General features: G+C 40.4%; 178 protein-coding genes and 2 tRNA genes (2 of these 180 cut by a window edge). 117 read left to right on the plus strand and 63 right to left on the minus strand.

Translation table 11 applies throughout. The features are described 5' to 3' along the window. From ABDW32_RS12465 to ABDW32_RS12480, 4 genes are all read right to left on the minus strand, one after another. Positions 1-262, minus strand: partial view of a pseudouridine synthase gene (locus tag ABDW32_RS12465; RefSeq protein ID WP_343562839.1) — the 5' portion only. 431 nt of this gene lie to the left of the window's left edge; 262 of the gene's 693 nt are visible here — the first part of the coding sequence; its start codon is at positions 260-262; its stop codon lies beyond the left edge, outside the window. 2 nt (positions 263-264) lie between these two features. Next, complete coding sequence (locus ABDW32_RS12470) at positions 265-633, minus strand: hypothetical protein (protein ID WP_343562841.1); 369 nt, start codon at positions 631-633, stop codon at positions 265-267. A 142-nt stretch (positions 634-775) separates the two neighbouring features. Next, positions 776-1,273, minus strand: coding sequence for a DUF4112 domain-containing protein (locus tag ABDW32_RS12475; RefSeq protein ID WP_343562843.1), 498 nt, complete (start codon positions 1,271-1,273; stop codon positions 776-778). 2 nt (positions 1,274-1,275) lie between these two features. Further along, positions 1,276-1,992, minus strand: coding sequence for an SIMPL domain-containing protein (locus ABDW32_RS12480; protein WP_343562845.1), 717 nt, complete (start codon positions 1,990-1,992; stop codon positions 1,276-1,278). Positions 1,993-2,154: 162 nt separating this feature from the next. Here ABDW32_RS12480 and ABDW32_RS12485 point away from each other — a divergent pair, with 162 nt between their 5' ends. Beyond that, positions 2,155-2,346, plus strand: coding sequence for a cold-shock protein (locus tag ABDW32_RS12485; RefSeq protein ID WP_046672593.1), 192 nt, complete (start codon positions 2,155-2,157; stop codon positions 2,344-2,346). Between the two features lie 114 nt (positions 2,347-2,460). Next, positions 2,461-2,670 (plus strand): quinol oxidase subunit 4, encoded by a 210-nt coding sequence (locus ABDW32_RS12490; RefSeq protein ID WP_343562847.1) that lies wholly within the window; start codon positions 2,461-2,463, stop codon positions 2,668-2,670. A gap of 107 nt (positions 2,671-2,777) precedes the next feature. Here ABDW32_RS12490 and ABDW32_RS12495 read toward each other — a convergent pair whose 3' ends face one another. The 3 genes from ABDW32_RS12495 to ABDW32_RS12505 form a co-directional block, all read right to left on the minus strand. Beyond that, positions 2,778-3,266, minus strand: a complete 489-nt coding sequence (locus ABDW32_RS12495; protein WP_343562849.1) for a DUF805 domain-containing protein — start codon at positions 3,264-3,266, stop codon at positions 2,778-2,780. Positions 3,267-3,521: 255 nt separating this feature from the next. Beyond that, positions 3,522-4,244: a DNA repair protein RecO gene (recO, locus tag ABDW32_RS12500; protein WP_343562851.1), complete on the minus strand. Its 723-nt coding sequence runs from the start codon at positions 4,242-4,244 to the stop codon at positions 3,522-3,524. Beyond that, on the minus strand, positions 4,228-4,494 hold the full coding sequence (locus tag ABDW32_RS12505; protein ID WP_343562853.1) for a signal peptidase: 267 nt from the start codon (positions 4,492-4,494) through the stop codon (positions 4,228-4,230). Before ABDW32_RS12505 ends, recO begins: the two co-directional genes overlap by 17 nt. A gap of 218 nt (positions 4,495-4,712) precedes the next feature. Between ABDW32_RS12505 and rpmB the strand changes: the two genes are divergently transcribed. The 7 genes from rpmB to ABDW32_RS12540 all read left to right on the plus strand — a co-directional run bounded on the left by rpmB (position 4,713) and on the right by ABDW32_RS12540 (position 13,403). Then, the gene (gene rpmB, locus ABDW32_RS12510; protein WP_046672597.1) at positions 4,713-4,946 is read left to right on the plus strand and encodes a 50S ribosomal protein L28; all 234 of its coding nucleotides are present in this window, start codon (positions 4,713-4,715) and stop codon (positions 4,944-4,946) included. A 78-nt stretch (positions 4,947-5,024) separates the two neighbouring features. Then, entirely contained in the window at positions 5,025-5,207 is a 183-nt protein-coding gene (rpmG, locus tag ABDW32_RS12515) for a 50S ribosomal protein L33 (RefSeq protein WP_002998409.1), read from the plus strand. Between the two features lie 54 nt (positions 5,208-5,261). Beyond that, positions 5,262-5,429, plus strand: a complete 168-nt coding sequence (locus ABDW32_RS12520) for a DUF4295 domain-containing protein (protein ID WP_077436837.1) — start codon at positions 5,262-5,264, stop codon at positions 5,427-5,429. A 134-nt stretch (positions 5,430-5,563) separates the two neighbouring features. Then, positions 5,564-6,526 (plus strand): signal recognition particle-docking protein FtsY, encoded by a 963-nt coding sequence (gene ftsY / locus ABDW32_RS12525; RefSeq protein ID WP_077436836.1) that lies wholly within the window; start codon positions 5,564-5,566, stop codon positions 6,524-6,526. Positions 6,527-6,671: 145 nt separating this feature from the next. After that, positions 6,672-8,009 (plus strand): 30S ribosomal protein S12 methylthiotransferase RimO, encoded by a 1,338-nt coding sequence (rimO, locus tag ABDW32_RS12530; protein ID WP_343562855.1) that lies wholly within the window; start codon positions 6,672-6,674, stop codon positions 8,007-8,009. 399 nt (positions 8,010-8,408) lie between these two features. Further along, entirely contained in the window at positions 8,409-9,998 is a 1,590-nt protein-coding gene (gene bshC, locus ABDW32_RS12535) for a bacillithiol biosynthesis cysteine-adding enzyme BshC (RefSeq protein WP_343562857.1), read from the plus strand. Positions 9,999-10,223: 225 nt separating this feature from the next. Then, positions 10,224-13,403, plus strand: a complete 3,180-nt coding sequence (locus tag ABDW32_RS12540) for a carboxypeptidase regulatory-like domain-containing protein (protein ID WP_343562859.1) — start codon at positions 10,224-10,226, stop codon at positions 13,401-13,403. Between the two features lie 83 nt (positions 13,404-13,486). On the opposite strand, the gene ABDW32_RS12545 is transcribed toward ABDW32_RS12540, so the two are convergent. Continuing rightward, entirely contained in the window at positions 13,487-14,440 is a 954-nt protein-coding gene (locus tag ABDW32_RS12545) for an arginine deiminase-related protein (protein WP_343562861.1), read from the minus strand. Between the two features lie 555 nt (positions 14,441-14,995). Here ABDW32_RS12545 and gcvP point away from each other — a divergent pair. From gcvP to ABDW32_RS12560, 3 genes are all read left to right on the plus strand, one after another. Further along, complete coding sequence (gene gcvP, locus ABDW32_RS12550; protein ID WP_343562864.1) at positions 14,996-17,869, plus strand: aminomethyl-transferring glycine dehydrogenase; 2,874 nt, start codon at positions 14,996-14,998, stop codon at positions 17,867-17,869. Between the two features lie 254 nt (positions 17,870-18,123). Further along, positions 18,124-18,783 (plus strand): hypothetical protein, encoded by a 660-nt coding sequence (locus tag ABDW32_RS12555; protein WP_343562866.1) that lies wholly within the window; start codon positions 18,124-18,126, stop codon positions 18,781-18,783. 206 nt (positions 18,784-18,989) lie between these two features. Next, on the plus strand, positions 18,990-19,814 hold the full coding sequence (locus tag ABDW32_RS12560; RefSeq protein ID WP_343562868.1) for an N-acetylmuramoyl-L-alanine amidase: 825 nt from the start codon (positions 18,990-18,992) through the stop codon (positions 19,812-19,814). A 175-nt stretch (positions 19,815-19,989) separates the two neighbouring features. On the opposite strand, the gene idi is transcribed toward ABDW32_RS12560, so the two are convergent. From idi to ABDW32_RS12595, 7 genes are all read right to left on the minus strand, one after another. Then, positions 19,990-20,523: an isopentenyl-diphosphate Delta-isomerase gene (gene idi, locus ABDW32_RS12565; protein ID WP_343562870.1), complete on the minus strand. Its 534-nt coding sequence runs from the start codon at positions 20,521-20,523 to the stop codon at positions 19,990-19,992. Positions 20,524-20,594: 71 nt separating this feature from the next. After that, positions 20,595-21,908: a nicotinamide mononucleotide adenylyltransferase gene (locus tag ABDW32_RS12570; protein WP_343562872.1), complete on the minus strand. Its 1,314-nt coding sequence runs from the start codon at positions 21,906-21,908 to the stop codon at positions 20,595-20,597. 78 nt (positions 21,909-21,986) lie between these two features. Further along, positions 21,987-22,529 (minus strand): NUDIX hydrolase, encoded by a 543-nt coding sequence (locus ABDW32_RS12575; RefSeq protein ID WP_343562874.1) that lies wholly within the window; start codon positions 22,527-22,529, stop codon positions 21,987-21,989. Between the two features lies 1 nt (position 22,530). Next, positions 22,531-24,267: a phospho-sugar mutase gene (locus ABDW32_RS12580; RefSeq protein ID WP_343562875.1), complete on the minus strand. Its 1,737-nt coding sequence runs from the start codon at positions 24,265-24,267 to the stop codon at positions 22,531-22,533. A 33-nt stretch (positions 24,268-24,300) separates the two neighbouring features. Next, positions 24,301-24,984, minus strand: a complete 684-nt coding sequence (locus ABDW32_RS12585; protein WP_343562877.1) for a hypothetical protein — start codon at positions 24,982-24,984, stop codon at positions 24,301-24,303. A gap of 21 nt (positions 24,985-25,005) precedes the next feature. Beyond that, positions 25,006-25,770, minus strand: coding sequence for an enoyl-CoA hydratase/isomerase family protein (locus tag ABDW32_RS12590; RefSeq protein ID WP_343562879.1), 765 nt, complete (start codon positions 25,768-25,770; stop codon positions 25,006-25,008). A 39-nt stretch (positions 25,771-25,809) separates the two neighbouring features. Beyond that, positions 25,810-28,494, minus strand: a complete 2,685-nt coding sequence (locus tag ABDW32_RS12595; RefSeq protein ID WP_343562881.1) for a TonB-dependent receptor plug domain-containing protein — start codon at positions 28,492-28,494, stop codon at positions 25,810-25,812. Positions 28,495-28,688: 194 nt separating this feature from the next. On the opposite strand from ABDW32_RS12595, the gene purD reads away from it, so the two are divergent. The 8 genes from purD to ABDW32_RS12635 all read left to right on the plus strand — a co-directional run bounded on the left by purD (position 28,689) and on the right by ABDW32_RS12635 (position 40,777). Then, entirely contained in the window at positions 28,689-29,963 is a 1,275-nt protein-coding gene (gene purD / locus ABDW32_RS12600; RefSeq protein WP_343562883.1) for a phosphoribosylamine--glycine ligase, read from the plus strand. Positions 29,964-30,055: 92 nt separating this feature from the next. After that, positions 30,056-30,127: transfer RNA gene (locus ABDW32_RS12605), tRNA-Glu, on the plus strand. A gap of 1,330 nt (positions 30,128-31,457) precedes the next feature. Next, the gene (locus ABDW32_RS12610; protein ID WP_343562885.1) at positions 31,458-32,915 is read left to right on the plus strand and encodes an IPT/TIG domain-containing protein; all 1,458 of its coding nucleotides are present in this window, start codon (positions 31,458-31,460) and stop codon (positions 32,913-32,915) included. An 11-nt stretch (positions 32,916-32,926) separates the two neighbouring features. Then, on the plus strand, positions 32,927-36,088 hold the full coding sequence (locus ABDW32_RS12615; RefSeq protein ID WP_343562887.1) for a TonB-dependent receptor: 3,162 nt from the start codon (positions 32,927-32,929) through the stop codon (positions 36,086-36,088). A gap of 12 nt (positions 36,089-36,100) precedes the next feature. Further along, entirely contained in the window at positions 36,101-38,158 is a 2,058-nt protein-coding gene (locus ABDW32_RS12620; protein ID WP_343562889.1) for a RagB/SusD family nutrient uptake outer membrane protein, read from the plus strand. A gap of 15 nt (positions 38,159-38,173) precedes the next feature. Beyond that, positions 38,174-39,157 carry a DUF4973 domain-containing protein gene (locus ABDW32_RS12625; protein WP_343562891.1) on the plus strand — a complete coding sequence of 328 codons (984 nt, stop codon included), beginning with the start codon at positions 38,174-38,176 and terminating at the stop codon, positions 39,155-39,157. Between the two features lie 58 nt (positions 39,158-39,215). Continuing rightward, entirely contained in the window at positions 39,216-39,962 is a 747-nt protein-coding gene (locus tag ABDW32_RS12630) for an amino acid racemase (protein WP_343562892.1), read from the plus strand. A gap of 101 nt (positions 39,963-40,063) precedes the next feature. Next, the gene (locus ABDW32_RS12635; protein ID WP_343562894.1) at positions 40,064-40,777 is read left to right on the plus strand and encodes a pirin family protein; all 714 of its coding nucleotides are present in this window, start codon (positions 40,064-40,066) and stop codon (positions 40,775-40,777) included. A gap of 128 nt (positions 40,778-40,905) precedes the next feature. On the opposite strand, the gene xseB is transcribed toward ABDW32_RS12635, so the two are convergent. After that, positions 40,906-41,124 (minus strand): exodeoxyribonuclease VII small subunit, encoded by a 219-nt coding sequence (gene xseB, locus ABDW32_RS12640; protein WP_343562896.1) that lies wholly within the window; start codon positions 41,122-41,124, stop codon positions 40,906-40,908. Positions 41,125-41,169: 45 nt separating this feature from the next. After that, positions 41,170-42,453 carry an exodeoxyribonuclease VII large subunit gene (gene xseA / locus ABDW32_RS12645; protein WP_343562898.1) on the minus strand — a complete coding sequence of 428 codons (1,284 nt, stop codon included), beginning with the start codon at positions 42,451-42,453 and terminating at the stop codon, positions 41,170-41,172. A 171-nt stretch (positions 42,454-42,624) separates the two neighbouring features. Between xseA and ABDW32_RS12650 the strand changes: the two genes are divergently transcribed. From ABDW32_RS12650 to radA, 3 genes are read left to right on the plus strand one after another with little or no spacing between them, the layout of a single operon-like run. Beyond that, positions 42,625-44,349 (plus strand): serine hydrolase domain-containing protein, encoded by a 1,725-nt coding sequence (locus ABDW32_RS12650; RefSeq protein ID WP_343562900.1) that lies wholly within the window; start codon positions 42,625-42,627, stop codon positions 44,347-44,349. Then, a complete protein-coding gene (locus tag ABDW32_RS12655) occupies positions 44,346-45,506 on the plus strand; it encodes a dipeptidase (RefSeq protein WP_343562901.1) in 1,161 nt (386 codons plus the stop codon). The genes ABDW32_RS12650 and ABDW32_RS12655 overlap by 4 nt, the downstream gene beginning before the upstream one ends. Before the next feature lie 31 nt (positions 45,507-45,537). After that, the gene (gene radA / locus ABDW32_RS12660; RefSeq protein ID WP_343562903.1) at positions 45,538-46,923 is read left to right on the plus strand and encodes a DNA repair protein RadA; all 1,386 of its coding nucleotides are present in this window, start codon (positions 45,538-45,540) and stop codon (positions 46,921-46,923) included. A 190-nt stretch (positions 46,924-47,113) separates the two neighbouring features. Here the strand turns inward: radA and ABDW32_RS12665 are convergent, their stop codons facing one another. Further along, the gene (locus ABDW32_RS12665) at positions 47,114-47,794 is read right to left on the minus strand and encodes a TlpA disulfide reductase family protein (RefSeq protein WP_343562905.1); all 681 of its coding nucleotides are present in this window, start codon (positions 47,792-47,794) and stop codon (positions 47,114-47,116) included. 72 nt (positions 47,795-47,866) lie between these two features. Between ABDW32_RS12665 and ABDW32_RS12670 the strand changes: the two genes are divergently transcribed. The 3 genes from ABDW32_RS12670 to ABDW32_RS12680 all read left to right on the plus strand — a co-directional run bounded on the left by ABDW32_RS12670 (position 47,867) and on the right by ABDW32_RS12680 (position 53,723). After that, complete coding sequence (locus tag ABDW32_RS12670; protein WP_343562907.1) at positions 47,867-49,015, plus strand: methionine aminotransferase; 1,149 nt, start codon at positions 47,867-47,869, stop codon at positions 49,013-49,015. A gap of 114 nt (positions 49,016-49,129) precedes the next feature. Next, a complete protein-coding gene (nagB, locus tag ABDW32_RS12675) occupies positions 49,130-51,085 on the plus strand; it encodes a glucosamine-6-phosphate deaminase (RefSeq protein ID WP_343563204.1) in 1,956 nt (651 codons plus the stop codon). Between the two features lie 142 nt (positions 51,086-51,227). Then, positions 51,228-53,723 (plus strand): TonB-dependent receptor, encoded by a 2,496-nt coding sequence (locus tag ABDW32_RS12680; protein ID WP_343562909.1) that lies wholly within the window; start codon positions 51,228-51,230, stop codon positions 53,721-53,723. A 160-nt stretch (positions 53,724-53,883) separates the two neighbouring features. On the opposite strand, the gene ABDW32_RS12685 is transcribed toward ABDW32_RS12680, so the two are convergent. Next, complete coding sequence (locus ABDW32_RS12685) at positions 53,884-56,400, minus strand: family 20 glycosylhydrolase (protein ID WP_343562911.1); 2,517 nt, start codon at positions 56,398-56,400, stop codon at positions 53,884-53,886. Between the two features lie 140 nt (positions 56,401-56,540). On the opposite strand from ABDW32_RS12685, the gene ABDW32_RS12690 reads away from it, so the two are divergent. From ABDW32_RS12690 to ABDW32_RS12700, 3 genes are all read left to right on the plus strand, one after another. Then, a tRNA-Glu gene (locus ABDW32_RS12690) sits at positions 56,541-56,612 on the plus strand. Positions 56,613-57,034: 422 nt separating this feature from the next. Then, positions 57,035-58,051, plus strand: a complete 1,017-nt coding sequence (locus ABDW32_RS12695; protein WP_343562912.1) for a zinc-binding alcohol dehydrogenase family protein — start codon at positions 57,035-57,037, stop codon at positions 58,049-58,051. Between the two features lie 271 nt (positions 58,052-58,322). After that, complete coding sequence (locus tag ABDW32_RS12700; protein WP_343562914.1) at positions 58,323-59,765, plus strand: tagaturonate reductase; 1,443 nt, start codon at positions 58,323-58,325, stop codon at positions 59,763-59,765. A gap of 155 nt (positions 59,766-59,920) precedes the next feature. Here the strand turns inward: ABDW32_RS12700 and ABDW32_RS12705 are convergent, their stop codons facing one another. The 8 genes from ABDW32_RS12705 to prfB form a co-directional block, all read right to left on the minus strand. After that, entirely contained in the window at positions 59,921-62,299 is a 2,379-nt protein-coding gene (locus ABDW32_RS12705) for a PQQ-binding-like beta-propeller repeat protein (RefSeq protein ID WP_343562916.1), read from the minus strand. 118 nt (positions 62,300-62,417) lie between these two features. Continuing rightward, positions 62,418-64,217, minus strand: coding sequence for a RagB/SusD family nutrient uptake outer membrane protein (locus ABDW32_RS12710; RefSeq protein WP_343562918.1), 1,800 nt, complete (start codon positions 64,215-64,217; stop codon positions 62,418-62,420). A 17-nt stretch (positions 64,218-64,234) separates the two neighbouring features. Continuing rightward, positions 64,235-67,648, minus strand: coding sequence for a TonB-dependent receptor (locus ABDW32_RS12715; protein ID WP_343562920.1), 3,414 nt, complete (start codon positions 67,646-67,648; stop codon positions 64,235-64,237). 238 nt (positions 67,649-67,886) lie between these two features. Then, the gene (locus ABDW32_RS12720) at positions 67,887-69,002 is read right to left on the minus strand and encodes a FecR domain-containing protein (RefSeq protein ID WP_343562922.1); all 1,116 of its coding nucleotides are present in this window, start codon (positions 69,000-69,002) and stop codon (positions 67,887-67,889) included. A 97-nt stretch (positions 69,003-69,099) separates the two neighbouring features. Then, complete coding sequence (locus ABDW32_RS12725) at positions 69,100-69,642, minus strand: sigma-70 family RNA polymerase sigma factor (protein ID WP_343562924.1); 543 nt, start codon at positions 69,640-69,642, stop codon at positions 69,100-69,102. 211 nt (positions 69,643-69,853) lie between these two features. Beyond that, complete coding sequence (locus ABDW32_RS12730) at positions 69,854-70,213, minus strand: UDP binding domain-containing protein (RefSeq protein WP_343562926.1); 360 nt, start codon at positions 70,211-70,213, stop codon at positions 69,854-69,856. A gap of 27 nt (positions 70,214-70,240) precedes the next feature. Then, positions 70,241-71,686, minus strand: a complete 1,446-nt coding sequence (locus ABDW32_RS12735; protein WP_343562928.1) for a glycosyltransferase — start codon at positions 71,684-71,686, stop codon at positions 70,241-70,243. Positions 71,687-72,094: 408 nt separating this feature from the next. Beyond that, positions 72,095-73,178 (minus strand): peptide chain release factor 2 gene (gene prfB, locus ABDW32_RS12740; protein WP_343562930.1). Its coding sequence is split into 2 segments (ribosomal slippage): positions 72,095-73,117 and positions 73,119-73,178, totalling 1,083 coding nucleotides; the frame shifts between segments, so codons are not numbered across the junction. Between the two features lie 401 nt (positions 73,179-73,579). Between prfB and pgi the strand changes: the two genes are divergently transcribed. Next, positions 73,580-75,229 (plus strand): glucose-6-phosphate isomerase, encoded by a 1,650-nt coding sequence (gene pgi, locus ABDW32_RS12745; RefSeq protein ID WP_343562932.1) that lies wholly within the window; start codon positions 73,580-73,582, stop codon positions 75,227-75,229. Between the two features lie 116 nt (positions 75,230-75,345). On the opposite strand, the gene ABDW32_RS12750 is transcribed toward pgi, so the two are convergent. Together ABDW32_RS12750 and ABDW32_RS12755 are read right to left on the minus strand one after the other, a co-directional pair. Beyond that, a complete protein-coding gene (locus tag ABDW32_RS12750) occupies positions 75,346-77,241 on the minus strand; it encodes a heavy metal translocating P-type ATPase (RefSeq protein ID WP_343562934.1) in 1,896 nt (631 codons plus the stop codon). Positions 77,242-77,437: 196 nt separating this feature from the next. Continuing rightward, positions 77,438-77,779 (minus strand): phage holin family protein, encoded by a 342-nt coding sequence (locus ABDW32_RS12755; RefSeq protein ID WP_343562936.1) that lies wholly within the window; start codon positions 77,777-77,779, stop codon positions 77,438-77,440. A 455-nt stretch (positions 77,780-78,234) separates the two neighbouring features. On the opposite strand from ABDW32_RS12755, the gene ABDW32_RS12760 reads away from it, so the two are divergent. The 4 genes from ABDW32_RS12760 to typA all read left to right on the plus strand — a co-directional run bounded on the left by ABDW32_RS12760 (position 78,235) and on the right by typA (position 83,732). After that, entirely contained in the window at positions 78,235-78,660 is a 426-nt protein-coding gene (locus ABDW32_RS12760; protein WP_343562938.1) for a DUF2147 domain-containing protein, read from the plus strand. A gap of 173 nt (positions 78,661-78,833) precedes the next feature. Further along, positions 78,834-80,081, plus strand: coding sequence for an ABC transporter permease (locus ABDW32_RS12765; RefSeq protein ID WP_343562940.1), 1,248 nt, complete (start codon positions 78,834-78,836; stop codon positions 80,079-80,081). A gap of 576 nt (positions 80,082-80,657) precedes the next feature. Further along, complete coding sequence (gene kbl / locus ABDW32_RS12770; RefSeq protein ID WP_077436756.1) at positions 80,658-81,848, plus strand: glycine C-acetyltransferase; 1,191 nt, start codon at positions 80,658-80,660, stop codon at positions 81,846-81,848. A 78-nt stretch (positions 81,849-81,926) separates the two neighbouring features. After that, on the plus strand, positions 81,927-83,732 hold the full coding sequence (gene typA, locus ABDW32_RS12775) for a translational GTPase TypA (RefSeq protein WP_077436755.1): 1,806 nt from the start codon (positions 81,927-81,929) through the stop codon (positions 83,730-83,732). 210 nt (positions 83,733-83,942) lie between these two features. On the opposite strand, the gene ABDW32_RS12780 is transcribed toward typA, so the two are convergent. The 3 genes from ABDW32_RS12780 to ABDW32_RS12790 all read right to left on the minus strand — a co-directional run bounded on the left by ABDW32_RS12780 (position 83,943) and on the right by ABDW32_RS12790 (position 89,432). Continuing rightward, a complete protein-coding gene (locus ABDW32_RS12780) occupies positions 83,943-85,355 on the minus strand; it encodes a SusD/RagB family nutrient-binding outer membrane lipoprotein (protein WP_343562945.1) in 1,413 nt (470 codons plus the stop codon). Between the two features lie 105 nt (positions 85,356-85,460). Next, complete coding sequence (locus ABDW32_RS12785; protein WP_343562947.1) at positions 85,461-88,628, minus strand: SusC/RagA family TonB-linked outer membrane protein; 3,168 nt, start codon at positions 88,626-88,628, stop codon at positions 85,461-85,463. Between the two features lie 294 nt (positions 88,629-88,922). Continuing rightward, positions 88,923-89,432, minus strand: a complete 510-nt coding sequence (locus ABDW32_RS12790) for an ecotin family protein (RefSeq protein WP_343562949.1) — start codon at positions 89,430-89,432, stop codon at positions 88,923-88,925. A gap of 300 nt (positions 89,433-89,732) precedes the next feature. Between ABDW32_RS12790 and ABDW32_RS12795 the strand changes: the two genes are divergently transcribed. The 6 genes from ABDW32_RS12795 to ABDW32_RS12820 all read left to right on the plus strand — a co-directional run bounded on the left by ABDW32_RS12795 (position 89,733) and on the right by ABDW32_RS12820 (position 100,662). Continuing rightward, positions 89,733-91,424: a GMC family oxidoreductase gene (locus ABDW32_RS12795; protein ID WP_343562951.1), complete on the plus strand. Its 1,692-nt coding sequence runs from the start codon at positions 89,733-89,735 to the stop codon at positions 91,422-91,424. A 110-nt stretch (positions 91,425-91,534) separates the two neighbouring features. Beyond that, a complete protein-coding gene (gene uvrA, locus ABDW32_RS12800) occupies positions 91,535-94,336 on the plus strand; it encodes an excinuclease ABC subunit UvrA (RefSeq protein WP_343562953.1) in 2,802 nt (933 codons plus the stop codon). Positions 94,337-94,434: 98 nt separating this feature from the next. Further along, positions 94,435-96,078, plus strand: a complete 1,644-nt coding sequence (gene pafA, locus ABDW32_RS12805; protein WP_343562955.1) for an alkaline phosphatase PafA — start codon at positions 94,435-94,437, stop codon at positions 96,076-96,078. Between the two features lie 151 nt (positions 96,079-96,229). Next, positions 96,230-96,679 (plus strand): Rrf2 family transcriptional regulator, encoded by a 450-nt coding sequence (locus ABDW32_RS12810; RefSeq protein WP_077436750.1) that lies wholly within the window; start codon positions 96,230-96,232, stop codon positions 96,677-96,679. Between the two features lie 399 nt (positions 96,680-97,078). Then, the gene (locus tag ABDW32_RS12815) at positions 97,079-99,871 is read left to right on the plus strand and encodes an outer membrane beta-barrel protein (RefSeq protein ID WP_343562959.1); all 2,793 of its coding nucleotides are present in this window, start codon (positions 97,079-97,081) and stop codon (positions 99,869-99,871) included. 20 nt (positions 99,872-99,891) lie between these two features. Then, positions 99,892-100,662 carry a GLPGLI family protein gene (locus ABDW32_RS12820; RefSeq protein WP_343562961.1) on the plus strand — a complete coding sequence of 257 codons (771 nt, stop codon included), beginning with the start codon at positions 99,892-99,894 and terminating at the stop codon, positions 100,660-100,662. A gap of 122 nt (positions 100,663-100,784) precedes the next feature. Here ABDW32_RS12820 and metG read toward each other — a convergent pair whose 3' ends face one another. Further along, positions 100,785-102,854: a methionine--tRNA ligase gene (metG, locus tag ABDW32_RS12825; protein ID WP_343562963.1), complete on the minus strand. Its 2,070-nt coding sequence runs from the start codon at positions 102,852-102,854 to the stop codon at positions 100,785-100,787. 222 nt (positions 102,855-103,076) lie between these two features. On the opposite strand from metG, the gene ABDW32_RS12830 reads away from it, so the two are divergent. Next, positions 103,077-103,979: an LD-carboxypeptidase gene (locus tag ABDW32_RS12830; protein WP_343562964.1), complete on the plus strand. Its 903-nt coding sequence runs from the start codon at positions 103,077-103,079 to the stop codon at positions 103,977-103,979. A 61-nt stretch (positions 103,980-104,040) separates the two neighbouring features. Here ABDW32_RS12830 and ABDW32_RS12835 read toward each other — a convergent pair whose 3' ends face one another. After that, the gene (locus ABDW32_RS12835) at positions 104,041-104,871 is read right to left on the minus strand and encodes a universal stress protein (RefSeq protein WP_343562966.1); all 831 of its coding nucleotides are present in this window, start codon (positions 104,869-104,871) and stop codon (positions 104,041-104,043) included. Between the two features lie 252 nt (positions 104,872-105,123). Here ABDW32_RS12835 and ABDW32_RS12840 point away from each other — a divergent pair, with 252 nt between their 5' ends. Further along, entirely contained in the window at positions 105,124-105,531 is a 408-nt protein-coding gene (locus tag ABDW32_RS12840) for a DoxX family protein (protein WP_343562968.1), read from the plus strand. 74 nt (positions 105,532-105,605) lie between these two features. Here ABDW32_RS12840 and ABDW32_RS12845 read toward each other — a convergent pair whose 3' ends face one another. The 3 genes from ABDW32_RS12845 to ABDW32_RS12855 form a co-directional block, all read right to left on the minus strand. Beyond that, the gene (locus tag ABDW32_RS12845) at positions 105,606-106,436 is read right to left on the minus strand and encodes a universal stress protein (RefSeq protein WP_343562970.1); all 831 of its coding nucleotides are present in this window, start codon (positions 106,434-106,436) and stop codon (positions 105,606-105,608) included. 238 nt (positions 106,437-106,674) lie between these two features. After that, on the minus strand, positions 106,675-108,795 hold the full coding sequence (locus ABDW32_RS12850) for a carboxy terminal-processing peptidase (protein WP_343562972.1): 2,121 nt from the start codon (positions 108,793-108,795) through the stop codon (positions 106,675-106,677). A 304-nt stretch (positions 108,796-109,099) separates the two neighbouring features. Continuing rightward, the gene (locus tag ABDW32_RS12855) at positions 109,100-110,203 is read right to left on the minus strand and encodes a tetratricopeptide repeat protein (protein WP_343562974.1); all 1,104 of its coding nucleotides are present in this window, start codon (positions 110,201-110,203) and stop codon (positions 109,100-109,102) included. A gap of 337 nt (positions 110,204-110,540) precedes the next feature. Here ABDW32_RS12855 and ABDW32_RS12860 point away from each other — a divergent pair, with 337 nt between their 5' ends. Both ABDW32_RS12860 and ABDW32_RS12865 read left to right on the plus strand, forming a co-directional pair. After that, positions 110,541-111,821: a replication-associated recombination protein A gene (locus ABDW32_RS12860; RefSeq protein WP_343562976.1), complete on the plus strand. Its 1,281-nt coding sequence runs from the start codon at positions 110,541-110,543 to the stop codon at positions 111,819-111,821. A gap of 111 nt (positions 111,822-111,932) precedes the next feature. Then, on the plus strand, positions 111,933-113,507 hold the full coding sequence (locus ABDW32_RS12865; protein WP_343562978.1) for a S41 family peptidase: 1,575 nt from the start codon (positions 111,933-111,935) through the stop codon (positions 113,505-113,507). 191 nt (positions 113,508-113,698) lie between these two features. On the opposite strand, the gene ABDW32_RS12870 is transcribed toward ABDW32_RS12865, so the two are convergent. The 5 genes from ABDW32_RS12870 to ABDW32_RS12890 form a co-directional block, all read right to left on the minus strand. Continuing rightward, complete coding sequence (locus tag ABDW32_RS12870) at positions 113,699-114,616, minus strand: hypothetical protein (protein ID WP_343562980.1); 918 nt, start codon at positions 114,614-114,616, stop codon at positions 113,699-113,701. A gap of 124 nt (positions 114,617-114,740) precedes the next feature. Beyond that, positions 114,741-116,369, minus strand: coding sequence for an ABC transporter ATP-binding protein (locus ABDW32_RS12875; protein WP_343562982.1), 1,629 nt, complete (start codon positions 116,367-116,369; stop codon positions 114,741-114,743). A 20-nt stretch (positions 116,370-116,389) separates the two neighbouring features. Next, the gene (locus ABDW32_RS12880; protein WP_343562984.1) at positions 116,390-116,659 is read right to left on the minus strand and encodes a PqqD family protein; all 270 of its coding nucleotides are present in this window, start codon (positions 116,657-116,659) and stop codon (positions 116,390-116,392) included. Positions 116,660-116,917: 258 nt separating this feature from the next. Continuing rightward, a complete protein-coding gene (locus tag ABDW32_RS12885; protein WP_343562986.1) occupies positions 116,918-117,388 on the minus strand; it encodes a S24/S26 family peptidase in 471 nt (156 codons plus the stop codon). Positions 117,389-117,394: 6 nt separating this feature from the next. Beyond that, on the minus strand, positions 117,395-118,306 hold the full coding sequence (locus ABDW32_RS12890; RefSeq protein ID WP_343562988.1) for a DUF5106 domain-containing protein: 912 nt from the start codon (positions 118,304-118,306) through the stop codon (positions 117,395-117,397). Between the two features lie 299 nt (positions 118,307-118,605). Between ABDW32_RS12890 and ABDW32_RS12895 the strand changes: the two genes are divergently transcribed. The 38 genes from ABDW32_RS12895 to ABDW32_RS13080 all read left to right on the plus strand — a co-directional run bounded on the left by ABDW32_RS12895 (position 118,606) and on the right by ABDW32_RS13080 (position 157,916). Next, positions 118,606-121,140 carry an SLBB domain-containing protein gene (locus ABDW32_RS12895; RefSeq protein WP_343562990.1) on the plus strand — a complete coding sequence of 845 codons (2,535 nt, stop codon included), beginning with the start codon at positions 118,606-118,608 and terminating at the stop codon, positions 121,138-121,140. 10 nt (positions 121,141-121,150) lie between these two features. After that, positions 121,151-122,230: a lipopolysaccharide biosynthesis protein gene (locus tag ABDW32_RS12900; RefSeq protein ID WP_343562991.1), complete on the plus strand. Its 1,080-nt coding sequence runs from the start codon at positions 121,151-121,153 to the stop codon at positions 122,228-122,230. Between the two features lie 8 nt (positions 122,231-122,238). After that, the gene (locus ABDW32_RS12905) at positions 122,239-123,426 is read left to right on the plus strand and encodes a UDP-N-acetylglucosamine 4,6-dehydratase (protein WP_343562993.1); all 1,188 of its coding nucleotides are present in this window, start codon (positions 122,239-122,241) and stop codon (positions 123,424-123,426) included. A 2-nt stretch (positions 123,427-123,428) separates the two neighbouring features. Then, a complete protein-coding gene (locus ABDW32_RS12910; protein ID WP_343562995.1) occupies positions 123,429-124,571 on the plus strand; it encodes a LegC family aminotransferase in 1,143 nt (380 codons plus the stop codon). Continuing rightward, positions 124,561-125,187 carry an acetyltransferase gene (locus tag ABDW32_RS12915; protein ID WP_343562997.1) on the plus strand — a complete coding sequence of 209 codons (627 nt, stop codon included), beginning with the start codon at positions 124,561-124,563 and terminating at the stop codon, positions 125,185-125,187. The genes ABDW32_RS12910 and ABDW32_RS12915 overlap by 11 nt, the downstream gene beginning before the upstream one ends. Then, complete coding sequence (neuB, locus tag ABDW32_RS12920) at positions 125,187-126,191, plus strand: N-acetylneuraminate synthase (RefSeq protein WP_343562999.1); 1,005 nt, start codon at positions 125,187-125,189, stop codon at positions 126,189-126,191. The genes ABDW32_RS12915 and neuB overlap by 1 nt, the downstream gene beginning before the upstream one ends. Then, positions 126,192-127,346, plus strand: a complete 1,155-nt coding sequence (gene neuC, locus ABDW32_RS12925; RefSeq protein WP_343563001.1) for a UDP-N-acetylglucosamine 2-epimerase — start codon at positions 126,192-126,194, stop codon at positions 127,344-127,346. Further along, entirely contained in the window at positions 127,343-128,392 is a 1,050-nt protein-coding gene (locus ABDW32_RS12930; protein WP_343563003.1) for a nucleotidyltransferase family protein, read from the plus strand. Before neuC ends, ABDW32_RS12930 begins: the two co-directional genes overlap by 4 nt. A 2-nt stretch (positions 128,393-128,394) precedes the next feature. Next, positions 128,395-129,408 (plus strand): Gfo/Idh/MocA family oxidoreductase, encoded by a 1,014-nt coding sequence (locus ABDW32_RS12935; RefSeq protein WP_343563005.1) that lies wholly within the window; start codon positions 128,395-128,397, stop codon positions 129,406-129,408. Position 129,409: 1 nt separating this feature from the next. Next, complete coding sequence (locus ABDW32_RS12940; RefSeq protein WP_343563007.1) at positions 129,410-130,162, plus strand: hypothetical protein; 753 nt, start codon at positions 129,410-129,412, stop codon at positions 130,160-130,162. Positions 130,163-130,176: 14 nt separating this feature from the next. Continuing rightward, complete coding sequence (locus ABDW32_RS12945) at positions 130,177-131,469, plus strand: glutamate-1-semialdehyde 2,1-aminomutase (RefSeq protein WP_343563009.1); 1,293 nt, start codon at positions 130,177-130,179, stop codon at positions 131,467-131,469. Between the two features lie 46 nt (positions 131,470-131,515). Continuing rightward, on the plus strand, positions 131,516-132,268 hold the full coding sequence (locus tag ABDW32_RS12950) for an SDR family oxidoreductase (protein ID WP_343563011.1): 753 nt from the start codon (positions 131,516-131,518) through the stop codon (positions 132,266-132,268). 44 nt (positions 132,269-132,312) lie between these two features. Further along, positions 132,313-133,485 carry a hypothetical protein gene (locus ABDW32_RS12955; RefSeq protein ID WP_343563012.1) on the plus strand — a complete coding sequence of 391 codons (1,173 nt, stop codon included), beginning with the start codon at positions 132,313-132,315 and terminating at the stop codon, positions 133,483-133,485. Positions 133,486-133,501: 16 nt separating this feature from the next. After that, positions 133,502-135,010, plus strand: coding sequence for an oligosaccharide flippase family protein (locus ABDW32_RS12960; protein ID WP_343563014.1), 1,509 nt, complete (start codon positions 133,502-133,504; stop codon positions 135,008-135,010). A gap of 12 nt (positions 135,011-135,022) precedes the next feature. Further along, positions 135,023-135,985 (plus strand): hypothetical protein, encoded by a 963-nt coding sequence (locus ABDW32_RS12965; protein WP_343563016.1) that lies wholly within the window; start codon positions 135,023-135,025, stop codon positions 135,983-135,985. A gap of 9 nt (positions 135,986-135,994) precedes the next feature. Further along, positions 135,995-137,182 carry a hypothetical protein gene (locus tag ABDW32_RS12970; protein WP_343563018.1) on the plus strand — a complete coding sequence of 396 codons (1,188 nt, stop codon included), beginning with the start codon at positions 135,995-135,997 and terminating at the stop codon, positions 137,180-137,182. Continuing rightward, complete coding sequence (locus tag ABDW32_RS12975; RefSeq protein WP_343563019.1) at positions 137,166-138,005, plus strand: glycosyltransferase family 2 protein; 840 nt, start codon at positions 137,166-137,168, stop codon at positions 138,003-138,005. Before ABDW32_RS12970 ends, ABDW32_RS12975 begins: the two co-directional genes overlap by 17 nt. Positions 138,006-138,178: 173 nt before the next feature. After that, on the plus strand, positions 138,179-139,300 hold the full coding sequence (locus tag ABDW32_RS12980) for a UDP-GlcNAc--UDP-phosphate GlcNAc-1-phosphate transferase (protein WP_343563021.1): 1,122 nt from the start codon (positions 138,179-138,181) through the stop codon (positions 139,298-139,300). A gap of 71 nt (positions 139,301-139,371) precedes the next feature. Then, the gene (locus ABDW32_RS12985) at positions 139,372-139,893 is read left to right on the plus strand and encodes a 3'-5' exonuclease (RefSeq protein WP_343563023.1); all 522 of its coding nucleotides are present in this window, start codon (positions 139,372-139,374) and stop codon (positions 139,891-139,893) included. Positions 139,894-140,009: 116 nt separating this feature from the next. Continuing rightward, on the plus strand, positions 140,010-140,474 hold the full coding sequence (locus tag ABDW32_RS12990; protein ID WP_343563025.1) for an adenylyltransferase/cytidyltransferase family protein: 465 nt from the start codon (positions 140,010-140,012) through the stop codon (positions 140,472-140,474). Between the two features lie 52 nt (positions 140,475-140,526). Beyond that, positions 140,527-140,949: an adenylyltransferase/cytidyltransferase family protein gene (locus tag ABDW32_RS12995; protein ID WP_343563027.1), complete on the plus strand. Its 423-nt coding sequence runs from the start codon at positions 140,527-140,529 to the stop codon at positions 140,947-140,949. Positions 140,950-140,955: 6 nt separating this feature from the next. Beyond that, a complete protein-coding gene (locus ABDW32_RS13000; protein ID WP_343563028.1) occupies positions 140,956-141,954 on the plus strand; it encodes a sugar phosphate nucleotidyltransferase in 999 nt (332 codons plus the stop codon). Positions 141,955-142,223: 269 nt separating this feature from the next. Next, positions 142,224-142,697 carry a hypothetical protein gene (locus ABDW32_RS13005; protein ID WP_343563030.1) on the plus strand — a complete coding sequence of 158 codons (474 nt, stop codon included), beginning with the start codon at positions 142,224-142,226 and terminating at the stop codon, positions 142,695-142,697. A gap of 223 nt (positions 142,698-142,920) precedes the next feature. Next, a complete protein-coding gene (locus ABDW32_RS13010) occupies positions 142,921-143,439 on the plus strand; it encodes an ArsR family transcriptional regulator (protein WP_343563032.1) in 519 nt (172 codons plus the stop codon). A 12-nt stretch (positions 143,440-143,451) separates the two neighbouring features. After that, positions 143,452-144,420 carry an SDR family oxidoreductase gene (locus ABDW32_RS13015; protein WP_343563034.1) on the plus strand — a complete coding sequence of 323 codons (969 nt, stop codon included), beginning with the start codon at positions 143,452-143,454 and terminating at the stop codon, positions 144,418-144,420. A 27-nt stretch (positions 144,421-144,447) separates the two neighbouring features. Next, positions 144,448-145,734, plus strand: a complete 1,287-nt coding sequence (locus tag ABDW32_RS13020; RefSeq protein WP_343563036.1) for a nucleotide sugar dehydrogenase — start codon at positions 144,448-144,450, stop codon at positions 145,732-145,734. Positions 145,735-145,775: 41 nt separating this feature from the next. After that, the gene (locus ABDW32_RS13025; RefSeq protein ID WP_343563038.1) at positions 145,776-147,209 is read left to right on the plus strand and encodes a polysaccharide biosynthesis C-terminal domain-containing protein; all 1,434 of its coding nucleotides are present in this window, start codon (positions 145,776-145,778) and stop codon (positions 147,207-147,209) included. 5 nt (positions 147,210-147,214) lie between these two features. Then, a complete protein-coding gene (locus ABDW32_RS13030; protein WP_343563040.1) occupies positions 147,215-148,213 on the plus strand; it encodes a polysaccharide pyruvyl transferase family protein in 999 nt (332 codons plus the stop codon). A gap of 2 nt (positions 148,214-148,215) precedes the next feature. After that, on the plus strand, positions 148,216-149,307 hold the full coding sequence (locus tag ABDW32_RS13035; RefSeq protein WP_343563042.1) for a glycosyltransferase family 4 protein: 1,092 nt from the start codon (positions 148,216-148,218) through the stop codon (positions 149,305-149,307). Between the two features lie 26 nt (positions 149,308-149,333). Next, positions 149,334-150,338 (plus strand): EpsG family protein, encoded by a 1,005-nt coding sequence (locus ABDW32_RS13040; RefSeq protein ID WP_343563044.1) that lies wholly within the window; start codon positions 149,334-149,336, stop codon positions 150,336-150,338. A gap of 37 nt (positions 150,339-150,375) precedes the next feature. After that, positions 150,376-151,419: a right-handed parallel beta-helix repeat-containing protein gene (locus ABDW32_RS13045; RefSeq protein WP_343563046.1), complete on the plus strand. Its 1,044-nt coding sequence runs from the start codon at positions 150,376-150,378 to the stop codon at positions 151,417-151,419. Between the two features lie 162 nt (positions 151,420-151,581). Beyond that, positions 151,582-152,097 carry an acyltransferase gene (locus ABDW32_RS13050; protein ID WP_343563048.1) on the plus strand — a complete coding sequence of 172 codons (516 nt, stop codon included), beginning with the start codon at positions 151,582-151,584 and terminating at the stop codon, positions 152,095-152,097. After that, a complete protein-coding gene (locus ABDW32_RS13055; protein ID WP_343563050.1) occupies positions 152,072-153,157 on the plus strand; it encodes a glycosyltransferase in 1,086 nt (361 codons plus the stop codon). Before ABDW32_RS13050 ends, ABDW32_RS13055 begins: the two co-directional genes overlap by 26 nt. Beyond that, positions 153,154-154,248: a glycosyltransferase gene (locus ABDW32_RS13060; RefSeq protein WP_343563052.1), complete on the plus strand. Its 1,095-nt coding sequence runs from the start codon at positions 153,154-153,156 to the stop codon at positions 154,246-154,248. The genes ABDW32_RS13055 and ABDW32_RS13060 overlap by 4 nt, the downstream gene beginning before the upstream one ends. Before the next feature lie 109 nt (positions 154,249-154,357). Continuing rightward, positions 154,358-155,566: a glycosyltransferase family 4 protein gene (locus tag ABDW32_RS13065; RefSeq protein ID WP_343563054.1), complete on the plus strand. Its 1,209-nt coding sequence runs from the start codon at positions 154,358-154,360 to the stop codon at positions 155,564-155,566. Then, on the plus strand, positions 155,559-156,164 hold the full coding sequence (locus ABDW32_RS13070) for a sugar transferase (protein ID WP_343563056.1): 606 nt from the start codon (positions 155,559-155,561) through the stop codon (positions 156,162-156,164). The genes ABDW32_RS13065 and ABDW32_RS13070 overlap by 8 nt, the downstream gene beginning before the upstream one ends. 10 nt (positions 156,165-156,174) lie before the next feature. Further along, positions 156,175-156,762: an acetyltransferase gene (locus tag ABDW32_RS13075; RefSeq protein WP_343563058.1), complete on the plus strand. Its 588-nt coding sequence runs from the start codon at positions 156,175-156,177 to the stop codon at positions 156,760-156,762. A 17-nt stretch (positions 156,763-156,779) separates the two neighbouring features. Next, positions 156,780-157,916 (plus strand): DegT/DnrJ/EryC1/StrS family aminotransferase, encoded by a 1,137-nt coding sequence (locus ABDW32_RS13080; protein WP_343563060.1) that lies wholly within the window; start codon positions 156,780-156,782, stop codon positions 157,914-157,916. 38 nt (positions 157,917-157,954) lie between these two features. Here ABDW32_RS13080 and ABDW32_RS13085 read toward each other — a convergent pair whose 3' ends face one another. Then, positions 157,955-159,058, minus strand: coding sequence for a nucleotidyltransferase family protein (locus ABDW32_RS13085; protein WP_343563062.1), 1,104 nt, complete (start codon positions 159,056-159,058; stop codon positions 157,955-157,957). 224 nt (positions 159,059-159,282) lie between these two features. Here ABDW32_RS13085 and ABDW32_RS13090 point away from each other — a divergent pair, with 224 nt between their 5' ends. The 8 genes from ABDW32_RS13090 to ABDW32_RS13125 all read left to right on the plus strand — a co-directional run bounded on the left by ABDW32_RS13090 (position 159,283) and on the right by ABDW32_RS13125 (position 169,736). Beyond that, positions 159,283-160,065: a polysaccharide biosynthesis/export family protein gene (locus ABDW32_RS13090; RefSeq protein WP_343563064.1), complete on the plus strand. Its 783-nt coding sequence runs from the start codon at positions 159,283-159,285 to the stop codon at positions 160,063-160,065. A gap of 8 nt (positions 160,066-160,073) precedes the next feature. After that, entirely contained in the window at positions 160,074-162,476 is a 2,403-nt protein-coding gene (locus ABDW32_RS13095) for a polysaccharide biosynthesis tyrosine autokinase (RefSeq protein ID WP_343563066.1), read from the plus strand. A 122-nt stretch (positions 162,477-162,598) separates the two neighbouring features. Then, on the plus strand, positions 162,599-163,291 hold the full coding sequence (locus ABDW32_RS13100) for an outer membrane beta-barrel protein (protein WP_343563068.1): 693 nt from the start codon (positions 162,599-162,601) through the stop codon (positions 163,289-163,291). A 30-nt stretch (positions 163,292-163,321) separates the two neighbouring features. Beyond that, complete coding sequence (locus ABDW32_RS13105) at positions 163,322-164,620, plus strand: SUMF1/EgtB/PvdO family nonheme iron enzyme (RefSeq protein ID WP_343563070.1); 1,299 nt, start codon at positions 163,322-163,324, stop codon at positions 164,618-164,620. Between the two features lie 27 nt (positions 164,621-164,647). Continuing rightward, positions 164,648-165,709, plus strand: a complete 1,062-nt coding sequence (gene gldN, locus ABDW32_RS13110; RefSeq protein ID WP_343563072.1) for a gliding motility protein GldN — start codon at positions 164,648-164,650, stop codon at positions 165,707-165,709. A gap of 135 nt (positions 165,710-165,844) precedes the next feature. Continuing rightward, the gene (locus tag ABDW32_RS13115) at positions 165,845-166,144 is read left to right on the plus strand and encodes a hypothetical protein (protein WP_343563074.1); all 300 of its coding nucleotides are present in this window, start codon (positions 165,845-165,847) and stop codon (positions 166,142-166,144) included. Positions 166,145-166,460: 316 nt separating this feature from the next. Then, entirely contained in the window at positions 166,461-167,396 is a 936-nt protein-coding gene (locus ABDW32_RS13120) for a hypothetical protein (protein WP_343563076.1), read from the plus strand. Positions 167,397-167,828: 432 nt separating this feature from the next. After that, positions 167,829-169,736: a nucleoside-diphosphate sugar epimerase/dehydratase gene (locus ABDW32_RS13125; protein WP_343563078.1), complete on the plus strand. Its 1,908-nt coding sequence runs from the start codon at positions 167,829-167,831 to the stop codon at positions 169,734-169,736. A 150-nt stretch (positions 169,737-169,886) separates the two neighbouring features. On the opposite strand, the gene ABDW32_RS13130 is transcribed toward ABDW32_RS13125, so the two are convergent. Next, on the minus strand, positions 169,887-171,617 hold the full coding sequence (locus ABDW32_RS13130) for a glycosyl hydrolase family 28-related protein (protein WP_343563080.1): 1,731 nt from the start codon (positions 171,615-171,617) through the stop codon (positions 169,887-169,889). A 165-nt stretch (positions 171,618-171,782) separates the two neighbouring features. Between ABDW32_RS13130 and ABDW32_RS13135 the strand changes: the two genes are divergently transcribed. Then, entirely contained in the window at positions 171,783-172,397 is a 615-nt protein-coding gene (locus ABDW32_RS13135; RefSeq protein ID WP_343563082.1) for a hypothetical protein, read from the plus strand. Between the two features lie 183 nt (positions 172,398-172,580). After that, positions 172,581-173,894 (plus strand): aminotransferase class I/II-fold pyridoxal phosphate-dependent enzyme, encoded by a 1,314-nt coding sequence (locus tag ABDW32_RS13140; protein WP_343563085.1) that lies wholly within the window; start codon positions 172,581-172,583, stop codon positions 173,892-173,894. A 90-nt stretch (positions 173,895-173,984) separates the two neighbouring features. Here ABDW32_RS13140 and ABDW32_RS13145 read toward each other — a convergent pair whose 3' ends face one another. Further along, positions 173,985-174,650 carry a TetR/AcrR family transcriptional regulator gene (locus ABDW32_RS13145; RefSeq protein ID WP_343563087.1) on the minus strand — a complete coding sequence of 222 codons (666 nt, stop codon included), beginning with the start codon at positions 174,648-174,650 and terminating at the stop codon, positions 173,985-173,987. Between the two features lie 493 nt (positions 174,651-175,143). Between ABDW32_RS13145 and ABDW32_RS13150 the strand changes: the two genes are divergently transcribed. Together ABDW32_RS13150 and ABDW32_RS13155 are read left to right on the plus strand one after the other, a co-directional pair. Next, positions 175,144-175,710 (plus strand): hypothetical protein, encoded by a 567-nt coding sequence (locus tag ABDW32_RS13150; protein WP_343563089.1) that lies wholly within the window; start codon positions 175,144-175,146, stop codon positions 175,708-175,710. A 451-nt stretch (positions 175,711-176,161) separates the two neighbouring features. Next, positions 176,162-176,557, plus strand: a complete 396-nt coding sequence (locus tag ABDW32_RS13155; RefSeq protein WP_343563091.1) for a hypothetical protein — start codon at positions 176,162-176,164, stop codon at positions 176,555-176,557. A 240-nt stretch (positions 176,558-176,797) separates the two neighbouring features. Here the strand turns inward: ABDW32_RS13155 and gldM are convergent, their stop codons facing one another. Together gldM and gldL are read right to left on the minus strand one after the other, a co-directional pair. Then, a complete protein-coding gene (gldM, locus tag ABDW32_RS13160; protein WP_343563093.1) occupies positions 176,798-178,333 on the minus strand; it encodes a gliding motility protein GldM in 1,536 nt (511 codons plus the stop codon). Between the two features lie 30 nt (positions 178,334-178,363). Beyond that, positions 178,364-179,176, minus strand: coding sequence for a gliding motility protein GldL (gene gldL / locus ABDW32_RS13165; RefSeq protein WP_343563095.1), 813 nt, complete (start codon positions 179,174-179,176; stop codon positions 178,364-178,366). A gap of 310 nt (positions 179,177-179,486) precedes the next feature. On the opposite strand from gldL, the gene ABDW32_RS13170 reads away from it, so the two are divergent. Then, positions 179,487-180,590 carry an endonuclease/exonuclease/phosphatase family protein gene (locus tag ABDW32_RS13170; RefSeq protein ID WP_343563097.1) on the plus strand — a complete coding sequence of 368 codons (1,104 nt, stop codon included), beginning with the start codon at positions 179,487-179,489 and terminating at the stop codon, positions 180,588-180,590. A gap of 3 nt (positions 180,591-180,593) precedes the next feature. Here ABDW32_RS13170 and ABDW32_RS13175 read toward each other — a convergent pair whose 3' ends face one another. After that, positions 180,594-181,373 (minus strand): DUF4249 domain-containing protein, encoded by a 780-nt coding sequence (locus ABDW32_RS13175; RefSeq protein ID WP_343563099.1) that lies wholly within the window; start codon positions 181,371-181,373, stop codon positions 180,594-180,596. A gap of 5 nt (positions 181,374-181,378) precedes the next feature. Next, positions 181,379-183,700 carry a TonB-dependent receptor gene (locus ABDW32_RS13180; protein WP_343563101.1) on the minus strand — a complete coding sequence of 774 codons (2,322 nt, stop codon included), beginning with the start codon at positions 183,698-183,700 and terminating at the stop codon, positions 181,379-181,381. 301 nt (positions 183,701-184,001) lie between these two features. Between ABDW32_RS13180 and ABDW32_RS13185 the strand changes: the two genes are divergently transcribed. From ABDW32_RS13185 to ABDW32_RS13195, 3 genes are read left to right on the plus strand one after another with little or no spacing between them, the layout of a single operon-like run. Beyond that, the gene (locus ABDW32_RS13185) at positions 184,002-185,129 is read left to right on the plus strand and encodes an acyltransferase (RefSeq protein WP_343563103.1); all 1,128 of its coding nucleotides are present in this window, start codon (positions 184,002-184,004) and stop codon (positions 185,127-185,129) included. Positions 185,130-185,138: 9 nt separating this feature from the next. Then, positions 185,139-186,329, plus strand: a complete 1,191-nt coding sequence (locus ABDW32_RS13190) for a C1 family peptidase (RefSeq protein WP_343563104.1) — start codon at positions 185,139-185,141, stop codon at positions 186,327-186,329. A gap of 39 nt (positions 186,330-186,368) precedes the next feature. Beyond that, entirely contained in the window at positions 186,369-187,157 is a 789-nt protein-coding gene (locus ABDW32_RS13195) for an HAEPLYID family protein (protein ID WP_343563106.1), read from the plus strand. Between the two features lie 476 nt (positions 187,158-187,633). Here the strand turns inward: ABDW32_RS13195 and ABDW32_RS13200 are convergent, their stop codons facing one another. Beyond that, entirely contained in the window at positions 187,634-189,454 is a 1,821-nt protein-coding gene (locus ABDW32_RS13200; protein ID WP_343563108.1) for a hypothetical protein, read from the minus strand. A 36-nt stretch (positions 189,455-189,490) separates the two neighbouring features. Further along, positions 189,491-189,664 carry a hypothetical protein gene (locus tag ABDW32_RS13205; RefSeq protein WP_343563110.1) on the minus strand — a complete coding sequence of 58 codons (174 nt, stop codon included), beginning with the start codon at positions 189,662-189,664 and terminating at the stop codon, positions 189,491-189,493. Positions 189,665-190,939: 1,275 nt separating this feature from the next. Between ABDW32_RS13205 and ABDW32_RS13210 the strand changes: the two genes are divergently transcribed. Then, positions 190,940-191,125: a hypothetical protein gene (locus tag ABDW32_RS13210; RefSeq protein WP_343563112.1), complete on the plus strand. Its 186-nt coding sequence runs from the start codon at positions 190,940-190,942 to the stop codon at positions 191,123-191,125. A gap of 46 nt (positions 191,126-191,171) precedes the next feature. Next, positions 191,172-192,767 carry a hypothetical protein gene (locus ABDW32_RS13215; protein ID WP_343563114.1) on the plus strand — a complete coding sequence of 532 codons (1,596 nt, stop codon included), beginning with the start codon at positions 191,172-191,174 and terminating at the stop codon, positions 192,765-192,767. A 150-nt stretch (positions 192,768-192,917) separates the two neighbouring features. Here the strand turns inward: ABDW32_RS13215 and ABDW32_RS13220 are convergent, their stop codons facing one another. Next, positions 192,918-193,715 carry a CpsB/CapC family capsule biosynthesis tyrosine phosphatase gene (locus ABDW32_RS13220; protein ID WP_343563116.1) on the minus strand — a complete coding sequence of 266 codons (798 nt, stop codon included), beginning with the start codon at positions 193,713-193,715 and terminating at the stop codon, positions 192,918-192,920. A gap of 331 nt (positions 193,716-194,046) precedes the next feature. Between ABDW32_RS13220 and ABDW32_RS13225 the strand changes: the two genes are divergently transcribed. The 8 genes from ABDW32_RS13225 to ABDW32_RS13260 all read left to right on the plus strand — a co-directional run bounded on the left by ABDW32_RS13225 (position 194,047) and on the right by ABDW32_RS13260 (position 204,684). Continuing rightward, on the plus strand, positions 194,047-196,083 hold the full coding sequence (locus ABDW32_RS13225; RefSeq protein WP_343563118.1) for a nucleoside-diphosphate sugar epimerase/dehydratase: 2,037 nt from the start codon (positions 194,047-194,049) through the stop codon (positions 196,081-196,083). A gap of 222 nt (positions 196,084-196,305) precedes the next feature. Beyond that, the gene (gene rfbB, locus ABDW32_RS13230) at positions 196,306-197,361 is read left to right on the plus strand and encodes a dTDP-glucose 4,6-dehydratase (RefSeq protein WP_343563120.1); all 1,056 of its coding nucleotides are present in this window, start codon (positions 196,306-196,308) and stop codon (positions 197,359-197,361) included. A 2-nt stretch (positions 197,362-197,363) separates the two neighbouring features. Further along, positions 197,364-197,921: a dTDP-4-dehydrorhamnose 3,5-epimerase gene (gene rfbC, locus ABDW32_RS13235; protein ID WP_343563122.1), complete on the plus strand. Its 558-nt coding sequence runs from the start codon at positions 197,364-197,366 to the stop codon at positions 197,919-197,921. Between the two features lie 84 nt (positions 197,922-198,005). After that, positions 198,006-198,863: a dTDP-4-dehydrorhamnose reductase gene (rfbD, locus tag ABDW32_RS13240; protein ID WP_343563123.1), complete on the plus strand. Its 858-nt coding sequence runs from the start codon at positions 198,006-198,008 to the stop codon at positions 198,861-198,863. 27 nt (positions 198,864-198,890) lie between these two features. Further along, positions 198,891-199,751, plus strand: a complete 861-nt coding sequence (rfbA, locus tag ABDW32_RS13245) for a glucose-1-phosphate thymidylyltransferase RfbA (protein ID WP_343563125.1) — start codon at positions 198,891-198,893, stop codon at positions 199,749-199,751. Positions 199,752-199,914: 163 nt separating this feature from the next. After that, the gene (locus ABDW32_RS13250; protein WP_343563127.1) at positions 199,915-200,727 is read left to right on the plus strand and encodes a glycosyltransferase; all 813 of its coding nucleotides are present in this window, start codon (positions 199,915-199,917) and stop codon (positions 200,725-200,727) included. A 431-nt stretch (positions 200,728-201,158) separates the two neighbouring features. Beyond that, positions 201,159-201,767: a response regulator transcription factor gene (locus tag ABDW32_RS13255; protein ID WP_343563129.1), complete on the plus strand. Its 609-nt coding sequence runs from the start codon at positions 201,159-201,161 to the stop codon at positions 201,765-201,767. 85 nt (positions 201,768-201,852) lie between these two features. Continuing rightward, on the plus strand, positions 201,853-204,684 hold the full coding sequence (locus ABDW32_RS13260; protein ID WP_343563131.1) for a hypothetical protein: 2,832 nt from the start codon (positions 201,853-201,855) through the stop codon (positions 204,682-204,684). On the opposite strand, the gene ABDW32_RS13265 is transcribed toward ABDW32_RS13260, so the two are convergent. Genes ABDW32_RS13265 through ABDW32_RS13275 form a run of 3 tightly spaced genes read right to left on the minus strand, consistent with a single transcriptional unit; the run spans position 204,681 to position 207,419 of the window. Next, a complete protein-coding gene (locus tag ABDW32_RS13265) occupies positions 204,681-206,063 on the minus strand; it encodes a hypothetical protein (protein WP_343563133.1) in 1,383 nt (460 codons plus the stop codon). The genes ABDW32_RS13260 and ABDW32_RS13265 overlap by 4 nt on opposite strands. 10 nt (positions 206,064-206,073) lie before the next feature. Continuing rightward, positions 206,074-206,877 carry a hypothetical protein gene (locus tag ABDW32_RS13270; RefSeq protein WP_343563135.1) on the minus strand — a complete coding sequence of 268 codons (804 nt, stop codon included), beginning with the start codon at positions 206,875-206,877 and terminating at the stop codon, positions 206,074-206,076. Positions 206,878-206,900: 23 nt separating this feature from the next. After that, entirely contained in the window at positions 206,901-207,419 is a 519-nt protein-coding gene (locus ABDW32_RS13275; protein WP_343563136.1) for a hypothetical protein, read from the minus strand. A gap of 211 nt (positions 207,420-207,630) precedes the next feature. Here ABDW32_RS13275 and ABDW32_RS13280 point away from each other — a divergent pair, with 211 nt between their 5' ends. Continuing rightward, positions 207,631-208,668: an acyltransferase gene (locus ABDW32_RS13280; RefSeq protein ID WP_343563138.1), complete on the plus strand. Its 1,038-nt coding sequence runs from the start codon at positions 207,631-207,633 to the stop codon at positions 208,666-208,668. A 174-nt stretch (positions 208,669-208,842) separates the two neighbouring features. On the opposite strand, the gene ABDW32_RS13285 is transcribed toward ABDW32_RS13280, so the two are convergent. The 3 genes from ABDW32_RS13285 to ABDW32_RS13295 all read right to left on the minus strand — a co-directional run bounded on the left by ABDW32_RS13285 (position 208,843) and on the right by ABDW32_RS13295 (position 212,543). Next, positions 208,843-210,084, minus strand: a complete 1,242-nt coding sequence (locus ABDW32_RS13285) for an amidohydrolase (RefSeq protein WP_343563140.1) — start codon at positions 210,082-210,084, stop codon at positions 208,843-208,845. Between the two features lie 125 nt (positions 210,085-210,209). Next, complete coding sequence (locus ABDW32_RS13290; protein ID WP_343563142.1) at positions 210,210-211,550, minus strand: amidohydrolase; 1,341 nt, start codon at positions 211,548-211,550, stop codon at positions 210,210-210,212. 132 nt (positions 211,551-211,682) lie between these two features. Next, positions 211,683-212,543: a helix-turn-helix domain-containing protein gene (locus tag ABDW32_RS13295; RefSeq protein ID WP_343563144.1), complete on the minus strand. Its 861-nt coding sequence runs from the start codon at positions 212,541-212,543 to the stop codon at positions 211,683-211,685. Between the two features lie 211 nt (positions 212,544-212,754). On the opposite strand from ABDW32_RS13295, the gene ABDW32_RS13300 reads away from it, so the two are divergent. The 3 genes from ABDW32_RS13300 (at position 212,755) to ABDW32_RS13310 (ending at position 215,230) form a co-directional block, all read left to right on the plus strand. After that, positions 212,755-213,432 (plus strand): response regulator transcription factor, encoded by a 678-nt coding sequence (locus tag ABDW32_RS13300; protein WP_343563146.1) that lies wholly within the window; start codon positions 212,755-212,757, stop codon positions 213,430-213,432. Continuing rightward, on the plus strand, positions 213,429-214,715 hold the full coding sequence (locus ABDW32_RS13305; protein ID WP_343563148.1) for a HAMP domain-containing sensor histidine kinase: 1,287 nt from the start codon (positions 213,429-213,431) through the stop codon (positions 214,713-214,715). The genes ABDW32_RS13300 and ABDW32_RS13305 overlap by 4 nt, the downstream gene beginning before the upstream one ends. A 65-nt stretch (positions 214,716-214,780) precedes the next feature. Beyond that, positions 214,781-215,230 (plus strand): PepSY-like domain-containing protein, encoded by a 450-nt coding sequence (locus ABDW32_RS13310; protein ID WP_343563150.1) that lies wholly within the window; start codon positions 214,781-214,783, stop codon positions 215,228-215,230. 81 nt (positions 215,231-215,311) lie between these two features. Here ABDW32_RS13310 and ABDW32_RS13315 read toward each other — a convergent pair whose 3' ends face one another. The 3 genes from ABDW32_RS13315 to ABDW32_RS13325 all read right to left on the minus strand — a co-directional run bounded on the left by ABDW32_RS13315 (position 215,312) and on the right by ABDW32_RS13325 (position 219,099). Continuing rightward, positions 215,312-216,328: a DUF4625 domain-containing protein gene (locus tag ABDW32_RS13315; RefSeq protein ID WP_343563152.1), complete on the minus strand. Its 1,017-nt coding sequence runs from the start codon at positions 216,326-216,328 to the stop codon at positions 215,312-215,314. Positions 216,329-216,388: 60 nt separating this feature from the next. Further along, a complete protein-coding gene (locus tag ABDW32_RS13320; protein WP_343563154.1) occupies positions 216,389-216,865 on the minus strand; it encodes a DUF4625 domain-containing protein in 477 nt (158 codons plus the stop codon). Between the two features lie 68 nt (positions 216,866-216,933). Beyond that, entirely contained in the window at positions 216,934-219,099 is a 2,166-nt protein-coding gene (locus ABDW32_RS13325) for a TonB-dependent receptor (RefSeq protein ID WP_343563156.1), read from the minus strand. 271 nt (positions 219,100-219,370) lie between these two features. On the opposite strand from ABDW32_RS13325, the gene ABDW32_RS13330 reads away from it, so the two are divergent. Further along, entirely contained in the window at positions 219,371-219,844 is a 474-nt protein-coding gene (locus tag ABDW32_RS13330; RefSeq protein ID WP_343563158.1) for a hypothetical protein, read from the plus strand. A gap of 217 nt (positions 219,845-220,061) precedes the next feature. Here the strand turns inward: ABDW32_RS13330 and ABDW32_RS13335 are convergent, their stop codons facing one another. Further along, a complete protein-coding gene (locus ABDW32_RS13335) occupies positions 220,062-222,488 on the minus strand; it encodes a TonB-dependent receptor (protein ID WP_343563160.1) in 2,427 nt (808 codons plus the stop codon). A 361-nt stretch (positions 222,489-222,849) separates the two neighbouring features. Between ABDW32_RS13335 and ABDW32_RS13340 the strand changes: the two genes are divergently transcribed. Both ABDW32_RS13340 and lepB read left to right on the plus strand, forming a co-directional pair. Then, positions 222,850-223,584, plus strand: a complete 735-nt coding sequence (locus tag ABDW32_RS13340; protein ID WP_343563162.1) for a hypothetical protein — start codon at positions 222,850-222,852, stop codon at positions 223,582-223,584. Positions 223,585-223,618: 34 nt separating this feature from the next. Beyond that, complete coding sequence (lepB, locus tag ABDW32_RS13345; protein ID WP_343563163.1) at positions 223,619-225,196, plus strand: signal peptidase I; 1,578 nt, start codon at positions 223,619-223,621, stop codon at positions 225,194-225,196. Between the two features lie 150 nt (positions 225,197-225,346). Here the strand turns inward: lepB and ABDW32_RS13350 are convergent, their stop codons facing one another. After that, complete coding sequence (locus ABDW32_RS13350) at positions 225,347-225,898, minus strand: hypothetical protein (RefSeq protein WP_343563165.1); 552 nt, start codon at positions 225,896-225,898, stop codon at positions 225,347-225,349. Positions 225,899-226,608: 710 nt separating this feature from the next. Here ABDW32_RS13350 and ABDW32_RS13355 point away from each other — a divergent pair. Continuing rightward, positions 226,609-229,761 (plus strand): SusC/RagA family TonB-linked outer membrane protein, encoded by a 3,153-nt coding sequence (locus tag ABDW32_RS13355; protein WP_343563167.1) that lies wholly within the window; start codon positions 226,609-226,611, stop codon positions 229,759-229,761. A gap of 11 nt (positions 229,762-229,772) precedes the next feature. Beyond that, a protein-coding gene (locus tag ABDW32_RS13360) for a RagB/SusD family nutrient uptake outer membrane protein (protein ID WP_343563169.1) crosses the window boundary here: on the plus strand, positions 229,773-230,686 show its 5' portion. It continues 541 nt past the right edge of the window; 914 of the gene's 1,455 nt are visible here — the first part of the coding sequence; it begins with the start codon at positions 229,773-229,775; its stop codon lies off the right edge, out of view.

The raw sequence follows: 230,686 nt of genomic DNA on the forward strand, positions 1-230,686 counted from the left end.
TATATTTTTTATCTATTTGATGTTCCTGAAAACTTTTTTGGAGGTATTGGTCCGTTTCTTTGTTCAGTGAGAACAAAAGCACCCCGCCAGTTTTTCGGTCTAAGCGATGAGCAGGATATACCGTTTTCCCGAGCTGATCACGTAGTATTTGAAGGGCAAATTCCGAGGTGTCGCGCGCAATCGAAGAACGATGTACCAAAAGCCCATGCGGTTTATTGATGGCTACGATGGATTCGTCTTCATAAAGAATTTCTAAGGACATAATTAGATTTTTTTCAATGCAGCAATGATTTCATCCGCTTTTTCATCAATTTTGGGACTCAACCAAACCTGTTTAAACGCGCCACCACCGATAATCTGTTCCGTGCCTTGCCATTTTATCTTGGTGAGCGAAAAGAGGTAATAATTGTCTACAACGATCGAATTCTGGACAAAATTGTCCACTAAATTATTTCCGAAAAGTTGCATCCCCAAGCCGAAAAAGGCTTGATCTTTTGCGTGAAGCTGATTTTTTAACAATTGTTCAGCTTTTGCACGGACAATTTTTTCGTGTTCCTCCTTGCTCGGGTTTGTTAGAATGGCTGCAAGCATGATGATAACCAAAAGCAGGGCAAATATTCTTTTCTTGCTCATTTTTTAATGTTAAAATTAGTGTTGGAGATCGCCTTACTGCGAATCTACTGCTATCAAAATTATTAAATAGATATTAGATATGCACAATTGTTTTTATATCCAGGTTGTGCTACAAAGGGAGGCGGTGTAAAAAGAGGGAATATTAGAAAGAAATCCCATTTAATAGCGAAAATGCCCAGGAAAAGAAAATCCAGATCAGGTAACAAGTAACAGCTATCAAGATAAATAGGATCAATACGATCGTTAAGATAATACCGATACCCGAACCTTTGTGTCGACCCTCATAATAATGTTCACGTAAAAGTCTGATATTTTTCTCATTGGCCTTGCTGTAAAAATCGAAAATATTACCCAAGAAAGGAATACTTCCTAAGATAGCGTCGAGGCTGATATTGAGCAGCATACGGATGACTAATTTTGGACTAGCTCCATTTCGCCACATGGCGATGACAAGGACTAATGATGTGCCAAATCCTGCAATAGCACCCCCTAAGGGAATCAGATTCAAGATTGGATCCAATCCGAACCGGAATTTGCCAATCTTGAACTGATTATCCATTAACCAGGATATTCGGTTGATCCAACCGAAGTCATGCTCTAATCGTTTCTTTTTATCTTCTGGAGATAATTCCCTATGCATGATTATAATAGTTCGAAAGAAGCGCTGATTTCGCTGGTCACTTTCATTGGCCTGATATTTAAGTCAAGGCCATTTTCACCAGAAGCATCTGCAGCTTCAGCCATGGCGCCTTTATACATTGCATTACGCATCGTTGGTTGAACGCCAAAGATAATCTGTTGCGGTGTTTCCGAAAGCACGATCGCTTTGCCGATTTTCTGCCCTGCTGCTTCTGCAAGAATCTGCGCATTTGCTTTCGCATCCAACACAGCTTTCGTTTTTAAGGTTTTTTCAAGTTCTTTTTTCTTCGAATAATCGTATTCACTGATGTAAGTGCTTTGAATTCCGGCTTTATCAACTCCATCCAATAACTGATCCAATTTGTTTAAGTTCGTTACTTTAATTCGGTATTGTCTCGAAAGCAGAATGTCCGTGTCCTTTTTCTTTTTTTCAGGGGTATTATAGCTCCAGATATTCTGGATCGTAAAATCTTCTTTTTTAACACCGGCTTTTGTTGCGGAGTCAAAAAGATCTTTTTCCAACTTGTCTATAGCAACCTTTTTCTTGGCGTTCCCATTATCGTAAAACTCTTTTAGTGTAACATCTATATAGATGATGTCCGGAGTCACTTCTTCTTCTGCGCGACCCACTGTAGAAACAAATTCTTTATTTACCATTTGTTGAGCGTTTAGTTTTGTTATCAAACCTAAAAAAGCCAGTCCTAATAATATTTTTTTCATGTTTTACTATCTTAAAGTTTTATAATAATACGATTGCTATTATCGCAGTGCTACAAGATTGGAGCCAAACTTGACAAAAAAGTTTAACGGATAAAAAAAATAAAAACGTTAAGATTTTTGATTTTATTTCTATACCTTTAGGGAAATTAATAAAATAGTGCCATGCAAGAAGGTAAAGTAAAATTCTTTAATGAGACCAAAGGTTTCGGTTTCATCATCCCTAATTCAGGCGAGAGCGAAATTTTTGTTCACGTTTCAGGATTAGTTGACAAAGTTCGTGAGAATGACAATGTTTCTTACGAAGTTGAACAAGGCCGTAAAGGTCTTAATGCGGTAAATGTAAGAGTTATCTAATTAGATTCAAGATATATTTATTGTGAAAAAGCCTATGCAATCCGCATGGGCTTTTTTATTGGATAATAATTTGGACTGATAATTGTATGGACCTATTTATAAATAGATTTTAACATGAAACGTACGTTATTATTGATTTTTGCTGCTGTCATGACTATTTCGATGTCGGCGTGTTATTCCACACATCATGGACATGCGCATGGACATAGGCACAAGCATAAATCAAAAGGCATGCCTCCCGGTCAGGCAAAAAAATATTATGGAGAACAATCGGCAAGAGATTTTGCGCCTGGTCAACAAAAAAAGAAAAAACATAGACATTGATCGAGATTTTTCGTTGTTGTGGAAAGCGCTGCAATTGTCGAAAAAGAATACATAAAAAGAGCGTCCATTTATCAAAATGGACGCTCTTTTTATGTATTCAGCCTGTTTTATGCGAATGGATCCCTATCCGCGGGCGGAGTTGAAGGTGAATCAGGTGCTTGTGAGCTACCAAACGGATCTCTTGGCTGTGAAGAACCAAATGGATCCTGTGCTTGATTGAACGGATGATTTGCCCCATTTTCCTCTGCCTTAGGATCGGGGCCATATTGATTTGGCCCTTTATCGCCCTCTATGAGTAATAGATAAATCAGGTAAAGGTTGACAAATGGTATAAAAATCAATAATAAAAACCATCCTGATTTATTTGTATCATGCAGCCTCCGTACTGCAACAGCAATACTTGGAATAAGTAATGCTAAACTTATTAAGCCGGAAATATAAGTGAATAAACTTGTAACCCGGCCGAGGATTCCGAAGACCAGTCCAATGAGAACGTTTGCTAAAAAAAACATCCAATATTCTTTACGGCGCGCTCTTCCCTCAAAATTAGCATAGTTGTCACGAACAACTTTTAAAAACCAATCTTTAATTTCCATATAATTTTAAGATTTTTTAGGTGAAAAATATGTGTTAGTAAATCAATGTTATTACAATTCTGTTACAATAAATGTACCAAGAATTTATCTCGTTAAACAATTATATTAGGTGCCGCAAGGAGGGGTAATTTAATGTAATTTATAACAGGTTCTTCTGTTGTATGTTCACTGATAGGTGGTTGCATGTGTATGTTTAATACTCAAAAGTATCTGTTCATCATGAGGATATCTATTTAAAATAGTTATTGCTGCCTATTATCGGAAGATTTCTTCAAGGATATACAATGATTTTACTTCCTTGAAGTTTGTGCGGTGAATCCTATAAAAATCCAACAACTTTTCTAAGAGAAATTGCCGATCTGAGCTAGACATTTTGATATGATCGCTGGTTGAGTATTCGGATTCGATTAGGCTGCGAAAAATGGAAGTGTGTGGCTCCTGGAGTACAAGTGGATGCTCTGGGAGACTATTTGAAAATGTAGCTTCGTGTAAATTGAAATAAGGGAGAGCCTGTTTTGATGCCGTTGGGTAGAAACCTAGAAAACGCGTCAGTTTGATTAAAAAGACCAAATGGAAATTGGCCAGATTTAAATGGGTTTCATCCAGCCAACGGATAGACTGATGGATAAATTCAAATAAGTAAGGGTCACTCTCCTGTTCTTTTAATACTTTATACAAGATTTCATTTAAGAAGAGCGCCAGTGAGCTTTTTATAATATCGTAGGGTATTTCTTGCAATACAGGGGTTTGCCGAGCTTCCGAAATACGTTGTAGCGAACCATTATCCTTATGTGTTGCGATGATTTCAAGCAGATGTAAAGGCTGTAAGATGTTGGCTTTGATTTTTGCCTTGGGCTTACGTGCGCCAGCAATGAGGTAAGATTGCATGCCAAATGATTCGGTGTATATTTGTGCGACAAGGCTACTTTCCGAATAATTGGTTGTTTTTAAGACGATACCTCTAGTTTTGTTCAGCATCTTCTTCTTTATCTTTTTTATGCCCCCCCTCTTTATTAGCCTCTTCACGCATCTCAATAATTGCATTGCGGTCTACTTTTCGAATCATTCTATAGATTAATGTCAGAAAGCCGATACTGAAGGTAATCACTCCGATGAGCATAGCTAGTTTATACCAATTGGACCGTTGTTCCATCAGGTAGTAACCAAGGATAACCAATAATACACCAATGATTATTTCTCTTAAGCCCTTGCGAAGATATTTGTTCATAAATGTGAATTGTTGAAAACTATTTTTCTTTACAGAGCAAATATAATACAATAAAATGCTTTATTTTTGCCCATACCATTCCTGTGTAGAACTATTTTTAAAAATAATTCCCATAATGTTGTTGCTTATCTAAAAAAAAATATAGATATTTGCAAACTCTTTGCAGAGAGTGCAAAGGATTAATATATTGTAATAAAGACAACAAAAAAGATAATATCATGTCAAGAATTTGTGATTTAACAGGCAAAGCAGCGTTAACAGGAAATAACGTTTCTCACTCAAACGTTAAAACTAAACGTAAATTCTATCCAAATTTACAAACTAAACGTTTTTACATTCCAGAAGAAGATCGTTGGATTACGTTGAAAGTATCTACTTCTGCTATCAAAACTATCAACAAGAACGGTATTACAGCTGCGATCAATAAATTTATCGTTAAAGGATCAATTTAATATTGATTTATCGCCTGTTACATTAAGATTATTCATGAATTTCAATCCTAGCATTAGGATTCAAAATAAAGTAAAACAATGGCTAAAAAAGGAAATAGAGTACAAGTTATCTTAGAATGTACTGAACACAAAGAAAGTGGTCTTCCGGGAATGTCTCGTTACATCACTACTAAAAACAAAAAGAACACAACTGAGCGTTTAGAGTTGAAAAAATTCAACCCAGTTTTGAGAAAAGTTACTGTTCATAAAGAAATTAAGTAATTCACCCATCTTAGCACTTGCAATAGAGGGCTGAGTAAAAATATTTAAAATACCATGGCAAAGAAAGCAGTTGCATCGTTACAAAAAGGTGGCGGTAAAGAATTTACAAAGGTTATTGTTACTACTAAATCTGCAAAAACTGGCGCGTATACTTTCAAAGAAGGTATGGTTCACAACGATAAAGTGAAAGACGTCGTTGCAGAAGCTCAAAAAAATAACTAGTAGCATTTTCCTTTTTTAAAGTTTTTCTTTAAAAAGAATTCGATAAAAATAGCCGTTTTGGTATCCTACCGAAAGGGCTTTTTTTGTTGAGGACATTTGTTTATATTTGGACATCAATTTTCACTAAACACTCCATGGGATTATTTGATTTTTTTAAGAAAAAGCCACAAACACAAGAAGAAGAACAGGCCTTAGACAAAGGCTTGGAAAAAACCAAAGAAGGATTTCTTTCCAAGATAACGAAAGCGGTAGTTGGTAAATCTACCGTGGATGATGATGTGCTTGATAATCTGGAAGAGGTTTTGGTTACTTCTGATGTCGGAGTTACAACGACTTTAAAAATCATCGACCGTATCCAGGCGCGTGTTGCTAGAGATAAATACGTCTCCACTTCAGAATTGAACAATTTATTGAAAGAGGAGATTCAGACCTTACTCGCTGAAAATAATAGCTCAGATTTTGAAAACTTTAATTATGGGGATCACAAGCCTTATGTAATTATGGTCGTCGGCGTCAATGGCGTGGGGAAGACAACCACAATTGGTAAGCTTGCTCATCAGCTTAAACAGGCAGGAAGTAAGGTGGTTTTAGGAGCTGCAGATACCTTTAGGGCTGCTGCAGTTGATCAGCTTAAACTGTGGGGAGAGCGTGTTGGTGTACGAGTTGTGGCACAGGCAATGGGTTCTGATCCCGCTTCGGTAGCTTATGATACCGTTAAATCTGCTGTAGCGAATGGAGAAGATGTTTGTATTATTGATACCGCTGGCCGCCTACACAATAAGGTTGGCTTAATGAATGAATTGACCAAAATTAAAAATGTCATGCAAAAAGTCGTTCCCGGTGCTCCGCATGAAATTTTATTGGTGTTAGATGCCTCTACAGGTCAGAATGCCATAGAGCAATGTACCCAATTTACACAGGCTACGGATGTAAATGCGCTGGCACTGACGAAATTGGACGGAACCGCAAAAGGAGGTGTTGTCATTGGGATATCCGATCAGTTCAAAATCCCAGTGAAATACATCGGCGTCGGAGAAAAAATAGGTGATCTCCAATTATTTAATAAAAAAGAATTTGTAGACTCCCTTTTCAAATAGAATACTAACAATTGTCATAAATAAGGCTTTCATTCTTTTTTTGGAATGATTAATAAATGAAATTAAGGATCTAGGTGAACATGTTTAAGCCCTTGTTTTCTTAGTCAAGAGTTCCCTTTGTTTCTTGACAAACCCTTCTAATCATATGAAGACAAAATATACGAAACCTGCCCCATCGATCAATAAACCCCGTGTCAACGTGGTTACTTTGGGCTGTTCGAAAAATATTCACGATAGTGAAGTGCTGATGGGCCAGTTGAAAGGTAATCAGATGGAGGTGGTCCATGAAGCATCAAATATACAGGAGAATGATATTGTTGTCATCAATACTTGCGGTTTCATTGACAATGCCAAACAAGAATCTATTGATGCAATTTTGCAATATTCCGAATTAAAGGACCAGGGTAAGATTAACAAAGTGATTGTCACCGGATGTCTTTCCGAACGTTATAAACCCGAATTGCAAGCTGAAATACCAAGTGTGGACGCTTATTTTGGGACAAATGATCTGCCTGATTTGCTTTCTTCTATCGGAGCAGACTATCGCCATGAATTACTGGGCGAACGCTTATTGACCACTCCTTCCCACTTTTCTTATTTTAAGATCGCAGAAGGTTGTAACCGCCCATGTTCATTCTGTGCAATACCCTTGATGCGTGGCAAGCACGTTTCCAAATCAATTGACGATCTAGTTAAAGAAGCTAAATTCTTAGCCTCAAACGGAACGAAGGAATTAATTTTAATTGCACAGGATTTAACTTATTATGGATTGGATATCTATGGTAAACGCAATCTTTCTGACTTGATGCGTCATTTATCTGATGTAGATGGTATTGAATGGATCCGTTTACAGTATGCTTATCCTTCCGGGTTTCCTATGGATATTTTGGATGCAATGAATGAACGGTCTAATATCTGTAATTACCTGGATATGCCATTGCAGCATATCTCAGACCCCATGTTGAAATCCATGCGCAGAGGAACTACTAAACAAAAGCAGATTGATCTGGTTAATGCTATTCGCGATAAAGTACCCGATATTGCATTGCGTACGACATTGATCTGTGGATACCCGGACGAGACTGAAAAGGACTTTCAGGAAATGTTAGAATGGGTAGAGGAAACCCGTTTTGATCGTTTGGGCTGTTTTACCTATTCTCATGAAGAGAAGACGCATGCGCATACCCTGGAAGATAATGTCCCCCAAGAGGTAAAAGAAGAACGTGTTGAGGCTATTATGGAAGTTCAACAAGGTATTTCTTATGAGATTAATCAATCTAAAGTAGGTAATACCTATAAAGTGCTGGTAGATCGTGTCGACGGAGATTATTTTATCGGACGTACAGAATATGATTCGCCAGAAGTGGATAATGAGGTATTGATTTCAGCAGCTGATTCCTATGCGCGTATTGGTGATTTTGTGCAGGTAAAAATCGACCGTGCGGAGGATTTCGATCTCTATGGTGAAATCGTCAAAAGATAATACCGGATTGATCGATACAGATCATGAATAAAATATATAGAAGGAGCTGCCCAAAAAACGGGTAGCTCCTTCTGTTTTTTCATTTATGTACCACACCGCGATTCGAAAATATCCAATTCAGACAACTGATCTACGTTTTTAAACGGTTATTTTTAGAAAGTGTCTGCTGTGATTGAGGCGTTTTTCTATTAAGGCATTAACAAAATTGCTACCCCGGTTTATTGGGGGAGAGAATCTTCGGTCGATGTTCATGATTGTTTGTCTTCGTGTAAGCATGAGGGGGATTTGGACATTTGTCAATAGAATGATATAATTTAAAAGTGCAACTGGCTTTTTATTAAAAATCAGTATTTTGTCTGCTCAAACTAAATACATTTGTATATCGTACAATAAGCATATATGAAAGCAACTTATATCGAATACAGTGAGACAAACAGTTTCTCCAAAACATTGTTGGCCTATTTGGCTCATGATGAGGCGCTGAAACCATTTGTTGGGCACTGGCCTACATTTGACGGATTTGAGAAACAGGTGCAAGAAAAGAAACCATTTGCTCACCGTACTATTCTCGTAGAACGCCTAAAAGAGCAATATGCGACCTTATTGCAAGATTCTCCTATTGTGGCCCAAAATATAGATTTGTTGTTGCTGGATAACACCTACACCATTACTACTGGCCATCAGTTGAATATCTTTACGGGGCCATTATACTTTATATTTAAGATCATGACAGCGATACGTCTGTCAGAAGACCTGCGAAGTAAACATCCGGACAAAAACTTTATACCCGTTTATTGGATGGCAACTGAGGATCACGATTTTGAAGAAATTAATCATACCAAGGTTTACGGAAAAAGAATTGTTTGGGACACACCCGCTGTATCGGCTACGGGACGTATGGATACCGCCTCGATTGTTGACGCGGTCAAGCAATACACTAACATCCTTGGTCTTTCAGACAATTCAGCCAAGCTTACACGAATTGTAGAGCAAGCCTATCTAAAACATCAGCGATTAGCTGATGCCACCCGATATATGGTGAATGAGCTCTTTAAATCCTATGGTCTTTTAATTATTGATGCGGATGATCGAGAACTGAAGGAATTATTTAAACCGATTATCAAAACGGATATTTTATCCGAAAAAAGTTTTAAGGCCATTACAGAGCGATCGAAAGAACTAGAATCAAAAGGCTTTTCGACACAGGTGCATGCCCGTGAGATCAATTTCTTCTACCTTACAGATGAATTTCGGGAACGTTTGGTACTGAATGCTGATGGCCGATATGAAGTTTTGCATCAAAATATCTATTTTACCAAGGAAGAATTGGAACGCGAAATTGATGCTCATCCTGAACGTTTTAGCCCAAATGTGGTGATGCGTCCAATGTATCAGGAAATTATTCTTCCCAATTTAGCTTATATTGGTGGCGGGGCAGAAATGGTCTATTGGATGCAATTGAAATCTAATTTTGATCAATATCAAGTTGATTTCCCCATCTTAATTCCGCGAAATTCCGCAATGATTACTGAGGATAACATTGCAGCAAAGCTCTTCCGTGTGGATTTAACTTTTAAAAGCATCTTCCGTCCGGCTGAGGTTCTGAAGAAAGAATATGTACGTCGTCATACAAAAGAACGATTGAATCTTAACGATGAATGGATGGAATTGAATGCGATATTTGGAAAGATAAAACTGCGTACACACAAAATTGATCCTAGTTTAGGGCCAAGTACAGAAGCTATAAAAGCGCGACTGAAAAAGGCAATGAATAATCTGGAAAGAAAGCTGATGAAAGCCGAAAAACGAAACCATCAGCATGCATTATCGGATATCGACAACGTCAAGGAAAAGCTTTTCCCGGGCGGAGGCTTACAGGAGAGATCTGAAAACTTTGCGCTATTATATGTAAAATACGGAGATAACCTCTTTCGAGATCTTTATAAATACTTTAATCCCCTGGATTTTAAATTTACGATCTTATATTAAAAGTCAGTGTTTTACTGACTTTTTTTTATCAAGTATCGATGGGCTGTCAGTTTCTTTTTATTGTAGCATATAATTGCTGTTAGTGGCTAACTGTTCTCAAATGCTTTTGCATAGCTATCTTTTATAATCTTTTATGATGCTTTGTTTATAATTTCATAATATTTCGTTTAGCTTCTGTTAATACTATGAAAGTAGTTTTGTTGCCGTATTACAACCAACAACTAAATGAAAGAAATATTACTTACGACTTGTGCCATTGCAATAGGAACAGGTTTGTATGCGCAAACAACCCAAGCAGGATTTTCGGGAAAGATTACCGACGAGAATAACAAAGGAGTTCATGGAGCTTCGGTGGAGGTCCGTAATGAATCGACAGGTTTTACTACAAAAACATCGACCAACGCTAATGGCGATTTCAATTTCAAGGAACTTCCATTAGGTGGTCCGTACATCATTAAAGTTACCTATATCGGCTATGGAGAGCAGATTCGTTCGGGCTTCACACTAAACCAGGGCGATATGATCCGGTTAACAATTCCAATTCAGAGTGCTTCAAATATACTGGAAACGGTCGAACTAACTGGAGTAAGCACCCTGAAGAATAAAATAGAGAATTTAGGTGCGGCAACCGCGGTAACAGCCAGGGATATTGCGAAACTACCCGTAAATGGTCGTAATTTTACTTCTTTAATGGATCTGTCTCCATTGAGCAAAGGTGATAATATCGGTGGTCAACTTGGGTCTTCTACTAATTTTACCATTGATGGTATGAACGCTAAAAATCCAACTTCTGCGGGTTCGACAACAAGTCGGAGTGGCGCTCCTTTCTCGATCTCTATTGAAGCGGTACGGGAGTTTAAAGTCGTGACTAACCAATATGATGTCACCTACGGAAGAGCTGGGGGTGGAACAGTCAGTGCGGTGACTAAACAGGGTACAAATAAAACTCAAGGTAGTGCCTGGTTATATTCCCGAGCAGATTGGTTGTCCAGCCCATACGATATTCGAGGAAACAAGCGGAGTAACGATTTCTCCACTTATCAATATGGTTTTACTTTGGGTGGTCCCATTATAAAAGACAAACTTCATTACTTTGTTGCATGGGATCATCAGCAAGACTCCCGCCCTTTGATTATTGCTGATATCAACTCCGAAGCCGACGAAAAAAGATTTAATGTTACAAATGCGACATTGGATGAATTTGTCAATATCGGGCGGAAAAAATACGGATTGGGGAACGAACGCCAATATGGTGCTTTTGATAAAAAAAGAGGCTCTGACGCGATTTTTGGACGTATTGACTGGCAGATTAATGAAAAAAACTTATTGACAGTCCGTAACAACTTTACAAGTGATAACAATAAGCTGGGGCTGCAAGACAACAAGCCAATTACTTTATATGAATCTTACGGGAATGATAAAAATATTGACAATAGCCTATTGGCTACTTTGCGTACCACCGTTTCCCCTAGGGTAACCAATGAGCTAAAAGTACAACATCTCTATACCTATCAGAAAAGTAGTCCGGGAGACCTTTTGCCTGGTCAGAATATTCCACGTGCCATTGTTGAAGATGCGGTCTCCAAAATTGCTGGGGAAGATAAAAAGACCACATTACAATTGGGAGGGCATCGTTTTGCACAGGAATCTTTTAAAAATAACGTATTTCAGCTTGTTGATAATATCTATTACAGCACTGATAATATCAATTACACCTTTGGTGTGGACCTGATGTATACCCATGCAAATTCCATTTACGGAAGTGAGGTCAATGGTCGCTTCCACTTTCGACCAAGCGACGGAAAGACGGCTATGCAGAACTTTGACGATATGAAACCCTACGCTTACTATCGTGAAGTTCCTTTGATGAGTGATCCTGCAGTGGTCGGTAAGATATTCAATGCCGGTGTTTATGGACAATTGCAAACCAAGCTCGCGCAGGGATTGGACTTGGTCGCCGGCTTACGATTGGATTACGGGCATTATCCTACCTCTCCTCTGAATGAGGAATTGTTGAGAGAAGTTGGCGTCCGTACAGATCATAAACTCAAGTCTTTTGTCGTGCAACCACGTTTCCAAATGACCTGGGATGTAAACGAAGAAAGAAAGGATTTCTTTCGAGTGGGTGGAGGGATATTTGCATCGGATATCAATAATTATATGACGATCAATAACCTTACTTTTGATGGGAAGCATTTTGCTACTGTTGATGTTCGCGGTGCGGATGTGCCAACGCCAAATTTTGTAGACTACAGAAAGGACCCATCATCCACACCTACTTTGGCTCAGTTTCAGGTACCCACCATCAATACTTATGGTCCCGATGCTAAAATCCCGGTTGTGTATAAGGCTAATTTATCTTACACGCACTTTTTCACAGAAAAGTTGAAGGCAAGCCTTTCCGGATATATGAATTTGGGACGCAATAACTATATGTATGTAGATCGTAATATGGTGAAAGACCCTTTCTTTAGACTTGCAAATGAAGATAATAGAGGGGTATTCGTTCCTGCAGCATCCATCGTCGATGGAGCTCCGGACTGGAAAAAAGGACGGATTTCAGATAAGTTCGGCCGAGTTTTGGAATTGAATTCTGAGGGTAAAGTCAACCAATTTGCTGTCGTATTTGATGCAAGTTATCAGTATTACAAGGATGGAACGATCTCGGTTAGTTATACTTGGAATGATGCGAAAGACAATACTTCATTCAATGGGAATGTGGCCAATACGGCGACCTTATCCTTAGCGGTAAAAGATGATCCTCGCGATTTGAGCAAGATGAGCTATTCGAACAATCAATTCCGTAATAAAGTAGTTATTTACGGAACTCTGCCAACATTTTATGGTGTCAGTGTCGGCGTTCGCTACTCAGGTATCGGAGGTACACGGTATAGTTTGCTCGCCGGCGGAAATATCAATGGAGACTTTGTCGCCGGAGACAATGATCTGGCCTATATTTTTGATCCGAATAATTCCAATACTTCAAAACAGTTGGTCACCGGGTTGAATAATCTGTTGAATAATCCAGATGCGAGTCAGAGTCTTAAAGATTATATCAAGAAATATCAGGGTAAAATAGCAGAACGTAATGGTGGGGTGAATGGTTTTTATGGTGTGATTGACCTACGAATTGCTAAAAAATTCAATTTATATAAGAACCATGCGCTGGAAATATCAGGGGATCTTTTCAACGTTGCCAACTTGTTCAAGAAAACTTGGGGCATAAATGAATCTCTAGGCAATCAAAATCTATATGCTTTAGGTGGGAAAAATGCTGCGGGGGAAAAGCTGATCCCTTTTGATCCTGCAAAGCAGCAGTTTAATTACAATGTAAACAATTCAGGTATCGTTACCCCTTCTGGTAACCCATACCAATTCCAACTGGGACTACGTTATTCTTTTTAAGCACTTTATAAAAGCAGGAGCCGGCGATCTGACCAGATCGCCGGCTCCTGCTTTTGAAATTGAATTAAAAAATGGTGAATGCCTTAGGCATTCACCATTTTTTCTTTTGGAAGGAATACTTCTGCCATCATATGGCGGACACTACCACCACCGCAGGTTTCAATAACGTGTAAGTCTTGATGGATGATTTTACCATGTTTTTCCAATTGCGCTGTTTGGTACAGTGTTAATGAAGACAACGCTTTATCACTTAGGACAATAAAACGGTTCCCATATTTATTTCTCACCTGGAGACAATTTGCTGCAAAATTTTCCAATTGGTTTTCGTTGATCTCGATGATTTCTTTTCCGGTCTCTTTTAGCTTTTTTATCAATGTATCGCGCTCGGATTGATGATCAATTGCGGTAGGGCATAAGATGGCAAAATCTTCTCCGACAGCTAATACTACATTGGTATGATAAATGGGCCGGCGTTCGCCATTGACTGTCTGAAATGCGTGAAAGACTACAGGCGTATAGTTTTCCGTTCTACAATATTCGTCTAACATCGCCCGGTCCGCCCGTTCAGATAGTGCACAATAGGCAATTCGATGTGTACGATCGAGTACAAGAGCCCCTGTTCCTTCTAAATATTGTCTGTTATTTTCAGCCTCGCTGAGGTCTTTGATTAGTTTTACATAGTAACCATTTTGCTTCAATGGCCCCTCAAAGTCCAATAAATGTTCTTTTCTGCGGTTGGGCGCAAACATCGGATAAAAGATAATTTTTCCGTCCTGATGGAAAGAGACAATATTGTTCGGAAATATACTGTCTGGGCTTTCGGATTTTTCATCATCCTGGATGACCGTTACTAGGATACCGTGTGATTTTAATTCATTGACAAGGGCGTCAAATTCCCCCTGTGCTTCTCTATTTACTTCTTCGCCGCTTAGATTTTCAATGTCCTTTTGGAAAAAATTATTGACTGCGGTCTGTTCATTTTTGCGGAAGACAGATGGTCTTACGAGGAGTACACTGTCTGTTACCTGTTTTCTCATGATTTATAATCGTTACTTCGCTGGTTTATATTTGTTAAAAAAGAAATGCTATTCTTACTTATAAGACCTATTGTATACGAGAAATAATATCTGGTTCAGATTTTTTTGAATGAATCAGCATCTTCCAGATTATGCCTGACATTGCTTTGAATAATAGTCGAACTGTCAGCGATCACTTTACAATTGGTATTTATACTAATGTATTGAAAAATCGGCTCCATTGCAAAAAGAAAATCTTCAAAAAGAAAAAATGCTGCTTGAAAATTAATAGCATAGTCTTTTGTTTTTTGTCATGTTTTCAAACTATTTTGAATTTGGTTGGTATATTTTTAATACAAATTAGTATTGATTGTTTTTATTTGAAATTTAATGTTTAGAGGACAATCGATTGCATATTTGCTTGTATTTAAAACTGACTTTTTATCCACTTTTTTGCTTCGTTTTCAGTCATTTATTTTGCTATCTTTGCTCATCCAAAAAACGACTGTTTATAAGAGAGTTAATTACCTAATTATTATGTCGCTAACTGTCTATAAGCGTTAACTTTTTGCACACATGAGCAATATACACTTCCAAGAAAAATTCGAAAGTCGCCACAATGGCCCAAGTCCAGTTGAAGCGAATGAAATGTTGGCCAAATTGGGCGTAACGTCAATTGACCAGCTAATCGACCAAACGGTCCCTTCTCAAATCCGTGCTCCAAAACCTTTAAATCTTCCGAAAGCATTGTCTGAGGTTGCTTATTTAAAGCGAATAGCAGAAATCGCAGAGAAAAATAAAGTTTTTAAATCTTTTATTGGTCAAGGATATTATGACGTGATCCTTCCAGGTGTTATTCAACGTAATGTGTTTGAAAATCCGGGATGGTATACGCAATATACGCCTTACCAAGCAGAAATTGCACAAGGCCGTTTACAGGCACTTTTAAACTTCCAGACTGTTATTTCTGATTTTACCGGATTGGAAATTGCAAACGCTTCATTATTAGATGAAGCTACAGCCGCTGCTGAAGCGATGTTTATGCTTTACTCAGCACGTAAAAACAAAGATGCGAATGTATTTTTGGTTTCAGAAAATGCTTATCCACAGACGATTGATGTATTAAAGACGCGTGCGCTTTCTTTCGGTATCGAACTGAAAATCACAGCTATTCAAGAGTCCGAATTGACAGATGATGTTTTTGCTGCATTTGTACAATACCCGGCAGCAGACGGATCAATCGTTGACTACAAATCATTTGCTGAAGCTGCTCACAATAAAAATATTACAGTATGTGCTGCTGCGGATCTGATGAGTTTAGCTTTGTTGACTCCTCCGGGAGAATGGGGTGCAGATGTTGTTGTCGGCAACTCCCAACGTTTTGGTGTACCAATGGGATTCGGAGGTCCTCATGCCGCATTCTTCGCGACGCGTGATAGCTTCAAACGTAATATTCCCGGACGTATCATTGGTGTAACTTCTGATTCCAACGGGAAGTACGCGCTACGTATGGCTTTACAAACACGTGAGCAACATATTCGCCGTGATAAAGCATCCTCTAATATCTGTACAGCACAGGCTTTATTGGCTATTATGGCTTCTTTCTATGCTGTTTACCATGGCCCAGAGGGAATTAAAAATATAGCATCCCGTATCAATGCATTAGCCAATTTATTGGATCAGGCTTTACAATCATTAGGTTATTCCCAATTGAATACCGCTTACTTTGATACCCTACGTGTAGATTTAGGTGCGCATGCCGGGGCGTTAAAATCTGAAGCGTTGAATAATGAATTGAACTTCTATTACAAAGGTTCACAGGTTTCTATCGCTATCGATGAAACAACAACATACGAGGATATCAAAACAATCGTAAAAGTGTTTGCAAAAATTCAGGGCAAAACATTGAACGATGTAGATTTCGATACATTAGAAGAAAATGTTGGTTCCTCAATTCCAGCTGAACTGGTCCGTACCTCAGCTTACTTAACGCATCCAAACTTTAATAGCTACCACTCTGAACATGAGATGTTACGCTATATTAAATCGTTGGAAGCTAAAGATTTATCTTTATGTCATTCGATGATCCCCTTGGGTTCATGTACAATGAAATTGAATGCGACAGCTGAAATGACCCCGGTTACCTGGGCGAGATTTGGTGGATTACATCCATTTGCACCAGCTGACCAAACTTCCGGTTATATGCAGATGATCGGTGAATTGAATGATTGGTTATCAGAGATCACAGGTTTTGCTAAAATGAGCTTCCAGCCTAATTCAGGAGCGCAAGGTGAATATGCAGGTCTAATGGTTATCCGTGCTTATCATGAGAGCCGTGGTGATCATGGTCGTAACATCTGTTTGATCCCAGCTTCTGCACATGGTACAAACCCTGCATCGGCTTCAATGGCTGGTCTGAAAGTGGTGGTCGTGAAATGTGATGAACTTGGAAACATTGATATCCCAGATTTGAGAGCTAAAGCGGAAGAGCATGCTGCTCATCTGAACTCATTAATGGTGACTTATCCATCTACACATGGTGTGTTTGAAGAATCTATCATTGAAGTGTGTGAAATCATTCACGCCAATGGTGGTCAGGTATATATGGATGGTGCTAACATGAATGCTCAGGTAGGCTTGACTAGCCCAGGTCATATCGGTGCTGACGTTTGTCACTTAAACTTGCACAAAACGTTCTGTATTCCACATGGTGGTGGTGGTCCAGGTATGGGACCGATCGGTGTGGCTAAACACTTAGTTCCGTTCTTGCCAAACCATCAGGTTGTTTCTACTTCAGGTGAAGAAGGCATTACAGCTGTTTCTGCGGCGCCATTTGGCTCAGCATCAATCTTGCTTATTTCTCACGCTTATATTTCGATGATGGGCGGTGAAGGCTTGACTAATGCTACACGGACTGCAATATTGAATGCAAACTATATTAAAGCACGTTTGGAAAATGCTTACCCAGTACTTTATTCTGGTAGCAACGGACGTTGTGCGCATGAGATGATCTTAGATTGCCGCGGTTTCAAAAATGTAGGTATCGAAGTTGCTGATATCGCAAAACGTTTGATGGACTACGGTTTCCATGCACCAACAGTTTCTTTCCCTGTGGCTGGTACATTGATGGTTGAACCAACAGAGTCTGAATCGAAAGCTGAATTGGATCGTTTCTGTGATGCATTAGTTGCAATTCGTCAGGAAATTGCTGCGGTTGAATCGGGCGAAGCAGAACAAGCAAATAACGTATTGAAGCATGCTCCACACACAGCAGCAGTGGTTACTGCAGATGATTGGGATAGACCTTACAGTCGTCAGACTGCGGCTTATCCATTGGAGTACGTAAGAGAGCGTAAGTTCTGGCCTTCTGTAGGACGTGTAAACGACTCACAGGGAGACCGTACATTGATCTGCTCATGTCCTTCGATCGAAGAATATGCTGAGGCGTAACAACCTTGGAAAATAATATTACAATAGAGCCTCCGTATTACGGGGGCTTTTATTTTTACTGGGAATTTGGAAAAGGTAAACGAAAAGAATAGATGCGAAAAAGGACGTAAACATGATGGCCTCATAGCTTATTAGATCGGTTTTGATAGGTTCGGGAAAACAGGTGGGACTATTTTACTGCTATATTTTAAATAGTTGCGCCTGTAAAATCATTTTTTTATCTTTTTGACGTTTTATCTTAAAAACTGATAATCATGAAAAGACAATTGAGCGTAATGTCCCTCTTATTGAGCGCGGCTATTTTGATCGCAGGTTGCGGTAACCGTAACGAATCCCAGGATGGTGCGGCGGATGATAATGAAACGAGTGCAGGGATCTCCGATGTGGTTAAAGGGGTATCTAATCTAGATAACCTGACTGATGGAGCCAAGAAAATGGAAGAGCTCCAGACTAAACTAAAAGCTGAAAAACCATTGAGTTCAGAGGAATTAAAAGCATTTCTTCCAGAAAGTTTAGACGGTTTGAAAAGAACATCTTATTCTGCGGGCTCTATGTACGGTGTCAGTGTCATTTCTGGCGAGGCAACGTATACCGTGGATGATCAAAAGGACATTAAAATAAACATTATTGACGGTGCAGGTGAGACCGCTTCGGCTATTGTAAGTCTCGCTCAGATGGGATTTATGGTTGACTCCGAGAATATTACGGATGCAGAAGTAGAGAAAACAGGTGAATTTGAAGGTAAGCGGGCAAAAACTACTGATAATAAAGGTGTGGAAGGTTCAACACCCAAGAGCTCTGAAATCAGCTATCTTGAAAAAGATCGTTATTTGATCACATTAAGAGGTAATGGCTATAGTTTGGATGAGCTCAAAACATTCATGGGTAAACTGAATGTAAGCGCTTTAAAATAAAATATTGATACTCACATCGATCATCAAGGGTCCAGACAGAATAGCTGGACTTTTTGATGATCAGCTATACATGTGGGATAAATTATTCAGGAACAATGGGCCATATTATTGAATCAGCCTCTAAAAAGAAGATTATTGTATCATTTTAGGATACAATCACACCGATATCCTATTTTGGAAGTATATTTGTGCTGAAACATTTCGATATGAGGATAACATCACGATTCAATCTTTTTATTATTGCAGCATTGATTACATCTTGCGCAGGCAATAAATATGCTAAGACCGAGAAAGTATATAAGAAACAAGCAAAAGAATTCTCTAATTTGTATCGGCAGTCTCCTGTATCTGGGCAGTTGGAAAAAGTAAATGTCAAAGATCAGCAATGGATTGCCTCGATCAATTTCGGTATCCGAAAACCTAATTTTGTCGTCATTCATCATACAGCTCAAGATTCTTTAGGACAGACAATCCGTACATTTCACTCTGCGAAAGCCGGTGTAAGTTCACATTATGTCGTGGGGCGGGATGGTAAGGTGGTACAGATGGTAAATGATCTGTACCGTGCCCATCATGCCGGTTTGGGGAAATGGGGAAATGATACTGATCTGAACTCGGCATCGATAGGTATCGAACTGGATAATAATGGAACAACAGACCCCTGGACGGATGCACAGGTAAATGCCTTGATTCAGCTGCTGAGTTATTTGAAAAATACCTATAAGATTCCACAGGCAAATTTCATCGGGCATATGGACCTTGCCCCAACACGTAAAAATGATCCCTCACGATTCCCTTGGAAAAAATTGGCCGATCAGGGATTTGGCTATTGGTATGAAGAGTTTTTGGAAACACCACCTGTTGACTTTAACCCCAAAATGGCGTTACGTATTATTGGTTATGATGTCAGTAATCTGGATGCGGCAATAAAGGCTTTTAAAATTCATTATATTCAACAGGATGTGAATACCGCATTTTTGAATGAGAACGATCTAAAGATTTTGTATTCCATCTATAAAAAATATCTATAGTCGGCTCTACTCGACAGTATAAAAATGAAAGGAGCAATTTGTGATAGAATTGCTCCTTTTTATTTGCAGGATTGCAGTCCCCAGAACTTCTGTTATAGTCCCAATGATGGAGTTTGGGCCATTATAAAGGGGGACGCCGCTGTGCATTTATCGTTACATGGCCTTTGAGATGAACTTACTTCTTGTATTTGTCCAAATAGGTCTCAAATACACGTTGATAGATCAATTTGAACCAAGGGGTAAATTTCTCTGGAAAGTGCGCGATCTCATCTTCGATCTGCTGTTGATCCATATATTGTACGGCTGCTACTTCTGTAACATTAAAATCAGATTCACCGTTGAATTTGCCAATAAGTACATGATCAAACTCATGCTCTGTAAGGCCATTGTCAAAGTCGGCTTTGTATACAAATGGAAATGAATCATATAGGTCTGATGCTTCAATGCGGAGCTCTTCCATCAGACGTCGTGTGGCAGCTTCCAAGTTACTTTCGTTAAGCCGTTGATGGGAACAACAGCTGTTGGTCCATAATCCGCCACAGTGATATTTGTCCAGCGCCCTCTGCTGTAGGAGGAGCTGATCCCTGTCATTGAATAAAAAGACACTGAAAGCCCGATGTAGCAAACCCTTCCTGTGGGCTTCGTACTTTTCCATAGTCCCAATGATGACGTCATTGGAGTCGACCAGTATTACTTGTTCTTGATTCATAAGGCTCAGATAAAAATATAGTCCAATTTAATCAAATTGGACTATATAATAAATTATAACAAAGATTTTCGCTATACGGTTTTTACAAATTTCTCGTCGTAATTTTCAATATCAATAATATATCCGTTTTTAATTAGGAACTCAAATAAAGGTTTGGCTTCTTCCGAAACAGGCATATTCTGTGTTGTGATAATTTTATTTTCTTTTTTCAATAAATATGGATACGCATAAAGCTTTACATTTTTATTGAACATGCCGGATATGTAGGATAATAACTCGTTGGTATATAGTTCTTTATTATAGTTGTCTGAATTGAAGATGTTTTTTAAGTTATAAACGTTTGTTGCAATTCCGATATTTTTGGGCTTAAAGTTACTAATAAACTCAGCGAGATGGTTATTTCTACGGAAGTTGCTGACGATAATATTATTGCCGGTTGCACATAATTCATCCGCTCTCAATGCAAATTCCTGTAGATCTTCATCCGTGATTTCATGGGTATCTTCCAATACATTACCCATTAACACCTCAATCAAAACAATGGTATCGCTGTCCGTTGCACCCGTATTTTTCTTGAACTGCTCGACGGCAAGATTAAATAAGTCAAAGTTAGGAAGTGATTTCTGGCGGTATTTTGTACGTAGCAAGATGATATTCTTTTTGTACAAATAATCCTTGATCTGAACCGCTTTTCCGTCTGGTTGGAAAATAGCGGCTTTCGCAAAACCTTTGGCAATTAGGTATAAGTTGATCAGCCGTTGATTGACATTTTCAAACAAAGGACCATTTAACTTAACAAGATCAATTTCGACTGATCCGACAGATAGATTGTCAACCAGGGATTCAATCATGGTCTGTACGTTGTCCGTATAGTAGTAAGCCGCAAATAACAAGTTTACGCCAATAATACCCAGTACTTTTTGTTGCAGCTGATTGTCGCTGTCCAAAAGCCTGACATGGACGATGATATCATTGGTGGGGCCACCGACTTCGTGCTGAAAACGGAGACCAATCCAGCCATGAGGCTCATTGGTTTTGGTGAAGTTAAGCGTAGTAACAGTATCTGCAAAGGCAAAGAACTTTTTGTTGCAATACTTATCCCCATGTAATCGTTGCGTCAGCAAATCAAATTCATGAGAAAGCATTTTTTGTAAGCGGGTTCTGCTGACATATCTGCCATCCTCTTCCTCGCCGTAAATCGCATCACTGAATGCCATGTCATACGCTGACATTGTTTTTGCAATTGTGCCGGAAGCAGCTCCTGCATTGAAAAAATTACGTGCGACTTCCTGTCCAGCACCGATCTCAGCGAAGGTTCCGTAAATCTCAGGATTTAGATTTATTTTCAGGGCCTTTCGCTTGGTTTCAAAAATTTCTCTTGCCATAGCACAAAGGTACAAAAATCAAAAGTCTAGTGAAAATTAAAGTATGAAAGGAAAAAACAGAATAAAATTAGGCTTGTTTTATAACAAGCCTAATTTATTAAAAGCATAGAATAAAGCGCTACTATGTAGTGCTTGGCTAAATTTATTCTCCAGGAGCATTGTTTTTGCTTCTTCTAATGGGATAAGGAATACTTCGATTTCCTCGTGTTCATCCAGTTCCTGTTCCTGCACTTTACGTCCACCTGTCATCAGATAGGTATATGTAATGTTGCCACTTGTTGCGGGGTTGGCATACAGGCTCGCAATCTCTTCAATGTTATCGAACTGATATCCCGTTTCTTCGAGCATTTCCCGGATTGCGGCATCTTTTGGATTTTCTTCAGGTTCCATTGTTCCGGCTGGAATTTCCAATGAAATGATACCGGCACCGTGACGGTATTGTTGGATCACCAATAGCTCATTTTGCTCGGTAATGCCGACCATATTAACCCAATCCGGATATTCTAGCACATAATAATGGTCATTGATGCGTCCGTCGGGGAGCTCGCAGGTATCTCTGCGTAACGTTGCCCATGGCTCCTTACAGATATATTCAGATGATAATTGTTTCCACTTCTCCATTTTAACCAACGATATCTTTCATCATACGGTCTACCTTTTCTTCCAATATTTTTTGAAGGCTTAGGTAATCACTTTTATCTTGAAGCGTTCCCTTAACGGAACAATAGAATTTGATCTTGGGCTCTGTACCTGAAGGTCTTGCTGAAATCACATCTCCATCTACTGTGATAAACTGTAATACATCCGACTTTGGAAGGGTAATTTCACTTTTATTGCCTGTTTTCATATCAGTCGTTTGGGAAAGCTCATAATCACGAATTTCCTTAACTTCGATTCCACCGAGTTTAGTGGGGAGATTTTGGCGTAGACCGGCCATCATGGCCTGGATTTCTTCGGCCCCTGCTTTTCCTTTTTTTGTTAAGGAGATCAGTTTTTCCTGATAGCAGCCAAATTGCTGGTAGATATCTAATAAAACTTCGTAAACAGTCTTACCTTTTGACTTAAAATATGCAGTCATTTCTGCTAGGAAGGCACAAGCATTCGGGGCGTCTTTATCGCGGACCAAATCACCCACTAAGTAGCCATAACTTTCTTCCCCTCCGGCAAGATATTGAGCTGAATCACCTAATTTTGTCATCAATTCACCGATGTATTTAAACCCGGTCAGTGTTTCATAATGCGCAACTTTGTAATGATCTGCGATATCAGACTGGAGGTTGCTGGTTACAATGGTTTTCACAATATAAGGATTGTTGCCCAATTGTTTTAAATCACTTTTTGCACTTAGTACATAATAGATTAACAAACTGCCGATCTGATTACCATTGAGTAATTGAAATTGGCCCTGGCTGTTTTTAATAGCAATACCTACACGGTCCGCATCAGGGTCGGTGGCCAAAACAAGGTCCGCATCAATCTCTTCGCCTTTTTTCTTTGCTAAGGCCATGGCATCTTCTTCCTCAGGATTGGGGTAAACCACAGTGGGGAAGTTCCCGTCTGGAGTTGCCTGTTCTGTGACAATAGTAACGTTTTCAAAGCCCCAGGAAGCAAGCATTTTGGGAACAATTGTAATTCCGGTGCCATGGATCGGAGAATAAACGATTTTTAGATCCTTCTGCGCATGTACAGCCTCTGGATGTATACGCAATGCTTTATTTGCTTCAATATAAATTGGGTCGATTTCCTCACCAACCGGAATAATATTTTGGGTATTCCCTTCAAATCGGATGTCGTTTACACTGGCAATTGCATTGACTTCATCGATCACATTTTTATCATGGGGAGCCGTCAATTGACACCCATCGTTCCAGTATGCTTTATAACCATTGTATTCTTTGGGATTATGTGAAGCCGTTAACATGACCCCGCTTTTGCAGCCAAAATGACGAATGGCAAAAGAGAGCATTGGTGTAGGACGTAGTTCATTGAAAAGATAAACCTTTATTCCGTTTGCTGCAAATACCTGGGCAACAAGCTGACCAAAGGATCGTGAGTTGTTGCGGCTATCGTAGGAGACAGCTACCTTTATTTCCTCGCTGGGAAACTGTTTTTTTAGATAGTTTGATAATCCCTGGGTCGCTTTCCCAATCGTATACTTATTCATACGGTTGGATCCTACACCCATAATGCCTCTTAAACCCCCGGTTCCAAACTCCAGATTTTTATAGAATGAATCAATAAGTTCTGTTTCTGCCTGATCATCTATTAATTTTTGGACCGAGGTTCTTGTTTCCTCATCATAATTAGAGGTTAACCAATCGTCGATTTTCTTTTGTATGTCTTTATCTAAATTTCCCATGCTCTTAAAAATGGCTAAATGTAAAAAATCTTTTTATGCATCACAACCTGCATACGCGCGGTCTATAACTGTAATATACCATTTTTCTCCTTCTTTTGTTACATGAAAAACAAAAGGCTCTTCGCTTTCGTTGGAGGTCATGATCGCACGATAGCTTCTGGTTTCTATATTTCTCAGTCGCTGTAGTTCAGTCTGATTAATTTTTGCATCTAAAATCTCGTTCATGAATTTAGCTGTTTGTGACAGTTCATTCGGACGGGATTTCTTATCATAAAAAAATCCTAGCTTATCCCATTTCATTGTTCCACAGTCAAAAGCAGGAAGTTTTCCCGCTTTTAATGGGCCTTTATAACTCAGTTTTTCATAGGAATGATATTCTGGTACCGGTTTGGAAAAATTAAAACTATTTTGATGCACATACGAATCCAATGCTCCTGGGCGATAGATGATATAGATCCCTAATTTTGGATGGATATAGTTATTGATTGTTTTACTGTCTTGTTCAGTATATGCTTTGGCAATTTTTTCCAATACCTCTTCCAGTGTTTCTGTATCCTCTTTCTTTATTTCTTTTTCGACTGTGTCCGGTTTACTTATCGTATCCAATGGGATAGAGTCCTGAGCAATTTTGACTGCCTTGTCTTCCTTTTTATTGTTTCTACAGGAGACCGCAGCGATGCAGAGACAGATGAGAACAAAGAAAAAGAGATTTCTCATGTTATTTTCGTTTAATTAATATTATTTTTTTGAAGTCAAGTTTTCGATGATCGACTTTAATATAGACCGTGTTGACGGCAGCCACCATTGTTCGAGAATAGCCTGAATCGTCTCTTCTCTATTTTCACGCAATTTAAGAATTATTTCTTTTCGGAAGTTTAGTTTAGAGGTTTGCCAGGTTTTTTGATTAAACTGTGCGATCTGTTTTATTTTTTTTGATGCGGTATTAAAAAGTATATCCGCTGGTACGACTTCGTCGACTAAGCCTTGTGATTTTGCTTCGAGCGGCGAGAGCAGTTTTCCTTCGAGTAGATTCTGATAAGCATGTCTTTTCCCAATCCAGAATGCATAAAGCTGGAAGATACTTTCGGGAACGATAAGACCCACTGGTATTTCATTAAGCCCTATTACGAAATTCCCCTCAGCCATAATCCTATAATCGCAGCATAGGGCGAAGACACAACCTCCCGCGGGGCTATGGCCAGATATGGCAGCGATTATCGGTTTAGGGAAAGATGCCAGTAGGGAAGTGGCCTCCAAAAAAAGATTCCAGAATTCCCGGATTTGATCCTCATCATACTCAAATAAGGTGATCAGGTCAAGGCCTGCGCTAAAAAAGTTCTCCTTACCGATAAGAATTGCTCCGCGCACAGCGTCGTTACCCTGACTTGATTCCAAAGTCTCTATTAGCTCTTTTAATAACTGTGTATCGATGGCGTTGGACTTCCCCCGATCCAAAAAAATACTTAAAATATGGTCTTCTATTTTGGTTTTGATATGCTGCATAACGAATTTATTTAAATTTATAACGGTTTGTTCGGATTGCTATTGTGATTTTACTTCTATTAAATATTCAAGATGGGCGATTTTGCCTTCCATGTCAACGCCTTCGACGATAATTTTATAGGTTCCGGGTTCATCCGAAGTAAAAAAATCAAATTTGGTTTTCCCATTTTTCTCGGTCACTAGATTAGGTTCCCAGGCGATGGTTGTTCTTAGGTCGCGTTTAAGCTCCTGTTTTTGCGTGGTGTTATATTGTGGCTTGAAAAAGTTGCGGTTTACATGTAGTCCTTTAGGCACAATGGTGACGATCCCTGTAGGTGTATAGGAGGCTGACATTGCATCTCCGGATTTACTTGTAATGACCAATACACCGTTTCCGCCATACATACCATAGATGGCGGTGTTGCCGATGCTCCTCAACACCTCGATACTGGCAATGTCCTGAACATTGATCATGTCGAGCTGATCCGCCTCGATGTACATCCCATCTAAAACAACCTGCATGGGACTACCCCCGTTCATTCCCATCGAGCGGGTACTGTAAGGGACTCCATTTCGAAAAATAACGCCCACCAGTCTTCCTGCTAGACATTGCTCCAGGGTTGTGCAGGTCGATAGATCTTCGGCTGACAAGACCTGATCAGCATGGCCGGGTCCATTGAGATTTCTTGAATTTTTGTCCGCTTTATTGGTCCGCACCCTGTTAACCTGTACTTCCTCCAGTTTAATACTTTTTTGAATAATGCCGGCAGCTTCCAGTTCAGTCAAAAATTGCTGGCTACCTTTGAGCTGATCGATCAGTTTGCTGTTGACATCATTCACGATCAATGGCTGGTCTTTGCTTTCAGTAACAGCAGGAGCTGCGATCTCGTCAATAAGTATGTCAACCCTGTTCTTTTCCTTTTGACCATTCCCGGTTACGATAAATTTGATGCTATCGGCGAATAGTAAGTCATCAAAAATAAATCGACCATCATTATTTGTGGTTGTGTCTATACTCAGCATTATATCGCTGGTTGGTATTAAAGTCACTTTAGCCTTGGGAACAACTGCTTTTCGTCCGGTTTTCTTGACCGTCCCAGAAATTGTGAGACCTTTTTCCGGTCGATACAGATTATTCGTTGTATTGAGATAATTCTTCCAGTCCAGTTTACGCCAGCCTTGGATCAACATGAGGTTGTCAAGCTCATTAAATCGGATATTATCCAAATCGTCAAAATAGTAATTGGGGCGCTCTACAAAGCCACGGAGATCAGATTTTAGGAGAAGCTCAGAGACAATCGATGAATAATATTGATCTGTCGTAGAATCAACTTTACTGCGGTTGACTACAGCGGCGGAGAGCGCCGCTATTTTTGAGGTATCGCTGCTACCGTCTTTAATGGAAAGGTTTGCAATGACCTGCTCTCTTGTAGCAAAAGTGGATTTGTTTAATTGGATGGCTATTGGGAATAGTGTTTTAGGAGCATTGTAATTAAAGACGAGTCTTTCTATGATGGGTATCATCTGCTCATTAAGCACAGACAGTTGGATTACACCTGAAGGAAGATCCCTTTTGGGAATATTGAACAGGAGCTCCTGTTTATTTAACTTTTGCTTTACAGCATGTAGTACGATTCCATTATATTGTGCAATTAGATAAACATCTTTTCCGCTTACCAGATCGTTAGTGGAGGATAATTGAGCAGCAATCTTATCTTTTAAACTGGAGTTGACAGTAAGTACTTGGCCAGATAAGGCGACAGGTGGTAGTGCTGTGCTTACAGAATTCCCATCCGAAAAGACTGCAGTGGCAATATACTTTTTTTCGGAGCTTAGAATAAGTGGAATACTTCCCATGCCCAGCACATTGGTTTCAAATTCGACTATGGGGGCTTGGTTTTCTTCTGCGATTTGGATTTTTGATTTGATGCCCAGTCCCGAAGGGCTCAGTACTTTGACCCCGGTTTTGCTTAGGATATTATTTACTAATTCGCCGCTTTCAGGAAAAATCTGAATACTATTTTGCTGATCCGGGCTTGGGATGGTAAAACTCTTTAACACCCGTCTTTTGTCTGAGGACAGCAATTGCAATGTGAGTAGTCCGCCCTTAAAATCATCTTTGAGTTCAAGCGTTATTGTCCCATTTTCATTGGATTTTAACCGACCTTTCTTTTCCTTTTGACCATTTTGTTGGAGTGTATAGCTTACATTATTGTTGACTAGAGGGGCTCCTTGAATTGTTTTTAGATTGATCTGGAAGAAATTTTCAGCCCCATTTCTTAACAACGAGCTCTGCGTGATGACATTGTCCGCTCTTCCGTTAGTAATTGGAATAATACGCTCATAGAAATTGGATATGGAATCATTTTGCATCCAACGGGTGTAAGCTCTAATCCGGTATGAACCTTCAACGAGTGTGTCAGATAGGTTGAGGTCACCGATGCCGAGGCCTAATGTGAGCGGAATTTTAATGCTTTTAACGACATTATTTGTAGGGGAGATCAATTCGATATTGGCGATTTTGCTGATATTGCTCAGATAATTGAATGGAGCCGTGGTACAATACAGTTTGAACCAGATATTTTCACCGGCCGAATAGTCATTTTTGTCTAGGTGTAGATAAATTTTTTCGGTTACGTGATTTTCATGATAGGACTCCAATTTTCGTAGCGTTTGATCAATTTGAGCAACGGCCAATAATGGAAGTAATAGGCAATTGACTAACAACAATATTCGAGCATACATATGACCAATGTTTCTTGAAAATTAGAAAATATTTTTCCTTTAATCAACTTATAAATCAAAATATTATCGACCTGAGCTTGCTAAACGATCTGTACGGATGCTTTGATCTTCTTTTGTGCTGTAAAATAAATTTAAAATCTGTTTTTGAGCCATGTTATGCCTGAAAATTAGCATAAAAAAAATATCTTTGTGCTATGAATATCCTAATAATCGGTTCGGGAGGTCGGGAATCTGCCTTCGCCTATAAGTTGTCGAAAAGTCCACGTTTAGGTCAATTGTTTATAGCTCCAGGGAACGCTGGTACAGGAGCGTACGGCCAAAATGTCAATATTAAAGTTACTGATTTTGAAGCTATCGCTTCCTTTGTATTGGAAAATGCGGTACAAATGGTTGTCGTAGGGCCCGAAGAGCCTTTGGTAAAAGGTATTCATGATTATTTTTTGAACCGTGCGGATTTAAAAGATATTCCGGTAATCGGTCCACAACAGGAAGGAGCTCAATTGGAAGGCTCAAAAGATTTTTCAAAGCAGTTTATGGATAGACACGGCGTACCTACTGCTGCATCGCGTTCTTTTGATGTGGATTCTTTGGAGGAAGGACTGATCTATCTGGAGAGCCAAAAACTTCCGATCGTGCTTAAAGCTGATGGTCTGGCTGCTGGAAAAGGTGTTTTAATCTGTGAAACGCTTGAAGATGCTAAAGCTGAACTAAAAGCGATGATTGCGGATTCCAAATTTGGTGAGGCAAGTCGCGTGGTTGTCGTTGAGGAATTTTTAAAAGGAATTGAGCTATCTGTATTCGTGTTGACAGATGGGAATTCGTATAAGGTACTGCCTTCTGCGAAGGATTATAAACGCATAGGAGAGGGAGATACAGGGTTAAATACAGGTGGAATGGGATCTATCTCGCCAGTGCCTTTTGCTGATGAGACATTTTTGAATAAGGTAGAAGAGCGTGTCATCAAACCAACTGTTGAGGGATTGAAGAAAGATGGTATTCCATATAAAGGCTTTATTTTTATCGGTTTGATGAATGTTGAGGGTGAGCCATATGTCATTGAATATAATGTTCGTATGGGTGATCCTGAAACAGAATCTGTATTGCCGCGTATTGAGTCTGATCTCTTGGATCTGCTGGAAGGTGTTGCACAGGGAAATTTAGACCAACGTTCTTATACCGTCTCTCCAAAAACAGCAGTTACGGTGATGTTAGTGGCAGGAGGTTACCCTGGTGCCTATGAATCCGGAAAGGAAATTGTGAATATGGAGAATGTCAAGGAATCTATTGTATTCCAGGCAGGCACCAAGGAGTTGGATGGTAAGGTTGTCACCGCTGGTGGTCGCGTGATTGCTGTTACCACGTTACAAGACTCTCTTTTTGAAGCCCTTCAACAGGCAACAGCGGATGCTGGAAGGATCTATTTTGAAGGAAAGTATTTCCGTCGCGATATCGGTTTTGACCTTATCTAAAAAATATTTAAAATTATTTTTGTAAAAATAATTTTAAGATCTATATTTGCAACTCCAAAAAACAAGAAAGCTTTTGGAGTTGCATTAAAAATGGCCCGTTCGTCTAGGGGTTAGGACGCAAGATTTTCATTCTTGAAACAGGGGTTCGATTCCCCTACGGGCTACAGATCAAAAAATCAAAACATACAAAAGTCTGCAAATATTTAATTTGCGGACTTTTTTGTTTTTCGGTATCTACAAAACCAATATTGATCCCATAAAATGGATTAAGCTGAATTCTTGGGGTAATACTGGAAATTTTCTGGTTTAGGCCCTTTAATACAGATAACATCGCAAGAGGCCGAGCGTAAATTACTATCCCTGTTGATGCCCGAAGGGTTTTTAGAGTATTTCCAGATTTAGACGTCGATCAGATTGAGAATCAGCTACACATTTATTTAGATGAGTTTAATTATTGCTCCAGCGTGTTCTATTGAGCAGTTGTCAGGATTGCGCTCCCGTTTTTAGCCTGAGGGAGAGAGTGTACATAATTTCCTGTTTTCGTCAACACAAACACAACGGAAGCTGCTTTCCCAAAAAAGTTCCGTTGACGATATTTTTGATGATTGACATAGCTGTTTGACTAGGAGATAGATAATTGAAATTAAATCGGAAACGTGCTAAACAAGATTATGCCTAATAACAATTTTCAATCAATTTTTAGACAGTGATTAGTCATTGGTTATCCAATCTTCACTGAGCAATCACTGAACAAGCACTGAACAAGCACTGTTGAAAAACCAAATTTGGCCACTATTTGATTTTAATGTGTTGCCCCCAAAATATCGACAAAAAAGACTAACAACCTAAGGAAAAGGATTCAGGATCTCAACCTGGACCAAAATAGAATAAATCTACGTTTCAAGAATTATCTATCAACGCGCTGATGCGTTGTACAGAAAAAATAAATTCTTAAAAAACTAGTTTATAGCTCATTGTGTTGTGAATGGTTTGGTTTGATACAAATACGCAGATTATTGAGATAATTCGATAGTCTCAAAAATTTTACGTTCCCTACTTTTGAGTAATCAATTATAAAGTAGAATATCTTAGAGAAATATCAGAAACCAAAATTTAAGAAATATCTAGCAATTTCAAGCTGTGCCATGTTTGGGATTTGAAAAACGGAATTAGAAAGTATTAGAAAAGTAATTTAAATAAATTAGGAAGACTTTGAAGCTATTGCACTAAAGTCTTTTTTAGCTATCAGAAGCTAATACCATTTAGCTTGTAATTTTTAAATAATCAATTATGTATAAACTTTTAAAAGGAACTCACCCTTCGATCGGGCGGGCATCGATTCGTTCGTCCTGAAATTTCGACGTAAGGAGAACTAGTTAAATCCCTGACACGCTTTCAACGAGATAAACCTAAAAGATAAAAATAAATCGGAAGGCGGTCCTCTGGGATAATAAAAAAAAGTATTTGAAATAAATTCTAACCAATTCATAACTTATGAGAACAAAACAAGTCGCGAGTAGAGCCTTGTGCCGATTTGGTAGACTCTGGGTCTTTATGATGCTCACCTTTGGTCTTTGGGCCTGCAAGAATGATTCAACAGCAATTATTGGGGAAGCAAAGCCATTTGATCCCAATAAACCAGTCATCGTGTCTGATTTCAGTCCAAAATCGGGTGGCATGGGGCAGCGTCTAATTATCTATGGGCAAAATTTCGGAAATGATCCGAAGAATGTTACTGTGCTTATAGGGGGACAACAGGCAGTCGTTATTAATGCTTTGGGTGAGTCATTGTATTGCCTGGTTCCCAAACAGGCGTTCGAGGGCGATATCGAAGTGCGTGTTGGCGGAGTCGAGAAACCTGTCATCGGACGGGCTGAAGCAAAGTTTGACTATAAACGTAAGCTAGTGGTGTCCACACTCGCCGGTTACAGGAATGCCCGCGGAGACGAACCTTGGAAAGACGGTAAGTTTAAAGATGCTGACCAAAATAAAATGGCCAGTGGTTTTTGGCTTTCCTCTTTTATGAAGTTTGATCCCGTAAATCCCAAACATCTGTGGGTGACATTTGATGACAATAATGGCCTTTATCTGATTAATTTTGAGGATAGCACGATTACCAAAAAACGTTCCGATTTTAGCCGTCCTCGTAGCGTAGATTTTTCGATAGATGGGAAATATATGATCGTAGCGCAAGACCGGGGGGGAGAGAATGATGAGTCTACCTTATTGTTTTCCCGGGCAAAGAGCTTTCTCGATAAAGAAGTGCTGACCAAAAGCCGACAATGTAATGGAGCTTCCATTCATCCTGTTAATGGAGAAATGTATTTTAACAGTTATGCAAAAGGAGAGTTCTTTCGTTTTGATCTCAATCAGTATTTCACAGATAAAGCGGTAAAAGCGGAGCAGTTATATGTTATTCAGGATCCGGAATGGGAATATCGGGCCTTGATTCATCCGACTGGAAACTACGCATATATTTTGGTGATTAACCAAGGTTATATCATGCGTGCGGACTACAATTGGGATAAAAAGCGATTTAACCAACCCTATTTAGTTTGCGGTAAAGTCCGTGAATCAGGTTATAAAGATGGGGTGGGATCCTCAGCCCGTGTCAATCAGCCCTATCAAGGGGTATTTGTCAAAAATCAGGCTTATGTGGAAGCCGGTAAACCTGATGTCTACGATTTTTATTTTACAGACCTTATGAACCATGCCATTCGTATGCTTACGCCCGAAGGTGCCGTAACAACTTTTGCCGGCAGAGGGAGTTCGAGCCTGAATACGAATCCTTACGGCTATGTTAATGGAGATCTGAGGGCAGATGCTCGTTTTGATCGGCCATCAGGCATCGCCTATAATGAAAAAGAACAGGCTTTTTATATTGGAGACCGTGAAAATAGACGGATTCGTAAGATCGCACTGGAGGAAATGGATGAAAATGACCAAGATTAACCTGTGATAAGATGATGAATAAAATAGCACTAACATGTATAGCGCTTCTCAGTTTCAGCTGGACTGTGTTTGCACAAGAAACTGTTGAGGTAAGGGGTGTCATTGTCGATACCCAAAGCTCGCCGCTTGTCGGTGTCAGCATCTCGGTGAAAGATGCTCCCGGCTTGGGGACGACCTCAGACAGCAAGGGTAACTATAAGATAAAAGTAGAGCGTTACAAAACACTCGTATTCTCTTCTGTGGGATACCAAAAGAAAGAAGTACTTGTGAAAGATGCACAAATCATTGATGTGAGTTTGAAAGAATCGGAGACCAGCGTACTGGATGAAGTGGTAGTAACAGGTACGGGTACTCAAAAGAAACTGACATTAACTGGGGCCGCAAGTGGAGTGGATGTGGAGACAATGAAAGCTAACCCGACTTCAAGTATAACAAATGCACTTGCCGGAAATGTGCCCGGAGTCATGGCGATGATGCAGTCCGGTCAGCCCGGTAGAAATATCTCCGAGTTTTGGATACGTGGTATTTCTACCTTCGGCGGGGGTAGTGCTGCTTTAGTTTTAGTAGATAATGTCGAGCGCGATATTAATGATATAAATATCGAAGATATTGAAACATTTACTGTGCTTAAAGATGCAGCCTTGACAGCAATTTATGGTTCTAGGGGCGCAAACGGCGTTATCCTGATTACGACAAAACGTGGTAAAGAGGGTAAAATCAATATCAATTTTAAAGACGAGACCATTTATAACACACGTACAATTACACCTGAATTTGAGGATGGTGTAACCTATGCCAACCTACTAAATGAGGCCCGGATCACGCGAAATTTTGAACCGATTTATCGTCCGGAAGAGCTGGAGATCTTGCGTTTGGGGTTGGACCCGGATCTTTATCCCAATGTCAACTGGAAAGATCTATTGCTGAAAGATGGTGCCATGACTTACCGGGCAAACCTCAACATGACCGGAGGTGGGGCTACGGCGCGTTATTTCGTGTCAGGAAGCTATGTCGATGAAGGCGGGATGTATAAAACGGATGAAACACTGCGCAACGATTATAACACAAATGCGAATTATAAACGTTGGAATTATCGTCTGAATGCGGATATCAATGTGACCAAAAGTACGGTATTGAAAGTTGGCGTTGCGGGATCCTTAGATAAAAGAAATAGCCCCGGCTTAGGTGATCAGGATCTCTGGGGTTCTTTTTTTGGTTATTCTCCGATCAGTACGCCTGTACTGTATTCCAATGGCCGTGTACCGACAATAGGAGATGGCAATAAGATCAATCCATGGGTCATGTCAACGCAGTCGGGATTTAATGAAAATTGGAAAAACAAAGTGCAGACCGATGTCACAATCGAACAGAATTTTGATTTTATTACCAAAGGTTTAAGGCTTAGGGGGATTGTCGGTTTTGATACCTATAATAATAACAATATCACCCGGATTAAATTGCCTGAACTATGGCATGCCGAACGCGCACGTGATGAGAATGGAAATCTGATTTTTACCCATAAGGCTAATCCCAGAGAAATGGAACAGGGCGGGTATTCCGAGGGAAATAGACGGGAGTTTTATGATGTCATGTTTAATTATGATCGCAAAATTGGAGACCATAATTTAGGAGCAGTAGCACGTTTTACCCGGGATGCTTTTACCAAAACAGTTGATTTGGGCAATGACATCAAAAATGGGGTATCCCGACGCAACCAAGCATTAGCCGGAAGATTGACCTATAACTGGAAGTCACGTTATGTTGCTGATTTCAATTTTGGATATACGGGGTCGGAAAACTTTGCCATAGGACAACAATATGGCTTTTTCCCGGCCGTTGCAGCAGCATGGAATATCTCTGAGGAACCTTTTGTAAAAAATAATGTTCCTTGGCTGAATTTGCTTAAAGTACGTTACTCCTGGGGTAAAGTGGGAAATGACCAGCTTAAAATAGGTGATAACAACGAACGTTTCCCATACTTATATACGATTGATGAAATCTGGCGTAGAGATGACAGAGGTAACCTTATTCTAGATGGCAATGGTCAGCGGATTCCGGTTGGGGGCTATCAGTGGGCAGATTATGGCCTAGATCGTTATTATGGTGGTATTCGGTATAGCCAGGTGGCTTCGCCCTACGTAACATGGGAAATGGCGACCAAAAATAACTTGGGTTTGGATATCGCTTTATTTCGGGATAAAATTGTCGCCAACTTTGATTTCTTTGATGAGAAACGTACCGGCATTTATATGGAACGAAGATTTTTGCCAAGCATGGTTGGCCTGGAAAGTATTCCAAGAGCGAATGTGGGTGGCGTAAAATCACGTGGTTTTGACGGTCGCCTCGAATATAAACAAAAGATCGGCGAACTAAACCTTACGGCACGTAGCAATATCACTTATAGTAAAAACGAAATTACGGCAATCGATGAGGAAAATAACGTATATGGTTATCAAAATCAAAAAGGTTACCGTGTCGACCAGTCCATAGGATTGATCGCTTTAGGCCTGTTTAAAGATTACGATGATATTCGCAATAGCCCGAAACAACAGTTTGATAACAATCCACCAAATTATCAGCCCGGAGATATAAAATATAAAGATGTCAATGGAGATGGCGTAGTGGATGATGGTGACCGGGTGGCCATAGGCGCAACGCGGCGACCCAATTTGGTTTACGGTATAGGTACTTCGCTGAGCTGGCGGGGATTTGACCTTAGTGTACATTTCCAGGGATCAGGTAAGTCTACTTTTTCGATTTACGGAAAAACGGTGCAAGCTTTTCGTGAGGGCGAATGGGGGCAGGTGATGAAAGGTGTCATGGGCGATAGTCGTTGGATTTCAGCCGAGATTTCGGGCGATCCATCAACCGAAAATCCCAATGCATCTTATCCGCGTTTAAGCTTTGGTGACAATATTAATAATTTCAGAGAATCAACATTTTGGTTGAAAAACGGGCAATATCTTCGTTTGAAAACCTTGGATATTGGTTATACTTTGCCAAAACACCTCACCAATCGGATTAAGGCCAATAGCATTCGCTTCTTCCTCGTTGGCTCAAATTTATTGACCTGGTCAAAATTCAAACTTTGGGATCCGGAGCTGGCCACCCCAAGGGGCGAGGATTATCCCCTGCCCAAGTCATTTACATTTGGCATCAATATTAACCTATAAAATCAGAAAAAGATGCAAAGAAAGACATTATATCTAGCACTTATGCTCGCTTTGGGCACGAATGTGATTTCATCCTGTAAAAAGGATTATTTAAAGTCCGACCAATATTTTAAAGATCGGATCACCTTGGAAAAAACATTTAAAAGCAAGCTGTATTCAGAGAAATGGCTGGCTCATGTATTTGAAGAATTCAAAGGTGAAAATGCCGATGTCGCCAGCAAAGGCCTGACACCACACTGTTTCGCGGATGATATGTATTATGGTGATCGGGACAAGGACTACGATCCATCAAAAAATGAACTGTCCTATAATATGTTTAAAATGGGGTTGTATACCGAAATTGATAAACAGGGTACATGGACTCAATCGTATCGCGGAATTCGGAATGCTTCAACCTTTATCCATAATATCTATATGAATACCGAGATGTCTGAGGCCGAAATCGCAGATTATCGAGGGCAGGCGCGTTTCGCAAGGGCTTACCTCTATTGGTTGTTGCTCCGTAAATATGGACCTATTCCGATTCTGCCCGATGAAGGCCTGGATTATACAGATAGTTATGAAGAACTGGCTATTGCGCGAAATACTTATGATGAGTGTGCAGAATTCATCAGCAACGAACTATTAAAAGCGGCGAAAGAAATGGAAGCACTTGGAATGAGACGTGGACAGGATGGCTCTGCCCGCCCTTCTGCAGGTGCGGCATTGGCAGCGCGGGCAAAAGTGCTTTTGTATGCCGCAAGTCCTTTGGCCAATGGGAATAATTCCACTTATGCTGCGCGTTTGGTCGACAAACAGATGAAACGCCTATTGTCTGCCGATTATAAGGAAGAGAAATGGGCAAAGGCCGCAGCAGCGGCACGCGATGTCATCGAATTGGGGGTATATCGGCTTTATACTGCACCTTTTCAAGAAACGGGTGACGATGCAACAGTCAGACCGCCGCAGGATCCTAATTTCTCGGATAAAAGCTGGCCAGCAGGTTGGGCCGACATTGATCCTGCCAAATCATATGCAGCGGTCTTTAATGGGACATTGACTGCTTCGGGTAATCCGGAGTTAATATTCACCCGGGGAAACAATCAACCGAATGAGGGCATAGACCAAATGGTCATCCACCAACTGCCGCGTTCAGCAACAGGATGGAATACGCATGGGCTGACGCAGAAACTGGTTGATGCTTATTATATGAATGATGGTACGGATGTACCGGGTAAGGATAAAGAAATCGGCCGTGGTAATGGTTCAAATCGTGTCAGCGGATTTGTGACACAGGAGGATTACGACAATAAAAAATACAGACCATTACGTCCCGGTGTGTCCTTGCAATATGCAAACCGTGAACCGAGATTCTACGCTTCGGTGGCTTATAGTGGAAGTTTTTGGACATTGCTTAATGAAACAAAAGAGGAAAACCGCAACAAACAAATCTTCTATTATAGCGCAGACCCGAAAGGAAATGGTTTTAATTCAGCAAATGGGTACTGGTTGCGGACGGGGTTCGGAGTGAAGAAGTTTGTTCATCCCAGTGATACTTACGAAGGCGGAGTTGGCTCACGTATTATTCCCAAGGCTGAGCCCGCCATCCGTTACGCAGATGTATTACTGATGTATGCAGAAGCGCTGAATGAGCTGAGCGGTTCTTATACGATTCCCTCTTGGCGCGGAGCAAGTTATACCATCAGCCGTGACATTGCCGAAATGCAAAAGGGTATTCATCCCGTACGCATCCGCGCGGGTGTGCCTGATTACGCAGCAAGTGTGTATGGAAATAAGAATGAGCTACGGAAAGCATTGAAACGGGAGCGCTTTATTGAGCTTATGGGCGAAGGTCAACGCTATTATGATCTGCGCCGCTGGATGGATGCACCTGTTGAAGAAGCATTGCCTGTCTATGGCTGTAACGTATTGATGAATGAAGCTGAACGGGACCTATTTTACCAGCCCGTTGCGATATGGACCCTGAAGACAACCTTTGCCGACAAGATGTGGTTTTGGCCGATTAGCCATACCGAACTTAAGCGCAATAAGAATCTGACTCAAAATCCCGGATGGACTTACAATGATTAACCAAATATGCATTTTATGAACAAGTCATATATACAGTTGTTGTTCCTCACTTTACTTGCTGTCTGCAGTTCCTGTAATGATGAATGGAAAGAGGAGCAGTTCGAACAATACATTTCTTTTAAGGCTCCCCTGGAAAGTGAGGGGGTGACCAATATCTATGTTCGTTACAAGGATGGACAAAAGACTACCTTTATGCAACCCTTGGAAGTCAGTGGATCGACGACCAACAATAATAATCTTTCGGTCAAGGTTGGAGTGGATGCGGATACATTGGGCGTGCTAAATTACGAGCGATTCCAGACGAGGACGGATTTTTATTACAAACAGCTCCGTACGGACTATTTTTCAATGCCATCAGTGGTGGATATCAAGTCCGGTGAAAATACCGGATTAATGGCGATAGATTTTACACTGAAAGGTATCGATATGACCGAAAAATGGGTCCTTCCCTTGACTATTTTGGATGATCCGGGAGCTAAATATAAGGTCAATCCCCGAAAGCATTATAAAAAAGCGCTATTACGCATCAACCCCTTTAACAATTACTCTGGAATCTATAGTGGGACGGCCCTAAAGGTCGTTATGGAAGGACATGAAAATGAAACCCCGATCGTTAAAAGTCAGATCAAAAGTTATGTTGTCGATGAGAATACGATCTTCTTTTATGCGGGTAATATAGATGAAGAGCGAAAGGACCGGAAGAATTATCAAGTTTTTGCAACATTCAATGATAAGGGTGGTGTAACCTTTCGCGCTGTAAATCCAAACATGAAGTTCGTTGTGAAAAAAGATGCTAGTTATACCGTCTCAGAACAGATGGATGCCGTCCGGCCCTATTTATTGCATCGTTATATCACGATCAATAACGTGGATTACGAATTTACGGATTATACCCTTGTTTCTACCACGGCAATCAAATTCAAGGTCTCGGGTTCATTGATTTTGGAGCGTCAGCTCAATACACAGATTCCAGATGAAGACCAGGCCATTGAATGGTAAACTTTATCAAACCATTCGGCGCGCTATTGGTTATATCATAAGGTATAAAAAATTTGTTATGATTGGTATAGTAGGTGGCCTTGGTCCTTATGCGGGCTTGGATATCGCCAAGAAAATTGTAGATGAGACAGTGGCAGGTTCCGATCAGGAACATTTGCCACTGTTGTTGTTTTCCTGCCCGAACTTGATTCCAGATCGTTCCGCATATTTATTGGATAGATCAAAGGAGAATCCGGGAAAGGCAATCGCATTGATTTTAAAACAATTGGAACAGGCCGGGGCGACTATTGCGGCAATTCCGTCGAATACAGCGCATGCGGAACCGATTTTTTCAGTTATTCAGGATGAGATGGCCCGTTTAGGGAACCAACTGAAGTTGCTTCATATTGTCCATGAGACGGTGCGCTTTGTGCATGAAAATTATCCGGATAGTACAATAGGTGTACTGTCGACGGCGGGAGAACAGGCTTATAGCCAGTATCGGGAAGCTTTTATGAAAAAAGGGTTTCCTATTGTAGAGCCGGAAGGAACTCAGAAAGAAAAGGTAAACAATGCAATTTACGATAAAGATTATGGGATTAAGGCGCAGCCAGCACCCATCGCCAATAAAGCAAGGGAAGATCTTTTATTGGCGATGGATGATTTGAAAAAACAGGGCGCTCAAGCGATTATTTTAGGCTGTGCCGAACTGCCATTGGCTATTCCTGAAAAAGATCACAATGGAATGGCCGTGATTGATCCCAATCGGATTCTTGCAAGGGCGCTTATTCAGGCCGTTGCTCCTGATAAACTCAAAGTGCTCTAGCACCGGTGTTTTTGTCAAATTGGCAGGTTTTTTAATGAAAGGCTTGTTGGTATAAGTTTTGCCATCTGATTATTAGTTATTTATATAACAGGGAGGAACAGATGCAAAAGATCATTCACCGGGAAAACGATCGTGGTCATGTGGACTTTGGTTGGCTGAAAAGTGCCCACTCATTTAGCTTTGGACAGTATTTTGATCCTGAAAAAATAAACTTTGGCGCCCTACGTGTTTTAAACGATGATCAGGTGGCCGGCGGTCAGGGTTTTGGTCGCCATAGTCATGACAATATGGAAATCGTGAGCATACCTTTGGCGGGAGTCCTTTCCCATCAGGATAGTATGGGCAATGTCCGTAATATTGAAACGGGAGAAGTGCAAATAATGTCTGCAGGTAAAGGCGTAAAGCATTCGGAGTTTAACGGAGACCAAAAAGATCCTGTTAAATTCCTGCAAATTTGGGTGTTACCCAATGAACAGAATCTAACACCAGCTTATGATCAAAAGTCTTACCTTCATCTAGACCGTCATAATAAGTTTGTAACCATCGTGTCCCCTGAGGTATCGAATCCGGATGCTGTCCATATCCATCAGGATGCATATTTCAATATTGCCGAACTGGAGGGAGGGAATACGATCTCGTATACTGTCCATTCTGAAAAAAATGGGATGTATCTTTTTGTCCTCGAAGGAAAGGTACTCGTAGCCAACGAAACATTGGAGCGGAGAGATGCCATTGGAATCTGTGATTCGGCCAAAATTGATATCAAGGCGGAGTATAACGCAAAGTTGCTACTGATTGAAGTTCCCATGTTCTGATAGGCTAATATGTTCTTTTCACGATTCAGTATGATAAATCTGTTCCATGCTCTACTTTGTTGCCTATCCATATTAGGCATGCGTACACAAAAGATGTTGTAGGCCCGTCAAGGGGCCTTTTATTTTCCTTATTCATCAGTTGTATCCTGTACTGGAGAGATCTTTTGCAACAATTGGTTGACCTCCTCTTCGGTTGCGGTCAATTTTGCCCGACAAACCTCAATGAGATCAGATGCTCGTTTGATTTTCTCCGCAAGTTCATCAATATTGGTTGTCCCATTTTCAATTTCTTTTACAATCGTTTGTAATTCATTGAAGGCATCGGTATACGTATATTTTTGTTCCATTGTCTTTTTATCACTTTAAATTTTTCAGTTTCAATAATATTACCGTTAGCTGCCTTCTAATCTGTCGCTAAGCGATTTCTTGTCCGTTACCGTACTGGTCATTTCACCGTCTTCCAGCATCGTCTGGATAAAGTCCCCTGGGGATATCTGATCTACAGATTGAAGTAATTTGCCATTGACTTTTGTGATGGAAAATCCTTGTTTGAGCAATCGCCGTGGGTCAGAAAGTTGGATAATCCGCTCGGTATGTGCCAATGCCGTTTTATGTTCATAAAAACGGAGTTTAACCAATGCATTCAGCTCGTGTTGCAGGTGCTGGATATTGGCGTGCGCAGTCTGAAGTTCTCTTTTCCCAACCCATTGGATATGGGTTGCGATTTGGGACAAAGTATTCCTTTCTTCCTTAAAACGAATGGTGATCAGATGTTGGATGCTTTCGGTAGCTTTGTCAATAGGGATCGAAAAATTATGGAATTTTTGAATAAGAAAATCCGCAAGCTCACTTGGTGTGATCGCATTTTTGTAGGCCACCATTTCGCTCACAGTATAGTTGGTTGAATGACCAATTCCGGTCAATACAGGAAGGGGAAATAGCGCTATCGCTTTTGCCAATAAATAGTTGTTATAGCTGGATAGGCCGACTTCACCACCGCCGCCACGAATAATGGCGACCACGTCAAATTCAGCTATTTTATCGGTGATGACCGCGAGTTGATTGATAATTGAGGGGATGGATTTATCTCCCTGTAAAAGGGCTGGAAATAAGGTGCATTCCAACCGATACCCCCAGGGATTTTGATTGATAATCTTGTAGAAATCAGAAAGTCCCTTGCTTGTCTCTACGGAAATAATTGCCAGTCTTTTTGGGAGCACAGGGAAAGGGACCGATTTATTGGCCTCGTAAATGCCTTCTTCCTTGAGCTTTTTAATGCTATCCAGCTTTTCTTTCTCCAGTTCCCCTAGGGTAAAAGTCGGATCAATATCAACAATCCTCAAGCTCAAGCCATACATTGGATCATAGGAAATACTTGCCTGAAATAACATTGTAATGCCTTCTCGTAGCGGTTCCTGTGCAATTTTCAGAAAATTGTTGTTGATCCGGTTGAAGTCTGCCTTCCATAAAGTTGACCTGATCTCAGCAACGATTTTGCCATCCTGTTTTTCAACAAGCTCGGGATAACAATGTCCCGAGTGCGTATAATGGTTGAGTTTATTCATCTCTGCCTTGATCCAATATAAGCTCTTGTAACGCTCAGCAAGCGTTTTTTGGATACTTTTGCTCACCTCCAGGAGGGAAAATATTGTTTTATCTTGTATCAATTCCGGCATTAACCAAACTTACAGAAAAAAAAAGATTTCTGCTCCACCATCCGAAAAATCCCAAGCGAGGAGTTGGAAAATGTAAGCGATCAAAATATTATTTTTTTACCAGAATAGATGCCGCTTGTCTATTTTATTCGTATTTTTATTTGATAGAACCTAAAAAACGACAAAAGCAGAATGAAAAAAGGATTTTTCGGGGTATTATTTGCAGGTTTGTTCTGTATTTCCCCCTTGTTCGCTCAATATAAATCGACCATAAAGAATGAAACCATACTCTATAATAATATCGATCAGCTCCTACCGCTCACCAAGTTGGATCAGCGGCGCATTGGGGTTGTTGTACCACACGCGGACAAATATGCGACGTTTACAAATCAGCTAGCACGGTATGCAAATGTAGCCGTATTGGATTTTAGTAAATTTGATGAAGATATCAAATATTACAATACGATTATTGTCGCCGGCAAGGAAGATGATTTGGATGCGGATTGTTTGGCACAGCTCAAACAGGCGGTACTGAATAATAAAAAAGTTGTGCTCTGCCATTTCTTTGAACATGAACGCAGTAAAAAGGCTGTTTCCGAGCATTCGCAATCAGATTTAATCGAGCTATTGGCCCCTTTTACCGCTGCTGGCCAGCGCAATGCGGCGATGTCTATCTTTGGTGGGGTGGCCATTACCGAAGGAAATGTTAAGACTGCCCAAACGCGTCTGCAATACAGCTCCGGAGAAAATTCAAACCTGAACTTGGGTAAACTGACCAAAAAAATTGATGCCATCGCAGCGGAAGCGATTGAAAAGCAGGCTACTCCCGGCGCGGTGGTGATGATTGTAAAAGATGGGCAGGTGCTATTGGAAAAATCTTATGGTTATCATACCTATACGAAGGCTATCCCAACAAAAGTAAGTGACATTTTTGATCTCGCCTCCGTCAGCAAAATTGCGGGTACTACACCCGTGATTATGCGCCTGACCGAGCGTAATATTATTAATTTGGATAGCACCATGGGGCATTACCTATGGCAGGCAAAGTATACGAATAAAAAAGATATCAAATTGCGTTCTGTGATGCTACATGAAGCGGGGTTTACACCATTTATCCCATTTTATAAATATTTGAAAGCCGGAGATGTTGTTGCCGTACCGGATCAACAACATCAGGTGAAGATGGCCGACAATAGTTATATTCTCAATCATTACTACCGGGATGTGATGTGGCCCGAAATGTTAAAGTCCCCAGTTAAGCAAACAGGAAACTATGTATATAGCGACATAAGCATGTATGTGATGAAGGAAGTTGCGGAACATCAGACTGCAGTGCCCATGCAAGATTATGTTCAGGAAAATTTCTACCGGCCGTTGGGGATGACCCATGCCGGCTATGTTCCAAGGGAACGGTTTGCGAAGGATCAGATTGTGCCTACGGAGCAGGATACTTCGTTCCGTAAAACATTGTTAGAAGGTTATGTGCATGATCAGGGTGCTGCGATGGCTGGAGGTATTGCTGGACATGCAGGTTTATTTGCCACAGCCAATGATCTGGCAATATATGGACAGCTTTTGTTGAACCGTGGTGAATATGGGGGCGAGCGTTATTTTAAGACAGAAACAATAGATCAGTTTACCAGTAAACAGTCTGCAACAAGCCGGAGAGGATTGGGCTTCGACCGCTGGGATCCTAACCCGAAAAACGAATATCCATCTAAATTGGCAAATCCTACTGTATTCGGACATACGGGTTATACCGGTACCTGTATCTGGGTAGACCCACAAAATCAGCTGGTTTATATCTTTCTGTCCAATCGGGTACATCCACAGGTCAGTACCAAATTGTTGGATCTCAATATCCGTAGCCGGATTCAGGATGTCATTTATGAAACAATTAATGAGGCGAAAAAATGATCAAGAATCTATTGTTGACGGGATTGTGCCTTTTAACCTTGAATCGCATGACCTATAGTCAGGAGTATAAGCAAATTCATGCCGATATGATTGTTGTAGATGGGCATAATGATGTGATTTATGAATCAATTTTCGGCGGAAAAGACATTGGTCAGCGACTGAGTACGGGCGCCACGGATATTCCACGGCTAAAAGAAGGCGGAGTGGATGTGCAGGTCTTCGCAGTTTGGTCGGATGATACAAAATGGAAAACTGGAGCCTTTGAGCATGCCAACGCCCAAATCGATGCCCTGGAAAAAATGATTGCTACAAATGCGGAGGCTATTGCCTTGGCAAAATCAACGGCAGATATCGAGGCCATTCTAAAAACAGGTAAAATTGCTGCAATTATTGGCGTGGAGGGTGGTAATATGATCGAGGGAAGCATAGACAACCTTATCACACTTCATAAACGTGGTGCTAAATATTTAACCCTGACCTGGAATTATAATGTACCGTGGGCAAGCTGTGCTGCCATGGAGTCTGGTAAAATGGATTCGAAGGCAAAAGGACTAACTGACCATGGGAAAGCGATCATTCGGAAAATGAATGAGCTTGGCATGCTGGTGGATCTCTCCCACGGGGGGGAGCAGACCTTTTATGATGTCCTTGCAGTTTCCAGTAAGCCAATATTGGTGTCTCATAGCAATGCCTATCGTTTATGCCCGCATTTCCGCAACCTAAAAGATGAACAATTGGAGGCCCTGAAGAAAAACGGTGGTGTGATCGGGGTAAACTTTTACTCTGGCTTTTTGGATCCGGCCTATGAAACGCGGTTAAAGAAGATCTACAAAAAACAGGTTGGAAAGGATGCTGATATGACAAAAAGCACCTGGAGTATGTATGATCAGTTATCCAAGGAGGCGAAATACGAAGTTGATGCACCTTTATCTAAACTATTGGACCATATTGATTATCTCGTCAAGAAAGTGGGAATAGAACATGTTGCCGTTGGATCAGATTTTGATGGCATCGAATCTGCTCCTCAGGACATGGAGGATGTTTCCAAGTTTCCTTTATTGACAAAAGGCCTTTTGGAAAGAGGTTATAAAAAAGCAGATATCGCTAAAATTATGGGACAGAATTTTCTACGGATTTTAAAAGAAAATGAAGGGTAATGTAAAGGATAGAAATTTGTAATTTCGTAGAATGGCAAAAACAAAATCAGCATATTTCTGTCAAAACTGTGGCTATGAATCGCCCAAGTGGATGGGACAGTGTCCTTCGTGCAAACAATGGAATAGTTTCGTCGAGGAGGTGGTTGAAAAAACTAGCTCAAAAGTCCCTGAATGGCGAAGCACAACAACAACAGGCAATGCAAAGCGGGCAAACAAAGCAGCTATTATTCATGAGATTGTATATCAGGACGAATCGCGTATCCTGACTCCAGACCAAGAGTTTAACCGGGTGTTGGGCGGGGGGATTGTGCCAGGCTCTCTGGTGTTGATTGGTGGTGAACCCGGCATTGGAAAGTCTACTTTGATGCTCCAGTTGGCTTTGTCCATTCCACAGGTCAAAACCCTCTATATTTCAGGAGAGGAGAGTGAGCAGCAGATCAAGATGCGCGCTGAGCGCTTATCACAATCGTCGAAAGCGAACTGCTATATTCTGACGGAAACAGCTACACAAAATATTTTCAAACAGATCGAGACCGTACAGCCCAATGTCATTGTCATTGATTCCATCCAAACGCTGCATTCATCACAGATTGAATCCGCGCCCGGTTCTGTTTCCCAGGTAAGGGAATGTACGGCTGAATTACTACGGTTTGCCAAAGAAACCAGTACACCAGTATTTATTGTAGGCCATATTACCAAAGATGGTTCCATCGCTGGACCGAAAGTATTGGAACATATGGTCGATACGGTACTTCAATTTGAGGGTGACCGTCATCATGTCTATCGTATTTTGCGCGCTGTCAAAAATAGGTTTGGCTCTGCTTCGGAATTGGGTATATATGAGATGCAAGGGTCGGGTTTGCGGGAAGTGTCAAATCCTTCCGAAATTATGATTTCACAACGCGATGAACCCGTGAGTGGAGTTTCCATTGCAGCCATGCTCGAGGGCATGCGGCCCATGATGATTGAAGTTCAGGCCTTAGTAAGTAACTCTGCATTCGGTACGGCTCAGCGCTCATCCACAGGTTACGATACAAAACGGTTGAATATGCTGTTGGCAGTCTTGGAGAAGCGATTTGGTTTCCGGTTAAGCGCACAGGATGTATTTTTGAATATTGCCGGAGGATTGCGGGTCGAAGATCCTGCCATTGATCTGGCGGTTATCGTAGCGATTATCTCATCACAGCAGGATATTCCTATCCAGAGCAATCTGACTTTTGCTGGAGAGGTGGGGCTGTCAGGGGAAATCAGAGCGGTAAACCGGATTGAACAACGCATTCAGGAAGCAGAGAAGTTGGGCTTTGACGGAATTTTTATTTCCAAGTTCAATACCAAAGGTTTAGATGCAAAGAAGTATAACATTGCCATTCGGCCTGTCGCGAAGTTGGAAGATATTTTTAGCGCTTTATTTGGCTGATCGATCATAAATTTCGTGTATAAAAAAAAAGGCGCCCGATTTTCGGGCGCCTTTTTTTATACTATTTGTTCCTTTTCCCAGGGGATCGTTATCGATCTTCAATTGAGAGCGGTCGCCTTCGTACTTAGCGGTTATTGCGCCATCAGAAATAAGTTTCTGATGCTGGTTTAGGAATTCACAGTTTTAAATCCTACTTTAATACTTCTCTCAATTTTGCGCGTAAAGCATCCCCATGCAAATTCTTTGCAATGATTTTCCCGTTCGGGTCGATCAGCACATTTTGAGGAATAGATTTCACCGCATATAGCGTACCTACGTCATTCTGCCAGCGTTTTAAGTCAGAGACATGTTTCCAGTGTAGTTTGTCTGCATGGATGGCTTTGATCCAGGAGTTGCGGTCCTTGTCAAAAGATATACCGAGGATTTCAAACTTGTCTCCTTTGAACTGTTCGTAAGTTTTTACAAGATCCGGACTTTCAACGCGGCAATCGGGACACCAGGAAGCCCAGAAATCAAGCAATACATATTTGCCTTTGAAATCCGACAGCTGCACGGGATTGCCTGTTGTATCGTTTTGCGTAAAAGCAGGGGCAACTTTCCCAACCTGAACGGTCTCCAATGCATTTAAATAGTCCTGGAATTCTTTTCCTTCATTGGAATTTTTGACATTGTTGCTCAGTGTATTATAAAGCGCTTGCAGTTCTGTATAGACGGGGTCATAGCCGCCCACACGACGCAAGTCAACTAAAGTTGAGATGGAATCCGGTGCCGCTTTCACGCGGGCGATATATTCCTGTTTGGTCAGTTCTTTCTTCTGTGCTAAGCCGAAAAATGGAAGGACCAAAAAAAGTACTGTGATGTATTTTATCATGTTGCTATTCTTATATATATTTACAAATATAAGAAAATCCACTAATTTAGTAGATTAATAAATTGTCAAAAAATGAACTTGAACCTAATACCTAAACTTCCACATGTGGAAACATCGATCTTTACCAAGATGACCATGCTTGCCAATCAGGAGCAGGCGCTGAACCTGTCCCAGGGTTTTCCGGACTTTGAGACAGATGCCAAGCTTGTCCAATTGGTTTCTGCGGCAATGGAAAGAGGGCATAACCAATATGCGCCGATGATCGGCGTGCAAAGCTTGCGTGAAACCATCGCCGAAAAATACAAGACGGTCTATACTGTGGACATAGATCCATTAGAAGAGCTTACAATAACAGCTGGAGGAACCCAGGCGCTCTTTACTGCGATTGCAACAGTTGTTGGCCAGGGAGATGAAGTCATTATATTCGAACCTGCATACGATAGTTATGCCCCCACGATCGAATTGTTTGGTGGTAAAGTTGTGCCCGTGCGCTTATTGGCGCCCGATTTCCAGATCGACTGGGATTATGTGGCTAAATTGATCAACGAGAAAACACGCTTAGTGATTATCAATAATCCGAACAATCCCACGGGAAAAGTGCTTGAAAAAGAGGAATTGAATAAACTTAGCAAACTTTTGGAAGGGACGAATAGCCTATTGCTCAGTGATGAAGTTTATGAACATCTCGTCTTTGATGGATTGGCTCCACAATCGGTGTTAAGTATACCCGGTCTGCGTGAACGGAGTTTTGTTGTTGCCTCTTTTGGAAAACTGCTGCATACCACCGGGTGGAAGATCGGTTACTGTGTGGCACCAGCCCTGTTAATGCGTGAATTCCGAAAAATCCATCAGTTTAATGTTTTCAGTGTGAATACCCCAATGCAAACAGCAATCGCTGAATATCTGAAAGATACGGCTTATGTGGAGAGCCTGTCCGGTTTTTTTGAGAAAAAGAGAGACTTACTCAAAAACGGATTAACACAATCCCGCTTTAAAATATTGCCTTGTCAAGGGACCTACTTTCTCAATCTTGATTATAGTGCCATTAGTCAGGAGAAAGAATTTGATTTCGCCTGCTATCTGACAAAGCAGCACAAAATAGCGACAATTCCACTGTCTGCATTCTATAAACAAGCTACAGATCAGCAGGTTTTGCGCGTTTGTTTTGCTAAGCAAGATGTCACTTTGCTGAAAGCAGTGGCTATTTTGAATGAAATATAGCCGGATTTCTGTGCTAAAATAAAGGCTAAAAGGATTTATTTAAAATATTGTTAAGAATAAGGCACTTTATTAAAATTTTACTTCAACTTAACTCACTAATTTCATAAATTTGTAATTCACGTTTATCAATATATCCATAAAATGGCTAGATTAAATTTATTGGAAGAAACACGCTTCGAAAAAGTCCCCGTAAGCGTCTATCCAGATCAAAATTCAGCTTCGAAAAACGTTGCAAATCGTATTGCTGAAATTATTCGTGCAAAGCAGGAGAAAGGTGAAAAAGCTGTTCTAGGTCTTGCTACTGGTGCTACGCCAGTGAAAGTTTATCAAGAACTGATTCGCTTGCACAAAGAAGAAGGTTTAAGCTTTAAGAACGTGATTACCTTCAATCTTGACGAATATTACCCTATGCAACCTGATGCCGATCAGAGCTATGTGACCTTTATGAACAAAAATTTGTTTGATCACGTAGATATTGATAAGGCGAATGTAAATATTCCTGATGGTACCCTGGCTCCGGATCAAGTCAATGCTTTTTGCGAAGCATACGAGCAAAAGATCACGGCAGCCGGTGGATTAGATATTCAATTATTAGGTATTGGTCGTACAGGCCATATCGGTTTTAATGAACCGGGTTCTGCGCCAAACTCTGGTACGCGTATTGTAACCCTGGACGACTTGACTCGTCGGGATGCATCACGTGCTTTTGGTGGTAAAGAAAATGTGCCAAGAAAAGCGATTACAATGGGTGTCGGTACAATTTTCAAAGCTCGCGAGATCATCTTGATGGCCTGGACCGAAACCAAAGCGGAGATCATTAAGAAAGCTGTTGAGGGCGAGATCTCGTCAGAGATTCCTGCAACTTATCTTCAGCTATCGGATAATGTCGAATTTATCCTGGATGAAGCAGCGGCATCCCTGTTGACACGCTTTGACCTCCCATGGTTGGCCGAAGATGTGACCTGGACACCAACTTTGATCAAAAAAGCTGTTGTTTGGTTAGCGCTGGAAATCAATAAGCCGATTTTAAAACTTACAGATGAAGATTATAATGCGCATGGTATGGCCAAGCTGGTCACAGAAAATGGCCCTGCTTATAACATTAATATCCGCATCTTTAATGAGCTTCAACATACAATTACTGGATGGCCAGGAGGTAAGCCGAACGTAGATGATTCACAGCGTCCAGAGCGTGCGAACCCGGCGAAGAAAAATGTGATCGTATTTTCACCGCACCCTGATGATGATGTGATCTCCATGGGTGGAACATTTATCCGTTTGGCAGATCAAGGACACAATGTACATGTTGCTTACCAGACGTGTGGTAACACTGCTGTATGGGATGATGATGTAGTCCGTTATTTGGAGTTTGCTGAGGATCTAGCAAATCAAATTGGTGCGAAAACAGAAGCTGCGCAGATCAGTCAGATTTATGATGAGGAAAGAGCAATCTTTGCGACTAAAAAACCAAATCAGATTGATACCGAGCTTGTACGAAAAATAAAGGCATTGATCCGTAAAGGGGAAGCTATTGCCGGTGCACGTTTGGTAGGTTTGCCGGATGAAAATATCCATTTCCAGGATTTACCATTCTACGACAGACAAAAATTTGCGAAGGATGTATCCTTTGAAGACGATATCCAACAAACGATGGAATTGTTGCGTCAGGTAAAACCGCACCAGGTATTTGCTGCAGGAGATTTTGCTGATCCACACGGTACCCATAAAGTATGTTTTGATATTTTGTTTGAAGCACTAAGAAGGTTGAGCAAAACGGATGAGTGGACAAAAGATTGTTGGTTGTGGCTGTACAGAGGTGCTTGGCATGAATACCCGATCCATGAGATCGAAATGGCGGTTCCATTATCTCCACAAGAGGTATATCGCAAACGTTTGGCGATCTTCAAACACCAGTCTCAAAAAGATTTACCGGTATTCCCGGGTGATGATCCACGTGAATTCTGGGTACGTGCAGAAGACCGTACGAGCGATACCGCAGCATTGTACGATAGATTAGGCCTTGCCAACTATGAAGCGATAGAAGCTTTTGTACGCTGGAAGTTTGACTAAAACAGACTGAGTTAATATAGGAAAGCTCTGAATCAGAAGTGGTTCAGAGCTTTTTTGTTTTTAATTGTTCTAACAAAGGAAATTTTTATACCTTTGTCGTGTTATTTAGATTAATTAAAAATAATTACCCAAAATTATTAACATGAATAAACACTTACTTGCACTTGCCTCTACATTTTTAATCGGAAGCGCTGTATATGGCCAAACTTCAGGAATCGTAAAAGGAAAGGTTGTTGATGCAAACAATAACCCATTAAGCTCAGTAACCGTTTCAATCGGTAATAAAACGGTACGTACAGACCATAAAGGTCATTTTAGACTTCAGGGTGTCGATCAGGATGCCGTCATTCGTTTTACTTATTTAGGTTATCAGACGACATCAATTGATTATGTGTTTAGTTCTGCTAGCCCTGAGGTGGTATTAAAACCGGTGGTGCTGGTCGGCAACGAACAGGCTATTGATGAAGTAGAAGTATTTGGCGAGCGCAATAAGAAGCCGAAGGGACTTGAAATGATTACCCGTATGCCGCTAAAACCTTCCGATCAGATCCAGAGTATATCTGTTATATCCAACAAAGTGATCCAAGATCAGGGTATCCTAACGCTGACTGATGCGGTTAGAAATATTCCCGGTGTGACCTTATTCGGCTCTTATGGTGGTGTCAAAGAATCGTTATCTACACGAGGGTTCAGAGGTATACCGGTATTAAAAAATGGCGTACGTATGGATTCCCAGTTCCAGACCGCTTCCGGTGTGGTTGATATGCAAGGGGTAGAGTCTATCCAGATGATCAAAGGATCTGCTGCGGTGACGCAAGGTGTGATTACCGACCTTGGCAATGCCGGTGGGGTAATTAACGTCGTGACGAAAACCCCTAATTTTACCAATTCGGGCGAGGTTGGCGTACGTGTGGGAAGCTGGGGACAGTTTCGGCCTACATTCGATTTCCAAACCGTATTGGATAAAAAGGAGACTGTTGCTTTCCGTATGGACGGAGCTTATGAAAGGAATGATAGTTTCAGAAAAGGACTTTCTGCCAACCGTGTTTATCTAAACCCATCTTTGGCCTGGAAGCCTACAGAGAAGACAACGATCACCTTGGAAGGGGACTATTTCAATGATAACCGCACACCCGTCAATTCGGCTGTTAATCTAAATCCCTCACAGAGTATCAATGCTTTGTATGTGATACCCAACAATAAATTCTTGGGCATGAACTCTGATAATGTCAATACCGAAATGAAGAGTTTTATGGGGCAGATCCACCATGAATTGACCGATCGTTGGAGTATTCGCGCTTCCATAGCGACCTCATCTTATCAGGTCGATAACTTGACAACATCGGCGAGTCTGATAAAGGACAAAGAGGAAAAGTTTAATACATTTTCACGGAAGATGAGCAAAAGTTTGCGTGACGATAAAAACAAGACCTTCCAATTTGATTTGATCGGAAAGGACTTGTATACAGGTAAGGTAAAGCATTTGGTCCAAGCTGGTGTAGATTATCGTATTGCAGATGCGACAACGACTTCGTTTGGTACCAAATTGAGTTTGTTGGACAGTAAAATTCCATTGTCAAACCCTGATAAGGGGGCTTTAGCTGCTGGGGTAATTGATGTGATTGATATTCATGGCGACTGGGCCAATGATTTGGATCAAGTATCTTATGTGGATTCGTTGGGGAATAAACAAATAGGGAAAAAAGTGGCTTTTGAGGCTAAAACGCCGGTGAGAAATTACTATTCTTCAATTGGCTTTATGGCGCAGGATGTGATTGAATTCAATAAATATATTAAAGCTGTTTTGGGACTGCGTTACTCTGAAATCACCACGAAAGACTTTACCTCAAACGGAAATAAACGGGAATCAGCCTGGAATCCGATGGCGGGAGTTATCGTCACACCTTTCGAGAATTTTAATGTCTTCGGATCTTATACGAACTCAACCAGCCTTAGAAGTGCAGCCAATCCAATGGTTGATGGAACCAAGGCCGGCGCCTCGACTACGGAGCAATTCGAAGGGGGAATTAAATCAGATTGGTTGGACAACAGACTACGTTTCAATTTAACATATTTCCATATTTATACATCTGACTTAACGAATGCGGAGTATAATGAGGCAAATCAGCCAACAGGTCTTTATTTTAAAGCAGGTGATTTAGTCCGGGATGGTATCGAAGCAGAATTAAACGGTCGTGTGCTGGAAAATCTAACCGTGATGTTAGGTTATGCATATTTGGATGCCCGATATAAAAATTCTCCTTCTTACATGAATGGCTCTGCGCCAATGAATGCGCCAAAAAATACGGCCAATGCCTGGGTGCAATATGTGTTTAACCAAGGTGCCTTAAGAAATTTGAGTTTGAGTGCCGGAGTTTATTATGTAGGCGATCGTCCAGTAAATGAATATAGCCTAACACCGCAGGGCCATGGTGAATATTATGGGGAAAAACCATTCAATATGCCTGCCTATACAACTTTAAATGCACAGGTGGGCTATAAATGGCGTAAGTTTGATGCCAAAGTCTTTGTGAACAATATTACCAATGAGATTGGCTTGAACTCGTATTTCCGTGGTGGTTTTATCAATCAGATCGACCCGCGAAATGCGGCTGTTTCCTTGAGCTATAAGTTCTAAGCGGCTCGTATTTCATATTAAAGACAAGCAAAAAGGGATGATTTTCGAATAGAAATCATCCCTTTTTCTATTTTAGAACTGCAATCGGCCTATGCTATTTCGCTGGCGACCTTAAGCAGCTTGGATATCATTATTTTATTGTCATAATCCAATTTAGTTTTTAATATGCAATAACCTCTCCGGATCTACCTTTGGCATCAAAGACTTTGAATAGATATTTCTTACCTGCTTGATAAGGAATTGCGCCATTTACTTCTTTTGATTTCAACGTCGGTGTGCTTCCATTGTCCGTATAATATACTTTGAACCCTGGATAATCGGTGTTGATAAGGAGCTGGTTGCCCGCTTGTTTAATTCCAAGCTTCGGAAGGCGATAGGTATAACCACCGTCAATAATATCGAGTTTCTTCAATTCATCTTCGCCTAATTTTTTAATAAAGGCTGTGTACGATTTACGATAGCTTGCTTCATTATACGAGTTCCCCTTTTCCCAGTCTTGTTCTTGCGCCCAGGCACGATCGGCAATGGCGATTAACCGCGGGAATATCATCTCTTCAAGACGTTGATCGGTCGATACTTTTTCCGCCCATAGTGCACCCTTGATGCCGAGTAGGTTTTTCTTTCCTTCAGCAGTGAGCTGCTCTTTGTTGGTATACGCTTCTTTTACGAGATCTTTTCCCGTGTCATCTTTACGAAGGTTGATAAAGAAGTTTTCCGGAGAGAAAGAGTAGGTCCTGTTCAGGTTTACAGTACCGACCCAGCTATGGCCCGGATCTGCAAAGTCGCGGTCCCATGACATATCCAGGTAGTTATTTGCTGCGCTGGTATAGACAACTTTATAGCCTACATTTGCTAAGCGGTAAGCGAGATCTTCCTGTCCCTGTCCAGGAAGGTTATTCCATACATTGAGATGGATGCCAGCTTTGCCCAATTCCGCGTTAACTTCCATTCCTTTCCCTTTATTACGCATGCCCATCTCTTCCCAACCCGACATCGTCAAACCCTTATCCTGAACAAGTTTGTTGATTTTGGCGATATATATCGGCCATACATCAAGTACATTGCTGATATTATTTTCCTTCATGAAAGCAAGGATCTTTGGCGATTTTTCCCAAACACCACTCGGCGTTTCATCACCGCCCAAATCGATAATTTTCAACGGCACTCCAGCTTTATCGTGAATCGCTTTGATTTCATCGACCACCTTGCTCAGAAAATGGTAGGTCGAAGGGAGAGCAGGGTTCATTACATTGTCGTTCCAGTTCTGTGCAGAGTTATAGACCGATTTGTCATCCGCATCATCCAATAGAAATTCCTCCGCTTTTTGTTTATCGCCAGCCTTGGTGAAATGTGCAAATCGTGCACGCATTGCTTTGATCGCAGCACGGGCGTGCCCTGGTGTTTCAACTTCAGGAATTACGTCAATATGTCTTGCTTTAGCATATTGTAGGATTTCGATATAGTCAGCTACGGTGTAGAATTGATTTGCTTTTGCAGTTGCACCAGATCCGTAAGCTGGCTGAATTCCTTTACCGTCTTCAAAACTTGCTGTGCGGTTAGCGCCCACAGCAGTAAGTTCTGGTAAGGATGGAATCTCTAATCGCCAACCTTCATCGTCAATAAAGTGGAAATGGAACTTATTTAATTTGTAGGCAGCCATCAGATCCAAGATCCGTAACACTTCTGCTTTGCTATGGAAATTGCGGGCTGCATCTAACATAAATCCACGGTAGCCATAACGCGGACTATCTGCTATTTTTGCGTAAGGTAAGGCTATTGATTTTGCGGTTTTATTCCATTGTTGATGATTAATCAAGGATTTCAGCGATTGTATGGCATAAAAAGCGCCGGCCTTATCTGCAGCTTCGATCCGGATACCTTTTGCATCGATATTTATTCGATAAGATTCAGGTTTAAGATCATTTACTTTGACAACGGAAACACCACCCTGTTTTTCGGAGCTAGTTGACAGCTTAATCCCGGTGTATTTGTTCAAGAAGTCTGTCAGAAAGCCCCCTTCGGAAGCAAATTCATCAGCGATGTATACTTTTGTGCCTGTTGTTATATTGAATTTTGCAGTATTGTTGATACTGATGCTGCTAGGTAGGGGGATAATGGCCTGAGCGTCTATACCATCGGTAAGTTTATTTTGATCATATTTATAAGACCAAAACTCTGCTTTTTCAGTATCGGATTGAGGAGCTGTTTTTACAGCGGTATAGTTGCGAACATCTGTCGAAACCCCAGTTTTGCTATTTTTTATGTATAAACCGATTGGTCCATCGGTATAGTTGACTAGGCCTGTCGTAATAAAATCAATATGGATTGTATCCTGTGCTTTTAGCAAAAAATTGTTTTTATTAAAGCTCACCTGAAATAGATCGCCATTCCTGTGGTCAATGGCAAATCTTTTATCTACTTTATTGGGATCGATAGACCGGATAAAGTTAAACCATAGACTCCAATCATTAAGCTGTATGGCACTTTTGCCCTTGTTTTTCAGAATAATTGTTGAGATAGGGTTTTTCCGGATGTTCTGACCTTCCTTTACCTGCCAGGTGACTTGCAGCTGATCTGCAATTGAGCTCGATTTTTGAGCGTATGCAGCCTGGCTAAAAAATGCCATGCCAAGGCCGGCATAGAGCAAATGGTTTTTGATTTTTTTAAAATTAGTCATGTTGGTTACTTTTTCAATGAGTCTAAATATAGCTATTTTAGAGGGCTTTGCGACCTGTTTTAAAAAAAATGAATAAAATTTCCATAAAAATTTGGTGAAGTTTAGAAAGCTTTCTATATTTGCACACCGAAACAGAAAACGGCCCGTTCGTCTAGGGGTTAGGACGCAAGATTTTCATTCTTGAAACAGGGGTTCGATTCCCCTACGGGCTACAGGGTAGGCAAATCAAGTTTTTACTTGATTTGCTTTTTTTTGTCCTCTTCCGCTACTTTGTCCGCTTATTCAGATCAAACTCTCCTCTTTTCTTATTCCCCCCATTTTTCAAAAATGAATTAAAATATTGGAAATCGATTTCAAAAAATTACTTTTGTTCTGAATAACTGAATATTAAGGGCAAACGAATCTTACTCCAGCGGCAGTGTGTGCAACATTTGGGATAGCAGCTTCGAGAATAAGAGTATTGCTTTAAGCGCGAGTCCGCTCGAGCATATTGAATAGAATATTGGTTTGACACATACCACATACCTAAAAGTTTTTGGCATCATCTATATCAGGGAAATTTGATTAGCGAGGAAGGTTTAAATAGAACATTTGGCTTTTAGTATATGAATAAGTGTCGCTAAGACAATAAATTATGAAGACTCTAATCTGTACAGGACCACAAAAACTAGAATACAAAGACGGCACCATGCCAAAAGCCAAAGCTGGTTTTGCAATTATAAAAATACATCGCATCGGGGTTTGCGGTACCGATTTACATGCATTTGAAGGAACGCAACCCTTTTTTACTTATCCCCGCATTTTGGGACACGAGATTTCTGGTGAACTGATCGATACTGGTGGTAATCAGGACTTTGAAGTGGGGGAGTCTGTGACATTTATCCCTTACATCAATTGCGAAAATTGCATTGCCTGCTTAAGTAAAAAGCCTAATTGTTGCGTAAATATAAAAGTCTGCGGAGTGCATACAGATGGAGGAATGGCGGAGTTTATACAGATTCCTGCACGTTTGTTGGTAAAGGGATGTGGCTTGAGTTTTGATGAACTGGCTTTGATAGAGCCTTTGGCTATAGGTGCCCATAGCCTGCGTAGAGCCCAGATACAACCCGGTGAGTTCGTCCTTGTGGTCGGAGCGGGTCCAATAGGACTTGGTATTATAGAACTCGCCAGAATTGCTGGCGCTCAAGTAATTGCCTTGGACATCAACAACAACCGTTTAAACTTCTGTAGTGAAAAATTAAATCTAAGACACATCATAAATGCAGGCAATGAAAATGTAGCCGATCGATTAGCTGAAATTACTGCTGGTGATATGCCTACAGTGGTTATAGATGCTACAGGTAACCAAAAAGCAATTAATAATTCTTTTTATTACATGGCACATGGCGGCAGATATGTATTGGTTGGCTTACAAAAAGGTGAATTGATGGTGAGTCATCCGGAATTCCATAAACGCGAAGGTACGCTCATGAGCAGTCGAAATGCAACTATCGAAGATTTTGATCACGTAATAAACTGTATGAAAAAGCGATTGATCAACCCCGAATATTATATTACACACCGGGTATTTTTTGATGAAGTACAAACTGAGTTTAAAAGTTGGCTTGATCCATCATCATCGGTAATAAAAGCGATGATATCCATCCGCTGATATAAGTTAATCACAATTTAGGCCTCATAATATACTTCATAGTATACATTAAAGCTTCTTATCTCAATTAATATGCTATTGAAAACCTCGAGTAGCCGAAAGAGATTATCCGTACGATCAAAGTAAAGAGTTTTGATGAAAACAGCGGGATAACTGTGCGCAATCATGACATTCAAAATAGCGTATACAATTTGGATAATAACCATTTTGGTGAGGGCCAAGTATCAGGTAAAAAGAAAACAAAAGCTTTTGGTATTAAAGAAATAGTACGATGAATTTAGATAAACAACATTTGGCGGGTATTAACAATCAGGAAATTGAAGTTCCCATGGAGGCAATATTTAATATGCCGGAACGGGTCATCCAATTTGGAACAGGAGCACTTTTACGTGGTCTGCCCGATGATTATATCCATCAGGCCAATCAAAAGGGAATATTTAATGGCCGCATAGTTGTTGTCAAATCAACACGCACTGGAAATACAACTGCATTTGACAATCAGAATGGACTCTATACTTTGATTACGAGGGGGATGGAGAGAGGAAAGATTAAAGAGTTGAAATGCATTAATGCTTCCATCTCCAGGGTGTTGTCTGCCCATGATTCGTGGGAAGAAATACTAAAAACAGCGACTTCTCCTTTGATCAGCATTCTGATTTCAAATACAACTGAAGCTGGACTGTTGGAGTTGGGCGGAGCTATTGATGACAGTCCCCCGACAAGCTTTGCGGCAAAGGTAACAGCTTATTTATATCATCGATTTTCCCATTTTAATGGCGATAACGCTAAAGGTCTTGTCATCATTCCTACGGAGTTAGTTTCAGATAATGCGAAGGTACTTAAGCATAACATCGTCTGGATTGCGGAACAGCAAAAATTAAGCAAGGATTTTATTGATTGGATTGACAAGGCCAATTACTTTTGCAACTCACTGGTAGATCGTATTGTTCCCGGTAAGGTATCCGAAGAGGTCCTTTCCTATACAGATCAACTTGCAATTATGGCCGAACCGTATAAGTTATGGGCTATTGAATCAGATAATCAGCATGTTAAGAATATTTTGAGTTTTGCATTGGTTGACAGCACTGTGAAGATAGTTCCCAGCATAGCGCAATATAGCGAATTGAAACTGCGTCTGCTTAATGCTCCGCATATTTTATGTTGTGGTATTGCGCTCTTGTCCAATACAGAATTTGTTAAGGACTTCTTTAATAATGAGATCTTAGACCGTTATATTCAATATTTACTTTTTAAAGAGATAAGTCCAATAGTTGAGCAATCGGGTATCAGTCATGAACTTATTCAACCATTTGGTGAGGCAGTTATTGATCGTTTTAAGAACCCATTTTTATTTCACAAATGGCAGTCCATCGCATTTCAGTATACGGCCAAACTTAACATGCGGGTGTGTCCTTTAATTGAACAATGGTATAGCAAACAATCTGAACCACCGGTTGGTATTGCTATTGGCCTAGCTGCATACATACTTGTCATACGCCATCAAACCACAACAGAACCTTCATTTCAAGATGACGCTACTTTAATAATATCAAGACACCAGGAGTACCCCAATTTAACAACGAGAATATTATCCGATCCTGAGATATGGGATAAACCACTTCATAATTATCCAGGTCTCATTTCTTTAGTTCATACAATAGTTAATCATATAGAGCGGCAAGGTATATTGGCAACCATAAATCATTTTTTATAGACTAATCAACAGTGTTATTTTATTTCAGGATAGGTTACAGATTATTTGATCAATTTTTCATAGATATTGCGGATGGTCGTTTAATTGACAAATAAACAAGACTCCCGAATTTAGGCGTTTCCCCGATTCGAGAGTCTTGCAGACGCTATTGTCTATTATAGTTTAAAGCAGGACACATTTCCTACAAAATCAGCCGTATAAATAAAGTCGCCATCTGCTGTGATTTCCGAAAAAATAGGAGCACCCAGATTAAATTTGGAAAGTAGCTTTCCTTGTTTATTAAGCACATAGATGTAACCGTCCGAAGCACCAAAAAACAGCTTTCCTTTTACTTCAGTTACAGAGGATTCTACGGTTCCGACCGGTTTATGTTGATCGGGGCTGCTGTAAGGGGAGGTATAGACAAGAGCCTCTCCGGTGACAAAATGCCATTTTTCCGTTAAGGTCTGAAGGTCGTATGCCTTGATGCCATTTGTGGATGTTGGCATGACCAACAGGTCCTCGACTATGCCCGGAGAAGCCATGACTTTAAAGTCATCGGTTTTGATGCTCTTTTGTGCGACTTCACCGGTCTTTAAATTTAGCTTAAATAGTCCATTGAGGCCTGTTGTATAGAGGTAGCCGTCTTTTGCCGTGACACCCCCGCTTCGAAAGCGGAGACCATCTTCTTGGCGTTTCCAAAGAAGCTTTCCTGTCCCCGTATCGTATGCACAGAGGGCATTCCAGTTGTAGCCCGCTAATAAGGTTTGATCCACTACTGATAGCTCTGCAGGGGTTGCTTCGCCGCCCGAGGGATCTACGCCTTCCCAAAGTACTTTTCCCGTTTTGATGTCAATCGCTGACATGCGCTTGCCAAGTCCGGAATAATAAACCCCTTGCTCAAGTGCTGGACCTGACACAAATGTAGGGAGGGCTGGGTTGGATGGCTTTTTAGTCCAGCGTATTTTGCCTGTATTCGCATCGATGGCATATACATTGGTTTCGACATCGCTTGCAAGCAATATTCCGTCACTGTAGCGCAGTTTATGTTTGATGGAATTGACTGTAGGCAATGACCATAGCATTTTACCCGTGCGTTTATCCAACGCCGTAATAGCATGGTTAGTTCCGGTACCATCGTCCATAGTCGCAACAAAAAGTTTATCCCCAACGATTAATGGACTGGTTTTCCAGATATTTCCTTTTACAGCAGTAGACCATTGTAATTTCATGTCGTTTTCTGCGCGGTCCACCAAATTAAAAGACTGTCTTTTTAATGCTTGTTCACCATTTTCATACTGGATGGTAATAAGGGCATCGTATTGTCCTTTTTGTTTTCCGAATGGTATGTTTGCTTGCCACAACCAATCGCCGGACGGAGACAGCTGAACACTGCTCAGACGTTTGCCGCTTTCATGGGCATAGATTTCCATGGCCACGCTTTGTATTTTTCGTTCACTGTCGTAAGCACTGACGACGACAGGCAATGCTTCTTTTGAGGTCACTTGTTGATCAGCGGTTGGCTGTACCAGTTGGACGTGATCGCGTAGGTTGGTATAAACGGGCTGAATACCTTTGATCCCTTGTTTGTCGATGTCAACGACGACAAACTGTGCGGCCGAATTGTCAATACCTCCTTTATTTGGCGCGTTTGAACAGACAACATAAACGCCTTTTTGTTTAAAGACAAAATTGTTGTGCCAATGGCCATAAAACCAGGCCTTGAGGTTATATTGCGTTAGGTCGATCTGTTCTTTTTCCCCTTTTAGGATAAAGTCAGGCCCGGCAAAAAAATCGTGATTGATAAAGATCAAAGGTTTTGACTTGTCCATCGCAGCAAGGTCTTTCTTGAGCCAGGAGATGATCTGATCGGCGGTGTAACTAGGTTTGTAGTCTCCATTCGGCATGGGTGTTACGACAAAATGGGCCGGGCCAGCATCAAAAGAGTAATAGGTCGGACCAAAGAGGTCTTCAAATAGTTTCTCCCCATATTCTCCTTTTACAAGATCATGGTTACCCACAGTATAGTATGTAGGCCTGCCCATAAGTTCGGAGTTTACCTGCTTGGCATGAAAAAGCATGCCCGGTTCGTAACAGATATCGCCAGTATGCATAATCAGGCTCGCCTTTTGCTGATGGGCATAATTTCTGACGTTATCTATCCATGGACCATAGAGTGGAGTTTCAGTATCCGTAATTTGGATGAAACGCAAAAAATCAGCTTGCTGTACCGTGTCTTTGGTTAAGGCGAAATCTAAATTTTTAACTTCGCCACGCAGTGGGATATAGTGCGTTTTTGTTGCTTTATATCCGCTCGGAATGGTAACCGACAGAAAGCGGGCCTTTGGATTGTGCGGCAGGGTGTATGTTCCGGTGTTATCTGTTTTTACAACATCATAACCATCGGAGACAACAATGTCAGCAAGTTGTTTTTCGTTCTGTTCGAACTGATTGTTCGCATTTTGATCTTCAAAAACTCGTCCCGTCCGTTGTTGTGCCAATAAGGGCGAGATCGGAAGTAAAAGGCATGTGATTAGTTTCGTTAATTTCATCATAGTTTTATAAAGTAGAGCCAGCTGCTCCCAAGGGAGAGCTGGCTCGTTTGCTGTTTTCACTGCTTATTAAGCATATTCATGACCTGGGTTATTAGCCGACGTGATGAATGTTGCTTTTTTACAGGTCAAATTCTTCCCAACCTTTCGGCTGTTTCAGCTTATTGTTGAGAACAGTTTGCTCAATCGGTATAGGGAAGTAATAATATCTTTGCTCATTAAAACTCCTTGGACGGGTTGTTTTGTCATCGATGAACATTATTCTTCCTGAATTGTCGTTTTCCAGATAAAATATGCCATCATTGACATAGAATTTAGGGATCTTTTTAAGATCGTCTTCAGGAATACCGGCTATCGGACTGTTATCCCCTTTTTTTAGAATGATAATATCCCCAACAGCATCGCCGCTGACATCAATTAGTCCCAGCTTAGGAATATACATGCCGCTTGGAGCCTTGGCGAGTATATTGCCGGCTTTCCAACGGTAAAGATCATCAAAACGGAATCCTTCACAAGCGAGTTCTACACGGCGTTCGCGACGGATTTCGAGCATGACTCCCTTATTGGCCCCTGTTACTAAAGGGTATTGATTTGCAAGATAAGCATCTGGCGTTGCGTTAGCGGCTGCGAGATTTAATGCAGGCATTCCTACACGTGCGCGAATCTTGTTTACAGTAGCATCAATATCAGTTTGCGTCAATTTTCCCAATTCCGCTTTTGCCTCGGCATTGATGAGTAAGACTTCCGCATAACGCATAATAGGTAAATCGGTATAATTCAGTTCCCATCCACCCCGTAGAGCGGGGTCACGCGGATAGAATTTGACCTGAAGCAATCCCCCAAAATCCGGACGTGTTATATACGGCGTCCCAGCGGCATTGTTACTGAATCCCGCAGGCATAATTGTTTCGGCGAGACGGGGATCACGGTCTTTAAATAGATCCACAAAGGCTTTCTTTTTGTAATCCGCTTTGGATGTAAATGTTGTTCCGTCTTTCATCAGGAACTCATCGGCCAATTCGGCACTCAATGCCCATTGCCAATCCAATACCGTGTGCGTATTGTTGGCAACCCCTAAATCGCGGCCGTTTTTCTGTACGAAAATGACCTCTTTGTTACCAGCAAGTGTATTGCTTGAAAACAGTGCACGATAGTCCGCAGCAGAGCTGCCTGATATGGAGAACCCACCGTTATTGATGATTTCCTGCGAGGCAGATGCAGCTCTTTCCAAAAATGTTGCTGCCGTGTTCTGTAGATTTAATTCGGTGTGGTATTTACGGAAGGTACCTTCGTGAAGGGCTACCCGGGACAATAATGTCAAAGCACTCCATTTGGTAAAATAACTATTATCTCCACCCGGGCGGACATTTGCTGCCGCAAATTCGAGATCCTTCATGAGTGAGTCAACAACTGCAGTCCGGGGATCTTTTGCCTTGTAAAGATCTTCGGATGATGTACCCATTACATGGGAGTACCAAGGGACATCACCATATTTCTTCACCATTTTAAAGTAGAAGTTTGCGCGAAGTAAACGGGCAATACCAATATAATGGTTAATAACAGCTTGGTCTCCTGTGACCCTACCCACGTTGTCCAGCATATAATTGACGTCACGTAAGGGAGCCCATGCATCCTTATCCCATCCTTTTACTGTGGAAGGGTTTAGTGTACCAGCCAACAAAGTTCTAACTTCGGCGTTTTGATCGTTGTTGCTTAAAGCAATATTATCCGAATAAAGATCTGTATATTGGGCTCGCATTTGCTTATAAAGGCCATTTGTATAAATTGCCAGATCTTCGGTTGTATTAAAAAAGACCTCTTTGGTTATCGCCGATCCCGAAGTGCGATCCAGAAAATCTTTTTTACAGGATGTCCCCAGTGCGATAAGGGAGGCCAGTGCGATATAATTGAAACGTTTCATTTTTTTTGATTTAGAGATTAAAGATTTACATTCAGACCAAATGTATACGTCCGCTGGAATGGATATGCCGCTTGCGCTCTATTACCTGATCCTATCGATTCCGGATCCAATTTCACCTTGATATGAGAGATCTCAAAAACGTTTTCTGCACTGAAGAAGAAACGTACTTTTCGCAATTTGATACGTTGTAACACAGATTCTGGTAGCGTATAGCCAAGAGTAAGGTTCTTTACGCGCATATAAGCACCATTCTGCATATAACGTTTGTTTGGAATACCAAGCTGTTGATAATTATCTTCAGCAGAGTAAGCACGGACAGCAGGGAAGTAGCCAATTTCGTCTTTAGATTTCCAATGGTCCCCGTTTTGTACCGTTGGATTTGTCCAAGGTTGAGCATAGACACCCCAGAAGTAGATATTGGAAGCTCCGGGATACCAGTCACGCTTACCTATACCCTGTAAGAATACGCGTAAATCAAAGCCTTTCCATCCTGTGGAGAGATCTAAACTATAAGGTAGTCTTGCACTATTATTGCCAACAATATGCATGTCTCCGGCGTCATCCACCGTCTTTTTGCCCATATCCACTTTGCCATCTCCATTTAGGTCAGCAAAGACAGGGTCACCGGCATAGAACTTATAAGATTGATCATCTGTTCCCATTGCAGACTGTTTGGATGCAGCTGCGGCAGCATCATCTTCAAAAAATCCGATGATATCCGCACCCCAGATTTCACCTATTTCCTTTCCTACATAATGCCTGTCCCATTGATCGCCTAAGGATTTTGTCGGATTATCAAAACGCGTGATCCATGAACGGCTATCTGCCAGTGTAAAGGCGACATTATACCAGAATGGTGAGCCGTTTACTTCCTTGCTGTCACGCCAGCTTAAACGCAACTCCCAGCCTTTTGTTTTTAAGTCACCGGCATTTTGTACGGGAATCTTTGTGCCAAAAGGCCCAGGCAATTCTTTGCCCGGTACCAACATATCTTTGGTATAACGGGTATATTTATCGAAGTTAACGCCGAGTTTGTTATTGAAAAAACCCATATCAATACCCCCATTAATCGTTTGGATTGTTTCCCAGGTGAAATTATCGGAAACAGCCCGCGGAGCATAGACAGCTGGTGGTTTACCTGTGCCTAGAATGTAATCAGCCAATTTATTGTCCATAATTGGCATATATGGATAGGCATCATAATAAGGGAAATCAGAATCATATCTGAACAATTGGTTGCCCAGTGATCCATAAGACCCCCTGATTTTTAGGAAATCCATTGCCAGCGCATTTTTCACCGGTTCGAAAAAATTCTCCTTGGAGATTACCCAACCCGCAGAGGCCGAAGGAAAGAAGCCCCATCTGTTATTTTTTGGAAAACGGGACGAACCATCAAAGCGACCATTGAATTCCGCCAGATATTTATCTTTATAACTATAGCTGAGGCGGGCAAATATACCTTGTACTGCCCAGTCTTTAATACGTTCATCTTTTGAGATATTTCCCGTTGCACTTCCGATGGAAGGCACCGTTGTGGAGATGAGATTTAACGCCTGTATGTAATTGTAGTTGTTGTAGTTGTATTCCTGGTTATAACCTGCAAGTGCCTGCAAATAATGGTCTCCAAAATTTTTATGAAAATCAGTGTAGATATTATAAACATTATATCGGGTGAGATCATTCTCATTTCTTGCATAGGTATTCGAAAATGTTGGCGTTAGAATAGCCTCTGGTCCCGTTTTATACTTCGAAGGAACATCATATGATCTTTTTAATCCGGAGCTGCGTCTGAAAGTTGCATCGGCATTTAAGTCCCAGATCCCTTTGATCAACGCGGCCTTTGCGGAGAATGTGGTTACAAATTCGTTGATACGATTATCGTTACGCCCGCCTTCTTGTAATGAACCTAATACCTGTGCACCGGCTCTTGTCCAGCTACCATCTGGATTTCGGGGTACATCGAGCGAGTTGGTTCGGTTTACTCTCCAGAAAAAGCTGTCGCCCGCATCCAAAACTACAGGGGTATCATAGTTCATGCTGGTAAGCAATGTATTATTAGATACCTGTAGCCAGTAGGTAACATCAAAATCTACCTTTCCTCTGACATTGTAACGCTTGTAAACATCATTTCCATATTTTAAAAGCCCATCTTGTCTATAGTAATCACTGGAGAGGTAATAGCCGATTTTATCCGACTTTTTGGCAATACTTAAGTTGGCATTATAGGTTGGAGCAGTTTTATTGTAGGCCTCTTTCAGCCAATCCGTGCTTCCCGTATATACCCAGTCCTGACCATTATCGGATAGTGTTACCGCAGGTAAAGAAGGGTCCAACGAACGTTTTTTTGCATATTCACGAGCAGATTCCGGATACGAGTTGTATAAAGGTTTTCCGGCTTCGTGTTTAATGGCCATTACTTCGTAAGGGTCAGTAATGAATTCAGGGAGCTTGCCTAAAGTTCTATAGCCAACATTGGTGCTGAAATTCACATCAAGCTGACCGCTCTTCGCTTTTTTTGTGGTGATTAATACCACCCCAAAACCACCGCGGGCACCATAAATAGCAGCTGAAGCAGCATCTTTCAATACAGACACGGACTCGACGTCATTTGGGTTGATACGTGCAACTTCATCCGGAGAGTAGGGGATATTGTCGACCAAAATTAACGGTGCTCCACCATTTAGACTGGTAAATCCGCGTACGTTAAATTCAGGATTTGTGGAAGCACGGCCATTGGAAGTGGTGATATTCAAGTTGGGGATCAATCCTTGTAATCCAGCACCGAGATTTGCAATCGGACGGCTTTCCAGTTGTTTTGAAGAGATCATATCCACAGCGCCCGTCAGGTTCACTTTCCGCTGCGTACCGTAGCCGACAACAACAACTTCATCCAACTGTGAGTTGCTCGCCTGGAGGGTCACATTGACTGTACGTTGACTGCCTATCTGCACACGTTCTGTGGTATATCCCATATATTGAAATATCAATACAGCGTTTTCCGGTACACGGAGTTTAAACTGACCATTGGCATCGGTTTTCGTCGAAAGCGTAGTATGTCCCTCAACAGATACGGTAACACCGGCGAGGGCAGATTCTGCACTACGTACAGTCCCTGTTATTTCGATATCTGTGCGTTGTTTTTCTGAAATGACGATCGTATTATTCAGAATCTGATACGTCAGGTTCTGACCTTTAAGAACCTTGGATAGGGCCTGTTGTATAGGGCCGTGATCCATTTGGATACTTACAGGCTGCAAACTGTTCAATAGTTTTTCATCATAGAAAAAGCGGAGGTCGGTTTGTTTTGAAATTTCTTGCAAAACTTTTTCTATCCGTACTTTTTTCAAAGAAAGATTGACAGTCTGTGCTGTTCCCGAAGCATGGGCTCCAAGTGCGAGGGAAAGCAAAGAAAGGGTGCTTAACTTTATCATACATAAAGTTTTAAAGGCTGGAGGGATACGGAATCCCCGATCTTTCTCCTGCCTTTTTAATGGAGAAAAAAAATTCATAAATTAGAATGATTTTTAAGGTTTTAAAATTTCTGTTGGTAATCAGTAAAATAAGCCTTGAATTTAACCGGGGATGCGTCAACATCCCCTTTTTTGTTAACCACAAGGCGCTAAAGTTGATGTCTATACCATAGGCCGTCTAATATTTGGGTAATTAATCTCATTGTATTATAACCTTTCGTCCGATAATGTCAAATTTGCGCCCCGTGGCAAGAGCCAGGATCTGCAATACCTCTGAAAGTCTACTATTTCTGCTGATAGAGCCTTTGTAAGTCGAATTTGTCCCGATTGTTTCCATATTTTCAAATTCAACATTATACCATCGGGCGATCTGAAGAGAAATATCGCTAAAATTGCTGCCATCGAAATAAAATTCATCCCGTTGCCAGGCTGTATTTTTAGCCAGGTCTGTGGTGGTGACTTTGATATCGTTTGTCAGCGATGTGGTTGCCTGTTGACCGGGCTTGATAATAGTTTGCTTACCTCCCTTCAGGACTTTCACGCTACCCTCCACTAATGATGTAGCGACCTCGTCATGATAGGCATTGACATTAAATGTTGTACCAAGGACTTCAATTGTCGTTCCATTGGCATTGATCCGGAACGGTCTGTTTGCATCTTTTGCTACCTCAAAATAAGCTTCTCCCGATAAAGCGACTTGACGTTGATCGGACTCGAAATGTCTGGGATATGATAATTTTGTGGATGCATTCAACCATACTTTTGTGCCATCTTCAAGAATAATCGTGTAGGAGCCGGCTTTAGGAACATCAACAAGAAAATTCTTTCCTTGTTGATCGGATGATTGCTCAAGCCGCTGAACAAATGGATCGGCTAGTGGCTGCTCTTCCCCTTTTGGTGTTATGATTTTGGCATAGTGTCCTCCCGGAAGGATATCGTTGTGAAAGGTCTTGTCATGTGAAGGCACCTCCGCGGCCAGTTCCTGCAGCCTGTGATCCGAGGGGGACAAGCTGTTATACATCCACAGACCAAAGCCTGAAACGGCCACCAGCATTGCTGCGACCATCCATTTGGAACGAAACCAGGTTAGTCGTCTGACTGTAGGAGTGGTTTCATTAAATAGCTGTTCCTCGAGCTTTGTATTGATACGTGATGCTAACCCTGCGCGGTATTCCTTCGTTAACGGATCCCCCTCAGGCTGATCTTGCACATAAAACCAGCGGAGAACCTGTTGTTCTTCCTCTGGCGTACACTGACCTTCCAGGTATTTTTTGAGCAACGCTTTAGCTTGATCTGACGATTCTTGTTCCTTCATACAGACCTATAATCTGTGTAAGGGAATAATAGTACCGAAGAAAATGATAGAAATAACTTAAGTCGCTGTAAATTAGCTGGATATTTTTTTTGATTCGTTATTTGAAACGAAGCCTAAGCCATCCGAGGGCTAACGAAATATTGTTTTTGACGGTTTGCTCGGAGAGGGCTAGTTCCGATGCAATATCTTTGATGGACATCGATTCCTTTCGGCTGAGAGAAAATGCCGATTTCATTGTTGTTGGCATTTTTTCTATTTCTGTATCGATCAATTGAGCTAATTCTTTTGCCAGGAGCTCCTCTTCGGATGTTGGCGATGTCGATTCCTCTTGGAAATTTGCCAATAGTTTTTCGGCATGGACAATTTTCTTCTGTTCATTTATTGTCCAGTCGATAATCTTGTACTTAGCGGTTTGAAATAGGTACGGATATAATGAGTATTCTAAAGTGATATGAAGACGCTGATTCCACAGTGCAACAAATACTTCCTGCAAAATATCTTCACTGTCTTCAATACAGGAAACACGGCGTTGAATAAAACGGAAAAGTATGTCTGAATAGCGATTGACTAATTCAGAAAAAGCATAACGGTCATCCGCTTGAATTCTGATGAATAGCTCGGTGTCGTCTAACTGTTCCATAGGTACCGCAATTTGTGCTAAATATCTCTTAGTTTAATGAGGTCAAATTTATAATTGTGGTGTTAAGTTAATATTAAAAACAAAAGATTTGATGCTATTTTTTAAAACAAACGATTGCATAACCTACATTTATAACAAAAACAGTCCGTTTTCTCTTCACGTGAAAAGAAAACGGACTGTTTAGGAGAATGTTGTCAATAAAAATAGGAGGCTACAAGCGAGCGTCAACCAATTTTCGATCCAGTATTCCTTTGATATCGAATACAACGGATGGATTCTTTTTTAAATTTTCGAGGTCAAGCTGTAAAAATTCCCGATGCCCGACTGCAAGAATAATACTATCATAATTGCCAGACTGCGGTAGTGTTTTTAATAATTCCAGACCAAAATGTTTTTTTAATTCATCGGGATTTACCCAGGGGTCGTAAATATCAACCTCCAAACCAAATTCTTTCAAATCCTGAATCATGTCAACCACCTTACTATTACGGATATCAGGACAGTTTTCCTTAAAGGTTACGCCCAAAACCAAAGCTTTGGCGCCGTCAAATTTGATGTTCTTCTGAATCATCAACTTGACATGGCAGCAATCTGTTTATTAACCCCTCGTTAACCAACCTCTGCGTCCAGCAGTAGCAATTGCATATGGCGTGATCCAAAATAAACTAAATGCGTAGAATATACTGTAGCTATATGCCCAGAATGCCTCTTTTGCGTTAGAGTTTTTAGATGCAAAGAAATAAGCCTGAATACTTGAAAAAATAAGTATACCTACCAAAGTCGAACTTAAGAACATCAATGGATAGTGAAATACCGTCCAGAGCATCAATAACATCATTGGGTACGAGAGGAGTACTTTTTGCCATTGCATGATCAATAAGATACGTGCGCCCCATTTTGGTCCTTGACGGAAATTTTTAAAGGCAAACTGGCTCATCATGATATTTTCACGCACATTGCTTCGTTCCCAACGGATAAACATTTTATATAAGTTTCTATAGCGTACAGGTGTATCAGTGTATACTAACGCGTTAGATTGAAACAATACGTGATATCCCTGTTTCAAAATCATGTTGGTCATGGCACGGTCTTCACCAATATCTGACGGTTGTCCCATAAATGTTTGGTGAACCCAATCTTCAAGACAGTTCAGGACAGCTTCCCGACGATATCCGGATAATGCGCCGGGTGTACACATGACCGTACCCAACATGCTTTGAGCTGAACGTACAAATTCAAAACTGAACACGAAGCTCACATTCAACATACGTGGTATAATAGCTTTTTTATTGTTCAGTACCCGAACGTTACCCGCCACAGCGCCACATTCCTTATTGGTTACAAATGGACTGGCCATGTTGCGAATGGTATCTTTGTTGACCACAGAGTCACTATCTACAGTAATAAATACCTCACCCGTACCTAATTTAAAACCACGGTATAAGGCATGGCGCTTACCCATATTTTTGGGTTGTTGGTAGATCTCTATACGATCACCTAGCTCCATTTTAGCGCGTTGTATCCACGCGAAGGTGTTATCCTTACTTCCGTCATCAATGGCGATAATCTGAAGTTTCTTCTCCGGATAATCACTGCCCGCCAAACTATGCAGGGTATCATAAACCAATTGTCCTTCATTATAAGCCGGTACGATAATCGTACAGGTCGGCAGTTCCTCATCTGAGACCGAGGCAATCGGCTTATATTTGCGATGGAGTACAACTAAAAATAGTAAAAAGCTAATTGCGACAACCGCCAAAAATATACCCAAGCCAATTAAAAATGTTCCCCAAATACTGTCTAAACGTTGAAAACGTAAGGCGTCAAAATCTGGCTGGAGCATATATACACCAAAGACTGATGCAAATAGTGTAAAAAATGTCGCTCCAAAAATCAGGTATTCTTTTGTTCCAAAATTGCTTTCTTCAACTTTATCTACTGCCGTCTCAGATTGCTGCTGTTCTTCATTTACTTCGTACATGGCAGGTTTCCATTGTTTAGTCATCTGCGCCGATACGATTGAGTTTTCTTTCATGTAATTCATAACCGTTCTATTTTTAGATATACATTCTTCTTTATTTTGTTAGTGGACTCGAACGAGGAGTCTTTTGTAATGAAAATATTACGAATCCATAAACGCAAAATACATGCCTTTATTTTATGCCAAAAATTGAGGTTAGCAGCAATTTGTAACGTTCTTGATACAATATATTGCTTTATAATATGTTGACATTCAGTGTATTTATGTTTTGCTGGCGTTCGATTAACCAAAAAATTGTTAGGTCCCGCCGTAGGTAGACTTTTAAGATTTTTTAACGTTTTTAAGGATTTTGTTAAGAAAACTTGACAGTGCAGTGGAGAGACTGTGTCCGAAAAAAGGCAGTGGTTTGCAAAAAAAAAAGGGGATCAGACCTAACTGATGCCCCCTTCAATGCTATGGTTTCGCGATCCGTTAACCGCCAAATTCCATTAAATAGTTTTTTAAGAAATCATTGAGGTCTCCATCCAACACGGCTTGCGTATTCGATGTTTCGTAATTTGTGCGTAAATCCTTGATCAATTTGTAAGGGTGTAGGACATAGTTCCGAATTTGTGATCCCCATTCTATTTTCTTCTTATTTCCTTCAATTGCTGCAGTAGCTTCTTGCCTTTTGCGCATTTCGATCTCGTACAATTGCGATTTCAATAGGCGTAGGGCATTTTCCTTATTTTGCAATTGCGACCTTGTCTCCTGATTTTTTATAATAATACCTGTGGGTTTATGATGCAGTCGGACAGCAGTTTCTACTTTGTTTACATTTTGGCCACCAGCACCGCCCGAACGGAAAGTATCCCATTCAATTTCTGAATCTTTGACGTCTATTTCGATATTGTCATCAATCAGGGGATATACATAGACCGAAGCGAATGAGGTATGTCGTTTAGCATTGGAATCAAAAGGCGAAATGCGAACCAGTCGATGTACGCCGTTTTCACCTTTCAGGTAGCCGTAGGCAAAATCTCCCGAAAGCTGAAGCGTTACACTTTTGATTCCCGCAACGTCTCCTTCCTGAGAATCCTGTTCAGTGACTTTATATCCATTTTTCTCCCCCCACATGATGTACATGCGCATCAGCATGGCCGCCCAGTCACAGCTTTCTGTACCTCCCGCGCCCGCGGTGATCTGTAAGATCGCATCCAGCTGATCTTCCTCTGCACTGAGCATATTTTTGAATTCCAGTTCTTCGACCTGTTCCAATGCAAGTTTATACTGATCGTCCAGTTCCTTTTCACTTGCATCTCCAGACTGAAAAAACTCGTACATCACATAAGTGTCTTCGACCGCAGCGGCTACCTCATCAAAATGATCTGTCCATACTTTCTGGTTTTTGATGGCCTGCAGTATTTTTTCGGCGGCTTTGGAATCATCCCAGAAGCTCGCTTCTAAGGTAAGCGCTTGATCTCTTTCTATTTCTTCTTTGCGGACATCAATGTCAAAGATGCCTCCTCAGGGAAGTAACACGATCCCTCAAGTCTTGAATTTGTTCTTTTGTCATATCTGCTAATGTATAAATTTTTTAGTAATAAATTCGTCGTCCTGGCTAAAATTCGCTGTGGTATTTAATAAGCTTATTGATCGCTGTACGGACACATGCTAAGATAAGAAGGGGAGGAACTAAGATTACGGAATTTTGTAAAGTTCTCAGCGCAATTGGATAGCAATAAAGTTAGATAATCTTGTTGGACAGGTCGAAGGTAGAGCACCACGGGTAAAAGACCGGTGCAAAGCGAGTCTAATACGCAATACTGGCTGACTTATACAAATATTTGACCTTTTTTTTTTAGTTTTGATATCGTCAACTATATAAACCTTCACTGAAGGAGCTGTGCCGGGGGGATGAAAAAATACCGAAGGTTTTTATTGGCGGTTTAAAACAAATATTTCAACAAAAACAGTATGTTTCCAAAAATTAATTTTACGACAACCAGAGCCTACCAATATCTGGTAGATCATTATATTAATATCAATCAGCAGGACCTCCGTGAGCTTTTTGCAGCAGATCCACAGCGATTTGAGAAATTTTCAATTTTTTTTGAGGATATTCTCTTAGACTATTCAAAAAATCGTGTCAACGAAGAGACAATGGCACTGTTGATCCAGTTGGCCAAGGAGTGTCAACTGTCTGAAGCGATAACAGCAATGTTTGCCGGCGAAAGGATCAATGTGACGGAAAACAGACCCGTTCTGCATACAGCATTAAGAAATCAATCCAATCAACCTGTCTTTGTCGACGGGAAAGATGTGATGCCTGCAGTAAGAAAAGTGTTGGCTCAGGTGAAAGCTTTCACAGAAAAGATTCTCTCCGGTGAATGGAAGGGATATACAGGCAAGGAGATCACTGATGTTGTCAATATCGGCATTGGGGGTTCTGATTTGGGACCTGTAATGGTCACCGAAGCTTTAAAAGCTTACAAAACTAGACTGAATGTGCACTTTGTCTCCAATGTGGATGGAACACATATTGCCGAAACCCTAAAAGCAGTCGATCCAGAGACAACCTTGTTTCTGATTGCATCCAAAACATTTACCACCCAAGAGACCATGGCCAATGCACACACAGCCAAGGATTGGTTCCTGGGCAGCGGGGCAGGCCAGGAAGATGTTGCTAAACACTTTGCGGCATTGAGCACCAATACGGAGGCTGTAAAGGCTTTTGGAATAGATCCGCAAAATATGTTCGAATTTTGGGATTGGGTTGGCGGACGTTATTCCCTATGGTCTGCAATTGGACTTTCCATTAGCTTAGCGATCGGCTTTGATAATTTTGAAGAGCTTCTCAAAGGTGCATATGATGCCGATGAGCATTTTAGGACCAGCACCTTCGAGGAAAATATTCCGGTAATATTGGCTTTGCTTGGTGTATGGTATAATAATTTCTTCGAAGCGGAGAGCCATGCAATCCTGCCTTATGATCAGTACTTGCATCGTTTTGCGGCTTATTTCCAACAAGGAGATATGGAAAGCAACGGAAAATATATAGACCGGAATGGAGCGCGTGTAGATTATCAGACCGGACCGATCATTTGGGGTGAGCCAGGAACAAACGGGCAACATGCCTTTTACCAATTGATCCACCAAGGCACAAAATTGATTCCATGCGATTTTATTGCACCAGCGAATAGCCTGAATCCGATCGGTAATCATCATCAGCTTTTATTATCTAATTTCTTTGCACAAACTGAGGCGCTGATGAACGGTAAAACCGAGGCAGAGGTTGTTGCGGAACTGCAAAAAGCAGGAAAGTCGAAGGAAGAGGTGGAAGAATTGAAAGCCTATAAAGTATTTGAAGGTAATCGGCCTACAAATTCTATTTTATTGAAAAAAATGACGCCACGTACATTGGGCCGGCTTATTGCATTGTATGAACACAAAATTTTTGTGCAAGGAGTGATCTGGAATATCTACAGTTTTGACCAATGGGGTGTTGAACTTGGTAAACAGCTTGCCAACAAAATTTTGCCTGAATTAGGTGACAATAATCCCATCAGTAGCCATGATTCTTCTACCAATGGACTGATCAATACCTATAAATCCTGGCGCGATTAGGAGGAACGAGGCGTATCTGACATTTAGCAATAGGGATACCCTTACATAAACAGGCGGCTGACATTGAAAAATTCAGCCGCTTGTTGTTTATCCAATTCTCTTGTAGAGCCGTTTCGTTATACCGTTTTATTTTGGATACGGATTGCATTTAGGATTGCCAGGAGTGCCACCCCAACATCGGCGATAACAGCCTCCCAGAGTGTCGCAACCCCTCCGGCACCCAAGATTAAAACAATTATTTTTATACCCATCGCCAGGATCACGTTTTGCCAGACAATATTGCGGGTAATTTTACCGATTTTGATCGCAGACAAAATTTTATGGGGCTCATCATTCTGTATCACAATATCTGCCGTTTCAATGGTTGCATCTGCGCCTAATCCGCCCATTGCTATACCGACCTGCGCTAGCGCGACGACAGGAGCGTCATTGACGCCATCCCCGGCGAAAGCAACATTTCGCCCTTCGTTGATCAGTCCCTGCACATGTTTCACTTTGTCTTCTGGTAAAAGGTCACCATAAGCTTGGTCAACCCCAAGCTCCTTTGCAATCTCGTCTACTACAGCCTGTTTATCACCGGACAACATGACTGTATATAGGCCCTGTGTCCGCATAGCGGAAATAACTTCTTTTGCCCCCGGCTTATTCCGATCGGCAACAGTAATGTAGCCTGCGTACTGATTCTCGATTGCTATTACTACAATGGAATAGACAATTTGTTTTATTTCTTCTGGATATGGAATGCCAAACTTGTCCATCAGTTTCGTATTGCCCGCTAGGACAAGCTTATTGTTGACCTTGGCTTTGAGTCCATGGCCAGCGATTTCTTCGATCCCTTCGGTCGTAAAAGAAACACTTCTAGGGTGGTAGTTGACTATTGCCTTGGCAATCGGATGGGTAGAATTTGACTCAATGGCGCTGGCGTAGTCCAGTAATGTTGCCGGTTGCCCGTTGACGGCGTTGACCTCTTTTACTTCAAAGACACCTTCGGTGAGGGTACCCGTTTTATCCATAACAATGGTATCCACAGCTGTGATGGCATCGAGGAAATTGCCCCCCTTGAACAATATGCCATTTCTCGAGGCCAACCCTATTCCGCCAAAGTAACCTAAGGGAATAGAGACGACTAATGCACAAGGACAACTAATGACCAAAAAGACTAAGCTGCGGTAAAACCAGTCTCGGAAACTATAGTCATTCACAACAAATAGGGGAATGATAAGTACCAGAAGCGCCAGCGCGAAGATAATCGGAACATAGATTTTTGCAAACTTTGAGATAAACAGCTGTGTTTTGGATTTTCGTGCTGTTGCGTCCTGCACCATCTCCAATATTTTGCTCAATTTGCTGTCCTGAAACGAGCTCCTTACAGTGATTTGAGCAACGGTTTCCAGATTTATCATACCTGCAAAAACAGCCTCGCCCTTATATTTGGTGTCCGGTTTGCTTTCCCCTGTAAGCGCTGCGGTATTGAATGCTGCCCTTTCATTGACCAGTTTGCCATCCAAAGCCACTTTTTCGCCAGCTTTGACGAGAATGACTTCACCGATTCCGACCGTCTTCGGATTGACGTCTATTTGTTCCCCATCACGCAGCACAGTGACCTTATCCGGACGGATATCCAGCAGTGATTTGATGGATTTTTTTGCGTTGTCCACCGCCGCATCCTGAAACCATTCACCGATCTGATAGAATACCATTACCGCGACGCCTTCTTCAAATTCGCGTATGGCAAAAGCGCCTAGCGTCGCGACGCTCATCAGAAAGAACTCGTTAAAAAAATCGCCACGTTTTGCCTTTCGAAAAGCCATTTGGAGAACTGGAATACCGGCTAATAAATAAGCAACCCCGTTTAGAAGCAGAGAGGCATAAAATGGAGCTGTGATCTTAAAAGCGTATTTGAGTATCAGCAGGCTGATCAATAGGAGGAGTGCAATAAGGAGTTTGCGTTGCGAAATCCACCAGGGAATCTCTTTTTCTGTATGGCTATGCTCGTGATCGTGTTCGCACATATATCGAGGGATCTATTTAAATACTATAAATTTAGCGATTTTAAGCTTAAAAAGCGAGGCATGCCTGAATAAAAAACGGCAGATATTGTAGGTTTGCAAAAGATAGAGCAATGCCAGTGCATTCCCCGGAGCTGAAACAGAAACGGCTGTTTCCCAAATCGAAAAACAGCCGTTTCTGTATGCGGTAAATCTAATTTTAGTCTTTTGAAGTACTACCGATGATCATTTCCAATATAGCGACAACAATGGCAAATAAGGCCGCAGTCCAAAATCCATCCACGTTAAATTTGTCTCCAAGCAGTGAATCTGAAAGCAGAACCATAAGGACAGTGATAATAAATGAAACCAGACCCAGTGTGAGCCAGTTCAAAGGAAAGGTAAATAGTCTCAAGATGGAGCCTACAGTAGCGTTGACAAATCCAATGACTAATCCTGTGACTATAGCCCATCCAAAACCTGCAACTTTTGCCCCCGGTATGAGCCAGCAAGCGACTGCAACGATAACTCCAGTGAGTAAAAGACTAATAATAAATTTCATAATATGCGCTAATTTATAAACTGTGAATAAAGTAATAATATAAAAACTATCGTGCAAACGCGATGCCAAAATTTAATGGACGGCTGCAAGTTAACAGATGTTCGTTTACACGCCGCTCAGGCCTTTGCCCGATCGACTTCGCGCCTTGTTTGGAAGCTTTCACAAATTTGGCCTCACTTCCCCGTTGATCAAATAGAAGGACGGTTGGAAAAAGTAGGTCAGTCGCAAAGGAGCGCCGGAAAAGAGCCATTTCGGTTTAAATATTTTCTGGATAAGAACGGATAAATATAGAGCATAAGTTAAACCAACAATACATCTTAAGTGTCTATTTAAATAAATCGAAAACGCGATAAATAAATGTATGCGAGCATAGTAAATATTTTGTATATTTATTCATGTTAATAAATGAGACAGCAGCGATCATTTTTTAGTTATCACTTATAAATAGTAAACCAATGAAGAAAATTATGATGGCATTCATCATGTTACTAGCTACGGTAACATTGTTTGCGCAAACGGATCCGATTATCGGAAAATGGGAAAACCCAAGTGGAGAGGGACGTGTGGAAATTTATAAAAAAGGGGATAAATTTTTCGGTAAGCTCTATTGGCTTAAATTTCCGAACAATGAGGCGGGGCAACCCAAGAAAGACGTAAAAAATCCGGATAAAGCACTTCAGGGTAGAGCTGTTCAGGGCTTGGAGATCCTGACCAATTTTGCTAAAGATGGAAATACCTATGAAGATGGAAAAATCTATGATCCAAAGACAGGAAAGACCTATAGCTGTAAAATGACGTTAAAAGGCGATAAACTTGATATACGCGGCTACGTTGGTGTCAGTTTATTGGGCCGGACTGAAACCTGGAAAAGAATCAAATAACAGGCAAATGGATAGCGAAAGCGATTTATATCAAAAGCTATAGCAGATCAATACAAACTTCTTGATGGCAATGATCTATTATAAAAAGGCAATTTATTCCATTAGGATAAATTGCCTTTTGGTTTTGTGGAGGAATAACAGTATTTTCATCTGCAAATTATAAAAATCGCCGTATGTCCGTAAAAATGTCTTATGCTGAAAATGTCAAACTTGCGCTGCAATCTATCGTAGGCAACAAGTTGAGGACGTTTTTAACGGCATTGATCATTGCGATAGGGATGATGGCTTTGATTGGGGTATTAACATCGATTGATGCCATGAAAAATTCGCTGACGGATTCCTTTTCTTCGATGGGCTCCAATTCATTCAATATCCGTAACCGGGGACTGAATGTACAGATCGGAACAGGGGGAACCCGATCGAAGGTATTTGCCAATATTACCTATGCGCAGGCGGCAAGGTTCAAACAGAACTTTCATTTTAATGCAACAACCTCCATCAGCGCCAATGTAACCTGGAATTCAACGGTAAAATTTCAGTCCAAAAAAACCAATCCTAATATTGGTCTCATTGGGACCGATGAAAATTATCTTCAGACATCAGGTTATGTGGTCAGCGAAGGACGGAACTTTTCTGCTCGGGATGTCGCGACGGGTGGCGCGGTGATTATTATTGGAAGCGAGGTGAGTAAAACATTATTTGGGGAAATCATAGATCCGATCGGGCAGTTTATTACAGTCAATAATATTCGATACCAAGTAATCGGAGTGCTAAAAAGCAAGGGATCTTCTGCAGGCATGGGTGGGGACAGGGCTTGCTTTATCCCCTTGGTGAAAGCCAGATCCGTGATGCAGGTTGTGGAACCTTCCTATGTGATTACAGTCTCTTCTCATGATCCAATGCGCCTGGAAGCCGTAATCGGAGAAGCTTCTATTGTTTTTCGAAATATTCGCGGTCTATCTGCCAGACAAACCAACGATTTTGAGATTACCAAATCCGATGCTGTCGCACAGATGCTGATGCAGAATATGGCGATGGTAACGCTGGGGGCCGTCGTGATAGCTTTTATTACTCTTGTCGGTGCATCCATCGGATTGATGAATATCATGTTGGTATCGGTTACCGAACGGACGCGGGAAATCGGCATCCGCAAGGCGATCGGAGCTACGCCAAGTGTGATCCGTAAGCAATTTCTGATGGAGGCCATTGTCATCTGTATGATGGGCGGTGTCGCAGGTATATTTATCGGGATCCTGATCGGTAATTTATTGGCCCTGCAACTGGGAACATCCTTTATAATCCCCTGGGCAGCAATTATTCTTGGATTTGCTGTTTGCGGTCTCGTGGGCATGCTATCCGGGTATTATCCGGCTTCCAAAGCCTCAAAATTAGACCCTGTCGACGCGCTTCGTTACGAGTAGCCCTTCCTTTATCTCTGCCGTTAGGTGTTTCTACTGAAAACAAGTCCTGTTTTGAAGACAAGCCCAGTTATTACACAATAGCTTTAAATGCGTTCTAGTCCGGGATGAATATTTACCGCGCAAATTCGTGTGCTTTTAATCGGAGATGCTAGGGACCAACGTCGGTACAAGGATATACCAAAATCGCACAGCGAGCAGGATGGATCCGCCTTGAGTCCAGGGTGAGTCCACCTTTTTAAGATGGAGTCACCTTATTAGCAAGAGGCGTTCACCGTGGTTGCAGGACGACGATGTTCAACAGCTGTCCCCTAGTTGGCCGGTACCTAAGCAGACGGAAAGACAAGGAAACATTATTGGTTATAGGTTGAAATGGTAAAGGCTGTTCTTTGCCACAACGTGGATCGATGGCCATACAACATCGAATCAACCCGGAAAAGGAATTTTATGCAATCGGTTTAATGTTACCAAATCGTTGATTTGGGATAAATTCTCCGTGAATAGCCCTTTTCTCGAAAAGGAAAGCAACTTATTCCAATGAAAAAACTGTAATATTGTATAAAAAAATAAAATCAAATTATGTACAATACATTACAACCAGTTTTAGAAAAGGAATTGGAAGCAATCAAAGAAGCGGGATTGTATAAACAAGAACGGGTGATCGTTACTCCACAGGGAGCAGACATCAAAGTAAGTACAGGACAGGAAGTTGTCAATTTTTGTGCGAACAATTATTTGGGTCTGTCTTCGCATCCCAAAGTAATCGAAGCTGCTAAGAAAGCGATTGATACACACGGATATGGCATGTCATCTGTACGTTTTATCTGTGGTACCCAAGATGTGCATAAAGAATTAGAAGCAAAAATTTCCCAGTTCTTAGGAACAGAAGATACGATTTTATATGCGGCGGCATTCGATGCCAACGGTGGTGTTTTCGAACCATTATTTGGTGCTGAGGATGCAATTATTTCCGATGAACTGAACCACGCTTCGATCATCGATGGTGTACGTTTGTGTAAAGCTCAACGTTTCCGTTATAAAAATGCGGATATGGCAGACCTGGAGGCACAGTTACAGGCTGCATCAGGGGCAAGACATAAAATCATCGTGACCGATGGTGCATTCTCCATGGACGGATCCGTAGCACCATTGGACAAGATCTGTGACCTGGCCGACAAATACCAAGCTTTGGTGATGATCGACGAATCACATTGTACTGGTTTCATTGGTGCTACCGGTCGCGGGACACATGAACTTTTCAACGTGATCGATCGTGTAGATATTATTACTGGAACGTTAGGTAAAGCCCTCGGCGGAGCCTCCGGTGGTTTCACTTCCGGTAAAAAAGAGATCATTGATTTGTTACGTCAGCGTTCACGTCCGTATTTATTTTCAAATACATTAGCTCCGGCAATTGCAGGTGCTTCTGTTGCAGTATTGGATATGTTGAGCGAGACAACAGCGTTGCGTGATAAACTGGAATCCAATACCAAATATTTCCGTGAAAAAATGACGGCGGCAGGATTTGATATCAAGCCAGGTTTTCACCCGATCGTCCCTGTAATGCTTTATGATGCGAAACTTGCACAAGAGTTTGCTGCCAAAATGTTGGATGAAGGTATTTATGTGATCGGCTTCTACTATCCTGTTGTACCTCAGGGAAAAGCCCGTATCCGTGTTCAGATTTCTGCAGGACATGAGCTTGCACACCTGGATAAAGCGATCGCCGCCTTCACCAAAGTAGGTAAGGAATTGGGTGTAATTAAATAAAATACACATAGTTATAAATTTTATGGTGCAAAATGATTATCTTTGCACCCTAAAATTTTATAAAAATATTCTTGCTCAATGCAAAACATTAGAAACATTGCGATCATCGCTCACGTCGACCACGGTAAAACTACGCTTGTAGACAAAATTTTATATTTTACCAATCAATTCAGAGAAAATGAAAATGCTGGTGAATTAATCCTAGACAATAATGATTTAGAGCGTGAGCGCGGAATCACTATTGTATCTAAGAACGTATCAGTAACATATAAAGGTGTTAAAATCAATATCATTGATACTCCTGGTCACGCCGACTTTGGTGGTGAAGTGGAGCGTGTATTGAAGATGGCCGATGGTGTTGTATTACTTGTGGATGCTTTTGAAGGTCCAATGCCTCAAACGCGTTTCGTTACAGGTAAAGCACTTGGATTAGGTATCAAACCTATCGTTGTTGTCAATAAAGTCGATAAAGAAAACTGTCGTCCAGAAGAGGTATACGAAAATGTTTTCGATTTATTCTTCAACTTGGGTGCTACCGAAGAACAGTTGGATTTCCCTGTATTATACGGTTCTTCAAAACAAGGATGGATGTCTACAGACTGGAAAAACCGTACTGAAGACTTTACTGACCTATTGGAAGCAATCATCAAATATATCCCGGCTCCAGTGGTTACTGAAGGTACATTGCAGATGCAGGTAACATCTTTGGATTACTCTACCTTCGTAGGACGTATCGCTATCGGTCGTATTGCTCGGGGTACAATCAAAGAAAACCAGCCGGTATCATTGGTAAAACGTGACGGAAAAGTGGTTAAATCACGCGTGAAAGAACTTCAGGTTTTTGAAGGTTTAGGTCGTATCAAAGTGCCAGAAGTACATGCAGGTGATATCTGTGCGGTCGTTGGTATCGAAGGTTTCGATATCGGTGATACCATCGCAGATTTTGAAAATCCAGAGCAATTGGAAGTTATCAGCATCGATGAGCCAACAATGAACATGTTGTTTACAATCAACAACTCTCCGTTCTTTGGTAAAGAAGGTAAATTGGTAACATCGCGTAATATCTATGATCGTTTACAGAAAGAATTAGAGAAGAATTTGGCGTTGCGTGTCGTGCCTACCGAATCTCCTGATGCTTGGTTGGTATACGGACGTGGTATCCTTCACTTATCTGTATTGATCGAAACAATGCGTCGTGAGGGGTATGAGCTACAGGTAGGGCAGCCTCAGGTTATCGTGAAAGAGATCGATGGTCAAAAATGCGAGCCGATCGAAGAACTTGTTGTTGATGTTCCTTCTGATGTATCCGGAAAAGTAATTGAGCTGGTCACACAACGTAAAGGTGAACTGTTGATCATGGAAGCCAGAGGAGATATGCAACATCTTGAATTCTCTATTCCTTCTCGCGGTATCATTGGTCTACGTAACAACGTATTGACTGCAACAGCTGGTGAAGCTGTAATGGCACACCGTCTGAAAGGTTACGAGCCTTGGAAAGGTACAATCCCTGGTCGTTTGGCAGGTGTATTGATTTCCTTGGATACAGGTTCAACTACAGCATACTCGATCGATAAATTGCAAGACCGTGGTCGTTTCTTTGTTGATCCAGGTGTGGAAGTATACGAGGGACAAATCTTGGGTGAGCACATCCGTGATAACGATTTAACAATCAACGTGACCAAAGGAAAGCAATTGACAAATATGCGTGCTTCCGGTTCTGATGATAATACGCGTATTGCTCCGGCAATCAAATTCTCATTAGAGGAATGTATGGAGTACATCCAGGCAGATGAGTATATTGAGGTTACGCCGCAATCGATGCGTCTACGTAAAATCTATTTGACGGAGAATGAGCGTAAACAAAATGCGAAAAAATTCCAATAATCAATAGATAAGGATAATAAGTTAAAAGCCATCGAAATATTATTTCGATGGCTTTTTTGATTAGTTTTTGTTTTGCGTCACAAGCAGATCTACCTCGTCAATTTCGACTGCATACTACTGCCATAGCAAAGTGTATGAATACGTACCTGCTCTGCTTGATTGATTTCTTCTTTGCATAAATCAATCAAGCAGAGCAAGTATTTGTATCTATTATTTAATAGCCCATATCACATCATTTTGCGTGTCTGATCCGTTAAACTGACGTTGCAGGGCTTCTTTTAAATGACTTTCATTTGTGCTATATTCGTTTTTCGGATAGGCCCAACGTTTAGGGATCTGATTGTTGTTGGCGTTTGCCGGACCTACATTGAACTCCGGGATACCGGTACGGCGTTGCTCAAGAAAGGCCTGTTTGCCCGAATTTTCAAAAAAAGCGACATATTTCTGTATCAGTATCTGTTTCAAACCTTCCGGATTATTTCCTTTGTAAGGATTAGCGCTTAAAAAGGCTTCAATCTTTTCCGGGGAAATGCCATAGGATAGCATGGATTGTGTTATGCCCGCTTCAAATCTGGATTTTGCATCGGCGTTGCTCCAGCCGCGGTTGATTCCTTCGGCAAGCGCAAACTGCACTTCAGCCGCTCCAAGCTGAATCGAGGGTAAGCCTGAAGGCGAAGCCAGCCAATAATCAAAATTGATCATGGATAGCTGCCCTTCAGTAGCCTGTTTCAAAAGTGTGCTTTGTAAATCGCCTGTTTTACCGCCTTGATAAGCATCGAACGGTTTGTCCGGATCAAATGGCAAAGCAGTTGCTGGTAATGCCTGAACGAGCAATCGCGGATCTCGGGTAGCCTTTAAAATGTCCAGGTAAGTTGCGCCCAAGGTGTTCCGCACATCTTTTTTGATAATCACACCGTCAGTAGGCCAGAGCGGATAAGTGTTGATCGAATTGTATTGAAGCTGAAAATTGTCCCGATTATCAAGAATCAACGGGAATTTTGACGGATTGGCCAACATCTCTGCAAATCGCTCTTTGATACGCAGTGCCGGACTATCATCGGCGCGTTTACTTAGGCTTAACAGGATACGCAACTTCAGGGAGTTGACCAATTTCTGCCATTGTTCTGTTTTCCCGTTGTAGAAGAAATCACCCTCCAATAAGGAGCCTTTCCCTTTGAAATCAGCTAGTTCAATATTGGCCTCCTCCAGCCAGGAGAGCACCTGCAGATAGACTTCCTGCTGTGTATTGTAGCGCGGGGCAAAGTTATTGTTGGTCTCCCCCTGTAGGGCATCTGCCATTGGGATATCACCGAACATTTCGGTTGTGCGGGTAAAAAAATAGGCTTTGAAGAACTTGGCAAGCGTAAGGTAAACAGCTCCCAATTCGGGTGTTTTCGCCGCTTCGATTTCCATTCGATAGACGTCCCGTAACACGCCATAAGGCGCATCAAAGTAGCCTGTTGTCCAGCTGTAGGGCTGTCCGGTATAATAGGCCTCATTTTGGGTCATGAACTGATTGTAACGATGGTCTTCGCTCCAGGGAGCGTCATGAGACCGCATTAATATTCCGGTAAACAGTAGCTTTGGAGCTGGATCATACACGGCAGCAGGATCCTTTTGCAAGTCCTCGATTTTTTTACAGGAGCTCATTGTACTCCCCAAGACAAATAAAAGTAAAATTGATTTAAGGCATTTCATAGTGGAAAATATCGTGATGTGTTAGAACCATTAAAAAGTAGCATTAATATTTAGGCCAAAGCTTTTTACCGATGGCGTCTGGTAATCCGAACTGGCTGTGGTAAATTGATCTAGATCCATATTTTGCGTTCCTTTACCGGTAAAGTATAGCAGATTACGGCCAACTAGGGATACACTTGCGCTGCGTAAAAAAACAGCGTTTTTCAGTAAACTGGCAGGAAGGTTATAGCTAAGGACAATTTCCCGCAATTTAACAAATGTCCTATTTTTTGCGCTGATCGGTCCGGATTGATAGTAATTGGTGGCCCAGTTTTGCCATAAAACGGGGATGTCATTGCTTGCAAACTCCCGCGTGTCGGAGATTATTTTACCATCTTGATCTGTGCTCAATTGGCCTTTGACGATTTTTAGTCCTTCCGTCATTATCGAGCCCTTGTAATCTTTGCTGTCTCTGTTTTGCCAGTCTTTTAGGCGATAGGCATTGGCTGATTCAGGATGTGTTCCAGAGCCCCATTGTTTGGCATCCTGTACATTTTTGATCAGCCCGCCAAAGCGGCCGTCGACAAGAAAGCTCAGGTTGAAATCACGGTAACGGAAGCTGTTGCTGATGCTGGCCGTGAATTTATTGTCACTGTATCCGATCTTGCTGACATAAGGATTGTAGGCCGGTAGACCATTGGTCCCAACGATTAAATTTCCTTTTTCATCACGTTGAAAATCGTTTACATAAAAACCGTCCCAGCGTTCGCCGATGTGAACATTGCCGGAGCGGGTCTGCTGACCATCTATAGCATGTAGCCAAGCATGGTTGGTCGATGCATTGACGACTACATTCCAGCTGAAGTGCTCACGCTGGATTGCCGTTGCGTCTATACTTAATTCAATTCCTTTTCGCAGCAGCGTCAATCCGTTGGTTTGTCTTGCTCTGACGCCCGAAGTAACAGAAGTCGCCAGTTCGATAATTCGGGGGCCTTCCAGGTTTCGGAATACAGCGAGATCCAGGCCGAGGCGGTTATTAAAAAGACGGGTTTCTAAACCGATTTCCGCTGTCTTTACACGTTCTGCTACGAGATCCGGATTGGGTAATACATCTGTATAGGTAACGCCAGTCATGGAGTTCGCCCAGCGACCGTAATTGGTATAGGCCGGCAGCAGCTTGTAAATATCATATTGTGCCGTTTCATTAACGAAATCGCTGGCAACATTTGCATAAGCACCACGTACTTTAAGCGAGGAGATCACTTGAGGTAGAGATACCATCTGTGATATGACCGCACTTAGGGACGCAGATGGGTAAAAATAAGTGTTATTTTTTATGGGCATGGTCGACGATTTATCGAATCGGCCGGTTAGGTTCAAGAACAGCATATTTTTGTAGTCAAGATCGACAAAGCCATAGGCGCTTCCGACCTGGCGGAGTGCACGGTCGTTGGTCGATACGGTTGGCATGACCGAATTGCTCAGATCATAAACACCAGGGACAGTCAACCCTCGATCTGTGCGGGCAAACAAGGATTTTGCGCTAACAGTTCGTAAGTTTCCAAATAATGAACCGCTGAAGCCTAGGTCTTCTGAAATGCGGTTTTGATATTTTAATGAGATCTCGGTGTTATTTTCCCAGAAAGTATCGTAAGTTTCCTGGTAACCGCCAACACGGCTCCCGCCGATAGTGTAGTTGTATAAATTGGCAGATATTGGAATTTTGATGGTTCGGTTCCTGTTCCAGGTGCTTGCGCTGCTCCGCGCATTTAAAGAAAGATGGCTGTTCCATTTGTAGTTTGCTGAAACATAGCCGTAAATATCATCTTTATCATAGGTGCGCAGGTTTTCATAAGCTGTCATCCATGGGTTGTCATATATCGTATATTCGCGATTATACTGTTGTACATTTTCTTTCCCCGGTTGCCAATAGTTCCTCAGATCATTGATGTTATAATCTGCACCGCCCCATAAGGTTAGAATATAAATGGGACTGTTTGGTCCATAAGCGATATTGGGATAGTTTGGCGAATACTGCTTATTGTAATTGATGCTTGCGTCAATCCTCAATTTGCTTCCCGCATTAATACCTCCGGTTAAATTGATATTTGTGCCCCCGAGTTTTGTATTCGGTGTTGTGCCGCGTTGAAATAGCTGCGAAGCCGAAAGGCGAATATCCCCACGCTCCGTTTTACTTGAAATAGCGATATTGTTGGTGCTTAACAATCCATTTTGAAGAAATTCCTTCAAATTATCTTTCCCGCGGGCTTCCCAGGGAAGGGGTGCCAAAAAGCCTGTTTTTGGGTCTATAGGGCTGTTGTACTGGGGGATAAGCTGACCTTCGAATCGAGGCCCCCAGATATTATAGTCATTGTCGTTTATTCCGCCACCACGTCCATCTTTGAACGCATATTGAAAATTTGAACCAGGACCATACTCCGTCTGAATCTTGGGGATCGCATTGTAGCCGGTTTGGAGCTGGGTGCTCGAGTTGAACTCTACTTGAAAGCCCTTATCCTCAGTCTTGGCTCGTTTGGTTGTAATGACGATAGCGCCATTTTGTCCGCGATTTCCGTATAGCGCTGCAGCATTTGCTCCCTTCAATACAGAATAGGATTCAATATCATCGGGACTCAGGTTCCAGGAATCCGTATTGACCGGCATACCGTCCACGACAATAAGAATGTTGCTTCTTCCACGTAAAGTAATACCGGGATCTCCGAATAGATTTGTGCTCGGGGTAATCGTCAGGCCCGATACACGGCCTGCGAGACTGGATATCGCGTTTGGTTCGCGGGCCTTTACCAGATCTTTGCCTTTAATCTCCTGTACGGAATAACCGATAGCCTGTTTCTCTTTTTTTATACCCAAGGCCGTTACCACAACTTCATTGAGTGATTGTTGATTAGGCGATAAGGCGATCAATAGCGGACCCCGATTGGAGATAATAAAGATTTTGGGCAGGTATCCCATAAAGCCTATGCGCAGGGTATCTCCGATTTGTGCTTGAATGGAGAATTTTCCTGTTTGGTCTGATGAAACTAATTTGCCCAAATGGGAATTTCGAACGGTTGCTCCATGAATAGCGTCCTTGCTCAGGGAATCAATCAGTTTTCCCTCAAATATTGGGGATTGGGCAACAACCTTTGCAGATAACGTCGTTAAGAAACACGTGAGCACTGCAATTTTTGATAGATGTAATGAAGGTTGATTAAACATGATCATTTATATACTTATGTCTGAAAACGTAAGCAATATTAAACTTTGTATATTAATACTAAACCAATGAAATGTTAAGTTTATGGTATGAGGATTTTTTTGTGTCACTGCAATACCGTGTTAATCATGTTATTGAGGATAATTTATTGTTTTGGTCGTTTACTTTCGAAGAAAGCAGCGTATTTCCAGTTTAATGTTTTACAAAAAAGGAAAAGCCTCCAATTTTTATTGGAGGCTTTTCCTTATTAGCTTTGTTTGTTGTTTTTAGGCCAACTAAACAGAATTTAGCGGCTATTATTTTTTCTTTTCTCTGACTTCAGCAGCCCGATAGGTATCTCCATCTGTCGAATAGATTTTGAATTGCGTTTCATATCCTTCAGGAACATAAATAACAATAGGCATTCGACCGTTGTAACGTACCGTTTCAGGTTGAGCACTTACAAAAAGATTTCTCTTGGCTTTATCCGGGCAGGCCATCATGGTACTTGCTACATTTCCGTTGGTTTTGAACACATAGTAATCATACCCCCAGCCCTGAAGATCTTTCTTCTCAAGGGAACCGGATAAGTTAAAATTGTTGCAACCGTCCACTTCCATCCATTTACCTACAGCGAATTCGATTTTTTTATTCTTATCGTTCTCCGAATGTGGAACTTCGATCACCATTTTTTTGTAACCCTTTTCCGCCGCTGGAAAAATACTTAAGTCTATTTTATCAATTACCATTTGTGCTTTAGTTACTGTTGTGGATGCTGCGAAAACGAACAGCATCATGACCATCATTTTAAATAGATTTTTTCTCATAACCATTTTTTATTTTATTATTAAAACGCAATTTTTAGTCTTATCGCTACATTGTTTGCGAAACTATATTTTTAAGACTTGTAAAAAATCAGAAGGATTAATTGAAAATGGGTAAATATTTAAAATAATTATTCGAAAGTGTTCGATGACGCCTATTAAAAAACATCATTAGATAAGTCCCATCGATGTAGGATATTCAGCGGTTATTTTGTAACAAAATCATGTGAGTTGCCTAGAATATTTGTTGCAATGCCATTATTTACAGTATATTACCTTTTCAAATATGACCTAAATATACGCATGAGCAAGGAAAATCATTTTGATGCCATTGTGATCGGTTCGGGCATCTCCGGCGGATGGGCCGCCAAAGAATTTTGTGAGAAAGGATTAAAAACCCTTGTTTTGGAACGGGGAAAAGATGCCAAACATATTCAGGATTACCCGACAGCCTACATGGATCCTTGGGAGTTCAAGCATGGGGGGCAGGTGGATCTGCAGATTAGGAATGAGAACCCCATTGCTTCAAAATGTTATGTCTACCGCGAAGATGCCAAACACTTTTTTTTGCCAGATGCGGCACAGCCATATATTCAGGAGAAGCCATTTGACTGGATTCGGGCCGATCAGGTCGGCGGGAAATCTCTTCTTTGGGCCCGTCAGACCCAGCGATGGTCCAAGTACGATTTTGAGGGGCCGGCAAGGGATGGTTTCGCCGTGGATTGGCCTATTCGTTATGAAGATATTGCGCCATGGTATTCCTACGTTGAGCACTTTGCTGGCATTTCGGGCAATAAAGATGGAATTGAGGCCATGCCGGATGGAGATTTTCTTCCGGCTTGGGAGATGAATGTTGTCGAGAAAACGATACAACAACGTATACAGCAGCAGTACAAAGATCGTCCGGTGATCCAGGGACGCTGTGCCCACCTGACTCAGCCCCGGCAGATCCATATTGATCAGGGCCGTAGCCAGTGTCAGGCTCGTAGCCTATGTCATCGTGGATGTCCTTTTGGTGGATATTTTAGCTCCAATGCTTCCACCTTACCCTGGGCGGCAAAAACTGGAAAGCTGACCGTTCGTCCCCAGGCAATTGTCGAATCTATACTTTATGACGATCGTTTACAAAAAGCAATCGGAGTCCGTATTGTTGATACCCTGACAAAGACAAGTCAGGAATTTTTTGCGAAAGTCATCTTTGTGAATGCCTCGGCACTGGCAACAAATCTGATTCTGTTGAATTCCACTTCTGCCCGTTTTCCAAATGGCCTGGGGAATGATAATGGGCTATTGGGGAAATACGTAGCCTTTCATAATTATTTGGGGACAATAAGCGGTACAATGGAGGGCTATGAAGATAAATATTACTATGGGCGTAGGCCGACCCAACCGATTATTCCCAATTTTAGAAATGTACATCGGCAGGAAACCGATTTTTTACGAGGTTATGCCTCATTCTTTGGAGCTTACCGTTCAAGAGGCGGGAGTTATGATGGCGAGTCTGTTGGTGGTGCATATAAAGATAGTTTATCTGAGCTGGGGGGCTGGGGAGTCACCATGATGATGCAGGGTGAGACGATTCCACAGGAAAGCAATCATGTGCGTTTAAGCCCAGATAAGAAAGATCCTTATGGCATCCCACAATTGATTACTGCCGTTGGTTACGGGGAGAACGATTACAAATCCCGCGACGATTTCTTTCAGCAGGGACAGGAGATGCTCGAGGTAGCAGGGGTCAAGAATCTCAACGTCAGTGACAGCGGGCAAAATCCGGGGCTGGATATCCACGAAATGGGCGGGGTGCGCATGGGATTGGATCCAAAAACGTCCTTGTTGAATAGGTGGAACCAGCTACACTTGGTGAAAAATGTATTTGTTACCGATGGCGCCTGTATGACCTCAACCGGAACACAAAATCCATCGCTGACCTATATGGCATTAACGGCGAGAGCCGTCGATTACGCTGTCAGTGAAATGAAAAAAGGTAACCTTTAAATACAGGTTGCAATACGATGATCAGGGCTATATTTTTTCGCGAGAGCTTTTAATTGATAGGGACTATAATCAGCTAAGATTGCGTAACTTTGTGGGAGATAAGGATTATTATGAGTCATAAAGTGGAGCATACTCCAAAAGAATATATTAAGATAAAAGGGGCCAGGGTCAATAATCTAAAGAATATTGATGTTGATATTCCCAAAAATAAATTGGTTGTCATTACTGGAATGTCGGGGTCGGGAAAATCCTCCCTCGCTTTTGACACCCTCTACGCTGAGGGGCAGCGGCGCTATGTGGAGAGTCTTTCTTCCTATGCGCGGCAGTTTATGGGACGGATGAACAAACCCGAAGTGGATTACATCAAAGGTATTGCCCCAGCAATTGCCATTGAGCAACGTGTTATTACCAGTAATCCCCGGTCTACGGTGGGTACTTCTACCGAAATATATGACTACCTGAAATTACTCTATGCAAGGATCGGTAAAACGATTTCTCCTGTCTCGGGCAGGGAAGTGACCAAAGACAGTGTGAGTTCGGTCGTAGATTTTGCCCTGAAACTGGAAACGGGCGAATCTGTGACACTTTTGGCACCCTTGGTGCCTTCCCATGGACGAAAACTCAAGGAGGAGTTGTCCCTTTTGCTGCAAAAGGGATTTGTCCGTGTCGTCTATCAGGATAAAATGCAAAAAATCGAAAGCATTATTGACGATAAGGGCATGGCCAATGAAACCATTCAGGATGCTGAAGTATTGATCGTCGTGGACCGGATACGTATTGAACAGGATGATGATACCATGAATCGATTATCCGATTCCATTCAAACGGGATTTTTTGAGGGTAAAGGGGAGCTATATATCGAAGAAAACGGTAAAAGACACCATTTTTCACATAAGTTTGAACTCGACGGAATTACCTTCGAAGAACCCAGCCCCAATTTCTTTAGTTTCAATAATCCCTATGGAGCATGTCGCCGATGCGAAGGCTACGGCAAGATCATTGGTATAGATCCAGACCTTGTTATTCCGGATAAAAGCCGCTCTGTCTATGATGGTGCTATTGCACCTTGGCGGGGGGAGAAAATGGGCGAATGGTTACAGGTGTTGGTAAAAAATTCTTTAAAGTTTGATTTTCCGATACACCGCGCCTATTCCGATCTGACAGCAGCGCAAAAAGAACTTCTGTGGACTGGAAATAGCTATTTTACGGGGCTTAACAAGTTCTTTGAAGAGCTCGAAGAGCAGACCTATAAAATTCAATACCGGGTGATGTTGTCCCGTTACCGTGGCAAGACGGACTGTCCGGATTGTCGGGGAACGAGGTTGCGCAAAGATGCGACTTATGTAAAAGTCGGCGGTAAGTCCATCACCGATATCGTATTGATGCCACTTGAAGAGGCCCTGTCATTTTTTACAAATTTATCTTTAACAGGGAATGAAAAGGTGATCGCTAAACGTTTATTGGCCGAAATTAATAACCGTTTACAATTTTTATGTGATGTTGGTTTGAGTTATCTTACCCTAAATCGCTTGTCGAATACACTATCCGGCGGAGAATCGCAACGGATCAATTTGGCAACTTCGCTTGGAAGTTCGCTGGTCGGCTCTATTTACGTGTTGGACGAACCCAGTATTGGATTGCATCCGCGTGATACACAACGCCTGATTTCGGTACTGAAATCCCTGCGTGACGTAGGTAATACGGTTGTGGTGGTGGAGCATGAGCAAGAAATGATGGAAGCTGCAGATTACCTGATTGATATTGGTCCCGAAGCTGGGATCAATGGCGGGGAAATGGTATTTGCAGGAACATATGGCGAGATCTTAAAGGACAGCAAGAGTTTAACCGGACAATACCTGAGTGGCAAAAGCAAGATTGAAGTGCCCAAGAAAAGACGTAAGTGGTCCCATAGCATTACCGTGAAGGGCGCGCATGAGAATAACCTTCAAGGGATCGATGTACAGTTTCCTTTAAATACATTTACTGTTGTATCTGGGGTATCGGGCTCTGGAAAGACCTCCCTGGTAAAACGGATCCTTTATCCGGCACTGCAGAAGTCAATTGGCAATTATTCCGGTGAACAAACGGGCGTATATGATTCCATTGAAGGTGATATTGCACAGGTGGAGCAGATCGAAATGGTTGACCAGAATCCAATTGGCCGTTCTTCGCGGTCCAATCCCGTGACCTATGTGAAAGCCTGGGACGAAATCCGGGCATTGTATGCCAATCAGGCTGCATCCAAAGCTGCTGGGTTGAAGCCTGCTGCATTTTCTTTTAATGTAGAGGGGGGGCGTTGTGATGTCTGTCAGGGCGAAGGGGAAGTGAAAATTGAAATGCAATTTATGGCCGATATTGTACTGCCCTGTGAGGCCTGTGGCGGAAAACGTTTCAAACAGTTTGTCCTTGATGTGCAGTATAAAGGCAAATCCGTAGCGGATATACTTGAGCTGAGCGTGGATGAAGCTATTGTGTTCTTTGACGATCAGCCTAAGATATTGGCCAAGTTACAGCCCCTGCAAGATGTTGGTCTGGGTTATGTGAAGCTCGGGCAGTCTTCCAGTACGCTTTCTGGCGGTGAGGCGCAGCGGATTAAGCTCGCTTCTTTCCTGATCAAAGGCAATAACAGCAAGAAGACCTTATTTATTTTTGACGAACCCACTACAGGCTTACATTTTCAGGATATCAAAAAGCTCTTAAAATCGTTTGATGCGCTGATCGCCCTTGGGAATAGTATTTTGGTCATCGAACATAATATGGACATGATCAAGTCGGCAGATTGGGTGATTGATATTGGTCCTGAAGGGGGTAATAAAGGCGGAAAGTTGGTCTTTGCAGGACTTCCAGAAGATCTGATACATTGTAAAGATTCTTATACAGGACAATTTTTAAAGGCACATTTAAAAGATTAAGCCCTACATTAGCATGCATTATTAAGCGATAGGCCCGTACTGCGGGTAACAGCGAAGATTAAAGAGCAAATACTAATTACTCAATACTAAATACTATTATGATTAAAAGATTTTTTTTAAGTGTCGTATTTGGAATAGCAGCACTCTCCTCCATGGCACAACAACCGGAAAGGCCTAAATTGGTCGTCGGTCTGATGGTGGATCAGATGCGTTGGGATTATCTATACCGTTTTGCGGATCGATATGGAAATGATGGTTTCAAGCGACTTTTGAAAGAAGGCTTCTCCTGTGAGAATACCCTGATCAATTATATTCCGACCTATACCGCTATCGGGCACAGTTCAGTATATACCGGTTCTGTCCCTTCGATTCACGGTATTGCAGGGAATGATTGGATCGAAGAGCTTACGGGAAAGAATATGTATTGTACCCAGGACGATAATGTTGTCGGTGTAGGTACAACAGAAAAGGAAGGACAACAATCTCCACGAAATCTATTGGCTTCTACGGTTACGGATCAACTGAAACTTGCTTCTAATTTTAAATCCAAAGTCATTGGTATTGCTATTAAAGACAGGGGCGGAATATTACCTGCCGGTCATTTTGCGGATGCTGCTTATTGGTTTGAAGCGAAGTCCGGAAATTGGATTACCTCGAATTTCTATATGGATCAATTGCCGAAATGGGTTGTTGACTTTAATAAGAAAAAATTAGCTGAAAAATATCTGAAGGCCGACTGGAAGCCGATGTACGATGTAAGCACTTATGCGGCTAACAGTATTGCAGACGATAATAGCTATGAAGGGAGGTATCCTGGTGAAGATAAACCGACTTTGCCGCGTGCGACATCTAAGCTGATGAAAGATGAGGGACTTGAATTGATCAAGACAACACCCATGGGCAACCAGTTTACCCTAGATCTGGCAATGGAAGCCATCAAGAATGAGCAAATGGGAAACAATCCGACTAAAAATACGGATTTCCTTTGTGTAAGTCTTTCCGCTACAGATTATGTGGGACACCGTTATTCATTGACCGCAGTTGAAATTGAAGATATTTATCTGCAATTGGATAAACAGCTGGCAAATTTTTTCACTTATCTGGATAATGCAGTTGGTAAAGGTAACTATACTTTCTTCCTGACAGCGGATCATGGTGCTTCTTACAATTCCAGATTCTATATGGATATGAAGGGAAATGGTGGTTATTTCTATTCCCGTCAGATTATCTCCGACCTTAATAAAAAGTTGAAAGAGAAATTTGGACAGGAAAAAATCGTCAAGAGCATGATGAATTACCAGGTGCATTTGAATAACCAACTCATTGATTCGCTTCAATTGGACCGGGATAAAATCAAAGAGACAATTATCCGTGAACTGCGCCATACGGAAGGTGTTGCCTATGTTGCGGATATGGAAAAGAGCGAAGGTCTGATGATTCCGCAGCCTGTCCGTGAAAAAATGATCAATGGATACAATTACAAACGTAGTGGTGCGATCCAGATCGTCTGTGAGCCGCAATGGTATGATGGTACCCCACGTTCTACAGGTACGACCCACGGTACCTGGTCGGGTTACGACTCCCATATTCCTTTGGTATTTATGGGCTGGGGTATTAAGCCTGGCGTATCCAATACTGAGGTACATATTGTTGATATCGCACCTACAATTTCATCGTTATTGCATATTACCGAACCGAATGGCAGTATCGGTAAACCCATTACCGCGGTACTGGGTCAATAGCAATACGTTATTAAATTATATTCGCCCTTAGCACAAGGATATCCCGGCGATAAATTGTGCTAAGGGCTCTTCTTTTACAGGCTAGGTTTATGTGTTTTATACTATTGAATAAAAAACGTAAATTTGCAATTCAACAGGGGGTTAACAAATTATGCTTTCCAAAAAGACAAAATATGCAATAAAGGCGCTTATGGTGCTTGGTCGTAATTACGGAAATGAACCTATGCAGATCGTTAAGATTGCGCAGGAGGAAAATATTCCAAAAAAATTCTTGGAACAGATTCTCCTTGAAATGCGAAACGCGGGGATTCTCTATAGTAAAAAAGGCGCTGGGGGTGGTTATAGTTTAAATAAAGCGCCTGAAGATGTATTTTTATCGCAGGTAATGCGCCTGATAGACGGACCGATTGCTTTACTGCCTTGTGTCAGTTTAAATTTCTACCGTTCCTGTGAAGAATGTACCGAGGAACATGCCTGCGGCATTCGTGATACGTTTGTGGAGGTGCGAAATGCGATGCTGCAAATTTTGAATGATACCAGCATTGCGCATTTGATTAATAAAGAAAAAGAGTTGAATCTAAATGTGGACGACACCAAATAGGATTCTTGCTTAAGAAATAGGAGCGGGGCTATCCATTTTGGATAGCCCCGTTTTTTATGCAATTTTACAAGCCGTCCTCGTAGCTTCCTTTCAGTTATTCAATTTTCAAAAGGATCGATTTGACTTTTTGGCTACCTTCTTTCTGTTTTATCCGCTAGATAAAATAGCGAAACTATATTTCTTTTGATATTATTGGTTGTGTCTTATTGGGAAAAGGAAGCTTGTTTGACATCATGTCGTTTCTCGTTTTGTTAGACGACTTGATGTAACTGTCTGTTTTTCATTTTGTTGTTTATTGTTTTTATGTTTTTTTAATTTCTTAATTATTTAACATTATTTTACGAATTTTCCGTAGCAACATTAATATCTTTATTGCGACAATATATAAACGGATATTTTATGAAATTAGCCTATTCCTTAGTTCTGTTGCTTGTGCTTTCGGCCCTAAGTTCTATTTCCTATGCCCAGCATAGGCTTATAGGTACTGTCGTGGATGCCAAAGACCATGCTAAGCTCCATCAAGCGTCTGTTGCTTTGCTTAACCCAAAAGATTCTATTTTAATTAAGTTTGATCGAACAAAAGAAAATGGAACTTTCCAAATTGCCAATCTGGATACAGGTATGTATAAAATGGTGGTATCCTATCCGCAATATGCCGACCTCGTGAAGGATATCCGTGTTACAACCGAAGGGCTTGATCTCGGATCGATAGCATTGTCAAAGGCGGCATTGCTTTTGGAAGAGGTACAGGTGAACGGAAGAATTCCGGTTGTTATCAAAGGGGATACCATAGAATACGATGCCGGGAGCTTTAAGGTCGAGAAAGATGCCAAAGTTGAAGATTTGCTCAAAGTGCTTCCGGGTATAACCATCGACGGAACGGGAAAGATTACAGCGCAGGGGAAAGAAGTGAAAAAGGTGCTGCTTGATGGTGAGGAGTTTTTTGGGGACGATCCAACCCTGATCACCAAGAATATCCGGTCAGATATGGTGAGCAAGGTGCAGGTTTATGAGAAGAAGTCGGACCTGGCCGTGCGGACGGGCGTGGACGATGGCGAGCGCACACAGACCATTGATATCAAGCTGAAAGAAGATAAAAAGAAAGGAATGTTTGGTCAGGCCATTGCCGGTGCCGGGACGGATAGCTACTACGGCGGAAAAGCCATGCTCAATAAGTTTAAAGGTTCCCAAAAAATTGCCGCCTACGGTATTCTGGCCAATGATGGCATGGTAGGATTGGGCTTTGAAGATAGCCAGAAATATGGTGTGGGTGGAAGCAGCAGTATTCAGGTGATGGATGGCGGCGGTATCATGATCTCTTCCAGTGGTGACGACACTGATGGCGGATGGGATGGACAATACAGGGGCGGAGGTATACCTAAAGCGCTCAATATGGGGGTGAGTTATTCCGATAAATCCAAAAATGACAAGCATAAAATTAATGTCAATTACAAACGGAGCCAGATCAATGTGGATAATACCAGTACCTATAATGCACAGAATAACCTGCCTGAGCGGGCACAAATAGATAGTAACATTACCCGGACGGAGAATGAAAATCGAACAAATGTTGCCAATTTGAGGTATGATTCTAAATTGGATTCATTGGCTGATTTGACCGTTAATATGGGGTTTAATAAATCTAGCAGGGATAATAGCTCCGAAGCGGAAGCTTATCAGAAAACCCTGAATGGGGATCCGATTACAAGCACCAATTCACGGACTGATCGGGAGAGTGATCAGGATAAATTCAATGTGAATGCTATCCTAACGCGACGATTTAAAAAAGAACGTCGCTCCATCACATTCAATGTCAACGCCAATACGGACCGGAATCTTTCGAATACACGATATTTTTCGGAAAACTATTTTGAAAATAGCCGGCGTACTGACACAATCGATCAATTTAAAAAAGATGAATTCAGAAATAATAGCTATGGCGCTTCGGTAACCTTTACAGAACCCCTTTCTAAAAAAATTACAGGATCAGTCGGCTACGCCTTTTCCAGCAATAAATCAGAGACGCTCAATCAATCCTTCAATAGAGATTCGATCACAGGCGATTACACGGTATTAGATCAGCGTATATTAAATGATTTTAACTTTTCCAGCTTAAAAAATAATATCAATACTTCACTGAATTATAAGACCAATGCCTTGACAATCAATTTAAGCAATCAAACTGAGTTTGAGGCGGTAAAAAGAACGTATAATAATTTGAATACCGTATTGCAACGCGATCAGATCTCTTTAAGACCATCACTTTCGGTCAATTATAAAATCTCGAAAAGCAAGAGTTTATGGCTGAATTATAGCGGGCGGACGACTCAACCTTCATTGACGCAAATTGAGCCGCTCAAACAAAATGCCCAGCCCTTAGTGGAATATCTGGACAACCCGGATCTAAAGGCTGGATTTAACAACTATTATTCGATCAACTACAACTCATATAAGCAGCTCAAAGACCAAAGCTTCTATTTTTACGCTAGTGCCGATCAGGGGCGACGAAGCATCAATAATAGTATCCGTTACAATCTGGAGGACGGTACCAGACAAATTTCCTTCGTAAACATTGATAAAGACAATTGGCGTCTGTTTGCAAGTGGATCCTATGGCTTTATGTTGCAAAAAAAATGGGGATTAAGGATGAACATGGGTATGAATGCAAGCTATAATAGCCAATATAGCTACTTATCCTTATTGAATGAGGAACCCAAGCTTAACCGGAATCAAAGTTGGAACCTTAATCCTCAGATTGGCTTTAGTAGATATAAGGCCAATAAATTGGATTTTAATATCAATTTAAGTCCTGGTTTAGAAAAGATGGATTCCTATTTACAGCCCGAGCTGAATCAAACCACCTTTAAATTCGGGTCTTATTCACAAGTTACTTATTACTTGCCCAAAGACTTTAAAATTTCGCTATCCACGCAACAGAATTATCAGGCTGCAACAAAGACTTTGCAATCCATTAACATGATAAATATGAATGGCTATATCTCTAAAAAGTTCTTAAAGGACAAATCCTTGGAAGCGCAACTATTTGTCAACGATATATTAAATAAAAATATTGGAGTACGTCGCTATCAGGACGGTACTGCATTTATCCAGACAAGCAACGATGTATTGCGTCGTTACGGGATGTTAAAAGTGATCTATAATTTTACAACTATGAGAGGAGATGCCAAATGAATAAGCAAATACTAGTAATAATGTGGCTTTTATGCTTGTCCATCACGTTGGTGCAGGCACAGCACGCATACTTTCCGAGTAGTGGTACGGTGACTTTTGAACGGAAATTCCATGTGCAGAACTACCTGAAACGAAATTTTCTGAATAAACCCGATCTGGATACTTGGGACAAACTGAGTGTGGAAAATGCGGTAAAGAATGGGCCTGTTGAAATGGTCACACATCATACATTGAAGTTTTACGATACCGAGACTTTATTTGAAACCGTACAGGAAGATTATCCGGCGAATTATCGCAATGTTTCCTGGTATAATCCAGCAGTGACCGATTCAAAAACATATATGGATTTTAAGAATAAAGAATTCATCAAATTATTGCCTTTTGGCGACGAACAACTGCTAATGAAGGACTCGCTGCCTACAGTGAAATGGAAATATACAGATGAATATCGCAATATCGCCGGCTATGATTGCCGGCGTGCAAATGGTATCATACAGGATTCGATCTATGTTGTCGCATTTTTTGCGGGACAGATCCCAATATCAGGTGGCCCCGAATTAATCCATGGCCTGCCAGGGCTGATCCTTGGCATTTCTGTTCCCGTTTTGAATATCAATATGTTTGCAACGAAGGTAGAGCTCACAAATACGCCTGTGTCCAGTGTACTTACCAAAAAGAAAAAAGTTGTCGCCGAATCTAAGGCGGAGATTATAAAAAAGCTAAAAGATACCGTCTATGACTGGATGGACGAAAAAGATTTTAAAAAGCGGCTTCAAAGCGTCTTATTCTAACGCTTTTCCCTGGCTATATGTCGCTAAAATTACCCCAAAAGGAAATATCGCTACGGAAAACCCATGGAAACAAAAATGCCTGTCCAAAAGACAGGCATTTTTTTATGATCGTTTTTGCGTCATTAGCGTACTGTACTGCCCACTTTGATCGCAGTATCGGGTTTGACAAAATCCAGTCGGCCATCTGCATCTTCAGCCATTAGGATCATACCCTGTGAAGTAATGCCTTTGATTTCACGCGGCTCCAGGTTGACTAATATGGAGACTTGGCGCCCAACGATTTCTTCGGGACTAAAAAATTCGGCAATACCAGATACGACGGTACGTTTGTCGATACCGGTATCTATGGTTAATTTCAGCAATTTCTTTGTTTTCGCTACTTTCTCGGCTTCTAAAATTGTTCCTACGCGGATATCCATTTTGACAAAATCGTCAAAACTGATGTTTTCTTTTGCGGGAGCAACTTGTGCATTGTCGGCGCGGTTTTTTAGTTTCGCTTCGGCAAGTTTGTTCAATTGGAATTCCACTTGCTCGTCGGTTATCTTGTCAAATAATAATTGGACTTCACCCAATTGATGACCATCTTCAATTAAGCTTTCATTACCTGCATCATTCCAGTTCCCTTGTGGGAAGTTGAGCATTTCAAATAATTTGATCGCTGTTTTTGGTAAGAATGGTTGCGCCAGTACAGCAAGGTTGGCAACAATCTGAGCTGCTACATTTAGGATCGTTTTGACGCGTTCCTCATCTGTTTTGATTACTTTCCAAGGCTCCTCGTCTGCCAGGTACTTGTTTCCAAGACGGGCCACATTCATAAACTCAGACAGCGCTTCACGGAAACGGAATTGTTCCAGCGATGATTTGATCGATGCCGGATAGGATTTTAACTCATCCAATACCGATTGATCCACTGCTGTCAATGGGGATCCACTCAATACTTTGCCTCCAAAATATTTATGGGATAGTACCATCACGCGATTGACAAAGTTGCCAAAGATAGCTACCAGCTCGTTGTTGATACGCGCCTGGAAATCCTTCCAGGTAAATTCAGCATCTGAGGTCTCCGGTAAGATCGAAGTCAGCACATAGCGTAGTTCATCCTGTTTATTTGGAAATTCCTGTAAATATTCATGCAGCCAAACGGCATGATTTCTGGATGTTGAAAGTTTATCGCCTTCCAGGTTAAGGAATTCATTTGCAGGGATGTTTTCCGGTAGGATATAGTCCCCATGCGCATGAAGAATCGCTGGGAATATAATGCAGTGAAATACAATATTGTCTTTTCCGATAAAATGGATCAATGTTGCATCATCGGCTGGGTTTTCATGGGTTTTCCAATAGTCTTCCCAATTTTTCCCCTGATCGATTGCCCACTGTTTTGTAGCGGAGATATAACCTATCGGTGCATCTAGCCATACATAGAGTTTCTTTCCTTGTGCTTCTTCCAAAGGTACGTCCACTCCCCAATCCAGATCCCGCGTCATAGAACGCGGCTGCAGACCTGATTTGAGCCAAGATTGACATTGGCCAAAAACGTTGGATTTAAGAATATTTTTCTTGCCCTCGATCAACCATGTTTCCAACCAGGGCTGGTATTTATCCAATGGCAGGTACCAATGTTTTGTTTCTTTTAATACCGGAGTTTTTCCACTTAATGTGGAAATGGGATTGATCAGATCTGTTGGACTGAGCGAAGTACCACATTTTTCACATTGATCGCCATAGGCACCTTCGGATTTACAGTTTGGACAGGTACCCGTAATATAACGGTCTGCTAAAAACTGATGGTATTCTTCATCGTAATACTGCTCCGAAAATTTCTCAACAAATTCACCTTTATTGTAGAGGTTCAGGAAAAAATCCTGTGACAGTTGATGATGGATCGGTTCGGAGGTACGGTGGTAGATATCGAAAGAAATACCAAACTCCTCAAAGCTCTCCTTGATTTGTTTGTTGTACTTATCAATAATCTGTTGTGGTGTAATCCCCTCTTTTTTTGCGCGGATAGTAATGGCTGCACCATGTTCATCCGAACCGCAGACATAGACCACATCTTTTTGGTTTAAACGCAAATAGCGAACAAAAATATCACCGGGAATATAAGCTCCGGCAAGGTGTCCAATATGTAAAGGACCATTGGCATAGGGTAATGCCGAAGTAATTGTATAACGTTTTTTATCTAGAATACTCAATGCTTGAAAGTATATTAAAGTTTTTACTTGTTTCTTTCACAAAGATAATTCAATTTGCGGTATAATACTAAGATAAATTTGTTCTCTGCACATCTCTTGAAAATTTTTATTAGCGGATGCCTTGAGGTCTGGGAACAAATACTTTTGGTAAAAATAAAGTATATTGGCTTATGCTAGCTGCATAGGCATACAGCATCAAATGATTTATAGAAACAAAAACATATGTCTAAAATACCTGATTTTCTTAAAGAAGGCGACAAAGTCGCTATCGTTTGTCCGGCCAGTTTTATCCGGGGCAATATTGATATGGGGATTGAAACATTGAAGAGCTGGGGACTGGAGGTTGTGGTAGGGCAGACAGTAGGGGCATCGTATCACCAATTTGCCGGCGATGACCAATTGCGTGCGGCGGATCTCCAATGGGCCTTGGATGATCCATCCATTAAAGCTGTATTTGCAGCCCGGGGCGGCTATGGTTGCGTTCGGATTGTTGATGAGATCGATTTTACCAGATTCGAGCAGCATCCGAAGTGGTTGGTTGGTTTTAGCGATATTACGGTATTGCATAGCCATATCCAACGTAACTATAAGATCGCGACAATACACGGGCAGATGCCCAAATCTTTTGAATCGGGTACGAAGGCTTCCTTAGAAACACTAAAAAATGCACTGTTTGGTGAATCCACGGATTTTACCTACGAACAGTCTGTATTCCCAAATCGCCCCGGGGAGGCTGAGGGAAAGCTGATCGGCGGTAATTTAGCGATTTTATTATCCGTCTTGGCTTCCGATTCAGATGTCAAGTATGCAAATAAAATTCTTTTTATCGAAGATGTGGGAGAGGCTTATTATTCGGTGGACCGGATGCTTTGGGCATTAAAACGTGCTGGTAAATTTAAAAAACTGAAAGGCCTTATTGTGGGTGGGTTTTCATCCATGAAAGACAACGATCCGGCCTTTGGGCAGACCGTGGAAGAGATCGTCTGGGATAAAGTCAAAGAATACGACTTTCCTGTTGCCTTTGGTTATCCGGCAGGGCATATCGATGATAACCATGCGCTAGTATTGGGCCGAAAAGTAAAATTAATAACGAGCGCCAATAAAACTGAGCTTATCTACCTATAGCGATATCGACAATCAAATGGTTTTGTCCGGGATGATAGGTTTGATTGTCGATATTTTTATATTATCCTGAATGTACAGGAATAACCATCATGGCAGCCTGGCTTTTCCAGGCCATTTTCTGTGCGATACTGGTATTGAAAATCCGGCTGAGTAATCCTTTGTCGCGATGAAATGTAACCATCATATCAATGTGGTTTTCATTAATATATTGGTTGATGCCGATGGCAATATCCGAATGTAAGATATAGCTGTATATCGGATGGTAGGGAGCCAATAGCTCATTCATCAGGTTAATCTCCGTACGGAGGGCTTTGCTTGCGGGGTCTTCCTTGGTAACGTGAACGACATAGACCTCACTTTTACGGAGTACTTCTGCGGCATTGATCAGAAGGCGGTCTAACTTGAGTTTAACTTCTTTGAGGTTGGTTGCAATCAGCATCTTCTTGGGGATTCTGAATTCGGCCTTGGCTGGTACCACCAACAATGGCGTGTGACAATTCTCAATTAATTTGAGCGTGTTGCTCCCCAGAAGAAGCTTCTTAAAGCCACTTTTTCCCGCAGTTCCCACAACGACAATATCGATATCTTCTTCCGCACAGGTGCGGTTGACGCCATAGCTCAATTCATATTCCTCCAGCACCACTTTCCATGCTATTCCCTGCGGAAAGAGTTGCATAAGATCTTCCTGCCATACGTTGAGGTCTTTTTGTTTGTCTTCCAATATATCCGAATTACTGATAACAACTGGTTCTGTCCCTACTGTCGGTATAACCTCATAAGTATGGTACAATACAACCTTTTCTATATCCCAAAGTGGTGCTAATTTGGCCGCATATTGCGCTGCAGCATAAGCATTGTCCGAGAAATCTGTTAACAAGAGAAGATTTTTCATAATATTTTTATAATCGGGTCTATGAGATTTAAATTACGTATTTAGTAGCATAAATACAATATTTTTATCGCGTGTCCCGATTTTCTTTAGAATTGTTTTCTGATTTCTTCCTTCTTTCCTACGTCCAAATTAATTTGTGTTAGGGAATTTCTTAATCTATATCAAGGAAAGATCAGGCATTTTGGGCTATTTTCAGTATTTTAGAAACAGCGATCAGCAAGTAATATTTTAATACATTATAATTTTCTATTTATGGCAATTTGGAATTCATTGGGAAAATATAGAGATACGGGTTTATTGATCCTTCGTATCGGATTAGGTGTCATGATGATTATGCACGGTCTGCCAAAGCTACAAGGCGGGCCTGAGCTATGGGCTGGGGTCGGAAAGGCCATGGGGAATATAGGCATTCACTTTATTCCGACATTTTGGGGCTTTATGGCAGCGGCAACAGAGACTATAGGCGGTCTTTTCCTCCTATTGGGCCTTTTCTTTAGGCCTTCGGCTTTATTACTCGCATTTACGATGGTCGTCGCCGGATTGATGCATCTTTCCAAGGGCGATGGTGTCAGTGGCGCATCGCACGCCATTGAATTGTTCTTCGTTTTTTTGGGGCTCGTCTTTATCGGTCCGGGGAAACATTCTGTAGACAAGAAGTAAATCCCGGCACGTCGAAACTTAAAACAGGGGACCCTCCGATGTAAAATTTTATATCGGAGGGCCCCCTGTTCTATTTATGATTTATCCATTGGAATCACCAATAGGTTTGCAGCACCATTCCAGGCGATTTTTTTGGAGATACTTGTTTTAAACAAACTCGCCAATAATCCTTGTTTCTTGTGAAAGGACAGGATCAGGTCGATCTGTTTCTCCTTTGCATAGGCCGCTATCCCTGTTGTAATATCGTCGTGACTGATGTAATCATAGATTGGCTTGTACTTGTCCAGCCGTTCATGTAAATGTTTTAATTCCTGTGCCAGATCTGCTGCAGAGCCTTCTCTCTTGGCAACGTTCAAAACGTATAACTGCGCTGAAAATGTGTCTAGCACCTGATCTAGATTAAACAAGGCCAATTTTCTGTCTACCTCCTTGAGGTCAGTCGTTGCCAGCACATGTTTGGGAACTGCTGGATTCACCTTATGGGAAACAATCAACATCGGTTTATTGCAGATATCCATTAAGGTAATGGCATTGCTGCCTACCAGGATCTTGGCAAAACCTGTCTGTCCCGTGATTCCCAGCGCGACAAGATCGATAGCCTCGGATTCACACAGCTCATTTACCCCTATCGGAAGATCGACATCCTCCATTTTGTGGGCTAGTGTTACCTGTGGCGGAAAGAGCGGAGCAATCTGTTCCAGCCAGCCATTTAATTCTTTCTCTTTGGCCTCTTTTACTTCATCATTAACCACCACGATGGGCTCATTGTTTACAATTGTTACACTGTTATACGTATGGTAAACAATGACTTGTTCAGTTTTCCAGGCCTCAGCACATAGCGCAACTTGCTTGGCTGCTAAAAGTGCATTTTCTGAAAAGTCGGTTAGGAGCAGGATACGTTTCATTTTGCTATTGTTTTAAAGGTGCAATCCATCATTATCCAGGCATTAAAACTATTTTTATTGACAGGACAATGTCATGCGCAGTCCTAACTTTAATGCCTTTACATATAGAACAATTAATATGACGATAAGTTACGAAGAAAAGGTGAAATTGATCCTAAAGGTTTGCTAATGTGATGAGTATCATAAAAAAAGGCAACCGTTGTTACGATTGCCTTTCTTAACGGAGTCTTAGCCGCTGTTATTTTTTGTTTGCAAAATTGATAATATAATCTGTCATTACTTTTGCACTTTCATCTTTTACGAAGTCAAGGTCCATTTTTGGTTGCGGTTTTCCATCCTCCCATGCAGGTTTACCTTGCAATTTCAATAAAGCATTGATGCGGTCTTTATTTTTCTTGAGATTGTCATCTTTTTCTTTCTTGAATTTGTTGAATTCCAATGAAATTTTGACATCCTCATCTTTTTGAGCCTCTTCAATATCTTCTTTCAAATATTTGTATTCAAGCGAGTTTTTAATACGTGCTTCATGCAAAGTTTCCAACTTCTTGTCCACGCCATTCATATCGGCTACCTTTTTGAAGTTACTGGATTGAATCTGATCCCAAGGAAGCGCTGATTTTTCTGAGCTTTCACCAAATTTCTCGGCAGAGAATTGGGACGGGAATGTAATGTCAGGAGTCACCCCTTTGTGCTGTGTACTGCTGCCATTGACGCGGTAAAATTTACCTAATGTGATGTTGATCTGTCCATATTGCGGTGCTCCTTCTGGGGTATCAGGATCCTTCTCGCCCGAAGCTTTCAGCAACAGACGGCTTGTTGGGCTAATAACCCGTGACATGTCGATTGCCGATTGAACAGTTCCCTTACCATAACTCTGTGAGCCCAGGATCACGCCTCTGCCATAGTCCTGAATTGCTCCCGCAAAAATTTCAGAAGCGGAGGCCGAGAAACGGTTGATCATGACGCCTAAAGGTCCATCCCATGCTACACCTGCAGTTTTGTCTTCTTCGACATCAATATTGTTTTTGGTATCCCTTACTTGTACAACCGGTCCCTTGTCAATAAATAGCCCGGTAAGATCAATCGCTTCAGGAAGTGAGCCACCACCGTTGAAACGTAAGTCGATCAGTACTGCATCTACTTTCGCTTGTTTAAGGGTGTCTAAGATCAATCTTACATCCCGTGTTGTGCTTTTATAGTTCGGATCGCGTCTTCTGTAAGCCTCAAAATCCATGTAAAATTTAGGAATATTGATTACCCCAACTTTATACATTTTTCCGTCAGCTCCTTTGATATTCAGGATCTCTTTTTTTGCAGATTCTTCCTCCACAACGATTTTTTCACGCACCAAGGAAACAATGCGTGGATGTGAGTTCATCGGTTGTCCTGCTGGAATAATTTTAAGCCGGACGATTGTTCCCTTAGGACCTTTTATTTTGGCTACTGCAGCGTCTAACCTCCAGCCGATGATATCTTCAAATTCACCGTCTTTACCTTGTGCCACAGCAATGATCTTGTCGTTCACCTGAATGGTCTTATCTTTAAAGATAGGTCCTCCGGGAATAATCTCATTGATACTTACGGCCTCGTTGTCAATGGTCAGTCTGGCACCAATACCTTCAAAAGTATTGGCCATACCCTCATTAAAAGCCTGGGCATAAGATGGATTGAAATAAGAAGTATGTGGATCTACAGCATCTGTGAGTGCCTGCATAATAATCTGAAAGGCATCATTTGCGTTGTATTTTTTTGTCTGTGAAATTAGGTTCACATAACGTTTCTTCAGTGTCTCCACCTGTTTGGTTTTGGCACTGTCTGTCGATTTTCCACTGGCAGTTTCCAGGTTCAACAGATCATATTTTACCCTTTTACGCCATTGATCGTTTGCCTCGGCGTCTGTTTTAAACCATCCTAATTTTTCACGGTTAGGCTGATAAATCTCGTCTCTGGTAAAATCGTGCTTTTTGTCGATTTCGGAAAGTGCGTATTGCATTCTTTCCAAATACCTCTTTTTATAGACATTAAAGATCTGGAAGGCGGAAGAAAGATCTCCTCCTTTGATATCTTGGGCGAGGTTATTCTTGTAAGCCTGAAATGCATCAATATCCGATTGCAGCAGATAATTCTTGCTCTGGTCCAAACCTTTGATTAGATTATCATAGATAATACCAGATATCGAATCATTCATTTTGACCTTTTTGTAGCTTGCATTTTCCAATAATCCGATCACTTCTTTCGCGATGATCTGATGCTGGGTGCTCGGTTTGAGCCCACCATCATCTGGAAGTGCTACCCGCGGTTTTGAACCACAGGAGACAATAGATACCACAAAAAGTGCAAATATGAGTTTCCTAAACATATTTTCGACAGTTTTAATAATCATTTTATAAACTAAGATAAATTCTCGACTATATACAATTTTAATTAAGCTGAATATAGAACAGATTTATCGTTCTCTTTTTTGCTACCAGTAAATTTTTATTAAAGGAAATAAAAATACTCAGCTCTCATTGATAAGCGTGCTAAATTTAGTGAAATTCATAGCACATTAGCATAGATTCTAAAAATTTATTTGATTTATCCTTTAATATTTACAAAAAGCTTAAAATACGATTTATTTTTTACTTTCGATTTTTCAGTTGATATGATCTGATGAAAATCGATTAATTGTATAATTCATTTTTCAGTTGCGTATAAGCCTTGTAGGTCTGGTCAGCCGAAGGATAGTCCTTGAGGGCAAGATATACTTCGCCCAATTTGTCCAATATAGCCAGTGACAACTGTTTATTGTTCTCATTGGAGGCCAGTTCTGCTGCCTGAATAAATTCTTTGACCGCCACTTTGTAATTACCATCCTTCTGTTTGGAAGCGGCGAGTAAATATTCGATTTCTGCCAGTTCTCCACTCAGATTTTTTGAATTTGCCAGATCACGTGCCTGGAGCAGAAACCACTGCGCTTCAGTGTATTTGTTTTGCTTAAAATAGATCTCTGCGAGCATCTCCCAGGCGAATATTTTACCCTCATAGGCCTTTGCTTTATTAAATAAAGGGATGGCGCTTCGGATAATATTATTTTCCGCAGCCTTAAAGTTTCCCTGCCCCGCGCGCGCCATCGCAACCAATAACCAGGCATTGGCCTGTTCAAGATAACTTTTGCTGACCGTGGCATAGGTATGGTACTTTTGCGCATTTTCTTCAGCCTTGCTGAAATCTCCATGATATAGCTGAAAATTGCTTAAGTTCAGATTGATCGTTGCAATATCATCCTTATTGTCGGTACGATTCGCCAATGACAGGGCTTCATATAAAAATTTGGACGCGCTGCTACTATCGTTATTCTTGATTGAAAATAGCGCAGCTTCGTTGGCCAGGGCATAGCCTGCAATCCAGTTCTCTGCTTTTTTCTGATTGTCAATGGCCGTATTCCATGCACTGGTATTGGCAGGAACAGGGTTCATCAAATACTGAAAATGCCCCATGTTATTGGTACTTTTCAGTTGTAGCAATAAGCGTTGGAATAGCAATTGTCTTGCGATTTCTTTACTAAAGCCTTTTTTATCGGTATAATTATCTTCGATAATTTCGTTTTCAGTTTTTGGAGGAGGTAAGAAATACACCTCCGGTCCTATACCTTTAAATGAAGTATCATATTTTTTTATCGCCCCAGTATAATCCTTTGGACTTTGCTGTGCTGCTACTTTCCCGCTTATTCCAACGGTTAATAGGAGGGTAGTCAGAAGTAAGGCCCGGTATTTCGTTATCCTCATAAATGATTACGTGTCAATTAACGTCTCATACAAACTTAGCTAAATTGCCTGCCAAAAGCAATTGATCGATATCTGCTCTGTCACAAGCATTTTGAACATATCAGAACAAATATGAAGAAAAATTATGTGAAAAAATGTTAAAATCTTATCGAGTATGGTGTAGTTCGTTTCGAATGGATAGACTTTGGTCATACAAGCTTGTGACTTATGAGCTTCTTTTTAGCATGAGTAGTGTGCCATTAGCGTGGCGGCTAGCGTTGAACAAACAGTTCAGATGGATCAATTAGGTGAACTAAAAAATTTAGTTATTGTGCTGTTTAATTTTTAAATTTGTGCTATGGCAACACGTATTCCACTTGCAGAACGGCTACGTCCACATCAATTGAGCGATTATGTGGGGCAGCAGCATATTGTCGGTCCCGATGCCGTCCTCTATCATGCAATCCAGCAAAAGAATATTCCTTCGATGATCCTATGGGGGCCTCCGGGGGTTGGAAAAACAAGTCTGGCGCTGTTGATTGCGAAAGAGCTCGATAGACCTTTCTTTTCCCTGAGTGCCATTCAGGCCGGGGTAAAAGATATCCGTGAAGTCATTGATAAAGCTGAGCGCTTGATGAATTTCAATCAGGATCAGCCTATTCTATTTATTGATGAGATCCACCGTTTTTCCAAATCCCAACAGGATTCGCTACTGGGAGCAGTTGAGCGCGGTTTGGTTACCCTGATTGGCGCGACTACTGAAAACCCTTCGTTTGAGGTTATATCGGCCTTGCTATCCCGTTGTCAGGTCTATGTGCTGGAACATCTGTCCGAAGCGGACCTGATCGGTCTGGTCCAAAAGGCGCTGCATGAGGATGAATATCTGCAAAAGCATGACATTGTCGTTGAAGAGTATGAAGCGCTATTGCGCCTGTCCGGAGGTGATGCACGTAAACTATTGAATGTACTTGAACTTGTTGTCAACGCTGCACTTCTTCACAAGGAGCCGATAACCAATGCCTTTGTCCTGCGTCAGGTACAACAGAATATGGCGATCTATGACAAAGCTGGAGAGCAACATTATGATATCATTTCAGCCTTTATTAAATCTATCCGGGGATCTGATCCTAATGCAGCGGTATACTGGCTTGCGCGGATGATTGAAGGTGGCGAAGATCCCTCATTTATCGCCCGTAGATTATTGATTTTAGCTTCAGAAGATATTGGTAATGCCAACCCCAATGCACTCCTGCTGGCCAATAACTGTTTCCAGGCCGTGAATGTTATCGGCTGGCCCGAATCGCGTATTATTCTTTCACAGACCGTTATTTATCTTGCGACTTCAGTAAAGAGCAATGCATCCTATGAAGCCATCAATAAAGCCCAGGCGCTCGTAAAACAGACCGGCGATCTATCCGTTCCCCTACACATCCGTAATGCTCCTACCAAACTGATGAAAGAGCTCAATTATGGGGCTGAATATAAGTATGCACATGCCTATCCCGGCAATTTTGTGTTGCAGGAATTTCTGCCCAAAGAGGTTAGCGGCGCAAAACTATACGAGCCAGGACAAAATCCACAGGAGGAAAAGATCCGACAGAGCCTGCGGGACAAGTGGAAGGAGAAATACAGATATTAGTATTTAGATCTTAGTAGCCGCCGAAAAACTACAATTCTTTGATATCAAGCGTAATTATATTGCATATAAAAAGCAATTTATCTATGTTTGTTTTACAAATTGCTTCAACATATGAATATAGTGCCTCTAAAGCAAGTAGGGCGTTGGGCAGCGATAGCGCTAATCGGACTTACGGTTCTTTCCTGTAAAAAGGATCATCCAAAACCCGAACCGGAACCCGAACCAACTGACCGAACCGAAGGTCAGCTTATCAAAGACGATATTTATAAATACTATAAATTGTATTCCTTATGGGCGGACGGTTCTGTTCCTGATTATTTAAATAATCCGGCGCAATTTACAGATCAATTTAACTCTGCTACCGCTGTACTCGATGCATTAAAAAAAATGAGTCCGGCGCATGCAGCGTATGCGAAATGGGGTGGGGTATTGGATCGTTTTTCCTTTGTGGATGGCATTAATGGCTATGATGTTTCGGGGCAGGCAAGCACCAAGATGGATAATAGCGACGGTTATGGGATTTCTGTCCAATGGTTTTCGATCGACGGCAAGACTGCAAAACCTTATATTTCCTTTGTTGAAGGGGGCTCTCCGGCACAAATAGCAGGATTTAAACGGGCCGACATTATTACATCGGTCAATAATGATAAGGAAAATTATTCAGTCGAAGTCAACTGTCCCACCAGCACCTGCGAGGTGAAAGATGCAGCTGCCTATAGTCGGCTAAGAAACAATATCAATACTGCCTTAGATGCGGCGAACCTGACACTCCAGGTACAACGTGCAAATAATCAGGTTTTCAAAAAAGAAAACTTGGCCTATACATCTTATCCGATCAATCCGATCTATAAAGATACCGTCTATACCTACAGTGGCAATAATGTAGGTTATCTGGCCCTATCTTCTTTTGAAGAGATCGATAATGTAACGGGTGGGGGGAAGACCAATAAAGCGACTACTGACGCCGCATTTAACAAATTTCAGAATATGCAAATCAAAAGCCTCATTGTTGATTTGCGTTACAATGGTGGCGGCTATGTGGATGCTGCGGTATATATTGCCGATAAGATCGGCGGCACAAAGACCAAAGGTAAACTGATGCTGACTTATGAGATGAATAAGTATATGCAGTCGGATGCCGCAAAAGGTTTACGGGAGCAGTTGAATATGAACGATACCTATTTCGAGGGACTGAGCACACTCAATCTCAATAAAGTCTATTTCCTGGTGAGTGAAGAGACGGCTTCTGCGGCAGAGATGCTGATCAATGTGCTTACACCGCATCTAAGCGTCGAAATTATTGCGACTGAGACAAGAACCTATGGTAAACCTGTAGGCTTCTTTGAACAAAAAATACAGAATAAAGCCTCTTATTGGCCAGCTTCATTTATCTTGAAAAATTCACGCGGAAATTTAGGTGAGAAATATAACAATAGAACCGAAGCCAATTTACGTGATTACTGGGATGGCTTGGTTCCCGATGAGGTGAATATAGGTGATGATGTTTCCGTTGATGTGGGTAATCCCCAGGAGAAAATGTTGGCGACGGCTTTAGCTGATGCAGCACCGACTAGTAAAGCACGGGCGGCATTACGCAGCCTTTCTACACGAAGTATCCGCACCGTAGAGCAGGGTAAAATACATACACGGCCGGAACGTGGCATGATTAAAAGAATAAACAGATAATCTAAGGGCTCGCTATTTGATAGTAGCACTAGCGCGGAGAAATAAAAACGGGAATGTCCAGTCTTTTTTGGATATTCCCGTTTTTATTTAGTTCTGCTCAGTTTCCTATAACCTGTTTTCAACGATCCAGTTCAAGGCTCTCTTTTTTTAAGAAGTTTATCCCCATCAACTACCTTATACAGCTTAGCATGCTAGTTTCCCGCATTATCAAATATAAAATCATAACAAAGCTGAGCCGCAGCCGCATCAGGTAAGCATTGCAGATGGCCAACAGCGACTTCGCCAATAATTTTTTCTAGGATTGTATTCATACCCGCAAATAGTTCTTTATTCCATCGGATTGCTGTGCAGCTTGGTAGTACAGCGATAAAACCCTTGAGCCCTGGCTGCCAGGTAAAGGTATTGGCTGGAGCCTGTTGTAAGCGCACGAAGGCTTTTAGCGGTAATCGTTCATTTTTATAGCATGCTGTTTTGCCACTCCAAGGTGTGCCATAGATAAAAATGCCTTCAGCAGTTATCCGGACGGCAGGATTATCATCGTTGAGTAATACCGTGTTCGGAATATTTGCGAGCCACAGCCTACTATGGGTGCTTTTTCCGGTTCCACTTTTTCCTAAGAAGGCGACCCCGTTACCCTGGTGATTGACTACAGAAGCATGGATCATAATGGTATCATGCAGGAGACTGGCCTGACCAAATATCATCATGGACATCCAGGTAATGACTGCGCTCTGTTCATCGGCAGAGCTTTCCGGGACATAAATCGTAGAACGTTCAAAGTTACGGTTACTATATTGATACCATGTCCCATTTCCGCGCTCATTTACGATGGTGGTAATAAACGTATCCTCCTTCTCATAAAAACGGAAGCGATCTCCCCAAGCGATAGACTCATCTGTCCGTAGCAGTCCCAAATCCGCTGTTACGGGGGCCTTTTCGAGACTAATATTGATCGTAATATCTGCTTTTTCATCCACAAGATCGATCTGAAAATCCCGAAACGAGCTGAGGATGTGATTCAATGCAATAGCCGTTGGATGGTTAAATTCCAAAATTAAGTCTGCGATGCGGTAACGGGTTTGAGACTCAGATAAATTCGTTATATTCATAATTCGGGTCCTATGTGAATAATTCCTTCAAGAGCACAGCGGCTCGTTTCTTCTTTTAATATGTTATAATGCCTATCCAGCTTGTTTTCTTGGCCATTTGCGTTTAATCATTATTGGTACTCCCTTAATCCAGATAAATGCGGTGCTGGCATTTATCTGCCAAATGTAAGTCATGTGTTACAAACAGGCATATTTTATGTTTTCCATAGTCGAGCAGGCGTTGTGTCAGTGTATCCGAAGTGCTGCGGTCCAGGGCCGAGGTCACCTCATCAAAGAGCCAGATATCGCCATCGTGCATCAGTGCACGGGCAATAGCGATACGTTGGGCCTGCCCCTCCGATAGCCCCATGCCGGATTCTCCCACTAAGGTATCTACGCCATCTGGAAAGTCAAATACAAATTCTGCACAGGCCAGCCAAAGGGCTTTATTGATATCGAGCGGGCCATCTTCTTTGACATGAAGCATAAGATTCTCGCGGATGGTTCCGCTAAAGAGCGAATTGCCCTGCGGGATATAGGCAAAATTGATGCGATGTTTTGCCTCCAAAAATCTTTCGCCGGTCGAATCAACCAGTGTGATAGCACCTTTTTCAGCTTTAAGCAGCGATAATAACAGCCGGATCAAGGTAGTCTTTCCTTTACCGCTGGGGCCGATAATTGCGGTTGGTTCACCTGCTTTAAGGGAAAGATTTAACTGCTGCAGCACCCATTTATCTTCATAGCGAAAGGAGAGGTCAGTGATCCGCAGTTCTTTTGTGCTGTTCAGGCGTTCCTGCTTTACCTGAGGTTCAATCTCACCTTCCTGCAGTTCCAGCAGTCGGTCTGCAGATACCCGGAAGCGGACGAAACCCGGTATATAGGCAATCAGCGCAAGAATGGGCGTCTGGATCCGGGCGACCAATTGCAAAAAGGCCGTCATCGTTCCAAAAGTAATCTGCCCCGATTGTAGGCGATAGACCCCCCAAATGAACGCAACCAGATAACCGGCATTCATGGCTACTTTCATGGCCCCCTGTGTATAGGTTGAAAAATTGATCTGACGCATTTTCAGCAAGAAAAGCTGTTGTTGGCTTTCCGTTAATTTGGCCCGTCTTTTTGGGAAAATGCCCATCGCCCGGATAAGCAGGCGGAAACGCAGATTTTCCTGGAGCACTTTTGAAAAATTGCTTTCCTCTTCTTTGACCTCTTTGCTGAGTTTGCGCATCCGGCGGAAGTATAACTTTGAAAAGACAAACAAAGGGGAGATGGCAAGGATCATCAGGGCAAGCATTGGATCCATATACCATAGAAACCCAACCGAAGCCAGTAATTGGATAATCGTCAATACAAAGGAAATCGCGGTGCTGGCAATGGTGTTGGCCACCTCCTCGCAGTCCGTCTGAATCCGTATCTGTATATCTCCGGTATGCCAGTTTTTGATCAGTTTCCATACCGATAACATCTGTGCATCCAACATGTTTCGTTGTAATTGGAGCGTCAACATCAATTTGATGCGCTCCAACAGCCGGCCCGAGTAGCCTTTGATCGCCACATTTAAGGTGATGCTTCCAATAATACCGATCAACAGCCATTTGAGTGGCAGCTCGCCGGGGGAAGTCGCTACATCAACTGCTTTTTTGGATAGGTATACAAAAATCAGCGAAAGACCGATACAGATCAGTTCCAATACAAAGTAGAGAAGTAATCTGCCGCGGTAGCCATCGCTGATGGACCAGGCCCAGCGCGCATGTTGTTTCAGGCTGTTATTGTTCATTTAGATGATCAATGGAAGCGTTATTTTTCCAATAGTCCTTGTTTCTCAAAATCCGCAAGTAAAACTTTCGCATCGGATTGCGCCTGTTGCTCGTCCACCTCATAGTTGTCACAGAGTAGCCCAACGATTGTTGTCATATCAAACTCCTTGCCTTCTAATTGTTCCCATAGCCATGCTGCTGAGCTATTTAATGTGTATACAGTTGATAAATCAACCATATCTTGACTAGGGTCAACAATTAAATGATCTGAACCAATTGTTCTCAATACTAAATCCGATCTTAATTTCATATGTGAATTATTTGTTTTATTAATGTCCATAAGGAATATCCATCTGTTTTCATGCCTGTTTTGTGTTTTCCGCACATGGATATTTCATATGTTAATTAGCTTTTTTTAATAGTCCTATTGAATAGCCAAATGCTCGCTATGCATTTGGATACTTTATCGATTAGGACTAAATAGAATAAATAAAACCAAAGTTAATAATTATTTTCTCATCCTTTCTATTGCCTGTTGTAACACGCAATCTCCGCCGTTTGATCTGCTCTAGGCGGTTATTAGGCGTTTCAGTTTGGCCATAATCCGCCGCAAAAGCCGGATGTGGTACCATCCCAAGCCGCGTAATCTTGCCCAGCTCTGATTTAAATTAATTTCCAGCGCTGAGTTTTTGGGAAAATGGACCGAAGCAACCGCAATAATATCGCTGCTATTGATATACTCCCGTAGGACAAGATTGCCATCTCCGGCCAGAACGATCTGTGCATTCTTTCTCCCTACATAACGATGAAAAACATATTTCCCTTCATGCCGGGCTAATACATTACTGCCCAACTGCAAGGGTTCGCCGCGATAAGTCTGCAATAAAACGCTATCGCCGTCTTCAATAAATGGGCGCATGCTTCCCCCTTTGATGCGGATACGAACTTCTTTACCTTCGTCCAACATACGTTGTACTTCGGCAAAATAAAGCTCATTGGAGATAATACGTGTTTTATTGTCTTCCGAATGTTCGGCCATAGTGTATTAATTGGGCTGCACGAAAAATTGAATCACCTGTTGTAAGTACGTATCTTTCAATAGTACGTTTTTGTTTTCATCCAAGAGGTATATGGTTGGTGATGCCTTGAGGTCATACAAGTTGAAAGATAGGATCTTGCTGTCGCTATCAAAACCATTAATCCATTTTTCGGACATTTCGGACATATAATTTTTCCATTTGCTGCGGTCTCCCCAAGGGTCGATGGCTACGATCTGCAGTTGTAATTCCGAAAATGCCTGTACCAATTGCGGGGTATCACGGAGCTGATGGATGGTCTCTTTGCAATGCGAGCAGTCCGGATCATAAAAAATCAATAAGGTAAACTTGGCTTTGACCTCGGACAGCTTTTGTTTGCTCCCATTCGCAAGTTCATAGCTAAAATCCTCCGCGGGCTGACCTACTTTATTGCGCAAGACCAATTTGTAGACCGGCCTATAAGCCTCTTTCTCGAGATCTGATAATAGATCTGTTTTGATCATGTAGCGAAGCACGGACTCGTAGGCGATATCATTTCGCATCGGCGAATTGCCATCATAAAGATAACGTTCGTATAATTTAACAAAGTGGTCGAAACTGGTCCTATTGGATTTGGCTTTATCCAACATCAGGTCTACCGCCTTGTCCCTTGTGGCGGAATCTGGGGTTTTTAATAACAGCCCGAGAAAGTCAGCGAGTTGCTGCTCACCTTTGTCGGGATTCTTAACCTGAGCGGTATCGTTCATGTCGAATTTATCCCAGAAATGTAACAAATTGCTATCTGCGGGGCTCATTGAGCTCGCCTTTTGCGGGATTGTTTCGTTACTTTCTTTTTTTGATTTATTATTTCCATTACAGGCCCACAGTAGGCATACAATTATGCCTATCGGCAACCAAAAACCAAGAGTTGAACTTTTCATTCCAATTTATGCTTAATGCTGCTAAGTTAATAAAACTTTCAGGATTCCCTTGATACAATCCCGGCATTATTGTGCCAAGGAGGTTTACTTAACTTATCAGCCCTTTGAATAGATGTGACTGATTTCCTGGGAAACAGGTCGTAGCAGATGGGATCTTTTTTACGTTAGAAAGCTGAATAACGCAGCATTAAGCGAGAATAAAAACGGACTTTCTGTCTGTTTAAAGCTTTCTGCGTAAATTTTATAAACGATTTAATTAAATAGTTTTACTAATTTTGCGGCAAATGCCAATATATCGAATGAAAAAAATAGTTTTATGGTTTTGCATGATCGGATTTGTGGGCGCCGTATGCGCACAGACCAATCCCGCCAATATCAAAGTAGATAATCTGACAGATGCTCAAATCGAGCAGTATGTAAAACAGGCTGCCTTAATGGGTTATGACGAAAGCCAATTGGATGGCTTTGCCCGTGCTCAGGGGGTATCTGCTGTTGAAGTCCAAAAACTAAAAGAGCGTTTGGCGAGAATTAAACGTAAAAAGCAACAACCCGATCAATCGCAGGGCAATCCGAATAGCACGAGCAACGGCGCTCGGACAATGGGCCGCCAGGTAGGAGGGGCAAACAATACAGATTCCTTAAGTAATAAACGTAACACTAATCCTGATTCTCTTCAGCAAGATGATAGGAAGTTGAAAATATTTGGTTCGGATCTGTTTAAAAATAATAGCATCACATTTGAACCAAACCTTCGGATGGCGACGCCAAGCTCCTATATCATTGGGCCGGATGATGAGATCTTGTTGGATATCACCGGTGATAACGAGGCTTCTTATCAATTGCCTGTCAGCCCAGATGGAATGATCAAGGTGGAATATGTGGGACAGATTAATGTGGCGGGCTTATCCATTGCTGCCGCAAAAAGCAAGATCGAACAACGCTTGAGCGGAACTTACCCGGCAATCCGTTCGGGAAGGACCAATGTCAGTGTAACCATTGGTAATATCCGTACGATCCGTGTTACTTTGACAGGTGCTGTGACAAAACCAGGGACCTATAGTCTTCCGTCTTTAGCCACGGTATTTAATGCACTTTACGCTTCCGGTGGTCCCAATAAAAATGGTACCTACCGTCAGATCCAGGTGATTCGTGCCAACCGCGTCGTTAGTACGATTGACGTCTATGATTTTTTGGCGAATGGTATACAACAGGGTAATATTCGTCTACAGGATCAAGATATTATCCATATTCCTGTCTATGGTGCTCGGGTGCAGTTTGAAGGTGAAGTTAAACGACCTGCTATTTTTGAGACTGTCGCCGGGGAGTCATTAGCCGATATCTTGCGGTATGCAGGCGATTTCACGGAGAATGCCTATACGGCGAAGATTAAAGTATTGCAAACAACGGGACGTGAGCGCAGTGTACAGGATGTTTATTCCGATCAATTTGCAAATTATACGCCAAAGGGCGGTGATCAATATATTGTCGAACCGATATTAGAGCGTTATGCCAATCGGGTTACTGTACTGGGGGCAGTATTCCGCCCGGGTATTTTTGGGCTTGAACCCGGATTGACATTGAAACAAGTTCTTGAAATGGCAGATGGTGTACGTGAGGATGCCTTTTTAGAACGTGGTATTATCAATCGCCTGCAGAGCGATAATACTGCCGAGCTGATTAATTTTAATGTACGCGAAATATTGGCCGGAACAGCTGGTGATATTCCGTTAAAGCGCGAAGATAAAATTGAGATCGCCTCTATTTTTGATCTGCGCGATGAATATAAATTTACTGTTCAGGGTGAGGTCCGTTTTCCGGGTGATCTACCTTTCGCCAGCAATGCCACATTGGGCGACGTCATTCAAAAAGCTGGCGGGCTGACCGAAGCAGCAAAAAATGCACGCGTGGAAATTGCTCGAAGACTTAAACAGCGCAATGCGGATGATCACAGTTCTTCGCAAACCATTTTAGTGGATATCAAAGACGGTGTCCTGACAGATCCAACGATCGCTTTAGAACCCTATGATGTAATTTCGGTATTAGGCGATGCCGGTTTCCGTACACAACGCCAGGTGACCATCGAAGGGGAGGTCTTATATCCTGGTGTTTACACCATTTCACGTGAAGACGAACGTATTTCGGATATCATCAAACGGGCGGGGGGATTAACCAGTTATGCTTATACCGAAGGAGCATCGCTAAGACGTACAGGGATGTCAAAACTGAAAGCGGCGGAGAAAAAAGAGAAAGAGCGCCTGAAAAAGGAATTGGAGCAGGATAGCCTTGACGAAGAGGGGAATAATAAGAAGAAAAATACAGGTCAAGAGTCCAATGAGGAAAACTCAGACAACTCCAAAGCTAAAAATACCGCTTTGGCTAAGGTCTCGCAGCAAGGCATGTCAGCCGAGGAGGTTGAACCCAGCGACCTCGTTGGTATCGAATTGAATAAAATATTAGCGAAACCTTACGAAAAAGGCGACTTATTGGTTTTAGACGGTGATATTATTACCGTACCAAAAGAACTGGAAACAGTAAAAGTCGTAGGTGAGGTTTTGAATCCTAATAATGTTGTTTATGTGAAGGGTAAAAACCTAAAATACTATATCAACCAAGCCGGTGGCTTTACGGATAACGCATTGAAAAAACGTGTTTTTGTTCAATATGCCAATGGAGCTGTAAAAGGTAAATCCGGAGGGTATCCTGATGTGAAACCAGGTGCGGAGATTGTTGTCCCTAAACGTGCTCCGAGAGAGAAATTGAGTTCGCAAGCGTGGATAGGTATAGGAACTGGTATTGCTTCAACATTGGCTATTATTATCAGTTTATTTAAATAAGTTAAAAATAATGGCAGCAGAGGCAAATAAAAATGAGAAAGCGCTTGGAATAAAAGAAGTTATATTAACTCTCCAAGACTGGGCAAAGTATTTTATTTCGAAGTGGTATATATTATTGATAGCTGGACTTGTCGGAGCGGGAGTGGGTGTTCTATATGCTAAATTTACCAAACCTGTATTTACCGCAACGACTACATTTGTTTTAGAATCAGGTGAAAAAGCTGCTGGCGGGCTAGGGCAATACGCTGGAGTTGCGGCTATGATGGGCATCGATTTGGGCGGAGGTAGTGGAGGGATATTTCAGGGGGATAATCTTCTTGAGCTCTATAAGTCCCGTAAGATGCTGGAGGCTGCATTACTTACCCCTTTAAAGAGTGATAGTTCCAAACTTTTGATTGATCGTTATTTGGATGTGAGTGAGATGAAAAAAGATTGGAAATCTAAAAAACCGGTCTTGATGGAAATTGACTTTCGAAAAAATAATCAGGCTGTTTTACAGAGAGATAGGGATAGTATTTTACAGAAAATAATCAAGGATATTAATAAAGGAAGCTTATCTGTAGCCAAACCAAGCTCAAAATTGTCCATAATAAAAGTTGATGTAAAATCCGAAGATGAGATCTTTGCAAAGGAATTTAATGAGGCACTTGTAAACGAAGTAAATGCATTTTATTTGGCTACTAAGACAAAAAAGTCATTAAATAACATTGAAATATTGCAGCATAAAACAGATTCAGTAAGGGCTGTCATGTACGGAAATATTAGTACAGCTGCTGCTGTAATAGATGCTACTCCGAATTTAAACCCCACGAAGCAGGTTCAGCGTATCGTCCCTTCCCAGAGGTCACAGTTTTCTGCGGAAACCAATAAGGCTATTTTAGGTCAATTGGTGCAAAATCTTGAAATGTCAAAAATGGCGCTAATGAAGGAGGCGCCTTTAATACAGACTGTGGATACCCCAGTCTATCCATTGGAGAAGAAAAAGGTTGGCCTTATTAAAGCGCCTTTGATTGGAGCATTTTTATTTGGGGTGCTGGCAGTAATTTGGTTTACGATAAGAAGATTATATGCAAGTGTAATTGCGAATTAAAAATCAAGATGAATATATTAAAACTTATAGGAAGAAGTCAAGAACTATTTGAACAGGATATTAACACGTATGAATCGAGACTAACCGAGATTGTTTCACAGTCACGATTCCTAGTGATTGGTGGTGCTGGATCTATAGGTCAAGCTACTGTAAAGGAGATTTTTAAACGTAATCCAATAAAGCTGCATGTAGTTGATATCAGTGAAAATAACATGGTTGAGCTGGTTCGTGATATTAGAAGCTCCTTCGGTTATATAGATGGTGATTTTCAGACATTTGCGCTTGATATAGGCTCTATAGAATATGATGCTTTTTGGGAAGCTGATGGTACATATGATTATGTGTTAAATCTTTCTGCATTGAAACACGTTCGTAGTGAGAAAGACCCCTATACATTGATGCGTATGATTGATGTAAATATATTCAACACAGATAAAACACTCGCTCAAGCTGCGAGAAAAGGTGTTAAAAAATATTTTTGTGTATCAACAGATAAAGCGGCTAATCCTGTGAATATGATGGGAGCGTCGAAGCGAATAATGGAAATGTTTTTGATGCGCCGAAGCCAGGAGATTGTGATATCAACAGCAAGATTTGCGAATGTAGCTTTTTCAGATGGCTCGTTGTTACATGGCTTTAATAAAAGAATTGAAAAAAGACAGCCAATTGTTGCGCCAAATGATATCAAAAGATATTTTGTTATTCCAAAGGAGTCTGGAGAGCTTTGCCTGATGTCTTGCATATTTGGTGAAAATAGAGATATTTTTTTTCCAAAATTAAATGAAGGACTACACTTAGTCACTTTTGCTGATATTGCTATTCAGTATCTGCAGGAAAAGGGCTATGAACCTCATTATTGTGATAATGAAGATGAGGCGAGGAGCTTAATGGATACTTTGCCCCAACAAGGCAAATGGCCGTGTCTTTTTACGGTTAGCGATACCACAGGTGAAAAGGATTTCGAGGAATTTTTTACAGATAAGGAAACTTTAGATATGCAACGTTTCGATAATCTGGGAATCATAAAAAATGAATTAAATGTCGAGGCCGCCAAGCTGAATGATTTTGAAAAGGCCATTTCAACGATGAAAGGCAATCGCAAGTGGACAAAGCAGGAGATTGTAGATTTATTCTTCTATATGCTTCCGGATTTTGGACATAAGGAGACCGGAAAATATTTAGATGCAAAGATGTAATCATGGGGTATATTGATCAGTTTATTTCCTTTGTAAAGGAGCAGTATAAAACAAATAAATTTGTTCCGTTACACGAACCAAGGTTCCGAGGTAATGAAAAAAAGTATCTTTTAGACACAATAGATTCCACATATGTATCCTCAATAGGAATGTATGTAGATCAATTTGAACAAAAGATGGAACAATTTACAGGTGCAGCTAAAGCCGTTGCAGTTGTAAATGGTACAGCTTCATTGCAAGTTGCTTTAAGGTTGTCGGGAGTATCATCTGGCGATGAAGTTATTACACAGGCGCTATCTTTTATTGCGACGGCCAATGCTATTTCCTATAATAATGCAATTCCTATTTTCATAGATGTAGACTTGGATACGATGGGACTTTCTCCAGATGCTGTTGAGCAATTTTTGAGGGAGTTTGGCGAAATTAGGGGCAATGCCTGTTATAACAAATCTACGGGAAACAGGATTGCTGCTTGTGTTCCCATGCATACTTTTGGATTTCCAGTGCATATGGATAAATTGATTGCTGTCTGCTCAAAATGGCATATTCCAATTGTAGAGGACGCTGCAGAATCTTTAGGCAGCTTTTATAAGGAGAAGCATACAGGGACAATGGGACTTTTGGGGTGTTTTTCTTTCAATGGAAATAAGACTATAACTTGTGGTGGCGGAGGTGCAATCATATCAAATGATTTGGCGTTGGGAAGTCGTGCTAAATACCTCACAACGACAGCGAAGAGACCGCACCCTTACGAGTTCTTCCATGATGAGATGGGGTATAATTTTAGAATGCCCAATTTAAACGCCGCATTGGCCTGTGCTCAGATGGAGATGCTAAATACATTTCTAGACGACAAAAGGAATTTAGCGCAACAATATAGACAGTTTTTTGAAGCGCTGGGTGTCAATTTTAGGACAGAAACACCTGAAACTAAAGCAAATTATTGGCTGATGTGCGTCGAATTGAATGATAAGTCAGAGCGGGAAAGCTTCTTAAAAATAACGAATGAAAATGGAATAATGACCCGTCCAATATGGACATTAAGTTATCGGTTACCCATGTATGAGCATTGTTTCCGTGACGACCAAGCCAATGCCGAATTTTTAGAACAACGCATAGTTAATATCCCAAGTAGTGTACGATAATAAACATATTGCTATAATTGGTTATTCTGGTCATTCATTGGTTGTGTTGGATGCAGCAAATGAAGCAGGAATTGTAATACCTTATTACTGTGAAAGAGAAGAAAAGACTTTCAACCCCTTTAATTTAAAATATTTAGGCGATGAAAGTAGTGAATACTTTGATTGGGATATTGCTGATAAATTTATCATTGGAATTGGAGATAACCAATTGAGAAAAAAGATTGCTAATTTCATTCTTTCGAAGAATAAGCAATTATATACAGTCGTTCACCCTTTGGCACATATTAGTAGTATGTCTAAAGTGGGAATAGGTAATTTCTTCGCGGCAAATAGTACACTTAACACCTTCGCTGAAGTGGCTAACAATTGCATTTTGAATACTGCCTGTGTAGTAGAGCATGAATGTATTATTTCTAATCATGTTCATATAGGCCCTGGAGCCATTTTGGCTGGACATGTTACTATTGGGGAATCAAGCTTCATTGGTGCAAATTCAGTTGTGAAACAGGGGGTCACAATTGGGGAAAATGTTGTGGTGGGTGCTGGAAGTGTGGTTTTACAGAATATTCCGAACAATGAAATCTGGGTTGGTAACCCGGCGAAAAAAATTAAGTAATGGAAAGGACTTTGATAATTGCAGAAGCAGGCGTGAATCATAATGGCGACATAAATAACGCGATTAAGCTTATTGATATTGCTGTGGAGGCCGGAGTAGATTATATTAAATTTCAAACTTTTAAAGCAGAGAAATTAGTTTCTAAAAATGCAAAAAAAGCCGAATATCAGATTCAAAATATGGGTGGAGAAGAGGATTCGCAATATGCAATGCTGAAAAAATTAGAACTCTCCCTTCAAGATCATGAAACGCTAATAAATTATTGCAGGAAAAAAGGGATACAGTTTTTTTCTACGGCATTTGATTTAGATTCATTACAATATTTAAAAGATATAGGATTAGAATTAGTTAAAATTCCCTCTGGGGAAATAACAAACCTTCCCTATTTAAGAAAAGCCGCAAAGTTGTTTTCGAAAGTAATATTATCCACTGGAATGTCAACGATGAAAGACATTTCATCCGCAGTGGATGTATTCCGGGCTGAAGGAATTTCCGATATTACAATTTTACATTGCAATACAGAGTATCCGACACCCATGCAAGATGTTAATTTAAAAGCTATGCTTGCTATTAAGGATCAATTTCACACAAATATTGGCTATTCCGACCATACCTTGGGTATCGAAATTCCAATAGCTGCGGTTGCATTAGGAGCCACAGTTATCGAAAAACATTTTACATTGGACAAAAGTATGCCGGGACCGGATCATGCGGCATCTCTGGAGCCTGTAGAGTTAATGAATATGGTGGCTGCCATACGAAATATTGAGCATGCGATGAAAGGAAATGGTCTAAAGACACCTTCCCAATCTGAATTAAAAAATATCGCAGTAGCACGCAAAAGTATTGTTGCTGCAAGGGCTATTAAGAGAGGGGAATTGTTATCGGAGGATAACTTAACGGTCAAAAGACCAGGAACTGGAATTTCACCAATGCGCTGGGATGAAATTATAGGTAAAATAGCAATTCGAAATTTTGATGAAGATGATTTAATCGAAGTTTAAATGAAGAAGATTTGTGTTGTTACTGCTACAAGAGCTGAGTACGGTCTTTTAAGGCCTTTGATGGATTTAATTAAACATTCCGATAGGATGCTGTTGCAAATTATTGCGACGGGTACCCACTTATCTGCCGAATTCGGATTTACCTATAGGCAAATTGAGGCCGATGGCTTTTTGATTGATGAGAAACTGGATATTTTACTGTCTTCAGACACCTCTACAGGTATTGTGAAAACAATGGGGTTGGCTTTGAACGGAATGGCAGATATTATGCCTAGACTTAAACCTGATATGTTGGTCCTTTTGGGTGATCGTTATGAGATGTTAGCTATTGCCTCCGCGGCTACAATGTTCAAAATTCCTATTGTTCATATCCATGGTGGAGAAATTACAGAAGGCGCTTATGATGACGCCATTAGGCATGCCCTAACGAAGTTGAGCCATTTACATTTCACATCAACAAAAGAATACAGAAATCGTGTGATTCAAATGGGTGAAAATCCCAATACTGTATTCAACGTAGGAGCAATTGGCTTGGATAATATTAAGAATTTAGACCTATTAACACGGAAAGAGTTAGAAACTGAACTAAATATCAGGTTTAAAAAATATAACTACCAAATAACATTTCATCCAGAGACACTTGGACAAGTAAGTTCTGCGGACCAATTTCGGATTCTATTAGATGCAATAGATCAGCAGGAGGATAGTTTTTTTGTTTTTACAAAAGCCAATGCGGATACGGATGGAAGAGTGATAAATCAAATGATTGATAAATATGTCGCTGATAATCCAAGTAAAGCGGCAGCTTATGCGTCATTGGGCACACTGCGATTTCTTTCACTGGTCAAGGTTTGCACTGCTATAGTAGGAAATAGCTCTAGCGGTATTTTGGAAGCCCCTTCTTTAAAAACAGCTACAATAAATATTGGCGATAGGCAACTTGGACGTTTACAGGCTGCAAGTGTAGTGAATGTATCGTGTGAAGAAAGGGAAATATTGAATGCTTTTGAAGTCATCAAAACCTACAGTTTCCAAGAAAATTTAAATAATATAGCCTCTCCGTATGAAAATGGAGGTGCTGCTCAACAGATTTTGACTGTTATAGAGTCCCATCTTGATCTTAAAGCTGTTAAAAAATTTTACAATTTAATATGAGTATTGTAGAGAAACATACCATCCATCAAGATTTGTCTATCAGAGATGCCTTGATTAAGTTGGATCTTATTTCACCATCATCGATTTTATTTGTTGTAGATGAAAAAAACTTATTGCTAGGATCTTTAACTGATGGAGACCTACGTCGTGGGTTTATAAGAGGTTTGGACTTCGAAAATAATTTGTTGGATTTTGTGCAACCTAATCCAGTTTTTATCCGTGAACGGGAATACGATCTCAATAAGCTGGACCAGTTTCGGAAAGATCATTTAAAGATTATACCAATTGTAAATGGTGAAAAGCAGATTATCGATATACTCGATTTTAGCCAGCGTAAGACCCTTATTCCGGCTGATGCAGTGTTGATGGCGGGCGGGGAAGGAAAACGTCTACGTCCACTGACCGAAAAGACTCCTAAACCATTGCTGCTCGTTGGCGAAAAGCCGATTATTGAATATAATATTGATCGACTAAAAGAGGTTGGTGTCCGTACTATTAACATTAGTATAAATTATTTAGGAGACCAACTAGAGCAATATTTTGGTGATGGTAGCCAAAAAGATATTCGAATCAACTATGTCCGGGAGACCAAACCTCTAGGAACTATAGGTTCGGTTCTACTTGTTGAAGATTTTGACCATGAGGATATAATTATCATGAACTCCGATCTGTTGACAAATATTGATTTTAATGATTTTTTCAAAACATATCAAGAAGCTAAAGCGGATATGATCGTCGCCACAACATCCTATCACGTAGATGTGCCTTATGCCGTGTTGGAAGTAAATGAAAATAATGCGGTCAAATCATTAAAGGAAAAACCGAGATATACCTATTATTCCAATGCAGGCATTTATATTTTAAAGAAAAATTTACTTTCTATGATTCCTCAAGGTAAATTTTTCGATATCACTGATTTGATGGATCGTATTATCGAAATGGATCTAAAATTGGTGACTTACCCGATCAATGGTTATTGGTTGGATATTGGAAAGCATGAGGATTTTAAGAAGGCTCAGGAGGATATTAAACATATTAAATTTTGAAAATGGAAAAGAAAATACTGGTTATAGGACTTGGATCAATGGGAAAAAGGCGTGTTAGAAATTTGCAGGCTCTTGGCTATAACAATGTGTATGGTTTTGATTTGAGATCTGATAGACGAATAGAAGCTCAGCAAAAATATGGTATCGATGTTTACGATGATTTTGATTTGGCATTAAAAGAGCCTATTGCCGCATTTATAATTTCTGTTCCCCCAGATCTTCATCATATTTATATGAAAAAAGCGGTTGAGCTCAGAATTCCAGCTTTTATTGAAGCGAGTGTGGTCGATACTGACATGGAATTTCTGATTGAAGAAGCAAAAGATAAGTCCGTTTTATTGGCACCTTCCTGTACTTTGCATTTTCATCCTGCGATAAAGAAAATAACTCAGATTGTTTCTAGCGGAGACCTAGGGTCAATTTCTAATATATTGTATCATTCGGGGCAATATTTACCAGATTGGCACAGTTACGAACCTGTAAGTGAATACTATGTTTCAAAAAAGGAAACTGGTGGTGGCCGTGAAATTGTCCCGTTTGAACTGACCTGGATAACCATGCTCTTTGGATTTCCTACGCGTATAGTGGGACTTTATAAGAAAACTATTAATATTGAAGGGGCGGCTAATATAGACGATACCTATAATTTATTAATGGATTATGAAAACATGATATTTAACCTGTCCGTCGATGTTGTATCTAGGTATGCGACAAGAAGGCTAGTAATAAATGGGAGCGATAAGCAGCTGTATTGGAATTGGGATGATAATTTAATTAAGATATACGATCCTGTAGCGAATCTGTGGGAAGAAATTGCTTATGAAACCCTTTCCGCAGAGTCGGGTTATAATAAAAATATTACCGAACAAATGTATATCGATGAAATGGATATGTTTACCAATGCGGCTTTTAATGCTAAAAGTTATCCAAACTCGTTAGAGCATGACCATAAGGTGTTAAAGGTTTTGTATGCAGTAGAAAATTCAGACGATAATAATATAATTTCAACTTTCTAGGATGTCTATAGGAATTTTTATTACCGCTAGGTTAGGCTCTACACGCTTAAAACAGAAACATTTGATAAAGGTCGAGGGACTTACTTTTTTAGAATGGCTCCTAAAAAGAATGGAGTCTGAATTTATTTCTGAATTGGAAAGTAATCAAGCTAAAATCTTTATAACAACTTCAATAAATACAGAGAATAAAAGATTTGAAGATTTTTCAGGTCAATATGTAAAGGTCTTTTATGGATCAGACGATAATATTCCTTTAAGACATCTCCAATGTGCTCAGGCGCAGGGAGTTGAAAATATTGTCGCTATTGATGGTGATGATATTTTGTGTTCGCCCACTGCGGCCAGGCTAGTCTTGAATGAACTTCTCTTAAATCGTCCGATTGCCAAATCAGCCGGTCTACCCTTAGGGATGAATGTTATGGGATATAAATCAGAATTTCTAGATCGCGCATTGACGAATAAAAAGAACAAAACTTTAGAAACAGGATGGGGCAAAATATTTGATATTGAGCAATGTGAGAATGTCTTAATGACAAGTCAGCCTTCTTATGAAAGTTTGAGAATGACATTAGATTATGAAAAGGATGCAGTTTTTTTTGAAACTATTATTAAGTCACTAGGTACGCGTATCCTCTTGATGAAGGACGAAGATTTGATCCGACATATTCTTTCAAATGGATGGAACAGTATTAATGAAGAACTGAATGACGAATATTGGAGCAATTTTAATAAGCAACAAGACGACGAAAATTAGAAGCATTAAAGAAAATGAATTACAAAGATAGATTACACGAATTGATTCCTGGTGGAGCACATACTTATTCACGTGGAGACGATCAATTCCCAGAAAATGCACCATCAATATTAGAAAGAGGCGAGGGTTGTTATGTTTTCGATGATCAGGGACGCAAATTCTTAGATTTTGGGATGGGATTACGTTCCGTTAATATCGGATATGGAAATAAAGAAATTGCTGAGGCATGTTATGCTGAGATTCTAAAGGGAAATAATCTGACGCGGGCTTCTATGACGGAGCTTGCTGCGGCAGAGTTGATGGTAGATTTATTGCCTTCCGTTGAGATGGTTAAGTTTGCCAAACATGGCTCCGCTGTTACCAGCGCTGCGGTAAAGCTTGCCCGCGCTTATACAGGGCGAAAATATATTGCCGTTCCATATGAGCAGCCATTCTTCTCTTATGACGATTGGTTTATCGGCTCAACCGTTTTGGAACGCGGAATTCCAAGCGAATTCGGTCAGTTTACATGCAAGTTCCATTATAATGATATCCAATCATTAAAGGTGCTGTTTGATCAATATCCGGATCAAATTGCAGGTGTGATTATGGAACCTACAACCACAGTAGGACCGGTTAATGATTTTTTACATCAGGTAAAAGATCTATGCCATCGTAACGGAGCAGTTTTTATTCTTGATGAAATGATTACGGGATTTCGATGGAACCTGAGGGGTGCGCAATCTTATTTCGATATAGAACCAGATCTCTGTACTTTTGGTAAAGCAATGGCGAATGGTTTTGCCGTAGCGGCATTGGGAGGGAAGAAAGAAATCATGAAAATTGGCGGTATCCTGGAAGAGGGAGCTGAACGGGTTTTCTTAACTTCAACGACTCACGGTGCAGAAATGAGTGCATTGGGTGCATTTATTAAAACAGTAGAGATTCTTCAACGCGACAATGTTGTGCAGCATTTTTGGGATTTTGGAAAAAAGTTGACAGATGGGATGAATAATATTTCCAATGGTCTAGGCCTCACAAATAATTTCTATGTTGAAGGATTTGCTTGTTCGCCTAATTATGTTGTGAAGGATGCTGAGCAAAGTGTTTCTTTGCCGCTAAGGACATTATTCGCGCAAGAGATGATTAAAAACGGAGTAATGATGCCATATTTGGCGTTGTCATATGCGCATCAAGATAAAGAGCTGGCGCTAACTTTAGATGCAGTGCAAGCTTCTTTGGAAGTAGTTAAGCAAGCATTGGAAGGTAATATTGGGGAATTTTTAAAATCAAAAGTTATTAAACCTGTTTTTAGGAAATATAATTAGCCAGTTCTATAATTGAGATAAAACAGTTTAATTAAAATAGGTACTTATGAGTACATTAAATGGTAAAGTAATTATTGTGACCGGTGCTTCAGGTTTAATTGGTTCGCTGACAGTTGCCGATTTAACAAAAAAGGGGGCTCTTGTCGTAGGCGCAGATATTGTTCAGCAAGTGACAGCGGAGAATGAAGTTGACTTTTTTCAGAGCAATGTTGCCAAAAAGCAGGACATTGACCGATTGGTAGCGTATGTGCTAAACAAATATGGTAAAATTGACGGATTAGTCAATTTGGCCTATCCGAGAACGGCCGATTGGGGAACTAAATTTGAAGATATTCCTTTTGAGTCTTGGCAGGAAAATGTTGATATGCAGCTCAATGCTGTTTTTTACATCTGTCAACAGGTATTAGAAATTATGAAAGGCCAATTTTCAGGGGCGATTGTAAATATTGCATCTATTTATGGGGTCGTCGGCAATGATTTTTCCCTGTACGAGGAGTATGGAGGAACCTCCCCCGCAGCTTATGCTGCAATAAAAGGTGGGGTGATCAACTTCTCTAAATACTTGGCCTCGTACTATGGAAAGTATAATGTGCGCGTGAACTGTGTATCACCCGGCGGTATTATAGACGAGAAAAATCAGCATCCGTCTTTCATCAAAAGATATAGTGACAAATCACCGTTGGGCAGGATGGGACGGCCTGAAGAGATTGCTCCTGCAATTAGTTTTCTATTGTCCGACGATGCTTCTTTTATCACGGGACACAACCTAATGGTGGATGGCGGATGGACTGCGATTTAATCGCTTGGGAATCGAAGGAATAATATGTAGAATTTTGATGGGGAATGATTAAAAAAGTAATTGTAATCGGATATCAGCCATTGACAGAGAAAGTCGTGAACGACTTTTATTTTTCGATACTCAATGAAAATGGCTTTCAGGTGGAATATTGGGATCTTAGTATGATCTATTTTCCCAATGTTCTTCAGGATCGCTTGGTTGATAAAAGAATTATAAAAATTAGCAATAAAAGTAAACTAGTGGAAAAGCTAGAGGCTTGTCAGATAAAGGAATGTTTTTTTGTATTGCATATTACTTATGAGTATCGTGTTCTTGATCTATTCCGGCTGCTGACCAAGTATGACTGTACGATTTCCTTTTTTGCGCGTGGAGCTTTGCCGGTTTCTAACCGAGAGAGTTCCTTGAGAGAAAAGATAGCAAAAAGCCTGAATCCAGCTATCTTTTCGAGGTTCATCAAGAATAAATACGCCGGTGTGTTAAAACGAATTGGCCGTATTAAACCTTATGACATCGTGTTCTGTGCAGGGAATTATGGCTATCTTACCGTTGGAATAGGTGCAGAGCAAGAAAAACAGCGATCCAAAATTGTTGCTATTAACTCACATGATTATGATACAGCATTGGAGAATCTTTTCGCAACACCCGTAATCGATGGAAAGTTTTGTTTATTCTTGGATGAATACCTACCCCTCCATCCTGATTTTAAACTTTTAGGAATAAAAAGCGTAGATGCGGATGAATATTACACCACGCTAAATAGATTTTTCGATGTTATTGAGGAAAAGTATCAGCTCCCAATTGTAATTGCGGCACATCCTAAAGCGGAGATGTACAAATCGAAGAACCCATTTAATGGACGAAAGGTTGTTTTTGGAAAGACGAGCCAACTAACACGTGATTGTGGATTCGTTTTGGCACATATCTCTACGTCCCAAAGTTTTGCTATCTTAAATAAGAAACCTGTGATTACACTGACAACAGAAGCTATTAAAAAAGTAATGCCACAGTATGATCATTTTATTGCACATTTTTCAGTTAAACTGAAAAGTGCCTTAGTCAATATAGACCATTATTCACCCTCTGAAGTTAAGATCAATAAGGTTGACGAGCAGGTATATGATGCATATCTTTACGATTATTTGACATCAGTTGAAAGTGAACAGACAAGGACCTGTGAGATTTTTCTAAAGACGTTAAAAGAGTATCATGGCGGGTAATTATACCATAAATTACATGAAGATATACCTTTGGCAGGGGATATCTATGGTTTTAAATTTTCTTTCCATGTTTGTGGTAGTCCCTTTTCTATCGTCAAACCCGCAGCTTTATGGGGTCTATACGATTTGTATATCCACCTCAATTTTTTTGGCTTATGCAGATCTGGGTTTTATAAATGCAGGACAGAAGTATGCTGCAGAATATTTTTCTCAAGATAATAGAACGGAAGAAATTAAAGTCATTGGTTTTTCTAGTTTTATCCTATTTCTATTTTTGCTGTTATTTGTGATAGGTTTTGCCTTATTGAGCCTAAAGCCTGAGTTGTTGATTAGCGGATTGGATGATACTATGAGTTATAATACGGCCTCATCACTATTGCTCATATTGGCCCTATCGACACCATTGACTCTACTTCAGCGTATGCTCCAAATGATCTGTGGTATTCGTCTTGCGGATTACATTGTCCAACGTACTAATACATTAGCTAGTATTATTAAAATTAGTGCGGTATTTTGGTTTTTTAGATCAGGCCATTACGATATCGTTGGCTATTTTCTATTTACCCAAATTATTACCTTGCTAACGCTATTAATTACAATGTATGTTGTAAGAAAGCAATTTAGCTATAATTTTATTGCTCTATTCAGATCATTTCGATTTAGTCGGGAGGTCTTTACAAAAACGAAGAGTTTAGCCTTCACAAGTCTTTTTATGACGTTTTCCTGGATATTGTATTATGAACTTGACTCCGTAGTCATAGGTAAAATTTTTGGTGCAGAGAAGGTTGCAATTTATGCCATTGGATTAACATTGCTTAGCTTTAGCAGGAGTATATTTGGCATTCTTTTTTCGCCCTTTAATGCACGATTTAATCATTTTATTGGAAAAGACGATGAAAAAGGCCTACGTTCGTTCTATCTTCAGGTGACATCGCTATTTGCTCCCGTCGTCATACCGCCAATTCTGGCTGTATGTATAATGGCTGGCCCTTTAGTTTTATCATGGGTGGGTGGGAGTTATAAGGAATCTATCCTTATCGCTCAATATCTAATTTTATGTAATCTGTTGGCGTTTATTTCTTACCCAACTGGTATTTTGCTGATGGCTAAAGAGCAGATAAAGAAGATGTACCTGATCAATACATTATTGCCTTTTATTTTTTGGTTGGGAATTGGTGCATCAATACATTACTTTGGGCTTCAGTCCTTTGCTTTGTTTAAATTAGTTGCTTTTTTTATCGGGGGAATCACCTATTATTATTTTATGCTTAATTATCTGAAAATCTCATTTGTAGCTTCATTCAGAATAATTTTCAAACCATTGCTGATTCCCTGCGGTTTTATTTTGGTTACTGCACTCTCATTGTTACCTTATATGCAGACGATGGAAAAGTCCAAAACCAATTTATTGCTTGTCGCTGCAGTTGTGAGCGGTCTCATTATCATTGCTTTTATTCTGCAATATACAGCATCGAAGGCTATACGGGATAGGGCAAAACAAATTATTAAGCAAGTGCGAACTTAACCTATAGATGCTATGCAGATTGATTTAAAAAATAAAAATATTCTTTTTATAGCCCCCATTTTTTATAATTATCATGAAATTATTAAAGCTGAATTAGAACGCCGCGGTGCTAAAGTTTATTTTGCGCCCGAGCGCGACTATACGTTTAGATTCACTCTTATAAATAATTTTTTCTCCAATAAACTCGAACAGCTACAAGCAAAACATTATAGGGCTATATTGAGACAATTTGAGTCTATCGAATTTGATTATTTGTTTGTCATCAAAGGTTTTAAACTATCGGCGGAATTTGTGGATTTGTTCACGGAGCGATATCCGGCTGCAATTAAGATTATGCATCAATGGGATTCTGATAAGAATAACCCCTTTTCGCATTTGTTGGACAAATTTGATCGTGTATGCTCTTTCGATTATGAAGATTTAGCGAAATATCCAAGTCTGGTATATCTTCCAAATTTCTATTTAGAGGATATTCACATAAAGACTGATTGTGAATATCAATATGATATTCTTTTTCTGGTATCATATTTACCGGAACGGTATCAGATAATGAATAAATTAAAAGCGTTTGCAGATCGGCACAATCTTAAATTAAAAGCAGTTCTTATCATGCCTTTTACGACTTATGTAAAAGACTTGTTTAAGGGAAAGCATTATGATAGGAATATAATCAGGTTTTCTCCGCTCAGTCGAGCTGATTACCTAGCGTTATTTTGGCAATCCAGGATGATATTCGATATGGGCAGTTCGTCGCAGACAGGTATGTCCCAAAGAACTGTTGAAACCATTGAAAGTGGAAAGAAATTGCTTACTAACAATCCATATGTCAAGCAAGATGTCATATTCAATAAAGACCAAATTTTTGTAACTTCGGGAGAGTTTTCTGAGGAAATCTTGGGTTTTATGAACAGTCCGTTTGTGCCAAAACCAACAGGATATTCGCTTGATATGTGGATTAATAAACTATTTGGTTGATATTTAATTGTGAGAAATTCAATTATTGCCATTATTGCATACTTTTTAATACTCCACGTTATTTTACCTGGGGGGTATTATTTATATAATGGATTTAGGCCAATATATTCGGATTTTGAAGATTTGGATGCGTTGTTAAAGGCCGTTTGTATAATTGTTATACCGTTGGTTATTTCCGCTATCATTTTATGTTTTTTACCAAAACGTGATGAAATTATAGCTCCTAATATTGAAGGAAGGCCAGTTACATTTATTTTCTATTTTTCTGTTTTGCTCAAACTCGGGATAGTTTATGCGACTGGAGGGTTTGCCGCAGCAGTTACAGGTGAGTTAAATGGTACCTTTGTTAATTATCTCTCCATTTTCTTTAATCCTTTTACATTGCTATTGGCGATGCTCTTCACGCAGAAAAAAAAATCCAACATTATATTAGCAGTTGTATTTTATGTTCTTTCTGTTACATTATCGGGTAGTCGAAGCGGTATAATAAGTATATTTTTCGTCTTTTTTATAGGGTTTTCCTTTGTGATATTCAAAGACTATAAGAAGAAGTTATTTGTTTTCTTAAAATACGGAATTCTTGTTGCACCTATAATTTTTGTACTTGCAACGCGCATGCGGGATAATGAATATGACATAAGTATAGATTTTTTGCTAGATCAGATTTTTGGCCGGATGTCTACTTTGGAAACCTCAATGCTTCCTATTCACTATCTCGATAATAACCTGGAGCTTGAAACTTTTTATGATAAGTTTAGCATGTGGCATCAACTGAAATTGAGTATAGATGCAATTTTACCTGGACAAATTTTCGAATTTGATGTCATGCCTAATAATTATTATCGACATATTTTTTTGGGTTATGAAAAAGAATTTGTTGTAGAGAATTATATGTCGATTAATTTGACACTTCCCGTTTATTTGTACATGAAGTATCAGTACTTTGCAATCCCGCTAACAATACTATACATGTTGGGATTTTATTGGCTGATTCTTGCTTTTAGAAAATATCCTTTGGCAATCATCGTATTGCTGGGAGTTTTTTATAATCTCATCTATTTCTTTGACTGGGTTATGGTATTTATGCAATTTTATACGAGTTTATTGACAATAATTACTTTAAAAGGCTATTTGCTAGTCCTGGAAGCATTTAAAATTGATTTTAAGAGGATAAAAGATAATGAAGTTACAGATTAGTTTGGTTGTATCTACTTATGGGAGGTATAGGGAGGTCGAGTTATTATTAGAGAGCCTTGATAGACAGGATTGCGAAAAAACCGTTTATGAGGTTATTATCGTTGATCAGAATGATAAAATTGACCTTGCTCCTCTTGTTACAGCTTTCAAAGAAAAATTGCAGATAGTGTATTACAAAACATCAGAGAAAGGACTTTCCAAAGCTAAAAATAAAGGAATAGAACTGGCTAGGGGCGCTATAATTACTTTTCCTGATGACGACTGCATGTTTTATCCGGATACCATCACAAGCGCGCTTACGTTTTTTGAAAAGAATCCCCATGTGGACATAATGTATGGGAGCGTCTATGATAGAAAAACAAACAAAGGCATCATGCGAAATTGGTCCAAATCGGAACTCCAGTTAAATTTATTCAATTTTAGCTTGAATTATTCAGCAATCAGTTGCTTTACTAGGATTCGAATGAAGTTCAATGAAGATTTCGGGGTTGGATCAAAAATTGCCTGCGGAGAAGAGCTAGATTATGCTATTCGTTCTATTAGAATGAAGTATGTAGTCATTTATTCTCCAAATACGCAGGTATGGCATCCCGAACTTAATGTGATGACTATGGACAAAAAGAAAGCTTTCAGCTATGCTTATGGATATGGTGCCATTATGCGGAAAAATTTAAATTTAACGCTATTGATTATATTTTTAAGTTCAATGGGATATCAGATTGTGCGTTTTGTTTTATATTTTTTTACTGATAATCGCCTTAAATTTTTGAATGCTATAAATGGTCGATTTAGAGGTTTTTTTGGGCTTCCCCAGTCCTCATAAAATGCAAATTGAGGAGTAGAAATAGCGGAGGAAATCTTAAATTGAAGATTACGTTCTTCCTCAGAAAAAAAATATTTTCTTAATGTAGCGAAAATAGTATGGTTAACGTTTGTTAAATAAAACTTAATATTATTATATTTGCATGGCTTTATTTGACTGACTAAATACATTTTATGATCTATATTTTTACCCTAATATTTCTTTTTGCATTAGAGTTTCTTTATTTAAACATTGCGAACCGTTTTAATATAATCGATAAGCCTAATGAGCGTTCTTCCCATACTAAGGTTACGATTCGAGGCGCAGGGATTATTTTTTATGTCGCTGCGATGATATATTTTGTAAGAAATGATTTTGAATATCCTTGGTTTTTTCTTGGTCTTACGCTTTTAACGTATATTTCATTCTTAGATGACATTCGAGGCGTAAACCCAACAGCAAGATTAACAGTTCATTTGGCGTCAGTTTTATTGATGGTCTACGAATTTGGTGTATTCAATTATCCTTGGTATTATCTAGTTCTGGCTTTTGTGTTCAGCATTGGTGTCATCAACGCCTATAATTTTATGGATGGTATTAATGGAATGACGGCTTTTTGTACAATGGTGATGGGCGGCCTTTTACTTTACGTTAACACCAAAATAAATTATATAGAACAAGATTTTCTCATCTATACTTTACTCGGGGTTGTAGTTTTTGGATTCTTCAATTTCCGTAAAAAGGCGGCTTGTTTTGCAGGGGATGTTGGGCCTGCAGTACTCTCCTTTATGCTATTGTTTGCCTTGGGCAAGCTGATCTTAAAAACGGGAGATTTTACCTACCTTCTTTTCCTAGGCGTATATGGAATTGAAATCGGCTGGTCAGTGGCGCGTCGTGTCTATCAGGGATATCATATTTTTGAACCGCACCGTACATTTTTACTACACATGTTAAGCAATGAAGTTGGCCATAGCAGCTTGTTAGTATCCACTGCATACGGTCTTGTTCAATTGTTGCTTGGGATGTCAGTAATTTATATTGTCCAATTTGATGCTTCAGTACAATGGTCATTTGCGGTTGCTGTATTATCTGTGCTGAGTGCATTTTATCTTATTCTAAAACAGTATATCTTTCATAATTATCATATCAAAGGTGAAGTGGAACATGCGATCCGTCGTCAACGGATCCGTATGGTCAAAGCGTGGAAAAACAAACGAGTACAGTTGGCCCCAGAGGTGAGATTAACTGAGGAAGTAAAAATTATTGAAATGCCCAGAAAAGATAAACGGGAAGAATTATTGCACACGGGAGTTTGATAGCGTCTCCTTGCAGCTTTGGGTAAAATAAAAATTTAGTAATTTTACCTGGATTTTCAGAAGGAGCAAATATGCAATCAGGATTAAGTTTTACCGCAATAGATTTCGAGACAGCTACGGCTAACCAAAATTCCGCCTGTGCCATTGGCCTTGTGGTGGTTGATCAGGGCGTTATCGTCGAAGAATTTTATTCGCTTATTCAGCCTCCTCATAACCAATATATGTGGCAGACAACACGTGTTCATGGCATTAAGCCAAGGGATACAGCAGAAGCTCCAACCTTTAAAGAATTATTCCCGCGTATTTTTCCACTGATCAATAACCGGATTATGGTTGCCCATAATGAATTATTTGACCGCGGTGTTTTGCGTAAGACCATGAATTATTATAATCTACCTTATGATAGTTTGGGGTTAATGGATAAATGGGAATGTACCTTCAAAATTTATCAAGAAAAAGGTTTCAAGCCTGCTCGATTGAATGCCTGTTGTGAAGTATTGGGAATTGAATTGAATCACCATGAGGCACTTTCCGATGCGCGGGCTTGTGCTAATTTGTATCTGAGGCATGCTGATGTCCCTTCTTTGGCATGATATTTACGTAAAATTATAAAAGAACAAAAGATGGTTTTCTATTGTTCTTATTATAAATTTTATCTTTGATTGATAAAATAGGTGTTTCTTATTGTTACTTTAAATTTATTGCAATTATGATAACTATTCCAGCCAAGAATATGCGTATTGGTATTACCTTTAGTGCATTTGATTTGCTGCACGCCGGACATATCAAAATGCTTGAAGATGCTAAGCGTCAGTGCGATTTTCTGATCTGTGGTTTGCAGACCGATCCGACCTTAGACCGACCGGAGAAAAATAAGCCAGCACAGACAGTAGTAGAACGTTATATTCAGCTGAAAGGATGCAAATATGTAGACCAAATAGTACCTTACGCAACAGAACAGGACCTTGAAGATATCCTCCGGTCTTTTAAAGTCGATGTGCGTATTGTTGGTGACGAATATCGGGAGAAGAATTTTACTGGTCGATCTTATTGTGAGGAGAAAGGAATTGAATTGTATTTCAATAGCCGTGATCATCGGTTCTCAAGTTCTGGCTTACGAAAGATTGTCGCGGATGCCAGTTCAAGTGAAGAAACAGTTTTAAAATCTATTTAGGCAGATGAAGCGAGCCTTAGAGCTCCCTTTAGCCATTAAAAAAAATAATTAGATGAAGATAGGAATTACCTTCGGTGTATTCGACCTATTGCACGCGGGTCATATTATGATGCTGGAAGAAGCTAAGCGGCACTGTGATTATCTGATTGTAGGACTTAATACTGACCCCTCGGAGGTCTTTCCGGAGAAAGCCAAACCTACACAGACTATTGTTGAGCGTTATATCCAATTGGAAGGCTGCCGCTATGTGGATGAGATTATCCCTTATGAGACCGAGCAAGATCTGATTGATATGATCAAAGCACTACCTATCCAGATGCGTATTATTGGTGAGGAATATCGGGATACAGATTTTACGGGAAGATCCTATTGTGTAGAGGAAAATATAGAAATCTACTATAACAAACGTACACATCGTTTTTCAAGTGAGGGCTTACGTAAGGTTGTTGCTGATAAAGAAGCGAGGAAAAAATAATAAGTAATGAGTAATATTATCCATGTTGTATTGACTGGTGGGGTAGGCAGTCGCCTTTGGCCCTTATCACGTAAAAGCTATCCCAAACAATACCTTTCTTTGTTTAAAGACGGTTCATTATTCGAGATGACCATAAAACGCAACCAGGCACTCTGCGGTCAGGTTATTGTCGTTGGCAATTGCGACAATCATGCGCTGAGCCGGGAAGTAATGGAAAACAACAAAGTAGACTATATCGATATCGTGGAAGCCACACCACGCAATACTGCAGCGGCAATTGCCTTTGCAGCCTTTGCGGCTCAACCTGATGATATTCTTATCGTCACGCCATCGGACCATGTTATTGTGGGTGACGAGGCCTATGCAAAGGCGATTAAATCCGGCATCGAAAAAGCAAATAAAGGTTATATCGTTACGTTTGGGATACAGCCTACGAGGCCCGAGACCGGTTACGGATATATCGAATACAAAGATGACAAGGTTTTATCATTCCGTGAGAAACCGAATCAGGATACCGCCGAGGATTTTATTGAGCGGGGCAATTTCCTATGGAATTCAGGAATGTTCTGTTTCCGCGCAGATACTTTTCTAAGCGAGTTGCAGAATTTTGAGCCCAAGGTCTATGCAACTGCATTTAATGCCTGGCAGCATCGTCAGGAAGGAAAACTTGATTTACAGCTTTCCAAAGAGATTCCATCGATTTCCATTGATTATGCTGTTATGGAACGATCGAAGAAAATTCGCGTCGTTGCGACGAGTTTTCAATGGTCTGATCTAGGCTCGTTTGAATCCATGTACGACTATCTCAAACAAACTGGGCACCCTGTCGATGAAAATGGAAATATGGTCATCGGTACAGATGTCTATACGGCTTTTGTAGGTTTAAAAGATAGTATCTTAGTACATACTAAAGACGCTATTCTTGTTTTGCAAAAGGAAAAATCGCAGGATGTCAAAAAAATATACAACACCTTAGAACGCCATCAGTCCAAACTGATTGATTAGTTGATAAAGAAATTATGGAGCCTGATTATTAATCAGGCTCTTTTGTTTGGAGATTATCGGCGCTATTCAATATTGTCTCCTTCCAGCGGGTTGTTAACAGAAAATTAATGTGCACATGCTACTCTTTGTTAGCTCATTTGCAATTGTCCCTGATTTGTCCCTATTTATTTAATGTTGAATTAATAACAATATAAGATATTTGGTTAGTATTTGATCGCGCCTTTGTGTGTGCAACATTTTAGTCATTTAATTTTAACCAACATATTGATATGATAACCATAGTTTTACCTGTTTTTTTATTTTTAGTCGGATATTATTTTTGGCGGAGCAAGCAACAGAAACAACGGTTCAATAGAAGCGTTGGCATAACCGTTTGCTATATGTTTCAGGAGCGCCCGGGACAATACAGCGGAGATAGAAACATCAGGAGTGGGGTATTTGTCTTTCAGGCAGAAAGGAGTGACGATCGGCTAAAAAATATTGTTATTCGAAAAGTAAAACCCTTACATGCTGGTTTGGATGTTAATCTTGAGCAAATTTTGGTTATTCCATTTGAAAGGAAAGGCAATGCCAAATCGGATGTTTCTGTTCGTTTTAAGGTCAATAGGCGGAATGCAAAGATCTATGATTTAACAGGCGGGCGGGTGTATATTTCGGGAGTGCTGAATTTTGAAGAAAGTAGATCTGAACCATTCACGGCAACTTTATCCATATCGGATCTTTATCAAAAAGCGGAGGCTTAGATCAGGTCAAATAACTCTTGTTACTTTTTTAGGCTCCTTGATATAGGGAGCCTAAATTTTATATTCATTTCTGATTGATGTTCCACGTGAATTCTTCTGTTTTAAAGGTTATTAACCAGTATTCTAAATGAGCTTTGGATAATTTTTGTAATTATTTAACAATTTATTCATTTGCATAGCTGATTTGTATTGAGTACTTTTGTTACTCATTAATGCTAAACCGATGTTGGATTCATTGATCACTTCCAAAACCCGGCTCAAACTGTTGATTAAGTTTTTCGTCTCTGCAAGCAGTCAGGGGCATTTACGTGGTCTTGCGGACGAGTTTCAGGAGTCCACAAATGCCATTCGTAAAGAACTTAACCAGCTTTCGGAAGCAGGATATTTAGAAAAGAATACATCCAAAAACAAAATTCTGTACCGAGCAAATACTTCGCACTCCTTATTTAAGCCGCTTCAAAAATTAATTCATACGTATTTGGGTATCGATGAAATCGTGGAGTATATCCTACAGAAATCAGGAGATATTCAGGAAGTTGGACTGTTGGGTGACTATGCTGCGGGAGTAGATTCTGGAGAAATAGATGTGCTAATTTTAGGTGAAAATATAAATCAGGCATATTTATTGCAGTTAGCGGACAAGGTTGGCAAAAAATTGACTAAGAAAGTAAATCTTTCTTTTGAAAAAACGGTAGATGAGCAACGTTACATTAGTTTGTATACAAATAATCCCAATATATAATACGTCAATAAAATGAGTAAAATATTAATTACCGGCGGGGCCGGATTTATAGGATCTAATCTCGTAGAGTATTTTTTAGGTAAAGGGCACCAGGTTGTTGTCTTGGACAATTTTGCAACCGGACATCGCCATAATCTTGAGCAGCACATCAATAATACAGATTTCACACTGATTGAAGGAGATATCCGTAATAATGCGGATTGTCAAAAATCAGTTGTTGGTGTAGACTATGTTTTGCATCAGGCAGCCTTGGGATCGGTGCCACGTTCGATCAAAGATCCACAGACCTCAAATGAAGTAAACGTGACCGGTTTTTTGAATATGTTAGTTGCAGCGCGCGATGCTGGTGTGAAACGTTTTATTTATGCAGCGTCGTCTTCTACCTATGGAGATTCTGAGAGCCTTCCAAAAGTTGAGGATGTCATTGGAAAGCCTTTATCCCCTTATGCGATTACCAAATATGTGAATGAGTTATACGCAGATATCTTCTCTAAAACATATGGATTAGAAACAATCGGTCTTCGCTATTTTAATGTTTTTGGTCGCCGCCAAGATCCTAATGGCGCTTATGCAGCCGTTATCCCATTATTTGTTAAGAAATTTATGAGTCATGAAAGTCCAGTGATCAATGGTACAGGAGATTACTCACGCGATTTTACTTATATTGATAACGTAATTCAGATGAATGAGCTTGCGATGACAACAGATAACGTGGATGCTGTTAATACGGTTTACAATACAGCTGTTGGTGATCGTACCACCCTGAATCAATTGGTCGGTTATCTGAAAGAGTTTTTAACTGAATATGATTCGGAAATTGCTCAAGTAGAAATTATTCACGGTCCGAATAGACAAGGGGATATTCCACATTCATTAGCTTCAATTGATAAGGCTCGCCAGTTGTTGGGCTACGAACCTACACACGTCATCCGTGAAGGGTTGAAAGAGGCCGTAAAATGGTACTGGAACAATTTGAAATAATTTAATCAGATTAAAAGCATATAAAAAATGAAAAAAATAGCTGTTATTGGGTTGGGGTATGTTGGTTTACCCTTAGCGAGATTATTTGCAACGAAGTTTCCGGTTGTTGGTTTTGATATTAATCAGAAACGTATAAATGAATTACGTTCGGGTAAAGATTTAACCTTAGAAGTTGAAGATGATATCCTAGAAGCTGTGTTGGTTGGTGAAAATCCCTTTCATACGAATGTAAATGGATTGTATTGTTCAAATCAGTTAGTCGATATCGAAGCTGCCAATTTTTATGTCGTCACTGTACCTACGCCGGTGGATAAAAATAACCGTCCAGATTTGACACCATTATATAAAGCTTCAGAAACAGTAGGTAAAGTTTTGAAAAGAGGAGATATTGTTGTTTACGAATCTACGGTATATCCTGGTGTAACTGAAGAAGAGTGTATTCCAGTTTTGGAAAAAATATCTGGATTGAAATTCAATGTAGATTTCTTTGCTGGTTATTCGCCTGAACGCATTAATCCAGGTGATAAGCAGCATACGGTGGAGAAAATATTAAAAGTAACTTCGGGGTCTACTCCTGAAATTGGCGAAGAGGTAGATGCTGTTTACAAAGAGGTTATCACTGCTGGTACACACTTGGCACCATGTATTAAGGTTGCTGAAGCAGCTAAGGTAATAGAAAACTCGCAACGTGATATCAATATTGCTTTTGTCAATGAGCTGGCCAAAATTTTTAATATTTTGAATATTGACACACATGCTGTATTGGAAGCTGCTGGTACCAAATGGAATTTTTTACCGTTTAAACCTGGCTTAGTAGGAGGGCATTGTATTGGTGTAGATCCATATTATCTCGCTCAGAAAGCTCAAGAACACGGATATCATCCGGAGATTATCTTAGCGGGCCGTCGCTTAAATGATTCAATGGGTGAATATGTTGCTTCTCAGGTTGTTAAAACGATGATCAGAAAAGGCATTAACGTAAATGGCGCTGAAGTATTAATGTTAGGCGTGACTTTTAAAGAGAATTGTCCCGATGTTCGTAATACGAAGATTGTCGACGTAATTGCAGCTTTAGAAGATTACGGTGTTACAGTGACTACTTTTGATCCTTGGGCCAATCCGGCTGAAGTTAAACATGAGTACAGAATTGAAAGTGTTACAAAGTTGCCAGATACAAAATTCGATGCACTAGTATTAGGTGTGGCTCATCGGGAGTTTTTAAATATTGATTTTGATTCTCTAAGAAAAGATTTATCAATAATATATGATGTAAAAGGGATTCTTGAAAATGCAAAATGTGAGGGTAGGTTATAAGATCTTAATATATACAGATATCTTAATTGCAAAATAGAAGTATGAAAGAAAAAAATCGTAGTCTCCTATCGTTGACATTAATATATACAATAGGGAACCTGTCTTCTAAACTAATAGGTTTTGTTTTAGTTTTCTTTACAACTTATTATCTTACTCGGGAGCAGGTTGGGCAATTTGATTTGATTCTTATATCGGTAAATCTTTTGATTCCTTTGGTATCACTCCAACTCTCGGATTCGGGGTTAAGGTGGTTATTAGGGGCAGAAAATAACGATTCTGTGATAAAAAAAACAATTACCTCAATTTGTTTTTTTTATTTTCTATCGATAGTTTTATTTTCAGTTTGTTATCAAGGGTATAACATATTTAATCCATCTCCTTATTCTGTTTATCTGAATACTCAATTAGCGTTACAGGTAGTATATATCTTATTTCAACAAACGATTAGAGGTATGGGATTTAATAGATTATATGCCTCAAATAGTATAATTAATGCCTTTTTGTATTTCGGGTTGTCAATATTATTATTAACAACTACCAGTTTAAAGGTTGAAGCACTATTAATAGCGAATATTTTCGCTTTACTTATTACTAGTATTCAACTATTTATTAGGGCAAAGATGTACAGATATATTTCTTTCAATTACTTTTCTTGGAATCATTTAAAGGAGCTATTGAGATATTCTATTCCCCTAATGCCAAACTCGCTTAGTTGGTGGGCTATGTCATCTGCTAATAGATATTTTATTTTGTTGTATATTGGCGCTTTTGCGAATGGAATTTTTGCAATTTCCTATAAGATACCTACAATAATGACTATGTTAGTAGGGATTTTTTCTTTGGCATGGCAAGAACGATCGATTTTGACTTACGAATCTGATGAAAGAGATAGATACTATTCAGGCGTATTCAAAAAATATTTGTTATTAATTTTTTCAGTATCTTTTCTTATTGTTTCTGTAAATCAGGTGTTTATAAGGGTTGCGGTGTCTGAAGAGTTTTTTGAAGCGTATCGTTATACCCCAATATTAATTCTTTCTACAATTTTTAATTCTATTGCGAGTTTCTATGGAACAGGTTTTTTGGGTGCAAAGAAAACAAAGGGACTTTTGATAAGCAGTTTAATCGGAGGGTTAAGTACAGTTTTAGTTTCGCTGATATTAATACCATATTTTGGACTTTTTGGAGCTTCTTTTTCAATACTTTTGGGATATATAGTATTGCTTTGTTTGAGAATTTACCAATCTAAGAATGTATTCAATATTGATTTTCCGTATGGAATGTTCTCTATATATGTGCTTCTATTTATTTTGATTTCGGCTATAGGATATATCGAAAACAATTATATGATTGCTTTCAATATTATATTAGCTATATGTGTTGTTGGTTTTTTAAATAGAGATTTAATAAAAACAATTCTTGCTAGTGATTTGAAAAATATAGAATTTAATAAGATTTTAAAAAATAAAGAATAATAAAAATGAAATTTGGACTTTTTACGTATAAAGATAGAAATCAACATTTTAATGTTGGTGATCATATTCAGAGCTTGGCTGCTAAACAATATTTACCCCGAGTAGATAGATTAATTGAGCGAGATTCATTAAGTTTGTTGGATTTGAATGAGGAGACAGCTGTGATTATGAATGGATGGTATACGCACGAACCAGATCATTGGCCTCCTGTAGATCTTTTGAAGCCTTTCTTTATTTCGTTCCATTTAAATTCCAGTCACGCTAATAAAGTCTTAAGTAAAAATGAAAATGTTGAATATTTAAAGAAATATTCTCCAATTGGATGTCGAGATACAGGGACAGTAAAACTATTGCAGGAGAAGGGAATTAATGCTTATTACAGTTCTTGTCTCACTACTACGTTGGATATTAACTATGCAACAGAAGAAAAAAGTGACGAAATTTTAATAGTGGACGTTTTATATAAGGACGATTTATTTACTCAATATAAAGAATATCCTAGAAAAATTTTGTCTGGAATAAAGACAGGGAAGATTTTGTCTCTTTTCAAAAGGGATAAGAAAATAAAGTCTATAATTCCTGACTCTATTTTGAAAAGAGCCAAATATGTTACGCATTCTTACGCGAACAAAGATTATAACGAAGAAGAAAGATTTGTATTGGCAGAAAATCTATTAAAAAGATATGCTAAAGCAAAGTTAGTTATCACTTCGCGGATTCATTGTGCACTCCCATGTATTGCGATGGGTACTCCTGTTGTTTTTATTTCAGGAGGAGGTTTGTCGGAAAGCAGTGAGATGTCTAGACTTAAAGGAGTAATAGAACATCTTAATGTAGTCTCCACTGAGCCGATATCATTGGATAACAGTATCTCAAAGGAGATCAACTTGCTTGATCCTAAAAAGATTGATTGGGAGAACATCAAAAATCCTAAAGGATATATTCGATATGCGGATAAGTTAAAATCCTCGTGTTTAGAGTTTGTTCAACAGATAACTGATTGATTATGAAGTTATTGTTTTTTATTAGTTCTTTGGGAGGGGGAGGGGCCGAACGGGTTATGTCTGTGGTAACTAATGAGCTTGATAGGAGGGGCTATTCTGTGACTTTAGCGATTATGGATGGGAAAGCGCCTTTTTATGAGCTAAACAAATCAATTAACGTTAAATATTTCCCTTTTAGAAAGGGAAGGAATATTTATGAGAAACTGAAAAATCGTTATAAGCTAATTTCATATATTAGACAGCTGAGTAAAGATGAGAGGCCGGATGTAATAATATCTTTTATTTATAAAATGAATACAAAAGTATTATTGGGTACACGTTTTCTCGGTATACCAATTATTGCTTCCGAACATAATACGTTGGATACGAAAATGTCAAAATATGAGTGGTTCCAGAGATTTCAGGTTTCAAGATTGGCTGATAAATTGACAATTTTAACTCAACATGATTTTGAATATTTAAAAGGAAGATTAAAAAATAAAATTATTATGCCTAATCCCTTATCTTTCAATCCTATTGAAGAGTATAACGAAGAAAGGGAAAAGGTAATTTTAGCAGTTGGATCAATCAAAAGATATTATCACAAAGGATTTGATAATCTAGTGGAAATATGGGCGCGCATAGCTGATAAATATCCTGACTGGAAATTGCAAATTGCCGGCGGGTTTGATACACAAAGTTTAAACTATTTGAAACAAATTGAGGAAGATAGAGGAATTAATAATAAAATCAATTTTCTAGGTCAGGTTAAGGATATGGCTGAGTTATTAAGAAGATCTTCAATTTTCATATTATCTTCTCGATGGGAAGGCTTTCCAATGGTTTTAGTTGAGGCTATGTCTCAAGGCTGTACGAGTATCAGCTATGATTTAGTTTCGGGACCTAACGAGATGATGACCCATAATTTTGATGGTATTTTGGTGAAAAATCAACAGAAGGAGGAGATGATGAATGAACTTGTAGAGTTAATTGAAAATAGTGAAAAGCGGAAATGCTTAGCTGAAAATGCAATAAAATCAGTTAATCGCTTCTCCGTCAAAAAAATAGTAGATCGATGGGAGAAACTCTTTCAAGAGGTATTAAAAAATAGTTGAGTTACTAATAAAAAAGCAAAATCTATATGTTGGGGCTATCGAAGAATAACTTGGGGAATTTAAGATTAGATGTCAAAATTCATCCTTTAGTCAGTTTTATTGGCATTATTTTATTTTTGACTATTGGAATATTATTATCCACAAGAAATTTAGATATAGCTAAAGATGACCATAATTATCTTAGCTATTTTTATTATCGAAAATTTGAAGAAGCTGATAGTTTTCTAATCTACTTGATTGAGGAGCCACTTTGGCGATTGTACACAACTTCCATAGTTGCTGTATTCAAGCCTGAAAATGCATTAAGATTCACTTTGTTTATTAGTACCTTAATGTTTTTATTTTCTGTCAATAGGGTCAATGTCAGGATGTTTATATTTGTTGCATTGATATTCATCTTACATAGCCATTTTGCGACACAGATGTATTTTAATCAAATTCGGCAGGGGTTAGCTTTATCTGTTTTTTTATTTTGTACTATTTATAATAGAAAGCCTCTACTAGGAGCTGTAATAGCAACTCTTTTCCATACATCTTTCATTTTTCCTTTAATAATTATTTTTCTAATCTCTAAGGTTAATTCTGTCAAATGGATAATCATTTATTCAATAATTGGTATTGGAATTTTATATCTAAGTGTTAACGTGTTGGGACAATTAGATATTGGGCGTCGAACTAATAGTTACTCTTTTGAAAGTAAGCTCTCTGTTAATTTTTACATTTCTATTTTTCTTCGTTATATCCCACTATTATTCCTAATGAAATTTTATGGAGATAAGGGTACTTCGAGTTTTTGGTATAAACTTTCACTGAGCTCTTTTATTATTATTGTTCCCTTTACTTTATTTTATCTAGCTGCAGGAAGATTAATGTATTATGTTAGTGTTTTTTTCTTGCTAATGATTTTGGAACAATCCAGAAGTTTGGGGGGGAAATTAGGTCTACTTTATTATATTTTATTTCTTATTGTTGATTTATTTCTTTTTGAATCAACCGTAATATCAGATTGGGGGTTAATAATAAGCTCTTGATGTTCTTTACTATTTGAAATTTAGATAAATGTAACTTATGAAAAATTTAATTTTTATTATTGTTTTTAATATAAATGCGTTGATAGCATTTAGCCAAACTCGTAATTTGCTGGATTACCTACCTGTTAATTGTGTAAAAGATGGTACAGTCGATTATACTTATTATATTCAAAAATCTTTAAATGAAAATCAAACAGTATTATTCCCTAATTTCCCTCTTCTAGTAAATGATCAGGGACTGAGATTGAGAAGCGGGCAAGATATAATTTTTCAAGACCGATCAAAACTGATATTAAAATCGAGTAAAAAAGGAAGGTATTCACTTATACATATAGTGGGTGTGAACAATATTACTTTGCGAAACGTAAGAATCGAAGGAGATCGGTATTCTCATATAGGTAGTGCTGGAGAATGGGGAATGGGGATCGAAATAAAAGATTCGAAAAATGTTACGATACTAAGTCCAGAAATTTCAAAATTTTGGGGTGATGGAATTTATATTACAGGAAGAAATACGAACAACGTGCTTGTGAATGGGGGAATTATAAAGAATAATCGTAGGAACGGCGTGTCGATTATTAGCGGTAGTAATATTCGCTTAAAAGGTATTCTAATTCAGGATACTAAAAATGGTGTTCACCCTATGTCTGCAATTGATATAGAGCCAAATTCTTTTGAAAAAGATTATTTGGGAAAAATAACTTTAGAAGATATCACATCAAGGAATAATTTAAGAGGAGTTTCAATCGTTCTTAGTAACTATCTTTCAGAGAACCCGAGTTTAATAGATATTACAGTCTCTGGATTTCGAAGTTCAGGAGACGAGGTTGGTATAAAAGTCAATCCTTTTTCTAGTAAAAAAATACGATCGAAAAAGGTGGCACAACTAAAAGGCCAGGTTCTTTTTGAGAATATTGAAATGAAGAATGTTAATCGAGATCCTGTCATGGTTATAGGAAAAAATGAAGACTATACTTTAGCTCCTAACTTTGTGTTCAGAAATATTTCGATTGATTCCAAAATTAATTTGAGTAATAAATTTAAGGGATTTAATACTAGAAAATTCAGCTTATCAAAGTAATTAGATATACCGTAGGATTCTTTTTTATAGTATAGAGTATATTTATAACATAAATATTCGCAGAAAAGGATTTTTAACCTTGGGGGGCTTTCAAGGGAAATGTCTCAATTAATTTGGAATAAATATACGTGAAGGAGAAAATTAGATTTAATTTTATATTTTATGATTTCGAGAATCAGTTTTTTATATAAGCGTTTTTTTTGGTCGGCAGAAAAATTTGCTAGAAAACAAGGTGTTAAAATTGGGAAAAATTGCTGGATAGCTACTCGTCATTTTGGTTCAGAACCCTACTTAATAGAAATTGGCGATCATGTTCAAATAACTGACGGAGTAAAGTTTTTTACTCATGGGGGGGCTTGGATTTTTAGGGATAGATACCCTGATTTGGATGTGTTTGGTAAAATTAGTATTGGAAACAATGTTTATATTGGAAATAACGTTTTACTTATGCCAGGTATTACGATCGGTAGTAACGTTGTGATAGCTGCCGGTGCAGTGGTTACTAAAAGCTTTCCAGATAATGTAGTGATTGGCTCTAATCCAGCCAAAATAATAGGTACAACTGATAAATTACTTGAAAGCTTATTGAAAAAGAACATGAAGGTGAAAGGCTTTTCTTTTGATCAGAAAAAGGCAATTCTATTAAAATCTGATGACTCAAAATTTATTAAAAAATAGAATAATATTTGTTACCCCTTCTTTAAGTGGCGGCGGAGCAGAGAAAAATTTGGTAAACATAATTAACTCTTTGGACGATAATAGCTATTCAATTAGTCTAGTGATATTTTACGGAAATGATAATTATCTGTCGTTTATTGATAGGGAATTAGATGTTTATAAATTGAATACCTCCAGTGTTAAAAATGGGGTGGTTAAATTAAAAGATGTTTTGGATAGTATTGATCCGCATATTATTTTTACTTCCGCTGAACATATTCTTTTTTTTCTTACTTTCTATAAAATTTTCAATAGAAAGTTTCAGTTAGTTTATAGACTGCCGACTCTTCCAAGTAATAAATTATATAAAGGATTGAAGGGAAAGTTTTTATCTTTTTTCACAAAATCTGCGCTAAGGCTCTGTAATTATATAATTTGTCAGACGGGAGAAATGAAAAATGAAGTTCAAAAATATTATAAAATATCGCCTAATAAGGTGCTCTTTATAAAAAATATGGTGAATGTTAAGCAAATTTTGCAGCGAGCTTCTGAATATAAACCGGAAATAGTTAAAGGTACATTTACTATCGTTGCATCAGGAAGCTTGTATTCTGCAAAAGGATTTGACTATTTGATAAAAGCAATTAAAATTGTTGTTGAGCATAAAGCAAACGTCAATGTATACATATTAGGAGAGGAGACTGTAGAGAAAGGCTATCGAGGATATTTAGAAGCTTTAATTGCCGAATTGGGGTTATGCAAATGTGTCAAACTAATGGGGTTCGTCAAGAATCCTTATCCATATTATAAGGTTGCTGATTTATTTGTTTTATCTTCCATAAAGGAAGGATTTCCAAATGTAGTATTGGAGGCATTAGTGTTGGGAACTCCCGTTGTAGCTACAGATTGTGTTAATTTCAACGGGGTTATTGACAAATCAAATGGGGTTATTGTTAAAAAAGGAGATTTTGTAGCGCTAAGCGATGCTATTTTGTCTATTAAGGAAGGATTGATGGTTGATTTCAAAGTTTCAAATTTTGACTACTCAAATTGGTTTAATAATATAATAAATTTGAAATGAGAGTTCTACAAGTGATTAACAGTTTAAGTGTGGGTGGGGCAGAGAATTTGCTTTGTGAAAGTCTCCCATTTTATGTTGACTGTAATATTGATATTGCTACCTTAACAAGTAGAAATAATGTTTTATATAATAAAGCTCAAAATAGTACAAAAGGTAAGATTTTTGAGTTGGGGAATGGTTCTGTATATAATCCTTTTGTTATTGTAAAACTTTTAAAGCTTATTAGAAATTATGACATTATACATATTCACTTATTCCCGTCTTTATATTTTGTAGTAGTAGCGAATTTACTACTATTTCGCCGACGAAAACTCATTTATACCGAGCATAGCACGAATAATAGGAGGCGATCAGGTTTTTTATTAAGAATAGTTGATAAATTTATATATAGACATATCGATGCGATTATTTCGATAGCACAAGATGTAGATAAGGAGTTAAAAGCTCATCTTGGTGCAAATTCTTTATCAAAAGTTATTCTAATAGAAAATGGAATCAATTTAGATAAGTTTATTAAAGCGGAAGCTTATCCCAAAAGTCAGTTTTTTAACGATCCTAATTCAAAGATACTTATTCAAGTATCAAGTTTTCGTTTCCCAAAAGATCAAAAGACTCTAATTCAAGCTTTAACACACTTACCGGATATTTATAAGTTGATCTTGGTCGGAACTGGCCCACTACTTGAAGATAATATTGCATTTGTTAAGACCTTAGCATTGGAAAACAGAGTTCTATTTTTGGGCCTAAGGGATGATATTCCTAGATTACTAAAGACTTCTGACGTCATCGTGCTATCATCAAAATATGAAGGATTGTCTCTCTCAAGCATTGAAGGCATGGTTGTTGGCAAACCTTTTATAGCAAGTGACGTTAAAGGATTAAGAGAAATCGTGAAAGGTAATGGATTGATATTTCCTTTTGGTGATGCAAAAGAATTAGCGTATCAAATTGGAATATCTGTTAATGACTTGGAAAAAAGAGAACAAATAATTTCTACATGTTATCAGAAGGCGATCCAATATGATATTAAGAATATGGTTAAGCGATATATTGATATTTACTCGCTTTTGTCTCATTCTCGTTCTTTCTAGATAAAGAGTTGCTAGAATGGTTATCTCTGTACTATGGGAAAAGCGGGGTTATTGTTTGATTAGTAGGTTATTGACACAATAAGGGAAATATAAAAAGGAAAGCTTTTAAGTGAAAAAGATATACAAACAAAATTCGGAAGTTGCAAATAACGATATTAAAATTATTCGTATCACAACTGTTCCTATATCCTTAAAAATATTACTGAAAGGGCAGCACCATTTTATGTCAAAAAATGGGTTTAGGGTTATTGGTGTTTCTTCAAATGGGAAAGAATTGGATGAGGTAGCAAGAGACGAAGGGATATCAGTGATTCCGATAGAAATGTCTAGAAAAATCACACCGCTCAAAGATCTGAGATCTTTATGGAAAACTTATCTTTTATTTAGAAAAGAGAAACCTGCTATTGTACATAGCCATACCCCTAAAGCGGGTATTATTGGGATGCTAGCGGCTAAATTAGCAAGAGTTCCAATACGCTTACATACAGTAGCGGGGATGCCACTTATGGAGATAACTGGCGGCAAGCGGAAGCTTCTTAATTACATAGAGAGGCTAACCTATAGTGCCGCTACTCGTGTATACCCAAACTCAAAAGGATTATTAGAATTTATTCTTTCGAATAAATTTACATCTTTAAATAAATTAAAGGTAATAGGTGAGGGGTCCTCAAACGGTATTAATACATCTTTTTTTTCTAGAAATCATATTTCAAATGAACAACAAAATTCATTAAGAAATGAGTTGGGTATCTTTGACGAAGATTTCGTTTTTATATTTGTTGGCAGACTTGTAGGAGACAAAGGTATAAATGAACTTGTTAAAGCATTTTGTGAATTAAATTCTCCTTTTTCTAAATTGCTTCTTGTTGGACCATTTGAAAATGAATTGGATCCTTTGAATAAAGAAACCTTAAAGAGTATTGATGAAAATCCTAATATATTGACGGTAGGTTTTCAACAGGACGTGCGACCTTATTTCTCAATTTCTAACGTTTTAGTATTTCCGAGTTATAGAGAGGGATTTCCTAACGTAGTTATGCAAGCAGGGGCAATGGAATTACCTTCTGTAGTTTCTAATATAAATGGCTGTAACGAAATTATTATTGAGGGAGAAAATGGGCTCATAATTCCTGTTAAAAATGTAGAAGCAATCAAACAGGCAATGCAAGGATTGATATCGAATAGAGAGCTTTATACAAAAATGAAAATAAATGCACGTAAATTAATAAATATTAGGTATGAGCAGCAGGTTATTTGGAACTCTCTATTAAATGAGTATAGAAGTTTATTAAAAGAAAAAGAATTGAGCAATGTATAAACGCTTTTTTAAGAGATTGATCGATTTTGTTATCGCTTTGTTTGGCTTACTTATTTTAAGTCCCATTTTTATAATTATTACTATAGGTCTTTATTTTGCTAATAATGGTAAGCCTTTTTTTTTCCAAGCTAGGCCCGGGTTAAATGAACGAATTTTTAAAATTATTAAGTTCAAAACCATGAATGATAAGAAAGATGATAATGGGAATCTTTTATCTGATGAAGCAAGGATGACATCCATCGGCGCTTTTGTAAGAAAAACATCTCTTGATGAAATTCCGCAATTGATAAATGTCCTCAAAGGGGATATGGCTATTATTGGGCCTAGACCACTTTTGGTTCAATATTTGCCTTTATATAATGAAAAGCAAAGACGTCGCCACGAAGTTAGGCCTGGAATCACCGGTTGGGCGCAAGTTAACGGTAGAAATGCAATTTCTTGGAGTAAAAAGTTTGAATTGGATGTGTGGTATGTAGATCATGTTTCGTTTCTTACCGATTTAAATGTTTTTTTTACAACATTTAAGAAAGTATTCAAGCGAGAAGGAATTTCAGCTGATGGACATGTTACAATTGAACCCTTCAATGGTAATAATTAACTTTTGAGTCATGTATTTATTTGGAGCAAGCGGACATGGTAAGGTGATTGCGGAAATCGCAGAATGCACTGGTAACAAAATTAACGGTTTTATTGATACTGATTTAAATAAATCTACTTTACTGGGATATAGTGTGTTTCACGAAATCCCGAAAGAACATTCGAAAGCAATTGTTGCAATTGGGAATAACGAAATTAGGAAAAAGATAGTGAATGAAATTTCAACATTCACATATTCAAAACTTATCCATCCTAGTGCAAATATTTCTAATAGAAGTATACTAGGAAATGGATCAGTGGTGATGGCTGGAGCAACAGTCAATACGGATGTAAAAATTGGTGAACATTGCATTATTAACACTAACGCTTCCGTGGATCATGATTGCATAATTGAAGACTTTGTACATTTATCACCTAATGTGGCGTTAGCTGGTAATGTTTATATAGGAGAGGGAACGCATGTTGGGATTGGTGCTTGTATAATCCAGGGAATAAAAATTGGAAAATGGGTTAAGATAGGTGCAGGAACTGTAATTATCAGAGATATACCAGATGGATGTACAGTTGTGGGTAATCCAGGAAGAATAATAAAAAGATAACAATAAATTTAATAGCGATGTCAGATAAAATATGGCTCTCCTCTCCTCATATGGGGGGAAATGAATTAAAATACATTCATGAAGCATTTGAAAATAACTGGGTTGCACCATTGGGGCCAAATGTCAATGGCTTTGAAGATGATTTAGAGAAATTCCTAAATTCGGACGTTCAGATCGCTGCACTTTCAGCGGGAACCGCAGCATTACATTTAGCATTGATAGAATGTGGAGTTGGGTATGGTGATGAAGTGATTTGTCAGTCAATGACATTTTCTGCATCAGCTAACCCAATTGCTTATCAAGGAGCGGTTCCTGTGTTTGTAGATTCGGAAATCGAGACCTGGAATATGTGTCCTCGAGCTTTGAGAGAAGCAATAAAAGATCGTTTTGCCAAGGGCAAAAAACCTAAGGCTATTATAGTTGTGCATCTGTACGGCATGCCCGCAAAAATGGATGAGATTCTTGCTGTGGCAAAAGAATTTGATATCCCGGTAATAGAGGATGCCGCTGAAGCTTTGGGATCGTCTTACAAAGGAAGGCATTGCGGTACTTTTGGCCGTTTTGGTGTTCTAAGTTTCAACGGTAATAAAATTATAACTACATCTGGTGGCGGAGCCTTAGTTTGCCATAACCGAGAAGATAAAGATAAAGCGGTATTTCTATCTACTCAAGCACGTGATAATGCACCTCATTACCAACATTCCCATATCGGATATAATTATAGGATGTCTAATATCTGTGCGGGTATAGGAAGGGGGCAGATGGAAGTTTTGACCAACCGTATTGAAGCGCGCCGTGCAATGACGAAGTTCTATCTTGAGCTATTTGAAAGTATTGACGGTGTTAAGGTTTTCACAGAACCTAATTCAGATTTTTACTCTAATCATTGGTTAGCAGCAATTATTGTGGACGAGCGAATTACAGGTATTTCGCGCGAAGATTTGCGCCTTGCTTTGTTAGAAGATAATATCGAATCACGCCCATTATGGAAGCCGATGCACTTGCAGCCAATATTTGCGAATACACCATATTATGGAACCAATATTGCTGAAATGTTATTTGATAAAGGCCTCTGTTTGCCTTCCGGTTCAAATTTGACGGAGAGTGAAAGGGAACGTATTCGCATTAAAATACAACAAGTCTTTACAAAATAAAGTAAAAGGTCTCTTACATTCTAAGGGACCTTTTATTTCTAATCTCTGTCTATTCCTAGAAATTTTGAATAAAAATGCATAATCGGAAAAAAAATAGCTTCCTGTGGTGCATAGGGAAAATATCGCTTAAAATTTCTCCAAAGCCTTTTGGCGCCATCAGGATGTATAGAAATTAAATTATTTACTTTGCCATCAGCATAACGAGCATCATAATAGCCAAAATTTCCACCATGCCATATTTCCTCTAACATCCAGGTCGCGTTCGTGGACTTTGGATATTCAAATGGAATCTGGGATTTTGGTAATCCCAAATAGTCTACCAAAATTTGATGTAATAAATGTGTCCATTTTAGAATCCCCGTTTTTTGATATATTTCCTTTAATGCCTTTGGTTCAATCCTGTCACTATAATAAGCATATAATCTTGCAGAATCACAGAATTGTCTCAATCCCATTCCAAAAGTTATCAAATGTTTTAAAATGTGTGAATTGACTTGGAAGAGCTGCAGTTCAGGAGCTAAAATTCGCACTGATACATCGCCAATTATTAAGTTGCCTTGTTTGCTACGATATCGTTTTGCGGTAGAACGAAGATATCTTTGGATGAGTGGACTGCGAAGATCAAATAGTTGCTTGTGATGTTCTATAAACTGTCCTTGCCAGCTGTAATGGAGACTAAAGCTTTTTGTGTCTTGTACATCTAGTCCTTTGTCCTTAATATAGCTCCGTGCTTTAGCATAACCGTTATCCTCGAAATGCCAGTCAATATCGCCACAAATGCGATGAAGAGGATTGGTATAATATTGAGCAACACCTTGACCTTTCTGCAAAATGGGGCTTAATCCAATTTCTGAAAAAGATTTATACTGTGAAGCGATCACAGCATTCATTTGACTATTATGGCGCTCTATTTGATCTATTCGGACAGCCCATTTAAGTCTTAAGGACTGAGGTGGAATATGTTCATTGTCAAGAAATTCAAAACTTTCGTAAATTATTCCTTCTACAGTATGAGATATAGCGAAAGCATATATCTGTGACCAATCTTGTTCATCTAATGGTTTAGTGATTATAAGCTGACCCTTCCTCCACAAACCAATACGTAATAATTGAAAAAAAATCTCTTGAAGCTGTTTGTTCATTAATTTTAAAAGAATTATTTCAAAGATAAGTTTTTACGAGTAAAAATCTATAGGAGTAATAATATAAAATGTAATAAAAAATATATTGTATAATGATTTTGGGCATAAATCTTGCTTACCAGAGTCAGCTATGGCGATATGTTTAAAATTAGTATTTTTGCACAGAGTCTAAATAAAAAAATATACTTTTGTTAAGTAAATCAATTTAATAAATAAAATAACGAATGCGATTAGTTTTAAAGAACTGTTCTGTGTTAGGACTATTTATAATAGTTTTAATAATATTTAATTCTTGCGGCTCTCGTAAGAATATGGTGTATCTTCAACAAGATTCTACGCAAATAAGCAACCTCTATGAGCAATATATTCCTAGAATTCAAAAAAATGATATTTTGACTATCGTGGTTACTGCTGCTGATCCTAAGGTGACTGTTCCCTTTAATCCAGTTAGCTCTATGACGAACTCTAATATGACTCAATCGGTGGATATGGCGCTTCGCCCTACCTATACAGTCGATAATCAAGGTTATATAACCTTACCAATGTTAGGGAAAATACATGTCGAAGGATTGACCAGAATACAAGCTATTGAAAAATTAAGAATAGAATTAGGAAAATATATTAAAGATCCTGGTGTCAATATGAATTTTAATAATTTTAGGATTTCTGTTTTGGGGGAAGTGGCCAAACCGGGTTCTTTTATTTTACCTACTGAGCGTGTTACTGTATTGGAAGCTCTTGGTATGGCTGGTGATTTGACTATTCGTGGGGTTCGAAAGAATGTGTTATTAATTAGAGAGGTAGATGGAAAAAAGTCTATGCATCGTTTAGATCTAACCCAGCAAAACACGTTAAATTCCCCTTATTATTATTTGGCGCAAAATGATGTTATTTATGTTGAACCTAATAAATCGCAAATAGATAATTCTAAACTAGGTGCTAATTCAAATATCATTATTTCAATTGCTAGTCTTATAATTACAGTAATTTCAGTATTGACCCGTTAATAATTTTCATGGAACTACAACCTACACAAATCAAAGATAATAAAGAAGAAACGATTAATTTAAGGCAATTGTTTGAACAATATGCATTTTATTGGAGGTGGTTTGTATTATCAATTATACTAGCCTTGGGAATAGCTGTTGTATATTTAAGATACGCACAAAAGACTTATAGTACTACTGCGAAAATTTTATTAAAAGATGAAAGAAGCGCATCTGCAGGAGAACTCGCTGGGATTGCGGAATTGAGTAGCACAATGGGATTTGGGGGCTCGAGAATGGCTTATGTAACAGATCAAATTGAAGTGCTTTCTTCTAGAAGACTAATGCGTAAAGTTGTAGATCAACATCATTTAAACATTATCTATTCTGAAAAAGGTAATATACGCTCTCAGGAAAAGCTCGAAAGAGATATGCCATTTTTTTTAGAGCTTCTTGGAGATCAAGATTCAATAATTGCGAATTTGCAAGTTAAAGTGACTAACGAGCAGAAACTACACGTTATAAATCAAGTTTCTAAGGAAAAATTTGATTTGCCTTTTAATAAGGTATTTAAAATAGGAAAGAGTAGCATAGTATTTAAGCGAAACCAAAAAAACCCTATTAATAAGGATTCAGATTATGAGATTGCGATAATTCCTAAAAACTGGGCCGTCGATAATAATCTATTTTCCTTGGCTATAACTCCAAGTAAAGAAATGCAATCCTATATTGTGAATTTTTCGATGGTTTCTTCTTTGGGAAAAAAAGCTGAGTTAGTGTTAAATACATTGATCGATACTTATAATAGCGATCTGACCAATGATAAACTAAGAATGACAAGAGCGACATCTGATTTTATTAATAAGCGATTAATGTTGATTTCGAAGGATTTGTCAGGGGCAGACGAAGAGGCTGCAGATTTCAAATCTGCTAACTCAATGGTAGATATGGCTACTGAAGCTGGTGTATTTCTAAATAATGCGTCAGATAACGATAAGAAAGTTCTGGAATATCGTACGCAATTAAAACTTGTTGATCATATGTCTGAATATCTGAAAGGACAAGAGGTCGGCAAGCTGTTGCCATCCAATATTGGTTTGCAAGATGCTTCTATTGGGACTGCTATATCTGCATATAATAAATTGGTATTAGAACGTGATGATCTGTTGAAATCAGCTTCTGAGCAGAATCCGGCTGTAATTGCTTTAAATGAAAGTATAATCGAAAGTGATAAGAATATTCGTCAATCTCTTAAAAATTATCAAAATGTAACGCAATTAGCACTAAATAGTATTGAAAGAAAATCCAATGAAATTAGAGGGCGTATAAGTTCCATCCCTAGTCAAGAACAAGGCTTTAAAAAAATATCCAGGCAGCAGCAAATCGTTGAGTCTTTGTATTTATTGTTGTTACAAAAACGTGAGGAAAGTGAAGTTAAAGCTGCCGCCACGCCTGACAATTTGAAAATTATAGACTCAGCTTATGGTAATGGGATCCCCGTTGCTCCTCGGAAGGCATTGGTATTGTTCGGAGCATTTATAATGGGGTTATTCATTCCTTTTGCTATAATTTATTTGAAATTTTTGTTGGATAACAAGATACATTCCAGAAAAGACGTTGAGGATATCGTTAAGGTTCCAGTATTGGGAGAGATACCTACTGCGGAAGATACTATTGTCCACCTTAACGATCGATCTTCTTTGGCAGAAGCATTTCGGATTCTGCGTACCAATATGAATTTTATGTTTGGTGCGGATCTGAAGAATGCATCTAAAGTAGTATTTGTTACTTCAACGATCTCTGGTGAAGGAAAGTCGTTTGTCACTACCAATCTTGCTCAGATTTTATCTATGTCAGGTAAAAAGGTCCTATTGATCGGAGCAGATATTAGGAGTCCAAAAGTATTGGATTATTTAGGGTTGTCACATTTGCAACACACTAATGTTGGAATTACACAGTTTCTGATTAACCCAGATATGAATGTTGACAATATTATTATCAAAAAACCAGGGAACTATGATTTTGATGTAGTGTATTCAGGCTACATTGCACCCAATCCAGCAGAACTATTGATGAATGGTCATTTTGATGATGTTATAAAATACTCGCGGGGCCATTACGACTATATTTTGGTGGATACTGCTCCAGTGAGTTTGGTTACAGATACATTATTGATTGCACATAACGCGGATCTAACGTTATATGTATCCCGTGTTAATTATCTTGACAAACGTTTATTGCAAGTGCCGCGAGAACTTTATGTAGATGGCAAATTGAAAAACCTTGCCGCAGTAGTTAATGATGTAGATTTTGCTCGTGGCTATGGCTACGGCTATGGCTATGGCTATGGTTATGGAGATAAAGGAAAGAAAAAGAAAACCGGTCTTGCTAAAATGTGGCAAGATCTTAAAGATCGGTTGAACATTAAATAAAGATAAATTCCAATGTAAACAAAAAGCCCAAGCCAAACTTTCAGCTTGGGCTTTTTGTTTACAATAATTCCTCCGAAAAGTCGTTTTTTGATTAGATAAAATTTAATACTAATCAACTCACTATGAGAAAAAAACTATTATGTACATGCATGGGGATATTATGTTTCAGTATAGGGACTGTTTTAGCGCAATTTTCGCGGCCTGTGAGTATAGGGGCAGGTGCTGGGGTAACCTATAATTTAACAGATCTGGCAAATGTAAAAACAAAATTTGCTTTTTATGGAGAGGCTGACTACCTAATCAGTTCTTTTATTTCTGTTGGTTTGCATGGCGAAAAAGGTACTTTGAGTGGCAATGGATACAATAGTGAGTTCGAAAATCGCTACTTCGCCGGAAATGTAAATGGAAAAGTCCGCATAGGGCAGTTTATGGGACATACCAACAATTACAGCTATTACACTTTGCAAGCTAATACATTCTCACGGATTCTTTCCAACGTGTATGTTGGAGCTGGAGCTGGTTTAGTTAAAAACCGTATTGAGCGGCGGCTTGATGCCACTTACGCTGAAGGGATCGCTAAACAAGCTGGCGAACTAGCTGACGACCTGGGGGAGATTCATTTTGTGGTTCCTTTAAACGTAGGAGTAGATATTCCATTTGGTCGTACCCTATATGGACCGCAATGGGGTATAAACATCAACTACCAACACACTTTGACGACAAATGATAATCTCGACGGTATTAAGAATAAAAATAACGACCAATACGGATTTGTCTCTTTGGGTGTGAAATACGCTTTATTTAATCGTAAATAGGCTAATCTTTTTCTAATCTAAAATAAACACATGAAAAATATAGTTAAACAGGCCCGCAATAGCCAAGTGCTGATATTACTCGCTTTGGCCATTGCCATTGGTTTTTCTGCTTGTAAATCGAATTCCGCTATGTATAAAGCGCCCAAGGTGAATGCCTTCCGTGGCGGTAAGTTGCCCGCGCCTCCGGGAATGGTTTATATTCCCTCCGGAACAATCCTTTTTAAAGGCTCTCTGGATAGTGGCAACGTAGGAAAAAATGTGAGCGTAAGTGCTTTTTTTATTGACGAAGCTGAAGTGACCAATAAACAGTACCGCGAATTTGTCAATTGGGTAGCGGATTCTGTTGCTGTTACCGATTACCTGCAGGATGACCAGTACTTTTTGGAGATTGCGGGCGAACAAGTGGGACAACGCAGGATTAATTGGGCAAAAGTCAAGAAGGTATCTCCTTTATGGAAAAGCAATGACCCAAGTATTCAGGAGCGTCTTGCACCAATGTTGGAAATGCGCGGAAATAGACGCGCACTCAACCCGGAGGTCATTAAATATCGCTTCTCGTATTTGCAATCCAAAGGCAATATGAAAAAAGCTTATGTAACGGATTCCGTTGCTGTCATGCCAGTGGAAGATATCTGGACAAAAGATTTTCCTAATGCACAATTAGCTTCTTTGGATGCGAATTATTTTACACATCCTTCTTTTGATTACTATCCTGTTGTAGGCGTAACTTGGCGACAAGCGCGTGCATTTACCGACTGGCGCGCGAGCGAAATGGCGGCAACAGTATTGAAAAACTCTTACCTGAATGGCTATCAGTTAAGCCTGAGTTTGCCGACGGAAGCACAATGGCAATATGCCGCATCTGGTAAATTAGATCCACAGGATACGATCGCTGGCGCGCGGTACACAATTGATGGAACTGAAGGCAAAAAGAAATTGGCGGTCAACTTTAAACAGGGCGAAGGTACTTACTCGCGCGATGGGGCAACCTTCACATTACCTGTTAAATCCTATATGCCTAACGCCTTTGGTGTCTATAATATGGCCGGTAATGTTTCTGAATGGACATTGGATGCCTACAGCCCCTCAGCTGTCGTATTTGTCAATGACCTTAACCCGGCATTATTATACGACGCCGATGCAAAGGATGGCGATGCATTGAAAAGAAAAGTCGTGCGTGGCGGTTCCTGGAAAGACAACGGCGAACAGTTGAATAGCGAGACACGGAATTATTCGGTCGATTACGAACCGCATTCTTACATCGGTTTCCGTTGTGTGATGTCAGCATTTGAAATGCCAACTGTGCAAAGTAAAACACGTAAGTATTAATTCAGGCTGTAAATTATAAAATCGATAATGATGAACACGAAAACAATAATGACAGTTGCCATGATACTGGTCACTGGATCATTGTTCGCTCAGCAAGAGACAACAATAGATACGGTTCCTAGAACACAGGATACGTTAAATAATGTAATTTCAGCTATCCCAACTGCCTCAGGCGAGGTTAACCCGGATACGATTCCGACAACAGATGGATTTTATCAGGCAAATACTATGGAAGATGCGGTGCCATTTGCTTATCCTGAGGTGAACAAGAAGAATATTCGTTTCTACAAACGGGTATGGCGCGATATCGACCTAAAAGATGAAAAAAATTATATCTTGGCTATCCCGGGAAACTCCTTGATCGAAGTGGTGATGAAGGCGATTGAAAAAGGAAAGCTCTCCTTATACAGTCCTGATGATGATTCATTCAAAGGCCGTTTAAGCGCTCAGGAGGGGATGGCACGTTTTGCAGATAGCGTATTGGTGCCCATCTTTGACGGTGAGGGAAATCAGATCGACTCAAAAATGGCGCTTAACGAATTTGACCCGAGTCGGGTAACGAAATTCCGGGTGAAAGAAGATATCTTTTTTGATAAGCAACGGAGCCGGTTGGAGACCCGTATTATCGGAGTAGCCCCCTTAATGAATATTACGACTTCTGCTGAATTGGCGGAATCGGTTGGGGCAACACCTGCTTTTTGGCTCTATTTCCCACAATTACGGTATAGTTTGGTGCAGGTGGATATCTCGGATCCGGATAAGGGGCTCTATGATATGACGATGGACGACTTCTTCGTACAAAACAAATTTGCAAGTACGATTGTACGCGAATCGTCACCTGGGATGTTACAGAACGTAAAAGAATCTGAAAATGGAGCGCAATTATTGGATGGTCGAAAAGTGGAAGAGAAATTGGATGCCTATAAAAAGAAACTGTGGAGTAATCCAAAAGGGGTGAAGGCAGAGGAACTTGAAGGGAACCAGTCCCAACAAACGGAGGCCGGGCAAAAACAAACGCAGTTGGAACAGCAGGGGGAAAGTAAATCCGAAAGTTCAGAGAACAACCAGAAAACAGAGGAAAAACTATAAATTGGAGAAATAGACTATTGAAAGCGAGTTGTTTCATTTCTATTGAACAATTCGCTTTCTTCGTTTTAATTTCATGATTTATACAAAGAGCAACAGGAGAATGAAACAATTCTACCCGATAATACAAGAATTGCAATGAACTTCCGGGTATTTACACCTAAAATATTTGAAGTTGCTGGTGCGTTATTCCTAGATTTTGTTGAGCGTAATTACGAAAATCCCAAGGCAGAATTTTCATTCCTGACCTTCCAGCATCCTTCTGTCATGTTACAATGGAATAAAAAATTTCAACGTGATGGATTTGCAGGGTTAATTTATAATCGAGGTAGACCATGGAGGTCTGATACAATTATTAATAAGATGACCAAGAAAACTACTATCCCTCAGATCATGTCCAAAAAAGGGAATTGTCTAGACAATGCTATTATTTATTGAAAACTTCTTTGGGGTATTAAGGTCAAAATTGTTTATGTTAAGAAGTATATTTCAATTTTACAACTAGCAAAAGAGATTAAAGGCTATATTAAATATAATAATAACCAACGGATACGTATTAATTTAAATGGAAGAGACTGGTGGAATACCGAGCTCATTATATCAAAAAACACTGCGTAAATTAGGCCCAACTTTTTGAGGTTTGTTCACTTGGAAGGACATTTTAATTAGCTTACATATATTTCGTTAATCTTTCTGAATTATTCGTTTTTATTTACATAGATAAATAAGTATTTTTGAGGAAATTATATATATAATGATGAAATCTGTTTTTTTATTTATGACGCTTTTTTTTCTCATAGGATGTGGGAAAGATGGCGCGATTGGGCCTCAAGGCGAAACTGGTGAAAAAGGAGAAAAAGGAGAAAAAGGAATAAATGGAGCTAACGGAAGCACTATTTATAGTGGCAAAGCTGTCCCAAATACAGTTATTGGAGCGAATGGTGATTTTTATCTGAATCTTTCCAATGGTGATTTGTATGGCCCAAAATCAAGTGAAGGATGGGGCAAACCATTTAGTTTAAAAGGAGCATCTGGAGCACCTGGAGCGACCATTCTTTCCGGCGAAGTTGACCCCGCCACTAATATAGGCAAAGAGGGTGATTTTTATATTAATTTAAAAGACATGACGTTGTTTGGTCCTAAAAATAAAATGGCATGGGGGAGTCCAATAAGCTTAAAGTCTGATTCTCAAAATGGAATAAAAATATATGTTATTCGCCCTATTTTTGATAAAAATGTTAATTCGACATATGTAAGTGGTTCGGGACATGAGTCTATATATAACTTAAAGGCATCCACAAAAATGTATTCTATTCCCGAATGTAACTCATGCATTTTGGATCAAAGTTTTGCTATAAAATCGCGAGAAATTTCTAGTTTTCCTCCGTTTTTCTCTCCTGAATGGAAGTTATTTAAACAAGGTTTTGATATTGGATCACTTAAAACATCTTTAGACAATTATGTTTTAGGGTCAACTATTACATTGAAGGGCCAAGCGCCTCTAAATATAAATTCTAATTTTGATTTTAATTTTACAATTTCAGGTGCAACAAATTATAAAGTAAATCCATCTATTGACCTTGGAGATGTTTTACAAATAAGAATTAGAGCGATTCCTGGAGATAAATATGTATTTCTTTCTAAAAATATAAAAGATGTTGACAGATTTTTAAGAATCAATAGAAAATAGTACGTCTCTCTTGTATGGGAAATTAGTTGGCAAAAACTATCATTAGTGATATTTTGGAATAGCAGATCCGATATCTATATTTATTCCCACTTTAGTTATAGCTAATTGGAATATAATTGTCTTGGTATAACGTGTAATAATCAGGTCGGAGTGTATTAAGAGCAGTTAAGCTGCATATCTTGTGAATGTTTTAATATAAAAAAATCTTCCATACTTGGAAGATTTTTTATATTATAGGCAATTTTATTTTCGTGATGCAAGGATTGGTATCCCGACACTGTCTTGTTTGGAAATATGGCTGATATGTTTATCTTAGGAACGATAAATGCTGCTATACAATATGAGACATTTTTGAAATATTTAATTACGAAAAGGGATACTTTTTAATCAGATTTTGCGATTAAAGTATATAATATCTTATAGAGTTTTTTAATGAGTAATTTATGGAAAGAGGGTTTGTCCATCAACAAGCCGCGTTGGGTCATATTGCTGTTGGACATGATGATCGTTGCAATAGCTTTTTTTATCAGTTATGTGCTTATTTTCAAGCATAGGGGGGGAGTAGCGTTTGAAGACATGACGAGACAGGTACTGCTTGTTTCGGGAGTCTATCTAATATGGTTCTGTATTTTCGGCACATTTAAAGGTGTTGTCCATAAGACAGGTATCCGTGAATTGCAACGCATCGTCCTGGCGATCGGATTAGCCTATTTTTCCACGGTCCTGATCGCTAGAGTAATTGAATGGCTGTACCCATCCTATGAGGATATGCTTCCATTTTCGGATACACAGCTACTTTTTCATGCATTAATTGCCGGTTTCGGCATGACCTTCAGCAGGGTGCTGTATCGCGCATTGTACCATGAGCTGATGTGGGGTAAAGATAACCGTATTCCTGTGATTCTTTTTGGTGCCGGTAATATGGGCAATACCACCTTTCACTTTATCCATACCACTTCGCGGAATAAATATCGTATTGTAGCCATTATGGATGACAACCCGCACCGGATCGGTAATCGTATCCAGGGATTTAAAATCCATGACATTAATACACTGAACAAAGAATTTGTACAACGCCATGGAAATGCTTCCGAAATTATTATCGCCGTGGATGACCGAAAACCGGAACGATTGAACACGGTGTTTAAACTTGCAGAACCCATTCCTTTGATTGTTAAAATTATTCCGGATACAGCCCGTCTATTGGCGGGAGAGGTTGCGACAAGGCAGATCCGAAGTCTACGTATCGAAGATCTATTAGGGCGTAAAGCCATTGATCTGGATAATCCTTCCATAGCTTCCGAGATGAAAGACCAGATTGTACTGGTAACAGGAGGAGCCGGTTCTATCGGTGGCGAATTGGTGCGGCAGCTTGCGTATACCGATTTGAAACAGCTTATCGTGCTTGATCAGGCTGAATCTGCTTTATATGATATTCAACAGGAACTGAGTAACAGCAATCATTTCTCGCGTTGTACCTTTATTGTGGGGAATGTTCGGGATGAGGCTTTTATGGAAACCTTGTTCCAATTTTATAGACCGACCTATGTTTTCCATGCGGCAGCTTATAAGCATGTGCCACTAATGGAAGCCAACCCCTATGAGTCTATCCTTACAAATGTATGGGGCTCTTATAACGTGGCATTATTGGCCGATAAATACAATGTTTCCAAATTCGTGATGGTGTCCACTGATAAAGCGGTCAACCCGACGAATGTCATGGGCGCGACCAAGCGTGTGGCCGAAATTGCGGTTTCAACGGTCAATATAAGCTCAAAGACGAATTTTATTGTGACCCGCTTTGGCAATGTATTGGGCTCCAATGGGTCGGTGATCCCCTTATTTGAAAAGCAGATGCTCAAGGGAGGACCGTTAACCATTACAGATCCAAATATAACCCGATATTTTATGACGATACCCGAGGCCTGTCAATTGGTGCAGGAGGCGGCTGTCATGGGAAAAGGCGGGGAAATCTTTGTCTTTGACATGGGAGAACCTGTTAAGATTATGGATCTGGCCAAGCAAATGATCCGGCTCAAAGGCTATAATTATCCAGAAGATATTGATATTAAAATTGTAGGTCTCCGTCCCGGTGAAAAAATCTATGAGGAGCTGTTGGCTAATGGGGAGAATACCGAAAAGACCTATCATGAAAAGATTATGATTGCGAGGGTAAATACCCCGGATTTGGAATTGCAGAAAGCGCGTGTAGAGCAATTATGCGCACTCGCAAAGACTGCTGATCCAAATGCAGATAAAATGCGCTTGGTCCAGTTGATTAAGGATATCGTGCCCGAATATCGCTCCCAGAATTCTGTTTTTGAAACTTTGGACAGTTAAATATTATAAATATACATCAACATCAAAGCCGGTCCAATTTCGGAACAGCTTTGATTTTGTTACCATACATTCAGTAGACTGCTCTGATCGGAAAATGATGAAGAGAATGGGTACCAGTCTATCGTTAATATGATTTATATTTTTACTTGTTTAAGTTGCTCGATATGTAATTTTCACACGAAAAGAGCCATTAGATGTTTCTGATGTTGATGGGATCACCTTAATAGTATTAACAAGATCAGTATAAATTCTACTTCCCCCGTTAATATCGGGAATTTGTGCTGCTCCATAGATTTTAGGGATGGAACCGACATCATAATTGGAAAGAGCTGAACCGTTATCGCCAGAGCTACCAATATATAATTTGGCGCCATCCACATTTCCTTGGACGTCAATCAAATCCACTGAAATTATACTACCACCTAATTCAAGAATATGCTGATCTATCCAAGCTCGGATGCTCAAGCCCGTATTTGCAAAGATCAAAGGACTAATGTATTCTCTATTGTCATAAGAGGATAAACATCCTTTTTTGTCGCGAACAAAAAAACCAAAATAATTTCTGCCGCCGACTAGCCTCTTATAGTGGTTATAGGTAGAACTTGCATATTTTCCTGTAAATTTATATAATGGAATATCTGCTTCACGCCCACCGATATTATTATCACCAAAGCTACAGTCATACATAAAAGGAATCGCGTTTTCTTGGTTGATATATTCGGTATTGAAGTCAAGTACACTAGACCATCTGCAAGAGAAAGAATTATTGGAAAATTTTATACCACGGTTTCTTCCCAGTTGTAAAATAGCTTTTTCTTTAAATTGGTCTACAGTATAGGTTCCCCCATTGACGCCTTTAGCAAAACCCGTGGCAATAAAATTGTTGGATACGCTTCCAGGGCCAACAAAGAAACGGACACCGATAGCAAGAGGTCGAAGACAGTTTTCTATATAATTATTGTCTATTTCAAGCCCGTTGACTCCGCCGTCATTTGGATCAAACTGACCTATTCCTGAAGGATCGAAGTCTCCTGAACCGATATAGATTCCTTTTAGTGAAGTTTCTATGATATTGTGCTTTACGGCGACATTTTGTGAGTTACCTATACAGATTGCTCCTCCGCTGCTTCCTCCAGTTATTGTATTGCCATTGCAAATTAGTCCATTAATATTATTCATGCCATAGACTCCCCAAGTATTTGTCCCCGATGAATTGATCCAGTTGTTGGAAATATTGATTCTCCAAGAATAAAAAAGTTTTATGGCGATGCCGCCAACGCTGGAAATATAGGAATTTAAAATTTTAACATTTGGGCAGTTTCTAACGTATATTGCATCGTTTCCATCATTAGAGATGCGAAGTTCTTGGATCGTAATTCGCATAATTCTATCTAGAGCAAAATTCTCACTTCCAATAATAATCGTGGTATCTACTCCATTGCCCATAATGCATTGCTTACTAGGTTGGCCATCGCCCTTTAAAGTCTGACCAGTTAGTGGGTATATCGTGCTTACCCTATAAGCAGTTTGGGGTGTCGGAAACAATATTGACGTTGCCTTGGTATTTATTGCCCGCTGTATAGCGTCTGTATCATCCGTATTTCCGTCTCCTTTAGCCCCGAAATATCTCACATCCAAGGATGGAGGTAGTGCATACTGTAGCTTTATATCTCCCACAACGATGACATTTCCACCATTATCATTGTCCGACGAGTTGGTCAGGTAGTAATTTACAGCATTGGGAATATCACCTTTTGTATAATACCCTAATAGCTTAACGCCCTGATATGTCGGGAATGTTCCCTTGAGGGAATCGATTTCACTTGCAGACATGTTTCGTAAATCTGCAATACTGTTTTTAATTAAAAATTGATTTTCCATATTTTTTTGTTTTTAAATATCTACATCAAAAGTATGGGAGAAGATCCCTTTTAATAAAGGAAAACAGTGCTAAGTTAGCGGTAAAAAGAAAGTACCGAAAACTGACTTTTCAAATTTTAGAAAATTTATTTTTATCTTAGATTATCCACAATAAATGAGTCGGTTATGATAAGGATTTTCTTCTTGTTCATTTGTGTTTTGGCTATTGATTTAAAAGCACAGGAAAAATTCGATCCCGTCGCGTGGGAGCCACCCTATAATCTTAGTCTTGATGGCTGGCGAATAGAGCGCTTTCCGATACCCATAGACTTTGCTCCCCAAATTCCGTATAAAGGCGTGGAGGACGTTCGCTTTACAACAGGATGGAGTGAACATGAGAACGGTGAATATTGGTCGTATGCTTTTTTGTGGTATATCGAGGGGCAGCAAAGGCTTGATGCGAACACAATTGAAAATAACCTCTCTATGTACTTCGATGGACTTGTCAATCGGAACATCGAAAAGCGTGCTCTACCAAAGGAACTGATAAAGAAAACCAGAGCACAATTCAAAAAATTATCTAAATCGGAAGGAGAGGATGAATCTACCTTTGTCGGTACAATACAAATGGTAGATTACATGGGGAAAAAGCCAATAGTCCTGTATGCGAAAGTTCATTTAAGAAAGTGTACCGGAACAGACCATACAATTATTTTTCATCAGTTTTCATCAAAGGATCGAACGGCCCCTGTTTGGACAAAGCTAAATAGATTATGGACTAGCTTTCATTGTGCCGAATAAACCCGTGCAAGGCTAAGATCAAACTGTCTCTTCTTAAAATAGCTCAAAGCTATTCATGATCTGATATTTTTCTTTTTTTGAATTGACAAATTTTGTGCTTAAAGCGAAAGATTTAAGATCAAAAAAAGGGAAAGATGGCCAATTTTAGCAGGAAAGCCATAACTTTAATAAAAAACCAAAGGCATGAACCACGATAATTTTATGAAAGCTGTTGATCAGAGTATTTCTGAGGGGGTCAAAAGAGGCATACTCCATTTAACGCAACAAGGCCAACTAACAACCGACAATCTCATTCGTATTAATAACGCAGAATTAGTGAATTTTACCTCTTGTAGCTATCTTGGACTGGAGCATGATATCCGTTTAAAACATGCTGCAATAGCTGCCGTAGAAAAATATGGTGTGCAATTTTCAGAATCAAGGGCATATGTTTCCATCGATTTATACCGCGAACTGGAAGAGTTGATGAGCAAAATTTTTGAAGCTCCTACGATTGTAGCTCCAACGACCACGCTCGCGCATTTGTCCGCCATACCGGTGATTTTGGATTCTGGAGATGCCGTGATCGCTGATCAGCAACTCCACAATTCGGTCCTGAGTGGCATCAATGTATTCCGGGCAAATTGGCCAGTTCACTTTGAAGTCCTTCGTCATAATCGTTTGGATTTATTGAAGGAACGTATCGAAATACTCCAGAAAAGCCATAACAGGGTTTGGTATTTTGCTGATGGTATTTACTCCATGTTCGGAGATCGCTGTCCCGCCGATGAGATTTTTAATATGTTGGCAGCCTATCCTTCATTCCATACGTATATAGACGATGCACATAGTATGAGTATATTGGGAAAAAATGGAAGAGGATACATCCTCAGCAACCATACGATACACGAAAGGATGATCGTTGCTTCATCAATGGCCAAAGCTTTTGCGACAGGGGGCGGAATTTTGGTTTTTCCGAATCAGGAAATAGCGCGACAGGTGCGTGCCTGTGGTGCACCATTCAACTCCTCCGGACCGCTCCAACCTGCTACCTTGGGTGCCGCAGTAGCTTCTGCAAAGATTCATCTAACGGACGAAATCGCTGTGCTTCAAACCGAATTAGCGAATAGAATAAAATATGCCAATTCCTTATTTAAAGAAACTTCATTGCCCTTAATATCGAATTTTGATTCGGGTATATTCTTCGTCGGTACATCAAGAGCTGAGCTGGCTTATAGTATTATGGAAAAAATGATCAAGCGTGGATTTTTGCTGAACATCGGGGTATTTCCCGCTGTATCCCAAAATCATTCCGGAATAAGATTTACAATAACTGTACTTCAGTCCTATGATCAGATTGAGAAGATGGTCAAGACACTCAACGAAGTATTTTTTGAAACGTTGAAGGAGCACAACCATTCGGTAGATCAGATCTATCGTGCCTTTAAGGTCGTTGCCCGTTTGGAGGATCGTCCAGCAGGGGAATTCATTATCGAAGATACTGCTGAAAATGAGTAGAATTCAAGAGATTTTCGGAAACTTGGAATTATTGGGGGCATAGATATCTTAGATTTATGCCTATATTGACTGCTGTAATTAAAAATCTGCTTATTTGGCGGGTTCCTCCACGGAGTTATAAGCCCAGCCCAAAATATTCTTAATGGAATCTTTTATCCTATTTAACCCTTCTGGAGTGGAGATATCAATCTCACAGACGGTGCTTTTTGTATGTACCGAATGAAGAACGAGATAGTAAATACCGGCAACGAGAATTGTGACGACTGCCCGCAGGTCAAGATCCTTACCTTGAAGTTCCTTGTCCGCAAAAGCGAAAAACAGTGCGCTCATCTTTTCCCGTTCCTGAGAAATCTCCGACATAAGGACCGACTCTTCGCAGATCTGCCAGGCTAATATCTTTTGCATTTCGGTATTGGTCAGAAAATCTTCAAATTGATTTAGTAATAACGATTCCAAAAAACCTCTTGATCCCACCTCGGGCGCATTCCCAAAAAATTCGACGGCGTTCACAGTTGCAGAAAGCCAATAGTCTTTGCCTCTGATGTATGTTTCTACCAGGTTGTCCAATGTGCCAAAGTATAAACCAATAAGCTTACGGTCAACACCTGCCTTTTTTGAAATATTAGCGATGGTTAGTCCAGGGTAACCTTTTTCTTTGAGAACTTCACCAACGGCAGCAATTAGCTTGCCCATGGTCCGCTCTTTATTATTTTTTTCGCCCTGATATTGCTTTCTCAACTGTTGTTTATTGGTCATAATACTGTTTGAAACAGAAAGATTTGCATATTGATATCAAATATATAAAAAAATCAACTTAGCTTACATTTAATTAGCTAAAGTTTGTAAATTATTTAAGTATTTGGTTAGAAAAACTCTTAGACATCAAAGGCGTTAAATTGATTGCTCATTCCTTTTGAATGAACAAATAAATCTGCTTATCGAAATTATATCGGACTTAGATACAGTTGGAATCGACGGAGCTTACTAATGCTTTTTTGCCAGCAATAATAAACCAGCAATAATAAACGTGTTCCATGTGCTAAAATATTTACGGATCATTGTGGATTTTGCCGAAGCTAACAAAATATTGGCGGCAAGTGTATAGATCATTTGCATTTCAAGCCGAACAGGCGTTCTCTTAAAGATGTTTCTGCTTTTTTCGTTTATCAGCTAACTATCCAAAGACTTCATTAACATTTGGATGGATATATTTTCTTTTCCTATATTTGCGCAACTTATTAATTATGAAATGAAAAGAATTATTTTAATTATTAGCCTATTGACATTCGCCCTGCAAGGGTTCAGCCAGCAAAATCTTGACCATATCGACGAACCTGAATATATAGGGGAGGCTGTATATGTAAAAAACGATGGAATATCTCTTCCGCTTGAAAAGCAAAGTGTGCAAATCAAAAGTAAAGCGAATGCTTCCATGTACATTATCGGTATAGGTAAAGTCAAATCTAAAATGGTCATCAAAGGTGCAACTTCTCCGGTAGTAGTTCCCTCGAATGAACCTGTGACTTTTATCGTTAAGAGTTTTGATAATAAGTCTGATCCACTTTCGATTGTGAGCGTTGTTAAGTTTGAAACCACTAAAAAAGAACGTAAATTTCAGATAGCTGAGGTCGGGACATTTTCAGGGGGATCAACCGGTAACGAAGATTTCGTCGCCTACCAAGCAAAAAAATTTAAAGACAGTTCCTATAAATTGAACATAAACAGTATGGAGCACGGTGAATACGGGATTCTTGTGTCTAACCCTAATGCATTAAACAATAGCAACACAATAATAGCTTGTTTTTCTGTTCAATAAATGATGAATTTCTCGGTAATAAAAAAGGGATGCAGTTTGCTTCCCTTTTTTTATGGATAGATTTTACGCCAAAAATTAACTCAGCAAAATTACTTAAGCCCTTCATTGGTTTGTTAATGCTTCTCAGCGATCGGGGGTACACTCTGTGGCATCTGGGCATCTTTTTCAGTAGGCGACCTGCTCAATGGGGCGTTAACAGCATTGATGGGTACACTTGTTAGCTTCTTGCTGAGTAGAGCCCTGAACAGGATATGCAAGCGAAAGTGAACGCTGGGCATCTACTTTAGGTGCCCTTTTTGAAGGAAAATTGGTATTTATACGTTGGATATGTATTTATACTTTTTATAGCTTGCTGGATACGGGTCTTATCTGCGCTATGTTGGAATGGCATAAAGTTTGGATTTTGACTCTTGATTTTAATAAAATTTAGATTAACATATACACACAAACTATGAGAAAATTTATTCAAACATTGGGTTTAGGCATGCTTATTTTGGCAACCGTAATTGGTTTTACTTCATGTAGCAAAGATGATGATCCTGCAGACAACAATCTTTTTATCGGTAAATACGAAGGGAAAATCGCATTTAACGACCTAAAAGATGACAGTAAGGATGTACCTTCTGCTGACGGTACGGTTACCGTAACGAAAACAGGCAATACTTATAACTTTGCTTTTGGCAATAGTATTCCCAATCTTAATGGCGTTGACTTCGAAGAGAAAGACAATGTCTTGATTAATATTGGCTCGGCCGGTACAGGCGTGATCCGCATTGATGCGGGTAAATTAACCATCGGTTATACCAAAGATGACAAGATCTGGACAGCCGACTGTCAACGTAAATAACAGTAGCATTTAGTATATTCTTTTGAGCCATTCCCATTAAGGAATGGCTTTTTCTTTTTCTTCTCGCTTTAATGCACATGTTTTTATCGATGTCGAGGCATCTTTAGTACGATATCATCTAAAACGCATTTCGGCGGGGAGGGTAATGAATAATCTTGTCGATAGGAGCGATTTTTGGCAAAAAAAGGCCTGCGCTAATCAAAGTGCAGGCCGAATGTATATATAGTAGGGGTGATTTTTCTAATTTGCTGTTAACGCGACAGCATTCAGCTGTCTTGCTGTTCCATCCGGCCCTACGGCAACGATATTGTCGAAAATAACCCGGGTGCCCGGAACGATGCCATTTAAGGCCGATGACATGCTGGAGCTCAGCTGTCCGCCCGAAGTGGACAGCACGATGGCGTCGGCACGTGGCTTGGCCAAAATCATTGTAAACTTGGTCACCTTGAAAGAGGCGTCAAAGTCAAAATTGTCCAGTTTGGCAAATAAAGCATTCTGTGCCTTTAGCGCTACAGTGGCCATGGATCCGCCGGTTTTGCCGGCAAATTTGGCAATTGGATCAGGGATTCTTTTGACACGGAATTCGGTCGAACTCAAGGTCTGTGTTTTGCCCGGTGCGACTTCGGCCGAGACGGAAATTCGGGCTGTACCTGGTGAACTGACACGCACATTATATTTTCCGCCACCGGCACTGGATATGCTTCCACCGCTCATGCTCACCCTGATTTTATCCGTAGGCGTTCCCGGAGCAGAAACGGAGATGGGATTGTTGACTCCGATATACAGTACATTCATCTTATCTGGCGAGACCACCGCCGAAGGCCGTGCGACCTGGTAGGTCTGCTGTGGCGTCCGGTATTCCTTAAAGGTGCCGTCTGTCTGTTTGACCCGGATCACGCCGGTCCAGCTAAAAATACCCTCCCGACTGGTCGGTACGCTATATACCCCTTTGCCATCTACGATTTGTAGCGCGGAGCCGTTGACCGAAATGGCTGGCTGGGATTTTGAATCGGATGCCGTTAAAAAGACTTCAGCTTTGTAGGGCTGCCCCTGTACCAGGTAGGAGGTAGGTGCAACAGCTACCGCGGCAAATTTGTCCAGATTGACGACCGCCTGATCCATTTTGCCCAGGATAATCTTGACAACATCAGACTCGGCATTTTGTGCATCGGTCTGGATCTTCGTCAGAATGGTCATCGCTGCGGTCAATGGAGTGCCGCTGCCGAAATTGATTTCCTCCCAGGTCTTTTTCCCGTTCACCGATTTCTCCGGATTTTTAGCTTCCAATGAAAAAGATACTAGTTTCTGCTCTTCGGGAGTCAGTAATGCCAATAGTTTGCTACGGGTGTCATTGATTTTGTCTTTCAGCAGCGTTCCTTTTTTGGCATTGATCATCAAGTTGGGGGAGATGTCTTCATTTTCCCGTTTAACGAGATCTCCCTTCTCCTCGTCATAGCCGCCGCCCTGTTTGACGAATTCTTCTTTCAGGGATACAATATATTTATCCAGTTCGCCAATAATGGCCTGTGCCTTTTTCGCCTTATCGTAGATTGGTTTGGCACGTGCCGGCTCTTCTTTTAATTTGGTGTTTTCAAATGCTGTGAACAGCTGTTGTACAGCTGTATTGACGTTTGATTTGGATGTCTCGAGACTATTGTTGATATTTTTGAATGCGTCCAGGATGGAATCCGGTACATTGAGTGCCAATAAAGCCAGCAGTACCAGATAGAGGATGCCGATCATCCGCTGTCTTGGCGTTTCTCTTCCTAATGCCATTTTCTCTGTTTTAAGTAATACAAGGGTAAATTATACACGTGGCTGATTCATGGCACTCAGCATATTGCCGTAAATGGCATTTAATGCATTTAGATTTTTCGCCAGTTTGCCCACTTCTTCTTTAAATGCTTTGGAGTCATCCAGTGATTCGTTGAAGTTTTGCATGGTATAGCTTAAGTTCTCGTAAAACTTATTCATGGACTGCAGGTGAGATGCCGAGTCGCGCAGTTCGCGCTCATACATGGCATTGAGCTGACCGAGGTTGCTCGTTAGGTTTTTCACCTGATCGTGGTAGTTTGCCGTATCACCGGAGGTGTTGGACATGGCCACGAGATTTTCCGACGCTTTTTCAAAAGCAAGGCTTAAGTGATCAAATTTTGAGGTGGCTGTACGGAGTTTGTGTGTAAATTCATCGGTTGCCAGTGACACATCGGAGAGTTTATTGATGGCGGATACTTTTTCACTGAAATCGCGTAGCCCACGGCCCAGGCTTTCGATACTTGCCGGTTCGATATGGGCGTCGGCAAACATTTTGTCAAGCGCTGCTGTTGCGGAAGGGCCTGCAGGCTGTGCCACAACTGCTTTGCCCCGAACAGGCAATTCGCCATTAAAATTATCGTCCAGTTCAGGATATACCCGTGTCCAGTCGGGTTCAGGTGCCGGGGGATTGAAACCCATCAGAAAGAAAAGCAGCGCCTCTACACCAAGCCCGATCCCGATCATATAGTTGGCTGTGCTGCCGCCGATATGGAGGATCTTGAACAGTACCCCGATGATGACGATACTTGCTCCCCAGGATATGGCCACATTCAGCCATCTTGAATTGTCTTTTTTCTTGCTCATAGTTTTTGTATGTATGTTTTTGGTTTAATTTTTCTTGGATAGTTTTATTTTTTGTTTGGTTTCATCTATATAAAACGAATTTGTCTGTTTAATAGTATATCATAGCAATGATTATATAGCGTTTTAGCGCTGCTTGTGCAATAGTCCAGCCTGTTTCAAAAAATATACTAAAGGTTACTGTTCATTTAAGCTCCCCTTCCTTCATATGGCCGTTATTTTAGGTAGAATAAGCGTTTATCAAAATAAATTAAACGTTCTTCCGCCTTGCTGGTTATAGCTTATAATAATTCGCTATAGAACCTGCGAAAGAATGCAATATCTTTGGGGTAATTTTGGAATGAATATGCAAACCTTTTTTCTTGTTTTCTCGGGCTTATTGATCATCATAAGCGTATTGCCCTTTTTCAGGAGTCAGCACTGGATTTTTCGTGTGGCCGAATTTATCAAGTTGCAGCTGCTGGTTTTTCAGGTGCCTGCTCTGGCTTGGGGATTTTATCTACTTGATGGATCGCCCTGGATCTGGGGAATACAGATCGCACAAGCGCTATTGATCGCCTATCATATATTTATCCTGGTGCGTTACACGAAATTTTGGCGCAAGGAAAAATACGAAAAGGGTAAAGATGCCTCGGAAAGCATTAAAGTTATCTCCTGCAATGTATTGCAGTTTAATGAGGAGCACCAGCGTTTCATCGAGCTGATCCGAAAGGAAAAACCGCAGATTTTTCTGACCATGGAGAGTGATGCCCTATGGGAAAAAGCCTTGCGGGTACTGGAACCGGAGTATCCGAATGTGGTAAAGGTGACGTTGGATAATACCTATGGTATGCATTTCTATACCAAGCTCAAAGTCAATCGAAGCCAGATCCACTATTTTGTGGCGGATGATATTCCAAGTATCGAAGCCGAATTGGAAACAGCAGATGGGCACCGTTTTATCTTTTTTGCTGTGCATCCGCCGCCGCCTAGTCCGACGGAGGAAGAGAATTCCAAAGAACGTGATGGCGACCTGCTCAGTGTGGCAAAACGGGTTCGCGATTATAAAATGCCGGTCGTGGTTACCGGTGACTTTAATAATGTGGCCTGGGCAAGATCTTCTATCCTGTTTAAAAAAACCAGCAAGCTGATTGACGCTAGGATAGGACGCGGGATTTTATCTACTTTCAACGCAAATTATTGGTTTTTCCGGGTGCCTTTGGACTTGCTGTTCCATAGCCCCAATGTGTTTATCGACAAACTGTTTATCTATCCTTCGGTAGGGTCGGACCATTTCCCAATGGGCTGTACGTTTTTTATTGACCGTTACTCAGAAGAGCAGGCCGAAGATATCGAACATCTTGACCCGGGTGAACTAGCGGAAGTGGACGAACTTATCAGCGAAGGCCGCCAGGAGGAAAGTGATAACCGTAGCTAGCGATTATTTTCCGATCTGTAATTTATACTCTTTTGATGGGGCTACCGAGAAATAACCCAGCGCATTGTTGGATATATTGGATCTGGGATTGCCGGGTGCATTACTCATCGTATTGCTTTGATATTCGTTCCAGTATTGATAGGTTTTCTGATCCACACAATAGCGGCGAACGCTGACATGATCTCCGGGGGACAGATCTGTTTCGAGATCAGTGATGTAATGTGTCACCTTCAGCCCGTCATTGAACTGGTCAGACTGTGCACTGGCAAAACGAAACGGTCCGCCATTGATAGCTAATAGATAGATGTAATAGTTGGAAACGCGGGCAGGATCTTTAAAGGTCAGCGTTGCAAAAAAGTAGCTTTTCCCGGCAATACTTTTTTGGGAAATAGCTGTGCTGTCAACAGCAACATAAGACGGCATCTGACAGCTCGCTAAATATTGGACCTTATTTACATTGACCGATAAGGTATAGACTCGGCCTGCGGTAGGCATAAAATTACGGTGGATATAGTAGCCGTCTTTTTCATATTGAAAGGAATAGCTCCAATTTTGGTTGTCTCTGACGATTACTGTTGCCCCTTTGATGCCCGAAGTATTGACCGCATCGTCAAATCCCACGGAATGTGAGATACGTATGCGCTGAACGGGACTGGCATCCGTTAGCTGGGCGTCGATGACTACGCGGGCTGCAGCTTGATGGAGATCAAGATCTATTTTTTCCTCACAGGACGATATCAGCAGCAATAGACTGGATAAGATGAAAGGTAGTCTGGCATTCATAAGAATTAAAATTTAAAGTTCCAGGTGACCGATGGAATAATTCCGAAGAGCACAATCTTATAGGCTTCTGTCTGGTTTGGATTGGCCTTGTTTTCGCGGAAGTCAATGCTATAGGCATTTTTACGGTTATAGACATTATATATTCCGATTGTCCAGCTGGAATGAAAGCGTTTATTCTTCTTTGGGTCATAGGTCGCGGATAAATCCAAACGATGATAGTCAGGCATTCGATAGCCATTCCGTTCTGTATAGTAAAACATGGATTTGCCATTGATGAGATATTTCCCGCTCGGGAAGGTAACGGCATTTCCGGTATTGAAGACAAATGTTCCGCTGACTGTCCAACTGTTTGAAAGGGAATAATTCGCCACGATAGCGAGATCATGTGTACGATCCTGGCGTGCATTGAACCAGTTTCCGTTATTGATGCCATTAAATTGACGCCGGCTTTTGGATAGGGTATAGCTAATCCAGCCCTTAAGACGTCCACTGTTTTTGCGCAGGTAGGCTTCCAGGCCATAGGCTCTGCCTACCCCAAAAACCAGCTCCCCTTCAAAGTAAGCATTTGCCTGCAAACTGGCGCCATTGCGTACATCAATCTGATTGCCCAGACGTTTATAATAGGCCTCGACCGAGAAGTCATATTGCCTGGCTGAAAAGCTACGAAAGTAACCTACAACAGCCTGGTCCACACGTTGTGGCTTGATAAGGAGACTACTGAGTACATACTGGTCCGTCGGCAGGCTAGCACTGCTATTGCTCAGTTGATGCAGGTTCTGGGTGATGCGGTTGTACGAAACTTTTAAGCTGCTGTGTTCATCCAGTAGCAGACTGGCGGACAGGCGTGGTTCTAGATTGATGTAATGTTTGGCAATCCGGCTGTTATCGCGTTTTTCGGAAACGGGCTTCCCATTTTTGTCAAATTGATAAAAGCTGCGCTTGCCCAGCACCATAAAATCATGGACATGGATGCCATACTGTATGGACAGATCAGCTGTAGGTTTCCATTCATGGGAAATATAACCGCCGAGATCAACTCCGCGTTGGCTTTCAACGGCTGTCGGGTTGACGGACTGATTTTTTCCGGCAGAAAGATTGGCTGGCCGGATGGACTGGCCCAATACGCCTACACCGAGCCGAAGGGTATGATTGGCATTGGCATGGTAGGAAAAATCCTGTTTGGCCTGTAGGTTCCGGATATTGGAGGCGACCTGAAAATCGATCTGTTCACTAGAGACACCGGCCGCATAATTGAACCCGCTGTAAACAAGGGAACTACTGCTGGACATTTTATCATTAAACCGGTGGCTCAGTCGTGCCGTGGCCGTGGTATTGCCCCAGGCAACGTTAAAAAGATCACCGTACTTTAATTTGTCCTTGCCCCGATAGCCCGATAGGTACAATGTGCTTTTCTTGCCCAGGTTGAAACTGAGTTTGGCATTGAGATCATAAAAATACAGCCTATTTTGATCCATGTCTTTACTTTTCGCCAGTTTTAAAAAGGAATCCGCATAGGAACGCCGTGCGCTGAATAGAAAAGAGCTTTTATCTTGTTCAATCGGTCCCTCCAGTTTTAGCCGTGAAGCAATGCCCCCCAACCCACCTTCGCCGGAAAACTGCTTTTTGTTGCCATCCAATAGGGAGATGTCCAATACAGAAGAAATCCGTCCGGCAAATTGCGCGGGTATTCCACCCTTGTAGAGCTGCACATCCTTGATCGCATCCGAATTAAAGGTCGAAAAAAATCCCAGCAGATGCGTGGGGTTATAGACCGTAGCCTGGTCGAGTAGAACTAAGTTTTGTCCGCCATCCCCGCCACGCACATGAAAGGTGCTTGAACCTTCTCCGCCGCCTTGTACCCCCGGTAAAAGCTGTATGGTTTTGAGTATATCTTTTTCGCCAAATAATACGGGCAGATGCTGAATGTCCTTCATATTGAGCTGGTTGCTGCTCATCTGCGGGGCATCGATGCTTTGACCTTGCTCTTTGGCCGAGACTGTCACTTCGGCGATGCGCTTGGGTATGAGCTTTAGTTCAAAATTCCGTTCAAGGGATTCGCGCAGCTCAATGGGGACGGTCTGCTGTTGATAACCCAGGTAACTAACCTGAAGGTCGTATATCCCCTTGGGTAGCGGTAGGCGGTAATGTCCATAGCTGTCTGAGCTGGTGGCGATGCTGTCTTTGACTGTACGAATAACTGCTCCGTGAAGTGGCTTTCCAGTGGTAGCGTCACGAATAGTGCCGCTTAGTACAGCTTCCTGTGCGGAAACAATAAAAGGGGATAAGGCCAGGGGAACGGAAAGAAAATAGGAGATGATTGGGTGCATTTGAAGCTTTTACCTGATTGATTTTGTATACAATAAAAATAGAATGACGTATTAACCCTTTATTAATATTTGTTTTGATAGTTTAGGTGAAGATTACTGCATAATGTCTCATTCTTTTGTTCGGTTTAGTTTATGTATGTAACGCTTTTGGTACATGGAATATTGTTCTAAACCGCTTATTTAAGCAATGGGTTTACCTAACGTCGGCATATTGATTGATGGGAAGGCGAAACAACAGGATGGATATTTAGGTAGAAATGTGTAATTTAAGGGCAGCTAAACAATATAGTAAATCTAACTAATGGATAAAGATTATCTTTTTAAAACGGCTGCGGAAGATCTCCAGTCAAAGACCATTGATTTTTTGCGTTTCCCCTTAATCGTAGGGGTCGTATTTATCCATACAGATTTTTCGGATATTGTCATGGGCGGTGTAAAACAGATTAGTTTTGTGAATTATCCTATTTTCAGCTTCATCTTTTCTTTGTTTTCCAAAGTGATCTTTGAGCTTTGCGTGCCACTTTTCTTTTTTATCTCTGGTTTTTTATTCTTCTATAAAACAGCCGGGTTCTCTTGGGAAATTTACCTGCAAAAGCTAAAGAAGCGTGTACGGTCACTTTTGGTCCCTTATATTTTCTGGAACCTGGCCGTCATTGTATTTCTTTTGCTTGCACAGACCTTTTTTTCGGGAACTTTAGTTTCCGGAAGAAATAAACTAATAACTGATTATAGTCTAACGGATTGGCTCTGGTCTTTATGGGATACTTCGCATGTGAATCCACATCTGAGGAAAACCTTACCGGTCAACTCGCCATTCTGGTTTATTCGTGACTTAATGGTTGTAGTGCTGTCATCACCGTTGATTTATGTGCTGATTAAAAAGCTGAAGGCCTATGCGGTAATCCTGCTGGGACTGCTCTGGATTTTTAATCCTTTTTTTTATTTACCGGGATTGAGTACCGTCGCTTTCTTTTTCTTCACAGCGGGCGCTTATTTTAGCATCAACAACAAAAACTTCGTCGGTGCTATGCGGCCCTTGTTATCCATCGCTCTGATAGTATATGTCCTGCTCGTAGTGGCGCAACTTGTCTTCCGGGGTTTAGCTTGGTGGGCTGACTTATACTGTGCCGGAATTATGATCGGGGTAGTTGCCGTTGTGGCGGTATCTGCACATTTCATTGAAAGGGGAAGCTGGCGTACAAATGCATTTCTGGCCGAGAGCAGCTTTTTTATTTATGCCTACCATCGCTTGCCCTTGGTCTTTGTGATCAAATTTTTGTTTATGCTGCTTAAGCCACAGGCGGAGGGATTATTACTGTTTCTATACCTGGCCTGCCCTACGATAATCATTGTATTGGGCTTGGTGATATATAGTTTATTGAAGCAGTTTTGGCCTAGGTTTACAGCAATGATCAGTGGCGGACGTTAAATAAAAATTATGAAAAAAAAGTATAAAAAGCTTATTATTATTCTCCTTCTATTGCTTATCGGGGCATTGCTGGTCACGTTTGGCCGAAAGATATACAATAAAAATAAATACAAAAGAATCAAAACCGAGTATGTATTTACGGATATCATCAACCTGGGCTGCACTTCGGTCAAACAACAGGGCGCATCGAATACCTGCTGGTCCTACACGGGTAATTCGTTTCTGGAGTCAGAAATGATCCGGATTGGAAAAGAGCCTGTTGAGATTTCCCAGGTCTTTACGGCACGACAGGCTTACCTGGATAAGGCGCATAATTTTGTGCGGCTGCATGGTGGGCTGACCATGGGTGAAGGCGGACAATTGCATGATGTATTGAATGTATTCCGCAAATATGGAGCGATGCCCAGATCAGCTTATGCGGGTCTGCGGGGCAACCGCAGTTATAACGATTTCAGGGAGATGACGCCCATGTTAAATGCCATGCTCAAAGTATTGGTCAAGAATAGGCCCCTGGTACCCAATTGGGAGCGGGCTTATACAGCCATACTGGATGCGCACCTTGGAGAGCTGCCGGAAAAATTCGACTATAAAGGAAAGACGTATACCGCGCGTACCTTTGCGGATCAGGTGATCGGGATTAACCCGGACGACTACATTGGTTTTGCGTCGGTAACGCATCAGCCTTACTACAAGCCTTTTGTACTGTTGGTGCCCGACAACTGGTCTTTTGACCAGTTTTATAATGTACCTATGCAAGATCTCACCGATATCATTGACCATGCATTGCAGCAGGGGTATACGCTTGCCTGGACGACGGACCTGTCCGAAAAAAGTTTCTCCTGGCAGTATGGGATTGCTTATGTTCCTGAAAAATCAGTTGACGATATGACGAAGGAAGAAAAAAAGAAAATGTTTGTAAAACCAATGCCGGAGAAAGAGATCACAGCCGAAGAAAGACAGGCGGCTTTTGACAATTATGCGACCACGGACGATCATGCCATGCATATTGTTGGACTGGCCAAGGATCAAAGGGGAAAAGAGTACTACCTTGTTAAAAATTCCTGGGGTAAAGCCAATGATTTTAAAGGCTATATGTATATCAGCAAAGCCTATGTAAAATATAAAACGATTACACTGATGTTAAATAAAAATGGGCTCAGTCCGGAGCTTTTAGCTAAAATTGGTCGGAAGGAAAACTAATTCCCAATTGTTTCCATAATTCGGGCGGAGTTTTGTTGTATGAAAAACAACAACATCCGCATAAAATGTTCCGGAGTCTTCCTAATGACCTGGATTTTATCATTTTCAACGAGTGCTCAAGCACAGGAAAGCCGAACGATACCCGATAAGGTACATCATGCCGAACCCCTGTACAATGATCTTGTGCGCGACCTGGGGGCAAGAAAAGGGGAAAAGGAATTCAATATCGGTGCAGATATCACCCGGATGCGCAGGCTGGATGAATATGGTTATCTAATGGAATACGAGTTTGCACCTATAGATCGACTGGGGCTGGAAGTGGAGACAGATTTTGCCTATTCAAAGAGCAAAGTGGCCGGCATCGCCTCCAGCAATGAACTCGAACGATTGAGGTTGTCCTCACAGTATTCATTTTATGTGTCCAAGAAGCATGCAACAACATTGGCCGTAGGTTATACACAGATTTTTAATTTTGTCGAGGGCGGAACTGCTTTTAATCCCTTTTTTGTGGCGGCGAAGAGTTGGTATAGCAACTGGCATACCTTGCTGTATACGGGATCGGAAATTGCTTATCATTATAAATCTGGAAAGGCGCAGATGAACTGGCAGATCAATACCTCCTTTCATTATACATTGCCACAGACTGATCATTTTATTGGGATTGAAGTTAATCAGCAGCTTGCTTCTGGTCGTCTGGAGACAACGCTTCGGCCGCAGGTGAAACTGGGAATTAACGATAAATTGGCTATCGGTATGGCTGTAGGCTTTCCGATAGGAAGGAAGGAAGAGACGATCAGTTCATTTTTCCGTTTGATTTATCAACTTTAAAGGGGGCAATTTTGACAAGATCGCTGATCGTCCAATACGCATAAAACAGGAAGCATTCGATGGGACGAAAAATACTATTTCCGGTGTAATGTGTTGGTTTATAGAGTGAAATAAAATAGTGGAACGGACGCCTCCGTTCCACATTATCCAAATAGTTTTATCAAGTCGAACGCAAAAAAAATGACTTGACGCGCCAAATGTAGAAAATATAAATGGAAATTTTATAGTTAAATTTTACGAAACTTCGCAAATAAATTTTAGATGTAGCAGAAAAGTGACAGTTAAGTTCGATAGCACTATAGTAAGCCAAGTTAAAAAATACCGCTGTTTAAATAGCAAATTAAATCACCTGTGGATAGGATATTTAAAACGCCACCGTAAGGGCGGGGGCATAAAAATAGGGGTGTCTAGCTTTTTCTAGACACCCCTTTGATCGTTTATCCAAGATGGATAAACAAAGAATATTATTTCAAATATTAGTTTGGAAGAACCGGATTAGGGTTGTAACCTGCTGCATTTGGATTCCAAGCACCATTGCGCACACAACGCACGTTCATCAAGGATGATTTAATGACATTTACGCTATTGAGAAGTGTGATACCCAAGATATTTGTAGATCTAAAACCCTTGTAGCCAGCTCCTATACCTGTGCCAAGAGCACCAGCATATCTGTTACCTAGATAATGTGTCACACCTAAACCTGCTATCGGTTCAAGAGGTGAAAGCAATGATCTGTCGTTCGTCCAGAATGCAGTATATTTACCGCCAGTTGTACCTAAATCTAATGTAATAAGATCTTCAACAAGCGATAGGTCTCTCATAAAGCCATTAAAGTTAAAGCGCAATTTGTTGGTAGCCGAAGTCGCTGCGCCATAAGCGGTATTAACACCTGCTGTTGGAGTAAATTCTGAATAACCAGCACCAGCCGGTGATGATGCACCCGTAACATTCGCCGCTAGTAAATTTTGAGCATTTACCAATACGTCTATTGTACTACCCAATACATTTAAATCAAGATCGCCTAATAGGCCTGTCAGTCCATTGGAATTAATCGGATCTAGATCTGCTTTAGCAGGGGTTTTCCATAGACCTGCAGGGTATACCAAGGCACAAGGGTCTTTTGGTGATGCATATGTACCTAAAACACCTGGTTTAGCTGCGCCATACGAGAAGAAACTTTTCGCATCTGTCGTTGGCTGGTTGAAATGGTAGAAACGGTATGGGTTATAACCCGCTTGGTAATACAAGTTGGATCTTGACCATTGGACACCGCCGTAAGTTAATGGCGATTCAGTAATACCCAATAAGAAACGGTGGTTTTTACCGCGTTCTGGTGTGATCACTTGACCTCTAGTTAATGTTGCGCCAAAAGAACGTTCTGTGCCATTTTCTAGTTTGATCTTCAATGCGCTCACACTCACATTCAGGCTTTGTTGTGTTTGATCAGCGGTATAGTAATAAGCTATTTTTTGTTGACCGTCTGAACCTGGGGCAGTCACAAAATCAGCATATGTAAGCGCTGTCGTCACATCAGTAAGGGCGCCGACAAATGTACCTGTAGCTACGTCAAGTGTTCCTGTTTTTGCGTTGTTTCCTGTTACAGCAACAGTCGCTGAATTAATCGGAGCAAACATACCCATGGTATTCAATTCGATACCGATACGGGCAAATACCCGGCTGAAATTAACATTGATCGGAACCGCGGTGCCACTTACCGTAAATTCGTTTGTTGCACGAAGTACATCCGTATTTCCCGGTAAGGCGATGTTTTGCATTTCAGGAACTTGCGTTGTAGTAGAGTTGTAAGAAAGAGCAACCCATTTGTATGTTGCACCATCCGTTACGCTAACAGGTGTTTCAGTGCCTGCGGACAATTCTACAGATTTCTCAAAGGTATAATCGGTACCGTTTTTCTTGTATAAGAATAAGCGATACTTGGTGCCAGTAGCTACTGGTGAAGCTGCACGCGTTCCGTTTGCAGCTTTAATACCCGATTGATCCGCTGTCGCGATTTCCGAAACCGGAAGTTGATTGTCAACACCAATCAATGCGTCAAAGCCATTGCTTTGAACAAGTTGTAAGTTGTGTTGAGCAGATGATCCACGGTTGCTACCTTTTGTTTTGATTTCCTCACCATCACTAATGCCAGCGATGCGAACGATGACCTGAGCTTTACCATTGGGAACTTCCTGTCCGTTTTGTGTGTCTTTGTTACAGCTTGTTACGGCTAATGTACCCAATGCCAGGTATGCAGCAAGTGCAAACTTGCTCGCGAAGTTTTTGTTGAATGTTTTCATAATTTTAATAAAAATGTTAGTGTAGGGATAAAATGCTTAGAAACCGCTCGTATCCCAACCTGATCCGCCGCTACCTTCTGCGTCATCAACTGTAACTCCGCCTGCTCCTGGTTGTGCAGGTTGTGAACCTGCAGCAATGCCTTGCTCAAGTTCTACTACGTGCTCCCTGATGGATGGGGCAACGTACATTTTTTTTGCGTTCTTATTCATGATATTATTATTTGGATAATGCCGCGTTATAAATAACGCGATTTTTAAATTTAATGGACAAATTAATAGCTCAATATTTAATAATGTTGCGTTACATTACAGCTAACATCGCATATGCCTGCGTTGACAATAAACACAATGTTTGCCAATTGAATCTGATCTAACTTATTCTTTTTTTTTACTACTTAAATTTATATTGTATTGTACATCTTATATATACGGCTCACAACACTTTTCTTCGTTTGAATTGTAATATTACGACTAAATATCAACTTGTGCAAAAAAAATTATTAAAATTTTTATCCGTATAATTTTTCACAAGTTGGAAAACCAATTTCTTTAAGTGCTATGTTGCTCTTTTATTATTTATGTTATACTTGTTATAGTGTAAAAAATACACAAAATCTCTGTTTTTAGGCCGAGATCTCCTTAGTTCAGATATTGGAACAAATTAATTTATGTTTTGTTTGCACAGTTTTAAAATATTTTAATTTGTGAATTTATTTTTTTTTAATTAATATGTTTAAACAAATATATGAGGAAGGTTTTCTGGCATTATTGTCCGTTGTTTGCCAACAAAGGTTTTCTTTTTTTTGTTTATTGAGCTTTTCTATTTTTATGAGGTATCAAAGAAGCTTTTGGTCCCCACAATACATATGCTGTTTTTTTTGCACTTCCCTTTTTCCTGCCATAGATTAGGGGCTACTATAAATTTTGTCTCCTATTTTTAGATTAGGAAATCTATATCCTGAAAGATTAATTTGATTTTGTGATAGCGTATATTATCCTGCATTGTTACGGTGTATTTTCTATTTATTTTCCTATAGGAATAATAAGCCAACTCTTTTGAATTTATTTTTCATGTATAGGGTAAGTGTTATGGTTTCTTTATAAGTAAATTGTTTAGGCAATTATTGAATGTCTCTGAAAAGGCGAAAATTGACAGCATAACGGAAATCCCTTAAACAGACTATTAGAAGTAGCTGTTCAAATCCCTCATTACCCGCTTTTTCAACTTCATTTCTCAGCGGAATGTCATGTAAAATCCTTGTTTTGGGATGGATTGTAGTGGCTTAGCTACAGAAAAAGAAACATGCTGCGAAATCCTGCGCCCAATCCCATAGAATAGCTACTTTTGCCCAACTTCTGAAATAAGGAAGTGTCATGTTATTCGGTTTTAAAAGTCTTTGTATGAATTATATATAGTCTTTTTAGTGTCGTGTATTGTTTACACGAATAGGAAATCGCTTTAGAACATTTTTAAAAATATAGGAAATGAAAACGAACAAAGAAAACTTGGCTAATCTAAACGGCCGCTTACCTTATGAAGCCCCTCGTATGTATGCTCAAAATGTAGAATTGGAATATAGTGTTGCAGCTGGTTCCGCACAGGGTTCTATCAATGGTTCAATGACTGAATCTTGGCAGACAGAGACGCAAACGCAAGACATCGATTGGTAATCGATAAGGTGAGTTAATTATTTAGTGATATAAACAATCATTTTTCATGAATAAGTTTACAATAAAATTTGGTTTCGCTTCTATCTTGGCCTGTGCCTTATTGATCTCTTCTTGTAGTAAAGATAATAACAGTGCCATAGTACCGGAAGGAACGACAGTACGTTTAAATATAGGTCAAGCCTTTGCGAAAACAGGTCCGGTTAAAGCTGCTTCGGCGGGTCGTTCTTATGCTTCGGCAACACAGACCGTAGAAATACCTTTTGATAATCAATATACATTGGTGGCGAGTTTAACTGCTCAGGAAGCCGCTGCTCCAGGTCTAAAAGCGTCAAGCCGTGCGGCAACTGTCGCTACTGGCAGTGAGCAACAGGCCTTGAGACAGGGAACCGTATATTATGTGGCAATTTTTGACGCAGCAGGTGATTATAAAGAGACTAAATCTTTCACACAGGGAAATACTGCACAGGATTTTGCGATCGAAAAGGGAAAATACACATTTGTCATCTACGCCTCAGGCTCAAATAAAACTTTACCGTCGATTGCGCCCGGAACAAAATTAAGTGCGGTAAATTTTGAAGGGCTTACAGCTGATCAGGATTTTATGTTGGATCAAGTGCCTTTTGAGGTAAAAGAAGGTCAAAATGTATTGAATGCCGATCTTGAACACTTATTTACACAGGTGACCTTGAAATTCGATGCGTCGGCTGTCGGCACGGTAAGCAGTATTGCTGGAGCGACAATCGAACCTTCTAATGCAGCTGTTGATGTGAACCTGAATACAAGCGCCCTTACGTTCAAAGGTACGGTGAACCCGGTGGCTTTTAAATTGAAAAACACAACGGGTGGGGTGATCAATTCTGACTCTACTTTTATAGCGACAGCAGCGACGGCCAATGGAGTGGTTGGATTAAAAGGTTTGTCCATCGGCGGAAGTGCAGCAAAGGATATCAGCAAAGGTGGCTGGAACCTGAAACCGGGTGTAAAGTATGTATTGGAATTTAAGCTGAAGGCTCCAGTTTCAGTGAATGTTGGTGATGAAGATTGGGCCTTGAACAATCTGGTATATGATCCAGCTACCGGCGTTTATTCTTTTGGAAAGGGTGACTATTGGTTCCCAGGCCGTCTATTGCCTAAGCAAATCAATGGAACAAACTCTTCTGCAAATGCATCGAATGGCGGGACAGGAGACCCTTGTAAGCTAGTTGCTCCTGCAGGTGCCTGGAGATTGCCTATGGAATCGGAGATACAAAAGCTATGGGATCGTACCAATTCAGGTGGTGCTGATAATCCTGGTCCAAATCCTTGGAGCCCACCGGCACGCTATGTGGATTATTTTGATGGTACTTCAAATACTGCGTTGGGAATGTTCTTTGGTGTATTGACAGATCCGGTTACACTTCCTGTTGCTGAGCGTGGTAAATATTTGTTCTTTTCGTATGGCGGTTATTATCCGAATGACGATATCGGCGCAACAAGAGGAAGAGAAGCTGCTTATCTAGTGTCGGCAACAGCAGGTGGCTACAGAACATTACATTTGACTGGAAGTGCTGGAAATATTGGTTATGGTATTGGTTGGAGAACTGCAACAGATGCTGAAGCTGTTCAGATCCGTTGTGTGAAAAATTCACCAGCAGGTAGATAAGTGCTAACTTATTTGGATAATAAATTAATGGCGGCGCATTCCCTAATTTGGGAATGCGTTTTTTTATGTCAATTTTTCTTCGTCCGTATTTATTCTTGGTTGCCGGATCACCCGATCTCTGCTGAACACAAAAAAGGACAGTGTGTTTTTTTAGCCTGCAATTCCTTGCGATTTTCTACTGTCGAAATGGTCCAGTAGGGTCTGATTTAAAATGGGGGAGGTTTTTAGCATATCACGTACGGGATATTTTTCAGCTATATTTTTGAGCGCTTCAAGATGGCGCTCATGGTGCAGGTCTGTACCCACAAAATCATACATGCCCGATTTGAGCAAGGTCATCGCTATCGCCTTACTATCTACACCGTAATAGCGGCTGAGTGACAATAAATTCAATTGCAAAAGGCAGCCTGCGTCCTTGATCTGTTTGTAAATATTAAAATTGCCGTGATAATAGTTATAGCGCTCCGGATGTGCCAGGATAGGTTTGTAACCAAGTTTTTGGATGGCTAAAATCGTGTGAAAAAGGGCTTTGGATTCGGATAGATAAGACATCTCGATCAGGACATAACCCCCAGGCATAACACAGAGCTCGTCATGCTGAATAAGCGATGCTAAACCATCATCAATCATATGCTCTGCCGCAGCAAAAATATCTGCTTCATTGCCGTTGTCTTTTAGTCCTTGAACAAGGGCGGTCTGTGCGGCCTCAATACTTGACTTAGTATTGGGATGTACACCAGCCATAATATGCGGGGTGCATATAAATTTCTTTAAGCCCAAACGCTGTAATTCCTGAATATAAGCAATAGAATTTTTTACGGAGGTACTGCCGTCATCTATTCCCGGAAGCAGGTGGTTGTGCATATCCACTTCCAAGAATTCCAGCTGTGCCAGTGGTCTGATGGATGAAGGCTTTTTATGTTTAAACAAATTGGTTAAAAAATTCATAATATACTATTCAGTTACATGGTTTTGTCTGTCTCACAGAATGTTTTACAAACAATATGCCAGTTTTAACGTTTATAAAAAGGGCGCAAATGTAAAAGAAAGAGTTTTTTATTGCAACTTAATAAAATTTAAAGCGGTTTTGCTAGCAAATTTTTAACTTTTATTGTTGTTTGTAATATTTTCGGTATAATAGTTGCTTAGTCCACGATGATACAAAAGCTCGCGTATAATGGTGTTGTCGTTATTGATATTTGAATAATACGGCCAAAAGATTATTAAATTTTAGGTATGTTGGTCGTTCTTTGCAAAATTGAAACAAGCCATATACGTTGTGTTAGCTTCTATAGGAGCATACGACGGTAAAGAAAATAAACTAAACGGGAAGAAAGCTATGATGGGATCTCTATGGGATTTAAGAAAACGGTTGCGGAAAGATAATCCTCGATGGGTCATTTTGCTGATCGATATGTGGTTTGTATTCGCAAGCTATGTATTTTCAAACTATGTGGTCAATAATTTTAAGGGTGTCTTTGATGTGACACTGATGTTGAAGAAACTGGTGCTTGTTTTACCTATATACTTTATCATGTTTTTGTGTTATAATACCTACAGAGGTATTGTGCGTCAAACGGGTATCCGCGATACGATAAAAATATTTAAGACCGTTGCTTCTGCCTATATGCTACTGATGCTGTTGACCCTGGTGGTGAAGGCTGTGGTGGAAAAAGGAACAATAGCGGGTGATTATCTTCGTCTTTCTTATGGTGTATTAACCATGCAGGCCTGTATCTTGCTGGTGATTATGGTTGGCGCTCGGGTGGTATACCGAACAATTTTTGAGTATCTATTCCTGCCGGCGCGAAAAGGCGAAAATGTGTTGATTTTCGGTGCTTCCCGTCCGGGACTTGTCTCGTTTTCCTTATTGAAAGAAGATCCACGGATTAAATATCAAGTAGTCGCATTTGTAGAGGATAAAGTCTCCCGAATTGGAAAGCGTCTCGCGGGATTGAAAATTAAAGACATTACCGAAATTACCAAGGAATATATAGACAAACATGAGATCACGCAGGTGATCATTGCTGTAGAGAATAATGATCCGGAGCGCTTGGAATATGTGTCTGACTGGTTTCAAAATGTAGGCCTCGAACTTAAAATTATGCCACCGGCCCGTATCTTGCTCAATTCTGGCGCCAAACGGGAGATCCGTCCCTTAAAAATCGAAGATTTACTCGGCCGTAAGCCGATTAAGCTGGATCATCCGGAAATCGAAGGGGAGATGAAAGGTAAGGTGATTCTGGTTACTGGTGCCGCTGGTTCGATTGGTTCAGAGCTTGCCCGTCAGATTGCCCGGCGCTACTATAGTAAATTGATTTTATTGGATCAGGCAGAATCTGCTTTATATGATATCCAGCAATCAATTAAGGCAACTCAGCCCGAGCATTTGCATTGCATTGTTGGCGATGTGCGCAACTACGCTTTTATGCAAAGCATATTTGCGCAGTATAAACCTGATCTGGTCTTCCATGCTGCCGCCTATAAACATGTGCCATTGATGGAAGCAAATCCGTATGAATCCATTCAGACAAATGTACTCGGAAGTAAAAATGTCGCCGATCTATGTATGCAATATGGCACCAAGAAAATGGTGATGGTTTCTACGGATAAAGCCGTCAACCCGACCAATGTGATGGGGGCGACCAAACGCATGGCTGAAATTTATGTGAGCAGCTGTAGCGGTAGATCCGAAACCAGTTTTATCATCACTAGGTTTGGAAATGTGCTTGGTTCAAATGGATCGGTCATTCCGCTGTTTGAGAAACAGATGGCCAGTGGTGGGCCATTGACCCTGACGCATCCGGAGATCACGCGTTTCTTTATGACTATTCCGGAAGCCTGTCAGTTGGTACAGGAAGCTGGCGTAATGGGCAAGGGTGGCGAGATATTTGTCTTTGATATGGGGAAATCCGTTAAAATAATGGATTTGGCCAAACGCATGATCAAGTTAAAAGGTTACCGGTATCCGGAGGATATTGATATCAAAATCGTCGGCCTACGCCCGGGAGAGAAGATCTACGAGGAACTTTTGGCCAATAATGAAAACACCGTCAAAACGCACCATCCGAAAATTATGATTGCAAAAGTAAACCACGATGAATTGCATTTAAAGGCGGAACGCATCAATGCGGTTTGCCAGCAGATCGTGGATGCGGATCAGCACTTGCCGGATTTTATGGACTTGGTCGCGGCTATGAAACGAATCGTCCCTGAATTTAAGTCTCAAAATTCCGAGTATGAGGCTTTGGATAATCCGATTGAACAGGAGCTTGTTGATGATGTCCCCGTTTATTCGCTGATAAAAAAAGTATAACAAAGAAACAGCCGTTGGATGCGCATTCCAATGGATTAAAATAAAATACTTAGACAAATACAATAAAAATCCCTGCAAAGGGATTTTTTTATGGGCTGTATTTTCTTCTCCAATAAAAACTTGTCAATTCGCAAAAATCAACCTAATTTTAGCGAACTATTTCATCGAGGTAATCATTTGGACAAAATAGCCGGATTGGTATTTCGTCCACAACCAATATATATGAAGAAAAAAATTTTAATTACAGGAGGTGCTGGCTTTATTGGATCTCATGTTGTACGGGAGTTTGTGATAAAATATCCAGACTACCAGATTATTAATCTGGATGCACTAACCTATGCAGGTAATCTGGAAAATCTGAAAGATATTGAGGATAGTCCAAATTACACGTTTGTGAAAGCCGATATTACAGATCAGGTGAAGATAACGTCTATCTTCGAACAATATCAGCCGGATGGGGTCATTCATCTGGCTGCGGAATCGCATGTCGACCGTTCAATTGCGGATCCTACGGCATTTGTGATGACCAACGTAATTGGAACAGTAAATTTGCTGAATGCCGCGCGTGCTATCTGGAAGGATAACGTGGAAGGAAAACGCTTTCACCATGTTTCTACAGATGAGGTATTCGGTGCCTTGGGTGAATCTGGTTTTTTTACGGAAGAGACCAAGTATGATCCACATTCGCCATACTCTGCTTCTAAAGCGAGTTCAGACCATTTTGTACGTGCGTATCACGATACCTATGGGCTACCAATTGTCTTGACGAATTGTTCCAATAACTATGGACCGAACCATTTTCCTGAAAAGCTGATTCCATTGTGTATTCATAATATCTTAAATAACAAACCGCTACCCGTATATGGCGATGGCAAATATACGCGGGACTGGCTCTTTGTGATTGATCATGCGAAAGCGATCGATTTGGTTTTTCATGAAGGTAAGGATGGCGAGTCGTACAATGTGGGTGGTTTTAATGAATGGCAGAATATAGATCTCATCAGGGAACTATGCCGGCAAATGGACGCCAAGTTGGGCCGGAAAGAGGGGACTGCTGCTTCCCTGATTACCTTTGTGAAAGATCGACCCGGTCATGATCTGCGCTACGCCATTGATGCCAGTAAAATCAATTCGGAATTGGGCTGGAGTCCATCCGTGACTTTTGAACAGGGGCTCTCATTGACGATAGATTGGTTCCTGTCGAATCAGGAATGGCTAGACCACGTGACTTCGGGGGACTATCAGAAGTATTATACCAAACAATATCACGGCGCTTAAAGATGAAACATATAGAAACGAAACTGTCCGGTTGTTTTATTTTAGAGCCCGCAGTATTTAAAGATGAAAGAGGGTATTTCTTTGAATCGTACAATGAAAATAAACTGGCAGCCATATTGGGACATAACCCTCATTTTGTGCAGGATAATCAGTCACAATCCCAATATGGGGTTGTCAGGGGATTGCACATGCAGGCTGCTGAACATGCGCAGGCAAAACTGGTTCGTGTACTGGAGGGGAAAGTCTTGGACGTAGCCGTTGATGTCAGACCCGATTCACCGACCTATGGGCAGCATGTAGCCGTGGAACTTTCAGCTGAAAATAAAAGGCAATTATTCGTCCCGCGTGGGTTCTTACATGGCTTTTCTGTTTTGTCTGAACATGCCGTTTTTTCTTATAAATGTGATAATAATTATAACAAGGAATCGGAGGATGGTGTATATCCATTGGATCCGCAATTGGCAATTAATTGGCAAGTTCCGGTAGATCAGATGATTTTGTCGCAAAAGGATAAGGAGGCACAAAGCTTTGCAGCATTCTCCAATAATAAATTAAAATAATAAGATAGCATAATTGATTCCTTTAGAAGCCCTGCAAGGAACAGCTAAACGGATCAGGCTATTTGAACCATAAAAAAGAGATTGATGAAAATCGTCATTACCGGTGCTACTGGGCAATTGGGGTCAGAACTGCATGAATTATTGATAAACGATACAGAAAAAGAATGCTACTTTTTGGATCGTAAGCAACTGCCATTAGATCAGATGCTGTTGATCCAGGATATTTTGGCGATGTATCAACCGGATTTAATTATTCATGCAGGCGCGTACACAGCAGTAGATAAAGCAGAAGAGGACTGCGAGACCGCCAATTTAGTCAACCATTTGGCCTGTGAGGAGATTGCGCAATATTGCCGTCTTCATGGCGCAAAGTTGATTGCCATTTCAACGGATTATGTATTTGATGGAAATGCTGCTGTTCCGCTGACAGAAGATGCGCCAACAGCACCAATCAATGTGTATGGACAGACCAAACTTGCCGGTGAACAGGCTATCCAAAAGTGGCATCCTGAAGCAGTGATTATCCGGACGTCCTGGGTATATTCTGCCTATGGTAAGAATTTTGTCAAAACCATGTGCCGCCTTATGGCTGAGCGGGAGGAAGTGAATGTGATCAACGATCAGATGGGTAGCCCAACTTACGCGAAAGATCTGGCGATAGCGATTCTGAAAATTGCTGATGCGACAAACTGGAACCCTGGAATCTATCACTACAGCAATGAAGGGGAAATATCCTGGTATGATTTTGCTGTAGCCATACGGGATTTTCGTTCGTTTGATTGTCAGGTAAAGCCGATTCTGACGAGTGCCTATCCAACGGCGGCAAAAAGACCGAAATATTCACTGCTCGATAAAGCAAAGATTAAAGCAGTCTATGATGTGGTCGTGCCGGAATGGAAGGAGAGCTTAGCGAGAATGCTAGCCGAGGAAGTTAAAAAATAATAAGATCGCAACACTCAATACGATAAAATGAAAGGAATTATATTAGCCGGTGGATCGGGCACCCGCTTGCATCCGCTAACGCTCGCAGTAAGTAAGCAATTAATGCCCGTATATGACAAGCCAATGATATACTATCCCTTATCTACGCTTATGCTTGCAGGTATCCGTGAGATATTGATTATATCGACGCCACAGGATTTACCCAACTTTCAAAAGCTATTAGGCGATGGTTCCCAACTCGGCTGTCGATTTGAATATAAGGAGCAACCGAGTCCAGATGGTTTGGCACAGGCCTTTTTGTTGGGCGAAGAATTTATAGGGAAGGATAAGGTAGCGCTGATCCTAGGCGACAATATTTTCTATGGTTCGGGCCTGTCGAAACTGCTGCAGTCCTGTGCAGATCCGGATGGAGGGGTTGTATTTGCATACCCGGTACACGATCCCGAGCGTTATGGAGTGGTGGAGTTTGATGCGGCCAAAAACGTGATTTCTATTGAGGAAAAACCAAAACAGCCGAAATCAAATTATGCTGTCCCGGGAATTTATTTTTATGATAATGATGTCGTTGCGATCGCAAAAAGTATCAAACCATCAGCACGTGGGGAACTGGAGATTACAGATATCAACAAAGAATATTTAAAGAACGGAAAGCTAAAAGTAGGCATATTCGATCGGGGAACAGCCTGGTTGGATACGGGAACGATCCAATCACTAATGCAGGCTGCACAATTTGTGCAGGTCATTGAAGAACGTCAGGGAATGAAAATAGGAGCTATTGAAGAAGTTGCCTATCGTATGGGGTATATTGACAAGCAGCAATTATTAACCATCGCTACACCTTTGTGTAAATCGGGCTATGGTGAATATTTATGCCGTTTGGTTAAATAATTTTAATATTTTTGTAGTTGTTAAGCTGTTTTTTTTAACAGCTTAGCAGTACGGATATTAAATTATCCAAAACTCCCAATTAACGGTTTAGAGAGAGAAATAATTAGGAAAGATAAGGAGAGTCTCATACGGCCGGCTTTCTTAAAGGTGCAAATAAATAACAATGATTACAGCTTCTATAGTATTATATAAACAGGCGTATTCCGAGATCAAGGAGTTATTAAAGAGAATGGATGGACCAGATATTGATGTCTTATTGATCATTGATAATTCTCCTTTAAATTCGATTGAGAAAGAAATCAGAGACTTTCACCCGCGTTTCGAATATATTCATCAACCAAGTAATCCCGGTTTTGGAGCTGCGCACAACATCGGAATAAAGAGAGCGATAACTATGGGGAGTAAATATCATTTTGTTGTTAATCCGGATGTTCTCTTATTGGATGATACTATTAATGCAATGGTGGATTTTATGGAAACTAATCCTGATGTTGGGATGGCTATGCCGCAAATTTTGAATCCTGATGGAACCATCCAGTTCTTACCCAAATTGTTGCCTGATCCCTTAATATTTTTAAAACGGATATTGTATCGAAAGTTTAATATTTTTCTGTCTTCCGTAGAAAAATATGAGCTCAGAAATGTATCACCTCATCTCATCTATGATACTCCTGTACTTTCAGGATGTTTTACGTTGTTACGAACGTCCACATTGGACGAAGTGGGATTATACGACGACCGCTTTTTTATGTATCTTGAGGATTGGGACTTATCGAGAAGAATGAATAGGAAATATAGAACTGTTTATTTTTCGAAGACATCTATTATACATGGTTACGCTGCCGGATCGAGTAAAAATTTTAACCTTTTCAAAGTTCATATTCGTTCTATCCGGACATATTTTGGAAAATGGGGCTGGTTTATTGATAAAGAAAGGGTTGCGGCTAATCGCAGGACACTACAGCAATTTAAATAGCTCTTCAATCTTAACTAAGATAAAAGAGGTCTGAATAAATGTTTTTAGGCCATGAAGACTTTTTTATTATTTTTTAGCCTAAAAAAGCTATATTGTGTATAGTGATCGTATTACACACAATATCAGCTATGAAAAGTTTCTATTCCTGTAAATTGCAGGGTGTTTTCGACTTATTTTACAACATAAAAAGATTGTCCTTCTCTCCGTTTGGGGTATATGGACAAGAATCGATTTATGTGTAAAAATTTCTACTATATTTATGTGTTTTTCTTTTGTAAAACAATTCTTTTCTAATAGTTGTTTTTAAGAAAGAGGTAATTGATGCATGAGCGGCTCAGATTCCCTTTGGATCTTCGAGTAACGCCAAATATACCGAAAAGCGATATAGCTGGGTATAAGACTGATTATAAGACGGAATAATAAACAAGCACATGATTACGGTAGGCATTATTGATAGAGACGAAAGCGCAAGAATGGAAACCCAGCGAATACTTGATAAAGAAAATAAAGTGGGTGAAAATAGGATCGAACTTCTGTTTGATACAAGCAGCGGACATATAGATCGGGCTATGCTTGCGCCAGATGTATTGATTGTTGATATTGCAGATCAAGAACCTTTACTTGTTGAACATGCAAAAAATGCCTTTCCAAAAACTGAAATTATTGTATTAACCGAGCTGGCTGATGTAAGAACGGTGCGTAACTGCTTTCGATATGGGGCGGTTAGCTATCTATTGAAACAGACTTGCCTGCCATCTTTGGTGTCCGCGATTTATATTACCCTAAATGAAGGTTCATTTGTGAGTCCCAGTGTCAATAGAGCCTTGATCGAACAGAGTTTTAAATCAAAAAAAGTGGAAGATCTGCTGACCGCCCGTGAATTGCAGATTGCCAAAGGAATTATCGAAGGGTTAAGTTACAAGATGATCGCCCAAAAGTATAACATTTCATTGGATACCGTGCGGATCTATATCAAACGAATTTACAGAAAGCTACAGATCAACAGTAAAGGGCAACTGATCGCGCAGTTGACAGTTTAATATTTTGTTACATGAACATGTGACCGACAATATTTCAATCTCTTCGAATTTAGCCTGAATTTTATGGATAGTTGAACCGTACGATATGCCAATAAGAAGCCGTTGGATTTTCCTGTTTCTTTTTTATTTTGCTGTTTTGTTATCCATAGCGAAAAGTCAGCAACAGTACGATATTACGTATTATTTTGAACGTGATACAATACAAATTACATCTTCACAAACATTCTCCAACAAATTAAATATTAGTAATCGCACAGATAGACCAATTGAATTAAAGCCTACAGCAGCCAACACTGCGGCTCTTCGGGGCCTAATAAAATTGCCGCTGTCGATTACTTTAAAGCCCAAAGAAACGAAGTTGTTTCCGCTAAAATATATCGCCGATCGCCAGACCATTGCTGAGGGAACACAAACCTTTACAATCGGATTTGAATCGAATGATCCCTCAATAAAAATACAGGAACATCAGTCTTTTTATACACAGTTGGCTATGGAACAGTCTTTCCTCATACAGACCGAACAAGCTGAATATTACCTGGACCAGGCCACGGGGCAGACACAATTTTTAGTGCGGGCGATCAATCGGGGGCTGGTACCGCTGACGGCTCAGTTGCGTTTTCCTAACCTTTCTCCTGATCTGGAGATCATTGGTGAGATCATGCCATTCACCATAGCCGCGGGAGGTCAGTCTTTGTTGACTTTTACGGCCCGGTTGCGGAAAAAAAATACAAATGTGGATTTTGATGTTGATATTCAGGCCATCGAGGGCGGTGGTAGCGTGTTGGCCACCGATCGTATCCGTGTAATGACCGTGGGAAGTGTAAAGCGTTTCTTTTCCAATATGAATTTGCAAAATCAACCTTTTGACAATCGTGCTGCTTTACGTTATATCAATCTGGGGAAGGACATTTCAGTTTACCAGTTGCAGGGGGATGGCAAAATTGAGCTGAACAATAAGGATAAATTGAGCTATCGAATGAATTTAGATTATTATCAAGATCAACGCACCTTTAATCTATACGATACGTATCTGGATTATGATACCGAAAAGTGGGGGGTAAAACTGGGTAATATTTATGAAAATCTTGATCAGTTTATCAATGGACGTGGTATAAAAGGGACCTACAAATTCGATCATCGGCGTTCCCTCAGTTTGTATGCAATCCAGAACAATTACATGTTGTTCACGGAGATGGATAATCCAATTTCTGGTGGGGACATTGTTGGCCTTAAATATGCTATTCAATCCGACAAAAATCAGGAGAACAGCATCGCTTACTTACATAGCAATAATGACTATCGTGGTGTGCGCAGCAGTCTGTTCAGTGGTAAAGGTGCTATTGATTTAGGCAATAATAATAGCCTTTTCTTGGAAGGAGGCACAAGCATCGAGCAGGTTGAAAGCGGAAATAATAGGCTAGCCGTAGCAGGGGGTATAAATTACAATAACGCCTTTCGTAACTATCAGATTACAAGTGTCAACTATTATAGCTCACCGTACTATGTGGGTCTGCGCAGAGGTCTTACCCAAACAGATTCGCGTATAACGATGTTGCTGGACAACGATCGAAACCTCTCTGCCCGGATCAGCTATATGGATAATAAACCAAAGTACCTTACTGGAGACAGAAACTATTTTTTTAATAATGCTTCAAGGATACTGATTTATGAGTTGGGGTATCATACTGGCCTTGGAAAGTTGCAACTTGATCTTAGGCCCTATTTTATGGCACAACATGCTGCATACCAGAATTGGTGGGGAATGGCAACTAATCCGGTGAACTGGAAATCGAATTCCCTTCGTACAGTAGCCGATCTTAATTTTTTTACCTCAAAGCACCGGTTCTCGCTGCAAACAGATTATGGATATACCTACAGAAATACCTCCAATAGACCTATTGCGCCATTTCATTCGGTCCGCATCAATGGTAATTATACGAATGCATTTTTTGGATTTAATACATTTATCCAGATTAATCCGTACTACTTAAGTGATCTTTTGGCAACCAGCGTAAATTCGAATTATAGCATTTATTCATTGGGACCAAATACGCAATTTTACGCCTTTAATAATCAGCTGCATGTACAGCTTTCGACCATGTATAGCTATTATGGTTTCTCCCGAAGTAATAATCTGTCGGTAAATGGTCATGTCCGCTGGCAGATAAAAGATAATTGGAATCTGACAGCCGATATATTCTATACCGCAATAAGCGGAAAATCGTTGTTTCTTGTAGATCCGAATTTACCGCCTGATCCTAACCCATTGAATAGATATTCTTTTAATAACAGACAGATTCGACTGGGTATAGAAAAGAATTTTGGTCGACGTGCCGGTCAGAAAGGTCGTAAGCTGGAACTTACTTTTTTTGAAGATGGTAATAATAATGGTATAAACGATGGTAATGAAGCCAAAGCCCAGGCCGTTTTGGTGCGAATTGGAAAGGAGGTGGCACTAACAGACGAGAAAGGTCGTGTGAAATTTGTGGATATGGTGGCCGGCCCATATAGCGTACAGGTGGAGAATGGCAAAGGCTGGGTCTCGCAGGGGCCAATCAATGTATTGATGACTAAAAATCAGCGGTTGGAAATTCCACTGATAAAAACAAGGCCATTAAAAGGCCGTATTAAGATTGTCGAGAATAGGTATCTAAAATCAAGACCGCAGCTAGGGGGAATAAAAATAACCGCTGTAGACCGCCAAGGGAAAACCTACAGTACATTAAGTTCTGAAAACGGTGAGTATGTGCTGTATCTTCCATTGGGGAACTACCGCATAGCTGTTGTTACCGAAGGAATGCCCTTCTCGATCGAAAATCAAAATTGTGAGATCGAAGTAAAAACGGATAAGGATGCTGTGATTCCCGATTTTAACTATCGGGATGAGCGTAGAAAAGTTGGTGTTAAACGCTTTTAAGGAGCGACAAAGCTAAAAATAATATTGGCCGAATAGGCACCGGGAGGCTTATTGAGAAGCATACTTGTCGCGCTCGCAGGGATACTGTAAAGAATGTTGAGATTACGGTCTATCACAGGGTCGGCATTCTGGATAAGCTGCTGGGCTGTGGTGGATAGGGTAATGGTATTCATGCCGCCTTGACCAGCCATTGGACCAATGCGCAATACATTTAATGGGATACTATTGCCTCCTGAAGCAAAGTTTGTCGATGTCGCGCGCACGTAAAGGTTATATGGCGTGGTTTTACTCACCTTAAGATGGGCGGGCATATTTAAATTGACACCATTCTTATAATCATTGGCTGTTGCAAAAGCAAGATTGACGGTTTGTTGATTGGCAACGATTTCGCCGAGGTCGCTTACGACGACAGAGAGGCTTCCGTTTGCCTGTGCCTGTAGGCTGCCACTGGGATAGGCTGACGATAGTTTGTTCCAGCTGTAGGTTAGCGGAACAGTATATGTGCCTGCCTGTACAAAGTTTGTTTTCAGTTGGCTTGCTCCAATACGATAGGAATAGGTCAAGGATTGATTGTTGTTGGTCGGAACAGCGATACCACTGGTATTGGTCAAAGACTGATCCGTGGTGGATAGAGCCCCGGATGTCGCATTCGCAATGCCCGTTAAGGTTGTATTCACGGTTGAGACAGGAATAACCGGTAATGCATTATAGGCTGAACTGGTGCTAAAGCTAAATTGAGTATTCCCAGTTTTAATACTTGGTATATAAGGGACGGTGGTCGATAGCGGTATAACGCTGTTACTACTGATGCCATTCGCAGCACGATAATAGCTCAAATCATTGATTAAAATGCTCGTTGTACCGATACTCGCCGGGGGACTTATAAATCCGGGGACACTGATGGAGAAATCTTGGCTCGGGGGTGTAATGCTGCCGCCTAAAATGCCTGAGGCGGTAAGCGATAGCGTAGTCTTATAAATGCCTGCAATCCATGTTTGATTTGCCGTAACAAAACGTGAGTTGAGAATAACCGGTCCTGCAGCAACACTTACTGTGGCTAGCGAACTGACTAAAACCTGATCGGTAGTTGATAAGGTGACATCATTACTTGATCCGAGAAGCGAAAGGTTGTTAATTTTTTCTAGTTTAAGGTGTGTTACATTTAAGGGGACTGTTCCCCCGCCTGTTGTACTGACAAAACTCGTGCTGTTAATTGCCCGGGTACTGATTGTTGGGAGCAGGGCAAGTAAAGTAAAAGAATATTGGCCACCGGTAAAACTTTCGATGTAGTCCGTACGCCCTTGGATATTTGCTTGCGGCAGATTAATCGTGACTTGTGCCCTAGCAAGAGATATACAGTGACCTATACTAATCAACAATGTAGCAAAACTAATATGTAATTTCCTTCTCCGCAATTTTTAAATCATATTGGCTGCCTGCGTCAAGTATCGCAACCGCGAGATATCGACCGGGGGCAAGTTTACCAGGTAGGTCTACACGGACCCATTGTTCGGAATCGGGAAGCATTGCTATGCCCACAGCGTCCACAGGTGTCTCTTCTCCCGTTTCTATATTGGTCAGCTCAAACCGTACATAAGCATCCTTATTGAGCTGGCCTGTATTTTTAACCTTGACTTCCATCCGGCGTACAGCGTTACTGCCCTGAACAGTAACAGCGCCTTTATCTTCATAGGCAAGAAATTCCAGATCACCAGCTTTTAAACCTGTTGGTGTATGGTATACTTGAATACCGACCTCAATCAGGACGTTCATCTGCAGTCCATTTGCCTGCGCAGCTTTTTGCTCTTTAACCTGCGTAAAGAAAAGCATGGTATGGCGCTGCTGTTTTGTTGTCGGATGATCAGGGATTGTCATGGAAAGATTGACCACTTTTGTTTCCCCAGGAGCGAGCTGTACCGTATTTTCAGATAAGGTAAGCCACGAAGCATTTGACCCGGCATTATTCCCTATGGCATAATACCGTTTGCTGCCCAAGGAGTCCCGGTCCCAGTCTTTCAGGTTTGCGATAAAGGAAAGTGTGCTCGCGGACGTATTGTTAAAGGTAATGGCCTGACTGACGGTCTGTCCGGCTTCACCGGTAAAAAATATCCGGGAAGGTGAAATGGAAATACCCTGTCCGTGGACCAGGGTATTGCATATCAGGATAACACATACTGCTAAATAATATCTCACGAATAAAATGTTTAGTCAGATTTTTATTGTTGTGTCGCTGTATAAGTTACTGTAGTGCTATAAGTCGATCCTGCAAGGTTTAATAACGATGCCGGATTTGAGATCGTATAATCCACGGTATAGATTGCACCTGTGGATGCCGTCGAACCATTGACCAGAGGAGCAGCAGTAGTGCTAAGTGGTACATTGGCAACTGGAGTTCCACCATTGGCAGTTGCAGCCGGTACAGTGACTGTAACAATATTTAGTGCAGGTCCACCAGCTGGTGTAAATGTTCCACCAGCGGTTACCGTAAGGTCATAGGGCTTATTGCTGACCACCGTAAAATGATTCGCTTTCGTGACCGTTTTTGACGCGGCATAATCGGCGGCTGTGGTATAATCGAAATTTACTGTCGGATCGGCGCCTAAGGTAATAGAGATGGCATCGGTAAGATTAATATTGACAGTGACGGGACCCGATGTGGCAGTTTGCGCTTTTGCTTGAAAACCGAAGCATATGGCGGCGACGGCAATAAAGACTATTAATAGGTTCTTTTTCATAATTTCCTCGTTTTACGGATATAATATGAGTAAAGTTAATCAGGATACAAAGGAAATACAATGTAGGATAGTCACATAATGATGTTATAAATTAGAGGATGTATGCGCGTTTGCAAGTCGAATTTACAGTAGTAAATAATGAGGTTTAGCGTACTCTTTTTTGGAATCATTATCCGAAACTATAAATCAAACCGCCTATATTTGCGCTCAAATGGCTGAATCCAAAAGAATCTATCAAATTGATCTGTTTCGCTTTATCGCTGCATCCGCAGTGGTACTGTATCACTATTTATATCGGGGATATAAAGGCGGAAATATGTCTTTGCTGCGGTTCGATGAGATTGGGGAATATTTCAAGTATGGGTATCTTGGTGTAGATCTTTTTTTTATCATCAGCGGATTTGTGATCGCCTTTTCCATAAAACATCGTTCGCTGCCAAAATTTTGTTATTCACGTTTTAAACGTTTGTATCCGATGTATTGGATCTGCTTGATCCTAACATTTGTGATCTCTTATTTCTTTGGCGCCCCGCGTTATCTGGTTACATTCAAACAGCTTTTGGCCAATTTTACGATGGTTCAGGAACTGCTCGGTCAGGGTAATATAGATGGCGCCTATTGGTCCTTATATGTGGAGTTGAAATTTTACCTCATTATAGCCATATTTCTTATTATAAACCGGTTTAAGCAGATCAGTTTGGATTATCTGGTCTACTTTTGGTTGTTATTGTCAGGATTGCGCCTGTTTATTGGCCCATCAGCTATTTATGATGCCATTCACCACTTTTTCATGCTGGATTGGAGTACTTATTTTATTGCGGGCATTGTCTTCTGTCAAATTTTCCTACAGGGCCCAGCGCTGAAGCATTTTATTGTATTGTCCTGCTGCCTGTACCTGTCCATCGATGGAGCGATTGGTCGCATCCACTGGTTAGCAAGGACATTCCATAGTGATTTTTCTCCCTATATTATTGCTGCGACAATCGTTGTATTTTATATGGTTATGTTATTAGTCTCCTGTAAAAAGCTGCAATATCTCAATTCGCCAAAATTTGTCAAAATCGGGATGCTAACTTATCCCTTATACCTTATTCATCAGCATATTGGTTTTATTATTTTCAATCGGTTTCATGAACATGTAAACAAATATGTACTTGTTTCTGCTGTTACACTCCTGATGTTGGCTGTTGCTTATATCTTAAGCGATTGGGTAGAGCCTCGTATCATGCGGCTCTTTAAGCGATCGTAATAACTCGAGTTTGTGTTTTCGGTTTTTTATCAATCATGCTGTACTTCTATACGCGTTATCTCCCGATTGGGAAAGCTAGAGGAATTCATGTATGAGAAGAAGCAATGGTTGAAGAAAAAAATCCCGGTTTTATCTAACACCGGGATTTTCTGTTTTTCACAATATATGTAGGGCTCATTTTTTCCAGTAGAATGCACCTTCATGGGCCAGGGCCATGGTTGGGGATATGCGCGAAACAGCTTCTGCAGAACAGCTTGCGTCGATCAGTACAAACTCGGCCCTGTCATTCACTCTCGGCCATTGCATAAGACCTTTGTCATCCAGTGGCAAGGTATTGTGTGTTGCAAAGCGGAGTGTCCTTGATAGGTCAAACTCGGATCTCCATCCATATATTTCGCCCATTAAATTGGCCTTTGCTAACATATTTCCGGGGCCGAATGTACTCCAATAGTCTTGTACATTGTCATTCCCGACCAAAACGTCAACACCATGCTTCAACAGCGTTGGAATAGGCATGACCAGGTCGCCAAAAGGGATAGACGAGACAATGCCAACTTTGGCCGCTGCTAATTTTTCAGCAATACGCTCTACTTCGGCTACCGGTAACTGGGCCAGTACAAAGGCATGGCTCACAAAAGTGCGCCCCTGTAGCTTCGGATGCTGAAGCGCCTGTTCGGCAAGGTATTCAATCGTGTGTATACCTTCTTTTCCACCATCATGCAAATGGATGTCAATCCCTTTATTATTGTCAAGCGCTAATGTTACCGTATAATCGAGTACTTTTTCAATATTTTTATCGATCCCATAGGGATCTACCCCGCCAATAAAACCCACACTCGGCATCTGGGCTACATCCTTCATGAGTGGCGCAGAGTCGGTATAAAAAAATCCATGTTGCGGAAAAGCGACCAATTCTGCCTTGAAACTTTCCTTGCGCTTGTCCAGTGCTTTTTGGAGATTTTCCAGAGAACGGAGCCCAGAAGTGGTTTCCACATTAAAATGTGTCCGTGCGAAGCTGGTACCATAGCTTTGCAACAGGTCAATCAGTTGTTCTGCCCGTGTGGTCGATGTCTTAAGTAATTCAGGGATAATTTCCTGTTCATAAGCAATCATCTCCAGCACCGTTCTCTTTTTGGGAGATTGTGCTTGCCATGGTAGTCCATACCATGTTTTGTCCAGATGGACATGCATATCGCTGAAAGCGGGCAGCATTAAATAACCCTTAGCATCAACTGCTGTGGTATGTTGTGGATTATTTGGAAATATCCTGGTAATTTTTCCGGCATTGACTTCTATACAGAAGAGTTCAGTTTTAGTTGCGTTTATCCCTTTCTCATCGGAAATATATCCCGTTTCCAAAAGGACGTTTTTAAGTGTATAGTTGCCCTTTAGCGGGGCTGTATAAGGGGTTGACATGATGTTTAATACTGTTTTAATAGCAATTATAGGTCACAATGGGGCAATCAACTGCTTATAGTAAGCAATTGACCGCCATTGTGTATAAAAAGATCTAGTTCGTGATAATATCGCTTGTCTGCAACCTAGTAGACAATATTGCCCTGGTAGATAAGGGACCCTACGGGTGAAATCCGTGAAACGGCTTCTGCCGAACAGCTGGCATCGATAAGGACGATATTGGCATCATCACCGGCTTTTGGCCATTGCTGTTTTCCTTGGTCATCCAATGGAATCGGGCCGGCTGTAGCCAGTTTCAGCATGCGTGATAAACCATACTCTGTGACCTGTCCATAGACTTGTGCCGCCATATTGGCTTTTTGGAGAACACTTCCTGTACCAAAAGTATTCCAATGATCGACAATACTGTCATTTCCCGTCATGACGGTGACCTTATTTTCTAGCAGTGTAGGGATAGGCATAATGAGTCCTGCAAAAGGAATGGTTGAAACAATGCCGATTTGGGCAGCACCCAGCTTTTCAGTTATTTCCTGTTGTTTGGCCTTTTCCAAACGCCCCAGTACAAAACAGTGGCTGAGGTAGGTTTTGCCTTTCAGCGCCGGGTTTTCATTTACTTTTTTGATCAGATACTCGACCGTTTTTAGTCCCGATTCTCCGGACTCATGCAAATGGATATCAATTCCTTTGTTGTGATCCAGTGCCAGCTGTACGGTAAAATCCATCGTTTTCTCAATGGCGCCATCGATGGTAAAAGGATCTACTCCGCCGATAAAATCAATATCAGTCTTGGCTGCTTCCTTCAGGTAGGGTACGGAATCGGTGTAATACACGCCATGTTGCGGAAAAGCAACGAGTTCAGCACCGAAACTGTTTTTTTTGTTTTCCAATGCACGCTGTAGGTTATGTAAGGACTCCAATTTGGAGGTAGGTTCAATATTTACATGGCTCCTTGCGAAAGCTGTACCTTTGGATTGCAGTAGTTCAATTAGTTTTTCTGCTTTATAGGTTGAATTTTTAAGCAGTTCAGGAAGGAGCTGTTGTTCGAGTGCAATCATGCCTTTTACACCGCCTGCTCCACGTCTTACAGCTTGCCATTTATCACCGTAGAAGGTCTTGTCCAGATGAATGTGCATGTCTCTAAAAGATGGAAGCATCAATCTGCCCTTTGCATCTATGGCATTAGTGTCGGTACTGTTGGAACTTATTTTTTTGATTTTCCCGGCTTCGATCTGCACGGAGAAAAGACCGGTTTTGGTTGCGATCACTTGGCCATTGCCATCATACTCAAAACCTGTTTCCAGCAGCACATTTTTTAAGGTATAACTTTTTTTGCCTTGATGTCCGTCCAACATGGACTGATGGGCTATTGAACCAGCTTCTTCTGCGTATAGCATCCCGGGGATCAATGTTGCTCCAGCAAGCGCCAGGGCTGAGTTGCGGATAAATTCCTTGCGTGTAAGCGCCATTGGTTTCATTTTATTTCCTATTTACGTTACAATCTAAGTGAGTGATCCATAAAGTGGATCAATTTCTATAGACAAAGATATATACACTAAGCTTTCGTATCACTGGGCAATTTCTGCCATTTCTTGTGTGATTTATCTCTTTTCCCTAAAATCACTCGGACTTACACCGGTCTGTTGTTTAAAGAAATTGGAAAAATAAGCTTGGTCTGCAAAGCCCAGTTCAAATGTAATTTCCTTAATGGATGATTCCGTGCTTTGGAGCAGGCGCTTTGCTTCAACACAAATTCGTTGGTGGATAAGCTGGGTGGCAGATATTTTCAGGTGCTTTTTACATAGAATATTGAGATAATTAGGAGAGATATGAAGCTTGTCCGCATAGAAAGCGACCAATTTTTGTTCCCTGAAAAACTCATCGATAAGCAGGTTAAATTTGGCAAGCCGCGGGACAGATTGATAGACTTTAAATTCGGTGAATACATGCTCTGCTTCTCTGCTGACAATGGCAGCGATCACACCGGCACGGGCCGTAATCAAAGGAATCAGCGAATGCTCGCGTTCCAGCTCCTTTTTAACGGATTCAAATTCATAATGTAGCTGAATGAAGGCCTCCTTGGTCAGGTCGATGACCGGATGATTCTGATAATTGGTAAAAGAAAAACGAAAAAAAGGGGCAAAATGCTCAAAAAACGACCGCTCGATCATCAATTGATAGCCAATAGTTCCAGCATATATATGCCATTTGTGCATCTGGCCGGGAAACAGTACATGTACCTGATGATCTTTAATGGGATAATCTATCGAATCAATGGTATGTACACCGGAAGCTTTATCAAATAAATTGATAATAAAAAAATCGTGCTTATGCGCTTTGTCTATCAGCCTTTCGCCATGTAATTCATTGAAAAGTAGCTCTTCACGGCCGGCGGTCTGTTCTTTGCGAAACCCTTCCAATCCGATGATAGGGGCCCAGATGTTAGCATTACGTTTGTCCATAGTAGATCATCTAAAACCTAAAATACGAAAAGCGCTTTGTTTTTTCGCTTATATGTAAAAATAAACCAGCATAGGCATAGCAGTGGGCCTTTATAGGCAACTAAGAATAGCCATTTTCCTAATTCTTTCCTAAATTCGAAATACATTTGTAGCGGTAAAGTAATATCCGGGGGGAATAACGTTGAAATTCGGTAATAAAAAACAAAGTCCAATGAAAGTACTTGTAATTGAAGATGAAGCAGATTTGAGGGAAACCTTGAAAGATTCGTTGATTAAAGAGGATTATATTGTAGAGACCGCGATTGATTTTCGATCAGCACTGGATAAGGTTTTGGTCTATGATTATGACTGTATCTTATTGGACATTATGCTCCCAGGTGGAAGTGGGTTACAAGTGCTGGACCGGTTGAAAAAGGAGGGGAAATCGGATAATGTTATCATTATCTCCGCCAAAGATTCGTTGGATGATAAGCTACAGGGGCTGGAGCTTGGTGCGGATGACTACCTGACCAAACCCTTTCATATTGCTGAATTAAATGCGCGGATTAAAGCGGTACTGCGCAGAAAACAACGGGATGGCAAGAATACATTGGAAATGGGTAATCTCGTACTGGATCTAAACGAACGTAGCCTTGCGATTGCCGGTGAACCCGTACCGCTAAATAGAAAGGAATTTGATATCCTTAATTATTTTTTGCTGAATAAAAATCGTCTCGTTAGCAAAAATGCACTGGCAGAACATGTTTGGGGAGATAATACGGATCAAGCAGATAATCTCGATTTTATCTATTCACAGATAAAGAACTTGCGAAAAAAATTTTTAATAAGGAAAGCGGAAGTTGATTTTGAAGCGGTCTACGGAATAGGATATAAACTTGTTGAGAAATGAAATTAGCCAATCAAACGCTTAAATATCTCTCGATTTCGGTGCTGGTCGTCATTGCAGTATGGTCGACCATTTTTTATTTATTTATGCTGGAGGCGATCCACGATAATATAGATGAGGAATTGGAGAACCAAAAACGCTTAATTATTCAGGAACTGGCTTCTGAGACCATTGTAGCTCCGGATCTGGAATTTGGAATTAACAATTATAAGGTACGTGAAATTTCCGAACAGCAAGCGATCAAAATGCAAAATGTGTATAGAGATACGATGCTGTATATGCAGGATGATGATGATCCAGAACCCGAATTGGAACCCGTACGTATGCTGACCACAGCGTTTGAACATAAGGGACACTATTATGAGCTATCGATCATCAACTCAATGATCGAGGAAAGTGATTTGATCAAGAACCTGTTTTATTCTGTCCTGATTTTATTTGTCCTCTTGGTCGTGAGTATTGTCTCGATCAACAAAGTCGTGATACAACGGCTATGGAGCCCCTTATATCGATTTTTAGATCAGCTCACCAGATTCCGCTTGGGAAAATCTGACGATAAACCCGCTATGGATACAAACATCAAGGAGTTTAAAGATTTACAGCTTGCTGTAAACACACTGATCCACCATAACGAGGAAACGTATGAACAGCAAAAACAGTTTATCGGCAATGCCTCACATGAGTTGCAGACACCTCTTGCAATTATGATCAACAAGTTGGAAATGATGGCCGAAGCAGAAGGGTTGCAGCCTGAACAGTCACATACGCTCGGCGAAGTACTGAACACTGCGGAAAGACTGGTGCGACTGAATAAATCATTATTGCTGCTCAGCAAGATCGAGAATAAACAATTTCTGCATAATGAAGATCTCTCTATCAATGAGCTGGTAACGCATATCACCGATGAATTGGAAGATATCGCCGCGTTTAAAAATATTAAAATCAGTGTCAGTCAACAAGATGAACTTAAGGTACGATTAGACAGCTCCCTCGCCAATATCATGGTGTCGAATTTGATCCGTAACGCCTTGTTTCATAATCTGGATGGCGGGGATGTAAACGTGACCGTTCTTGAAAATACACTTATTGTTGCCAATACGAGTGCGCAGGCAGCGCTGGATAAGGAGCAGGTGTTTTCACGGTTTTATAAATCGGACGCTGCCTCCCAAGGTACGGGACTGGGGCTAGCAATCGTCCAGGCAATATGTAATGTATATGGTTTTTCCATTTCCTATCGGTATGAGAATAGTCAGCATCTATTTAAACTGGATTTTCGCCCAACATAAATTACATTCCCAAATCTTTACAGAATCGTGGTTTTACTTTGTAATACATCAAAAATAGTAACATCATGAACCGTAAAACAATATTAAGTGCATGTCTTCTTGCACTCTCAACAATGGGAGCGTTTGCTCAGGATATTCCACAAAGTCAGGTGCCTGCTGTGGTCGTAAATAGTTTTCAACAAAAGTTTCCAAAAGCCAAAGGGGTAGACTGGGAACTGAAAGCAGGGTTTTATGAAGCTGAGTTTGAAACAGGTCTGTTTGGAACAGATCATGAAGTCTGGATTCAAAGTAATGGTAAGATTGTCCGTCACAAAGAGGCGCTTGCCAAAAATGATTTGCCAAAAGCTGTTATGGCAAAGATGAAAAGGGATTTCCCGGGCTATCGCATCGAGGATGTAAACAGGATCAGTGAAGAGCAAAAGATTACGTATGCATTCGAAGTAAAAAGTCGGACAGACGAATGGAAACTTGTAGTAGATGCCAATGGAAATGTGCTAGGAAAACGAAGAAACTAGGCCTCGGCAAACGTAGACAAAAACACCTTGTTAAAAGTGCTAACAAGGTGTTTTTTTTAAAAAATGCTCTTTCTTCCGAAATTAGTCTTCACCCTCTTCGGCATGCAATTCGAAAGATAGGCGAATAATGTCCTCCCCAGGATATTTGGTTGCATAATCTGTACGATTCCAGTCTGCTCGGGTAATAGTCGCTTTGGTTGCAGAATCCTTAAATTTTCGTAGAACGAATACAAGCTCCTTTTCACCTGCATTGTCTTTTCCGGCAGTAAAATAAGACGTAATACCAGTGGTTTCAATAGCGCCTGTTACTGCGGATCCATCACCATAGGTCGTTTCCTTCGGTTGGAAGATAGCGCCAGTGACGCTATTGCCAGAATTTAGAATAAAAGCACCACCAGTTAAGAACGCTTTGTATAAAGTGGCTGTCGCTTTATCTTTAATATATTGTCCCTGAATTTCCTGACCAGTGGCATCAAACTGTTTGAAGTCAATTTTATAAATTCCGTCTGGTTTAAGGTGAGCGTGTCCAGCTACTGCCTTGCCGGAATTGTCAAAGATGATGGATGAGGGTTCTACATGATCTTTATCGGCAAGGTCATGAAAATGATCACCATGTACGGAACCTTTGACTTCCGTAAAAATAAGCTTATAGCTTGCTTTCACATTCACATCTGATGCTTGAATGGTCAACGGAGATTCTACGGTCGTCGTGTTGCCGGCCTTATCCGTCACAGTCAGGTGAAAATGATATTGACCGGCTGGAACTTCAGAGGGTATGTCGATGTGCTCATGAAAAGTCACATTTTTTTTGCCGACATATTTTTCGTCGGTATAGACTTTGGCAAATTTGAAAGTGCCACCTTCCTGGTGGATATCGATAACAATCTTGTCGATAAGTGCTTCGGCCACAATATCACCTTCAAGATGGAGATCTTCGCCTGCTTTTACTGTTTTATTATTGCCAGATCCGATTTCTAGGGTGCCGATCTCAGGTTTTGTTGCAACGGGAACATCGGCATTGTCTTTCTTACAGGAGGACAGAAAGCCAAAGAAAAGCGCTGTAAGCAGTAATAAAAAGTGAATGTTTCTGGTTTTCATGTTTGTTGATTTAAATGTTATGATAGAAAATAATTGAATTGTTTTTCTGTGAGGACGCTCTTATTCAATAATACGCACGCTGATCCCACGTTGGCTGCTCCAGCCGGACTGATCCGTCACCCGGATCATAAAGTGATAGTTGCCGGGGTCAACATCCGCAGGGACATCAATCTGAAGCTGGGCATCGTACTGTTGTGGTTGTCCCGGTATATTGACAGATTTGACCAGAACAAAAGGTTTAACGGGTTTCTTGATGGGTTCTAATGTACATTCCTCCACCTCGGTACTGTGCGAATGATGGTCAAAATTGTGATGAACGTCGATACTGTAGCTGCCCAGGGCGATATTGTCTGATAATTGTGCGCGAAATGTAACAGTTGATCCGCGTTTGATTTGACTGCATTGTTTTGGAAAGGCGGTCGCCCCACTGATATCTATTGTTGGTTTTTCGCTGTCAATATTTTCCTTTTCTTTTTTACAGGCGATGGTGGAGACCGTGATGAGGGCCACTAGTGCATATTTTTTTAGTCTTTGCATATGTTTATTTATTTTTTTATGATTAGTGCGTTACGCGTTTTTTATCAATCAATTTATTAGCTTCGGTTTTACTCTCCGAACGGTATTCCGACAGATAAGATGAAATTTCGCCCTTGTTCAGGTAGTGAGATCAGCCGGTAGAAACTGGTGTGATTCATATATGCTGTGTCAAAAATATTCTGGATCTGCAAGCGCAATTGGAGCGCTGACCGTCCCAAGGAAAGCTGCGCTCCCGCGCGCAGATTGAGTACCTGATAGCCTTTTGTTTTTTCCTCTGGCGGTACAATATGCTGCTGGCTAGCGGTCCATTTGGAGTCTAAAGAGAGATAAGGGGCCTTAATATAGCGGCTACTTCTTGGAGACCAACTTACATCCAATACCAGCGAGGGCGGAGGAGAGAACGGTAACGTATAGCCTTTTTTGCTTCCCGAAAGTTGTTTGGATCGAACATATTCCCCCAGTAATTCTATTTTAAGAGCGTCTAAGGGGCGATACTCCACATTTAGTTCGGCTCCATAACGCTTTACTTTACTTTGGGCATATTCAAAGATTTGATTACCGGCCCCATAATACTGGTCATAACCCGATGTTGGATTGAGATAGATGTAATTGGAGAAATAATTGAAAAAAGGCGTAAATGCGATATTAGCACTTCCGATAGATCGGGCTACAGAGAAGTCCATTTGGTAGGATTGCTCTGGGGAGAGGGAAGTATTTCCCTTTTCGTAACTGAAATAATGATAATTTACACCATTGGCCGCAAGCTCCTGCGCAAGGGGGGCGCGAAAACTTTTACCGACGTTGAGTTTCGTTTCCCATTGGCCTATTTGTCGTGTCACACCAAGGGACCAAACGAGGCTATGGAAACTCCGTCGAAGTTCATCCGCCCGGACAATATGGAGAGATTGATTATTTTCCAGTCTGGACGTAAACCAGTCCTGATAGGGAAAGCTGTGCATATTGCTGTGGTCATAACGTAAGGCACCGTAGAGTATGGTTTGCTCGTTGATCGTATAGCGGTCGTGAACAAATATGCCTACTGCTTTTTGTCTGTAAGCCGGGATAAGGAAACTCCAACCATCAATGTTATTAAGTTGTTGCTCAGCATTCCCGCCTATAGTCAGTCGATGTGACGCCAGGTTAAATTCGTCCTTTAGTGTAATATGATAGATCTCTTTATCATACAGCCGTTCGAGGTTCATCGGAATGTCCATGTCCTGCGGGTATACCGGGGGCATATATCCATGTGCCGTGTAGTTGTTGAATTCCTGGCGATAATTTCTTTGGTAGCCAAGATCCAGCCAGATCTTATGTATACCCCGTGTAAGATAATTTCGGCTAATGAGTTTAAAATGGTTAACCTGCTGACTTGGATAAAGGATATCCCGATCAGAACGGTCGTATAGCGCTGTATCTACACCTCGCGGTTCAAGACCATGCGCATTGGCGAAAAAACCGATTTTTGTATGATAGTTACTTAGATAAAGTATAGAAGAAAATCGCTCGGATACATAACCCGTCCGGAGTTGAAAACTTGTTTCCCTTCCCGCGGTATTACGCACCTGCCGATTTTTTAAACGGACGGCATAATTGTAAACATAGACCGTATCTGTAGGTACACGGTAGTCGGCATAATCGAGATGGGTCACTCCACCGCCGAAAACCCAGTTGTTCTTCCTACCTTGGAGTTGTAACGCAGCGCCATAGCTGGCATTATTGGATCTTGTAAATAGGTTGGCATGACCTTGCAAGCCATTTTCTTGTGGCGCTGTTGGCGAGGATAGACGGATGACACCAGCAATGGCATCTGATCCGTACATAAATGAACTCGCACCTTTAATAATTTCGACTGCGCCTACGCCGAACTGATCAATTTCCAGCCCATGATCCAGTCCCCATTGTTGTCCTTCATGCTTGATTCCATTTTCGACGGTGGCCACCCGGTTAAAGCCGAGGCCTCGGATTTGCGGTTTGGATTGACTTGCGCCGATGCCTATGGCATTGACTCCGGGTACTCTATCTAAAGTCTGCATCAAACTGCCCGCTTGATATTTCTGTAGTGAATCATTGTTCAGGATAGCTACAGACATTGCTCCTTCAGCTGATTGTCCATAACGTTTTCCTTCGACCCGTACCTCCTTTAGTCCAACAGTTTTTGTGACTTTTTCCTGTGCATGGTTAGGAACCGACAGTATAGACGTTAATAAGAGTGTGAAAATCCTGCGTTTGTTCATCAACCGAGTTAAGTTTTTGTAAATTGTATATTGTATATTGCAATTAAGTTGCAACAAATATAGGTAAAAAGATATTAAAAGCAACTGTGTTGCATAATTGTGTTGAAAAAATAAATACCTGAATTCAGTGATAGAAAAAAGATTGAGGTTCAACTATCTTTGGATAAGTTAGTTATGCGGATGTAATGGTCTGGGTAGAAACTAGGGGCTGACTAACGAGCAAAGGACTTTTATTCTTATAGAGATTAGTAAACCCTAAAATATAACAACAATGATGAAACAATTCTTAACAGGTATCTTAACCGTAGCGGTACTGACAATGTCAGGTTGTAATTCAGGAACAAAGGATCCTGTAGCCTACAACAATTCAATTATCACGGTCATCAATGGCAGTGAAAAGCATATTGAGGCGATGAATGCAGCAATGAATGCAGCCGATTATGCAAAAGCAGAACAAGTGCGCACAGATTGGGAAAAATCCTTGAACGCGGATATTAAGAAAGTAGAAGATCTGGGCGATTTTAAAGGCGATGCCAGCTTTCAAAAAGCGCTACTCGACGGCCTGAATGGTTACAAAAAAATTGTGACCGAGGATTATCCAAAGCTGATCGAATTGCGAAAAAGCAAAAATCCCGATGCAACTACTGAATCAACACTACTGGATAATATCAATAAAGCCTTCGAAAGCATGAGTAATGGCGTAAATAAAGCATCGACCGAATTTGAAGGTAAATACAAGGGGTAGAAACGAGTCTTTCGCTGATTAAGATGTAAATTTAGGATGCTCACAGCGTGCTGAATAGGAAAATCTCTGGTAGAGGGACTGGTTAAAAATTGGAAAACGGGGCTATCCAAGCATTGGATAGCCCCGTTTTTACTTGATTTTCGCCCCATCTGCCCAAAGCATCAATCAGATATTCGAATATCAAAGGGTTTGACTTGACTTTTAGGGCAGTTCTTTTCTAGAAATCAATACTGTAATTGACTGTAAATGTACGTCCACGGCCCTGATAGTAAAACATTTCCGGGACTTTGTAGCCAGCATAAAGAAGTTGGGCCCGTTGACTCCAGATCGACTGATACTTGGTATTTAGAAGGTTTTGAACACCTGCATTAAAGCGGCCATATTTGGTTGTATAAGTGACAAACCAGTCAACAGCATTGTATCCTTTTAACTTTTTGTCATCTGCATCTTTGAGATCCAGTATCTGGAGCATCTGTAAACGGGTCGACCATTCTCCATAGGTATAACCCGCATATACATTGAATTTATTGGAACTGGCATAATTAATATCTTGTTTTCGCCATTCACCTTCAATTCTGTTTTTTGAATTAATAACCAAAGTATTGGCTCCGACCAGGATATTTTTGATTCTGTAATCAATCTGTGCCTCGATACCGATATTACGGATCGGGTTGTCTTTTACCAAGATCTGGTAGGTACTGCGGTCGCTCTCCACAGATTTGTTGGACTGACTTACAAATCCAGATAATTGAACTTTTAGGCCGCCTTGATTGAGTCGGTAGCCCAATTCAAACTGATTCGTTTTTACACCTTGCAATTTAGCTTCGGCAATATTAATACTCGACTGTAATATATAATGTGCTGCATTAGCATCATATTTGTAGGTACCATAACCGAAATACTTTGCGGGGTCGGCGAGTGAGACGCCTTCAGCATAACTTATCCAGGTCTGTTGTTGTGCATTGATTTTGTAAAGTGCACTGGCATTGATCGTGGTCATCCCATAATTACTTTTTCCACCGGGTATCTGATCGGCGGATTTGCCCATGCCAAAAGCAAGTAAAGCCTGCTGTGTATTGCCTACAAAATCTGCTACATCAATGGCGGCGTTCTGATAGCGTATGCCCGCCGATAATTTCAAGGGATCAGCGACCTGATACTCTGCTTGTACATATCCAGCCAATGATTTTGACTTGATGGTGGGATAACGACCGACAGCATAAATCTGTTCATTCACTAATCCGCCTGATGTCAAGGCCTTTGGAATATCGTAAATAGCTTGGGTAGCCTCAAATTTTTCGATATCTAAATCAGTTCCATAAGATAAGTTTAGGCGGCCCAACTCTTTGCTCAGCAAAAGTTTCATACCTGTGTAATCGGTATTTTGACGAGAAGAGGAGGTATATATGGTTTTGCCCTGCTGGAGGCTGATATTATTTGGAAAGGGGTAGAAATCAATTTTTTCTGCTCTACTTGCAATTTGTACATAAAGATCCTGCCCCCCGAGAATGTTATTGCCAGTATAGTTTAGCGTTCCCATCCATCGTTTGGTACCTGGGTTAACGGAAGATTTAAATCCATCTCTCATTTCCAATAGATTTCCGTTACCAGGAGTGAATGCTTTGATGCTGTCTCCAAGAAATAAACTACGGTCACCATTAAACTTTGAATTATAGTATTGGCCAAAAACAGCAATTTTATGCTGGGGATTGATACGATAATTGAATGTTCCCTGAAGGTCCATTGATCTATTGTATTGGAGGTCGGTTTGAGAGATATCGGTGAATATTTGCTTATTATCTGCGCCGTAGGTCGCTCCATTCTGCTGATATGCGAAAGCGAGCCTGCCATCAATTTTTTCCCCTTTTGCTTGGACGGATTGTGCAATACGCCAATCGGCATCGCCACCATGACGGAGACCTGATCGTACACCAGCCTCTGTGGAAGCTCCCCAACCATCTTTTAAAGCTTTTTTTGTAATGATGTTGATAATCCCTCCGGTTGCATTTCCGCCATAAATTGAGTTGGCTCCAGAAAGGACTTCTATCCGCTCAATATTGAAGGGGTCTATGGCATCGAGTTGACGGCTTATTCCACGTAGGCTATTTAGACTTACGCCATCAATCATGACCAACATACTACGGCCCCGCATATTCTGTCCATAGTTCGTCCGTCCTTGTGGACCCACGTCCATGCCTGGGATCAGTAACCCAAGCATTTCTTTAATTGGGACACCACTTTTGGCTTGCTGCTGTATCTGTTCGGAATTTACCAGCCAAACGGTACCGGCAACTTCGGAGATATTAGTCGGTTTGCGATTGGCTACAACAACGACTTCGTCCAAATGATGACCTTCATTGATCTGAAAATCCAATTGTTTTGAGTCTTCGCTTTGTATCGAAAATACACTGAATTCCGACGATTTGCCAAGATAACTAGCTTGCCCTTGATAGGTCCCCGGTTTGACAAAAATAGTATAGAATCCGTTTTCATCACTCCGGGTCTTACTTTCTTTGGCAAAAGTGATTGTCGCTCCCGGTATGGGCTTTCCTTCGCCATTTTTTACGTATCCCTGAATTTTCTGGGAATAACCCAAAGTTATAGTACCTAGTCCTAATATAGAGAGCAGAAATCTTTTTTTCATAAGAGCTGTAAAATCATTCTTGTTTGGGGGACAAAAGTAGTTTATAATAAATCTAAATAAAAGTGTTTTTTAAAAAAATATGATTTTCGATAATGAAGATCTTGAGATTAGTACCTGTTCAAATCTTTTCGGATTTGAATTTCTTATCAGGTTTGGGAATGACTTGTATATCTGCTCGGAAAAGTTGATGCTAGCTGGGTATATGTTTTCTGTCCAAGGTTATACTTATCGAGGGTAAGGTTGTCGCATGGAAGATATTTGTTGCCAAAAGAAGAGGATTTCCTTAAGAAAGGTTAAACCTGGAAGAATTATAGTTGAATCATGTATTTTTATGTAGCTTTACAGGTATAAATAGTGGTTTATGAGACTGATACCAAATTTTAAGACTGCTTTTTTTGTATTTTTTTTATTGGGTTCAACTGTACTTCATGCCCAGGTGGCTGAGACAAATGCAGATTATCTTGTATTGATGAATGCGGACACGCTGTACGGAAAGATTTCTTCGGTCAAGGATCGTAAACTAAAATTTGAGAATCTGCAAAAAGAAAAGTTGACATTTACGCCCGATCAGGTGTTCCGTGCCTATTGGAAATCCAAAAAGAAAGTGTATGCACCGTCCTATGTAGAAAATGGACTGGAACCTCTGCCGGGAACTTCTCCACAGACCTATCAGATTCGTAAGGCGCCGGACCTGGAGCCGACTTTTGCTGAAGTACTCGTTGATGGGGAGATTATGGCCTACTATGTCTCTGAACTGCATTTCGGCGGCAGTGGTGGAATGATGATCGGGAGCGGTGGTGCGGCACCTATGATTGGAGTGGGTTTTACCAAGTCAAAATATGCTTATGCACTCAAGAAAGCAACAGGTGAAGTTATTGAAATAAATAGTAATTCGAGCGGCCTATTTAGTGGGAACAAGAAGAAACGGACACTGACATTGGGCCGTCTGATAAATGATGAGCCTGAATTATTTGCCGAATTTCAAAAGGAGCCGAAATATAATTATGATATATTTATTAAATATATCATGAGATACAATGAGTTACAACAGGCGAAAGCATCACCGTTGGATTCATCCAGATTATTTATTTATTAACGTTTATCTATTAACATTTCGATAAAAAGAGAATATGGCACTTATTATTTTTAGTGTACTGACCATTATTGCCGCATATGGTTTTTGGCTTTTGTTTGAGAAAGCGGGACGTCGTGGCTGGGAGGGGATCGTTCCGGTTTATAGCCAATGGATTCAGGCACAGATCACCAACAGACCTGCCTGGTATATTGCTTTGCTGATTGTCCCTATTGTGAATGTCTTTGTCTTTTACAACTTATACCTAGATTTTATCCATTGTTTTGGCAAAAGAAGATTTTGGGAAAACTGTGCTGCGGTATTGTTACCATTTATTGTGTTGCCGCTATGGGGGCGGGATAAAAATGTTCAGTTCCTCAATGGAATTTATGCCAAAAAACTTAAAGCGGTAGGAGGCGAAGAAAAGGCAATGACAAAAGAGGAGCAGCTAGCCTTATTGCACGAATCCTATAATGAATTCAAAGTTAAGTATCCCTATAAGAAATCCATGGTCCGTGAATGGGCAGATGCGATCGTTTTTGCAACTGTTGCAGCAACATTGATCCGGGGTTTCTTATTGGAAGCCTTTATGATTCCTTCAGGTTCCATGCAACAATCGCTTTTGATCGGGGACTATCTATTTGTGAGTAAATTGAATTATGGTCCCCGAATCCCCAATACGCCTATTGCATTTCCTTTCGCACATCATACGATGCCTGTTATTGGTGGAAACGCATTTTCGGAATTGATTGAGCTTCCATACAAACGGCTTCCGGGGTTTCAGCAAATCAAGCGGAATGACGTTATCGTATTTAATGCGCCAGCAGGAGATACCGTAGCGATCGAAAACCAGGATCAGCCCTATTATGACCTGGTCCGTTCAATGGGCTATAATGCCGTCCATCAGCAATTTACCATTAAAACCCGTCCTGTAGATAAAAGGGAACATTTGATTAAACGCTGTGTTGGAATGCCGGGAGATAAGATTAGCATGCAGAATGCTGTACTGTATGTAAATGATCAACCTGGCTTTGTGGCACCGGAAAGTCAGATGGATTATATCGTGATGACCGATGAAACAGGTCTGGATGAACAACGGTTGAAAGATATGGGAATCGAGGTGACGCTGGTTCAGCCCGGAGCATATATTGTTTTTTTGACTCCGGAGCAGGTAAAAATGGTGAAGTCATGGTCTAATGTCAAATCCATGCAAATGAATCTGAGCAAACCAGGGGAAGCTCAAGCCAATACATTTCCAAATGATCCACAGTACAAATGGAACTACGATAACTTTGGGCCTTTTGTGATTCCAAAGAAAGGGATGAAAGTTATTTTAAATGCGCAGACATTGCCTCTTTACGAACGCGCGATTCGGGTCTACGAGCATAATAGTTTGGAGAAGAAGGCCGATGGCATATACGTAAATGGGAGCAAGACGGACTCTTACACCTTTAAAATGGATTACTATTGGATGATGGGGGACAACAGGCATAATTCGTTGGATGCCAGAGACTGGGGCTTTGTTCCCGAGGACCATATTGTGGGTAAAGCTTTATTTACCTGGATGAGCTGGAATGCAGATGGGGCAGGGCTCTCTAAAATCCGTTGGAACCGGATTTTTAAGGGGATAAAATAAAATGAACCAGGAAGATGTCCAGAAGAGCGGTCAGCCCTTGGAACATTGAATATCCGAAATGAGGTCTTGGGAAGGTACAGGTAAAAGCGCATAAAAACGGGTGCTATCCAATCTTTTTGGATAGCACCCGTTTTATCTAAGAATGCCTGTTTAGAAATGCAGGGAAAATCCTACCCGGGCACTGAAAGTCTTTACACCGTCCGCATTGTCATTTAAACCACGGTCGTAACGAACAGCAGGTTCGATCGCGATATTATCCTTAACAAAGAATGCATAGCCTAATTGTCCGCCAAAGATAAAAGCATTTTTACTGCCGGAACTTTTAACGCCGCCGATATCGACCTGTATCGGTAGTGCACTAATGATGTAATATTTCATCCCTAGTTTGTATGTGAACGAAGTCTGCGATGCCAGTTCTATCTCCTGACCATCTATAGTTATTTTTGATTTATAAGATAGAAGTCCTAAGCCCGCTTTTACTGCCAGATTATTCTGGATAAAATAACCTGCTTCGCCGCCGGCAGAAAGAGATTTTGAACCATTATTGGACATAAAGCTAAACCCGGATGTCGAGACCCCGCCTATAGGGGAAAGATTTGTTTCAATCATCCATTTGCCTTTTGAAATCGCCGCCGGTGTTTCCTGTGCGTAAAGAGATTGCAGACCTAAACAGGTCAGCACTGTTAAAATTATTCTTTTCATTGGTTAATTATATATGGGAGCAAATATAGGATTTATGTTCAATATACAAAAGATGCTGCCAGAAGGGCCAGTTCCTCGCGAGTATCGTTTGTGCGTAACGAATTTTTTTGGACTGTATTCGTTTTTTTAAGCGAACCTGAACAGCGGCATTTGGGCTGATCGGAAATAGTTGGATGTACCCAACTATTTCCGGAACTTCCACTACTTCGGGCCTCGTATGCTCATCTTCTGTTGAGGTTGACTAAGAGATGTCCTTGCTGGTTGATTGGGATTGGTCGCGATATGTTATATTGGGATTTACCCATTATTAGCTCAGTTTCACTGTTCTGCGATATTTCCGTAATTGATTTATGTGAAATATGCTGTGTGCATGGCGGTGTTTTGTTTAATTACAACGTGATGAGTAAATTTTGAATATTGCAAATATCTTATTAATTAATTTTTACATAATATTTTTCATTGTTTTTTTCTCTTTTTATAGCCGTGCCTTCTATCTTAATTCTTTCTAATAAATTAGGCTATTCTTTATTTGTATTTCAGGATTAGGCATTTTTAATTGAATTTTTCCTCAATCGATTGCGTGAATATTACGCAATCGATTGAGAGGTGTTATTTGATAAAATATGTTTTAATAGTTATTTATGTATCATGTAATTTTTGTGTGACCTGTTTTTTTGCTGTACCTTGACCAGCACTAACACTAAATTAATATGAAGAGAATTCTACCTACCATTATCCTCGTGGTACTCTCTTATTTTCAGGTTTTCGGACAGACTATTCCTGTTGAAGGAACTGTTCGGGATGGAAAAGGAGTTCCGTTGGCGGGCATGACCGTCACCGAGCGAGGTACAACAAATCAAGTGTCGACCGATCAGCAAGGTTCGTTCAGCTTGTCAGTAAAAAGTCTCCCAGCTACATTGGTTTTTTCTGGTGTGGGCTTTAAAAAACAGGAAGTCCGAGTGACAACTAAACAGGCTCCCACGGTGATTCTTCAAAGTGATGCTTCGTCTTTGGATGAGGTTGTCGTTGTTGGATACCAAAAGCAATCTGTTCGGAAGACGACAAGTGCGGTTCAAGTGATTTCAGGAAAGACTATTGAAGATCTGCCTGCACCAAGTTTCGAGAGTCTGTTACAAGGTCGTGTAGCGGGGGTCAATATTCAAAACTTTACAGGTGAACCCGGCGCAAGGAACACGTTCACCGTTCGTGGAAATACGACGATATCGCCAGATCTTAATGCTGAAGTAGATTTAGCAAATACAATGAGTTCACCATTGTACATCATTGACGGTATGCCGCTTTCGGTCTCTGATTTAGGCGGTACTTCCGCGACGGGAACAAACTATATCGCTGGTATAAATATCAATGATATTGAAAGTATTGTTGTACAGAAAGATGCTGCGGCAACAGCGGTATGGGGTTCTCGTGGAGCGAATGGAGTAATCGTCATAAAGACAAAAACAGGACGATTAGGGAAACCAGCGATTAGAGCATCCTATTACAGGGGAATTACAGAGCGTCCTCAATTACAGAGAACGTTAGGGGGAGCAACCGAAAGAAGAACCAAAATAGATATTCTTAACCAGTATGCTTCATGGGTGCAAATGCGTGGGTATCCACAGGCATTGACCGATAGTTTGAATAGTAGCTATAACAATGCTACGGATTGGCAGGATCTATTTTATACCACGGGCAATATAGATAACGCTGACGCAAGTATCTCTGGCGGTAGTGAAGCAATAAATTACAGATTATCTACAGGTTATTACAATGAAGACGGTGTTGTTCGTAACACAGGTTTTAAACGCTATTCGATTCGCGGTAATTTTGGATTTACCCTTTCACCAATTATCAAATCGGATTTTATGGTTTCTGCCGCAAGGATTAATCGTAAACGTGGTTTGGGAAGAGGGATTGATGAGGTTGTACCCGTAAACCAAGGGGCTATGCCTTCATCATTTGTCGGTCTTGGAGTGGAAGATTATGAATTTTACTATGGTCAGTATGATAAATTGAAAGATGATAACCAGACGGATAATATCAATATATTCTCTAAAACTTACGTAGACATTATTAAGGGCTTGCAGTACTCATTGGAGGGATCTGTACAGGCGAATCTCGATAGCAGAAACCAGTTCCAGCCCAGGGAGCTTAATCAAGGAACTAACTATGCTGCATCAACAGGTCGAAATGCATACACCTATAATATCGCCAACGTTTTGAACTATATCAAGACATTCAATGATAAACATACTATCAATTTAACGGCACTCCAGTCCTTTCAGTATGATAAACAGCTGTCTCACAAAACAGAAGGGTTTAACTTGCCGACGGACGACATTCATGTTATCCAAGGTGTAGCGACTAAAGATCTTATAGCGAGTACAGATAAGGTTGAATCTGGCTTGCTGTCTTATATGGGGCAATTTTCTTACGATTATAAATCGCGTTATATTTTTAATGCTTCATGGCGAACGGATGCCTCCTCTCGTTTTGGTGTGGATACTAAATGGGGGGCGTTCCCCGCATTGTCTGCTGCATGGGTTATTTCCGACGAAAATTTTATGAAAAATATCGATTGGATTAATATGTTTAAAATCCGAGGAAGCTGGGGAAGATCTGGTGTATTACCAAATGATTTCTATGCACCATATAATGTTTGGTCATTGTCTTCAGATACGTACAATGGTACAACCTTTGCCGTCCCGTCGTTTAAAAAACCATTGACATTAAAAAATCTGACATGGAATAAATCAGAACAAACAAATATCGGTTTCGATCTAAATCTTTTCAATGACCGTTTAACACTCGTTTTTGATGCGTATAGAAAGGTACTAAGAGATCCTATTATGGCATTCGCATTTCCATATTATACGGGATATACGAAGTTATCATTCAACGTTCCAATGTCTGTGTATAATGAAGGTATTGACCTAACTATTGCGACAAGAAACCTTTCAAAGCAAAATCAGTTGCAGTGGAATACCAATTTAAACATGACATTTAATAAAAATAGAATCGGTTCATTGCCATTCGGCGACCGTAGTTTCTATGCCGATTCCAGAGGCTGGAATCAACAGTTGTTGTATACGGTGGGTAGCCCAATTTATCAATGGGCACAGATGTTGTATCAAGGCGTATATTCGCATCAAGATCAAATTCCGGTAAATCCTGTCACTGGAAAACCGCTTACAGTTTTTAAAGGGAATTATCCCGTTAAACCTGGATTCCCAATATGGTCAGATGTAAATCAAGATTGGGATACTTGGAGTGATGAAGATAAAGGTGCTGCCGATGGCGATTTAATGTTGACCGGTAATCCCAATCCACGGATTACGGGCGGTCTGTACAATGAATTAATATACAAAGGTTTTTCAATTAGTATGCTAAATACCTTTACGATTGGCCGGGATATTATTAATAATTTAAAGAGTAATCAGTTCAATACGATTGGAGGCAACCTAGTGAATTTTACTAATAATAGATTGCCCGATCTCGAAGGTTTGGACTATTGGACACCGGAGAAGGCCAAAGATCCCAATTATCAAGCGAACTTTCCGTCAATATCTCCTTTCGGTGCTTACTTCTACCAGTATTTGCCTTTCAGTACCATGTTTAATGAAAATGGGTCCTATTTCAAAATCAAAACAATATCAATAGGTTATATTCTACCAAAGCATATCGTTGAAAAATTAAAAATTGGGGCCAGAAATATAAGATTTTACGGGATGATGGATAATATTCATACTTTCCAAAAAGCCTCAGTTCCTGACGCAGAACTTGTGACACCTCAAGGTGAGTACAGCGGTGGCGCATATCCTTTGCCTAGAAAATATACAGTTGGTTTAGAAGTTAACTTTTAAGAACGATCGAAATGAAATTTAAATATATATTATCATTAATCGGGATATCGGGAATTATACTTTTTAATTCCTCTTGTTCGAAATATCTTGATTTGAAACCAGAAAATAGTACGTATGACGAGGTCTTTTGGAAAGACGGAGAAAATGTAAATAGAGCAACGCTTGGCGCATATGCTTTATTGCGTAGTTCTCTTAAATCAGATCGAAGTTATTTTCTATTTGGTGATATTGCTGCGGGAATAGTTAAACCAGCAGGTGATGACTGGAATATGACTTCTTTTGCCAGGGCAGGAGGTTATAAATTTAGCTATGCACCCTACCTGGAGGGTAGTTTATGGAACTGGACACGTTTTTACGGAATTATTAATCAGTGTAACCTCATTGTTGAACAAACAGATGCAATGGATATTAAAATGTTTGAAGGGGGTGATGCGGAAAAAAAACAGTATATCTCAAATGCAAAATTTTTGAGAGCTTATACTTATTTCTATATGCAGCGTGTTTGGGGAGATGTACTCCTGGTCAAAGAGACCTTTAAAGATCCGCAAAATATTGCCGACATGATGCGCAGTCCAGAAAAGGAGACGTTGGCTTTTTGTAAAGAAGACCTAGCATACGTGATATCAAACCTTGAGCAGGGTTCTTCAAAAAGTTTTGCTTCTAAAGGAGCGGCTAACGCCTTAATGGCACAAATTTATGCCTGGGAGCATGATTATGTCAATGCCGAAAAATACGCGAATGAAACATTGAAATTTGATTATGCGCTTGAGGACATAAAAGATTACCGCAAAATTTGGAAAGGTAATTCCAAGGAATCAATTTTTGAATTGAACATGCTTTACAGTGAGAGTGGCAATGAATTTAGTAAGGACTTCTTTAACCGCTTTTTGTCGAGTGTAAGCATACCAGGAAAAGGAAATGGCTC

Source organism: Sphingobacterium sp., from assembly GCF_039596235.1.
Taxonomy (GTDB): domain Bacteria; phylum Bacteroidota; class Bacteroidia; order Sphingobacteriales; family Sphingobacteriaceae; genus Sphingobacterium.

Excerpts from the sequence above, each read along its gene's own strand:
- ABDW32_RS12470 (WP_343562841.1), bottom strand. The coding sequence starts at position 633 with ATGAGCAAGAAAAGAATATTTGCCCTGCTTTTGGTTATCATCATGCTT.
- ABDW32_RS12475 (WP_343562843.1), bottom strand. The coding sequence starts at position 1,273 with ATGCATAGGGAATTATCTCCAGAAGATAAAAAGAAACGATTAGAGCAT.
- ABDW32_RS12480 (WP_343562845.1), bottom strand. The coding sequence starts at position 1,992 with ATGAAAAAAATATTATTAGGACTGGCTTTTTTAGGTTTGATAACAAAA.
- ABDW32_RS12485 (WP_046672593.1), top strand. The coding sequence starts at position 2,155 with ATGCAAGAAGGTAAAGTAAAATTCTTTAATGAGACCAAAGGTTTCGGT.
- ABDW32_RS12490 (WP_343562847.1), top strand. The coding sequence starts at position 2,461 with ATGAAACGTACGTTATTATTGATTTTTGCTGCTGTCATGACTATTTCG.
- ABDW32_RS12495 (WP_343562849.1), bottom strand. The coding sequence starts at position 3,266 with ATGGAAATTAAAGATTGGTTTTTAAAAGTTGTTCGTGACAACTATGCT.
- recO (WP_343562851.1), bottom strand. The coding sequence starts at position 4,244 with ATGCTGAACAAAACTAGAGGTATCGTCTTAAAAACAACCAATTATTCG.
- ABDW32_RS12505 (WP_343562853.1), bottom strand. The coding sequence starts at position 4,494 with ATGAACAAATATCTTCGCAAGGGCTTAAGAGAAATAATCATTGGTGTA.
- rpmB (WP_046672597.1), top strand. The coding sequence starts at position 4,713 with ATGTCAAGAATTTGTGATTTAACAGGCAAAGCAGCGTTAACAGGAAAT.
- rpmG (WP_002998409.1), top strand. The coding sequence starts at position 5,025 with ATGGCTAAAAAAGGAAATAGAGTACAAGTTATCTTAGAATGTACTGAA.
- ABDW32_RS12520 (WP_077436837.1), top strand. The coding sequence starts at position 5,262 with ATGGCAAAGAAAGCAGTTGCATCGTTACAAAAAGGTGGCGGTAAAGAA.
- ftsY (WP_077436836.1), top strand. The coding sequence starts at position 5,564 with ATGGGATTATTTGATTTTTTTAAGAAAAAGCCACAAACACAAGAAGAA.
- rimO (WP_343562855.1), top strand. The coding sequence starts at position 6,672 with ATGAAGACAAAATATACGAAACCTGCCCCATCGATCAATAAACCCCGT.
- bshC (WP_343562857.1), top strand. The coding sequence starts at position 8,409 with ATGAAAGCAACTTATATCGAATACAGTGAGACAAACAGTTTCTCCAAA.
- ABDW32_RS12540 (WP_343562859.1), top strand. The coding sequence starts at position 10,224 with ATGAAAGAAATATTACTTACGACTTGTGCCATTGCAATAGGAACAGGT.
- ABDW32_RS12545 (WP_343562861.1), bottom strand. The coding sequence starts at position 14,440 with ATGAGAAAACAGGTAACAGACAGTGTACTCCTCGTAAGACCATCTGTC.
- gcvP (WP_343562864.1), top strand. The coding sequence starts at position 14,996 with ATGAGCAATATACACTTCCAAGAAAAATTCGAAAGTCGCCACAATGGC.
- ABDW32_RS12555 (WP_343562866.1), top strand. The coding sequence starts at position 18,124 with ATGAAAAGACAATTGAGCGTAATGTCCCTCTTATTGAGCGCGGCTATT.
- ABDW32_RS12560 (WP_343562868.1), top strand. The coding sequence starts at position 18,990 with ATGAGGATAACATCACGATTCAATCTTTTTATTATTGCAGCATTGATT.
- idi (WP_343562870.1), bottom strand. The coding sequence starts at position 20,523 with ATGAATCAAGAACAAGTAATACTGGTCGACTCCAATGACGTCATCATT.
- ABDW32_RS12570 (WP_343562872.1), bottom strand. The coding sequence starts at position 21,908 with ATGGCAAGAGAAATTTTTGAAACCAAGCGAAAGGCCCTGAAAATAAAT.
- ABDW32_RS12575 (WP_343562874.1), bottom strand. The coding sequence starts at position 22,529 with ATGGAGAAGTGGAAACAATTATCATCTGAATATATCTGTAAGGAGCCA.
- ABDW32_RS12580 (WP_343562875.1), bottom strand. The coding sequence starts at position 24,267 with ATGGGAAATTTAGATAAAGACATACAAAAGAAAATCGACGATTGGTTA.
- ABDW32_RS12585 (WP_343562877.1), bottom strand. The coding sequence starts at position 24,984 with ATGAGAAATCTCTTTTTCTTTGTTCTCATCTGTCTCTGCATCGCTGCG.
- ABDW32_RS12590 (WP_343562879.1), bottom strand. The coding sequence starts at position 25,770 with ATGCAGCATATCAAAACCAAAATAGAAGACCATATTTTAAGTATTTTT.
- ABDW32_RS12595 (WP_343562881.1), bottom strand. The coding sequence starts at position 28,494 with ATGTATGCTCGAATATTGTTGTTAGTCAATTGCCTATTACTTCCATTA.
- purD (WP_343562883.1), top strand. The coding sequence starts at position 28,689 with ATGAATATCCTAATAATCGGTTCGGGAGGTCGGGAATCTGCCTTCGCC.
- ABDW32_RS12610 (WP_343562885.1), top strand. The coding sequence starts at position 31,458 with ATGAGAACAAAACAAGTCGCGAGTAGAGCCTTGTGCCGATTTGGTAGA.
- ABDW32_RS12615 (WP_343562887.1), top strand. The coding sequence starts at position 32,927 with ATGATGAATAAAATAGCACTAACATGTATAGCGCTTCTCAGTTTCAGC.
- ABDW32_RS12620 (WP_343562889.1), top strand. The coding sequence starts at position 36,101 with ATGCAAAGAAAGACATTATATCTAGCACTTATGCTCGCTTTGGGCACG.
- ABDW32_RS12625 (WP_343562891.1), top strand. The coding sequence starts at position 38,174 with ATGAACAAGTCATATATACAGTTGTTGTTCCTCACTTTACTTGCTGTC.
- ABDW32_RS12630 (WP_343562892.1), top strand. The coding sequence starts at position 39,216 with ATGATTGGTATAGTAGGTGGCCTTGGTCCTTATGCGGGCTTGGATATC.
- ABDW32_RS12635 (WP_343562894.1), top strand. The coding sequence starts at position 40,064 with ATGCAAAAGATCATTCACCGGGAAAACGATCGTGGTCATGTGGACTTT.
- xseB (WP_343562896.1), bottom strand. The coding sequence starts at position 41,124 with ATGGAACAAAAATATACGTATACCGATGCCTTCAATGAATTACAAACG.
- xseA (WP_343562898.1), bottom strand. The coding sequence starts at position 42,453 with ATGCCGGAATTGATACAAGATAAAACAATATTTTCCCTCCTGGAGGTG.
- ABDW32_RS12650 (WP_343562900.1), top strand. The coding sequence starts at position 42,625 with ATGAAAAAAGGATTTTTCGGGGTATTATTTGCAGGTTTGTTCTGTATT.
- ABDW32_RS12655 (WP_343562901.1), top strand. The coding sequence starts at position 44,346 with ATGATCAAGAATCTATTGTTGACGGGATTGTGCCTTTTAACCTTGAAT.
- radA (WP_343562903.1), top strand. The coding sequence starts at position 45,538 with ATGGCAAAAACAAAATCAGCATATTTCTGTCAAAACTGTGGCTATGAA.
- ABDW32_RS12665 (WP_343562905.1), bottom strand. The coding sequence starts at position 47,794 with ATGATAAAATACATCACAGTACTTTTTTTGGTCCTTCCATTTTTCGGC.
- ABDW32_RS12670 (WP_343562907.1), top strand. The coding sequence starts at position 47,867 with ATGAACTTGAACCTAATACCTAAACTTCCACATGTGGAAACATCGATC.
- ABDW32_RS12680 (WP_343562909.1), top strand. The coding sequence starts at position 51,228 with ATGAATAAACACTTACTTGCACTTGCCTCTACATTTTTAATCGGAAGC.
- ABDW32_RS12685 (WP_343562911.1), bottom strand. The coding sequence starts at position 56,400 with ATGACTAATTTTAAAAAAATCAAAAACCATTTGCTCTATGCCGGCCTT.
- ABDW32_RS12695 (WP_343562912.1), top strand. The coding sequence starts at position 57,035 with ATGAAGACTCTAATCTGTACAGGACCACAAAAACTAGAATACAAAGAC.
- ABDW32_RS12700 (WP_343562914.1), top strand. The coding sequence starts at position 58,323 with ATGAATTTAGATAAACAACATTTGGCGGGTATTAACAATCAGGAAATT.
- ABDW32_RS12705 (WP_343562916.1), bottom strand. The coding sequence starts at position 62,299 with ATGATGAAATTAACGAAACTAATCACATGCCTTTTACTTCCGATCTCG.
- ABDW32_RS12710 (WP_343562918.1), bottom strand. The coding sequence starts at position 64,217 with ATGAAACGTTTCAATTATATCGCACTGGCCTCCCTTATCGCACTGGGG.
- ABDW32_RS12715 (WP_343562920.1), bottom strand. The coding sequence starts at position 67,648 with ATGATAAAGTTAAGCACCCTTTCTTTGCTTTCCCTCGCACTTGGAGCC.
- ABDW32_RS12720 (WP_343562922.1), bottom strand. The coding sequence starts at position 69,002 with ATGAAGGAACAAGAATCGTCAGATCAAGCTAAAGCGTTGCTCAAAAAA.
- ABDW32_RS12725 (WP_343562924.1), bottom strand. The coding sequence starts at position 69,642 with ATGGAACAGTTAGACGACACCGAGCTATTCATCAGAATTCAAGCGGAT.
- ABDW32_RS12730 (WP_343562926.1), bottom strand. The coding sequence starts at position 70,213 with ATGATTCAGAAGAACATCAAATTTGACGGCGCCAAAGCTTTGGTTTTG.
- ABDW32_RS12735 (WP_343562928.1), bottom strand. The coding sequence starts at position 71,686 with ATGAATTACATGAAAGAAAACTCAATCGTATCGGCGCAGATGACTAAA.
- pgi (WP_343562932.1), top strand. The coding sequence starts at position 73,580 with ATGTTTCCAAAAATTAATTTTACGACAACCAGAGCCTACCAATATCTG.
- ABDW32_RS12750 (WP_343562934.1), bottom strand. The coding sequence starts at position 77,241 with ATGTGCGAACACGATCACGAGCATAGCCATACAGAAAAAGAGATTCCC.
- ABDW32_RS12755 (WP_343562936.1), bottom strand. The coding sequence starts at position 77,779 with ATGAAATTTATTATTAGTCTTTTACTCACTGGAGTTATCGTTGCAGTC.
- ABDW32_RS12760 (WP_343562938.1), top strand. The coding sequence starts at position 78,235 with ATGAAGAAAATTATGATGGCATTCATCATGTTACTAGCTACGGTAACA.
- ABDW32_RS12765 (WP_343562940.1), top strand. The coding sequence starts at position 78,834 with ATGTCCGTAAAAATGTCTTATGCTGAAAATGTCAAACTTGCGCTGCAA.
- kbl (WP_077436756.1), top strand. The coding sequence starts at position 80,658 with ATGTACAATACATTACAACCAGTTTTAGAAAAGGAATTGGAAGCAATC.
- typA (WP_077436755.1), top strand. The coding sequence starts at position 81,927 with ATGCAAAACATTAGAAACATTGCGATCATCGCTCACGTCGACCACGGT.
- ABDW32_RS12785 (WP_343562947.1), bottom strand. The coding sequence starts at position 88,628 with ATGTTTAATCAACCTTCATTACATCTATCAAAAATTGCAGTGCTCACG.
- ABDW32_RS12790 (WP_343562949.1), bottom strand. The coding sequence starts at position 89,432 with ATGAGAAAAAATCTATTTAAAATGATGGTCATGATGCTGTTCGTTTTC.
- ABDW32_RS12795 (WP_343562951.1), top strand. The coding sequence starts at position 89,733 with ATGAGCAAGGAAAATCATTTTGATGCCATTGTGATCGGTTCGGGCATC.
- uvrA (WP_343562953.1), top strand. The coding sequence starts at position 91,535 with ATGAGTCATAAAGTGGAGCATACTCCAAAAGAATATATTAAGATAAAA.
- pafA (WP_343562955.1), top strand. The coding sequence starts at position 94,435 with ATGATTAAAAGATTTTTTTTAAGTGTCGTATTTGGAATAGCAGCACTC.
- ABDW32_RS12810 (WP_077436750.1), top strand. The coding sequence starts at position 96,230 with ATGCTTTCCAAAAAGACAAAATATGCAATAAAGGCGCTTATGGTGCTT.
- ABDW32_RS12815 (WP_343562959.1), top strand. The coding sequence starts at position 97,079 with ATGAAATTAGCCTATTCCTTAGTTCTGTTGCTTGTGCTTTCGGCCCTA.
- ABDW32_RS12820 (WP_343562961.1), top strand. The coding sequence starts at position 99,892 with ATGTGGCTTTTATGCTTGTCCATCACGTTGGTGCAGGCACAGCACGCA.
- ABDW32_RS12830 (WP_343562964.1), top strand. The coding sequence starts at position 103,077 with ATGTCTAAAATACCTGATTTTCTTAAAGAAGGCGACAAAGTCGCTATC.
- ABDW32_RS12835 (WP_343562966.1), bottom strand. The coding sequence starts at position 104,871 with ATGAAAAATCTTCTCTTGTTAACAGATTTCTCGGACAATGCTTATGCT.
- ABDW32_RS12840 (WP_343562968.1), top strand. The coding sequence starts at position 105,124 with ATGGCAATTTGGAATTCATTGGGAAAATATAGAGATACGGGTTTATTG.
- ABDW32_RS12845 (WP_343562970.1), bottom strand. The coding sequence starts at position 106,436 with ATGAAACGTATCCTGCTCCTAACCGACTTTTCAGAAAATGCACTTTTA.
- ABDW32_RS12850 (WP_343562972.1), bottom strand. The coding sequence starts at position 108,795 with ATGTTTAGGAAACTCATATTTGCACTTTTTGTGGTATCTATTGTCTCC.
- ABDW32_RS12855 (WP_343562974.1), bottom strand. The coding sequence starts at position 110,203 with ATGAGGATAACGAAATACCGGGCCTTACTTCTGACTACCCTCCTATTA.
- ABDW32_RS12860 (WP_343562976.1), top strand. The coding sequence starts at position 110,541 with ATGGCAACACGTATTCCACTTGCAGAACGGCTACGTCCACATCAATTG.
- ABDW32_RS12865 (WP_343562978.1), top strand. The coding sequence starts at position 111,933 with ATGAATATAGTGCCTCTAAAGCAAGTAGGGCGTTGGGCAGCGATAGCG.
- ABDW32_RS12870 (WP_343562980.1), bottom strand. The coding sequence starts at position 114,616 with ATGAATATAACGAATTTATCTGAGTCTCAAACCCGTTACCGCATCGCA.
- ABDW32_RS12875 (WP_343562982.1), bottom strand. The coding sequence starts at position 116,369 with ATGAACAATAACAGCCTGAAACAACATGCGCGCTGGGCCTGGTCCATC.
- ABDW32_RS12880 (WP_343562984.1), bottom strand. The coding sequence starts at position 116,659 with ATGAAATTAAGATCGGATTTAGTATTGAGAACAATTGGTTCAGATCAT.
- ABDW32_RS12885 (WP_343562986.1), bottom strand. The coding sequence starts at position 117,388 with ATGGCCGAACATTCGGAAGACAATAAAACACGTATTATCTCCAATGAG.
- ABDW32_RS12890 (WP_343562988.1), bottom strand. The coding sequence starts at position 118,306 with ATGAAAAGTTCAACTCTTGGTTTTTGGTTGCCGATAGGCATAATTGTA.
- ABDW32_RS12895 (WP_343562990.1), top strand. The coding sequence starts at position 118,606 with ATGAAAAAAATAGTTTTATGGTTTTGCATGATCGGATTTGTGGGCGCC.
- ABDW32_RS12900 (WP_343562991.1), top strand. The coding sequence starts at position 121,151 with ATGGCAGCAGAGGCAAATAAAAATGAGAAAGCGCTTGGAATAAAAGAA.
- ABDW32_RS12905 (WP_343562993.1), top strand. The coding sequence starts at position 122,239 with ATGAATATATTAAAACTTATAGGAAGAAGTCAAGAACTATTTGAACAG.
- ABDW32_RS12910 (WP_343562995.1), top strand. The coding sequence starts at position 123,429 with ATGGGGTATATTGATCAGTTTATTTCCTTTGTAAAGGAGCAGTATAAA.
- neuB (WP_343562999.1), top strand. The coding sequence starts at position 125,187 with ATGGAAAGGACTTTGATAATTGCAGAAGCAGGCGTGAATCATAATGGC.
- neuC (WP_343563001.1), top strand. The coding sequence starts at position 126,192 with ATGAAGAAGATTTGTGTTGTTACTGCTACAAGAGCTGAGTACGGTCTT.
- ABDW32_RS12930 (WP_343563003.1), top strand. The coding sequence starts at position 127,343 with ATGAGTATTGTAGAGAAACATACCATCCATCAAGATTTGTCTATCAGA.
- ABDW32_RS12935 (WP_343563005.1), top strand. The coding sequence starts at position 128,395 with ATGGAAAAGAAAATACTGGTTATAGGACTTGGATCAATGGGAAAAAGG.
- ABDW32_RS12940 (WP_343563007.1), top strand. The coding sequence starts at position 129,410 with ATGTCTATAGGAATTTTTATTACCGCTAGGTTAGGCTCTACACGCTTA.
- ABDW32_RS12945 (WP_343563009.1), top strand. The coding sequence starts at position 130,177 with ATGAATTACAAAGATAGATTACACGAATTGATTCCTGGTGGAGCACAT.
- ABDW32_RS12950 (WP_343563011.1), top strand. The coding sequence starts at position 131,516 with ATGAGTACATTAAATGGTAAAGTAATTATTGTGACCGGTGCTTCAGGT.
- ABDW32_RS12955 (WP_343563012.1), top strand. The coding sequence starts at position 132,313 with ATGATTAAAAAAGTAATTGTAATCGGATATCAGCCATTGACAGAGAAA.
- ABDW32_RS12960 (WP_343563014.1), top strand. The coding sequence starts at position 133,502 with ATGAAGATATACCTTTGGCAGGGGATATCTATGGTTTTAAATTTTCTT.
- ABDW32_RS12965 (WP_343563016.1), top strand. The coding sequence starts at position 135,023 with ATGCAGATTGATTTAAAAAATAAAAATATTCTTTTTATAGCCCCCATT.
- ABDW32_RS12975 (WP_343563019.1), top strand. The coding sequence starts at position 137,166 with ATGAAGTTACAGATTAGTTTGGTTGTATCTACTTATGGGAGGTATAGG.
- ABDW32_RS12980 (WP_343563021.1), top strand. The coding sequence starts at position 138,179 with ATGATCTATATTTTTACCCTAATATTTCTTTTTGCATTAGAGTTTCTT.
- ABDW32_RS12985 (WP_343563023.1), top strand. The coding sequence starts at position 139,372 with ATGCAATCAGGATTAAGTTTTACCGCAATAGATTTCGAGACAGCTACG.
- ABDW32_RS12990 (WP_343563025.1), top strand. The coding sequence starts at position 140,010 with ATGATAACTATTCCAGCCAAGAATATGCGTATTGGTATTACCTTTAGT.
- ABDW32_RS12995 (WP_343563027.1), top strand. The coding sequence starts at position 140,527 with ATGAAGATAGGAATTACCTTCGGTGTATTCGACCTATTGCACGCGGGT.
- ABDW32_RS13000 (WP_343563028.1), top strand. The coding sequence starts at position 140,956 with ATGAGTAATATTATCCATGTTGTATTGACTGGTGGGGTAGGCAGTCGC.
- ABDW32_RS13005 (WP_343563030.1), top strand. The coding sequence starts at position 142,224 with ATGATAACCATAGTTTTACCTGTTTTTTTATTTTTAGTCGGATATTAT.
- ABDW32_RS13010 (WP_343563032.1), top strand. The coding sequence starts at position 142,921 with ATGTTGGATTCATTGATCACTTCCAAAACCCGGCTCAAACTGTTGATT.
- ABDW32_RS13015 (WP_343563034.1), top strand. The coding sequence starts at position 143,452 with ATGAGTAAAATATTAATTACCGGCGGGGCCGGATTTATAGGATCTAAT.
- ABDW32_RS13020 (WP_343563036.1), top strand. The coding sequence starts at position 144,448 with ATGAAAAAAATAGCTGTTATTGGGTTGGGGTATGTTGGTTTACCCTTA.
- ABDW32_RS13025 (WP_343563038.1), top strand. The coding sequence starts at position 145,776 with ATGAAAGAAAAAAATCGTAGTCTCCTATCGTTGACATTAATATATACA.
- ABDW32_RS13030 (WP_343563040.1), top strand. The coding sequence starts at position 147,215 with ATGAAATTTGGACTTTTTACGTATAAAGATAGAAATCAACATTTTAAT.
- ABDW32_RS13035 (WP_343563042.1), top strand. The coding sequence starts at position 148,216 with ATGAAGTTATTGTTTTTTATTAGTTCTTTGGGAGGGGGAGGGGCCGAA.
- ABDW32_RS13040 (WP_343563044.1), top strand. The coding sequence starts at position 149,334 with ATGTTGGGGCTATCGAAGAATAACTTGGGGAATTTAAGATTAGATGTC.
- ABDW32_RS13045 (WP_343563046.1), top strand. The coding sequence starts at position 150,376 with ATGAAAAATTTAATTTTTATTATTGTTTTTAATATAAATGCGTTGATA.
- ABDW32_RS13050 (WP_343563048.1), top strand. The coding sequence starts at position 151,582 with ATGATTTCGAGAATCAGTTTTTTATATAAGCGTTTTTTTTGGTCGGCA.
- ABDW32_RS13055 (WP_343563050.1), top strand. The coding sequence starts at position 152,072 with ATGACTCAAAATTTATTAAAAAATAGAATAATATTTGTTACCCCTTCT.
- ABDW32_RS13060 (WP_343563052.1), top strand. The coding sequence starts at position 153,154 with ATGAGAGTTCTACAAGTGATTAACAGTTTAAGTGTGGGTGGGGCAGAG.
- ABDW32_RS13070 (WP_343563056.1), top strand. The coding sequence starts at position 155,559 with ATGTATAAACGCTTTTTTAAGAGATTGATCGATTTTGTTATCGCTTTG.
- ABDW32_RS13075 (WP_343563058.1), top strand. The coding sequence starts at position 156,175 with ATGTATTTATTTGGAGCAAGCGGACATGGTAAGGTGATTGCGGAAATC.
- ABDW32_RS13080 (WP_343563060.1), top strand. The coding sequence starts at position 156,780 with ATGTCAGATAAAATATGGCTCTCCTCTCCTCATATGGGGGGAAATGAA.
- ABDW32_RS13085 (WP_343563062.1), bottom strand. The coding sequence starts at position 159,058 with ATGAACAAACAGCTTCAAGAGATTTTTTTTCAATTATTACGTATTGGT.
- ABDW32_RS13090 (WP_343563064.1), top strand. The coding sequence starts at position 159,283 with ATGCGATTAGTTTTAAAGAACTGTTCTGTGTTAGGACTATTTATAATA.
- ABDW32_RS13095 (WP_343563066.1), top strand. The coding sequence starts at position 160,074 with ATGGAACTACAACCTACACAAATCAAAGATAATAAAGAAGAAACGATT.
- ABDW32_RS13100 (WP_343563068.1), top strand. The coding sequence starts at position 162,599 with ATGAGAAAAAAACTATTATGTACATGCATGGGGATATTATGTTTCAGT.
- ABDW32_RS13105 (WP_343563070.1), top strand. The coding sequence starts at position 163,322 with ATGAAAAATATAGTTAAACAGGCCCGCAATAGCCAAGTGCTGATATTA.
- gldN (WP_343563072.1), top strand. The coding sequence starts at position 164,648 with ATGATGAACACGAAAACAATAATGACAGTTGCCATGATACTGGTCACT.
- ABDW32_RS13115 (WP_343563074.1), top strand. The coding sequence starts at position 165,845 with ATGAACTTCCGGGTATTTACACCTAAAATATTTGAAGTTGCTGGTGCG.
- ABDW32_RS13120 (WP_343563076.1), top strand. The coding sequence starts at position 166,461 with ATGATGAAATCTGTTTTTTTATTTATGACGCTTTTTTTTCTCATAGGA.
- ABDW32_RS13125 (WP_343563078.1), top strand. The coding sequence starts at position 167,829 with ATGAGTAATTTATGGAAAGAGGGTTTGTCCATCAACAAGCCGCGTTGG.
- ABDW32_RS13130 (WP_343563080.1), bottom strand. The coding sequence starts at position 171,617 with ATGGAAAATCAATTTTTAATTAAAAACAGTATTGCAGATTTACGAAAC.
- ABDW32_RS13135 (WP_343563082.1), top strand. The coding sequence starts at position 171,783 with ATGATAAGGATTTTCTTCTTGTTCATTTGTGTTTTGGCTATTGATTTA.
- ABDW32_RS13140 (WP_343563085.1), top strand. The coding sequence starts at position 172,581 with ATGAACCACGATAATTTTATGAAAGCTGTTGATCAGAGTATTTCTGAG.
- ABDW32_RS13145 (WP_343563087.1), bottom strand. The coding sequence starts at position 174,650 with ATGACCAATAAACAACAGTTGAGAAAGCAATATCAGGGCGAAAAAAAT.
- ABDW32_RS13150 (WP_343563089.1), top strand. The coding sequence starts at position 175,144 with ATGAAAAGAATTATTTTAATTATTAGCCTATTGACATTCGCCCTGCAA.
- ABDW32_RS13155 (WP_343563091.1), top strand. The coding sequence starts at position 176,162 with ATGAGAAAATTTATTCAAACATTGGGTTTAGGCATGCTTATTTTGGCA.
- gldM (WP_343563093.1), bottom strand. The coding sequence starts at position 178,333 with ATGGCATTAGGAAGAGAAACGCCAAGACAGCGGATGATCGGCATCCTC.
- gldL (WP_343563095.1), bottom strand. The coding sequence starts at position 179,176 with ATGAGCAAGAAAAAAGACAATTCAAGATGGCTGAATGTGGCCATATCC.
- ABDW32_RS13170 (WP_343563097.1), top strand. The coding sequence starts at position 179,487 with ATGCAATATCTTTGGGGTAATTTTGGAATGAATATGCAAACCTTTTTT.
- ABDW32_RS13175 (WP_343563099.1), bottom strand. The coding sequence starts at position 181,373 with ATGAATGCCAGACTACCTTTCATCTTATCCAGTCTATTGCTGCTGATA.
- ABDW32_RS13180 (WP_343563101.1), bottom strand. The coding sequence starts at position 183,700 with ATGCACCCAATCATCTCCTATTTTCTTTCCGTTCCCCTGGCCTTATCC.
- ABDW32_RS13185 (WP_343563103.1), top strand. The coding sequence starts at position 184,002 with ATGGATAAAGATTATCTTTTTAAAACGGCTGCGGAAGATCTCCAGTCA.
- ABDW32_RS13190 (WP_343563104.1), top strand. The coding sequence starts at position 185,139 with ATGAAAAAAAAGTATAAAAAGCTTATTATTATTCTCCTTCTATTGCTT.
- ABDW32_RS13195 (WP_343563106.1), top strand. The coding sequence starts at position 186,369 with ATGAAAAACAACAACATCCGCATAAAATGTTCCGGAGTCTTCCTAATG.
- ABDW32_RS13200 (WP_343563108.1), bottom strand. The coding sequence starts at position 189,454 with ATGAAAACATTCAACAAAAACTTCGCGAGCAAGTTTGCACTTGCTGCA.
- ABDW32_RS13205 (WP_343563110.1), bottom strand. The coding sequence starts at position 189,664 with ATGAATAAGAACGCAAAAAAAATGTACGTTGCCCCATCCATCAGGGAG.
- ABDW32_RS13210 (WP_343563112.1), top strand. The coding sequence starts at position 190,940 with ATGAAAACGAACAAAGAAAACTTGGCTAATCTAAACGGCCGCTTACCT.
- ABDW32_RS13215 (WP_343563114.1), top strand. The coding sequence starts at position 191,172 with ATGAATAAGTTTACAATAAAATTTGGTTTCGCTTCTATCTTGGCCTGT.
- ABDW32_RS13220 (WP_343563116.1), bottom strand. The coding sequence starts at position 193,715 with ATGAATTTTTTAACCAATTTGTTTAAACATAAAAAGCCTTCATCCATC.
- rfbB (WP_343563120.1), top strand. The coding sequence starts at position 196,306 with ATGAAGAAAAAAATTTTAATTACAGGAGGTGCTGGCTTTATTGGATCT.
- rfbC (WP_343563122.1), top strand. The coding sequence starts at position 197,364 with ATGAAACATATAGAAACGAAACTGTCCGGTTGTTTTATTTTAGAGCCC.
- rfbD (WP_343563123.1), top strand. The coding sequence starts at position 198,006 with ATGAAAATCGTCATTACCGGTGCTACTGGGCAATTGGGGTCAGAACTG.
- rfbA (WP_343563125.1), top strand. The coding sequence starts at position 198,891 with ATGAAAGGAATTATATTAGCCGGTGGATCGGGCACCCGCTTGCATCCG.
- ABDW32_RS13250 (WP_343563127.1), top strand. The coding sequence starts at position 199,915 with ATGATTACAGCTTCTATAGTATTATATAAACAGGCGTATTCCGAGATC.
- ABDW32_RS13255 (WP_343563129.1), top strand. The coding sequence starts at position 201,159 with ATGATTACGGTAGGCATTATTGATAGAGACGAAAGCGCAAGAATGGAA.
- ABDW32_RS13260 (WP_343563131.1), top strand. The coding sequence starts at position 201,853 with ATGCCAATAAGAAGCCGTTGGATTTTCCTGTTTCTTTTTTATTTTGCT.
- ABDW32_RS13275 (WP_343563136.1), bottom strand. The coding sequence starts at position 207,419 with ATGAAAAAGAACCTATTAATAGTCTTTATTGCCGTCGCCGCCATATGC.
- ABDW32_RS13280 (WP_343563138.1), top strand. The coding sequence starts at position 207,631 with ATGGCTGAATCCAAAAGAATCTATCAAATTGATCTGTTTCGCTTTATC.
- ABDW32_RS13285 (WP_343563140.1), bottom strand. The coding sequence starts at position 210,084 with ATGTCAACCCCTTATACAGCCCCGCTAAAGGGCAACTATACACTTAAA.
- ABDW32_RS13290 (WP_343563142.1), bottom strand. The coding sequence starts at position 211,550 with ATGGCGCTTACACGCAAGGAATTTATCCGCAACTCAGCCCTGGCGCTT.
- ABDW32_RS13295 (WP_343563144.1), bottom strand. The coding sequence starts at position 212,543 with ATGGACAAACGTAATGCTAACATCTGGGCCCCTATCATCGGATTGGAA.
- ABDW32_RS13300 (WP_343563146.1), top strand. The coding sequence starts at position 212,755 with ATGAAAGTACTTGTAATTGAAGATGAAGCAGATTTGAGGGAAACCTTG.
- ABDW32_RS13305 (WP_343563148.1), top strand. The coding sequence starts at position 213,429 with ATGAAATTAGCCAATCAAACGCTTAAATATCTCTCGATTTCGGTGCTG.
- ABDW32_RS13310 (WP_343563150.1), top strand. The coding sequence starts at position 214,781 with ATGAACCGTAAAACAATATTAAGTGCATGTCTTCTTGCACTCTCAACA.
- ABDW32_RS13315 (WP_343563152.1), bottom strand. The coding sequence starts at position 216,328 with ATGAAAACCAGAAACATTCACTTTTTATTACTGCTTACAGCGCTTTTC.
- ABDW32_RS13320 (WP_343563154.1), bottom strand. The coding sequence starts at position 216,865 with ATGCAAAGACTAAAAAAATATGCACTAGTGGCCCTCATCACGGTCTCC.
- ABDW32_RS13325 (WP_343563156.1), bottom strand. The coding sequence starts at position 219,099 with ATGAACAAACGCAGGATTTTCACACTCTTATTAACGTCTATACTGTCG.
- ABDW32_RS13330 (WP_343563158.1), top strand. The coding sequence starts at position 219,371 with ATGATGAAACAATTCTTAACAGGTATCTTAACCGTAGCGGTACTGACA.
- ABDW32_RS13335 (WP_343563160.1), bottom strand. The coding sequence starts at position 222,488 with ATGAAAAAAAGATTTCTGCTCTCTATATTAGGACTAGGTACTATAACT.
- ABDW32_RS13340 (WP_343563162.1), top strand. The coding sequence starts at position 222,850 with ATGAGACTGATACCAAATTTTAAGACTGCTTTTTTTGTATTTTTTTTA.
- lepB (WP_343563163.1), top strand. The coding sequence starts at position 223,619 with ATGGCACTTATTATTTTTAGTGTACTGACCATTATTGCCGCATATGGT.
- ABDW32_RS13350 (WP_343563165.1), bottom strand. The coding sequence starts at position 225,898 with ATGAAAAGAATAATTTTAACAGTGCTGACCTGTTTAGGTCTGCAATCT.
- ABDW32_RS13355 (WP_343563167.1), top strand. The coding sequence starts at position 226,609 with ATGAAGAGAATTCTACCTACCATTATCCTCGTGGTACTCTCTTATTTT.